We start from the raw sequence: 230,686 nt of genomic DNA on the forward strand, positions 1-230,686 counted from the left end.
CTATCAAACCCGAAGCCCTTAAAGCGCTTGTCACCTGAATTAAATTCCCAAGGAGATTTAACTCTCACCTCTTAGTTAAAAGAGATACTGATTACGCTGCAAGTCCCGTACTACCTAAGTAGTTGGCCTGCTGTGCCGTGTCAGTGGATGCGCATTATAGGGGAATACTGATGGAGCACAAGGGGCTTTCTGAATAAAAAGTAATTAAACGCGCTGCCTGCGCATAAACCACTCACAATGAATATATATCATGCAAGACAGGCCGCTGATTGCCATTTGTTCTAATACTCAGCCTTATTATTCTGATTGTTTTACGTCTTCATAGCGTATTTTAATGGGCAAATAGAGTAAGAGCGTTTTGTTTCACCTATATAGAGGTAAAACTTTCTCAGTTGCTATTAATCTCGTTATCACGCTAGCATGAGTGATGTTAGTTGCATCTTCGAAACTAATCATAGATAAAGCTATGGAAGGTAATAAATGATATTAGAACCAACAAATGACCTTACTAGAAGCGAACATAGTCAAGGTGTATTAGCTCAATCGCTTTGGATAAAGCTTTGTGGCGTTTTGCTGTTCGCGAGTCTATTTAGCACTCATTCATATGCTAGCGAAATTTATACATGGGTTGATGAACAAGGCGTAACTCACTTTAGTCAGGAACCTCCCGCGCAAAAAGAAGCTAAAAAAATCTATAGCGAAGACATTCAGCCAGCTAAAATAGGCAGTGTAGCGCCAACAGTCTCGGCGCCATTAGTAAAAGTCCCTACGGAGTTAGAGAAGTCGGCACTCGCAATAAAGAAATCAGATAAAGCACAAGCTAAAACAATTTGCGAAAGTGCTAAGCACAGCCTGAATGTATTAAGCAGTCATTCAAAACTTAATAGAAAGAGTGCAGATACAGGCAAAACCGTAGCAATGACAGAAGAGCAGCGACAAGCTGCTATTACCGAACAAAAAGAGCGTGTCTCTTTATTTTGCGAGAACTAACGAACATTGAACGAGCAAATATAGAAACAGACTCCGTTTGAGTCTGTTTCAAGCCCACGAGCTACTTGCTAGCCGTAAGGTTATACATTGAACGCGTCACACCATCTTCACATGCTTTAAGACCCGCTTTCCAACCATCATCAAATTTATCAAGCCCATCAAGGGCTGTATCCTTCGCTACTGAGTCATAAAGCTCTGCTTGTTGTTTCTTCATTACATAAGCATTTTTACAACCACGATAATATCCATAATGATACAAGCTTTCATATTCTTGATTACCCTCACCAATATAGGGCGCCGATGTTTGCTCTTTGTCACGGTTTGAGTCTGCACAACCTACGATTGTCATTGACGCTAAAACGATAATTGTTAACTGACGTTTCATACTATTGCCTCCCTGTAATTAAGTTAAATGCCCCCAATAGCCGTGGTACTTGAACACTGCTACTGACCGCTATCTATATTATTTTAATAACATTAAGTATTGTTGAATAATTGGATAATACAAACATATGGTCAATATGATGCAGAAGTCGTTCTATTCGGTAGGCTTGACACTACAAGGGAAGTAAAGCTGTACTAGCAATAGAATATAAATTGCTAGTGATACATCAAAAAGTGACATCAACTTTCGTTGATGCCACTATAAAACGAACCGAGTTACCGACTAAACGACGGTGTTACTGCGTAAAGTTGAGTTGTCCCGCGACAACCGAGACTTGTATCGGCGTTCCAGGTTGAAGTTGTCCGCTTAAGATCTTTTGAGCTAGTGGATTTTCAACCTCTTGCTGTAGAGCTCGTTTTAGCGGTCTCGCCCCATAAATAGGATCGTATCCCGCATCCGCAATAACGGCTAATGCTTCAGCACTGATCTCAAGCTCGTAGTCTTTTTCAGCCAACCTAAGCTGTAGCGCCTCTATTTGAATCGCAGCAATATGGGCAATATTAGCTTTATCCAGCGGATGGAAAACCACGGATTCGTCAATACGGTTTAAAAACTCCGGTCTAAAGTGCTGCGTCACGACCTGCATCACATTGGACTTCATCTCTTCGTAGCTTTGTGCACCAAAGCCTGCTTGAATAACATCAGAACCGAGATTTGACGTCATGATCACTACCGTATTACGAAAATCGACAGTTCGACCTTGGCCATCAGTTAAACGACCATCATCTAATACCTGTAATAAGATATTAAACACATCAGGATGTGCCTTTTCGACCTCATCAAGCAAAATAACAGAATAAGGTTTACGTCTTACCGCTTCAGTTAAATAGCCACCCTCTTCATAACCTACATATCCAGGAGGCGCTCCGACCAAACGCGATACAGAGTGCTTCTCCATAAACTCAGACATATCAATTCGTACTAGTGCAGATTCAGTATCAAATAGAAACTTGGCCAGTGACTTACAAAGCTCTGTTTTCCCCACTCCCGTCGGACCTAAAAATAGAAAAGAACCGATAGGACGACTCGGATCGGAAAGGCCTGCTCTACTGCGACGAATCGCATTAGATACAGAATCAACCGCTTCGTTCTGACCGATGACGCGTTCATGTAACGCATCTTCCATCTGCAATAACTTTTCCCGCTCGCCTTCAAGCATCTTTGACACTGGGATCCCGGTCGCTTTAGATAACACTTCAGCGATCTCAACGTCTGTCACTTTATTACGCAGTAAGGTCATATCTTGCATTTCAGCTTGGGCTGCCAAGTCGAGCTGTTTTTCAAGCGCCGGAATACGGCCATACTGTAACTCTGACATCCGCGTTAAATCACCGGCACGTCTCGCGACCTCTAAATCCATTCTAGCCTGCTCTAAATCAGCCTTGATATGCTGGGTCCCAGCAAGCGCGGCTTTTTCGGTGTGCCAAATCTCATTTAGCTCAGCCGCTTTTGCCTCAACCTCTTTTAGCTCAGTGCGAAGTACCTCTAAACGTCGTAAACTCGCTTCATCTTCCTCTTTCCTTACCGCTTGCTCTTCAAGTTTTAACTGAATAGCACGACGTTCGAGTCGATCGAGAGATTCGGGCTTCGAATCTATCTGGATTCTGATGCTCGATGCAGCTTCATCAATCAGGTCGATCGCTTTGTCAGGTAGCTTTCTGTCTGAAATATAGCGATTAGACATGGTCGCAGCCGCAACAATTGCAGGGTCAGTAATTTCAACATGATGATGCAGCTCATAACGCTCTTTGAGACCACGTAAAATAGCAATGGTATCTTCAACGTTAGGCTCATCCACCAGCACTTTTTGAAAACGACGCTCTAACGCAGCATCCTTTTCAATATATTTTCTGTACTCATCTAATGTTGTCGCACCGACACAATGTAGATCGCCACGTGCCAATGCTGGTTTAAGCATATTTCCCGCATCCATTGCGCCATCGCCTTTACCAGCACCGACCATAGTGTGCAGTTCATCAATAAAGAGGATAACTTGGCCCTCTTCTTGAGAAAGCTCATTAAGAACCGCTTTTAGACGTTCTTCAAATTCACCACGATATTTCGCACCAGCAATCAATGCGCCCATATCCAAAGATAGTACCCGCTTATTTTTAATGCCTTCAGGTACTTCATTGTTAATGATCCGCTGTGCTAACCCTTCAACAATGGCCGTCTTACCGACCCCGGGATCACCGATCAATACAGGATTATTTTTACTACGACGTTGCAATACTTGGATCGTACGACGAATTTCGTCATCACGACCAATTACGGGGTCTAACTTGCCCTGCTCTGCTCGCTCAGTGAGATCAACGGTGAACTTTTTCAGCGCTTGACGTTGATCCTCAGCATTAGGATCATCAACCTTTTGGCCATTACGCATCTGTTCTATGGTCGACTCCATTAACGCTTTTGTTGCACCAGACTTCTTTAACGCCTGTGCTAGGGCATCACTCCCTTCGAGTGCAGCTAATACAAATAGCTCACTTGAGATAAATTTGTCTTTGCGCTTTTGCGCTAATTTATCGCACAAATTCAGCACACGGATCAGCGCTTGAGATAACTGAACATCTCCGCCCGTGCCTTCTACTTGTGGTCGTTGTTCTAACTCTTGGCTCAGTAACGAGCGCAAAGTACTCACCTTAATGCCCGCTTGGGTCAATAATGGGTGAATGGAACCGCCGTCTTGATTCAGCAATGCCATCATCAAGTGGGCTGGCTCTATAAATTGGTGGTCTCGGCCCAATGCCAATGATTGAGCATCCGAGATAGCAATTTGGAATTTATTTGTCATACGGTCGAGTCGCATCATTCCTCCGATAACTCAGTTAGGTTTGTAGCTGGGACATGCATGGCGCACCGAGTTGGAAACTCCTAATTGGAGTACTTAATCCATTCACGCTTTGATACAAACAAGAATAGGTTTGCTCTACAAGACAGTAAAGCATCTGATAACTAAAATATGGGGGCTAACCGAGCAAATTCAAGTTATTTTTTAAGCATCGAGCCAAATAAATGATGCCATTCTGCCAGTGATACCGTCGCGGCGATAAGAAAAAAATGATTCATGATCCGTTACCGTACAACGCGTGTCAGCAAAAAGGGTTTTCACACCCGCTTTGGCTAATCTGAGTTTTGCCAATCCCTGAAGATCAGCGAGGTATTTATGGCTAAGATGTTCACTTGCAGGGACAAAACAGTGCCGAGCCTCTGGATGCTTTACTTCGAATTGTTGTTTTACTTCAGAGCCAACTTCAAAAGCTCTAGGCCCAATTGCAGGTCCTAAGTAAGCAACGATCTCTTGTGGAGAATGCGAAAATTTGTTTATTGCCGCTTCAATAATACCGTCACACAACCCGCGCCAACCAGCATGAACCGCTGCGACCTCGGTTCCGTTTTTATCACACAGTAAAATAGGAAGACAATCAGCAGTCATCACCACACACACTTGGTTGCTGTTATTACAGTAGCTCCCATCTGCCTGATGGACTTTGCTGTTATCGGCATCAACAAGGTTAATACTGTGAGTTTGCTCAAGCCAAGCAGGGGCTACAGGAAGGTTTAGGCGTTGCAAAATGATTTGCCGGTTACCGTTGACGCAAGTGATATTATCACCGACATGGGCACCGAGGTTGAGGCTATCAAAAGGGGGTAAGCTTATGCCACCTTGTCGAGTCGAAAAAGCTAAGTTTACCCCCGGAGGAATAAACCAAGCTTGTTTCTCATCGAAAACATCTGTCATTAAATAACAGGTGGATTATCAATCGTATCTTGACGAAGAGCTTTAGTCAGCTTCACCATATCAGCAGGAACAGGCGCTCGCCAGCTCATCACTTCACAAGTGAAAGGATGTGCTAGTTCAAGTCGAATCGCATGCAATGCTTGTCGTCTGAAAGCCATATAGGTTTCAAAAAAGTCTGGCGCAGCCCCTTTTGGAGGACGCGGTCGACCTGCATAAACAGGATCACCGACCAATACATGGCCGATATAAGCCATATGCACACGAATTTGGTGTGTACGACCAGATTCTAGGCGAAGGCGTAAACGCGTATGCAGTCTGAACTTTTCAGCCACGCGATAATGTGTCATCGCCGGCTTGCCATTGTGCACTACAGCCATATGTGTACGTTTGCTTGGGTGACGATCGATAGGTTCATCGACTGTACCGCCCGCAATAATCCCACCGAGAACAATCGCTTCGTATTCACGAGTGATCTCACGAGCTTGCAGTGCCGTAACCAAATGGGTTTGTGCTTCAACTGTTTTAGCCACAACCATTAAACCGGAAGTGTCTTTATCCAAACGATGCACAATACCTGCTCGCGGTACCAACTCGATACCAGGGCAATGATGCAGTAATGCATTCATTAGCGTACCGTCTTGATTACCAGCACCAGGATGTACTACTAGACCTGCTTGCTTATTGATAACCAAAATATGATCATCTTCATAAATAATATCAAGATCTATCGCTTCGGCTTTTGCGGATGTTTCCTCTTCCAGTGTTGCATCTACGACGACGTCCTGACCTTCCAGAACTTTCACTCTGGGTTTATCAGCAACTGTGCCATCGATGTATACTGCACCGGACAGAATCCACTCTTTAATGCGTGTTCGCGAGTAATCAGGGAACAAATCAGCCAGAGTCTGGTCCAATCTTTGGCCTGATTGTGTTGATGTTATCTCGCTTTTTAGTTTAATCTCTTGAGTCATATGAACCGTACCCACGTTTCGGGGTCCAAAAATGTTTACTATCTGTTACAATCGGATTGTTTCTATTTTATCGTGAAATGGAAAAATTCATAACTATAACTTTAAAAGAATCGAATTCAAGTATGCATAAATTTGCCAAAAGTGTTGCTGTAGTGCTAATTTCGCTTGCTGCTACGGCCTGTAGTAGTAAACAGGGCGAAGATCCTGCAATGATCAAAAGTTCACCTGAAGTGCTTTATTCTCAAGCAAGAACCTCTATGGAGCTGGGAAACTACAGCAAAGCAGTTCGTTCTTTAGAAGCTTTAGATTCCCGTTTCCCGTTTGGACCTCATAAAACACAAGTCCAACTCGATTTAATATTTGCTTACTACAAGCTTGATGACCCAGCTTCAGGCATTGCTAACATCGACCGTTTTATTAGATTAAATCCAACACATAAAGATATTGATTACGTTTATTATATGCGCGGTCTTGTCAATATGCAGTCTGATCGCTACCTTTTCCACGACATGTTAAATATCGATAGATCTGATCGTGATCCTAAAGCAGCACAAGATGCATTTAAGGATTTTGACAGACTGGTTAAGTCTTATCCAAACAGCAAGTATGCAGCAGATGCGCAAAAACGCATGCAACACTTAAAAAATAGACTAGCACTTTACTCGATCAAGGTAGCTGAATACTACATAAAAATGAATGCATGGAGTGCAGCCGCTATTCGTGCCCAGCTAGTAATGGAAGGTTATCCTGGTACACCGTCCACCGAAAGAGCTTTAGAGATCATGTCTAAAGCATATGGTGAGTTAGGACAAGATAAGCTTAAAGAGCATGCACTTATGGTCATGAAAGCTAACTTTCCAAGCAATAAGTTACTCGCGAAACAGTAATTAATAACCGTGTTTTATGACTGGTTATAAAAAATAAAGGCCTCAAATGAGGCCTTTATTTTTTTTAATAGATTTACGAATGTTGGTAAACAAATCCACCATATAAGTATTTAGTTGCCTCTGCGCCTAATATCATCACTTTGTCACCCGTTTCTAATACGCCAGAATTGATCAGTCTAGAGAGGCTGACCCATATTGCCGCTGAGCCTAAATTACCCAGCCATTTAGCATCGTTAATAACACGACTAGGTTCAATGCTCAGCGCTTCAGCTAAGAGAGTATCAATATGACCGTTCGCTTGGTGAGGTAAAATAAAACGAAAGTCATCAAGATGGTGTCCATGAGACTGCAGAGCCGCTAATCCAAGTTCAAATAATTGGCTGCCCTGCTTCCTAACAGCCGCAGTATTATGGTGAAACCTCGCCATTTGCTTATTAGCAACATCATTAGAACCACCATCAAGATAAAAGCCAGCGTCTTTACCAACGCCGATATGACCTAAATAGATATCAGAAATAATCCCAGAGGCACCGTTTGCTTGCTCAATAGGGGCCAACACTACCGCTGCAGCACCATCTCCCATTTGCACATAATTGACTAACTGCTCTGTATCGATAAATCGATTATCCATATCAAAGAAGACCGACCCCGTCTCACAGCCCACTATCGCCACTGGTTGCTGATTAACAGCACAAAAGGCAGACGCGATCTGCAGACCATTGGCAAAACCGGTGCAGGCTTGGCGTAATTCTAAATAAGGACCATGGTATGCCTGTTTGTCTGCTATCCACGCAGCATTAGGAGGCACCTGAGTATGGGGTGTGCATGTATGGGAAAGCAGATAGTCTAGCTGCTCCATTTCAACGTTTGCCGCGGCAAGTGCCCCCTTTAACGCTTGTACACTCAGCTCGATACTCGTCGGTGACGGCGCACTGGTCGCGGTATCAAGATTGCGGGTTAAATGTCGCCCCTGTATGCCAATTCTGCGAGCAATTGCTTTAGCTTTTCTCGCAGTTAGTAAGCCACATTGATACTTGAGCTTTTCAAGCAGCAGTTCGTTACTAATGTTGGTATGAGGCAAAGCGTGAGCGATCCCTTTTAAACACAGCGAATGCTTTGCAAATTTTACCGCCATTTAGCCTCCAGTTTTTGATTAAGTCTATCCAAACAGACCCCCATTGACTCAAATGCATCGCCTTGAGTCTGCAGTAACGTCATCAAATCACCCACGACGTACTCATGCTGATGGGAAAATTGATTCAACGTTGCTCCAAGTGCTATCGCGTGTTTACGGCTAACGTAGACATGCTTTGCTTCATCTTTCTTAATGAGGCCACACAATTGAGAAAAGCGATGTTCCTCGCCTAAATGACAATGTTCAAACGCTTGCATAATATGGGTGACACAGGTATCTAATATGGCAATTCGGACAAAATGTTCACTGTAAGTACTCACCCGCCCCAGATGCGCATAAAAGCGTTTTGCTTTTCTTTGCACTTGAGTGAACTCGGGCAATTCACTCAATGAATGCGCTACCTGTTGCAGTGCAATATCATGACGATGCTCGTCGGCTTCGACATCTTGTAAGCAGACCACTAAAGAATGCTGCTGCTCTGCGGCTAAACGATTGATCTCACTGTTAAAAACTAACTGTGCCGACTGTTCACCGCACAGTAATAAGGGTAATAGGCGACTCATTGCATCTGTTTGAGTATCGCTAAATTGCACTGGCTTGTGTTGAGTATCTCCGAGCCAACACATGATCCGCTGACTATTTGCAGTCAAAGCTGTATTAGCCCCTGTAACAGGCTTAATCGGAAAACAGCGAGTAAGTACCTTAGTCTGCATGCTTTCTCCTTAATATCCAGCGCTGGTAAAGCACAGGTAACATCAAAACATCAAAGCCCCAAGCAAATAGCACCACCAAACAAGAGAGCAAACTCAGTTGTGAGATAGGCGCAAAATCAGACATTAACCCGATAGAAAACCCCAAGGCGATGGCAAGCGTGGTAAAGGTGATCACGGGTAAGACTTTGCTGAATGCATCCCACATCACAGTAGTGTCACTGTCACCGCAATCTTTACTGGGCAATCTAAGCATCAAATGCAAAGTATCGTCGACAATAACGCCCAGCATCATCCCCAATACAACCGCGGTACCGAGGCTGATAAAACCACCATTTAGTTGCCATAGAGCAAACACCCACAGTAAGGGTAAAAAATTAAGTAATAGTCCCATCAAGCCAAAGACTAACGAGCGTTTCAATATACTGAGCAGCGCCGCTAGCGCAAGTAACGCCACACCGAATGAAATCAGCATATTATTAGCATTGTCGATACTGAGATGGGCAAACAATAAATTACTGCCAAGAGACGGGCTGACATCAATATTTTGAGCATTGCTTGCTAACCAAGTATTCACTTTAGTTTCAAATACCACCAACTCCATCGCTGTCATTGGCACTAGATACAAGGTCACTAAGCTGGCATTCTTGCGCTTATTTAGTTCGCTTTGTAAGCGTAATTGCACGACTGATTTTTCAGTTAATAAACGCTTAAACTGGTTCTGCCCCATACCGGTACTTTTGATCCAATCACCCAGATGCTGAACCTTATTAACCTCAGGTTGTGCTTTTAGATAACGAGCAAATTTATAAATAAAAGCCAATTCAACTTTATCAAGCTGAGCACCTGCTTTACTACTAACAACATAGTGTTGTAAGTTGATCCCCGCAAAGTACTGTCGCATTTTTTGACTAGATACTGTGAAGGAGTTATTCGATTCGAAGTAACCTAAGGGGTCATCATTGAGGGTTAGCTTGGATACGCTTATCAGTGAGAGAACACTAAGCAATACAATCCCAAGTATTACAGCATTGGGTCTTTTTACATTATATTTGGCGAGTGATAGTACTGAACCAAAGTTCATTTCAGTCTGTTTAGTGGGCTTAGAAAAACCAGCAAAGTAGATTAATGTGGTTAGGCTTAATAGGTAATTACACAAAACCGCAAATGCTACCAATAAACCAAAGCTCTGTATGGGTGGCGATGGGCTAAACATTAATAAGCAGAAACCCAATATGGTAGTCAAGGTAGAGTAAAATAGTGGCGCTTGATTGACGCTAACGCTGTGCTCAAGTGCTTGAGTATTTGACTTACCTAAGTTGATTGCACGCCGCCAAGCAAAATAGAGATGAGATGCATACGCCAAAGCCAGTGTCACAATAATCACAGGGACAAAGGCGCTTATCGCAGCCAATGTTAGCTTTAACCAAGCCGCTATGCCTAAGGTCAAAATAAGGGTTATAACGCTATTAAGACATAACGCAGTAATCCACACTTTTTGCCTGATAAAAAGCGCTGCCATCAAAAAGATAATACCCAATAACGAGGGTGCAAACCAAAGTAAGTCATGACGTAGCACTTTGGCATATTGCCAATTTAAGGCATGCGTGCCGTTGAGATAACTATTTACATTCATTGGCAGCCAGAAAGCACTTGTTGCAGCATCGATTTCATCAAGTGTGCTCATCAACCACACACTGCGCGTAGCAAAGGATTTAGACTGTGCCTCGTTTAGTTTTAGCTGCAATAGTATGGCTTGGCCATTTTCCGATAAAACTGATGTTAGGCGTGGATGTTTTTTATAATTAAGTATCTTATCCGCGCTAGCATCACCTTGAAGAAACTGATTGTAGCCCTGAACACTTAATACATTTGGATTGCCTTTTAACTGTTCTATAAAGGTGAGAAGAGGTTCAGTAAGCTCCCCTTCTCGCCAATCTTGCTTACTTTCAAGTAGTAGCCATAATTGGTCGTGGCGTTCGAAACTATCGTTCATCTGGTTAAACGCTACAAACCGAGGATCGGTTGGTGAGAAGTAATCACTAAAGTTAACATCGAGGTTGAGTCTATGCAGACCTAACAAAGAGAGCAGGATCAACAAAATGATACTGACAAACAGTCCTAATGGATGGCGCTGAATAGTCCAAACAGTTCGAATGTGAAGCCCCAAACAATTTCTCCTCGTTGATCTTTTTCTCTGTATAAAGACAAGACCGTGGAAAGGCCTAATAAATTCACACAAATTTAACATTACTTCGTCGTAACGCTACCAAAGTGATCCATTGCAATGAATTGCTTAGTTCTGCAGCTAAACGCTGGATAATTCAACGTGCGAACAAAAGAAAGCACCATTTAGCAAAAAATAGTTGACTCAAATCAGTAAAAGCCTTTTAATAGCGCCGTTGCCCGAATAGCTCAGTCGGTAGAGCAGAGGATTGAAAATCCTCGTGTCCCTGGTTCGATTCCGGGTTCGGGCACCAATATTTAGTTTAGGTGTAGCAACATTTAGACCAGAGTCTAAGGCAAGTAAGACCTTAAGTACTCAACATGAAACCTCGCCTAGCGAGGTTTTTTTGCATCTGCCATTTGAAACACAACCAACCCAGCCTCAAAACCGGTATGCCGGACTCAGGTAGCGCTAGACTCACCACGAGCTGCAGATACAAAAAAGCCAGTCACCTTGATGACTGGCTTTATTTTACTTAGCTCTGGCTGAGCTTCTACTGCACGCTCTATTACAGCGCGTTGTAACTCACGCTGAAGAAGACTTCTTTTCCAGGGCTGAAGTAGTTTGCCACTGAGACAATCTCTTCATCAAACACATTATTGGCTTTTAAACGCAGCTGCCAATTATCAGTCACCTTATACCCTAGCCCCAGATCTAACTGATGATATGCGTCCAAGTATTGGTCGTAGCCTGCGTATCGCTTGCCTTGATAATGATAGTTAGCCAACAGATCAAAATCTTGCCATTGATAACTCAACGAATAGTTAAACTCATTCTCGCTACGGCCAGTAAGTGCCTTTTCAGTCGCTTTATCTTCAGTATCTAAATAGGTATACGCTAACTGATGCTCTAGGCCAAACAAGCCAAACTTAGTAAAAAATTCAGCGCCAGTGATTTCGGCATTGTTAACATTAGCAGGTTTCCAGATCTCCCAACCGTTATCGCCAATGATCCCCGTAGGAGCCCAAGCAATTAGGTTATCGATGTCGTTCTTGAAGAAGCTGACATAAGCTTGAACATCATTACGTCGATAGTTCAAGGTCATATCATAACTTTCAGATGTTTCTGACAACAGTTCAGGATTACCTGAACCAGGCCAGTACAGGTCATTAAACGTTGGCACCTTAAACGCTGTGCCGGTTGTCGCCGACAAACGCCATTGTTCAGTAAACTGGTAAGCCAGACTTAGGTTATAAGTCGTTTCGCTATCGACATTTTCTACGTCATCATAACGAACTGCGACTTCAGCAAGTAGCTTCTGCCATTGCTTCTCAACCAACAGATAAGCACCAACGATGTCGCGGTCATTTTGCGCGTAATCACCAAGCACGGCTTCATTTGACCAATCAACGCCACCGCTTAAGTTCAAGCCATTTCCAACGAGGTATTGATAGCTCCAATTCACTTGCTTACGCTTAGTTTCATATTTGGCAATTCCGGCAGCCACGTTATCACCACGGAAGTTCTCGTTATAATCTCGAGACTGGCTAAACGTCAACTTACTGGTATATTTTCCGCCAGTATATTGCGTACCTAAATTCCAAAGGTAATTGGCATAATCAGACTCATCCACACCACCACTGCCATAAATATCATCAAATTGATTGTTGCCTCTGTCGTATTGACCGCTCCAGAGTGCCTGCCACTGCTGGCTAAGTAATTGTGAACCTTTAAGTGATATAGAGGTACGGTCGTAACCATCAGCATCATTTTCAGATTCTGCACCGTCATAAACATCATAGCCATTTGATTGCTCACGACTTACAACTAGTGTGCTACTGCCCTCCCCGTGCTCCATTCCAAAACCAGCTGAGCCACGAAGATAATCATTAGTACCGTACTCAGCACCAACAAAGCCTTCGCCGCTTTTAAGTTGGCGAGTAAATATTTGAATCACGCCGCCAATGGCATCACTGCCCCAAACAGAGGCTCTAGGTCCTTTTAAGACTTCTATACGCTCAATATTTTCTGGCGATATGCTGTTGAAGCTAACCGAGCCAAGTGTCGCTGAGCCCACTTTGACACCATCAACAATAACTAAGACATGACTTGAGTTACTACCACGAATGCTAACTGAAGTGGTTTGACCCGCTCCACCATTACGCGTGACGCTTACGCCCGGCAGAATTTCTAAAACGTCTGCAATAGATTTGGGATTCAGACGCTCTATCTCTTCACGTTCAATGGTATTAATGACGGTAAGTTGCTGATCAGTCGTTCTGTCAAAACGTGCACCGGTGACAGTGATCGTTTCGTCAACGACAAGTTGTTGGCTGGATTCTGCTGCCAGTACAGGCAATGCAGTTAAGCTGAATACGCCGCTGATAAGCAACGCAATTTTAGATGGTTTGATACCCATTTGCCCTTGACTCCTAAAGGAAAACGGGGCAATGCGTCACGGAATGACAAATAGTTAAGCGCTAAAACTCCATCGCTACATTTGCACACTGCCGCACTTCGAGATCTGCCCGCCGAAATCATCGAAATCACTTTACAGGCCGGTCTCCGGACTTAGGTTCTATATCGATTTAAGTATCGATATGCGAATACAAGCTTTAATACGCCTGTCTCTCACCATTCACCGTTGCGGGGGCAGTGTCAGAATTTAACTGACTTCCCGATTATCCTTACTCAACATTTAAGCTGAAAGTTAAGGCACCAATAAAGTTGACTAGTTAGTTATTTTTAATTGTTGTTACACTGCAATAACCTTAGGTTACCGCTTTGTGCGCGCATTATAGACGTCTATACGGTTAAATGTCTAACTTATCAAAAAGCGATTTGTTCTAGCTTAGATTACAAATGTTCAACCGAGAAAATCTGCAGATAACGAAAAGGGGCCGGCTTAACCAAAAATGCTCGCTAATACTTTAGTTTGAGCCATTTATGTTTAACTCTAACAGTGACAAATGGCTCAAACGTAAGACGGGACGTATTATTTATAATTAAGACCTGATAATTGAAAAGCTAACCCCAGTACAAAAGTACGACTAAGCGCCTAATGCGTTAATTTAATTTGAAGGGCGTTATCGCAGACATGAACTCACGATAGTTAGCTCTTTCAACCGGTGCAGATGTTGAAGTGAACTCCTCCCCTCTCATAGACTTATGAATAAGGTACAGGTCATTTTCGCCTTTTACTGCAGTGTAATGGCCAATTTCACCTAAGTGTTCTAGCGCTTTATAAACGTTAGCTTGTAACCCATTAAGGTGCGTGTTGGGCATTCGAGTACAGCCCATAATGGCACTTGCCGTCTGATGGCCATCAATGAATTCGTCATCTACACGTTCATATAACACGTCGCCATAGCAGTTATCTCGATAAGCCTCCGCCATCGTATCGAGAAAATCGCTAGGCTCTATATTGGCAGACAAATCTTTAAAACCTTGAATACACACCATAGAAGACCAGTTTCGTAACTGTTCGTTTTTAGGTAAAAATTCAGCTGTAAACATGCCATCCTCTGACTGAGAAAAAGCTAATTTCCAATCATGTGGTAGGTAAAAACTCAGTTTTTGACTAAAAATAGGCAGGCGTTTGGCTATTTTGTCGATCGCCACATCTACATCGTCGGATGCATAAAGACTTTGCGAAAAACTGAAATAGAAAAGTACTGAATAGGAAACCCAGCACCGAAGCTGACTTGCTTTCATACCTTTACAATCCTTGTTTAGGGTATTAATTGCGCAACATTCTATCGTTTATCAACGTAAAGTGGTACATAAAAGAGGATTTTCAACAAAAATAATCGTTCGGTAGCATCACTGCCAGTAACTCTGCCGTTATGAGCAATGCCGGTTAAGCAGACTACGACCAAACTCCCCCCATTATCAGCCTAAATAGCAACGTCAGCCTCACCGCTAACACCGCCCAATAGCAATAAGTATGATTTAACCATGCCAAAAGCCAGCCATAAAAAAACCTAGTGCGAACACTAGGTTTATATCAGCGATAAAAAATTAACGCACCCGTTATCGGCGGTTGATAACACTCTGATTCAATACGCTGAGCATTTTTTCGGTATCATCCCAACCAATGCAAGCATCTGTGACGCTCTGACCATAACAAAGCGGTTCGCCTTCTACTGGATCTTGACGACCTTCAACCAAGTTACTTTCAACCATCACACCAAATATTGACGTATCACCCGCACTGACTTGGCCAGCAACATCATCAGCAACCGACATCTGCAATGCAAACTGCTTACAGCTATTAGCATGGCTAAAGTCGATCATTATATTGTTAGGTAGGCCGGCTTTATCTAACTGCTTATTTATTTCAACCACATGTGCAGCACTATAATTTGGCTCTTTACCACCGCGCAAAATGATATGGCAATCAGGGTTACCCTTAGTTTCAACAATCGCTGAATGACCGAATTTAGTCACCGATAAAAAATGGTGTGGAGCATTGGCTGCGCCAATCGCATCAATAGCGACTTTAATCGTGCCATCGGTGCCATTTTTAAATCCAACAGGGCTTGAAAGACCAGAAGCTAGCTCTCTATGTACCTGTGATTCCGTGGTACGTGCGCCAATGGCGCCCCAACACATTAAATCAGCAACATACTGTGGCGTGATCATATCAAGAAACTCACCCGCTGCAGGTAAGCCCATATCATTCAAGTCGAGCAATAGCTTGCGTGCTGTGCGCAGGCCATCATTTAACTTAAAGCTGTTATCCATGTTTGGATCGTTGATGAGACCTTTCCAGCCAACGGTAGTACGAGGCTTTTCAAAATAGACTCGCATAACGATCTCTAATTGATCTTTATATTGCTTACGTAACTCCACAAGACGTTTACCGTATTCAACCGCAGCAATAGGATCATGAATAGAGCATGGGCCAATAACCACTAATAAGCGATCATCTTTTTTAGCCAGAATATTGTGGATGCTTTCACGCGCATTAAATACGGTCGCTGATGCGTTCTCTGTTGCTGGAAATCGCTCCAAAATAGCAATTGGAGGTAACAACTCTTTAATCTTATTAATTCGAACATCATCATTTTTGTAATACATGGTAATACTGCGCTCCGTCTAGCGTGTGATATATGAAAACATAACTCTCAATTGCGATACTGAGTTCAATTTATCCCAGTATCTACTCACATTGCAATCAAGTTAGTAAAAATAACAATAAATAAATTTAACTACTTGTTTTAGATTGGTTTACTAAAAATAATCCGCACTAACTTCAGGCGCACAATCAGTATTTAACACTTAGTAAACATTATATAACTTATTCCTATTCGCAATAATGCATTCAAGGGCAGCACCACAACGCTAGACGCAGAGCAACTCCATGGTCTGTAGGATGATGACATCGCTTAAAGCGCTAAGATTGACAAAAGTAAGCAAAAATCCGATATGGTTGCGGCTGATAGCAGTTTGCATAGATAAATTTATAGCAATACCATTATGTGCATGCATACAGCTGGCTCAGTTTAGTCGTGACCTTGAATAGCATGCAGCTTTGATTGGTAGCGGCGCTTATTATTACTGTCATTGGTCAAGGCCAACGCTTTTTTCATGTTAGCTTCTGCTCTACGCTCGTCCCCCGTAGCCCAATAGGTTCTTGACAGTCCGAAGTAGAATTCATGGCGATAATCCGCTTTATCAATCGCACGTTGATACCAGTTCAATGCCGCTTGATACTCTTTATCAAAATACGCTTGTTGCGCCATACCATAGTAATAATACGGGTTACGAATACGAGCAAGTTCCAAGACTTTGTGCACTCCCGCCCATTCATCAAGCCTATCTTGCTCGGCTAAAATAATCGCGTAGTTATACAACGCATTCATATCGTCAGGGTTGATGTTCAACGCCAACTTATACAATGCTTCAGCTTCCGCATTTAATCCTCTATATCGATACAAAACAGCCAAGGTGTTGATAGCAGGTAAAAACTGATTATCCTGCTGTAAGCTTAATTTAAGCAAGCCGTAAGCTTTGTCATACTCCCCTTGCACCAGCGCTTCGGCAGCCACATTATTATAAAACATTGAAGCGACCATAGATTGGCTCACTCTACGTTTATCGTAGCCTTGCATAGCACGTTCGGGTAAAAAATCTATCTGGATAGCACCTGCAGAAACATTCAGTACATTGCCTCTTTCTTGCGGCAACAGTTTCAAATTAATGTGTCCATTCACTAGATAGAATCCCCCTTGCTTATCCCAAACGGGCGGGATATCAATCTCCTGATATTCGACTCTAATATCCAGTTCCTGGGCTATCGCCGCGGTTAATAACACCAAAGATAAACAGTTGCCCTCTCGATCGCCAAATGTATCGCTTGCTGAACGAGTCAGATTATCAGCATAACGAAAGCCGCCATCTTGGGCATTGATATAATTAGCTAACCACTGGTGGCGCATGACATTGCTCGATTTTGACAATCTCGCCCTATTGAGGTCATTGCGTACACTGGTTATATCACTAACAGATAAGGCAAATAGGCTTTCTACAGCAGGAAGATCGTTCACTCGCGTAAAATGCTCATCATGATAATAGCTTTCAAGCGCATATTGATGGCTTGACTCATGGGTCGAACTGCAACCTTGCAGTAAAATGAGCAGGGAGAACAATAGTGCTAAAGAAATGAATTTCATAACGCTCTCAACGCAAAAAATCATACCTTTAAGCATAGTTGGAAAAACGAGTCCGTTCGGCAAAAAACGTTACAAAGCGTAAATCAAAAGTACGACTCATTCAGTAAAGCAATCAACTGCCCTAGCAAGCTTAGGGGGTAACCGCCTGCGGCGGTTCTATTTCAATGTAGAGCTGTTTATTTTGATATTCATAAGGCCTGTAGAACTGGCCACTACAAGTGAAATGGCGATAAGGAATAGCAACAGGCAAGCAGCCCATAGGCAGTGCTTGTAAGATTTTTATTTGCTGTTGAAACCTGAGCGCTTCTTGCCACTCATGGTCAGCCAACACTTGATCGCGCACTGCAAACGCATCAAATGGCTCGCTAGATTTACGCACTACAACCTGTCCAGCAACCGCGGGTAAACTGGTGGTAAATAGTAGCAATAGACTAATGTTGAACACTTTATTCATCCGATAACGACCCAATAATAGTAGAAGCCAGTATTAGCTCATCGTATACCGTTAACCAGCCCAATTCCATTAAGTCTCAGACATTAATCCCAAACCATTATTAGCAGAACATTAGCCGCAGATCATGAAATAGCTTAGAGGTGTTAATGCTTCTCTCAAATAAAAAAGCAGGGCATAAGCCCTGCTTGTTAGCAATATCGTCACTGCATTAGTTAGCACTTTTCACTGAGACAAATTCAGGATACGCATCAATGCCGCAATCTGATGCATCCATGCCGTTATATTCTTCCTCTTCTGTCACGCGGATCCCCATCGTCACTTTGAGTCCAAACCAAACAACTGAAGAGGCCGCAAATACCCAACCAAATATCACTGCAGCACCATAAAGTTGAGTGCCAAAAGACGCATCGGCATTAGACACTGGCACCAATATTAACCCGAGGAGTCCGGCCACACCATGGACAGAGATTGCCCCAACGGGATCATCAATTTTGATTCGGTCAAATGCAACAATCGAGAATATAACCACGCCGCCAGCCACAAGACCAATCACACCTGCCATCGCTAAAGAAGGTGATAAAGGGTCAGCGGTAATCGCCACAAGCCCTGCTAATGCCCCATTTAAGATCATAGTTAAATCGGCTTTACCCCAAACCAATCGACATACAATCAAAGCAGAAAGCGCACCAAACGCCGCAGCAGAGTTGGTATTAACAAATATTTTGGCCACCGCGCTAGCATTTTCAACATCCGAGACTAAAAGCTGTGAACCACCGTTAAAACCAAACCAACCCATCCACAAGATGAACATACCCAATGTCGCCATCGGTAAGTTAGAACCCGGGATCGGGTTTACTTGTCCGTTAGCGCCATATTTTCCCTTTCTTGCACCTAACAATAGCACCCCAGAAACTGCCGCTGCAGCACCGGCCATATGTACAATACCGCTGCCCGCAAAGTCAACAAAGCCAGCTTCAGATAAGAATCCACCACCCCAGGTCCAGTAACCCTCAACAGGGTATATCACCGCCGTCATAAACACTGAAAATGCCAAAAATGCCCATAACTTCATCCGTTCAGCAACGGCACCAGACACAATCGACATTGCCGTTGCAACGAACACCACTTGGAAAAAGAAGTCGGACTCAAGCGCATGATCTGCTCCATCAGCTTGTGATCCAATCAATGACCCCAGCGAGGGTAACCAACCACCTTCAGCATTATCAACGTACATAATGTTGTAACCAACGATTAGATACATGACACAGGCTATTGAATACAAGCAGACGTTTTTAGTTAAAATTTCAGTGGTATTTTTTGAACGAACGAGGCCTGCTTCTAACATCGCAAATCCGGCGGCCATCCACATCACTAGCGCACCAGAGATAAGAAAATAAAACGTATCAAGGGCAAAGCGAAGCTCAGTGACCGTTAATCCTAGTTTGGTTAATTCATCCATTTGTCCAATCCCCCTTTAAAGTGCTTCGTTGTCGAGTTCACCAGTTCGTATTCTGGTTGCTTGTTCTAGGTTGGTAACAAATATCTTGCCATCACCAATTTTACCTGTACGCGCAGCACTCGTTATCGCCTCAACTAGCATCTCCACGTTTTCAGCTTTAGTCGCAATTTCAAGCTTCACCTTAGGTAAGAAATCAACCTGATACTCAGCACCTCGATAAAGTTCGGTATGGCCTTTTTGACGACCAAAGCCTTTTACTTCAGTCACCGTCATCCCCTCAATGCCTACATTGGCGATAGCTTCTCTTACATCATCTAACTTAAATGGCTTAATAATGGCACTGACCAATTTCATGGCGATCTCCTTGAAGACTATTTTTAATTCTAACAAAGACTCTTCAAGCATTAGGCCAACAAATCAAACGCCATAAAAACAAGGAGATAGAACAAACCAGGCATTGAAAAATGAATATAAACGCACCAAAAAAGTGCAGTTATTCAATAACTGCACGCTCATAAGGCAAAGATGTCGCAGCTTAGACTTATCGCCTATTGGTTAAAAGCGACTTTTGAGGTGTACTAGTAACCTTTGCAACAAGTACTAGGAACATTAAAATGTTGAAGCCAGAAGATTGCGTATTAGTCATTGTTGACGTGCAAGGGCAACTCGCACGAGTCATGCATCAAAGTGAAGAGTTACACCATAAATTAGCGCTATTAATTAAAGGCATTCAGTTATTCGACATTCCGATCCTATGGCTCGAGCAACTACCCGATAAATTGGGTGCCACTAGTGATGTATTAGCCACAGAGCTAATCAAAACCACGGAGCCAATTGCAAAACAACATTTTAGCGGCTGGCAATGTCCAAAGTTCAGGGCGAAATTGTCAGCAATGGGGCAAAAAAATATCCTTGTCGCAGGCATAGAAACCCATGTTTGCGTGTACCAAACCTGCATGGACCTATTAGATAATGCTTACCCGACTTACCTCGTTGTAGATGCAATGTCTTCGCGAGATCCTGTTAATAAAAAACTCGGAATAGAGATGATGCAAGCCCATGGTGCATTACAAACCAATGTAGAGTCATTGCTGTTTGAACTGCAACATGAAGCGATAGGGGAAAGGTTTAAGGCCTTACTGGCACTGATTAAGTAGACCGACATTAAGGTCAAACGAGTTAATTTAGAGCAAAAAAAAGCCCTCATCAACGAGGGCTTTTCTATATAGAGCTAGGTAGAAACAATAGACTTACTTGTAAGTTGCTTCGCGCTTTTCAGCTTCAGCTTCCCACTGTGGTACTAAAGTTTTCTTGAATTCAGCTTTATCAGCATTCATCTTCTTCATATCCATACCTAGAGCAGCTTGTGCTTTAGCTTTGGTTGAAGTGTCAGGGTAAACAATTGGTTGCTTAACACCTTTAACAGCAAGTAGTTGAGCTAGCTTGATACGAGCATCAGCCGCTTTGTCTACCGCAGTACCTAGTACACGAAGTGCTTCATCAGCTGCGTGAGCAGCAACACCGTGTGATGCAGTTGCATAGTCCCAGCGCCACTGTGAATGACGGATATCCATAAGGATAGGCTTCATTTCAGTTTCAGTTGCACCCGCATCCCAAGCAGCTTTTGCTTCGAAGTGAGCTTTCACTAGCTGAGCTTCAGCACGTGCTTTAAGATCAGCAACTTTATGCTTACGATCTTCAGTTAAGTTAACCATGAACTCTTTGCTTTGCTCGTGACAACTACCACAAGTTTCTTCAAAGCGATCGAATGGGTTACCTACTTTATGGTCAGTAAACTTACGACCTTTTTCGCTTTTCACTTTAGGCATGTGACAGTCAGTACAACTTACGTTGTTCTTACCGTGAACACCTAGCTGCCAAGTTTCATAACCTGGGTGCTGTGCTTTAAGCATTGGAGTCTTAGAAACAGCGTGAGTCCAGTCAGAGAACTCGATGTTGTCATAGTAGACTTCCATCTGTTCAACTGTTGTACCGTTATCCCAAGGGAATTTAACAAAGCCTTTCTTATCTTTGGTCTTCTCGAAGTAGTACTCAACGTGACACTGACCACAAACCATTGATTGCTTGTCTTTCTTAGACGCTTTATCAAATGGTGTGCCCAATGTTTCCATTGCGCGTTCAGCAAATGGACGAGACATACGTAACTTAGAAGAACCTTTTACGTGACAATCAGCACAGCCAAGAGCGTTAACAATTTCTGGACCGCCTTTAGACCATTTACCCGCAAAATATCCGTCTTCACCTTGCTCTTCGATCATGCGAGGTACATCTGGGCTCTTACAAGACCAACATGCCATTGGCATTGGACCGTCTTCAGCAGACTTAGGGGCACCGGTACGTAAGGTGTTTCTTAAGTCAGTGATTACATACATGTGACCACGTGGAGCGTTATAATCTTTAGCAAAACCATAACCAGCCCAAAGCACAACTAAACTTGGAACCTGCTCAAGCATATCAACAACTTCTTTACTTTCTGAAGTTTCATGCCAAGTTTCATATTGATTCTTGAACTTATCTTTGTACACTTCGTTACGTGGTTCAGTTTTGTCACTTGCGAATGCGCTACCAGCAATTAAACTTGCAGCAACCATTGCACTCAGTGCAAAAGCCTTTTTAGTTAATGTTCTCACCATCTCATCTCCATTTTACTTTATAATATTTATAGTATAGTCCCACCTATTCCAAGGTGAATTTAGCCTCTTGCACCTAACAAAAACATACCCCATTAGGGGTATCCTCCTTAAAACTTGCGTTAGATCAACTTGTAAACGTGTTGTTGCTCACACTTTGTGTTTTTAGTAACATATTGCAGTATGCAATAATTAATAAATGCTATTAATAAAATAGTTCATAACCCCAATAAATGAGAACTCTTGAATGAAAAAAGGCAGACTTACATCAGCGATATGGGGATTCATGTTAACGCTGATATTACTGTCCAGCGGACTGGCTATTTTTGCCATCGTTAACTTGTCCTATAGCTTAGGAGATGCCAGAGCGATTAATGCCTCCGGATCGCTGAGAATGCAAAGTTATCGACTTATGTTTTATGCCAATTCTGGCAGTGAATCGGCGGCAGAAAAAATTGAAGAATTTGAAAACACCCTCAATTCTCAAGCGCTTAAGGCAACGCTCGCTTGGTATACTCCACAAGACATGAAGGATAAGTACCTCACCGTCATCGATAAGTGGCAAATAATGCGTTATTACATTGAATCTGAGAACTCACGCCTGTATGCCGCTGCACTAAAAGACTTTGTCGATACCATTGATCTTTTCGTATTAGAAACTGAGCAACATGCCGCCTTTAAACTTAAGCTGCTGGCGATTAGTCAGATAGTCGGTTTGGGCATAATGCTGTTGATTGCCTTCGTCACGGTAAGGATTGCCAAACGTAAGGTTGTTAAACCATTGCAACAATTGATGCAGGCTGCCGATACAATTTCACAAGGCGACTTTAATGTAGTAATGCCTAAAACAGAGTATATCGAATTGAGTGCATTAAGCAGCGCTCTCGATAGTACAATAAAAAAACTGGCCAGCGTCTATCAAGGGTTAGAATCTCAAGTACAAGAAAAGACGCTTGCATTAACGCGTGCCAATAATGAGCTGAAATTACTCTATGACAATGTCGTCATGCTGCACTCGAGTAAATTAGACATCAATACGCTGACCGATGCCATTAACCAGCTGCAAACCCATGAACCTAACATCAGCCTAAGATTGGTTGTAGTGGAAGATGAGCAAGTCCAATACATCATCGATGCTCATGGTGAGTGGCCGCATGACGTTAAGAATTCACAGAAATTTGCATTACAGTTTGAGCAAAATAACCTAGGTTATTTAGAAGTCATTTCTGAGCGACCTTATACAACAGCGCTGTATAGTAACTTTGCCATCATGCTGGCACGCTCAATGGTGATCCACAATGCAGGTGAGCAACGACAGCAACTCGCACTCATGGAAGAGCGAGGGGTTATCGCGCGCGAATTACATGACTCCTTGGGCCAATTACTGTCATTTTTAAAAATCCAAGTTAATTTGCTCTCCAAAGAGTTAGACAAAACATCGAAAAGTCCGCGAGCAGCAGAGCAGTTACAAGAAATAAATGAAGGCGTCAATACCGCCTATGCGCAGCTCAGAGAGTTGCTATCCACCTTTAGGCTGACAATTAAAGATCCCAACTTAGGACACGCTATAGAAGCAATGGTTGAGCAATTACGCAGTCAAAGTGATGCTAACATCACACTCGATTATAAACTGCCAGTACAGCTGCTCGGTGCCCAGCAACATATTCATATTTTACAGCTCACTCGCGAAGCCACACTCAACGCGATTAAGCATGCTAGCGCCCAGCATATTCATATCAGCTGCCAAAAAATATCTGATACCAAAGTGATTATTAGTATTAGTGATGATGGGCTCGGAATAGAAAAACTCAAAGAAAGAGATCAACATTTTGGTTTAGGGATCATGCATGAGCGCGCAAGTCGCCTATCAGGTGTGGTAGAATTTAGCCAAAATGAGGAAGGTGGTGCCACAGTGACGTTAACCTTCCCACCTCAACAAGAACCAGTGTGATTTTTTGCTATATAAAACAGCTATTAAAGCAAAAATGACATCTTTAACTTTTGAATTGCGAGTTAACCTCAGTAGGAGGCCATTAAATGGGTAAGCCTTATTCAGTGCTAGTTATCGACGATCACCCGCTATTGCGTCGCGGGATCTGTCAGCTTATTACCTCAGACTCCGATTTCACTCTCTTTGGTGAAGCGGGAAGTGGGCTAGACGCACTTTCTGCCGTCGCTGAAAATGAGCCCGATATAGTGTTACTTGATCTCAATATGAAAGGGATGACAGGCCTCGATACACTCAATGCTTTGCGACAAGAGGGCGTCACCTCCCGTATTGTTATTTTGACCGTTTCGGATGCTAAACAAGATGTGATTAGACTGGTTAGAGCGGGCGCAGATGGTTATCTACTTAAAGATACCGAGCCAGATCTGCTGCTTGAGATGCTAAAGAATGCCATGTTAGGACATCGTATTATTAGCGAGAATGTTAAAGACTACTTATCTGAGCTAAATACCTCAGTTAATGAGCAAGACTGGATTGAAAACCTAACACCAAGGGAGCTAGAGATATTAAAGCACCTTGCTGAAGGACAAAGTAACCGCGTGGTCGCAGAGCAGTTACATATAAGCGAAGGCACCGTTAAAGTACATGTAAAAAATCTACTTCGCAAAGCCAATGCTAAGTCACGTACAGAGATGGCTGTTAGATACCTAAACCAATAACTGATATCGCTTATACTGGATAGTTAAACAGCAAAAAGGCAGCCTAGGCTGCCTTTTTTAATATGCTCTATAGCCAACTAGTATTCATCCAAAAACTTACGCCAGTTGACCAATACCGCATAGAAATCCTCTAAACCACAAAATGCTTCAGACTCTCCATTATAGAATGACATTGATTCATCCATCTCAGCATCCTCCTCCTCGCCCTCTTCGATATTATTGGCAAACACTCTGACCTGTTCACAATCAAACTCTATCGACAGTGCCTTACCAATTAAGCGCCAATCACTTAGCTGGCCAGTTTGTAGCTTTTCAAGCTGCTGACAGATCTCGACATGCTTCTCAGGATTGTCACCAAGCTCTTCCGACAACCAAAAACCCATCGCTTCATGATCCATACTGAACCGCGCAAATGCTGTACCGGTCATTGTATTGCGTAAAAAATCGTATTCCATAATCAGGCTCAAAATTCAGTAAGACTTCAACTAACCTCATTTTAACTTAATAAACGTCTACTTGCCCTATTCTGTTCATATACTGCAGCTTGGATGGATAACAGACTAACGATTCAAATATTCACCATTCAACCCGGAGTGGATTAAACATAAAAAAGTCGAGTCATCAGGGCCATAAAACCGCTAGACCCATGTTCAAAACAAACAACAGCCATGACTCATCTAGTTAAAAATATTGAACGATTATTCTGCATATTTGAAACCACTACCAAAGCACGTTATATCGTGACTCAGCGGTTTAACGTATACTTACGCTAGCTTTGTCACTTCATATCGCGACAGGAACCACCATGTCAGCTATCAATCTTAAACAAAAAACCGCTCATGCAGACTTTCTGCCAGAGAACCAATTGATACTAAACGCGGTCAGCGAAGGTATTTATGGATTTGATCTCGACGGCAATGCCGTGTTCATCAATCCAGCCGCTGAGAAAATGACGGGTTGGCAAACCCAGGAGTTGTTAGGCAAGAATATTCATGACTGCCATCACCATAGCCATAACGATGGTAGCCATTATCCTAAAGAGGACTGCCCCATCTACAACACGCTCAGAGATGGCACAGCAAGAGAGATAACCCATGAAGTGTTTTGGCGTAAAGATGGCTCTAGCTTTCCAGTCCATTACACCTCAACCCCGGTGTATAAAGATGGAGTGCTTATGGGAGTTGTCGCGATATTTCGTGATATCAGTATTCAAAAGCAAACGGAACAGTCACTCCGCCAAGCGCTAGAGCAAGTTCAAGCCCTGTCAGAGAAGCTATCATTCGAAAATCAATATTTGCAATTAGAGCTTGCAGACCGTACTGGAGATGTTGGCATATCAGGTGAAAGCCAACAAATTAATCAGTTGATTCAGCAGATTAAGCTTGTTGCCAATACAGAAAGCACGGTGTTAATTAGTGGCGAGAATGGCACAGGTAAAGAACTCGTCGCCCGCAACCTGCACCGCTTAAGTAACCGTGCAGATAAGCCATTAGTGAGTGTCAATTGCGCTGCATTTTCAACATCCTTACTTGAAAGTGAGTTGTTTGGCCATGAAAAAGGCGCATACACAGGTGCGACAAGTCGTCGAAAAGGCCGTTTCGAACTCGCAAATAATGGCACTCTATTTCTCGATGAAGTGGCTGAACTGAGTCTAGAAGCCCAGTCAAAACTGCTCAGGGTCATTCAAGAACAAGAGTTTGAACGCGTTGGCAGTAGCCAAACAATTAAAGTTGATATCAGACTGATTACCGCGACCCATCACGATCTGCTAAAGCGGGTCGAACAAGGTCTGTTTAGAATGGATCTCTATTATCGGCTTAATGTTTTTCCCATTGTAGTACCGCCATTGCGCAGCCGTTTGTCGGATATTCCTGAACTCGTAAGTCACCTTATTCAGGAGCTAAACCGTAAATTAGGTAAAAAAATAAGCAAGGTTAGCCAACGAGGTATGCAAAATTTAACCAAACATAGCTGGCCTGGTAATGTGCGTGAACTGCAGAATGTGCTTGAAAGAGAGATGATCTTATCAACGGGGCCAGTGCTCGAGTTTGGCCAACTAGCATCAGAGCCTCAAGCTAAAACATCTACTGCGGCAACCAACGCTAAACAGACATTAGCTGAAATAGAAAAAGCACATATTTTAAAAATATTAAAGCAGAGTCAATGGCGGATCTCAGGGCCAATCGGTGCTGCAGCAATACTGGGAATGCCCCCCAGCACCTTGCGCTCTCGTATGCTTAAACTCGCTATTGCTCGGCCAATATAGTAAGCGTTCATCAACGGCAAGACACGACATACAATAGATTCGCGATATATCGCGATCAAAGAGTGTAACCAAAAGAATAATGCCAAGCAAAAACAACAACTTAAAACATGGCCTAGAGCTTGCTATATAGGCACTGAGTGAACAATGTCAGTGCCTATAGAGAAGCCAATGTTAAATAAAAACAATAGCAAAGTAATAGAAAACACCCATAGCCAACGACCGAATAATCGCATTCCCATTAAGCAGGTCGACAGCCCGCCTAGCGGTAAGATCCATATTCGAGAGCAAAAAGGATATTTTCAACGCATTCGAACCGGGATGAATAGCTTATTGGTTGCGCTATTTTTTCTACTACCGTTTGTCTCTTATCAAGGTCGACAAGCCATTCTGTTTAATATTAGCGACCAACAATTCATTTTCTTTGGCACCACGCTTTGGCCTCAAGATTTCACTATTCTTGCTTGGGTGCTTATCGCAGCTGCATTTTTACTGTTTTTTGCCACTGTATTTTGGGGCCGAGTTTGGTGTGGATACCTGTGCCCACAAACCGCTTGGACATTCATGTTCGTATGGGTTGAAGAGCAAATTGAAGGCAGCCGCAACAAGCGTATTACCTTAGACAAAGCCCCCATGAGTTTAAACAAGATAGCCAAACGAACCAGCAAACATCTGGCGTGGGGCGCAATTGCCCTTCTCACGGGTTGTGGCTTTATCGCTTATTTTATTCCAGCCAGAGCGTTATATCTGGATATTCTCACTTTTGATGCCAGCTTTTGGATCAGCACCTGGGTCTGGTTCTTTGCCATCTGTACTTACCTTAATGCAGGTTGGATGCGTGAGCAGATGTGTTTACATTGCTGCCCTTATTCCCGCTTTCAGTCAGCGATGTTTGACGCCAATACCAAGACCGTTACCTATGATGCAACTCGTGGCGAAAGTCGTGGTCCTCGTAAACGCAAACAAGAAACCAGTTTAGGTGATTGCGTTGACTGCAACCTCTGTGTGGATGTTTGCCCCACGGGTATCGATATCCGTAACGGTTTGCAATATGAGTGTATTAACTGCGGCGCGTGCGTCGATGCTTGTAACCAGACCATGGCGCAGTTCGGCTACAAACCTGACTTAATTAGTTACAGCAGTGAGAATGCATTAGTCGACAAAGCCGTGCCTTTTTATGAATCTTACAAATTTCTTGGCTACGGTATTGCAGCCTTGATCATGCTCACCGTGATTGGGATTGATATCAGTAATCGTTCTGCCATTGAGCTAAACATCATTCGTGATAGACAAACGCTGTACCGTGAAACATTAACCGATGAAGTTGAAAATAGCTTCACGCTAAAAATCCGTAATAAAACCCAGCAGGCTCGTCACTATCAAATCTATGTGTCAGGTAACAGTAGCTATAAACTCGCAGGAAATACCCGTTTGTTAATTAATGCGGGTGAGCTGCTAGATTACCCGGTAACCGTCTTGGCAGATCTAAATGAACTTGAAAGCAGCCGCAGCGCAATAACCTTTACCGTGTCAGAGCAGCACAGTCACAACCAAGTAACGCAACAATCTAATTTCTTTAGCCCGCTATAACCATCATCAAGCAAGCTTGAGTTAACAGGTAAAGTAACCGCTGCTTTACCTGTTAATCTAGGGGGTTAATCTCGCTGGTAAAAAAGTAGAGTAAAAAATCTAATTGTTACAAGCTGATAGCCATTGCTCTGTTCTGCAGGCATGAAACAATTTATTTCATTGTTGACCATTGACCTTAGGGTGACAATCGCACTAATCTAAACGCCTGTTTGATTCACTAATCAACCCCAAAAACAATCAAAAACTGGCTAACGAAGGTATCTCCATGGCATATGATTCAGACTCAACACTCGATCTCTCCCGATACGCCTCACTCAATGATCTGATTGACCTTGCAAGTGCCCGATACGGTGATAAAGCCGCTTATTCTTGTTTAGGGAAAGAAACCACATTCAACGAGATTAATCATTCTTCACGCCAGTTTGCCGCTTACCTGCAACAAGAAACGAATTTAGTACAGGGCGATAGAGTTGCGATTCAACTGCCCAATATCACTCAGTTTGTGATTGCCGCTTATGGCGCCATTAAAGCAGGTATGGTGTTAGTCAATACCAACCCTTTGTATACCCCACGGGAGCTCATCCACCAATTCAATGACTCAGGCGCAAAAGCCCTAGTGGTGCTATCGGATCTGTTGCCAACATTGACTGAAGTGATTGCTAATACCAGTATTGAAACCGTTATATCCACGCATGCAATGGACTTGATTGCACCGCAACCGCAACCAGAAGTCCCCTTTGCAACCATCGCCTTTTGTGATGTGCTAAAAGCGGGTGAGCTACTGACATATGTGCCTGTGATTAGCGTGCCAGAACAGATTGCAGCACTGCAATATACCGGCGGGACCACCGGATTATCAAAAGGGGCAATGTTAACCCACGGTAATTTACTCGCCAACGCCATGCAGATAAAATCGCGTATTGGCAGTCGCCTAGTTGAAGGTGAAGAGATTTTTGTCGCGCCGCTACCTGTGTACCATATCTACGCCTTCATGGTGAATTTAGTGCTTTATTACGAGCGTGGCGGTTGTTCTATATTGATCCCAAATCCACGCGACATTTCAGGATTGATCTCAGCGCTGGCACAATATTCATTCACTGGATTTGCAGGGCTCAACACATTATTTGTCGGGCTATGTCACCAACCAGAATTTAAGGCATTGGATTTTAGCCACTTAAAAGTGACCATCTCCGGAGGTACTGCATTAACTCAAGCAGCGGCTTCGGTTTGGCAGCAAACCACAGGCTGCACCATCTCTGAAGGTTACGGATTATCGGAAACATCACCGGTGGTGTCGCTCAATGCACCTGGACTCGAACAGCTCGGCACGATTGGCAAACCCGTCCTTGGCACCTTGGTAAAGATTCTCGACATGGATGATAACGAAGTCGCCACAGGAGAAACCGGCGAGCTTGCCGTCTTTGGTCCACAGGTGATGTTAGGTTATTGGAATAACCCAGAGGAAACGGCAAAAGTCATGACCAGCGAAGGTTACTTTAAAACAGGCGACATCGCGATTGCCACTGAAGACGGCTTCCATAAAATTGTTGATCGCAAGAAAGACATGATTATCGTCTCTGGTTTTAACGTCTATCCAAACGAAGTCGAAGATATACTGTCGAATCACGAAGCAATATTCGAATGTGCCGTGATTGGTATTGAAGACGATCGTAGCGGTGAAGCCGTTAAAGCAGTTATCGTATTAAACGATATTCATGCCGATCATGAACAAGCTAAAGCGGCAATCGACAGCTACTGCCGCGAGCAGCTAACCGCCTATAAGATCCCAAAAGTCGTTATCTTTGTCGATGCATTGCCTAAATCTACAGTGGGTAAGATATTACGCAGAGAATTGCGTAAGTGATTCTGAGTTTGGTTTTTAGTTTCACTCGTTAATACTAAAAAGGGAGCCAATGGCTCCCTTTATCAACTTTTAATAACGGGATAAGCATTAAACGATGCCCATCTGCTTTCTAGCATATCGAACGCATTGAGTATGCCCTTATTCCTTAGCGCTGGGCCGATAAATAGGTTTGCATACACTTGATGGCTACTCCTATCTACTTCATTAATATACCAGATTAGTTCAACATTCGATCTTTCGAAGGAGTCATCACTATTTTTTTTAGCTAATACTTTACTAACATAATTATAAACAAAATCATTGTTATAGAATGGAACTCCTTCATTTAAAAGGATGAGGACACCAGTGCTTCTTTTTAGAGCAAGAGAGCTTTTTGTATCCCTAATTTGCTTGTCAGCATTCCTGATTAGATGTTTTAGATTTCTCCCAGAATAATCTAAAGCCCATAATCTGAATTTTTCACCTTCTGCATGTGCACTAATAATGTCTTCGACAGGTACCTTTCCAAAGAATTCAGGAAACTTAGGATCACTCATGGCCAATTCAGAAAATCGTCTATTTAACTCCGCACCTCGGTCTTTACTCAGATGCTTAACTTCAAAAGTGAGCTCTCGGTCAAAAAGTAAATAATCAGCCTTCTTTCCTTCAAAAGTATGCTCTGGTAAGTCATCTATTGCTTCACAGCTATTAATACTCATAATAAATTTATGAAATCTAGATTCCAGGTTATTCATTAATTTTCCTTAAAACAAATAGACTCATTAGAGTCTCGTAACAAGTGTTCAAACAAAGAAGTGATATTCAATAAATTGGTACTGTGCTTCATGGCTTATTCTTTCTTAAAGTATCAAACAGGTAACGAAAATAGTTATGTTTAGATCTACATTCTGACCACAGATAGTGTCTCAATTGGAACCCGCGCTTTTTGGTCTTAGAAGAAGCACCTTTCAAACACAATGAATCATTAAAACTCCCCATCCCACCGTATGCGTTAAGAGAGTGAGCAATACTTTTTTGAGGCCTATCTCTATAGAGTAACCCTAATGATTTACTAAAATAATTAGCCCAATGTTCTTCATTGTTGTTTCGGAGTAATTCAATCAACTCCTCTAATAGGACTTGGTATTCTGGATAGTCGGGGCTAATAAAATCTCTAATGCCAGACAATAGTTTATTCTGTTGCAACGTTATATGCTCTTGGTTGCTCATCTAATCAAACCAACCTATCACTGCTAAGTGCTTATTGTAAATAATCTAATCCCAATACCACAGTGCAAATTAAACTCCAATTACATTAAAGTTAACTTCTATCATCAGTGGTCCAATTGCCTGCGGCAAGCGTATGTGCAGACACTACTGAGGCTCGCTTTTTGCCATCCATGGCCGCTCTGCGGTTTCATCCCTGAAATCGAAGGCCTCAGCCGTATCTACACTGGTTTATAAAAGCGCAATCTCTCAGCATTTGAGTTTTCAATATGCAGATACTAAAGCCAACAACAAATTCAGAGCGGATTGGTTACACCAACTCCCCATCGGAGTTGCCGAAGTACGTAGATAAAAATGCCGTAGAACCATCATGGTCTTTCCCGTGCATCCATGCACTTCAAGACATTCAGGCATCCTGCCTATCAGATGATGGTTCAGGCTCGGGGGGACATGGATGTCCCATCTGAGCCGTTAGGCGATTTTTGTTGGAGTATGAGGTCTGTACTCAATGCATGTAACTTCGTCGGGGCGTCATGGTGGATGCAAGGAGGACAAGCGCTTTCCCCCTTGGCTCGGGTGTGGGCGAAGCGCCACGACTTTGACTTTTTTAAAAGCAGAGTAATTTCATGCTCGCTTGCATAAACCTAAACCTGTTTAACCCAAATAATCTGCTCAATACTAAACCCAAGCCGCTTAGCCTGCTCGGTAAACTGCTGTTTAAGCGCATCACTCACCTCTGGGGTACGTGATAGAAACCAAAGGTAATCACGGTTATAACTGGTAATAAAGGCATATTGGTAACCCTCTTTATCAAGCTCATACACCACGTACGAACCATAAAATGGCCCAAAGAAAGATACTTTTAAATAACCAATATCAGTAGCATCAACAAAGTAAGCTTTGCCCTCGGCATCTTTCCAGCTTTGCTTTGCTTCAGAAAAGCCGCGATTAGTGACTTTAACGCCACCATCATCTTTCATCTCGTATTCTGCAGTCACCCGAGATAATCCGCGCTCAAAGCTATGATCGAGCCTGGCGATTTCATACCAAGTACCTAAGTATTTTGGTAACTCAAAATCATTTACTGCTTCAATACCTTTGGGCAAACTGGTACATGCTGACAATAGCAAAACGCTTAACACCAGTAGTGATTTGCTTACAAAGTGTTTAATTGACCGCAGGCATGAGCACTTACGTAAAGACATTGAAAGTCGCATAAATAATTCCCTTTCGATTTTGGTGATTAAGGTTTGCGATTAAGGCTTAGCGATAAACGCGTTAAAAACCAGTACGTTTACCACCAAAATAAAGTTCACCAGCAATCTTTTTTAAATCGTTGCAGCATCATCTGTAAGTAGCTGTAGACTGGCAAACTCACGATAAAGCTCACTGCTTTGCATTAACTCTTTGTGCGTGCCACTTGCCACTACTAGCCCCTTCTCGAGCACTAAGATACGATCAGCATTGATAACCGTTGCCAATCGATGGGCAATAATCAAAGTGGTTTTATTCACCATTAGCCTGTCTAGCGCTTGTTTTACCTTTTGCTCACTGATGGCGTCGAGTGCACTCGTGGCTTCGTCCAGCAGTAAAATCGGTCGATCGGCAAGAATAGCGCGAGCAATAGCGATGCGTTGCTTTTGCCCACCAGATAAACGAACACCACGTTCACCTAGATAGGTTTGATAGCCGTCGGTAAACTCAGCTATAAACTCATCGGCTCTGGCGGCAATACAGGCTTGTTTCACTTCAGCTTCGGTGGCATCCAAACGTCCATAACGCACGTTTTCCAGTACACTGCTGGCAAAAATAACTGACTCTTGTGGCACCAAGGCATATTGCTGGCGCAAGGATTGAGGGCTTAATTTGGCGATATCAACGCCGTCTAGTTCAATGTTACCGCTTTTTAACTCATAGAAACGTTGCAGTAGTTCGAACAAGGTACTTTTACCGGCGCCGCTCGCCCCGACCAATGCTACACGTTCGGCTGGCTTGATGTGAATATCCAAGCCTTGGATGACATCACTCTCTCCGTCATGCTCAATGCCGCCCTCGCGAATATTGCTGTAAGCAAATCGTACCTGCTTTAACTGCAGTTCGCCGCGCACCACTGCAGGTAAAGACAGCGGTTCGGCTACAGTCGGAATATCAATCGGAGTTTCCACTAACTCAATAAGGCGTTCAGTTGCACCAGCAGCGCGTTGAATTTCGCCGATCACTTCGCTAATGGTTGCCACAGAACCTGCCACCATTACCGCATAAAACATAAAGGCTGATAGCTCACCGCTGGTGATACTGCCATTCATCACATCGTGGGCACCAACCCAGGTGACTAACGCTATCGCCAAGATGCTCAAAAACATCACTAACGAAATTAAAATAGAGCGATACTTTATTCGCCCTTTAGCGGCGTCCATAATCGCTTCAACCCGCTCATTGAATAGCGCTCGATCTCTGTCTTCATGGGAATAGGCCTGCACGGTGTGGATCTCATGTAGTGTTTCATCAACATAAGCGCCTAAGTCACCCACTTTGTCTTGGCTTTTACGCGACAAGTCGCGCACCTTACGGCCGAAAAAGAAGATAGGGCCCAACACCATTGGAACTGCGAGTAACACTAATCCTGTCATTTTAAGACTGGTTATTGCCATCATGACAATGCCACCAATCACAGTCACGCTGGCTCTCAGTGCCATCGACAAACTTTGTCCTACCACCGATTGCAACAGCGTAGAATCGGCCGTAAAACGTGAAATAACCTCACCGGTACGCAGTTTTGCATAAAATCCAGGCGAGAGCTTGAGTAGATGGTCATACACTTTCAAACGAATATCGGCGCTAACGCGTTCACCTAACCAAGTCATTAAGTAGAAACGGCAAAAAATGGCGCTACTGCTGAGGGCGGTGATCCCAACCACCAGCAGAATAATTTCATTAAGGCGTGAGCCATTGTCTTGCAAAAAACCTTCATCGACCATTAAGCGCACGCCTTGACCCAGTGACAGCCAAGCGAGTGAACCAATAAAGAGGAAGATGATCGCGGCTATCACCTTAACGCGATAGGGTTTTAAAAAAGCACCAATCCATGGCAAAACAGCGCGCTGGCTAACATGTGGCTTATTCGTCGCAGTGTTTTCAAGCAGCGCTTGACTTGGCGCTGTGGTCTCGGCGGTCTTTGATGAGACAGAAGATGCTGATTGGCTCAATGAAGTGTCCTAAATTTGAATGTAAACAACATTAGAATAACAAAACCCGCATGAGAGCGGGCAATGTTTATAGAAAAGCTTTGTATGAGAGTATGTTCCTCTAAACTTGCGCTTAAGGCTTATCTCTGCACGGCATTTGCCGCATTCGTCATTAGCTTATCGTGTCAGCAAGTTCCGCTTTAGGCGTGCCATGGTGGCCGTCACGTTTCCAATTGACATCTAAAAGCTCTGAACCAGAAAGACTAAAGGCTTGGCCAAATCCTTTTACATATAATCCATGATGAGGGTTAAGTTTAAACAAGTTAAAGTCGGTCAGGGCCGCTAAATTATCAATCATCTCGCCAAAGCGGGCAGACAATGCCGCTACGCCTTTGGTAAAGGTCTCGCTATCTCGTGCAACAAGCTCTGCTGTGGCATCAAAGGTCAGTCGCTTACGGGCAAATACTGACTTTGCCTCTGCTTCATCTTCAAGCAACATAACAGACAGCTTATTAGATGCTTTAAGGTTAGTGCCATGGCGTGCAAGCTCACTGACCAGAATATAAAAACCATCGTCAGCCAAGGCAAAAGGCGCATAGCTGGCATTGGGCACGCCATTGGCATCTTGGGTCGCTAGCTGCAGGGTTGAACGAGCAGCTTTAAACGCTTCTATTTCAGGTAATAGTTTCTCACGTAATCTTTGCTCTTTTACAGTAGTCATTGCTCGGCTCTCTTATTTTTTAAGGGGCTAGATGCCACATATCAGGTGCTAGGTCATATTGACGACCGGCGAGGTTCTAGGCGGTAGCGATTTGTAACTCTACTTTAAGCGCATTAAAACGGGCCACTTGCTCAGGCAATAACACTCGCTTCTTATCTCTGCCTAAATACACTTTAAACACCACTTCGCCTTTGGCACCAAAGAAGTTAATGGAATGGCTCTCGCTACCTCTAAACGGTTTGCTTATCAGTGCTATTGCACTAATGTCATCCAGCTTTAAATGCCCGTGTAGTCCCTCGCCTTTAGTGATGAGATTGTAATAACCATGGCCATACTTCCCTTTCGGGAAAGCACCTTTAAACTCAAAGATACTGCCAGATACTGACACAATCGTGGTCATGTTGCCCCACTCTGGCAGCGACGTTAATAAGCTGTCTTTTTCAGTGATAGGCAGTAGCGCAAGCTGATCGACCGGCAATGCTGACATCACTTCAAACTCACTAATGTTGAGTTCTACGGCAATTTGGCTGGGCATTGCCGCGGGGTTATCGATTAAATGCTGGCGGATGGTTTCAATGGTAATTGACATGGAATATCTCCAAAATATTAAAATGGCAGTGAGGCTAATCATTGCTGTTAGCCTCAGGGTTAATTGTTTAGCTTTGTTTAGAAGCTATAACGCGCCGACAATTTATAGTTCCTTCCCTGTTCATACAGGGTTTGCCACGCTTGTTGATATTGTTCATCACCGATATTTTCTACTGCAAAGTCGACTCTTAACCCTTCAAAAGTGCCCATGGCAGGTTCCCATGCCACGTACAGATCCCACAGTTTGTAAGAATCGTATGACTCAGTGTAATCACTAGGCAACTGATCTTGCTCTGCTACGTAGGTAAAACGAGTACCAAACTTCATGTCACCTTCCATGATGGCTTGCGACAAGTCGAACCCTAGCTTTTTAGCTGGAACCTTGGTGAGGTAATCTCCTTCCGTCTTATCTTTACCTTCGGTTTGACCATAGTTTAAGGTGACACGTGTCTGCTCATAACGGTAACGAGTAGTAAATTCAAAACCTGTGAGTTTAGCTTCATCAACATTGTCCCATGAGGTTGTTTGCTCAAAGCCAGGAATGCCCATCAATGGGTTAGAAACAGATTGCTCGATAAAATCATCAACATCGTTTCTAAACACGCTTAATGTCATTGCGAGTTCATCATCTCCGGCAAGTTCAGTGAAACGAAGATCAGCTTTAATCTCCTTGTTCTGGGCTTTTTCAGCTTGCAAATCTGGATTGATTTCAAAAGTATTACATAGCCCACCAGGCAAGAATCCCGGGATAGGAGGGATACAGTAATGCGTACCGGTTGAGTACATCTCTTCAATACTTGGGGCACGGAACGCTTGGTCAAATCGCGCGCTTAGGGTTAACCATTCGGTGGTGGTCCAAACCAATCCTATTGACGGCGAAAATGCATTGTCATCAGATTGTGCATTAAGGTTGTTACTTTCATTTGTAAACGCGTCGTAACGCACTGCGGCGTCAACAGACCAGTTTTCACTTAAGCTGATATCGGCGCGGGTAAAGGCGCCCCAGACCGTGGTTTCGCCGTCAATATCATTCGGGCGTTGGCCAGTTTGACCGCTGTCATCACGTACTGTTTTAATTGAATCTTTGTAACCATCAACACCATAAGTCAGCACGGTATTGGCAAATTTAGAGCTATTATTGATACTAAATCCAAGCGTGTCGTATTCGGTGCTATCAACTTGGTTTTTAGTAACCCTGTCTTCATCGTAATCGGTACCATTCCAATAGAAGGTAGCATTAAGATCGAGATAGTGATTATCCGTTGGGTTTAAGCTGTAATCCAAGGTCACATTTTGATCATTGGTTTTGCGCTTAACCAAAGGCACTGAACTGCCGACATCCGTCGTCGGATTACTCGGCACCAGTTCATCAATTTTAGAAAAACGGGTAGAAAGTTGCAGACGTTGATCATTGGTCGGTTGCCAACCAAATTTAGCCAAGCCGCTAGTTCCCTCTGAAGCACTGTTTTCAAGCGTCTGATCATTACCCACTTTAATGTTGTTGCTGTCGTAATAACTGCCGTTTAGCAACCAATCAACGCTTCCAGCATCAGCAGTATCTGCTAAGCCATAGATTGCACCACTGGTTTTAGCACGATCACCGTTGGTTTCGAAACCTTGCTTGATATAGCCACCAAAAGTGTCTTCCTCTTCCAGAAAATCCTGTGCAGATTTAGTATTTTGCGCCACAACACCGCCAATGGCACCGCTGCCCCAAAGGCTACTTGCAGGGCCACGCACCACTTCAACGGAACTGAGTAGTTCAGGGTCCATAAAGTAAGTGCCCCGATGACCAGAACTGGTATTTTGGCGTGCACCATCAATCGTTTGCAATACTCGCTGCCCGCCTAAACCACGAATTTCAACCCCTTGAGATGATGCGCGAGGGCCATTTGAAACATTAACATTGGCTACATTCTTAAGCGCCTGCGCAACCGATGCAGGTTGTTGTTCCTGCAACTGCTCTTCAGAGATCACTGCGACAGAGCGGCTGGTTTCAGACACTTTTTCACTCACGCGAGTGGCCGAGACCAATACTTCATCAAATTCGGTAACTTGCTGTACTTGCTCTGCATATACGCTGGAGCTAAGAGCCATTGCCATAGCGACGACGAGCGGCTTCTTGTTCATGTTTCAATCCTCAAAGTAAGTTTATGGGGTAGCGACAACAACTCAGTTAGTCCATTAATTGCGTAGATTCGAACACCCTTTCTATTATTTTCGGCACTTTACCTGAGAAAAAAACATAGATCAAATGAAAATCATTATCATTTGCGATCTTCTTAAGGTTCGTATATCGTATTGGTAACTTGTTAAAACTATGAAGCGTAACCTTTTGTAAATTATGTATATTGTAAGCTTTGTAAAGTTTACTGCAGCATAAAAAAAACTCAGGGTTATGGCAGTAGTGATGATTGAAAAAGAAAAACGGCCATGACTCCTAAACGATATTTTGCTTTTGGTTGCTTAACCCTATTGATCCAAGGTGGTGTACTCGCCTCGCAAAATAGTGAAGCAACAATCCAGCTAAGCTCAGGCTCTGCTATGGGTTCCAATCAGGCGGTTAATCTGTCTATTGCGATGCAAGCCAGCCAAGCGCCAGCAAGTGAAACGGCTAAACCTAAGGCTAAGGCGGTTAAAAAGCTTGAGCCAAAGCCCGTCGTAAAGACGGCTATAAAACCGATAGCAAAAATCGCGGCTAAGCGTAAACCCGTTGCCAAGCAACCGCCGACGGAGACCCCAAAAAAGCTAGCTAGCAAAGGTGAAAAGGTTGTTGAGAAACAGCCGAAGAAGCAGAGCAGCCAGCAACGGGCTCACGATCAAGTTCAAGCAGAAGCCAAGCAAGGGGTAAGCAAGCAATCCGTTGCGCTAAACCAGCCGACTTTTGCCGCCCCGCCCACTCAGCCCCATTACCCTAAGAAAGCCCGTCAACGCGGTTTTCAAGGCACTGCGACTATCGAAGTGATGTTCAATCAGGTCGGCGAGCAAATGTCACTCACCTTGGTGGATAGTTCAGGTTACCGATTACTCGATAAAGCTGCGCTTAACGCTGTAGAAAAGTGGCAGTTTTCTGCGCCCTCACCGCAAACCGCTTACGCCTATACCGTGCGAGTGCCGGTTAAATTTGAGCTGAACTAAATCTGAATTCAAGCCGAGCGTGTAAACCCATCGCGCTAGGCACAGCTTATTCCAACTGCCCTTCTAGGAGTGAGAGGCCGCTTAACTTCAATCGCAGTGTGATTAAAGTTAACCCGTACGTTTTAGGGACATGCCACCAACACCGTTAATACCAGGCGATAAATGCTTATCGCAGAGGAAAAGTAAATGTCTCAACCGCTAACGCCATCACTGTCTCAAGGGTTGTCTCAGCCTTTATACCAACAACTTTCAGAACAACTTGGCTACCTAACTTGGCCGCTGTTTATCTGCGCTTTTGTAGCCTTAATGATCATTCTCGAACGGCTCGCGCTTGTGCTATATGAGTTGCCTAAACGGGATAGTTGGTTGACTCAACTACGCCAACAAGCACGCAGTGCGACCCCAGAGCAGCGCCAACAATTAATGGCACAGATAAGCCAAGGCCGCAGCATGCTGGCTAAAGGCACCGCGCTACTGCTAAGCCATAGCGATCAAAACCGCCTAATGCGCGAAGAGATCGTCAGTCTCTGGTTGGTAAAGCAAAAAAGTAAACTCTTGTCTGGCCTAAAAATATTACAGGTTATCGGAATTATCACCCCGCTACTTGGGCTGTTAGGGACGGTGCTCGGGCTGATTGAGATGTTCAACCAGCTTGGGTTATCGGACGGTCCAGTCACTCCATCGCAGCTTGCATCAGGTCTTGGCTTAGCGATGAACACCACAGCTGCTGGTCTTATTATTGCGGTTCCGGCGATCACTATGGCGCACCTATTGACCCTTTGGGCCGAGAGACGCTGCAATAAAATCACTCACGTATTGAACCTACTTAATTTGTGGCTTGAGGGCTTTGATCAAGCCTTAAGTATCGGCAGCGATACCGCCGCGCAACTATGCAGCAAAGCGGCCACCTGTAAAGAAGCCAGCTGCCAATCAGCGACAACGCTGGCGGAGCCAAGCTGATGATTGGTTGTGACACGAATGACAGCGTTGCACTTTCTGGCCTAGATCTAACGCCGCTGATTGACATCATTTTTATCGTACTGGTATTTCTTTTACTCACCGCCAATACGCAATTATTGAGCCTGCCAGTGGATGTTCCCACCGAAGCAGATTCCAGTTTAAATGCCCTTTCGCAAGATAAACATGTCGCGATAAATATCATGACAGATCAGCCACACTGGGCGATTGATGGTGTGAGTTATCTGAAGTTTGATGATTTTGAGGTGGCATTTATTAGCGTCTTGAAAGCCAGCCCGAAAGCTAAAGTCATTGTTGCAGCCGACAAAGCCGCGCCAGTGCAACCGCTGATGAATGTGTTAGCGCTAATGCAACGGCAACAGATCAGCAATACCCAGATTTTGATGGAACCCTAACAACCTTAAACGAGCAATATCGACTTGCTTACGGCATTCCTTTTTATTATTTTGGAGCTTTTTAATGTTCAACTGTAAAACTCATTTAAAAACTAAATTATCAACCCGCTTTAAAACGACTTCTAAGATGGGCGCCACAGCCATCTTCAGTATCTTGGCGCTAATCAGTTCTTCGGCCTACGCCCATGATGGCGAGCACGTTAATGGCCATGAACAATCATCAGCACCGCGAGTTATCAGCGCTGGCGCGGGTATGACCGAGCTGGTTTTTGCCCTCGATGCGGGTGACGAACTTGTGGCAGTCGATTCCACCAGCCAACTGCCTAAAGACAAAGAAGACATTGCCAAGCTTGGCTACCATCGCATGCTTTCTGCTGAAGGTATCTTAGCGCTTAGCCCAAGCCTAGTGCTGGGTTCTGACGCTATGGGGCCTAAAGCGACCTTAGATGTTTTAAGTTCAGCCAAGATTAATGTCGTGCAGCTGCCTCATGCCAATACTCAAACTCAACTGTTTAGCAATATCGATGCTATGGGCCAGCTACTAAAGCGTGAAACACAAGCTAAGCAACTTAAAACAGAACTACAGCAATCATTTACCGACCTTGAGCGTAAGCAACAACAGATTGCTAACAAAGGCGATGCCCCTAAAGTGTTGTTTCTACTGTTACAGGCCGACAGACCTGCGCGTGTTGGTGGCGATGACACCGCAGCCGATATCATTATCAAATTGGCTGGTGGCAACAACATCGCTGGTTTCTCTGGCTATAAGAGTGTCTCTCAAGAGGGCATTCTTGCACTACAACCAGACGTCATTTTGATCTCAAACCGCTCTGATAAAGAGACTGAAAACCCAGTACGTTCGCTACTGAAGAAAATGCCACTGCTAGCACATACTCCCGCAGGCAAGAATGAGCAGATCCAAAATCTTAACCCGCAAGCGCTGATAGGCGGCCTTGGAATGAGTGCTATCGAAGCGGCAGATAAACTTGCTAGCGATTTTATTAGCGTAAAGCGTTACTAAACCTTGTTCACTACGCCATTATTTAACGGGATTCGTAAATGGATAATCGTCATTGGCTTTGGCCCTGTTTGTTGACCGCTTTGGTCATCACCAGCCTGATGTCTGTCAGCATAGGTCCACTGCACATTAGCCCTAGCGTGAGCTTCAGTGCCGTCATTAACTGGGCGACTCAAATTGATATAGGCAGTGTAGCCCCACACGAACAGTTAGTGATCGACCAAGTCCGCCTACCGCGCACATTGTTGGCGTTAGCTGTGGGGGCTGTGCTGGCTCAGTGTGGCGCGGTGATGCAGGGGTTGTTTAGAAACCCACTGGCAGATCCCGGTATTATTGGGGTGTCGTCAGGTGCCGCTTTTGGCGCCGCTATCTGCATTGTGCTGTTTCCCCAAGGCGGTGAATACGCCGTGGCAATCAGTGCCTTTCTAGCCGGGTTGGTAACCACCTTAGTGGTTTACCGTTTAGCCAGTAGCCCTAGCGGGACTTCGGTTGTATTACTGCTGTTATCTGGCGTAGCCGTGGCAGCACTTGCTGGCGCGGGCATAGGTCTACTCACCTATATGGCCGACGATATGGCATTGAGGGATCTCACCCTGTGGCAGCTCGGTTCTATCGCCGGCGCGCAATGGCATTACGTCATATTAAGCTTGATCGCCTTAGCCGTTGTTAGTTGGCAGTTTAACTGCTCAGCGAAGGCGCTTAATGCGTTATTACTGGGTGAAGCTGAAGCGCGTCATTTAGGCTTAGATGTTGATAAGTTAAAACTCAAGCTCATCGTACTTTGCGCTATTGGCGTGGGAATATCGGTTGCCGCAACTGGCATTATTGGCTTTATCGGCCTAGTCGTGCCGCATTTAGTAAGGATGATGGTGGGGCCTGATCATAAACAGCTACTGCCACTCAGTGCCATACTCGGCGCTGCATTACTCGTGCTGGCCGATATCGGTGCTCGCGCCATTGTTGCGCCATCAGAACTACCCGTGGGGCTGGTCACAGCGCTTATCGGCGCGCCATTCTTCATCGTGTTATTACTCAAACAACGCAGTAAGTTGGTCTAAATGAATTATTCAACTCAGTCACAGCCAGCGGGTATAGCGGATCATCTATCGAATGCAAGCAGAACTACAGTCATAGAGATCGAGCATCTTTCAGTGCGTATTGGTCAAAAACCAGTATTAACCGACATAAACCTCAGATTAAAAGCCGGCGAAGTCACTGCCCTTTTAGGACCTAATGGGGCCGGTAAATCAACCTTACTAAAAAGCTTATGCCAGGAAATTGAGCTTGAAGCAGGCCGGATTAACATTCACCAGCAACCACTGACGATGTGGGATAGGCAAAAACTGGCAAAATTGTTAGCGGTACTGCCACAACACGCCTCACTGACGTTTCCATTTCAAGTTCATCAAGTAGTCGAAATGGGGCTATATCCGTTAACGCTCAACCAGCGACAAGGTGAGCAGTTGATTGATGCACAATTGGAACAGGTTGCCTTGAGCCACTTAAAATACCGCAGCTACCCTACGCTCTCGGGCGGCGAGAAACAGCGAGTGCAATTAGCCCGAGTATTAACCCAGTTAGCTCAATCAGATAAGCCGCCAATTTTACTGTTGGATGAACCCACCTCTGCACTGGATTTAGCCCAGCAGCACAGAGTATTAAAGCTGGTAAAATCGTTAGCTTATGAACAAAATTATGCCGTCGTAGTGGTACTTCATGACCTTAATCAAGCATCACGCTATGCCGACAGATTGGTGATTTTACAACAAGGAGACGTTGTCAGTGATGGGCCACCGCACGAGGCGTTAACCCCTGCAACCATAAGGCAGGTTTGGCAATACGATCCTATTGTAGTGAATGAGCCCGGGCAGCTGACACCACTATTATTTTAAACTACGCTTCCTAAAAAGTTTAAAGCCGCTTTATAAGCAGTATTTAAAGTAATTGGTATAAACAATATGTCAGAGTTTGTTCTAGAATCAATATCAACAACTTATAGGTATTTATTGATATCGAACTAAATGGGTGGATGATGACGCTCTATAAATTTAACCGGACAACCAATAACATCAACGCTGAAAAGGTCATGCGGATCAATTATCGCAAAGAGTGCGAAGCCGATATCGACGCCATTGATACGTTAACTCAGCTCGCTTTTATTAATGTCGAGCATTCAACACATACCGAGCACTTTATTGTTCGTCGCCTAAGAGACGCAAGCGCATTGAGTGTGTCTTTAGTTGCAGAAACAAATGGCGAGATTATTGGCCATGTCGCGCTGTCGCCAGTGACTATTTCCGACGGCAGCGTAAGCTGGTATGGTCTTGGCCCTATTTCGGTCAGGCCTGACTATCAAGATAAAGCCATCGGTTCAAGCTTGATAAGTGAAGCATTGAGCGAACTAAAAAAGCTCGGTGCTAACGGTTGCGTATTGCTAGGCGAGCCCGATTTTTACAGTCGTTTTGGCTTTACGGCAAATGCTTTAATCGTACTTGAGGGCGTGCCAGCAGCCTATTTTCTGCAACTGACCTTCTCCGATAAAGAGCCTCGCGGCATCGTAAACTACCACAGCGCTTTCTCAGCAACTCGTTAAGCCGAGCTTAAAATGATAACGGTAGCCTTGGATAAGCAAGGCTAGTTTTGAGCTGGCCAAACGCACCGACTCGGTGCGTTTGAGATTTAGCAAAACGAGTAATAGATAAAACAGACTGAAGTATATGAAGTAGCAATAATGCCAGTCCAGCTGCAGCACCTTGTTAACGACTGTTTTTAAAGTGAATGGGTGATTGTCTAGTCTTGTCTACTTCCAGTTTAAATACATCAGGTCTTGAGTAGTGCCCTGCGACATCCAAAGCACGCTTAGAAGTTGAGGCCAAATCAACATCAATATCCAAAATGATATAGCCTTTCTCTTTAGATAATGGCCCTGACACTATTTCACCGCTAGGCGATACCACAAGCGAATCTCCGGGGTTAATCCATTCTTCATCAGCCGGGTAAATTTCATCTATATTTGGAAAGTCCGTAGGTAAATCTTTTCGCTCTAAAGCAACACCACAAGATAAAACCCAACACTTACCCTCCCGAGCAATGTGCTGCATAGTGCCAGTCCAAGCATCACCACTGTCATAGGTTGGTGCAATATATATTTCTATCCCTTGCGAATATAGAGAGTACCTTGCCAGAGGCATATAATTTTCCCAGCATATTAGGCTACCAATTCTACCGACTGGAGTATCAATAACATTTAAACCATGCCCATCTCCAAACCCCCATACCATTCGCTCTGGGTTTGTGGGCATGAGTTTTCGATGATGATTGATAATTTGACCTTGAGTATCAATGGTTATTACTGAGTTATATATTGTGGATTGGCTATTAGCATTATCTCGTTCGTTAATACCACATACGACTGTAACGCTATTGTCTTTGGCTGCTTCTAGCATAGGGTTGAGATCGTCCGAACTTAAATCAATCGCATTTTTGAGTAATCTAACATGTAGCTCTTCACTGATCCCCCTGTCACCACCAGGTCTAAGCCGCCATATCCAAGCAGGGTATCCTGCTATGAATGCCTCTGGAAAAACAATCAGTTCAGCCCCTTTGGCGGAGACGGAATTAATGATCTCTACAGCTTTTTCTATGGTACGTTTTTTATCAAGAACGTAAGGAGACTCTTGAATAAGTGCGATTTTTTTCATCATTAACTCCCTTTCGACAAGTCGTTTAATTAGCGCTCAAAACTTCGAAAAAAGAGTAAGTCCAGAACGTTAGCTGGCTAATGATTGTTAAATAACACCGCTGAGAATTGCCATTACAATCATTAAGTGCACTTAAATAATAGAAGCCTTTAAGTTTCTTTGGTGGCTCATCTTAAAAAACAAATTAAGCTAAAAATCATCATCCATGACGATGAAGTGCCAGCATAGGAAATCTGAAAAATGAATTTTCCACGACATAAACCAGAACAACATCATTAATGGCACTCTCTTACAGCATCAATTTTTACCTTCATCTATAATACTTTTCAGCTCAAAGCGTTAGCTTTCTATACTGGAGACATACCATGACCAATATCGTTTTTATCGCCACCAGTCTCGATGGTTTCATTGCAGACAAAGACAATAAAGTCGATTGGCTCCATGAAATCCCAAACCCTGATAATTCTGATCTCGGTTACAACGCTTTTATCGAGCGAGTACAGGCGTTAGTCATCGGCCGAAATACCCTAGAAACCGTTCTCAGCTTCGGTATTGACTGGCCCTATACTAAACCCGTATTTATGCTCAGCAATACCATGAAGGCGGTACCGGCAGGACTCGAAGATAAAGTGTTTTTAGTGAAAGGCCCACTGACAGAGGTCATGACGAAAATACACGGTCAAGGTTACAACAACCTCTATATTGATGGCGGTTTGACCATACAGAGCTTCTTAAAAGAAGATTTGATTGATGAGCTGATTATCACCACTATTCCAGTACTCTTGGGCGGCGGGATCTCATTATTTGGCGGGTTGGTCGCACCACTTAAGTTTAAGCATGTAAAGTCAGAACCCTTTATTGATTACTTGGTACAAAATAGTTTTATTAGAGTGCGATAACTTCTACTAGCAAACACAACATCCAAAGCTTAGATTTACAATGCAAAGCAACAGATATTGATCCATCGCACCAAAGTGCTACTTGATAATGATTATCATTGCCTTTGAATTGATTTTACGATTTGAGAGTAATGATGATCCTAACGCCGACCATGACTGGCATAGCAAGTCCTGAACCATTGCAAAATGCCTTTAAAGTCAAAAGTGTTCCCCATGCCGGTCGCAGTGGCAGTCGCCCTGTCAACTTAACACCGGCACTTTGGCATCAATGGTGGCAACAACCCAGCAAGAGTAACCAACGGGCACTGTATATCCATATTCCCTTTTGTCGTAAGCGCTGTAGCTTCTGTAATTTCTTTGAAAATGGCACTAATCCTGAGCGAATTAGCCGCTATGTTAGGCGCAGCGATAAGCAAATTCCCATTGATAAAGAATGCCGAAGTGTCGCTCGAAGGCCGTCTCAATGGCTTTGATGATGACAAATGGCACAGTGCGTTAGATAACGGATTTAACCGCTTCTCGTTTGGAGTGCAAAGCTTCGATACTCATGTACGCCAAGCCGCCGGACGCTTTGATGATAAAGACACCTTACTCAGCCGCCTTAATGAGTTGAGCCAACATCCGAGTGCCAGTATCGTCATCGATCTTATTTTTGGGCTACCCGGCCAAACCTTAGATATTTGGCAACAAGATCTGCAAGCCGTTATCGACAGTGGTGTACATGGGGTCGATCTCTATCAATTGATAGGCCTCGGCGGCACTCGCATCGACCGGGCTAGCGAGAAAGGCAAAATACTTGGCACCGACGAAAGTGAATTTCAGGCCGATAGCCAAACGCGGGCGCAGATGTACGCCTATGGCGCCAACTTACTCGAATCAAACCAGTGGCAACGGTTATCCAGCTGCCACTGGCGCCGCGACAACCGTGAACGTAGCATCTATAACTCACTTGCCAAAAGCGGTATCGAAATACTACCGTTTGGCGCCGGTGCAGGTGGCAGTATCCATGGCCATGGGGTAATGAATGCCCGCAGCTTAACCAACTGGCACCTAGCCCACTCACAACCCACTGACGTTATAGATGAGGCAACCCCCACTAAAGTGCCCGGAATGGCATTGAGCCCAAATCCATCAGCCGAACTCGATGCGATTTTTAAACGCGGCCTAGACGGTGGAACACTGCAATTTTCTCAACTAGAGGCCAGCTTACAGCAGCAGTTACAGCCACTCTTTCATGCATGGCAAACCAATGGTCTGGCGCAACTTAATAACGACTCCCTTACTTTGACCTTGGCTGGGCGCTTTTGGAACGTGAATATGCAAACGGGTTTGTTTGAGTTTTTGGCTGAAAATAAGTAAGTAAATGATAAATGAGCTCATGTTATAGTGAGCTTATTCTTAGCTAAGCATTCATAAAATATGGCACAGCCGATCTCAGACGAAACTAAAAACGAAGCCGTAAAAGTGGCAAAATCAATTCAAAAACCAGGGCAAACTAAAGAGCAAACGAAGCTCATTGCGCTAGGAATTGAAAAAGGCATTGCGGAGTATAAAAAACAGCAAAAAGGCAAAGCACGTGTTCGCGACAAACAGAAAAAACAGCAAGTGCGTGCTAAAGCCCGTACCACTGAAAACGAACATGATGTCGAGGATAATATAGAAGATCGCGCGGCCAGCCCCTACTTACCCTGGGGATTATTAACCCTCAGCTGGATTGGCTTTATCAGCTATATCGTCATCAGCAAGTAATCCACAATACTGTCGATTAATCATCACCGTTTAGCCGCGCACTTTTCAGCGCGGCGTTATTATTGAGCCATCATCCTGTTTTAACCTGCACTTCGACATTCACGCCTCCAAAACCGGGTCTACACCAATCGACTAAAAACACAGTAAACACCTGATATTAAACTATAAAAGCTCACCAAAACACTGCACCATAATTCTGTTCATATATTGTCATAACTTGTCTTAACTTGTTCATTGTTACCCACATCGCTGTTCACAACCTCTCCCTATAATGGCCTCATCAAAGAAAGGGTTAGCTGGAGCTAAATAGTCATGACGAATCAAAACCCCACAAAAAAATACACTAGTAATAAGAAGGATGAACTTAAAGCATTGTTTTTTATCATCTTTATTTTATTCCCTGCATTAAGCATCGCTTTTGTTAGTACCTATGGCTTCATCATTTGGATGATCCAAGCATTTGGTGGCGTTGTCGCTCACTAATCCCCTTTTCCACTTTTTAAACTTATTACGAGGATGCGATTATGAGATGGTTGCTTAACATCTGGCGCACATTAAACAAACCGACACAATACCTCACACTGGGCTCAGTCAGTGTTTCAGCCTTTATTATGGGCATTATCTTTTGGGGTGGTTTTAACACTGCACTTCAAGCAACAAATACTGAAGAGTTTTGTATTAGCTGCCACAGCATGGAAAGCATGCCTTATAAAGAGCTGCAAGAGACAGTGCATTGGTCAAATCATTCCGGCGTTCGCGCAACCTGCCCAGATTGCCACGTACCCCATGATTGGAGCCGTAAAATTGGCCGCAAAATTGAAGCCTCTCACGATATGTGGGGCTGGTTACTGCAAACCGTCAATACACCTGAAAAATTCGAAGACAAACGTCTAGAAATGGCCAGCCGTGAGTGGAAACGATTCGACCGTGATAACTCTCTAGCGTGTAAAAACTGCCACAACTATGACTCAATGAAATGGGACAGCATGTCTAAGCTAGCGCAAAAGCAGATGAAACGCGCAGCTAAACTCGACCAAAGCTGTGTTGATTGTCATAAAGGTATCGCCCATAAGCTTCCCGATATGGGCACCGCTCGTGCACCAGAGTTAATTGCAGAAGTCGGTTCCGGCGTTAACGGCTTAGAGGTTAACAAAACCTATTTCTCAGCATTGACTAAACCTGTTTATTTCAACGAAAAAACCGATGTTGAGGCTGGCACATTAAACATCGCCACTAAAGTGAAAGTGTTAGAACTTAAAGGCAACCGCGCCAAGATTGGTATCAACGGTTGGAGAAAGAAAATTGGTGCAGGTCGCGTTATCTACTACGACTTTGGCTTAAATATTCTATCGGCTCAGCTAACCAAAGATGCAGCACTTGAAGAGGGTGTAATCACCACCTTCGAAGAGAAAGAAGACCCAATGACAGGCCTTAAATGGCAACGTGTAGAAACCGTAATCTGGACAGATACCGACTACCTACTCAGCGACCTACAGCCACTTTGGGATTATGCGCGTAGCACATATAGCACCAGCTGTAGCGTATGCCATACCCAACCGGACGAGAGTCACTTTGACGCCAACACATGGCCTGGTATGTTCCAAGGCATGATCGCCTTCGTCAATATGGACCAAGATACTCAAGCTTTAGTGCAAAAGTACTTACAAGAGCATTCATCAACTTTCAATAAGTCGGCTCACTAAATAGGACATCACATTATGAAAAGAAGAGACTTTTTAAAAGGCTTAGTCGGCACATCTTATGTTGTACTTAGCGGGTCGTCAGTCCTTGCGCCATTGAATGCGTTAGCCGCTTCAGCAGCCAAGACTAACGAAGGTTGGCTCACCACAGGATCGCACTTTGGTGCTTTTAAAATGAAGCGCAAAAATGGCGTGATAGATCAAGTCATTCCATTTGAAAGAGACAAGTATCCAACCGACATGATTAACGGTGTCAAAGGCTTGGTCTATAACCCGTCGCGTGTACGCTACCCTATGGTGCGCTTAGACTTCTTACTCAAGGGTCACAAAAGCGATACCACGCAACGAGGCGACTTCCGCTTTGTGCGAGTGACATGGGATAAAGCGCTGTCTTTGTTTAAAGACTCGCTTGATGAAGTACAAACTAAATATGGTCCATCAGGGCTACATGCTGGCCAAACTGGCTGGCGCGCAACAGGCCAGCTGCACTCAAGCACTAGCCATATGCAACGCGCCGTAGGCATGCATGGCAACTTCGTTAAAAAGGTTGGCGACTACTCAACAGGGGCAGGACAAACCATTTTGCCTTACATCTTGGGTTCAACTGAGGTGTACGCTCAAGGTACATCTTGGCCGTTAATCTTAGAGCACTCAAAGACCATCATTTTATGGTCTAACGACCCTTATAAAAACTTGCAAGTCGGCTGGAACGCAGAGACCCATGAGTCTTATGCTTATCTTGCCGAGCTGAAAGAGAAAGTGGCTAAGGGTGAAATACGCGTTATCAGTATCGATCCTGTTGTCACCAAAACGCAGCAGTATTTAGGCTGTGAGCAGCTGTATGTTAATCCACAAACTGACGTGGCATTAATGCTAGGTATCGCCCATGAAATGGTGGCTAAAAATCTGCATGACACTAAATTCATTGAAGGATACAGCTTAGGATTCGATAGATTCCTACCCTATATCCAAGGCGAAACTGATGGTGTAGAGAAGACACCTGAATGGGCTGCTGAGATCACAGGAGTTTCCGCTGAGATCATCCGCGATCTCGCAAAAGTGATGACTAAAGGTCGCACTCAAATGCTCATGGGCTGGTGTATTCAACGCCAGCAGCACGGCGAACAACCTTATTGGATGGCAGCGGTACTTGCCACTATGACAGGCCAAATTGGTCTACCTGGCGGCGGTATTAGCTATGGTCACCACTACTCAAGCATTGGCGTGCCATCATCAGGTGCAGCAGCACCTGGCGCTTTCCCACGTAACTTGGACGAAGACCAAAAGCCACTGTTCGATAGCAATGACTTTAAAGGCACTAGCAGCACCATACCAGTTGCGCGTTGGATTGATGCCATTCTAGAACCAGGCAAAACCATTGACTCTAACGGTTCAAAAGTCACCTTCCCAGATATCAAGATGATGGTTTTTTCCGGTAATAACCCTTGGAACCATCACCAAGATCGTAACCGCATGAAGCAAGCGTTCCAAAAGCTTGAGTGTGTGGTCACTATCGATATGAACTGGACTGCGACCTGTCGCTTCTCAGATATCGTTCTGCCAGCGTGTACCACTTTTGAGCGTAACGACATCGACGTCTACGGCAGTTATGCTAACCGCGGTGTACTGGCGATGCAGAAGATGGTTGAACCGCTGTTTGACAGCTTGTCAGATTTCGAAATTTTCACTCGCTTTGCCCGCCTAATGGGTAAAGAAAAAGAGTACACCCGTGGTATGACGGAACGTGACTGGCTAAACAAGCTTTACACTGACTGTAAAAATGCCAATGCGGGTAAGTTTGACATGCCAGACTTTGATGCGTTCTGGAAAGAGGGTTACGTTCACTTCGGTGAAGGTAAACCTTGGACACGTCACGCAGCCTTTAGAGAAGACCCTGAGATCAATCCTTTAGGAACTCCTTCTGGCTTAATTGAGATCTTCAGCCGTAAAATAGCTCAGTACCAGTACGATGACTGCCCAGGTCACCCGACTTGGATGGAAAAATCAGAACGCAGCCATGGCGGTCCAGGTTCAGACAAATTCCCAATGTGGATGCAGTCTTGCCACCCTGATAAGCGTTTGCATTCACAAATGTGCGAGTCAGAAGAGTACCGTGAAACTTACACTGTTAAGGGGCGTGAGCCCGTCTACTTAAACCCTGATGACGCCAAGCAACGCGGCATAAAAGCAGGCGATGTGGTGCGGGTGTTTAACGACCGCGGTCAGCTGCTTGCTGGTGCAGTGGTTTCAAATAACTTCCCTAAAGGGGTTATTCGTATCCACGAAGGCGCTTGGTATGGTCCCGTCGGCGAAGATGGCAGCAAAGAGGGTGGCGCAGAAATTGGCGCACTGTGTAGCTACGGCGATCCAAACACTCTGACGCAAGATATTGGTACTTCAAAGCTTGCTCAAGCTTGCTCTGCTTACACTTGTTTAGTTGAATTTGAAAAGTATAAAGGTAAAGTACCTGTTGTAAGCTCATTTAGCGGACCCGTTGAGATAACACTATGAGCGCAGTAACAGCTAACCCCGTAAATCAAGTCAGAAGCACGATTTATCAGCTACTTTCATCATTGTTTGCGAAAGAGGTAGATCATAAAACATTGCATGAATTGACCTGTACTCAAGCACAAGAATTTTGGTCTCAACTTGCTAGTGAGCCCGATTTTAAAGCAGATGTTGATGTGCTGGTAACTGAACTCGCAAAGCTTAATAGCGACAAAGCGCTACTCGAGCTTTCGGCTGATTATTGTGGTTTGTTTTTAGTCGGTACCAAGCACAGTGCCTCGCCATACGCTAGCCTCTATTTAAATAAAAGCTCAAGTGATAAACCTGCCACAAAAGGCAATGAGCCATTGCTCTTTGGTGAGCAGCACCAGCAGATGACGCAGTTTTTAAAACAGAGTCAGTTGCAGGTGCAAAGCGAGTTCCCCGAGCCCGCAGATCATCTCGCGGTGATATTGGCCTATATAGCACATATCAGCATGCATAGCCGTCACCAAGAGCAACTGCTGTTTATCCGCAACTACCTAGCTAACTGGTTACCAAAGCTTGTCGCTAAGATCGCCAATGTCGATACCGGTAAGTTCTATATCGCATTAGCGCAGCTCACGTTAGCTTGGGTGGAGTCAGATATTGAATGGCTTGAAAACGAAAGCTAATACAGACTGAGCAACTGGTACTCTGAAAGACAACCGTAAAAAAGCCGATAATGATTATGTCATTATCGGCTTTTTTGTATCGTGAATGTGAGGCTGCACACTTGTTGTAAACACATTAAATTTGTAGACTCATAAGTTAATGTTACATACTCGCCTTATCAATAAGGATAAAAGAGCACTTTACTGCTTTACTCTCTCTAACGAGAGTGCGATACCACAATGGAGATTTTATATCATGGACGAATTACTTATTATAGGCTTATTCATACTGATTGTTAGCTTCAACACACAGAGGTCAACCGACAAACGGTTGAGAGTCATCGAACACAAAATTGACTCCTTGTTAAAAAACAACGGTATTTTTTTTCATAACAACATCAATGTATCTAAAGAAGTATTAACTGCCATTACTCTCGGTAAAAAACTAACTGCTATCAGGCTTTATCGCAAAGATACCGGTGCAAGCTTGAAAGAAGCGCACGGCATAATTAACAGACTCGCCGCAAAAACAGCGTCGCTATTGAGACAAAGCAACTAACGCTGCGTCTGCATTGCCACACTCTTTCAACAGTAGATGATAGCTATTCAGCTACTCGACAAACTTGTAAATAATAACCAGGCGTTACTCAAAATGAATATGAATAAACAAAATGCATCACTTCCCCACAATTCAGGCTTCACCCTCATAGAGTTGGTTGTCGTTATTATTATTTTAGGTGTTTTGGCTGTTACGGCATTGCCCAAATTTATCAATATGAAATCAGATGCAAACGTTGCTGTGATTAAAGGGGCCGTGGGTTCAATTAAAACCGCAGTATCGCTATTTAAAGCCAAAACCATGACTTCAGGTAATACTTTTACTGATGTGGTCGAGTTTTCTGGCGTAAAAGGCAGTAACTATCAACCATGGGCTGCAACAGCTACTGCAAGTGGATTTTTATCTGATTACTCCTCTCCACCCGAAATATTTGAAGGTGCTGGATTAGATGTTAACGAATGGGCTTACCGTATTTACGTACCCACTAGCTATGCCGTTATTGCTGCACCTAAAAGTGTTTTAGATAAAAGTGAACCTAGTGCCGCAGAGGTTAAAGCGACTAACTGCTATTTTCAGTATCACTGGCAAACATCAGGTGAGCCAACAATCACCACAGTGATGACGGACTGCTAGCAAAATTACAACGAGTTAACATCATGCACCAGTTAAGTACTTCATAGAGGATATTGAGTTTGAACAATTATTTTGACAGCCCCTTTGTCGGCAAATCACTGCAAGAGCAAGTGACAAACCCTAATATCATTGTGGGAAAACACAGCTATTATTCTGGCTATTATCACAACCATAGTTTCGACGATTGTGCCCGTTACTTGCTGCCCGATAGAACTGATGTCGATAAACTCATTATTGGTAGCTTCTGCTCAATTGGTTCAGGTGCAGTATTTATGATGGCGGGTAATCAAGGGCACCAGAATAATTGGGTGAGCACTTTTCCATTTTTCTACCAAGAAAACGAACACTTTACTGACGCTAAAGATGGCTTTGAACGTTCAGGAGATACCGTTATAGGCAATGATGTATGGATTGGCACTGAAGCTATGATTATGAGTGGCGTTAAGCTCGGTGATGGCGCCATTATCGCCAGCCGTGCTGTGGTGACTAAAGATGTCGCGCCCTACTCTATTGTTGGTTCAAATCCAGCGAAACATATTCGTTTTCGTTTTCCTGAAACAGAGATCGCTAAACTACTTGAGATGCAATGGTGGTTATGGAGTGATATACAGCTAAAAAGTGCCATGGCATTAATGTGCTCATCTGATATCAATGGCCTATACGATTACTGGCAGACTTTGAAGCAAGAGTAATACTCATTGTTTTAGTCAGCTACGGGGCGAACTCGGTTTACATGCAAACGACCAGCCCTCTGTAGCTTCCCTCTTTGTCTGCTGCGCTTCTCTTGACTAGCTATCCGACTGGCTTATTTTTCTCATAAAATGAACAGGCGAGCCCAAGTTCTCATCTGTCACACTGACCTAATTCGCTGATATAGCCACTTAATCTACGATTATCTGTATCATTTATCGAGCAATGAGCAAAGCTTGTGGAGTGACGCTGTATCATCAATCAATAGCGGTGCTGAGCAACATTTCAATTTTGGCAAAGACTATCTAGTGGAAGAACACATTAGCGTATGCCCTAAAGCAGTTGAAGGTACTGGATACCTCATTGGTACCGCGTTGCATGTGCCCAGTAAGCGGACTTGTCTTAACATATTTGCCGCCAACGATATCAATTCAGGCCCCATGGCACGGGCTTGGCTGCCCTATCATCTACCTCTCGGTTTTCATGGTCACTTTCAAGCAAATTAATCAGTGCTGGGGCACTCTAAATTGAGGGCGACTGCTGCGGTGTTAATCGAAAATAGAGCAGAGTCAAATTAGTATTTTATACCTTGACTCGGCCCTCAGTGCTTAAAACAAGTAGAATCTGCGATTTTTTGTTAACTAGATCGCTAAAATACCTAGATATACCCCTTTGTTAAAATCCATAATGCTGTAGTGTTGGTAGTACAAACAGAATAATTTTCAGTTCACCATTCAGGGGTACCTATGCTAAATGAGAATCATGCACTTATTTTTGACTTCCCAGAATTTAAACAAGACATTGTTTATTTGAATCATAAAGACGAAGCATTCCAAGAACTGTCCAAACAGTATCATTTATTAGATTATGAAATTCGTCAGCTAGAAATTGACGGTAGTCCCACCGATGACGAGCATATGCATCAGCTAAAATTACAGCGCGCTAATTTAAAAGACGTCCTATTCCTGAAATTAAAAGAGCACCACGCCTAACAATCGTATACTACGAGCTGGCCAGTCATGAGTATGCTCAGTCTGGCCAACAGCTTGCAAAAGAGCTCAGCAGGAGAACATCACTCCTCCTCTTTTCGCTAACTCTTTTATAAAAAGCCGAATCTCTCGAACCAAATGGCTATTGCAGCACTTCATTAAAAATCATCTCACCGTTCAAATGGAAAACGATGCTTCCGCTAACTTCACAGTGAAGCGAGATAATCTTACTCAGTATTGAGTATTCACCACCTCCCATGATATGGCTGCCCTGCTAACGTTCGGGTTTATTTTAATTATGTGAACTATGCACCTATGTTTCAGCGCACGCTTGTACGCATAATGGCTCATTAGCAATATTGACTATTGGAGTTTGCGATGCAAGAAATAGATTGCCCACAGTGCAGCCAAAAAATCGACATTAATCTGGTGACCTGCCCCCAGTGCCATGTCGTTCAAGGGTTAGAGGCACTCTCTGGAGTTGATCCTTATATTCGTATTAAAAATCAAAAACTCACGATATGGTTTAGCCTTTTATTCGGTGGGCTGGGCGTACATAAGTTCTATTTAGGTCAACACCTAAAGGGCAGCTTGTACTTAATCTTTAGCTGGACCTTAGTGCCGATGATTGTTGGCTGGATCGATGCGGTGCGCACCATGAAAATGAGTCCCTTCAATTTTCAGCAGCGTTATTGTCGAAAAGTGAGTCACTACTACGTCTAGCCATAGGCAGCTTAGCTTAAAATGAGTTAAACACTTTATGACAATATACCGTCCACGGCAGTAGAAGTTGATGCTTATTTACATTAATGCCGCTCTACAGACACACCTCATCGCTGATGAAGCTTGCATGCGTGACTAACGCCATTAAGTGATAGCTACGACCTCTGTGCAGCATGAGGCACTGCAGACATCACTCTTTCACTGAGCCATGAGTCCAAAATTAGATAAGTAACATTAACTTGGTGGGTCGATGTTATTGGCAATGCTGCAATTGAGCCTAAACCAACCCGCGATAGAGAAACGGTCACGTTTTGCGGCTAACACTTCATGGGGAAACTCTTCACTTAAAAAGACCACCACGGTACCAAAACCGGGTGTAACGCGAACCGTATGGTCATCAATAATCGCAGATGTTGATTGTTGGTTTTGATATATCACCAGCTCTCCGCCATCGTCTTTCGACCAAGATTGGTTAAGATAAACCACCACAGAAAGTATTCGATTCCCCTCACCGATAAAGGCATCTTTGTGCTTTTTATAAAAATCACCTTCAGCGTAATGTGCAAAGTGGCTTTCAAACGAAAATAGCCCTAAAAAGAGTCTTCTATTCAAGAACACTTGCAGCGCCTGAGTCCAATCAAGCCAAGCCGTGCCCGCTTCACTGTCATTATTAATCCAGCTAATCGCGTCGGTACGCACAAAGTCATTAATCTTATGATCAACTGAGCGACCAATGCCAGCGCGCTTAAAATTAGCGTCGGGCATAGTGGTAATATGTGAGGCTAATAAATGGGTTAAATCGTGTGGCAGAGCAGCAGGGTTAATGCTGTAGCCTTTGTTTGCGATGTCATTTGCAATTGATGCAAAAAGGGAGGAATCGTCACCTGTTTGAGAGGTGCGAGGTAAGATCAACTACATCCAGTCTTAGGCGTTAAAATTAACATTGATGAGTTACTTTTATAAACAGAGACCACCAGCATACACCTATAACAATCAATATAGTCATTAATATAGATTCGCGACAAAAGCAGTAATAAGTGACAGAAAAGCTACTTCGATAAGCAGCTTAAATGTTAAACGTATTAGTGGCTATTTATAGTGTGACATTGCTGCCGCTAAATACCGCACTCTCAATCCCAGTCAAGGTATTAACGCCATCTCGATTACTCACCATATCGGTAATAATCGTAGCACCATTGTCTTGCTTTTCGATGCTGTATTGCGATGCCTTACCACTAAACTTCACCTCGTTTTGACCACTGTTACCGGTAATATTATTATCAAGCTGATTAACCACCACATTGCTGTTTAGGCTGCCAGTTAACGTCACATCCTTAAGATATTGCGAGTGATGCGTATAGCCAATATCACGATTGAACTTTAGGCTAAAGTCACCGATAAAGCTCGCATCAATGCGCGCATTATAGGTCAGGTACGAATGAAAGAATTTATTATTCATCAACTCAGCACCGAGAGGATCTTCAGTGCTCATTTCAGCACGTGTTTTCGCAATATATCCGCCCCACATACTGTGGGTTTCACTGCCACTCCATGCGCCCCATAAACCATAATAAGCATCGATAACTGACGCGAGGTATTCTTGAGTTAAGCTATTTTCAGCGGTGAGTTCAGTGATCCAGCTTTGATCTCCGCCCCATAATTTATCATTTAGCGCTGTGGTTTGAGCCGCTCTAATTTCAGCTTGATAGCCAGGCAAGGCGCCGATGAATTCACTATTCTGATCCACGCCGATACCGTAGTCATGCATCATATGCAGGATCTCTTCAAAACTCGCATCGCGATGTTCTTCATAGTTTTGATTGATATACCAAGCACCACCTTCTACTTGAATTTCATTTTGATACAGCGGTTGCCCGCCTAATTCTGTAGCAGGATTAGTACCATCGTCACTGCCATTAAGGAGTAATAAGATCGCGCCATTGTCTGCTATCTTATTGGTCACTGCTGATTTGTCATTACCAAATTCAGAGCCCGGTAAATTGGTCAAGTAATGGCTCAAGATAGCGCGTGCACGCACTATCTGGTTATCGCTAATCAAGTCTTGCGCAATAATATGGATAGATTTTCCATTAGGCGCTTTTATTTGCGTGTAGCGATTAAACTTCAGCGCTGCGCTATAGGTTGTTGACAGCGACGCAGGCACTGTCTCGATACCGAGTGCTTTTGTTTCTGCTGACAATCCAGAGCCAGGATTATTGTTATTATCACCTACTGCCATGGTTGAAGAATCAGAGTTACAGGCCGTTAAGGCCATTAAACTTACTGCGACAACCCCTGCCAATACTACTTTAGCTACCATATACTGCTCCTAAAACCTCTTTGATTTGAGCCATAAAATTAACATGACCATTAAATTCATAGGGTAAGAGAAAGTAAGCAAGCGGCATGCTATGTAAGCAGGTGTAAGCAAACTGTTATTAGTAACAATAATCTGTAAAATCAGATTGATTGAGCAGGTGTTTCTATCAAACATTGGTAGACTAAATATTAAGGTAAATGGCTGTGAGTAAAGCAAATATACTCATTATTGAAGATGATAAAGAGATCTCTCGTTTAACCGCCATGTATCTTGAAGCTGAAGATTACAGTACGTGCGTGATTGCAGATGGCTTACAAGCAGTAGGCACTGTAAGGATGGAGCAGCCCGACTTAGTCATTCTTGATTTAATGCTACCAGGGTTAGATGGGGTATCGGTGTGCAAACAGATACGCAAGTTTTATCAAGGCCCTATCTTGGTATTAACGGCCTGCTGCGACGATATTAGCGAAGTCAGTCTACTCAAACTTGGCGCCGACGATTACCTCACTAAGCCAGTGCGGCCACATGTCATGCTTGCCAGAATTGAAGCTTTACTAAGACGCAGTCGACCCGTAACCCCGAGTTACAACCAATTGCACGTTGGACAACTCACTATTGATACCGGCAGGCAAATCGTTAGCTATAACGATCTTACGCTTGTGCTCACTACCGCTGAGTACGATATGTTACTGCTACTAGCTTCCCATGCTGGCAGCATTGTTTCTAGAGAGAGTTGCTGCCGATCATTAAGAGGCATTGATTATGATTTCAATGATCGTTCAGTAGATATGCGGATCTCAGGGCTAAGAAGAAAACTCAATGATGACATGCCCCCCTACAAAACGATATTAACGATACGTAACAAAGGATACATGTTGATCAATGGCTAACTATCTTCCGCCTCTTTTTACGCGTCTTTACTTGAGTTTGCTTACGGCGCTGTTTGCCAGCATTATCCTAACATTCTACTTGAGTGAGCAGTATTTAGAACAAAGTGATGTGGTCGATTTCCATGATGATAGCTATCAAATCTTTATTGAAGCCACCTCAGGCATGCAGCGTACGCACTTGTCTGCAGAGCAATATATTAATAGCTATCAAGGGCAACATCCTCAATTTAATATTACTTGGCAAGCAAATTGGAATGCTAAGCAAGACTGCTCTGATTGTGAGTTTTTAAGCAATATCGGAGGAATATCAATATATCAATTATCTGACGAGCAACTATTAGCCATTTATCCACTTTACCAAACTAATGGCACTATCTTAATCTCAGATAGGCTGCCAAATAGTTTATTTTTTGATAGAACCAATAAACAACAAAGCAGCAGTTTTATAGAATTATTACGTGACGACCCTTCTGAGTTTATTCCCTATTTACTGCTGCTTGTAGTGATTATTTCCTTAGGTACTACGTTATACTTTTCAGTTCGGCGGCTACAAAAACAGATTAACCAACTGGTTGATATAAATAAAAAGTTTGGTCAGGGCGAGCTCAACATTCGTGCTCGCCAGACCTATTCTGAGCCCGTTAATGAGTTGGCAGACAGCTTTAACAGAATGGCTAATGCCATTACTGAAACGGTAAAAGAGAATCAAATTTTTGCCCAAGCGGTGCCCCATGAAATACGCACACCACTGAGTAGAATTCAGCTGGCAACAGGTTTACTGCGTCAACGTAGTTTGCAAAATGAAGAGCTAGAATTACTAGATAATATCGATAACTATATCGATGATATCGAAAAGTTAACTCGCCAAGTACTCACCTTTTCTAAGCTAAATGCAGTAACAGGCCAAGATGATAGCCAAAACACACAACGAATAAAACTAGATGAATATTTGCAGAGCCGAATAATGCAGTTAACTACCGATAATGTTATCGCCGTTAAATTAAATCTGCAGCCACTTGAGCTTGAATGTGAGCCAGCATACTTACGATTGATGTTTGATAATCTGTTTAACAATGCACTTATGTACGCAAGCTCTCAAGTTGAGATCACAGTCAGCTCTAGCCGCAAATCCTGCGGAAAAGGCCTCGTTGTAGTCAGTGTTGACGACGATGGGACTGGCGTTGATAGCCATCAGTTTGAAACCATCTTTCTGCCTTTTTCCCGCTTAGATAAAAGTCGTAACCAACAAACGGGAGGGTTGGGTCTAGGCTTGGCTATTGCCAAAGCAGCAACAAGACGAATGCAGGGGAAATTGCTTGTCGGTCGCAGTCACTTAGGCGGTGCCAGCTTTAGCTGCCAACTAGCCTATAACCCCAAGCAACAAAACTAAGAATACCAAGCCATTGGGTTACCTTTACCAATGGCTTAAATTTCACGCTATCAAATTCACTCCACACTCACTAAATACTTGACCGCTGTACCGTCTTTAACCACCGACAAGATCAATACGATTGAACTATAATTAAGGCTAAAGTCATATCGCAAAAAGAGGTAATACTATGACTATTTCAAGCCGATTAAATCAGTATTTAGATGATAATGACGTAAAGTACGATCTCCTGCCCCACCCTCGCAGTGCAAGTTCTATTAGCTCAGCTATTGCTGCGCACATATCCCCCACACAACTCGCCAAAGCCGTGATCTTAGAAGATCACGAAAGCCGCAAGGTGATGGCCGTATTACCCGCTAACCATAAAGTTAGTTTGCGTTCGCTCGGTGATAAACTAAATCGAGAGCTTCACTTAATTAAGGAGCAAGAGATCTATCAAATGTTCGACGATTGTCAGCATGGCGCCATCCCCTCCCTAGGTGCAGCTTATAACTTAGAGGCTGTTTATGATGATCTATTGGTTGAAGCTAAAGAGATCTACTTTGAGGCTGGGGATCATAGCAACTTAGTACGCATGAACCGAGATGACTTTATCAAGCTGATTAAAGATGCCAAGCACTTAAGATTCAGTCATCAAAGCGTGCATTAAAGCCCTGCTTGAGCATTGAGTCATGCTCAAGCTTCTCTATGCCGATACTTAGCACTGAACGCTTACCTGTACATGCTAGTGATAAGCTTCTTCGGTAAAGAATATTGTTATGCAGTGCTCTCGTCCAAGCTCGTTATTGATAATAGTAGCGTTACTGCTTGCCCTCATCATTAGCAATGCTAACGCCAATTTATTGAAAAAGAGTCAATTTCTGCACCCAATAGCTTTAGTAAGGCGCCAATAATTACCGTCTATTCAACTTCTGGAAAAAAAATGGGATAGGATTGATAAAACTAAAATCAGCAATTTTTCAATTAACTTAAATGCTGAATGTAAATTTGAAGGTAAAGACAATAAAGCCGACAAAGGGAAGATGAGCCTATCAGGATTTTTGCTGATAAGTGATAGCGCTTAGCCAGCAAATGACTTAATTCCCCATACCAAAACTTAACACCTCCACTAGGACCCCATTACCTATGTTCAAGAGCATCAGCTTTAAGGGATAAAATTAGCCCCCCTCCCCCTTACTTGTATCACTCGACGTGAACGAATTAACACAGCGAAAAGTTAAGCATCTTCTTCATGCATAAAACCTTCAATTAATGCCATCTGCTCCGACACCCCATCACTTTGGGAGGTGAGTCGATAGCAGCCGTGAGCCATCCTTTCTAAGCTAATATTATCTCCCGCACCAAGATGCAGCTGTTCAACAATCTCTTGCGGCAACTCAACCCCTAGCCCTTTTCCCACATTTTTAACCTTAAGTTCTGTCATAATCCTACCTATACATACGTCTCACACTGTGATTTCTGTACAACTAACCAAGATGTAAGAGCGAACCAATTAGTTAAAATTATAGTTGATTTAGCGAGCACTGGATTAGGCGTTGCAATGTCTTAGATAAGCGATTGAGTGAATAGTGATTGGTTATTGATAACGCGACATTCCCGCCTGCATGGTAAACCTTACGGTGCCGGCATAATTTGCTGCAGCAATCAGCTTTTGCTTCACTCCACGTACAATTCAGTTTTAGTGAACTATATTCATCATGAAATTTGCAGCATAGCCATTCCCATGACTAAACACAAAAGGGAGAGTTAGTCGTAAGAGAATAGTGTACCTGCTTAAATGGCTAGCCCTAGCTTAGCGCTAGTCATTTGGATTATTCGCTACCCCATGGTCACCAGACTACAGGCGCAGATATTAGTGCTGGGTAAAAAGTACAGTAGTGCGGTATTTTTAGTTTGATTACGGCTGGCAATTTGTATCGTTAAGTTATGCACTCCCTCCTTAGTAATATTGCGGCTAGCGAAAGCTTCTAAATGTTTGGCATGCAAGGGTAATGACAACTCACTGTTATGTCTAATAAGCTCACTACTGACCAAATTGAGGATATAAATATCCTTGTCTTTATTTGCACTCAGCACATCGCCTTTTAAATGCAGAGTAGCAATTGGAATGCCATCCGTTGTGAAGTATCGATAACTAATACTCGCTGAACGTTTTTGCAGGGAAAAATCAGCGATAAGTGAATGATGTTCAATGACGTGTGTTTTGGGGTTCGTTGCCACCAATTCATTGCGACATGATAATACGATATCCACTTCGGTGGCTTTAATGTGCTGATAGACAACCACGCCGATAATTAACGCTAATAATGCGCCACTCAAACCCACTTTTAGATGTCTAATCACAGAGCGATACCTCTTCAAGCCATTGTTCAGAAATAAACTCTGGGCTCAAGCTAAAATCGATAGTTTTTATATTTCTCATTAATGTGCCCCCGTTTGGCGTTTTACCTAACATCGAAATATTAAGCACTTGCATGTCATTTGAAAATGCAAGGTACACTCGACCCCATGTTAAATGTGGGCAACGATTTAGCGCTGAAATAACTTTGTCTTCTATGGGCACCTCTTGGCGCAGACTTATCGTGGGAGACTCCAACCAAGTCAGTATCACTTTCTGGCCGTTATCCAACACAATGTTGCGGTTAGTTTTAATCGGTGCATCAACCTCTTTAAATAAGATGTATTGATGCATCGCCGTCACCACCGCAATGCAGCTCAAAAACAGCACGGTTACCGTTAATATAAGATAGTTTTTACGTATTTTAGATTGCTGGGACCAACTCGCGCTCGGCGGGGTAATATTTAAGCGGTAACCTTTGCGCGGAAATGTCTCGATTAACTCAGCATGAGCTTCGCCAAAGTACTTTCGCAAGGTAAAAACAGCTTTGGCCACCGCTGACTCACTCATCACTGCCGTTTGCGATCCCGCGCAAGCAAGCTGCCCTTTGCTCATGACTTGGTTTGGGTGAGCTGCCAACTGTTCAAGTACTTGACATTCGGTGCGTGTTAGATGAAATGAGCTTTGAGTTTCACTATTGAATAACTGACTATTAGCAATATCAAATTCAAAGATTTTTAACCGCATATCAATAGCGTCCATATAAAATCGTTGAACTATTTTACTGGAATTAACACAACACAAACATCCAGCCAATCACAATTTGGTAATGCTCGATATTATTTATCACCAAACATGCAATAGATCTAATGTTATAGTCATAATGTAGACCATATCAATGATTTTATTAGCTCTAGCTCTTATTGTGTATGACGCTAAACCGAAATAAAGCCCACTTCGGTATCACTGCTGACTCATCCCGTCAAAAATAGCTCATTTACTCTATGCCCCACGCAATAAAATAAATGGCTAATATTTAATTTAATAAGTGATTCAACCATTCATTAGATCTAGATCAATAAACGCTAGTAGTAATAAGGTGGATAAAAAGCGGTAATCAGCATTATAACTGTTACAAGAACCACGCCTCAGCATTACCCTCCAATATGATATCAAAAAGCAGTGAATAACATCGAAAGATAACCCAAAGGATACCGCTAAGGTTTGCGTGAAAATTACTTTGAAGTAGCTCTCATCAGCATTTTTCAGCCCTGTCATTCTTATCTCAAGCCACTGCAGCATTGAATTGCACTTCAATAAGGGCAACTTTTCAACTGTATGCAGCTAATTCAAAACACTCAGCATAAGTATTGAGTGACATACAAAAAATGGGACGTGATTAAGATGAAAACACTAAATAGAAGACAAGCTATACACCGTATTATTGGCATTTCCTCAGTAGCCGCAGGTAGTGCTTTAGTGGCTAACCCAGTTCTAGCGGCAGTCACCGGCAGTACTGGTGAGTGGAGACTAGCAGTAGATGAAAGACTCGCTTACGCCAAGCTAGACCCTATGACCGTAGCTAAACTTGCCTATGAAACGGGCAACGGCTGTATGTTCCAAGTGTTTGACAGCATCATCAAAAGTTTAGCGTTATCAGGTTCACCAGATGCTGAGAAATTTGCCTTAGTGCCTACTGCATTGGCCAAATACGGTTATGCTGGCATGTTAGGTGAAGGAACAGTTTGCGGTAATATTAACGCGACTGGCATGCTTGCTAACTTGCTATCAATTAACGGAGAGTCTGCTAACTCCCTTTTAAGCCCAACAATGCGCTATTACGAAAGCCAAGCCTTACCGCTGCAAACGGCTGAGTTCATTACGGGCATTGGCGCAGATATGACCGAAACATTAGATCAGGTCGGCACTCCTACCTCTGCAAACAGCATCTTATGCCACTCCTCTATCAGCCTTTGGGCGAGAGAAAATGGCAAGTCGTTTAGCCAAAAAGGCATGCGTTGTAAGCAGCTATCCGCCTCTGTCGTTTATGAATTAGTGGTCATGCTTAATAAAGCATTTGATGGTGAAACAGTAAATGACCATCCGATTTCTGACACTGTTGCCGGATGCCAATCTTGCCACACTTCAGAGTCCACATTTGCACCAAGCGTGCAGACTAATATGTCATGTGATACCTGCCACACTGGCCACTAAATGCAGGGAGAAAGACTATGAAACATTCTAAATTATACTGCGCGTTCGGCCTAGGTTCGTTACTACTATTCGGTTGTGGCAGTGATGATAACAAAACGGTAGAGCCGCCTATTGAGCCACCAGTGCCACCCGTCACTACTATTGGCATAAATGAAACTGATACTTTGAGTGTTAGTCTGAAAGCAGTTGACGGTGCAAGTGGTAACGTTGCGTTAACCCTCACCGGCGATGATGACAAACTAGTGACAGATGCTAGCGGGTTTAACTTAATCATCATGGGCTATCCAAAAGAAGGCGATTCTTCCGTTAAATATAAGCTTGCTTGGCATCAGGCCAACAATTCAAATTGTATTGAAGATGAAGAGTGCACTCTGGCTGTCACTGAAGCTGAACCTGGGGTCTACAACTTAGAGTTAGATGCAATTGAATGGAAAGATGCCATCGACAACTATCGCGTCGCAGTAGAAGTTAAAGGTGAAAAAGCTCACCTTGAGTTAGCGTTCCTAGATTGATACCTCACCCAAATAATAGTTAGGTAATCAATACTCGACCACCACGCAATGACAATTCATTGCGTGTTTTTTTTATTGAAAATGTAAATTACGTTCCACAGTAAGTGGTGAACTTGCCGAAACTTGCGGGCGCAGAAAGGCTGAACTCCTCTTTGCCTGTTTGCATCGTATAAGGATTAGCAAGCACCGAGATTAATGCCTCAAATGGCTGATAATCACCACGCTCTTCAGCGGCCTCAATCGCAGCTTCAACCAGATGGTTTCGCGGGATGTAAACAGGGTTAACCGCATTCATCATAGTGACACGTTCTGCAGTGGCTAACGGCTCTTTTCTCAGCCTTTCATGCCACTGCACTTTCCACAGAATGAATAGACTCGGGTCAGAAAACAGCATTTCAGCATCACTGCTATCGGAGGTTAAATCTACCGCGAGTTGACGAAATAGCTGAGTGTAATCTACTGCTTGAGCTTGCATTGACTCAAGCAACTGCTCGCAAAGTGCATAATCACCCTCAACCTCAGTTGTCATGCCCAGTTTTGCGCGCATTCCTAGCAGCCAATGAGACTTAAATACATCCCAAAATCCTTTTATCACATCGGTTGCTTGCGTTATCGCATCGTCAGAATCTTCATTGATAAAAGGCAGTAGTGTTTCGGCTAATCGCGCTAGATCCCACTGCGCCATTGCGGGTTGATTGCTATAGGCATAACGACCATCTTGATCGATAGAGCTAAACAAGGCATTGGCGTCATAGTTGTCCATAAACGCGCATGGGCCGTAGTCGATAGTCTCGCCACTGATGGTCATGTTGTCAGTATTCATCACGCCATGCACAAAACCGGCTAACATCCATTTGGCGACTAATTCGGCTTGCTTATCTCGTACTGCACAGATGAGATCTAAGTAAGGTTGTTGGCTTTGCTTTAGCTCAGGGTAATGACGTGCAATCGCATAGTCGGCCAGCTGTTTGAGTTTGTCTTCTTCACCCTGAGCGGCAAAATATTGAAAAGTTCCCACCCGTAAATGGCTTGTGGCCACTCGGGTTAATACCGCGCCCGGCAAATATCGCGTTCTGTAGATGGGCTCGCCAGTGGTGACGACAGCCAACGCACGCGTAGTGGCAATGCCAAGGGCATGCATCGCTTCGCACAGTATATATTCACGTAAAATAGCGCCGAGAACCGCTTTACCATCACCACCGCGAGAAAACTGCGTACGACCAGACCCCTTAAGTTGAATATCGAGGCGTTGACCTGACTCATCCAGCACCTCTCCTAATAGTAAGGCACGACCATCACCAAGTTGTGGGCTAAATCCGCCGAACTGATGGCCGGCATAAACTTGGGCTAATGGCGCAGAACCAAGAGGCGCTTCACTTCCAGAAAAGACATCGGCCAGCTGCTCAGTATTACTATTACTGATACCTAGCTGCTCAGCTAATGCCTGGTTGAACTTTACCAGCACCGGCGTTGGCGCTTTATCTCCCTTAGCGGAGACGTAAAACCCTTTGAGTTCATTTGCGTAGCTGTTGTCGAAACTTACGCCTAAGTCAATCTCAGTGCTGCTCATCGAATATCCATCTGGTTGCGAAAAATAACAAATTCCTATTGTGCTTACTTTACCTTAGTCGACTATAGAACGATAATCCTGCTGCGCCTTGATGCGTCAATGCTAATGCAGCTTCATTCTCGGACGCACTACTCGCATCAGTTTTTCAGCTAGCCACAGTGCTATCGTTTTGAAGGTGCCATGAATTGCTTGTTGATGCATTCGGTACAGCGATATATAGACAAAACGGGCAATTTTGCCTTCAACAAACATGCTACTTTTGGTCAAATTACCCATCAAGCTACCCACAGTGCTGTAACGAGATAGATTAACCAGCGAGCCATGGTCCACATAAACATAATCGACCAACGGTTCAGCATTCATCTCTTTAATAATATTCTTCTCGGCGCACTGCGCCATTTGATGAGCAGACTGAGCTCTTGGTGGCACAAAGCTACCATCGGCTTGCTCAAACGCACAGCAATCACCAATGACATAAATATCATTATTAACGGTACTTTTAAGATTAGCTTGAACCTTGATTTGATTGGCTCGATTGAGCTCAAAAAACTGCAGTTCTTTAATAAAGTCTGCCGCTTTTACCCCAGCAGCCCATAACATTAAGTTCGCTGCGATAAGCTGACCTTCTGAGGTCACAAAACCTGCAGCTGTCGCTTCACTAATACGGGTATTTTCCATCACCGACACACCTAGCTGGCTCAGCTCGTGTCGAGCCGATGATGCGATACGCTCAGTTAATGCAGGTAAGATCCGTGGACCGGCCTCTATTAGATGAATATTGAGTTTGTCTGCTGTCATCTTACTTAAGCCATACACTTTTAATAGATCGGTCACATGGTAAAGCTCGGCTGACAACTCCACGCCAGTGGCACCGCCGCCCACTATGGCGATATTGAGTTCATTGATAGAGTCCGATTGATGCACCCGAGTGAAACTATCAAGCAATGCATTATGAAAACGATTTGCCTGCTGGTGTGAATCGAGAAAAAAGCAGTTTTCCTGAACGCCTGGCGTATTAAAGTCATTACTGACACTGCCAATAGCAATCACCAATTTGTCGTACTGTATTTGACGTTCGGGAAGCAACACCTTACCCATATCATCGGTTATTGGCGCGACTGATATCGACTTCTCGTCACTGTTAAGCCCACAAAAAGTCCCTAGCTGAAATTGGTAGCCCTGCTTTGCCGCGTGGGCTGAATAGACAACGCCGTCAAGATCCGAATCCAACGAGCCCGTTGCGACTTCGTGCAGTAGCGGTTTCCAAATATGAGTGCGGTTTCTATCAACAAGTATGATGTGTGCTAAGTTTTTCTTACCCAGTTTACGACCGAGTTGAGTGGCAAGCTCTAGTCCACCCGCTCCTCCGCCAATAACCACAATTTTCGGACATGATGACATCACAACTTCCCCTTAATGCTTGATTGAATTAGCAGCGTTTATAAGTAAGCGCTTAATTCTAGAGTACTTATTTACCATTCAATTATATTGACTGAAATCAAAAACAAAGTCACGGTCACAACGTTTGAAATAACGCAGAAAAGCAGTTGATAACACTTTAGAGCCTGCAGACCACAGCAGAATAGTTGCTTAATAATGAAATCAACATCACTTAAATTCAAGATAGGAAGGTTGTGTGAACCAGTAAGTTGAGTGCCCGCCATGCTGATGTTTTCATCAACTACAGTCGATTGATAAACCCATATAAAGCATATAACTCATCAAGATAACTAAGTTGACTCAAATCCTATCGATTGCTATTTTAGCACTGCAACAAATTAGCAACCTTGTTTAACTATGATGTTTTTCATGGATTGAAGCTCTTATTAATGGATTAAAAAATGAAAAAAGTACTCCTATGCACTGCACTATTAAGCCTTTGTGCCTGTAAAAGCACAGACATTCGCAATATAACAAGCTCGGTTTCAGATATCGCCAGTATAGGCTCGTCAACAACGACGACCACTAACTCACCTAGTACTGATTACACTCATAATAAGCCACAATATTCCAATGAATCTGAGGATATCAGCGCTCATCGCACAGGGAAAACTAATAGAGATTACGGTGTTATCCGTTCAATTTCTTCAGAGAAAAACCCTAAAGGTATGACTATGGTGCGTTTTGTTGCCTTTCATCTCGATAGCGGGGCGGCATTAGAGAGTAACCAATATTTATATTCAATGGATAACAACGGTTGGATGAACAAGAAATCAATCATTACGCTTGATACCAGAACAAAAATGCTAAATAGCGGTCAATATTACCTAAAAGCACACGCTAAAAGTGGCGAGTTCTACACCACTGGAATGTTGACATTGGCGTCCGGTGTAACCAATGTCATCACCATTGATCTTGAGTAATTCATTAGTATAAAAGTCAATAATGAAAGGCCTGTTAACAGTGGTCTTTCATCTGTTACATCAGCGTTAATTTGGGCGGATTCAGCCAATGCCCCCTCAACGTTAACCAATTCAACGAGGGGATCCGTCTTTAGCTTTTCCGCCACACATGCGCTAACGCTGTCAACATCGGTGCCTTTAGCTACCGCTTCAATACCTTGACTACGGATCTGCTCGACAATTTGTTGTAATAGCAATTGCTCATCTTTGGCTAGCCATGCTTACTCCAATTTCTGCTTCTCATCACCACCGAAATAACCGCAACCACTTAGCCCAAATAACATAACCGTAGGGACTACAACATATTGGTCCTCCAGCAAACTACTCGCGAGTGAGCCAAGCCGATAGTATATCCAGGGACCTCCTTCTAAACTTTTAAATATATTTAATCTTCCTGAAAATTAACAACTAATACCTATTTTTAGCTACTTATATCAAGAGGATAATAAACAACCAATCTCAATCCAAAGCTATAACATTTAGATAAATACTCTTTTCACCCTCCCCATTACTCGTAAAAAACCAACAGCACTTTGACATTGCATACATTATATTGTAAAAATAACCTCAAACCTAACATTCTCGCAACAACGCATTGCCGAGTAATTGAGTTTATTTAAGTAGAAATAAAGAGAGAAAGGAGTGATGGTGGTCGCAGCCTAGCTTCAATACCCCCTCCCCCATTGAGGCTACACAATATGATAAAAAAGATTAAACATAGTTTACCCTGTGTCATTTCACGCAAATCAGTTCTAACAATCGCTATTCTAGCTTCGTTAAATGTAGGAGCTGTACAAGCCGCTGAAATGTGTGGTGACAAAACCTTAGACAGGCAAGGAGAAGTTTCCGCTAACCAAGACCATTGCATTACTGATTACGGTCACTTTCTTTATATCAATGTCCCCTATGAAAACAGTGATGTCACAATTACCACTTCCGGTGGAAGTTATACCGGCACCGACGCAGATATCGTTTTATATGACGGTGATGACTGGAGTGGAAATCAACAGCTTGTCAGTAATACAGCAGGTACTAACAACGAGAGTATTTCATTTATTTCTCGAGCAGGTAAACGTTACTTCAAAATCAATGGCAATATCCAAGAAACCAACTTAAGAGCCAATATTACTGGCGGGGACATACCACCGCCTATGGGCGATTACATTGTTTTCGATACCAATATCAATGTCACTGTCCCTGCTCCCGCTATTTCTACAAAGTCTGAGTACGGCGCTACTATTGCGACTATTCTCGCTGCAAGTTACAGCGACTTTGAATCCATTGCGGCTGCAAGCCAAGATCCCATTGCAGACGTTTCCGACGCACTGCATTACCTTGCAAGTACCGATGATTTAGATGACCCAGATTTAAACCAACTATTGTACTTTCTTGCCTCTTATAAATATTACGCGGCAGCGATGACGGATCCTGAAGCACTAAACCTCAGTATTGCACTGCAGGCAGTGACTCAAATGACCGGTTTTATCGGCGATGCTGGCGGAGTGATTCAAGAAGGTTACGCAGGTGCACTTAATAATTTTGAGCGTGGCGCCGGCGCCGCGTACTTTAAAGATTTATTGCCGCACCTATTAGCGACTATTCAATACTATTCAGAGCAAACAGATCCATTTGCAGGTAACAATGCCGGCGACGCGACCATGGCGTTACTTAAAGCCGTGGGTTCAGCCGCATATTATGGAGACTCCGCGACTAAAGCGGCTTATAACGCTAATATGTTGGACGTCTTATCTGTGATGCGCTCGTTTGCCTATCTAGGCGAAACGTCACTTGATATGCGCTGGTCTACTGAAGCTGATAAAAAATGGATTATCCCCCATAGCTTTATCGCGCTAGGTAAAATTTCATCTATTGCTACCGACGAAGCTAAAGCACGCTTTGATAGCACTATTATTGAAGCCCGCGATAAGTTAGTTAATGACATATCAATTGAAACCACTGAAACCATTGTGACAAAGAATTACTTGGAGTCTGCGGGGCGACAGTGCGAGGCAAGTGATCCGCTTTATGGTCGCTGTATTGTACCGCCAAAAGAGGAAGACATTTTAACCATTCGCCACGAATGTACCGATAAGCTCATCATTCGCGCTCAAAGCAGTATTTCTCAGGCAACACTCGATCAGTCCTGTGCTGATTTATCACTGCAAGAAACCGAGTTCCACACTTTTTTCAACACCAATTCTATTCCTGTTCAAGGCGATGTTAACGACGTGCTTGAAGTGGTCTCATTTGCTTCGCCTGAAGATTATGAAAAATACGCACCGGAGTTCTTTGGGATAAGCACTGATAATGGGGGAATGTACCTTGAAGGTTCTCCAGAAGTTGTTGGTAATCAGCCACGATTTATTGCAATGCAGTGCCCTGACGCTTGGGTCGGTAACTCTTGTCAATATGAAGATCAAATTTACAACTTAAGACACGAATTCGTCCACTATTTAGATGGTCGCTATATCAAGAAAGGTTCATACGGTTCATTCGATTACAACGTCTCTTGGTCAGAGGGGATGGCTGAGTACATGGCCAATGGTAACGATCATCCAAGAACCAATAATACGCTGGAAGGTAAAACGATTCCGCCGTTATACAATTTGTTATTTATGGCTTATGGGTATGATGAACTCTATCAATGGAGCTATTATGCGATGCGTTATCTGTCAGAAGAACATAATGATGAAATCGTCAAGATAACTCAAGCACTGCAAGTGGGTGATAAAGATGCCTACACCGAAGTACTAAAAGGTGTTGCGGCACGGACTGAAGCAGGATTTGAAGCTTTTGTATTGGCTAATGTCAATGTGATAGCGCCACCAGCAGCAACCATTCCTGATACCAATGTCATTGGTGAATGCACGCTAACTCAGCAATACGCTCGCCATATTGATGCAGCAAAAATTGATTTCACCATTACCAATACCACCGATGTCCCAGTATCACTATTTTGGATAGACAATAACAAGGGAACCGCCGATTTTGCTAAGAACTACAAAACACTAAATCTGGGTGATAGCTATACATCGACTAACTGGAGTCAGGGCGATCGATTGATGTTAAGCGATAATGCCATGAACTGCCTCGGTGTTAGCGTCATGACCGACGACAGTAATAGCTTTACTATCGATGAAGAGCTTGTCAAAGATGTAGTACCTGAAGTACTGCCAGCACAAGACATGCTGGGTAGCTGTGAACTTGTAAGACCTCACCTAATAAAAGATGAGTCCCATGAGTTTACCATTACCAATACAACTGACTACCCAGTACGTTTATTCCGTATTGATAATCTAACAGGCAAGCCTAAATACGCAAGTGCTGCCACTGGTTTCGATTTTGGCTACGGTATCTTGAATAAAGGCGAAAGCTATAGCGCTGACATCTGGTACGGTGATCGTCGTTTTGTGGTTACCGATGCACGCCTCAACTGCTTAAGCGTTGGTGTACTTAATAACCCAACGGCTGACTTTACGATTGATGAGTCAACTATTGCCAATGCTGCGCAGCCTGAGATTATTCCAGAAGCTAATACCATTGGAAGCTGCGATCTTAAGGGTAAACATCTAACCGGCCCATTTGAAGCTGATTTTTCATTTACCAACAACAGTAACACCGCTATACGAGTTCACCGTGTCGACAATGAAACGGGAGAGCTAAGTGAAAGCTTTGGCTTTACCACTCTAGAGAATGGCGAAACCTACGATAGCGCAACAACCTGGAAGTGGTTTGGTCATCGCCGCGCAGCAATTACCGACGTAAACAACCAGTGTTTAGGTGTCGCGGTGATGTCACAAGAAAATGATATCAACGATTATCTAATCACCGACGAGTTAGTTGATGGTGGTGATAGTTCACCCGTAGATTCAGACGGCGATGGTGTTATCGATAGCGAAGATGCCTTCCCATTTGATAGTACCGAATCAATGGATAGTGACGGTGATGGAGTCGGTAATAAAGGCGATGCATTCCCATTTGATGCAACAGAGACGGTTGATACTGATGGCGACGGCATTGGCGACAATAGCGATGCTTACCCAACAGACCCCGACAATAGCGTGATCATCAGCTGCGGCGCAGCAACCATCAGTTCTGGCAAGTTAACCTTAGAAAAAGAAGAGTGTATTAGCGGTGGAAAAGGCAGCTACTATGTGTGGGTTGACGCAGACAACACCGACCTATACATCTCGACTCAAGGGGGCGATGGAGATGCGAATATCTATTTCAATGCCGATACTTGGGCGTCTTCGACCAATGCACAATCTAAGTCAGAAGCAAGTGGCAATCGCGAGCAATTGCATGTCGTTGCAAATCGGGGCTGGCGCTACATTAGCATCAATTCGAGCACGAGCTACAATGGCGTGTCGATGACCGTGAGTTTAGCCGACGGCTCAACGGTTGAACCAGTTGAACCCGGAGTTCCATCAGCATTGAGCAATATGTGTGATAGCACATTGCCTCAAGATTACGGCAGCATTAGCAATGGTGTGCCCATCTGTGTAAAGAATGGTCGTTCGTCTTTCTATATCAATGTGCCTGCTGGCACCCAAAGCTTAACCGCTGAAACGGGTCATGGCAGCGGTGAATTAGCACTTTATACCGGTGAGAGTTGGCCTAACGCAGACGACAATACTGGTATGTCGACAAACCTTGGTACTCAGGAAAAAGTGACCGTACAGCAGCCAAACTCAGGTTGGTACTACATCACAGTTCAAAGTACACCTAGCAGTGAGGACGTCACCTTAAAAGTGACACTTAAGTAAGTGTGTTAGTCGTAAGCTAAACCAGCACTAACACTGGCATAGAACTAAAAAAGGCAAACCATCAGGTTTGCCTTTTTCCTGTTATATCAAACAGACTAAATCAACCGGCATTTTGGCAACACCAAACGCACATGGCTTGAGCTCAGCCGCAAATGCCATTGGCAAAGTAAAACAGTGAACTCTTTCGCCTCTTTGAACGTAATGGAAAGTAATCAAAGGGAGCATTCTGCTATGGGTACATCTAATAAAGTTGCCACTATTGCGGCAATTGAAAGCACGAACAATCTGGATATAGTGGACAACAATATCACTCAGCAACGACAGCCATACTTACCTAAAATTATTGGCGTAGCTGATTCAACCCACTATTTGGTAGGCGCTAGCGATGCTAACAACAACTTTATCGAGCTCACTGAAGAGAGCTGCGTTGTTTGTGTAAGTTCTTTAGCACAAGCAAAACAGCTACTGCGCAATCATCACTACCGGGTCGCGCAACTCGAATACCAGACGGCATACGATGAGATGTGTGGACTGTCGAGCTGTGGTAATTATCATGAAACGATTAAGCTCTAAACTCTAAATTCTAAATTCTAAGGATTTACCTACAGATCATGTTGCTGAATATACTGCTTGGGTGACTTACCTAAGGTCTTCTTGAAAAAGGTGATAAAAGCGCTCGCCGATTCATAACCGAGTTCTTCTGCAATGCGCTGTACCGAGGTACCACTGGCTAGCTTTTGCAACGCTAAAACAATATGCAACTGACCGCGCCAACGGCCAAAAGTAAGCCCCACTTCTTGCTTAACCAATCGCGTTAGTGTTCGCTCACTCATGGCATAATCCTTGGCCCACGTGGCTATCGACCGTCTATCATCTGGCGTTAACAGCAATTGCGAAGCTATCGCCTTTAAACGCGGCTCCACTGGTGTCGGGAAATCATAATGCTGTGTCGGCATCTGTTTGAGCAGGTCAATTAACACTTCTACTAACCTCGCGGTGGCAGTATTAGGCAGATAATTTTGCTCTAAGCTGGTCAAATGTACTGTTAGCTCTCTTATCAGTGGAGAGATTGATAAGGTACAACTTTTTTCAGGCATACCTTGAACGTCAGGATCAATAAACAGCATACATACATTGGCGTTACTAGAGATCAAATTACCATGTAACTCCTGGCTTGGGATCCATACCGCACAGTTAGGCGGCACCATCCAAATCGCATCCGCAATCTTACACTTAATGTAACCACTTAACGCCATCACCAACTGGCACTTATGGTGCTGGTGCTGCGGGGTTTCTGCGTCGCGTTCCCCGCCCGTCATTTTCAAAGCCACCACTTTCTGTGGGAAAGCATCAGAATCAAATACTGGGAAAGAATGAATGTTCAACAAAATACTTGACCGTTTTAAGCAATAAAAAGTCACTATAGCTCAATTCAGTAAGCACAATGAAGCGTAAGCTGCGCACTTTACTGTAAAGCAGTTATCTTTTTTGCTCGAGGACAACACAATGGCAAAGCTCAAATCTCCTTTTCTGGCCAGCAGCGCCTTTTTAATGCTGGGTGTTTTACTGATCTCAGTGAGTTTACGCAGCCCCATTACAGGAATAGGTCCTTTACTCGACGCCATTCGTGCTGAGCTCAATCTATCCGCCACTCAAGCAGGTATGCTCACGACCTTACCACTGCTTGCATTTGCCTTTTTCTCCCCTATAGCGGCAAGACTTGGGCGCAAACGCGGGCTTGAACAAGCACTGATGTTATCGCTGTTATTAATCACGTTAGGCCTGGTTATCCGCTCATTGGGCAATACATTAGGCCTCTTTAGTGGCACGGTAATCATAGGTGCCGGCATTGCCATTGCCAATGTGCTGTTACCAAGCTTGATGAAACGAGATTTCCCTAATAAAATTGCCACCATGACTTCAATCTACGTATTGATGATGGGGGCAGGTTCGGCCCTCAGTGCTGGTTCGGCAATACCACTGGCTGAGTTCGCAGATTCACTCTCTATTAGCTTTATCCCCCATTGGGCCTTTTCGTTAGTCAGTCTAGTTTTGTTTCCCATCATTGCGATGTTGGTATGGCTGCCGCAATTGCGTAACCATACAGCTCCAACAAAAGATGCAATGGAACTTGATAGCCATAGTTACCTTTGGCGTAATGCTGACGCTTGGCACATCACCCTATTTTTAGCCATGAACTCATTTTTGATGTACATCTTCATCAGCTGGTTACCAACAATCTTGGTCGAACAGGGCTACAGCCACCATGAAGCGGGCGTTATTCATGGCACGTTACAGCTGTTCACCGCAGTGCCCGCCGTACTACTTATCCCGTTAATGGCTAAAATCGACGATAAGCGACTCTTGAGTTTCGGCTTAACCCTCATGGCGTTTATTGGGATCTTAGGGTTGATCCTTGCGCCCGCCCACGCAATGATTTGGGGAATGATGTTTGGTTTTGGCGCTGGCGGTGGTTTCATTGTCGCATTAGCGCTGATCAGTTTGCGTACCTCTAGCGCTCATCAAGCGGCTACATTGTCAGGAATGGCACAGTTTCTGGGTTATCTTTTTGCAGCAACGGGTCCCATTATAATGGGTGCTATTCATGAGGACACTGGCAGTTGGCAGCAACCATTAATCGTCTGTGCAGCCGTGGCGCTTGTTTGGAGTACATTCTCCGTTCTCGCCTCTAAGAGCAAGCTGATCACCTCAGCAACATTGCCTTTAGCACCGCGAGTCATGAGTAAATAATCAGCCTATATAACGCTAAATATATATCGTTTATATAAAGCTTATCTCGATTTGATAACGCCGCTCCTTTAAATCAATACACTGCAGAGACTGAAGCTAAGCACACTCGTGTTTAGCGCTTTCTTTCTTAAAGGTAACGACTGATGAATTTTTCTCCCGCTCATATACTGTGCACAAGTTTAGTATTACTACTGAGCGCATGCGCTAGCAATGCCCCAATTTCGGCAGATTATTCCACTGCAGATTTACCGACTAACCGCCAGTTTCATGAAGTTAATTATGGAAATAGTAATAAAGGGGTGCAGTGGGTCTCTAACAAAATAGAGCCTCATTACTACCACTCACTTATAGTGTCCCGAGTTGAGCTAACACCTGATACCCATTATGACGCGCAGATCCCGCTGTCGGTACTCAATGATTTAGCGATTAACGTCACCAGTAAACTAGGTGATTACATATCGCCATCGATTGATGTGGTCGATAAAGCCGGTGAACATGTAGCAGTGTTATCAATCAGAGTGAGTCGTGCCACAGTGGTCAATGCCGATCTAAAACTCAGACAACTAATGCCAGTTGGCGCTGCACTTACCTTGTTAAAAGGCGTTACAGGAAATGAGAGTAAAACAGCTAAAATCATCATTGAAGCCAAGATTAAAGACAGTGTTTCAAAAGAGCTATTAGCGGAGCGGATCTCAATCATCGAAGCCACTGGGGCGATAAAAGGTGACTATGCTGAGCTTAATTACAATCAAATCCAATACAATGTCGCCAGACTAGAAGGTGAAATCCGTACTTTTATTCAGTCTGCGGCCTATGAAGCACGCCAAGCGCCTGCCCATTAACGATGGTAAATGGTTGTTGCTAAAAATAAATGAACAGTGAGAGTCAGAGTTACCATCATTTGGGCCCATTTGGGTTGATCACTGCCATTCTCTGGGTCATTGAGCGTTATCCAAGCTAAAATCGCGCCTTAGGATTTAACACTGGATCACCTTCACAATCTTATGGCACTATTTCCAAGCTTTAATGACGTGCACTGCTGGCTTGTTGAAGATACATTTTGATTCGTATCACTGACGTTGAGACTTAATTCTCTCAATACCATTTAGTGGGAGTAGCTTCGGAGATATTGGCCATGTAACCTTGGCGCTTGCCTAGTACGCTTTTTGATCGGAAGCGCTTTCAAGACATATAAAACAATGAGAAGCTTGGCTAGAGTGAGTGTAATAATTAATTGATGAACGCTATGAATATCGATTCAAAATCTATCCAAGTTGATAACTGTCTAAAGGTGCTCTCCACCGCGTTAAACACATTGGGCCTCGATCAAAGCGCTATTGATGAAACGTTACTTCAATGTCAGTGTTTCAATGCCAGTAGTGGCCAGATTTTATTACGCCAAGGTCAACCACAGAATAACGCCTACTTTATCGTTTCTGGGATCCTTAAAGCTTGTCATTATAGTGGGAGTGGCGCTGACTTATCTAAGGAGTTCTATTTTACGCATGAGCTTTGCTTCCTTTACGCCTGTTGGTTAACCGGACATGTAGCTGAATATCAAATAGAAGTAGTAGAAACCGCACAACTACTGCAAATACCTTTAAGTTTGCTGTCTCAACCACAATGGCAAACCGGTAAAATAGCATTACTTAGCCAGCAACTAATTTATAAAGAACAAAAAGAAGCTTTCTTGTTACTTAATACCCCTGAGCAGCGTTATCAATTCTTAATCGAACATCGGCCTATTTGGGTTAAAAAACTCAATAATATTCAGTTAGCCAGCTACATTGGTATCAGTCCTGTGAGTTTATCTCGGTTAAAGTCACGACTTTTCGAGCAAAGCTAAGTTTAATCCCCCTAATGAACTTAGGTTAATTACTGTCGCTGCGATTCAATATAGTCTTAAAAAAATGAAAGGCTTACAACCCGTAAGCCTTATAATATTAAGGCTGCAGTATGTCTGCTTTTATGCTGTCACAATGCTTAATTGCTATCGCAATTGTGTTCGATATTCTTTCATTTCAATTTAAACAAAAACAAAAAATAGTGGCCTGTTTATCTGTTTCCGGCGTACTCATAACCAGCCATTTTGCACTACTTGAACAATGGACGGCCACAGCGTTAATGTTACTCGCAACCATCAGATATTTCGTCACTATTTTTAGCCACTCAAAACGCTTAATGTATATTTTTCTATCTTTAAACACACTCGTAATGATGCTAACTTTTTCCGGAATGTTGAGCTTACTGAGCTTTGCCGGCAGCTCAATTCAAACCATGGCAGCTTTTTGTCAAAGCGATCAACGTCTGCGGCAACTTATGCTCATAGGTACCAGTATATGGCTTATCAATAATATGCTCGTTGGTTCACCCGCTGCAGTGTTAATGGAGTTGCTCTTTATTGGGAGTAATCTTATTGCTTACCATCGCTATTATGGTTTGATTGTTAAAAATAAAAAAAAGATTGAGCAAAGTTCGTGATAAAACATAAAAAAGCCAGTAGTGATTAACTACTGGCTTTCAATTAATTAGCAATGTCCATTTAGGACATTGCTATCTTAAGTTACTACTAAATCTTATAGTTAGCACCTAGGAAGAAAGCACGACCGGTAGTGTCATACAAACCAGCACCATCATAAACATATGGGTTACGTGGTGGCGCTAAGTCGAACGCATTCTTCACACCAAAGCGTACAGACAATGAATCAGTGAAAGCATACGAACCAGTAAAGTCCCAAACTGTAGACGATGGAATATCGTTATAGTTGTTGTTCTCTGGCTGCCAATCATTACTAGCAACTGATGAATGACGATAGTTTGCTCTTGCTTCTAGATTAAGTACATCTAAGTTCCAACCAAGGCTAAACATCGCTTTCCAGCGAGGGTCGGTATACTCACCAACATCAACCTGTAAATCTTCAGCAAAACCAGTCGGGTTAGTTTGCCACTCTTCTAGATACGTTGCGATAACGTGAACTTTAAAGTCACCAAAGCTGTCAGTTGGGATATCGTACTGACTTTCAATATCAACACCTTTAACATCAAACGAAGCTGAGTTTACAGGGCTCTGGACGAAATCAACGATATCGCCAGTCGAACCATCACGGGTAAATCGGCTGCAATAAACATTATCTAACGACTCAGAGTCGTAGCAATAACGAACTGCCACATCTACGTCGATATATTCAATTGCATCTGAAATTTCAAAAGCCCAGTAATCAACTGTGATAGAGAAACCTTCAAGATAGCTAGGCGTATAAACAGCACCGACTGTGTAATCGTTTGAAGTTTCGGCTTTTAGATCAGCGTTACCTGCATTACTACCAGGGGTATTACTCTGGTAAAACGAATCACTTGGATTCCAACCTTCTGGTAAGCCACTAGCCTGACAGTTTGCTTTACGATTGTCATTTGGACCTAACTCGACGTTGATTTTGTCACAAACGTCAGTAAAGCTTTCAAATGTCTGTCCAGCAGGACTAAATAGCTCACCAATGTTTGGTGCGCGTACAGATTTTGACTTTGTTGCACGAATACGAAGATCTTCAATTGGTGCCCAGTTTAAACCGACTTTCCAAGCATCGTCATTACCCGCGGTGCTGTAATCCATCCAGCGATAAGCAAGGTCAATTCCTAAGTCATGTGCAAGGAACATATCAGACAATAGTGGAATACTAAATTCAGCTGCAAACTCGGTTACATCATATTCACCCTTCATAGGGTTAGCATTGTTACCAAAAATAGTACCATCGACTAACGCTTGATCTGGGTTTGTTTCTGACTCTTCCTTACGGTAATCAGCACTGAACGCAGCACTAACATAACCCGCTGGTAAATCAAATAACGCACCACTAACCACTAAACCAGCAGTTGTTTGGGTTGTTTTAGCAGTTTGGCCTGCGCTAGTACTAACCCAGTCGACAGCAGCTTGGCTTGCTTGGTTTTCACCAAAAAGATTTAAAGGAACACAGCCTGCTGCTTGTGCGTCGGTATCGCGACAAACGATACTGCCATCAGCTGCAAAGACTGAATCTTTAGCTTGGTTATAACGGGCATCCCAAATCTCACCACCCCATACAGTGGTTTCATCTAGCTGACCACGTTGAGCATGAAAAGAGTAATCCCAATCATCGCTGATAACACCTTCGATACCGATTAGGAATCGCATTGTTTCGCGATCTTGGTTATAAGTACGGTTACCAAACTCTCTATCCATACGATAAAGGTTAAAGCCAGTCATTCCTGTGTCAGTCATTAGCTGACGCGTATCATCAGGAAGGAAAGCATTATCTGCTGCGATAGGGTTGTTAGTATGGAATACTGGTGAACTTTCACCGTTAGATTGATAATCAACATAAGTAATCTCAGTGAAGATCTTATGATCGTCATTGATTTCATAATCAGTATTTAACGTAAACACCATGCGCTCTAGCGGTGTACGTACTAAACCGTAGTTTACAGGATCATAACCTTCACAGCTTGGGCCACAGTAATTACCATTGTTACCCGGACCTTCAATTAGACCTTCGCCGTAATCAAATACCTTCATATTGCCATTTTTATCGAAGGTGTATTGACCACCGTCATCAGCAAAGAAAGTACCCGCTTCATTAATCCAAGATAGCGGCTTACGCCCCTCATAAGCAATACGTGCTGGAGCACCATCAGATGTGTCTGGATTATAAATACTATTAACTGGGTTATCTAAGAAATCTCTATCTGATTTACGTAGCTCTTGTTGCTCTGCATAGGTAAAGTTAAATACCGTAGAAAGCTTATCATCAATGAAGCTGCCGCCCGCTGTAAGGGAGAACTGGCTTTCTTCACCGCCGCTTTGCTCTGGCTGAATATAAGAAGCATCAAGCTCAATGCCTTCTACGTCGGTACGAGTAATAATGTTAATAACACCCGCTATGGCATCAGAACCATATACCGCAGATGCACCACCGGTAATCACTTCGATTCTTGCAACCATTGCTGTTGGAATAGTGTTTAAATCGACAGCTGAGCTACCATTTGAACCTGCAACAAAGCGACGACCGTTAACTAATACTAGAGTACGGTCAGAGCCTAAACCACGTAGGTTTGTTTGGTTCAGCCCGTTTGCAAAAATCGTATTATTTGATGTTTCAGGAGAGATACCAACAGTCGATGACGGAAGTTTATTCAAGATATCGGCAACGTTAGTGATACCCATATCCATCATATCCGCACCAGTAATGATAGTTACTGGAGTTGGAGACAATTGACCAATACGCTTAATTTTTGAACCTGTTACTTCAATTCGTTCTATTTTGTTTTCATCTTGCTCTTCAGCATAAACTGCCGTGCTTGCAAGTAACGCTGCACTCGTAGTTGCAAGTAACGCAACTCGTACTGCATTAGTTAAACTGCTTATTGATGTCATATTCAACATTCCCTTTGTTAGTTATGTACTCAATTTTTTTAATCTTATTGAGTTTTATAATTTTTTAATGTGAAACCTTCAACATTTACAGCCATCAATTTACATGCTCAACACATTTAGTCAACAATAAGTGCGACTTTAATTAAATAAACGTGAGTAAAGTTAAATTTCCAGCAAAGGGGACTCGGAATGAAACAAAAAATCAACATCTAAAGTGAGGCGTATCCAGCAATGGTGTACATTTAGTGAACTCTACTTAACAACCGTAGGGATAGGCTCGCGCTTCATTTAAATGTTATAACGCAAAAATCCAGTACTATTCAGGAGGGTCAAAATATAACTAATAAGATTAAAGAGGGGCTATTTATATATAAGTAATTTAGTGGTTTCTTAAGAAAATAAATGACAATCTCGCCCGCGGCTTTAATACTGCTCTTCTAAGATTAATTAGACTCACTTTGGGTTCTAAATATGATGAATAAGCTAACGCCTATAGCTTTAAGAGCGCTCTAACCTTTCAACAGAGACATAAAGCCAGTTTTCCTCTGATATAAAAAAGGGCCGCACTTTAAATGCGGCCCTTGTCTATTACGGTTGATTTTTACGCTAACAGTAAAAAACCGACAAACGTAAAGGCGGCCACGATTAACGCATAAGGAAGTTGCGTGACTGCATGGCTCACTAGATTACACCCCGACCCCTGAGCGGCCAATACAGTTGAGTCAGAGTAAAAACAAGCCTGACTGCCAAAAGAAGATGCTGATAACAAAGCGCCAATAACCAGTGAAATATTGGCATCGACCGACTGTGCTAACGGCATAACAATTGGAATCGAGACTGCAAATATCCCCCAGCTAGATCCTGTTGCAAACGCTAGCACTGACATTGTTATAAACACCACTGCGGGCAGTAACTCTGGGGTCATATACGGACTCAAGCTGCCAATAACAAACTGAGGCAACATCAACTTGTCGCAAACATCTTTAAAGATAAACGCCGCTATAACAGTACCGATAGCGGGAAGCATGTTCTTAAAGCCATCAATCATCTGTTCCATCATATCTGACAGTGGCATCAATTTTTGTATGCCGTAATAAGGCAAGGTGATCGCTAACGTCGCAATCAGCCCTTTAAGTACATCGATATCAAAATAAACGGTAAAGCCAACCAACAACAAAATTGGCACAAAGAAGTTATGCAGTTTTCCGCCGTCATCGGCATGTTTAAATTCATCTTCAATCGCTTTAAGCGCATATTCATCAGAGGTTTGCACCGCATCTAAATCCATTTGCTTAATGGCGGGTTTACCTTGCATCGCGGCAAGCTGCGCTTTTTTCATCGGCCCAAATACCGGCACGATCCCTAAAATAACCAGCAGGACCATTAGAACGGCTAACCATGCATAAAGCATGTACGGAATAGCCTGCATATAAACCGCAATTCCCTGGCCTTCGCTAGCAATGCCGTTATCGACCAACAAGCCGCCAAAAAATACCGCCCAAGTGGACAGTGGCACCAACACACAAATAGGTGCAGCGGTTGAATCAACCACATAAGCCAGCATTTCACGCGATACTTTAAATTTATCAGTCACCCGCTTCATGGTTGAACCCACCGTGAGCGCATTAAGGTAATCATCAATAAAGATGACCACGCCTAAAATAAAGGTCATTAAAAGTGATGACTTCTGCCCTGTTGCCAATTTTAAAGCGTGACGACCAAATGCCATTGAACCGCCAGTTTTCACCAGTAGCGCAATTAAAGCACCGAAGCCACCGCACACTAAAATAAGCCAACCAATGGTTTCATCGGCCATAACAGATAACGAAGTATCAGCGAAATTGGTTAGCATATTAGCGCTGTCATACATCGCTAAACCCACTAATGCGCCAATAATCAAAGAAAGGATTGGGCGGCGTAGCACAATGGCTAACACCAATACCACCACAGGTGGGACAAGACTTAAGGCTGTCGGCTCAGACATGCGCTAAGGTCCTTATATAAAGTGCCAAAATGGCAAGGTTATTCACCAAACTCATACCGTTAATTGTTGAGTTCAATTGCTGCTTTATCCTTGAGAAGCCCGCCTTTTACCGGTCTTTAATGGAACCCTTAGAAAAACATCGCGCCGAAAATAATCCTCAATGGCTTTTGAGTCAATAAAAATTATTATTCGGTGGCCGTTTTTATTGCAAATTCATATGTAAATCAGCTAAAAATCTCAAAAGAGAGAATTAAATACTCGTTTTACGACTCATCCCTAGTCACTTTCATCAGCCTTAGAGATAAACAGACGACTAACGTCGTTGCTCCATAGCTGAATAATTTTACGGCTTTTGGCTTTATTCCAAAAACATTTACCAAACAAAATGATCCCTGCACCTTCAAAGTCGCGGCGCTCCTCTAAACCAAAGCGAGAGATCAGTGAATTGGCAAACATATCAATGGGGATCCCCACATCTTTAGTCTCAGCGGGATTCAACCACAAACGCTCTTTATCGGTATGAGAGATGGTGCCCCAATACAAACGCGGTGCACCGTTTTCAGTCGGCTCGGCATCGGCGAAATTTACAAATAGGTTTTTAGCACGCCAGCGATATTTATCATCGGTATATACCCAAAGATCCGATGTTGCCAGATCACTGCCGCGCAATAAGCTATGCAATACCTTTTCCAGTCCTTGAGTAGCAACCCGCTTTTTAGCGCTGGTTTCATCTTCTGTTTTAACGGCTGTAGGCCCAGTGAGCTCAGGTTTTAATAGCTCAGCTGTTGATAAGTCTGCCGCCACTGGCATTGGGGTTATGGCTGTAGGGTTGTTAGATTGGGTTTCATTTTCGATAAGCACTTTGGTGACCGTTGACGGTGTTTTGGCTTTAGTCATTTTTGGCGCACGGCTAAAATCGATAATCAGCGCATCGCTATCAACCACCAACTGATTAACTTCAATCGCGTGTTGCTCTTCACGCTCTTTGGCGGCAGAAGGTTTAAACTCAGCGCAATCAGCTTGATGATAACGCGAGCCAAAGCATGCGGCTTTACCATCTTTTGACGCTTTACGGTAATAGGCTTTACCTGCACACGCTGGGCACAAAAGTGCTTGGCGATATTTTTCAATATCAGCATCAGATAACTTTTGAAACTTAAATACCGAATAGGTTATCGGCTTGGTTTCGTCATATAGGCAAACAGCATCAAGCATGATTTTTCCTTTAAGCCTTTGAAAAAACTGTTACCATCATAAGCATTTGCTCTATTTTAACAATCAAATTATCACTAATGATTCACAGCCATTGAGCTTTCATGTTTATTTTGGTCATAGCTTCGTGACCATGCAGCAAGACAAAGACGATGCAGCGACAACACCGTGAAAATGGCAAGTACACCCCCTTATATTATCAGAGCATTATCAGTCAAATCAGCATGGTCTTCTGGTGCTTATTAGCCCCTTTCCTTGAAGTCCAAAGTGGCTACAACCAACATTGCAGCCGTTATTTTAACAAACATAAAGCCTTTTACTTTGGTATTTACCCTGACACTCATTTCGGTAAAACTCGAAATATAAATTGACTAAATTTAAAATACGTTTATTATCAGCCCATCTTAATTATTTCGGTAATTCCGGAAATAACAAACAAACATTTGTAAGGTCAATATTATGAGTCCTGAAATCATCACTATGGCAAAAGAAACAGCGAATATGTTCCTGTTTTTAGCCGCTGAATTAACGGTGCTATTTCTTGCTATTAGCTACATTGTCGGTATTTTGCAGGAGTATATCCCGCCCGAAAAAATACAATCGATTTTAAGCTCTAAAAAAGGTAAAGGCTACATCATCGCCGCTCTACTTGGCGCCATTACACCATTCTGTTCATGCTCAACTATCCCCTTTTTAAAAGGGTTGCTCAGAGCAAAAGCGGGTTTTGGCCCAATGATGGTTTTCTTATTCTCTAGTCCATTATTGAACCCGATCATTATTGGCCTATTTGTGATGACCTTTGGCATTAAAGTCGCGGTATTCTATTTCTTAGTCGCTATGGTTGTGTCTGTTACCGCTGGCTATGTTTTAGAAAAACTTGGATTCGAGCGTTATGTGAAACCTGAAGCTTATGAAGCGGCAACGCCTTCTAGTTGCGGGACTAGTTGCGGGACTACGGACAAAAAACCAGTAACAGAGGCCGTAAAAACAATCTCTAGCGGCTGCGTACCTAAGCAAGAAGTGCAAGCGGTAATGCAGAGCAGTTGCAACGCAGAACCTGCACTGGCAACGGCTGGTACTTGTAGCCCTGCACCGCAAAGTGGTTGTGGAACACGTTCTAATGCAGCAAGTTCATCTGCTGTCAGTGACACCGTGAAACAAGACAACCGCTGGATACGTGTATGGCGCTCAACGTGGAAAGACTTTAAACAAGTTTTACCTTACCTAATGATAGGTATTTCACTTGGCTCATTAATCTATGGTTTTATGCCTACAGAACTGATTGCTAAATACGCAGGAGAAGGTATGTGGTATGCCATTCCTATTGCGGCGATAATCGGTATCCCTTTGTATATACGTGCAGAAGCGGTGATCCCTTTAAGCTCAGCATTAGTTGCCAAAGGTATGGCGCTGGGTTCGGTTATGGCATTGATTATCGGTAGTGCCGGTGCCAGCTTAACTGAAGTAATCTTGCTCAAGTCTATTTTTAAGAACCAGATGATAGCGGCATTTTTAGCAGTGATCCTCGGTATGGCGATAGGTGCAGGCTATCTTTACAGTTTCATTTTTGCCTAAGCTGACCCCTCTGTAATGGCTAAAGCAAAAAAGCATTAGCGCGTACAATTAATAAGCGTATAATTACACTGTGGTTAAGACTCTATTAAACGAGGAAGACTTAACTGCAGTGCTTTCTACCGTTAGCAAGCACTCACAAGTCGTAAGTCCAAAAATGAATATATTAGCTAGAGGAGTCACATGATGGCAAAACATCGTCAGCAACAACCGCAGATTGAGCATGAAAGTGGTCGCGGCGTCATTAAAGATAACGCGCTAAAGGCAATCGTCACCAGTACCTTGTTTAGAACACGGACTGAGAAGCCTAGAAAGGGCAAAGGGTCTTACAACCGCAAACAACAAAAGGGGCAAAAGCTGAAGGGCTTAGCCCCTTTTGACTATCTGGCACTGAGCCTTTTTTATAGAATAGCTCGCTAGCTTCCCCTTCCCCAAAACCTAACTAACATCTGTCCCTAAACTCTCGCATAATGACCGTTCACTTTGCCCTGTAAAAACCTGCCATTAATTAAATTAGCGATTGTTGAATTTATCGGTTGACGACAGCCTGCAACAACTAGATTATTGAGCTTTCGAGACACTATATTCAGCTTGGTTAAATGACGCTTCTATTCACCTCTATTTATACGCAAATTAATTGTCTGACACTGCGACTCCTCGCCAGTGTGATGTGGCATTCTAGCTGCGCGGTAAATTGGGAATATAATAAATAGTTAGCCATTAATTCTCGATTCCACACCGCAAAGAGTCTGCAGCGCGGTGATGGATATTCCCCTCTTTACTCGCCCTTCTCTCCTGCGGTTCTATATTCATCTGTATCATTAGCGCGAGTCATGATTGATGACCCTGCTATAAGCGCAAGGAGTGTTGAAATGTCAACAACAGCATTACCCAAGATGGTTCCAGCGGCATTTTTGTCGGTGGTATTAATTTGGTCGACAACGCCGCTAGGCATCGTCTGGAGCAGTGAATCAGTACATCCAACGATGGCGGTTTTACTGAGAATGCTAATTGCGCTGACTTTAGGTGCGCTGATCATACTAATTGCACGTATTCGACTACCATGGAGTGCAACCGCGAGAAGGCTATATGCCGTTTCTTCGATCGGGATTGTTGGCGGGATGCTACTCAGCTATTTTGCCGCCCGATATATCCCCTCTGGCATCATGTCGCTGATCTTTGGTTTATCACCATTGATCTCAGGCTTATTAGCCCAGAAAATACTCAATGAGCCCAAATTTGGCCCAATGCGATTAGTAGCGTTAGTCATGGCATTCATCGGACTTGGCATTGTATGTTCATCTAAGCTTTCACTTGAGAGTGATAGTTGGATTGGACTGCTATTGATCCTATCTGCGGTGAGTTTGTTTAGCTTGAGCGGAGTATTAATCAAAACGGTTAAGATAAATATCCACCCCATTGCCAGTACCGTGGGCGCACTTATTTATTCAACACCAATGTTTGCGTTAGCCTGGTTATTATTTGATGGTACATTGCCGATTGAGACTTGGCAGCCTCGTTCACTGTTAGCGATTACTTATTTGGGCGTTTTCGGTTCACTTATTGGTTTTATCAGCTATTTCTATATTTTGCAGCATCTCAATGCCAGCACGGTTGCGTTAGTCACGCTGATTACTCCGGTATTTGCTATGATGTTAGGCGCGCAACTCAATGGTGAAGCCATTACCCAAGCCTTAGCGATAGGTGCTTGTTTTGTATTAACCGGTTTAGCCTTGTATCAGTTTGGCGATCCCTTGCTGAATAAGCTGTCTAAAAAGAGAGCCAGTCGCAAACGTTAACTGCAATTTAAGATAAACGGCGGATCATACACGCCGTTTATCGATAGCGACCACTATTGATACGTTTGCCCTTGATGCTTTAACCAGCCAGCAACATGCCGACCTTTAGGATCATGATGGGTCCAGTGCACCACGCCCCCACGATCATTATATTCATATTCGCCCTTAAACAAGACGCGATCTCCGATCTTCAAGCTATCGATCTTCGCTGCCAAATCTATATTATGCGCAATCAGTAGAGTTTGGCCGCTTGAAAGCGTAATAATAAACCTTTGGTGACGGCTGCCTTTATTGTCGTCCGGTAACAGTCGACTCACAACCCCAGCGCTCTGCACCTGTATGCCACTTCGCTGTTGAGAAAAGGCTTGGCTTATCTGCTGCTCATCCGCAGCAACGGCACTCGATATATACGCGGAAGAGCTATAAGCACCAGAATTATTAGGCGTAGACACTCGGTTATAGACAAAACTAGCAATCGCCAATACCACTAGCATTATCGCAATACGATATAACATGCCTTTTATCGATTTAGCAGGTTCAACTTGATTGTCGAGGGCTTTTTTATCGTTAGTTTTGATCGGTTCAGTACCATCTTCAAAGGTTTCTGGATTGCTTTCGACGCCTTCAATCCTTGCCGAAAATGCGCGTTGTTTAGCATCGGCTTGGGTCTCTATTTGAAAATACAAAATATCACCAACCAATGGTCGCCTAGCCATATGTTGTAGTGCTGACATATGAATAAACACATCACAGCCCTCTTCTGCATTCTCTACCCGGATAAAACCATAGCCTTTGCTGTCATTCCAGCGAACTAATTGTCCCTTATTTATCACTGCAATCCCTCGTTTAAAAACGTTGTTGTATTGATTTTGGCCACAAGGCTTTATAAGCACTGAGTTGCTCAAACAGTGCATGAAAAATATCTAATGCCGCTAAGGCATCGCCTGCGGCGTAATTAATCTGCTCTGCTGATAGTGATTTATCAAGTGGAATAGCCCAGTTAGATAACGTCACCCGCTTACTCTTAGGTAATTTAAGCGCCAGTACCGTCGCAGCTATTTGCACGGTGCCCATCTGTTTTGCTGCGCCAAGTTGATTCATCAACCAATTGAGATCGAGTATAGGATTGAGCGCAATACCAAAGTCACGCTTCACCGCATTAACGTCACTGCGAAGGCCGATACCAATCTTAACGATATTCGAATCCTCGCCTAACACCTCAGTAAGTGCCGTTTTAAAAGGCAAAATATTGCTGCCAACCATTCTAAACAGATAACAATGGCTGCTCGTCGCAATTTGAATCAAGGAAATAGGATTGGTATTACGACGACCTTTTTCAAAAGTAGCCGCCGTTTCAGTATCAAAACCAACCCATTGCTGCGCCTTAATATCGTCAATAACAGCCGCTAAAGCCTCAACGGTCACGATGACGATTTGACGCGATTTGCCGTTTAAATTATCTGTTACCTTTTGAGTTTTATCGATACGGTAATCGCTCAAACGGTCGATATCCCTATCACTCATACGGCAGATTAAATTCGTACGCAGCAGCAGCCAATCAAGTTTTTGCTGATTTTTTTCGTTAGTGATAGAACTCAAGAATGCTTGTTCAGCACTTTCCATTGCCGCGAAGTAAGCATCTGCTTCCGCACCAAGTGCTTGCCTAAGCAACACCGACTTGTCTGCTGCCAATCCAAATTTATATAAGCTCATACTGTGTTTCTCAACGGTTTTAATCGCTATTAAGCAATGACTTCTCGCATCGAATCATAACTCGAAATCACACCCTATTGCGTAATAAAATCCAACTGATGAGTACCTAATCTGTCTAATACAACAAGAATAAGGTGCCGACAGACATGAAAGCTGACTTTATCTTAATCGAGCGCGATAGGTTCAACGACGATGCTAGCAGATATGGCCAACACAGTTCACCAAACTTGGGGGCGATGGCAAAGCAGTCTTTAATATAGAAGATATTCAAGGGTAACTCGCCATTAACTAACCAATAAGGCGAGCATTATCGCTCGCCTTATTTAACCCCGTTATTTTAGGGGCTGTTCATCAATCTGCTTACGTTGGCGGAATATCACCAAAACGACCATTTTGATAATCATCAATAGCCTGACGGATCTCAGCTTGGGTATTCATGACAAAAGGTCCCATGTGCACGATATCCTCTTTGATGGGTGTCCCCACTAATAACAACACTCCAGCCCCTAAAGCCGTAGCCCTGAGCGTTAAAGCGACTTTAGCATCGAGCAGTAATAATTGTTGCGCTTCATAGAGCTCTCCAGTGTCACTCGTTAGCTGCCCCGCATAGATATAAATCCCGACAAATGGGTGTTTATCCAGTCTCAGCTCTGCACTGCCATTGGGGTCGAGTATCAAGTCTGCTATTTCTGCTTTTCCAGCAAGCTCTTGAATGGGCGCTGTCACTGTTTTCCCTGCAAAGTCCCAATGACCAGCCAATGCTCTTAACTTAACGTCATGTGAATTGCTCACCTCTGGGATGGGCGTATTGCTGGTGTCTTGATAACGTGCTGGGCGCATCTTTTCGCTGGCAGGCATATTGAGCCAAATTTGAAAACCATGTAAGCCAGTATCAGCATCGGCTAAGGGCATCTCAGAATGGATCACGCCACTTCCTGTGCTCATCCATTGTACATCACCCGCCTGTATCGCTTTGACGTTACCGAGCTGATCTTTATGCTCCATACCGCCTTTGAGAATATAGGAAAAGGTTTCGATACCACGATGTGGGTGTGGAGGAAAGCCGCCAATATAATCCGCTTTATCATCTGACTTTAGCTCATCAATCATCAGAAAAGGGTCAAAGTGACCGTGAGTAAAATCGGCGATGCGAGAGATATTAACACCGTCACCATCCATGGTACGCTGCGCTTGATGCTGACTAATAATGTTCATATGTTTCACCTAAATAGTTATCGACTATATAAGAGTAACAATCAGTGATTAGAATGAATAACGCGAAATATGGCGGTTTTCATTCTAATAATACGAAAGAAGCGACCATTTTATGGGTGAGTCAATGCGTTGATACTAAAACGGATGGTCAACCATAACCCAACCGTTAGTCGCTTCATCGGAATGAGCGATATCAAAGCGGATCACAATACCGGCGGTTAATGCTCTTAACGACAAACCGTAATCAACTTTAAGATCAGACAGTAAAGTGCTGGCGGTATATTCTGGTGCCACTCTACCCGCTTCAACAAAACCAACCACTTGAAACCAATCTAATCTCAAAAACTTCAACCAATTAATGTCTTCTATCGGGTTATATTTCAAAGTATAGCGATATTCAGCACTGCTATAGATGGCCGCTTTGTCATGGAAGCGATTTTGATCGAAACCTCGCATACGATAAAATCCACCTAAAGTTGCACCTTCATTGTAGGGCGCGTTGTTGGTGACTTGTCGCCCGCCGAGTGCGTCATATTCAAGATCCCATGATGGCGAGTAGCCTGTCCAAAAGTTGAGTGCGAGTATTCGCTGACTGGCATAATCTGACTCTCCAAATGAAAAATACTTACTCATATCGAGGTTCATAAATGTCCACTCATTATCAGAGTCTAACCATGCTGCATCGTGAGAAACTGAAAAGTACTGACTGCTACCACTTGATGGGTTAACCGAAAAATCAGTGTTGTCGTATAAGATCCCCAATTCTATGGCATGGATGGTGCCATCAAGCTCGCCATCGACAAATTCAAAACTTTGATAACGGTTAAACTGGCGTAACACCACCACGGTTGCGCCGCTCTCAAGCGGATCCCAGCTTTTGCCACCACTTGGCTCTGACACTAATAAGCCATTTTTAAGCTTGTATTCAACCATACCCTTATCTTTCGTCGCACCAATTGGTAATGCATACTCAAGCTTTATATCAAACCAGTTTGATGAACCATTGGCTTCTAAGAATTGTAGATTGGTTGAATCATTACTTCCTGGAAGTGGAGTACCCGCAGGAATTAACTCTTGCCTCCCTCCAGCATAAGCACGTTGATCAGGGTAATAACCAAGAAAACCGTAGGCACTTAAGAAAAAGCGTTCTGTTTTTGGCAGTTTAAAATTCCAAACGCCGAGCCCAATACCTTGGCTCACATCACCACCAAATACGGTGCCACCAATGGTCATCTGATCTTGGAAGTAGCCACTGAGCATGCCACCTAAACCAATGTTAAGGCCCATAGATTCAGAGTTGAAAAAATAAGGTAAAAGCAACTTTTCTTTAACATTGTCGGGCGTCTCAGCCCTGTCAATTGAGGTTTTAACATTAGCCGCTGGCGCTGCAAGTGTGCACATAGGTAACAACGCGAGTGCGAAGATACCGCTATTGAACGCGCTAATATTGGTTTTTAAACCCATTTAATTCCCCAATTCAATAATGCGTGAATACGCCAAAACTCAGCAAAGCTAATTAACGTCAATATAAGTTTTATCTTACCCACAATACACATACCAACCAAGTAAACAAAACGGTATTAATAAAATAGTACCAACAAAATAACAACATCTGATATCTTACAAGTAAATAAACGACATACGCATTTAATTGACGGGAGATTCAATTAAGAGTTCATGTGAAGTAAGTCGTAAACCAGGTTTCAAGAAAACGTATAGGAAATATTTTGAAAAGTGCATTCTCAACCAGCCTAGACTGGGATGCGATAAAAAACGAATATCAAAAAGATTTAAGAGTCAGAGTCGACAATATTTGGACAGCTGAACATGCCAATATGATTGGTCAAAGCTTGGCTAAAAAGACTCAATTTGGACATGCCTACACACAAGATGGCCGCGCGATTGAATCGTCAGAACAAACTTTAGCAAGTATGTCACTGGCCGAACGAAAACAGCTTTTTGGCAATATCTACAAAGATGCTTCTAAGGGAGTAGGATTCTGGTACGGTCGCCATATGGTCAACCCTTCAAGTCCAAAAATCCTAGTTGATGCTAAGGATTACTTAAACTCTGAAGCTGCTCTTGAGAAAATCCGCTATATTTCAGGTCGTTCGGATATAAAACTGGCCAGTGCTCAAGGCACCCGATATACAGCAGGTAATTTTCTCACTCGACACAACGACATATTAGAGCGAGAAGGGCGTATCCTCGCTTTTGTATTGAGCTTCACCCCTAAATGGCACCCTGATTGGGGCGGGCTACTACAGTTTTATCAGAATGACGGTACCCCGCGGGATGCATGGACACCAAAATTTAACTCGATGACTCTATTTGATGTTCGACACGTCCACGCTGTCACCTACCTACCACCATTTTCGCCAATACAACGCCTTTCAATTACAGGTTGGTTTCGAAGCTGTTAAGGCTAGCTATACTATAAAAGGCACTTTACTCAATAGGACTATTTAATGGCTAAATCAATGCTAATGCGATGGATATCTCTTACTTGTGGGCTATCGCTTGTTCTTATTCTTACGAGCGTTGATGCTACGGCTGCAACCCCTCCAGCAGGAGAGCATCATGGGCAAGTTGATATGATAGATGGTCAAGCTATGGCGTGGGAACAAACAAGCCAGCAATGGCTTACTATTGAAGTTTTTTGGCAAAACTGGGTCAACACTCGTGGTGGCCTCACTTGGAAAAGTAGCGAACAGTACCCAACCTATGAGCAAGTTAAAGAGCAAGATACCTTCCTAGTCGAATTAAATGGCGGCACTTGCATGATGGAGTTTTGGCACGGTCGCTGGCGCCGAGCAAACGATGTTCGCCGCTGGGACGATGCTTTTAATGACTACTCAGCCTGCCCTCGAGTGTTAGACTAGTTTTTGCCATCGGGAGTGAGCCCTGCAATTCGACCTCTACCGCCCACTGTTCACTGTAGAGGAGTCACTTTTGGTGAAAGCAAATAATGGTTATTCCCCCGGCAAAATAAATTACACAAAACAAGGCGCTGTAAAAGGTTCAGCTAGTATTTGATTTAACTTAGTTGTTTCTAACAAGCTCACACCTTAAGCCGAAACTTCTGACGCCGTTTCGATTGTCACGTAATATTTCTTACTACTAATACTTCGTTATTAATATCCGAGTTAACTTTCATCATGTCAGAAACTTCATTTGAACGGGCTAAGCGCTCATTTATTGCTGCAATATGGGCGACGCTAGCGAGCATATCCCTAGGGTTAGCCTTTAAAATTTGGCTAGCACAATGGGTCGCCAAAAGTGATCTTGCGCTCTACCACACCGTTGTCGACATTATCTCCTTATCCTTGATCCTTTTAAGTGGTTTTAGAAGCTCCATGGTCGTGAGTTTTTCCCAAACAAAAAACGCGCAGGATATTACCAATATTTTTCGCTACTCACTCATCTTAATGGTGCTGCTGACTTGGGGGGTAGTGCTGCCTTATATCAAACATCAGCTCAAGATTGATGTCGAATACGTACAGCTGGTGGGTATTATTCTCGGCATGGGTTTTAAAGTGTATTTCACCAATCAAATTGGTATGTATCGACTTTATCATATTGCCAATAAAGCGATTTGGATTGAACCATTAGTGCAGATACTGCTGTTCTTAGTGTGTTACTACGCCCTGCACCAAAGTGCGATATCCTCGCTGTTTTTCAGCCTAATGCTCTCTAGTATAGCCGTTGCCTGCTACATGTTTATTCAACGTCGCAAAGAGATTGCCACCACCCCTTTTGCCCCCGTCCAACTCGACCCAGAGATGCGTAATTTTGTAAAAAAAAGCATGCTGTCTTCTTTAGAGGTCGGTGCTAGCATTTTGATGATCTACATTACCGTTCTACTGACCGTGGGTTACTTTACAGTGGATGAACTCGGAGATTTTCAAGTCGTTGTTAGACCCTTGTTTGCTTATATGACACTGCTATTTATCTTTCCTGTTTATCGCTATATTCTACCTGAAATAGCGCAGTGTCTCCGTGAGGGGGAGTATGAACAGATAGCCAAAATGCGACGTTGGTTTTATAGCTTAGGCGTCACAATAAGCTGTTTGTTTTTACTGAGCATGATATTTTTCAGTGAAGAACTCGTCACGCTTATCTTCCCAGCCACTTACGCTTCTGCAGCGCCAGTATTGATGCATTTCTCACTGTTCTTTGGTTTTATGATGTTAAATGCCTTTCAGATAGCCTATATCAAAGCCCACGGCCACTTTATGCAGAGTTTGTCGATTCGTATCGCTGGAATCGTCACTTTGGTTGCTATGTTTTATATTTTACGGGTTTTCACTGATAACGTGGTCGCAGTTATCCTCGCGATGGGGTGTGGTTATGTGCTGATGTTTATCATTTCGAGTGTGATGGAATATCGCCTAGTCAAACAACATAAACTAGCCTCTAACTAGAGCGATAATCTATTCTATGTCACTAAGGCTTAAGCTGCTGACAGATCGTATCAATAAACCATTGATAACGACTGGGCAGCTGCCGCTGCTTCTTGGTCACCATATAAAGCTCTTCAGCAACGTCTGACAAGGTGTTCGCAACAAAAAGTGGCTCAGGGTATTCATCCACCACTATCTGCGGTAGAACGGTAAAACCTAAGCCTTTAGAGACGGGTAACAAAATTTGATTCAACTGATTGATATAACCCCGTTGCTTGAGTTTATTCATCCCTGAAAATTCATTGCCAAAATGGGCGCTCAATAGTTGCTCTGCATAATAATGGCCATCGGGATGATTGATAAAGCCTATCTTTTCCAATAAAGACAAGGTTACGTTAGCTCCGCTATAGCTTGGCGGTAACACTAAGCATAGTGCCTGTTTGCCTAAATATTGTTGTTTAAGCTCCAATGAAGATTGCTGTTGCGTCACAATACCAACGTCCACACTATTATCTAAAATACTATTAATAATGGCGCTGTTCGGCGCAGCCTCTAGGGAAACTTGAAGCTGTTCATGCTGTAATTGATATTGCACAAAACGAGGGTAAAAGTGCATGGCTAATGCGCCAGAGCAAGCAAAGCGGCAGATCCCACTATGAGGCTCATCGACTTGGAGTTGCTGCAGTAGACGCTCCTCCTCTGCAATTTTTCCTTTGGCATAAGCCAGTAATTGCAGGCCCGCATCCGTCAGTTCAAAACTTTTGCCCTTTCGGGTTAATAACAAAGTGCCAACTTGATTTTCAAGCTTATTAATATGCTGACTCACGCCAGGCTGAGTCATAAACAATTGTTCTGCAGTGCGAGTAAAATGGCCTACCTCGGCGAGTGTCACAAACGTTATTAACCATTGTTGATTCAGCATTAATACTCCCTTCTAATTTTAAGCTACCAATATGATAACAAGTAATTATTAAAATGCTAATTATTGATAACTCAGTCTAATTCTTATTGCTGACTATACTGAATGCACCGAAACAACAACTCGCTGACAAAGGTACTCAAATGACAAAAGCATATCCACGCACGTTTTCACATATTGGTATTTCCGATCCCGATATCGAGGCGCGGTAAATTTCTATACTGAAGTGCTTGGTTGGTATTTAATCATGGAGCCTACTGATGTCATTAAAGATGATAGCGCTATTGGTGAAATGTGTACTGACGTATTTGGGGCGGGCTGGGGTTCTTTTAAGATAGCGCATATGTCAACGGGTGACAGAATTGGGGTTGAGTTATTTCAATTCAAAAACCAAGAAAATCCTGAAAACAACTTCGAGTATTGGAAAACAGGTGTGTTCTATTTTTGCGTCCAAGATCCTGACGTTGAAGGCCTAGCAGAGAAGATTGTGGCTGCTGGAGGTAAAAAGCGTATGAAGGCACCTAGATACTATTACCCTAGTGAAAAACCATACCGTATGCTCTACATGGAAGATCCGTTCGGCAATATTCTCGAGATCTACAGCCACAGTTACGAACTAGGCTCAGCAAATAGTATTTGGTTGGTTTCCTAGCCCACCAATTCCGGTTTAGGCTTAATATTTTCTGCTTCAATAAAGACTTGATTACGGCCATTATCTTTCGCTTTATAGAGTGCCATATCTGCAACTGCCGCAAACTTAATCATATCGTCATGTTCTGTAGGAATGATACTTGCTACCCCTACACTTACCGTCACATAAGGCCCTGTAAAAGAGCTGGCATGCGGAATATTGAGAACTTCGACATTGCTACAGCAACGTTGTGCTGGAGAGAAGCAATCACGAGTATCGGGTAATAGCACCACAAACTCCTCTCCGCCGTAACGAGCAACGACATCACTTGGACGATGCAATGCTTCAGCAATAGCTTGGGCAACTTCGATTAAACACTGATCGCCAGCAAGATGGCCATAGGAATCGTTGTAGCTCTTAAAGTTATCAATATCGATCATCAATAACGCCAATCGCGTTTTATTTTTTATGGCTAATTGCCACTCTCTTTGAAATGCCTCATCAAAAAAACGCCGATTACCAATTCGAGTCAAACTGTCAGTCATTGATAATGCTTCGAGCTTCTTCTTAGCAAGATTAAGATCTCGTGTACGCTCCTTTACTTGTATATCAATCATATGTGTATGACGCATGATAAAAAACACATAAATGGCTAAAGCTAGCGTCGCCGATATCCCAAAAGCACCGACTAAGTAAGGGAAAGCGGTGCGTCGTTCTGCAATATAACCTTCACTTGGCATTGCATGAATTTGCCATTGACGTCCACTAAAACGCATTAGTGGCCGTTGATAAACAATTTCACTGTTATTTTGGTGCAAATCAATCGACTCATTGTCGCGTAAATTACTGTATAACGCCTGATGCTTATCATTAGTGATATCTTCGAGCGTGTAGTCAATCCCTTGTACCCAGGTTCGCTTAATGGCGCTATCGAACATATCTGCAATACGAAAAACACCGCCAATAAAGCCTAACAATCGTTGTTGGCGTTTGATCAGTGTATTGGGCTCACCTTGGTAGATAGGGAGAAATATAAAGACACCAGTTTGATCATTTTCCTGCACCAGTTTGACCCCAGCAGAGGCCATTGATGTGCCTATATCCCGAGACTTATTGAGTAGTGTCATAAACTCACTTTCCGATCCAAAATCAAAGCCTAATGCAGTTTCATTACCCGCGAATGGCTCTAAATACAAAACAGGAAAATGCTGGGAGCGAGACGTGGCCGTCACCAAGTTTTGATCCATGGTTCTTTCGGTGAATTCAAAGTCTGGATAAAACGTATGTTGGCGAGTTTCCATTGCCAATCGGTCTAGCGCATCAACCCTTGGGATCCACTCTAACGCTTGAATATTGCGATGACGCATAAGGAAACTGGTAGCAACCTGCTTAAACTCTTCACGGCTTACGTTATCGGAGCTAATAAAAACCCCTTTTAGCGCATGCAGCACCTCAATATTAAGCATTATTTCTTGTTCTAAAACTCGCGCTTTATCGTCAATATCTTGAGTAAACTCCACTTCAATAGCGCGAGTTTCTTCAACATAAAGCCGTATGCCAATAGCGACGGAAATAACAATACTCACTAATGTAGTAAACAATAAAACGGACAAAGATAAGGTTTTCATAGCGCCCAATTTTCACTTTAAAAGGCCATGTTATTCATGGCTCTCTATATTATTTAACCTTTAAAAAATTAACCTATCCCCATGGCATATCGACGTATAGCCTCACTAAAGTGTCTTTATCCCAAGGTAAAATAGCCAGATAGTCGGGATCATTTTTATCTCGGTTATCAAAAGGATCAAGATTATATTCGGTATGTTCGACACTCAGTTTGATTAAGCTATCTTCAATCCAGCTATCAGAATGATAACTAAATACAGCCGAGTATTTATTCTCTAACCAGTCGCTGCCATCATTCCATGTTTGCGCGCCGGCATAAATATCAAATGACTCACCCAGCATAATTCGAGTGTCTGCCGCGACGGAGTAAGCGCCAGTTTTGTTCTGGAAGTCCTCTCGGTCATAGCCACGTTCTCTTGGCACATCATCATCTATTTCGAGCATATAATGACCACCAGCAAGCGTTAATCCTGCATAGATTTTGTCACTGTTATAGCGAGCAACAATACCAGGGAATAGCTTTGACTGTTTCTCAACTGAACTCACAGTATTACGCTTACCGTCGAGTGTGACCTGCCATTGCAGGTTCATGGTGGGAGAAAAACGATACAAGTTGCCCTCTACAGACCAAGCCGTTTCAAACCAAATGGGAATATGGTCTGGATCAAGCTTATCTTTATCGTCATCAATAAAGATATCTATATTGCCTTTCCAACTGATATTAGACTGAGTGATATGTTCTACAAAAAAGCCCGCATGCGCGCCTAATGTATGCGAATCAACTTGCTCGACAATAGTATTGTGACCGCCAAATGCGATACGCCAATCAGTACTCTCTGTAGACTCAGCAGTCGCAGGAATGCTCATTGCAGCGCTCATGACTGAACCTATAATTAAATATGATGGTATATTCAAATCCATTTCCCCCAACATGACGTTTAAGTTTTAAAGTTGAACCAATTGAAATTCAATCATAAAAACTAAATAATGACTAAAATTTAGCACAAATCATGCGCTTAATCTGTTTAATCTTAGCTCTGATGTCGCTGAAAAGCTTAAATTAATGGGAAAAAATGACGCGCTGACTCAAACCAATGTTAAACAGACCAAATTCAAGTAGTACACAAACGTCTATTAGTTCCATCAAAAGTAAAAAATAAACACTAATTAAATTCAGTTTGTGAAGCACTACAAACTTTAAAATGAAAAGTCACTTTTCTCATCGAAAGCACTATATAAGTCACACTCTAGTGCATGTCAGAAAGTAAAATTTAAGTCATAATTAAGCATATTGTTTTATTCTTAATAACTATAAATTAAAGTCGCGAAATCTTAATAGCTGTATTTTTCGTTACGATTACACCTTGTCTAAAAAGACAAAGGTCACTTTGAGGACATTAGCTTGATTAAACATATCGCTTTAGCATTAACACTTGTCGTTGCTCCAATGAGCAGCTTTGCGGCGCAATTCATTGAAGGTACGCACTTTACCCAAGTATCAGACAAAGCGCCTAGCAGTGAGCCTAAACTAACTGAGTTTTACTCTCTGTACTGCCACAACTGCTATAACATGGAAAAACAGTATTTAGGTGATATTAAAGCCAGCTTAGATAAATCTGTTAGCTTCGACAGCAAGCACGTCGATTTCATGAACAGTGATATTGGTACAGAAGTTATGCGTTCTTTAGCTGTGATTCAAGCCGTGGGTCAAAAAGATCAACTGACCAATGCAATGTTCGCAGCAATCCAAGGAAACGAAGGTGGTCACGACCATAGTGCTGAAGGCCACGAGCATGAGCAAAAGATCAATAACCGCGATGATATCAAGCAAGTCTTCGCACAGTTTGGTGTTGATGCCGCGCAGTACGACAAAGCCGCAGACAGCAAAGAAACCAATGCTAAACTCGCTTTATGGCGTGCACAGCAACAAGAATTTCAAATTCAAAGCGTTCCAGCATTCGTGGTTAACGACAAGTATGCCGTTAACATGAACTCGGTACGTACTTTAGGTGAACTTATCAACCTTATTAATTACCTAGCGGTAGAACATAAGTAAAATTGCATAAGTTTATTTAGATGATAAAAGGTGCTTAATGGCACCTTTTTTATTGCAACTGTTCACGACATTCCCGCTGAACTGGCTTTTATAAAGCGTTATAGGTATTGCGCTAACAGTTGCTGCCAACGCACTAACATCTTTTCCCATGCCTGCTGCGTTGCTTGACGTTGCTCGCCATTGACACCGATTTGGTTGCCATTTTTGACGCGCGTAATCGCCTGCGTGATCCCCTCAACCGACAGCGATTCAATCACTTCATAGCCTTGTTGATGCTTACTCAGCTCTGCAATTTGATCGGCAAGCCCATCAATTTCAGGCAGAATAACATGCCGTCCTGCTGCAATTGATTCCATACACGTGAGCCCAAAAGGCTCCCAGCGCGAGGGGATAACAACCGCATCAGCTGTGTTTAAGAAAGCGGCCACGTCATCAACTTCCCCAACCAGGGTGACTTGAGGCATCGATTTAGCCAGTTGCAGTAACGACTCTCTATCCTCGCCATCTCCCGCTATCGCTAACGTCACCTCTTGCTCGCTAAAGTTCGCCATTGCTTGAATAAGCAGGTCAAAGCCTTTCTGTTTTGCTAATCGACCATAGGCTACAAGCCTCAATGGCGTATACGGCTTTACCCCCGTAAGTGCTATACAGTTAGCGAGCTCTTTTGCTTGTCCAACTCGCGCGACTTTGTTTTCGTTTAGCGCGCCAAACTCAACTAACCAATCAGCTTGCTGATCAGAAACGGTCAGCACCTTATCCATCAATCTGTAACCCAGCTTGAGCATCAGCTTAAAACGATAAGGATGGCGCACGCAGTGGCGCATAAACTCACGACAATAATGATGTTCTTGATACAGCAAAGGAGTCGACCTATTCGCCAGTTTTAGTATCACGAGGGCGGGGATTTTTCGCCAACTTATGGCTCCGTGAATAACAATGATATTAGCGTCATAGCGGGTCAGTTGCAGTTGTGACAGTTCGATATGCCGCAGCTGAAAATCAAAGTGCTGATTTAGCCTTGAGGCAGCAAGACTCTCTAGCGCCAAATTGACGCCACCGAGTTTTACATCATCGATAAGGTGGATAACCTTTGGTCGCAATAGCTTACCTTTATTTGTTCACCAATAAAGGTAAGTTAATTTAAAGCCCTCAAAGATAAAAGCTTTGTTTCACAATAAAACGTAGAAATGCTAATTACGAATAAAATCGAGCAGATGTAAACAGGCAAAAACAATATGTACGCCGATAAAACCAATAAAGCCTTTAGCACAAATAATGTGGTAACTGCGCCACAAAAGCGCATCACTTGAGCCTTGTGTGACAAACCATAAAACCCCCGTCACACCCACGGCCAAAAATATCAGTAAGCCTAAACCTTCAACAATACTAAACAGGCCGCGCCCACCCGCTATAGGTAACTTACCTTTTGTTAGTCCTTTAAAATCACTGATTAACTGAGAAAAATCTGCAACTAACCAGGGGAAATATTGACGCCACTTACCCTTTAAGCAGGTAGTGATTAAGAATGAAAGTGCAATAAAGGCGGCAAATAATCCAAGGTAGACATGGCTAAAATCCCATAAGCTCGCATTCGCCCTTAAGCTGCGGCCGATTAACACCCAGCCACTGGTTAATAGCAGATAAGCAACCGTAAAAATGATAACAATATGCTGCAGAGCGATGCACTTATCTAACAACCGTTGTAATTTTGATTTCGCCATGACGACCTCTGTTGATCCATTAAGTGGCTAACTCACCTTTGTCTCAACCGATAATTGATGGATCTTGTCAGCATAAGCATCGACTTTTAACCAATCGGTGTACTCAATGTTGGTATCTGCTGCCGTTGGCCCCTTGGTCATCCACATAATAAAACGGATAATGCTTCTGTCCACAATACCATAGCTTGGGTAGTTCAGATTACCACCAAACACTTCGGTAAGAGTGGGTGACCACGGCGACTTTTCCATAAATGCCTGCATATATGGATTGGTTGCTGCTGTATTTTTAAGTGGTTTTCTTGCGACTAAATTTACCGAGAAAAAGCTACTAGGTATTTGTTCAAGTGCACTTTGATTGGCTTCAATAAAATCATAAACTGTTGGATTATGTTTGCCATGACGAATACTGGCACCAATAACGACTTTATCGAATTCAGCTAAATCAATATTGTCGCTAATGCTAACGGCGTTAACTTGATGACCTAAAGCGATTAGCTTTTGTTCAAGATAAGCACAAATTTTGCGAGTCTGGCCATGTACGCTTGAATAAACCATAAGAATGTTACTCATCAGGCGGCCCCCTTTAGATAGAAATTCAATTGATTAATCATAGGGGATAATTGAATATTTTTACTTGAATCAGATCACGAGCTACAAAGCGATAATCTGCTTTAACTTTATCTAGCTCACAAAATTAAAAGGGAAATACATTGAGCCTGTATTTCCCTTTGGTTAGTCTGAGGATGCTATTAGAGAGACATCAAAAAATCAACAACTTGAGCACGTTCAGCCGCATTAAGTGCCATAAAGTCATCTGTACTTTGCTGTGCTTCTCCTCCATGCCACAAAATAGCTTCTTCAAGCGTCGCTGCACGGCCATCATGCAAGAAACCGGCTTGTGGGTTTACCGTTTTAGTCAACCCTATTCCCCACAATGGACGAGTACGCCACTCACTGCCATCAGCAAGAAAATCAGGACGGCCATCAGCAAGACCTTCGCCCATATCATGCAAAAGCATATCGGTGAAAGGGTAAATAGTCTGACTCTTGTGACCTGCAATCATTTCTGCACCACCGATATCACCCGATGCTTTAGTGACAAAGCTTGGCGTATGACAACCGCTGCAATTTAATCGCTCAAACAGACGCGCGCCTTCGCGTACATCCGCATCGGCAACTCTGCGCCTAGCGGGGACAGCCAGCGTCTCTGCATAAAACACCACTGAATCACTAAACTCTGCGTCTGCCTCTGGTTCACCGTCTATTCCAGCACCAGTATCGACAAATCCGCTACGGGTTAAGTAATGGTCATGCAATGAAGTCCCCTTGATACTTTCATCGGGAAACAGTGGATTAGTGATACCAATGTCACCCCGTAATGCACCCAAAGACTGCACTCTGACACTTGGCGTATTTGCCTTCCAACCAAAGCGACCTAAAGAGACAGGATTACTGTCACCTGCTTGTGCTTTAACAGCATCAAATACATAGTTAGCACGCCCCGAGATACCATCATTATTGGCATCATCGCTATCGACTTTTGCCACAATATCGGCCTCTGGAATCGCTTCTAGCAAACCCAAACCAAATACAGGCATACCGTTACGCCATCCCATGAGTACGTCATCTTGCAGTAAGTTAGAGGTAACATTAGCACTTGATTTGGTTTCACCCGGCGCATCATATGGGTTTTCAACATCAAACAGTGGCTTTTTCAAGGTCACGCTACTGCCATCGCTGTAGGTAATGGCTTTTGTTTCATAAGACAGATACACATCAGCCTGGCCAATAAACTTATTTTGCTCCCAATCAGGGCGCGCTTTAAGTACGCCACGATGGAATAGCTGATCACCAAAGTCAGGAACCGCGATAGGAGCACAATAGTTATTAGCGGCAGTACCTTCTAGGCAAGGTTCATCTGGTGCTTTACTTATACGTAAAAAAATCCCAGCTTCAGAGCCGAGTTTAATCCGAGTTTTACCTGCTGCTATTTGGGGTGTTGAGTTGCGACCATCTCGTTGATGACAAGAGTTACAGTCGGCATTATTAAACACAGGTCCAAGGCCATCTAGCTCTGGATGTGCATCATTGGGAGCCGTCGTAAATGCGGTTTCAAAGCCAAGGTCGCCCTCTAAGTGTAACTCAAGTTCAGCTGCCGTAAGATTAGGGGAAGGAGTAGAAAAACCATGACCTGATTCGGAGGCATCAAAGGTGGTGGTATCACCACCACTGGCAGTAATATCAGTATAAGAAGGATAAACTTTCTCTTCAGGCGTGGGCGTAGTCTCATCACCGCTACCGCCACATGCCGATAAACTGAGTACACTTGCAATCACGAGTGCGTTTAGCTTTATGTTCGTATTATTGATTTTATTATTTTTAATTATCATTTGCGTTACCACACACGTTTTATCTTAAATTAGTATTTTGATTCTGTTATTTAAGACACAACAAAAAACTAAGATAAATCACATGAAAAAGAAGGCACTGAGGAGTTACTCAATGCCTTTTCAACAGACTATATATTTACACTTTCCACGTTTTAAGCAGTGGCAGCACATCAGATTCTAGACTGGTTTGCAGCTTTGAAAGAGCATCAACAGCAGTTTGAATACGCTTGCGCCCTTCGACATCGGAGATCGCTTGACGGAAAGGCATTTTATTAGCACCTTCAATGGCTTGAATCGTCAAAATAGCGTTTGATATTTCAGTACCCACTCGTGCCGCCATGTCTTTATCAGCCGCAGCAACAAAATCCACAATACCTTGCTTATCTGCAGCACCAGCTAACTCACCTTGATAAACATTACGCACACCAATGATGTTATTACTAAAGTCTGTCAGTGAATTCCATGAGTATTGAGATTCAACTTTAGAGGTGTCAGCACTGCTTGTGTCAGCACCGAATGGGTCGGCAATTTTACCGTTTCCCACTTCATCAACAATGCCGATCATGCCTTTGATTAGCTCTTCAACAACACCCACATTTGAGCTGTAGAAAGTATTATCTTGAGTACCAGGAGTCTTAAGCAGTTCACCATAGGCTTTACCTGTACTAGCATCGTGACTTATTAGCCATGCATCATCCAATTTTTCAGTGTAATCACGGAATACAGCAGCAAGACCCATTAGGTAATCACGCTCATTAGCCGTTAAATCAGCGATCATTTTAGTGTTTGTGGTCACACCGTCACCGAATAATAGGTATTCCATCGTATGGAAACCTTGCACATCATCATTCCAACCTTTAATGGTTTCCGCATCAAAACCTGTTGTAGTAGACAATACCGATGTTAAATCAGTGGTATTTAGTGGCCAGCTGTCTAAATGTGGATCGATACCAAGTGAGTCAACAGGACCAAAAATATGAGATTCTCCCTGCTCCCAAGGTTGGCGAGCTGCTTTCCAAGCTTCTTGTACGGCAACTAGATTAGCTTGTGAAGGCGTTGCCACCAATGTTTGAGTTGATGCAAACAATGCAGCACCGCGAGCCGCCAGATCGGTATAACCAGCAACAATGACATCGTCAGTCAGGTTGGTTACCATCTCTGTTGCTGTAAATGAGAAAGTTTTATCAGCTTCTGGTGTTGGCGTGCTATCAGAGCCCGAACCGCCACATGCAGCAAGTGCAGAAATAAGTGCTATAGCAACCACTGAATGAGTAAAGTGTTTCATTAAAAACTCCATTTTTTTAACTTAATAAATTTAATTAATTGGGCTAATTGAATTAGCGAATAAATAGTTGATTATTTACAACGAAAATTGATAACCCACGCCAAGCGCAAAGAAATTGGTATCTGGAATAGAAGCAATAGCCACTTGCTGTACACCCGCTTCAGCCTTGATAACGATTTCAGGAATAGGGAAATAGTTAATACCCGCACTGATCCACGTGTTTTCATAACGCTTGGTGGCAATGCCTGTTTCAACTTCTTTCAATGGGTTTGAATAATCGATGTTGGCAAAGATCGTAATTGGGATCGGAGTGAAATGACCTAAATCGACACCCGCCTCAACGAAGAAAGCTTCAGACTCGCTACCGAGTTGCGCGAAGTTACCCGGTTTTAGACCTGGCGTGGTTTTGTTTGCTTGAGTAATAGCATCAGAATCGCTCAAGGTGCCGTTAAGGTATTGGCCACGTACAGTCCATGGGCCTTCGACAAATGCACCAGCGATTGAAAATATGCTGACAGTACCATCTGAACTCAACTTATTGGTTTTATGGCGATTACCACTGGTGTTGCCGTAGTAATATGAAACACCCACCGCAGAACCTGTTTTGAAGTTGCCGTAATCAAGACGAGCAACATAAGCCAGATCATCAGCATTTACATGTTCAAAACGCTTTTGGTGGCCCGATGCAGCCCAATCATAGGTCCGAAAATACTCAGAGTTTAATCCACTAACCACTTGTGCTTGATAGTGGAAATTAGCAACTTCACCAAAAATACCGATACCATTTTCATTCCATACCGCTGGCAACATTGCCGCTTCACTTTTATGGCGTTGCACTGTCAGGTATTGGCTAGGTTTATGGAGGGTGCTGCTAAGGCCAACGGGTAGATGGATATTACCGAACTTAACCCCAAACGCAGCGCTTGGGCGATATCGGATCTCGGCTTTTTCAATCATCACTTCGCCGCCAGCTTCAACTTCAGCTTCAAACTCACCGAATTCATCAAAACCATCGTATTCGAGTGAAGAACCGGTTCCACCATGCTCATACTCAATCTCAACTTCCATATCCCAGTCATCATTAAACTGATAGCCAAACTCAGTCACAATGCGTTCTAGGTCAAAACGTCCACGACGTTCAGGCGTTGTATCTTGGACGTTATCGTAATATTCATCACTGGTGTAAATCAGGCTGCCGTATGACTTAAATGAAAACTTGCTGAACTTACTATTAACCGACTCCGCTTTAACGGTCGCTATCGCTTCTTGTTGTTCTAACCGTTGTTGCTGGTGCTGTTCAGTTTGGGCTTGCTGTTGTTGTGCGAGCTCCTTTAACTGGACTTTAAGTTCAGTCAGTTCTGCTTCTTGCTTAGCAATCGCTGCGGCGAGTACTTCAGGATCTGTTGCTGACATTGCATTAGCGCTAAAGACAGTTGCTATCGTTGCAGCCAATATATTCAGCTTTACATGCTTAGACATGTTTTTCATAAAACAGCTCTCAGTTGATTCTTTGCTGGAAAGCCAGCATCCCTTAAATTCGCCGTCAAAATACTATGAATGAGAACGATTTGCATTATTCTTTACAATACAATTTACAATGAGCTTACATTGGACACTAAAAATCAACAGTTGCAACGCTTAAAAACGAGGCGATACATTATTTAAAATCAATGGGGGAAAAACCTATAGCGGAGTGTATAAACCAGATACTGCAGTAACCCATAAATCAGCATCAAGCGCTTTACAGCCAACTGGCCTGGGTGTTAGTGCTTTAATTGCTTATGCCAAATAAGGAAGTGGTTATCAAAAGGTAAAAAGCTGGAAGTAGCGCCAACAGAGTACGCGGTTAACGTGTTAATTTACGAAATATATTCCATTCTAATCAACAGCTAACATAACGATGATAATGTTGATATCACGCGAGTTCAACCCGCTTTATGCTACTTTTTTTCTAGGAGAGTTTTTGAATAGCCCACTGCACCTTAGTATTAATTGAGTATATACTGCTCGTCCTTTCGCCGGATCACATGGACCGTTTAAATGAAAAACAACCCGCAGAAGCTACTGCTTTGGATGACGTTTATCATGTCATTAGTCTTTGCTGTATGGCAGGTATTACTCAACAACTTTGTTATTGAACGCGCTCAATTCACTGGTGCTGAAATTGGTATATTGCAAAGCTTGAGAGAGGTTCCTGGGTTTCTTGCGTTTACCGCGATCTTTGTCTTACTACTGATAAAAGAGCAAGCGTTTGCATTATTGTCACTGGCACTACTGTGTATCGGTGTGGCTGTCACGGGTTTCTTTCCGCAAGTGCTCGGGCTTTATATCACCACCGTATTAATGTCGATTGGTTTTCACTATTTTGAAACCATCAATCAATCACTGACGCTGCAATGGGTTGAAAAGAAAAATACCGCCGAATTTTTAGGCAAAGCACTGGCATGGCGCAGTGCCGCTGCATTGATAGGTTACGGCAGTATTTGGCTAGTCATGAGCTGGCTAAAACTCGACTACCAATGGATGTACGCCATCATTGGTACTTTAGGGCTCATAATGGTGATAACCATTCGTCTATACTTTCCTACCTTTAAACAAGGAGAGGTACAGCACAAGAAAATAATCTTGCGAAAACGCTACTGGTTATACTATATGCTGACTTTTTTCTCAGGCGCGAGAAGACAGATATTCATGGTATTTGCGGGCTTTATGATGGTTGAAAAATTTGGCTATAGCATTAGTCAAATTACCTCACTCTTTTTAATTAACTATGTGGTTAATCTCTTTTTTGCCCCCGCGATTGGCCGATTTATTGCTCGAATTGGTGAACGAAATGCACTGACTATTGAGTATTTAGGGCTTATTGCAGTCTTTACCAGTTATGCAGTCGTTGAGCATGCAGAAGCCGCTGCCGCACTGTACGTGATTGACCACCTTTTGTTTGCGATGGCGATTGCCGTAAAAACCTATTTCCAGAAAATTGCCGATCCCAAAGATATCGCCGCTACCATGTCGGTAAGTTTCACCATTAACCACATTGCAGCCGTTATCATCCCTGTACTGCTAGGGCTATTGTGGTTAACCTCACCTTCATTGGTATTCTATATCGGCGCGGGCTTTGCGGTGTGTTCACTCATACTGGCCATGAATGTGCCTCGCCACCCTAAACAAGGTGAAGAGGTCGCGCTATTTGGCAAAATGCCACCACTTGTCAAAGCCGACAAATAGCTAGACAATTAACGCCCTGATTGGCATAAATTTTATAACAAAGAGGAATTAGGTTGATGGTTGAAACAGTTAAAGATACTAGAAATCACCCGCTGAAATCATCAGTCAGTGATAACGTAAAGTCAGCTGATGTTTCGGCCAGAAAAAAAGCCTTATTGCTTGGGCGCATGCTTGGGCTTGCCAGCGAAGATGATTACCGCCCCAGCAGCGCCTCCATTGCAGAGCGTTCTGCCTATAGAGCACAAAAACTCTCTAGCCAATATCAGTCAAATTTAGAAACAATTTATAAGATTGCGATAAGCCAAACCCCGTCAGATGTCACAGGTGTGGATCTCGACCCCGATTGGGCACATCAGTTTTTTCAGCTGGCTGAACAAATTCATAATCGTAAAATGCAGGAGTTATGGGGCAGAATTCTAGCCAGTGAAATCACCATTCCAGGTAACTTTAGTTTACGTACATTAGCCACTTTGAAGCAGCTTACCCATAAAGAGGCGCAGGTATTAGAAAAAGCCCTTGGGATGTCAGTGTTGGTCAACAATGAGAGTAAGTTAAAACTGGTTATTGGCTTTAAACACGCCAGTGGTTTAGGCCACTTTTTTAAGAAATCGACTCAGACAAATATTGGTCTATCGCAGTTTGGCTTACCCTATTCCAATATCTTAACCTTGATTGAGGCTGGCATTTTACATCGCAGTGAATTGGAAACGGGATTATTGAGTAGTAAGAAGCCAATTAATTTCGCCCTAAGTAACATCAAGCTCAAACTGACCCCCAAAACCGGTCAACTCTTTTTCAATTATTACCGTTTTACCCCTGTGGGCGACGAGCTAGCACAGTTAATTCACTTTAATACTGACACCAATTATATTAAGGCATTAAAAGCGGTATTTGCGCAAGATTTCAGAATTGAGTAAACTTCAGCTAAGAAGAACAGCTTACCTTAAAGGAGACACTGCCTCCATTAAGGTAAGAAAGTAAAATCAATGCTGCACTGTTTTTACTTTACGCTTGATCATACTCGGCAACCCTGCAGATATAATCGCGAGTAATTTAAGACCTAGATGATAAATTTTGTATATGGTTCGACTACGTTGTCGCTATAACCATTTGATTAAAATCATCTTCACTAAAGCTGGCATTGGATTTTAAAACCTCAACTAACAACTCTTTGACCTTGCTACTATTTAACGCCTCAGTCAGTGCATCGTGGGTAAATTCAATTAGAGACAGCACTTCATCACCTTCTTTACCAATCACATCACCAATACTCAAAAGCAAATCACTGAGTTGTGATACGTTGGCATTACCCTCGTGGAAATCACAAAGGGCAATAAACTCTGATGAGTTAAAATCTTCATATTCTACAAACTCAATCTCATCTTTATCCCATAAGTTCCAATACATATCACCATTCCAATATTCCACTGATAGTGTCATAAAAGCGAAAGCATCTTGACTTAGGTAATGTTTCAATTGAATGCTGCGTTGATTAATGAGCGTTATGAGTACGCTCTCGAAACGACCGATTAGCTCTTGTTTTTCAACCACAAAATAATACTCACTAACTATTTGAGCTTATACTCTACAAGTTATGAGTAAGAGTAACAAGTCATTAGACTATCACCAATTTTCACTATCTAGCCCCCACGTCTTCTTCAAATACCGAGCTCTATTATAGAGTACAGCTAGATCTCAACAATAAGCGACACACGCTTAGTCGTAAACGAATAGACATTAGTGAATTCACGCTTTAGATATTGCAACAAGCCCCTAGCGGCTTGATGATTAAGTTCTTTACAGTAGGATGGCGGCAGAGCCGCCACTCGATTTCCTTAGCTGACTTTAAATAGTATTTTTTGGCTTTACTTTCCAATCTTTGGATTATCGTTGAGCAAAGCAAGGAGAGGCACTAACTTCAATCGAAGTCATCATTTGCGTTTCTCCATTAACAAAGTTCTTCTAATTGTATTGCAACGGGAGACCAGCTGGAAGTGGGCTCACTTTCGTGCCAGACACAAGGTCTGTATCTGCATCATTACAATGCAGCATTGGCTTTCTCCAGCCTCCTTTACCTGCACCACTATCGGCTATCTTCACAGATAACTTTCCCAATGGGAGCGATTCAGGCTTACCGTGTTCCGTATGAAGCGTAATGTCAGTTTAGATGCCCACTCTAGTGCGGAGAGCTATATGACCACGAAAGAGCATTGCCCAATCTCTTTCCAGCTCTCATTGCCTTTTGGCTACAGCGTATTAACCACTTCCGCTGCTTCTCATATAACGCACTACGTGGATTCACATATGTTCATCATACTGAGTCCCTAGCACTTACCTGACTTGTGGTTATCAGGAAGAACGTCCTCTCACGATTCTGTTCCCGTCCAATGGACTACGTTACATTGTCTGGCTCGCTACTTTATTCAGAGCCATAGGGTCATCCGGTGATACAGATGGTTCACTCTTATCGTGGTGAACAACGCTTCATACGACTTCACGTCGCACGGGTAAAAGTGAGTTAGCTTCAGCCCAAAGTGGTTCCAATAACCTGCGGGAGACGCTGCCGCATCTACACTGGGTTAGAAAAACACAAACTCTAGGCATTTTAGTTAACATCGGCGTGATGTATATGGCAGGAGGCTGTGTTATTAATAGCTTCTGCCAGTAAACGTTTATTTCTTTTGCTGCTGGCCTTGATTGTACTTTGTCAGTAATACACCCGCCAGAATACATAAAACACCAGCCAGTTGAGAGAATTCTGCACCATGACTAATGGCATCCCAAAGCACTCCTGTCAGCAATTGTCCGCCGATAACCAGCAGTGCAGTCAGCGTCGCCCCTACCCTTGACAATACATAGCTGTTGAGAGCAACAAATAAAGCACCGATAACACCGCCAAGCCAGGCTGTCACGGGGGCTTCCATCACTATATTCACGGGTAGTGAAGATGTGCAATACACAATAATACTGAGAAAAACAAAACCGACGACATGATTCCAAAGAGAGGCATTAAAAGCACTGGTATCTTGCCCAAGTCTGCCATTAAGGATCCGACAGAAACTAATACAACAACCATTAAATAGCGCAAGAAAAACAACTATCAACATTGTCATTATTACCCCCTCCAGAACAGTGTCATCAGGCAGCCTACGCCCATCAACATCAATGACACACCGTCAATTAAATTTATTGACCGTTTAGCTAAACCGAACAAACCAAAGCTATCACTGACCACACCAAACAGCACTTGACCGACCATCATTAATGCAAGCGAGCTAGACAGCCCCAGTGGACTATTGACAGTGATAGCGGCCAAAATCACAGTCAAAGCCCCCGGTATCCCGCCTAAATAGGCCCAGAAGGGCGTTCCAGCTGTCGGCCGAATAGCCATTTTCCCTGCAACAAAGATGTTTACGAACATTAGAATGATAAAGGAAGTGATAGCACCAATGCCGTGAGCGACCCAAGCTGCTAGCAAGGGCGAACTATAAGATGCAAGCGTGCTATTAATGGCTATCATGCTGGCAAGTGTAATGCCTCCCGCAAGAGCCAGTGACAAATTAAATGGATGAGTTTTCATACTTTTCCTCATGGTTTTTATTGGAGCACAATATAATGAATTTCCTTTACGTTGATAATCCTCTATATTTTGAACTCTTTGTTTCTCTCAGGTAAACAATAAAATCATGGATACTTTTTCAACCATTCCCGTTTTCACGGCTGTCGTCGAACTGGGGAGTTTTTCAGAAGCAAGCCGCAAGCTAGGGATCAACAAGTCAGCGGTGAGTAAACGCATTAGTGCATTGGAGACACATCTTGGCGTAAAACTGATTCAGCGGACAACCCGAAAGCTAAGCCTGACGGAAGCAGGAGAACAATATTATAGCTATATCTACAAAGCTAAATATCTAGTGAATGAAGCCGAAGATGCAATTGCCAGTCTTCAGCACAGCCCTAAAGGTCACCTTAAAGTGAGTATACCTATGGTATTTGGACGGCTTCATATCGCCCCTTTACTCGGTGAGTTTATGCTTGATTTTCCGGATATAAAACTGACTTTATCAATGGATGACAGGCTGGTTGATCTCCTTGATGAGGGACTCGATATGGTCGTGAGGATTGGTGCCTTAGCAGACTCGAATCTGGTGGCTCGCAAGTTATCGCCCTGCCGCAGTGTGATCTGTGCTTCTCCTGGATATCTTGATAAATTTGGTAGGCCTGACACGTTAGCCGATCTTAAACAGCATAACTGTTTGTACTACTCTTATTTCAGGGCGGGTATAGAATGGACATTTGACGGTCCTGAAGGCCCTGTTCGAATCAAGCCAGAAGGCAACATTCAGGTCAATAGCAGCGAAGTGCTAAAACAACTGATGCTCGATGATGTCGGGATCTGCCAGATGCCGCTTTTCATTGTTGAAAAGGAACTCATCAGCGGTAAGTTGATGCCCATTTTAGAACAATATCATCTGCCGGAACACGGTGTTTACGCAGTGTACCCCCAACGAGCATTTATGCCTGCAAAGCTCAGGGTATTTATCGATTTTCTGGAGCGAAAATTGGCCCATAAAGATCAATCCTGGTGATTTTATACCGCCATGAAACGATAAGTAATGTTATTGGTATTGAGGTATATCGCCCGCAAAAAAGACGCTTTATGCCTATAAAGCGCCTGAATAAATCAATTCACAGACAAGCAGTAAACTTGGGACCATACTGAGTGATCTTAGCCCTAATGACTTTATACCGCCGCGCGTAACTTAGCGCCATCAATCACTTGAATCGCGGTAAGATAATCTAATAGCGCGTTGACTTGCGCCGTTAGATCACCTTTGCTGGTATCAATGGTGAGCTCTGCTGCAGTAGGGGTTTCGTACGGCGCAGAGATGCCAGTGAACTCTTTTATCTCACCCGCCCGCGCTTTTTTATACAAGCCTTTAGGATCACGTGCTTCACAGACTTCAATCGGGGTCGAGACATGAACTTCAATAAAACGTCCCTCTTCAAACAAAGCACGTACACGCTCCCTCTCCTCTTTCGTTGGAGAGATAAAGGCAGATAACACCACTAAGCCCGCATCGACCATCAGCTTGGCAACTTCGCCCACACGGCGCAGGTTTTCGTCACGATCACTGGCGCTAAACCCTAAGTCGTTACAAAGTCCGTGTCGCACATTATCGCCGTCAAGCAAATAGGTGTGAAAGCCGGCATCAAACAGCGCACGCTCTAATGCGCCCGCTAAGGTTGATTTACCGGAACCTGATAGGCCCGTAAACCAAAGTAATACCGGACTTTGTCCTTTCTGCTTTGCACGAGACTCTTGGTCAATACTATGTTGGTGCCAAACGATGTCAGACATAACCACTCCAAAAACAATAATCTAATAAATAAAAATGCGCCAAACTCACTCAATTCCAACGGTCGAGATAGTATTGCCACCTTAAAACGGGAAGAGCAACGGCACTAATATAATGACAATCGACGAGTACAACACCGACAAAGGCAATCCCACTCTTAAAAAATCAGTAAAACGGTAATTTCCCGCACTATGAACCATCAAATTTGTCTGGTAACCATAGGGTGAAATGAAACTGGCACTAGCACCAAATACCACCGCAAGAATAAACGGTCGGGTATCGACGCCATAGCTCATTGCAATAGCGTACGCGACAGGAAAAGCCAGCGCCGCAGCGGCATTATTGGTGATTAACTCCGTCAGTAATAACGTTAACAAATACACGCAAACAAAAGCTGCGAATACCCCAAAACCATTTAACGATCCCAAGATAAAATTAGCGATATCATTTGCAAGACCCGTCGACAGCATCAAATTAGCTAAACTCAACGCGCTACCCACAATCACCACCAGCTCAATCGGAAAGCGTCGCCTAAGCTCTGTTAAACTCACAGCACCGATGGCAACGAAACTAATCAAGAGTAAAATTAAGCCTTTGACCAAAGGCAATGCGCCAACAACGCTGGCAAAAATGGTCAATGCAAAGCCGCCCAATACCCACTGGCTGCGTCTTTTATCTAAACGTACACTGAGATCTAGCCCACTCACTGCGGCGAAATCTGATGCCAATTTTGCGTTATGGCTAAAGCTATCCCCTGGAGTAATCAGTAATACATCACCCGCTTGTAACTCAATATCACCGAGGCCACCTTTTAACGGATGGTGCCCGCGTCGAATAGCCAGTACTGCACCGTCAAATCGCTCTCTAAACTTAGACGCTTTTAATGAGGTACCCACCAGTTGCGATGTGGGTGCCAGTACCGCCTCTATCAAGTTTTGCCCTTTGGCTTGTTGCTTACCAAACCATTCAAGCCCATCAAATTGATGTAACAGCTCCACCGATTCGACCGCACCGCCAAAGCGCAACACATCTTCACTTTGCAAGACAAGGTGCGGTGGTACGGGACAAATTCGAATGCCACTGCGCTCAAGCTCGACTAGATAGAGTTTTTTCAGTGCTCTTAAGCGATTATCTAACACGCTTTTACCAATCAACTGCGACTGTTTCGCCACTCTGGCTTCGAGCATGTAAGGCAAGCTTTCTTCCGTTCCGTCTTCACGTCTGTCGGGTAAAAAATCAGCGAGTAACACCAACAGACCCACACCTAGGGTCACAATAACCACACCAATGATAGAGAACTCAAAAAAGCCTAACGGCTCTAGGCCTGCGTTCTCAACAAAGGAGTTCACGATAAGGTTGGTTGATGTACCTATTAAGGTGAGAGTTCCACCCAGAATAGCCGCATAAGACAGTGGCAGTAAAAGCTTAGCCGGCGCATGAGACTGATTTCGTCTCACCACACCAATCAAGGACGACACCACCGCAGTATTATTGGTAAACGATGACAACAGTGCGGTCGAGAAGCCCAGCTTAGCGATCGTCGATGCCAAAGAACCTTCACCTACAACTTGACTCAGCTTACCAAGCAAAGAAGTTTTCTCTAGCGCGGCAGTCGCTAAAATAATCAGTACTAGAGTCACTAAGCTGGCATTGGTAAAACTCGCCAATGCCGTCTCTAACTCCACCATGCCTAAAAGATAGGTCGTTAATGCTGCCGTAAAAAACAGCGCTGCGGGTGTCCAAAGTCCTGCCATCAAAGCAACAACTAAGGCAAATAATATGCTCGACAACACCCACAATTCAGACACCACTACCCCTCTAGCTTACTAATATCAAGCGCTTGCCAATGAGGATACTGCTTGCGGATCAATGCATTTAACTCAAGTTCGAAATCAGTAAACGGGCTCGCTGATTTACTCGTCTTAGCGGTTGAAACAGCCATCACTGCGGCCACTGTCGCATTGGATAATCGATCGATTAAGATCATGCCGCCTGTGTCACGGATCAGCGTATACGGGTCGATAGCAATCGCTTCATTTAGCTCTAGCGTGACGCGAGCCATATCGTTTAAACCGATAATGTCGCTGTCTTTACGCTCTAGCGTATTGATATCGACTAGGTATTCGATATTTGTGATAGTCGCTTGTAGCTTCTTGCCCGCCACCTTTAGATCATAAAGCTGGCCAATTTGTAGCTGTTTTTCATCCATCCAAGCAATATCAGCACTGATCTGGTTTGCCAATGTTGGGGCGTTATCGACTTGCGATAATAGGTCACCACGAGAAATATCAATTTCATCTTCTAGCGTTAGCGTCACCGCTTGACCCGCGATCGCTTCACTCAAATCACCATCGAATGTAACGATACGTTCAACTTTACTGCGCTTACCTGATGGTAGGGCCACCAGCTCGTCGCCCACTTTAATAACACCTGATGATACCGTGCCAGAGAAGCCTCTAAAATCGAGATCGGGGCGCAATACATATTGCACTGGAAAACGTACCGGTAAGCTGTTTAATTCACGGCGGGTGTCTATGGTTTCCAATAGCTCCAGTAGCGTGCCATCTTTATACCAAGGCGTTTGTGTACTGCGATCGACCACGTTATCGCCTTTTAAAGCCGATAGTGGTACATAACGAATATCGATGTCACCTAGCTGCGCAGCAAACTCGGCAAAGTCAGCTTTGATGTCATTAAAGACTTTTTCGTCAAAGCCGAGCAAGTCCATTTTATTGATGGCTACCACAAAGTGACGTAGACCCAGCTGCGAGGCAATAAAAGCGTGACGGCGAGTCTGTGTTTGCACCCCATAACGCGCATCAACCAAAATGACGGCTAAGTCACAAGTAGAGGCACCCGTGGCCATATTACGGGTGTACTGCTCATGGCCCGGTGTATCGGCAATAATAAACTTACGTTTGTCGGTTGAAAAATAGCGGTAAGCAACATCAATGGTAATGCCTTGCTCACGCTCAGCTTGCAAGCCATCAACGAGTAATGCCAGGTCAATCTCATCACCGGTGGTGCCCATTTTGGCACTATCACTCTTTAAAGTTGCGAGTTGATCTTCATATATTTGGGCGCTGTCATGCAGTAAACGTCCTATCAGGGTACTTTTACCATCATCGACACTGCCGCACGTTAGAAAGCGCAACATGCCTTTATGTTGCTGCTGCGCTAAATATTCCTTCACCCCTAAATCTTCTAGCTCAGCGGCTAAGCGGGTGTTGTTATTGACTGCTTGGTTCATGATTAATTCCTTTGAAATCTGACAATGCTTAGCACTTACCGCGCCTAGAAGTAGCCTTGGCGCTTTTTAAGTTCCATCGATGCACTTTGATCTGAATCGATAAGTCGGCCCTCACGCTCACTAGAACGTGTTAGCAGCATCTCTTCGATGATCTTCTCAAGCGTGTCAGCTTCTGAATGCATCGCTCCCGTTAATGGGTAGCAACCTAGGGTTCTAAATCGCACTAATTCATTTTTAACCGTTTCACCCTCTTCTAAAGGCAGTCTGTCATCATCAACCATAATCATCATGCCATCACGCTCAACGACAGGACGCTTTTGGGCAAAATAAAGTGGTACCAATTTTATGTTTTCTTGGTAGATATATTGCCAAATATCTAGTTCCGTCCAGTTTGAAAGCGGGAATACTCGGATGCTTTCACCTTTATTGACGGCACCGTTATAGGTGCGCCACAGCTCTGGACGCTGGTTTTTAGGATCCCATGTGTGGTGCTTATCGCGGAATGAGTAGACTCGCTCTTTAGCACGAGACTTCTCTTCATCGCGGCGTGCACCACCAAAGGCGGCATCAAAACCATACTTGTTCAACGCTTGCTTAAGCCCTTGGGTTTTCATGATGTCGGTATGCTTAGCACTGCCATGCGTAAACGGACCCACCCCCATCGCGATACCGTCAGGATTTTTATGCACCAGCAATTCAAAGCCAAACTCCTTGGCCTGAGCATCACGAAATGCGATCATCTCTTTGAACTTCCAATCGGTATCCACATGCAGTAAAGGAAAAGGGATCTTCCCCGGATAGAAAGCCTTGCGTGCTAAATGCAGCATCACAGAGGAGTCTTTACCGATGGAATACATCATTACTGGGTTATCAAACTCTGCCGCAACTTCGCGAATAATCTGAATGCTCTCAGCTTCTAATTGTTGTAAATGGCTTAACTCTTTGGCGGCCATGCTAATTCTCCGTCTTCTTGAATCGATTGTGCTAAGCACATCTATTTAATTTGTGTTGTTAAGCTTGGCTTCGCGACTCTGCACACCTTGAGGCTTAAACCAATTCAGGCTATCAGCGAGTTCAACCACCTCACCTATCACCATCAATGCGGGCATCACTAATTCTGGATCTGCCGCTAATTGCTCAATATTGTCTAATGTGCCAATGAATGTTCGCTGTTCCTGAGTGGTCGCTTTGGAAACAATAGCAACAGGGGTATTAGGTGAACGTCCGGCATCAAGTAAACCCGCTTTAATAATGTTGGCGTTAAGGATCCCCATATACACGACTAAGGTATTATTCGGGTTGGCGTATCCTTGCCAGTCCATCGGCCGACTCGCTAATTGGCAATGACCGGTAATAAAGCTCACACCCTGGGCGTAATCTCGATGAGTCAACGGGATGCCTGCATATGCTGCGGTGCCGCTTGCTGCGGTGATCCCTGGTACGACTTCAAACTCGAGGCCAGACTCAACAATCGTTTGTAACTCTTCACCGCCCCGCCCAAAAATAAAAGGATCGCCGCCTTTAAGACGGACCACATTTTTACGAGTAAACGCCTTGGTGACCAGTAATTGATTAATTTCGCTTTGCGCCGCGCTATGCTTACCCGCACGCTTACCCACCGCGATTTTTTCAGCTTTACTTGGAATGAGGGCCATGATGTCCTGACTCACTAAAGCGTCGTACAGCACCACATCCGCTGATTGCAATACACGGTATGCTTTAACCGTTAGCAGATCCACATCACCAGGGCCGGCACCCACTAGCCACACCTTTCCTCCTGCGGCTTGACCCGGTAAAGATACAATCTCCATCACGCTACCTCACTCTAATTTGATGACCTGAATATAGCCGCCCTCTTATTCCATAATAAATAGAAAATTCAGATCACTTATAACTTTTAGTTATTAAGAAAATAATTGTATTCACCAATACATTAAAATAAAGTATTAAACGCATATTAATCAAAACCTTAAACTTAAACCTTTGATAAAGCCTATACAAAGCAGAAAATACACACTTTACAATTTGGCACTAAGTTATCGCATTTAGATCTAGAGGCGGGTTTCAAAACCCGCGTTGATATCACAGTGGTAGTCACTTCACCTATTTACCGAGTGTTAAGTTGCCAGCTTGCTATAGCACTGTTAAACACAGAGATAGCTAGGTAGAATTGCGACAAACAAAAAGAAGCGCAGTTTTAACAACTTTTGGGAATATTATGAATAAGCTAGGCACGCTATTATTGTCTATGGGTTTGGGCTGCTCTTTTGCGTCGTTTGCAGCAACGACGAAAGCAGAGCCAACAGAGGTCGCTAGCAAAACAGAAGATATTGAAGTCAAAAAACAAACATCATTGGTGGCAGCGCGAGTCTCTAAAGAAATTGCAACTGCCGACCTGCCTTATGTCATTACACCACACAAGGTTAACTACATTCTTCCGGTGACTTACAACTCCTCTCCTAATATGGAACCTTTTGCTGAAGAAGTTAAAGACACCCCGTTTACGATGGATAATGTAGAAGCCAAGTTTCAAATAAGTTTTAAATTTCCGCTCTGGCACAATGTATTTGGCGATAATGGCCACCTGTTTGCAGCATACACCAACCAGTCGTACTGGCAGGTGTATAACAAAGAAATATCTTCGCCGTTTAGAGAAACCAATCATGAGCCTGAAATATTCATGATCTTCACTAATGATTGGCAAGTGGGGCCTTTACAGAACTCTTTTTGGGGGGTCGGCGCCGTACACCAATCAAATGGGCAAGCAGGATCATTATCCAGGAGCTGGAATCGCTTATACGGCATGATGATATTCGATTCAGGGCCATTTGCGCTTGAAGCTAAAGCGTGGTGGCGTATACCTGAAGATGAAAAAGAAACCCCAACCTCTCCGAGTGGCGATGATAACCCAGATATAATGGACTATATGGGTAACCTTGAGTTTACAGGGGTGTACGGACTCGATGAGCATAGATTTAGCTTAATGGTGCGTAACTACATTCAAAAGCCTAATTATGGCGCAGTAGAATTTACCTGGAGTTACCCCATCATGGGCAATCTGAGACTCTATACTCAATACTTTAATGGCTACGGTGAAAGTCTTATCGACTATAATTCACATAACCAACGCATAGGTATCGGGATCTCTATCAACGATATTTTATAACTATGCTTTTAGTCAATTAGTTAGAGGCTATGCCAGCCTAGCCTAGAAAAGGCTAAGCTGGCCATATCCGAGAATCGATATGACAGTCAGTTTTAAAAGCATAGTCGTATTATTTGTACTTATGATGGGCATAAGTGCAGCTCAACTCATTCGACTGTCTTTTTTCCCACATACTGCCTCGTATACACTGAGCCCAGCACAGCAGCGACAAGATATTAACCAACTTTTAGCCGTAATTAATCAAAAGTCATCTTTCGCAGCATTCGATCCCGCCCAAAAATACATTTTTAATCAACAAGCACAACGACTGTTAAGCGCTAACTTACAGCCGAGTAATGCGGTTAATTTTCAAGTTAAATTGCAGCGTTGGATCTCTTCTCTCAATGATCCAGCGACCTCTATAAGTCTGCCCAATCGAGCGAAGCAACTTACCGATATAAAACAGCTTCCAGGCCAGCTCTATTACGATGGTCAACATTGGTTAGTGTATACCGCAGAAAATAGTCTGTTCAATGAAGAGTTTCCCTTCTTAACCCACATGGACGGCCTCCCCATGCAACGCTGGCAGAAAGCTGCGCAGCGGTACATTCCCGACTCTATCAAGTTATCAATCAAGGAGCAGAGTCATTGGTTACACGGCATTAATCAGCTTCGGTTAGATATAGGCTTAACAACCTCTAACAGCATCGTTTTGACATTCACCAATACAGAGGGTGATAACACTCAGCGAGAGGTTGCTTTAGTCAGCAGAAATCAACAGCAAGAGAATATTCAGCAGCCGACAGCAGCGGCCATGGCCGCTTCATCTAGCTCACAGCATGTGATTCGTTACCCTGAAAATATTAAATTATCACCCCATATTTTAGAGCAACTTGCATTAAGCAAACCTGAACAAGATCTTATACTCGATATCAGACACCTAAACGTACCGGATACCGCTTTAACTCAATGGCTACAGCGCCAATTTGCGCCTCAGAGTGTGGCATATAGTAGCGCTATCGGATTAATGAAATACAAACGTTATCCTCATTCATCAACAAAGTTATTTTCGACTAAAAACATAGTTCCAATTAAAGAACTACATTTTTTTGAGCAAGTTAACTTAGAAGCATTGGGGTTCGATAACCATATTCAGGACTCTATAAGCTTTAGCCAATGGCTAGTCCGTCGCTTAGTAAACAACAGAGAGGAAAATCAATCTAAGCAACGAAAATTAGTTTTAATAGTCGATTCAAGCTGCCAACAGGAGTGTGAATGGCTGGCATTGATGGCATCAGCATGGCCAAACGTACAACTTATAGGGGAAAGAACCAGAGGCAGTCTAAGCCCTCGCCACTATGCCTCACTCACACAAAGTGGCATAAAGGTGAGCTTTAGTGCAGCCTTAGTCTATAGCCCTCAAGGAAAGCTAGTATCAGGTATCGGCATACGCCCTACAATTGACTTAAACGACCTCGCGCTTAATCATGAAAACATCAGGCATTTAATCACTGCTAAATCTAATAGCCCAACACACGCATCAAGCGCCAATGCACTCACAACAGCTAAAAGATCGCCATAAAAGCATCTTTTATGATGAAGATCCGCACTTTGGTTCCATAGCTTGCTTAAGTAGGGTATAAGGGCACTATGAAAACCCCTAAACGACTCCAACCATTGGTTGATGAAGGATTAATAGACGAAGTTGTTCGTCCATTAATGAGTGGCAAAGAAGCCGACGTCTACATCGTAAGATGTGGTGATGATGTCCGCTGCGCTAAAATCTACAAAGAAGCTGACAAACGTAGTTTTAAAAAAGCAGTCGAATATCGTGAGGGCCGTAAAGGCCGCAATAGCCGACGTACTCGTGCGATGGAAAAAGGTTCCAATTACGGCCGTCAAGAACAAGAGAATGCCTGGCAGAATGCCGAAGTAGATGCTTTGTATCGCCTAGCTGATGCTGGAGTGCGAGTGCCTCAACCCTATGGCTGTTTTGACGGCGTATTATTGATGGAGCTGGTTACCGATGACGCCGGCTTCGTAGCGCCGAGATTAAACGATATTAGCCTTACTGAAGAGATGGCCATTGCCCATCATTATCAAGTAATGAAAGATGTGCAGCGTATGCTTTGTGCTGGACTTATTCATGGCGACCTGTCTGAATTTAATGTGCTGCTAGATGATAAAGGCCCAGTGATTATCGATCTGCCTCAAGCTGTCGATGCTGCAGCAAATAACAATGCCAAGCGCATGTTATTGCGTGATGTGAACAACATGACCCAATATTATGGCCAGTTTGCTCCCTCAGTGCTAAAAACCAAATATGCACAAGAGATGTGGCTAAAATTTGAATCTGGCGATCTGTCAGCAGATAGTGAATTAACTGGCGAATTTATTGAGAGCGAACATACCGCCGATATCAATGCCGTATTGGAAGAGATCCAAGCAGCATTCGAAGAGGAACAGGAACGCAAAGAGCGAATTAGTGATGCCGCTGAGCAAGATGAGTATTAGGCAGACCTGCAACTCCACAAGTTAATCATAAAAAAGCCCAACCGACAGTGTTGGGCTTTTTTATGTCGTTGTAGCCTGTAATCTCTCACTATTAACTCACTCGTGAATTGAAGCATCAGCTAAATCCAATTGCGATACCGATTAACAGCCGATAGACTCCATAAGAACTTAAATGGATTAGCGACAACGATGCCCCAGACGCCGACGCCCAAGATATCTCCTCAAAAAATAGCTAGGTCCCATGCCGAGACTCCAGCGGTCACCTCGCCAAAAGCCATTCGCCAAGCGATACGCGTTGCTCGCCGCAACTTAAGCAGTGTGCAACAGTCTATTTTCGCTAATACGGCAGCAATAAAAGCACTGCAAAAACTCAAACAACTGAAGGCAGATAAGGTCGCGTTATATCTGACCAATGACGGCGAACTGGATACTCAAGTGTTAATCAAAACACTTTGGCAACAAGGCATTCATGTGTACTTGCCAAGGCTGCACCCCTTTACCGCAGGCAATCTTATCTTTCTTCGCTATGACGAAGACACTACTGTTGAGAAAAATAGCTTAGGTATTTGGGAGCCACACTTAGATATAACCCAAATGATCTTACCGCATCAGTTGGATGTAGTGATAACCCCGCTGGTCGCCTTTGATGACCAAGGCAACAGAATGGGTATGGGCGGCGGCTATTACGACAGAACCTTAGCCAACTGGCAAACATGCGGAAAACCGTTCCCCATTGGCTATGCTCATGATTGTCAGCAGGTGACTAAGCTGGCTTGCGAACATTGGGATGTGCCTTTACCATTTATCATTACCCCCTCAAAAAACTACTCATTTGACTAGGGGCTAGCCATTGCAACCGGTAATGAAAACTAAACCTGCCAATTAATCGCTGTGGAGCCCTGCTGCTCAAGCAGCTGATTTACATGAGAGAAATGCTTACAGCCAAAAAAACCTCGGTAGGCAGATAATGGCGAAGGATGTGGGCCAGAAACGATTTGATGATGCCCTGCGGTAATGACTTTGCCTTTCTTTTTAGCATGAGCCCCCCAAAGCACAAATATTATAGGTTGAGGCTGCTCATTGAGATGCAATAACACGTTTTGAGTGAATATTTCCCAACCGGACTTGGCATGAGAATGCGCTTTACCCTGCTCGACCGTAAGCACTGTATTTAGCATTAACACCCCTTGCTGTGCCCACGGTAACAGGTTGCCATGCTCTGGGATCGTAAAGCCGTCTATATCGCTAGCCAGTTCCTTATACATATTAACTAAAGAGGGTGGCACTTTTACCCCTTTTTGTACCGAGAAACACAGCCCATGCGCCTGATTGGGTCCATGATATGGATCTTGCCCTATCAGAACGACTCGAACCTCATTTAACGGCGTATATTCAAATGCTGATAATATCTGTTCTTTAGGTGGGAAGATCACTTTACCGGCAGTTCGCTCAGCCTCAACAAAGGTTTCTAGTGCCATATAGTAATCTTGTTGCTGTTGCGCCTGGATGAAGGTTTTCCAGGTTGAATTAATTGTCATCGGAGAGCTCACTAAAATGTTTTATTGATAGTAAGAGTTCACATTATCGCTGGCAATCAGTTAAGGCATTTATAATCATATTTGTGACTAAAGAGCCATCAAACGAGTACGGCAGTTAATCACAATTATCCCCTGGTATTACGTGAATTTATCGTTAAGCGATTGGTATTCGGTATTTTTGATGTTAAAATGCGCGTTCAAATTTGCCCAGGATGGCCAGCCACATGTTGTACTCTTCTACTGTTAAACCCCAATCTGGATTCACCTTAATAGAGCTCGTTGTTGTCATTATTATTTTAGGTATATTGGCTGTAGTGGCCGTACCGAAATTTGTCAATATCTCAGAAGATGCACAAGTATCAATGGTTAAGGGCACGGGCGGTGCATTTAAGTCTGGGGTTGATCTCGCGCGAGCAGTATGGGCAGTAAAAGTTGGCAGCGGCCCTGCTGAAGACTTACCCGTATTCGGCACCGCTCAAGATGGCGAGGTTGACTTTAATGCTAACGGTTGGCCTGCACAGCACTATTCTCAGGGTAACGAAGCGTCACCTGCACTTGATAATGTCGAAGACTGTATCTCAGTGTGGGAAGTTCTCTTTCAAGGTGATGAGCCCAGCGTGTCTGATAACGCCAACACTAATGAAACCCATTACAAAGCGACTTATACTAACGCGACTTGTACATTCAGCTATAGAGACAATACCAATCTATCCATTCGGTACGATTCTAATTTAGGTTCAGTTACAGTAGACTCAGATCCAAGCAGTTAAAATGAGCTAATCTTAACTCAGAGAAAGTACTGAAAAATGGACCTATTCGTGACAAAAAGTAAACGTCATCACGGCTTCACACTTATTGAACTCATTGTTGCTATCATCATTTTAGGAATCATCGCTATTATCGCGATGCCAAAATTTATTAACCTAAGACAAGATGCCGAGACAGCAACACATGAAGCGACTGGCGGTGCTTTTAAAGGCGGTATTACATTAGCTAACGTAAAATGGGCTGCCGCAGGGAACTCGGGGCCCGCTGATAACTTGCAAGTGTTCGGTGGTGGCGCATCTGGTCAGTTAGATATTAACCTTTGGGGGTTTCCGGCTCAGAATTACCCACCATTGGAATCCAGTCCTCGATTGAATAACACCAACGACTGCATGTCGGTTTGGCGAACCATATTAGAAGATGCCCCACTTGTCTCAAACTCCGCAGATACTGTAGATGCCGTTTATCGTGCCGTATATCAAGGACCGGATCAATGCTACTTTTACTACCTTCCAGAACAGACTATGTCCATCTACTATGATTCTCGCGATGGTAGCGTTATTACCGATTCAGATCCCAATAGTTAATAACTAATGATTTCTTAAGTGCTAATTTACGATAGAATCAGGGTTTAGAATATCAATCACTAAGAGCATAAGCAGAATGTCAGAAGCTAAAAAAGAAACTACCATTTTTGAAATAGCCGATCAATTCATTGCATTGGCCAACGAAATTTCAGCAACAGAACAGGATGTCGGTAAAGTCGGCACTGGATTACGTTTTGCCGCAGCGCGTTTCAATGCATTTGAAGCATCACTCAAGTCAGCTGATCTAGCCGCTGAGAAAGATAATGCTGTAGAGTGGTTTGGTAACGAATATAAAGAGATGTTGAAAGACAACATCGAAGATCATATTAAAAATCCATCACAGCCAAAAGCTGAAGAGCCAGCTAAAGATGATTCAGTGCAACAATTTAACTCTTAGTGAACACGCTGTAAAACAAACAAAAACGCCATCAGTTATGATGGCGTTTTTGTTACTCGTGTAGACTTATAAGCTCGCCAGCACTCTTATGGCTAACAAAATCAAGACCACACCAGACAGTTTATCGATAAGTGCGGCTTTTTCACGTAGCTTTGGCAATACCGCTGAATGCGACAATACTAACGCAATTAAGGTATACCAAAGACCATCGACAATCAGCGGTGTTAATACAATCAGTCCTTTTGCAGTCATATTGTCTGCCACCATGACAAATTGACTGAAGAGAGCTAAAAAGAACAACATAATCTTGGGGTTAAATAACGAAATAGCTAAACCATCTCGTGCAGCCGTTAACGCATCAGTCGACTTACCTGCAGCTAACTTATCAGACATGCCACCTTTTGAACGCAGTGCTTGGACGCCCATGTAAGCTAAATACAATGCACCGATGATCGCTATAGCATTGAACACCATTGGCGCCTTCTTCAACACCACGGCAAGCCCTAATAACGTTACCAGTGCATACACCCCAATACCAATAGAGTGAGCCCATGCACAGATAATCCCTTTGGTTCTACCGCCACCAAGGGTATGCCTTACCACCATCGCCAAGCTAGGCCCTGGAGACATCGCTCCCAAACAACAGATAGCTAGCAAACCTAGCCATGCACTAAAACTCATTTAATTCTTTACCTATATTGCTAATATTTATATTAAGTAAACCGGCAAGAAGTATATAGTAAAAACAATATCTATTCGCGCATGTGTGACAAGCTATATGTTACAGAGTTTTTATGAGTCATTTGAAAAAATACATATTGTTTATAATGGCATGTACGTTTTTTGATACTTAATAGTGAGTAATTAACGATTGAAACTATTTGCCCTATTAAGGCTTAAGTCGGTTGTAATGAAACGGCAGCAACTACGTATTTTTCCGAGCCTCACACAAATTTCGCAAAATACATACTAATGAAAATACCAATAGCGTTATTAGGTAATTTGTTCCTAAAACTCTCTATGGCTAACACCCGACTAGGGTTAACTACGAGTTTTACGCTTATTGTTTGAGTCCAGCTTCACTTATTAAATTTTGTTCATTTCGATTGAATGTCATACAGTTAAATAATAAGCTCCGTCAGTTAATTGTTCTTTATCCAACTGAATCACAAGAATAAATTAATTAAATGTAGCTAGTGTTACGGCAGTTAGTGCTTAACTTTCCTACACTGTTAATAGCTGCTTGTTATTTTGTTGCTCTACTTGAGTTGCAGCGATTACATTTATAGAAGGGACGGAATGGTATGTTGGTAAGTGGAATGAGTAATGATGGAGAGCTATTTCAGGAGCTCTTTTTATGGATCGGCCAAGATCTGCCAAAAACCACTGACGCTAAGTTTGAATATTTACAAACGCCCAACGAAATCATTGTTAAGCAATTATTACCTGATTTCATCGTGCTATCTATGCCAACGGAAGTACAAGATGAGGTATTGATGACGTTACGTCATCATGAGTTAACATCTCATTGTCTTATTTTAGTCTTGCAGGATAGTCCGCTGTCTCCGTATTTGGCTAATGGTACGTGGGATGAAGATTACACTCAGCATTATCAAACGTATAAGTCACGAAAGCAGCAGATTAAATTACGCTATTATGATGATAATGCTTACAAGCTATTGGCATACCTCTGGTTGCATCCCGAGTTTATCTTAACTCCTCAGAGTGTGCCTTCTAGTAGCACGTTATTCAATTATCCCTTACTCAACTCCTGGGGAATTGCCCCCGAAGAGAGTTTTTCTTGGCTGACCTCGCTCAAACGTAAAGGTTGGATTGAGTCTAATAGCTTAATTAATCGGGTGCGCTTTTGTGGCACTTGTCAATCTGGGCACCTTAACTACATAGATACTTGCCCTCAATGTCAAAGTATCGAGATTGAAATGCAGGCAAGTCTGCATTGCTTTAATTGTGGCCATATTGGAAAACAGGATAGTTTCAAGAAAAAGTTGGGGCTTAGTTGTCCAAATTGCACCCAAAATCTACGTCATATTGGTGTCGATTATGATCGACCGATTGAAAATCAACATTGTAGCGGTTGTGACTCTATTTTTATTGAAGCCAATGTGGATGCTGAATGTCTACATTGTAAGGTTCACAATAAGCTAGCTGATCTGCAGGTGCGTAATATTTATGACTATCGTCTGGAGACAACTGGCAGACGTATTGTTCGTCAGGGAAAAGATCAAGGCTTATTTGCTTTGCTCCCGGGTGATGCAATGACCAACACTCAGTTTGATTGGTTAATCACCTGGCAGAACCAGTTAGCCATTCGTCATGAGCATGAGCATACGATAGTCTCGATTCAAATGTTAAACCTAAATGCGTTTCTTGCACAAGAAGGGGAAACTAAGGGCTTTGCCCATCTAGATGCATTATTGGAAAGGATCAGAAGTACGATTCGTAACACTGATGCGTGCAGCTATTCACCAATACATGGCTTATTGTTATTTTTGCCATTCACAAAAATAGATCAAATTAAGGTTATCTATAGCAAAATATTTGAGCTTAAAAGTAGACAAACGGTCTCTAATATTGAAGTTAGCATCAGGGCAATTGCACTACCGGATAAAAACTGGGGTGATGATGTTCAGATATGGTTAACAGACAAATTAGCGAGCGTGGAATCACTCTAATGCTAAGTGAGTTTAATACCATCAGCTATATCGTTCTCGATATTTGGTATCAGCTGGGTGAACATCTAATTTTCTTTGTTTGGCTCATTCCCCTTGTGCTTATGTATGAGATGCCTTTGATGATCATTGTCGTCGGAGGTATTTTACGTTGGTATTACACAACGTTTATGGTGCCGCAGAAAACATCACTGTTTAAGCCCAAAGTGTCTTGCGTTATCACTTGCTATGCCGAAGGAGCAGCTGTTAAGTCAACCATAGACTCTTTTGTCGAGCAAACTTACGATGGTGAGATTGAGATCATCGCAGTGGTAGATGGGGCTGTACAAAATGGCGATACTTATCGAGTCGCGATGGCGTGTGCTAAAGCCTGTAAGTCGAAAAATCGTCGAGTTATTGTTTTACCTAAATGGCAACGGGGTGGAAGAGTATCTACGTTGAACGCTGGTCTAAGTATGGCGTCGGGGGAAATTGTCATCAATGCCGATGCTGACACCTCTTTTGATAACGATATGGTCAATCAAGTGGTGCCCTATTTCGAAGACCCAAATGTACCAGCTTTAGGCGGGGCGCTCAGAGTAAGAAACATCACTGAATCCATCTGGACCCGAATGCAATCTATCGAGTATTTGATCTCCATGCAGGGAGGTAAAACGGGATTAGCTCAGTGGAATTTACTGAATAATATCTCTGGCGCATTTGGTGTGTTCAGGCGAGATTTTTTGATGCAAATTGGCGGTTGGGATACTCATACCGCTGAAGATTTAGACTTAACGGTAAGAATTAAACAGTATTTTAAGCGGCATCCGAACTGGAAGATCCCATTTGCAACGTTGGCGATTGGTCACACGGATGCCCCAGCAGATCTCAAAACATTAGTGATGCAAAGATTACGCTGGGATGGCGATCTGTTATTTCTCTATTTTAGAAAACATTGGCCTGCATTTACGCCAAAATTGTTAGGCTGGGGTACTTTTTTATTTACCTTATTCTATGGATTTTTACAGAATGTGTTGATGCCTTTCATTATCGTTCTTTATGGGGCTGGTATCATTTTACTCTACCCATGGCAATTTATCGCATCCATATCCACTGTAATTTATAGCCTATATTCTATGGTTTTAGTGTTTTTCTATCTCTTGGTGTTGTTGGCTATTTCAGAACGCCCGAAACAGGATTTAAGGCTAGCCATCTGGTTACCCCTATATCCATTTTATGCACTTTTTATGCGCCTAGTGTGTTTCTTTGCATTGATTAACGAGGTGGTTAGACGTTCACATGAAGAAAGCTCTATGGCTCCATGGTGGGTACTAAAGCGAGGGCGTAAATTTTGAATGATGAGTTACTAAGTTGGGCTACCAAACAAAGAATGAAGCAGGGATATTAAGATGAAAGTAAATTACCAAGCGACGCCTAAGGCTCATAAGCCAGATGTAGATAATGGCGTCGAGGTTAAATATTCTGCAGCTAAACGGGCTGGTTTTAAATTTAGATGGTACATGCTGTTATTTTTGGTGGCCTCTCCTGTCCTTTTAGTGAGTTGGATATTGGCAAAGCCTTATATCTTTGTGCTTGCTCCGGGGATCATTACAGCTGAACCATTGGAGATGAGAGCACCCAGTAAAGGTATGGTGAAAAGTGTGGAGAACCATGCCAGAGGTGAAGTAGAGAAAGGTGGAGATTTATTGGTGATTGCAGATCCAGAATTAGATGCCCAAGTTACAGAGCTCACTCGACAACTAAAGGGGCTCGAAGGGGGAGCATCCTTTGATGGAGAACAGGTATTACAAAGGTTACGTGGTCGTATAGAAGTGGCTCATCATGGTGTAAAGCGCCAAGATGATCTGCTCGTTACCTACTTAGACTTTCAGAAAAGAGGGGTGGTACCCACCTCTGATATGGCCATGGTTATGCAGGCCAATACCGCTTCTAAAATGGCATTAGAGCAGGCTAAGGTTGACCTGCTACATGAGCTTGAACGGCAACATATTCAGAGCATTGCGGGTGTAGTCACTCAAACGCGTAATCAACTTAAATCTCAACTTGCCAAGCTAAAGTCAAAACAAACAGAGATGAAGATAATGGCACCGTTTACCGGCAGGGTTGAGGACACTTTGGTACAAGTTGGTGAACAAGTAAATGTGAATCAACCCTTACTATGGCTAACCGGCAGAGATAAGCCCGTGGTATTAGCCTATTTAGATCCTAAATATCTCGAGTACGTTGAGATCGGCCAGCAAGCCACCATTAAGTTACCCAACGGGCAGGATATAAGGGGCAAGATAGAAGAACCTACTGAACTGGTGACTAAGATCCCTAAGCAGCTCTCTGGCCCTTTCGATGGTGAGAAGGCTGCACTAAAAGTAACGCTAACATTGGATGATGTTTTACCTTTCACTGTAGAGGGCGTTCCAGTTGAAATCAGTTTTGATTACCAATGGTAACTATAATCTGTATATGAAACATCAAATTGTCGTTTTTGATACACTCCTGAAGGGTTCAACTTCTCCGCCTTTTTCTGGAAAGTTGCAACGATTCGACAAGCTCATGTGATGTATAAGAGGGAAATTGTGATGCGTAATAGGACTTGATGAATACTGCTGTATTCATCATAGTTTGTAGCCTATTTTATTTAAGAAATAGGCTACAAACTCTATGGAACTAGCGCAAAATATCCATTGCAAACAGCTTTGTCTGACTATAACAATCTAATGAATCCACCGACTGATTAACGGTGCGCGTTTACCGTGCGATCTGCCGCCCAATGTCTTAATCCTGCCAGCTTTTCACGCATGACAACCGATAACGGTCGTGTATTCATTAACTCTGCAATCAGAAGGGGTTGATCAACATCTTGGTTAGTGGCTCTTGCGGTATAAATGGCCGAGATAACAGCTTGCTCAATTTCAGCCCCCGAAAAACCTTCACTTGCCATAGAAAGCTGAGCTAAGTTCAAAATACTCGGATCAAGACTACGCTTTTTAACATGGATAAGAAAAATCGCTCTGCGGATCTCGTCATCCGGCAAGTCGACAAAGAAAATCTCATCCATTCGCCCTTTACGCATCAGCTCTGGTGGCAATGCGCTAATATCATTGGCTGTGGCAACCAGAAACACATCGGACTCTCGTTCGGCCATCCAAGTCAAAATAGTCCCAAGGATCCGCTTCGATGTGCCATCGTCACTGTCGCCACTGCTTAGGCCTTTTTCTATTTCATCAATCCACAAAACACACGGTGACATCACGTCAGCAAGTTCGAGCGCTTGACGAAGATTCTTCTCTGTTTCACCGATATATTTATTGTACAGCGCTGCCAAGTCCATCTTTAGCAGAGGCCTTTGCCACAATCCAGCTACCGCTTTGGCTGCTAAGCTTTTACCACTCCCCTGCACGCCTAACAGTAAAATACCTTTGGGACTGTCGATCGCACTTGCGTGACCTAATGATGGCGAACGGTGCTGCAACCATGTTTTAAGGTTATGCAAACCCGCCACTTGAGAAAAGTCGCTAGTGTCGTATTCAAACTGCAGTACCCCATCCATATTGAGCAGTTCAAACTTACCACGGTTAACAATATCGATATCGGAGTAAGTGATCGCACCGTCATCCACAATGGCTTTATGTGCCAAACGACGAGCATCATCAAAGGTCACCCCTCTTAGATTATCAGCAAGTTTTAACGCCGCTGACTCATCGACGTCAATATTAAAGCCTTGTTGATTAGCCTGCTTAACCTGCTCATTGATAATATTAAGTAGCTGAGTACTATTAGGTAATGACAGTCGAAAATGAGCGCAATAGCGCTTAATCTCTGCCGGGATCTCAAAGGCATGACTAATCAACACTATGGTGTGCTGCAGCGCTTCATACTCCAATGCTATCTCTTTAAGTAAGCGTATATTCTTGGGTTCATCAATAACAAAAGGATGAAAATCGCAAAGTGCATAGATCCCACGTTGGGTCGTCGACTTTATCTGCCCCAAAATATCGCTAGGCTCACTATTAAACTTCTGCACTCCCATGTCTTTATCGACTCGCGATAGCCCTTGCGTAATACTCCAACTGAACAGGGGTTGATACAGTACCAGCGACACCTTTTTGAGCAACTCAATGACTCGGTACTCTTCATAGGTTTCGATAATCACAATGGGGGTATTGGAACGCAAAACTGCTGTCAAATCCCTGATATCTTGCATTCTTTACTGCCTATTCAATGTAAAACCAATAATAAAGGGACCTTAACGGTCCCTTTCAACAATTGCATGACGCTGCGCTTATACACTATGCCATTAATGGAATAAATAGTTCAGCCAACCTTGCATTCTTAACAAGACTTTTCGCATTATCGCCACGTGCGCAAAATGTTCAGTATAAATTGCGATATGGCCAGAAACACCAGCAGGGAAGCGTTTAATAATTTCATCCTGATCTTCTAGCTCAATCACAACGATAGCTCTGCCACGTACCGTCATAATACTAGAAGTGATAAGCCGACCACCAGACTGGATCTCCCCCTCAGCCATCGCAGGTAATATCTGCGCGACTTTGCCCTTAAAGACGACACCTGGTGCACCGTCCAAAATAACCTCGGCTTCGTCACCTTCCTGCAGTCTTAATAAAGAGTTTTGCCAAAATGAGCCTGCAAAAATACGGTCGTCATCAGGTATGAAACTGAGCAAAGATCTCAGCGGCATAGGCACAGCTACGATCCCTGGACGTAATGCCAACTGTGTCACCATGCCATCAGCAGGCGCTCTAACCACGGTCTGATCTAGGTCAAATTGCGCTTTTTCAAGCTCGCCCTGGATCCCTGCAACTTTAGTATTAACCCCATCTACATTTGACTCAAAAGCTAATCGCACTCTTAATTCGTCAGCATTGGCAGCGGTCAATTGTGCCTCTGATGCTAAATAAAGTTGGCGTTTATTATCAAGCTCTAACTCAGTAAAAGGTGAGTTTGCACCGCCTCTTTTACGACCTTTTTCGTAACGAGCATAAGCTGACTTGGTTCTATCTCTATCAGCAGTCACTCTTACCACTGAAGCTTTAGCCATCTCCCAAGAGGCTTTCAGTTGTGGCACTTCAAGCTCTGCCGCCACTAACGCTGCGCGCTTTTGTTTTACAATGGCTGCATATCCCGTAGGATCGAGCTTAAATAATACATCACCTTTTTTGATCGATGTGTTTGGCTCAACGTCCACTGAAACGACCACTCCTCGTACTAGCGGGTTGATCGGCGTTGTAACGAACATCTCTTTAGCGAAAGGTGTGTAAGGATGGTTGTAGTTCATTAATACAATCAATGCGCCAACAATAAAGATGCCGCCTAAAATTGCTGTCGGGACCGTCCATTTTGTCAGTGGGATCTTGAATATTTTAAAAATAGCGATACAAATTGCGGTATAAGTAAGAACAAGTAATAAGTCCATGCTACGCCTTCCCCTCTAGTGATCCACTGGTCTCTTCGACAACGGGCTCGACCTGCTCTACAGCAGTATGACGACCTTCAACAGCGGCTAACCTTTGTTCTAATTTTCTCACGGTTTCAGTCAAGCCCTTGACCTCGCTGTCTAAAATCTGTTCTTTCTCGATAACTTGGTTGAAACCCCAACCACGATCTTCGCGATACAAGGTGGCCCAGATCCACAAAAAAGGCCAGATAGCGTGTAGCGTAAAAAGGCTAACCCAACCAGCAACATGAATAGCATCTTGCTGAGGATGATTTCGATCTTTTGCTATTTCATAAGGGATGTCGTGAATTGCTATCACACCATAAAAAATAAAAATGGCGACAAAAAAGATAATTCCTAATGCAAAGTAATCTAAAAACACAGCGCACTCCTTTAAATGTGTTAATTACGGGAATTAATTATCCCCACCGCAATAAAAACATCTTGGCAACAAATGTCGTACAAAGCCATATTTATTTGATTTAAAACTTTATATTAGCGTGCGCTTTTTTTCTAAAACTACGTGATCTGCCACACATTTATTACCTATCTTACTTTAGAAGGTTTAACCTCAGGGTAGACTAATAATCATAATAAACCTTGCCTCAAACCAGTGATTTAACTTGGTGTGAGAGTAAGCCCCCTACACGACTAATAAAGGTACAAACCATGATAGGTACAGCGTTAAGTGCGGGCGCAAAACGCGCGATGCTTCTTGGATCGGGTGAATTAGGCAAAGAAGTGGCGATTGAACTGCAGCGCTTTGGGATTGAAGTGATTGCTGTTGACCGCTATGCCAATGCACCAGCAATGCAGATAGCTCACCGCAGTCACGTCATCAACATGCTTGATGCAGCAGCACTAGAGCAAGTCATTTCGTTAGAAAAACCAGACCTTGTGATCCCAGAGCTTGAAGCGATTGCCACTCAAGCATTGGTTGAGTTAGAGGCGAAAGGGGTCAACATCATCCCAACCGCCAAAGCCACTCAATTAACGATGGATAGAGAGGGTATTCGCCGTCTAGCAGCTGAAACATTAGCAATCCCCACTTCACCATACTTTTTTTGCGATACACAAACACAATTCAAACAAGCCATTACCGCTATTGGTTTACCTTGTGTGGTAAAGCCCGTAATGAGCTCATCAGGTAAGGGTCAAAGCGTTATCCGCACTGAATCTCAAATAGATGCTGCTTGGCATTATGCTCAAGAAGGCGGAAGAGCTGGCGGTGGACGGGTTATTGTCGAAGGGTTTATCGCCTTTGATTATGAGGTCACCCTACTGACGATTAGCGCGATTAATGGTATTCATTTTTGCGATGCGATTGGCCATCGTCAAGAAGAGGGGGATTACCGAGAATCATGGCAGCCACAGATTATGTCTGATGTCGTAAGGGCAAAGGCACATGACATCGGCGAGAAAGTAGTGCAAGCGCTGGGGGGTTATGGCTTGTTCGGTGTCGAACTCTTTATTAAGGGTGATGAAGTTTATTTCTCAGAAGTATCACCAAGACCACACGATACCGGCATGGTCACCATGATAAGCCAAGATTTATCTGAATTTGCGCTACACGTGCGGGCTATATTGGGCTTACCTATCAGCAATATTGTTCAACACGGCCCCAGTGCATCGGCAGTGATCTTGGCAAAGGGACACTCAAACAACATTCAGTTTTCAGGTATAGCAGAAGCATTAGTTGAGCCAGATACTCAAGTTAGATTATTTGGTAAACCAGAGATAGATGGCTCAAGACGCTTAGGCGTCGCTTTAGCCAGAGACACCACGATTGAACGAGCAGTAGATAAAGCCCTCGCCTCGGCTAATAAAGTTAAGGTCATTCTCTAGTAAAAAGTTCTGTAGTCAAAAGCCCGTTAGCAAAAAGCCCTTTATGTAACGCTACATAAAGGGCTTTAATATTTTGACTGGCACCAACCGTTAGTTAACCGTGTTTACAGCGTCACCCTTTAGAAAGCCGCTAACATTATTAACCGCAATATTCAGTAGATTTTGCCTAGCCTCAATTGTTGCCCATGCATTATGCGGTGAAATACTAATATTGGGCGCCTTAAGCAGAGGATTGCTTGCTTGTGGAGGTTCGCTCGACAACACATCTACGCCGCTAAAAGCAATCTGCCCTTGCGCTAACGCATCAGCCAGCGCGAGCTCATCAACCAAGCCACCACGAGCAGTATTGATTAACATTGCAGTGGGCTTCATCTGCTTTAATACACTGCGATTAATTAACTTATCAGTACTCGCCGTTAAGGGGCAATGTAGCGAAACAATATCCGCATCCACAAACAAGCTATCTTGCGTAACCCAAGTGCAGCCAGTGGGGAGTACAACCTTAGCGTTACGAGTATTCACGATAACCCGCATACCGAATGCCTTTGCAATTTGAGCCGTCGCTTGGCCAATATCACCAAAACCTATCAAGCCTAATGTCTTACCTTTTAACGATTGCAGTGGCGATAAAGTAAAACAGAAATCTTCACTCTCAGACCACTGACCTTGCTTCACAGCCTCTGAGTGACGCGCTACCTGTTGAGTCGCGTGGAGGATATGGGCAAATACCATTTGTGCAACGGCATCAGGCCCGTAACCTGGCACATTGGTCACTAGGATCCCAAGTGCAGTGGCAGCGTCGATATCAACAACATTAGTCCCAGTTGCAAGTACACCAATATATTTAAGATTGGGCAATTGCTTGAGGGTCTTTGCATCGAGTACAGTTTTATTGGTCAGCAAAATCTCGGCATCTTTACAGCGAGCAAGTACGTCTTGTGGTGCAGTCCGTTCATAACAGGACAGCTCACCCATTGAGGCAAGAGGCTGCCAACTTAGGTCGCCTGGATTTAGTGTGTACCCATCTAAAATGACTATCTGCATCTATTATTCTCACGCTGGAATGTTGGCTGGAAAACTTAAGCGCTAAAGCTTAAGCCCTAAAACTTAAGACTTGCCCCTATATTAGCTTGGCCTTGCCACATGATGTCCGTCTGAATATTCCAAAGACAACCCTGTCCGCTGCAAAACAGTTCATTATTTGAATTTACAAAGGTCGCGTAACCCTTAACCTCAGCGAACAACGAAAATGCACTGGTTACTTGATACTCTACGCCCCCTCCTAATGCGACTGAAAAGCGGGTCTCATTAGAGTAGGCGCCGCTGGGTCTCATTTGAGTTAAACCCAAACTGGTGGTGACATAAGGCTTAACGTCTTTCATTGGAAAATACAAAGTGCCGCCGACATGAAAATAGTCAACATCCATTTTGGTGATAACATCGGGACTGAAAGTGCCGCTGGCACGTAGATCAGTCGATTGATGACTATAAAGCAGGTAAACATTGCCAGGATCTTTAGTCGTAAAACCTAACATCACGCCATAGTTTTCAGCTTCAGACACTTTGACGGTGCCATTATCTTCACTTTGGGTGCTGTAAATATCGAAATCACTCGCGCCAAAGCTATAACCACCAAAGGGGGCCACATAGACTTCAGCCACTGCGGGCAAAGAACAAAACGCGGTCAATACAAATGCTAGGCTTTTTCTCATAACAGATCCTTCTCGTTAATCATTATTATGCAGGGTTAGCGCATACCTCTATCACTCTTAACCCTATCATAAGCTGCTTGAATATCTTGAGCTTTTGTTTTTGCCAGTTCCATCATTTCTGCAGGTAGCCCTTTAGCGACTAATTTGTCAGGATGATGCTCGTTCATTAATTTACGATAAGCTCTTTTAATATCTTGGTCAGACATCGACTCTTCCATACCTAAAACATCATAAGCGTCTTCAATTGAAGTATGGTTACCATTGCCGCCATTTCGATGGAAATTGAACTCCGCCTGCCAGCGCGTAAGTAAATCGTCTAATTGCTTTTGGCTGAAGCCTAACTCTTTAGCAATGGTCGATAGAATTGAATGCTCTTTAGGATCCAAGGTGGCATCTGATAACGCCGTTTGAATTTGGATCTCTAAAAACATCTGCAATACTTCTTTGCGCCCCATTGAGATCAATCTGAAGGTTTTCAAGCAGGCATGGATATCAAAGTTACTTTCCTTTCCTTCTCTAAAGGCGGCTTGCGCATCCGCTCTAGCCTCTCCACTCAGTCGCATTTGATCCATCAACGCATTCGCGATCCGAATATCAACTTCGGTTACTTGTCCAGATGCTTTCGCCACATGGCCCATTACTGCAAAGGTGGTATTAAAAAATAGCGCTTGTCGCTTACTACTATTGCCAATCCCTGCCCGCTGGCTCTGACGGCGATCGTACATATGTCCAAGCCACAAACCGAAAATACCGCCACCGATACGACCAAACATAAACCCGATAATAAAACCGAAAACTTTACCCCAAATTCGCATTACTTACCCTTTTGTATTTCACGTGTTTCAATTTGTGCCAAACGCTCTACCGTACCAACATCGCACCAATAATGATCAAAATAATCACCCACGACTTGCCCATTCGCCATAGCTTCACGCAGCAGCGGCGCAAGCGAAAATGCTTGCGCTGAGACTTGAGTAAACATCTCCGGGTGATAAACGCCCATCCCCGAAAACGTGAGCTTATTTTCCCCGAACATTGAAACCTTGCCATTTAATAGCGCAAAGTCACCCTGTGGATGTTGAATGGGATTATCGACTAACCAAAGATGCGCCAGTTCCCCTGCAGCTAAGCTTTCGATTTTAGGCAGCGCATCAATAAAGACGTCACCGTTAATCACAAAAAATGGCTCATCACCGAGTAAGGTTAATGCTTTTTTAATGCCACCACCGGTTTCTAAAGCCTGCGTTTCCTCACTATAAAAGATTTTCAGTCCCCATTTAGCACCATCACCTAGTGCCGACACCAGCTTATGGCCAAGCCACGCATGATTAATGACCACTTCTTTAAAGCCAGCCATCGCTAGCTTTTCTAAGTGATATACAATCAGCGGTTTGCGCGCCACTTCAACCAAAGGTTTTGGTAGACTATCGGTTAACGGACGTAGTCTTTCCCCACGTCCAGCCGCTAAAATCATTGCTTTCATTTTTTGGCCTTAACTGCGGGGATAATGACACTTCCAATCCATTGGCTAAATTTACTCAGCTCAGGATAGCGACTCGCTATATCACGAATATATTCCAATGTTAACGGAATATCGGCCATATAGGCAGGCTTGCCATCACGGTAATTTAGCCTCGCGAATATCCCAGCAGCTTTGATATGTCGTTGCAGTCCCATCAAGTCAAACCAGCGCTGATACTGTGAAAAACTAACCTCAACAGGCAATAACTGCGCTTCAATCACTTGTTTGTAATGAATAAGCATGAGTTCATTGACGTTATCTTCAGGCCAGCGAATGTAACAGTCGCGTAATAATGAAACCGCATCATAGGTCACAGGACCAATAACAGCATCTTGGAAATCGATAACCTTTAATTCATCGTCTTGCAGCATAATATTGCGACTATGGTAATCCCGATGCATGCCGACTTGAGGCTGCTGTCTGACATTTTCGGTTAACACCTGAAAGGCTATATCTGTCTGAGCTCGTACATCATCACTCGATAATCCAAGGTGATGCTCTGCTAGCCACTCGGTAAATATATTCAATTCCCGAAGCACAAACTCATCGTCATAAATGGGCAATGCTGCTTGATCAGTCGCGATGACTTTAGCGATATCGTTTAACAATAATAACGCTTGTTGGTAATACTGCCTTAGGTTGCTGGGGTTCAATACCGATAATAACTGCACATCGCCGAGATCGCTAAGCAACATAAAACCTTGCTCAGCATCACTAGCGATCACTTTAGGCACAGGTATTCCGGATCTTGAATAAGTTTCAGCTATCTGTATAAACGGAGTGATTGGCACCAGTTTAGGGGGGGAATCAACTACAATATAAGAAACTGAACCAACAATAACTCGAAAGTAACGTCTAAAACTGGCGTCTCCCGAAATAAGTTCCGGTGACACATTGGTGCTAAAATACTGGTTTACCCATGCATTTAACTGAAGAAATCTAGGATCTGACAAGGGCACCTCATGGCTCTCAAGAAGAAATTGCTTTATTATAACGACAAAATGGAAACAGCTAAGCGATTGAAACAAATTATTTGGCTGAGTTGCCCAAGAAAGGGTTCAACTTTTCTCTTCTTCAATAGTCCAAACTAAGAAATCATAATTAATTGACCTAAGATGCAGATCCGTTATTTTCTGGCCTTGAGCCTGCTTCCCCAATTAGCCTTGGCAAATGACGCCAATACTGCAACTGTTGAAAGTTCACAGTGCATTATTGAGCCTCCTGTTAAGCCTTATGTGCCTCTGTATGATTTAGATAATCCTGCAGATCTTGAACGTATCTCCATTATTTCTGACCGCTCTGAAGCTCAAATGGGCAAACAAGCTAAATTCAATGGCGATGTTAGCTTCAGTCAAGGTGGCAGAAACATCTCCGCTGACGAAGCGATTCTTGATCAAGAAGCTGAAGAACTAGCCGCTAACGGTAATTTAGTATTTCAAGATGAATTTTTCACCGTCACGGCCGACTCTTTAGTTGCAAAAATGCGCAGTAATAGCGCGACGTTACAAGGCGCTAAATATTGGCTTAATGGCCAACAGATCCATGGCGATGCCAATAAGTTAGAGATCACCAAAGAAAACAACTTGTTGATGTCGAAAACCAATTTTACAACCTGTCCCGCTGATTCACCTGCATGGTTGTTAGAAGCAGATAGAATCAAAATTGATAGTAAAGAAGAGTGGGGAGAGATTTGGGACGCCAAGCTAAAAATTGGTGGTGTACCAATTATGTATATTCCATACATGACAATTCCCGTCTCAGATAAACGAAAATCTGGTTTTTTATTCCCGTCCTTTAGTACCAGTACTACTAACGGTTTTGAAATAGCGACACCTTATTATTGGAATATCGCGCCAGAGTTCGATCTAACATTTACCCCTAACTATATGTCTGCTCGTGGCTTATACACTAAAACCGAATTTCGGTATCTCGCTGGCGAAAAGCAACAAGGTCAACTGAACTTTGAATTTTTACCCGATGATAACAAGTTAACCAATAGCCCTAACCGTTACCTTTACCATTGGGAACATAGCGGTGCAATAGACAAAAACTGGCGCGTACTGGCAAATTATACCGACGTATCAGACAATAACTACTTCAACGATCTGAATTCAGATGTACAGCGCGCTACCGATAACCAATTGACGCGTATTGGTGAAATTAGTTATTTTGAAGAAAACTGGGATATTAGTGGTCGCGTACAAGATATCAAGGTACTTGGAGAGGAAGAGAAACCTTACCAAGTCATGCCGCAGTTCACCTTTAACTACCGAGCACCTGAATATTGGAATGGCTTTGATGTTAACTTGATGAGCGAAGTCACCAACTTCTCACATCAGGACAGTGAATACTCAACCGCTACGCGCTTACATATTGAGCCAAGCATCTCCTACCCAATTCATGGCCCAGCGGGCTCATTGACGAGCGAAGTCAAACTGCTGCAAACCAATTATTGGCAAGAAGACAATTCAAATCGATCAACTTCAACACTTGATGACACTGTTAGTCGAACTTTACCGCAAGTACGAATTCACGGTCAGATCAATTTTGAGCGCTTTACTGACTATTTTGATACTAATTACCGCCAAACCTTGGAACCGCAATTCCAATACCTTTATGTTGGCTATGAAGATCAATCTAACATCGGTATTTACGATACAGCGCAGTTACAAGAAGACTATAACGGACTCTTTCGTGAGCGCCGTTTTTCAGGCTTAGATCGCATTGCAGACGCGAATCAGTTTACGTTAGGTTTAACCACCAAACTGTTTGATGAGCAAAACAAAGAAATATTTAAATTTAGCTTGGGACAAATTATTTACTTAGAAGATAGCCGTGTCGGTCTTAATGACGTTAATGGCAGTACTGATAACTTTGTCCAAGAAAACACTTCGAACTCAGCTCTTGCTGCAGAACTAAGCACCCAGCTTTATGCTGATTGGTTCTTAAGTGGCTCAATTCAATATGATGCCAAAGAGAGTGAGAATAAGAAAAGTGAGCTCACGGTTGATTATCGCCCAGGCAAGAATAAACTGCTGCAAGCAAGCTATCGCTATGTCCCCGACCTGCTAAACACCAATACCAACGAGTCGGTTGATATTAAACAAGTCGGCTTTAGAGGTGCATGGCCAATTAATGACAGCTTATATTTGGTTGGAAACTGGTATTATGACCTCAATGAAAGCCGCAGCGTTGAAACCTATACCGGATTTCAATATGAAGCATGTTGCTGGGCACTCCGTTTGAGTTATCATTACCGCATTAAGACCAATTACATTGACGAAGACAATCCAGTCAATGATACTCGAGAACTATTTGAAAGCGGTGTTTACCTGAATTTTGTGATAAAAGGTTTAGGTGGCTCAGGTCCGTTAGGGGTCTCCGATATGCTTAATGATGGCCTCTTTAACTATCGCAAACCACTTTATTTAAAGAACTAAATTAACAAAATTAGCTAAAATGCTGAACCTAGCCGATGACAAGCAGTCAAAGCAGGATAAAAGAATCATTAACCCAGTATGAAAATACTGTAAATGACATCATAAATGCCAAGGATTTTTGTGGATGAAACGCTGTAACCGATTGATTTTTGCTTTACTAACATTGGCGATGAGCCAACTTGTTCACGCTGCGGTTGAACCATTAGATCGCGTCACAGTGCAAATTAATGAAGGCATCATTTTAGAAAGTGAAGTGGCTGGAATGGTTAAGACGATTAAAGCCAATGCCGCTACCGCAGGGCAAAAGCTACCATCAGATACTGCACTGCGAACACAGGTTATAGAACGCCTTATTTTGACTCGCTTGCAGATGCAGATGGCTGACCGTATCGGTCTTCATATTGGTGATCTCCAGTTAGACCAAACGATTGAAAACATCGCTAAAGAGCAAAAAATAACCGTTGAGCAGATGAAAGCGCAGATCGAACTTGATGGCACCTCTTTTGCCCAATATCGTGAACAGCTGCGTGAAGAAGTGACTCTCGGTGAAATCCAACGTATTCAGGTGCAACGACGGATCCAAGTTTCGCCGCAAGAAATTAACAACCTAGTCAAGCTGATTAACGAGCAAGGCTTGAAAGATGTAGAATTCCAGATTGGTCACATCTTAATCGATGTTCCAAACAATGCTACCAGCGCCGAGCTTGAAGCATCAAGTAAAAGAGCGGCTACGGTATTGAAACGCTTAAATGATGGTGATGACTTTAGAAGTATTGCCATTGCAGCATCTGCAGGTCCAAAAGCACTTGAAGGTGGTCTTTGGGATTATATGAACATCAACGAAATGCCAACGCTTTTCGCTGAAGTTGTTAGCGATGCAAAAGTCGGTGATATAATAGGTCCAATCAAGAGTGGTGCAGGTCTTCACATCCTAAAAGTCATGGATGCACGCGGCTTACAGACTCAGGAAGTTAAAGAAGTCAAATCTCGCCACATACTATTGACGCCATCTCCGATCCTTTCGGAAGAGCGAGCCAAGAGCATGCTGGACCGATTCTTAGCCCAAATCCGTTCTGGTGACGCCAAGTTCGAAGACTTAGCACGCCAGTATTCAGAAGACCCTGGTTCTGCAGCTAAAGGCGGCGAACTGGGTTGGGCAGATCCAAACATCTGGGTTCCAGCATTTAAACAAACATTGAACTCTCTCAAAGAGGGTGAAATAAGCGAGCCATTCCGCTCAACTCATGGCTGGCACATTGTTCAGCTTGAAGGGAAGCGCACGACCGATGCAACCGATAAATTTAATACAAACCGAGCTCATCAGTTAATATATCGTCGTAAATTTAACGAAGAATTACAGAACTGGTTAGATGAAATGCGTAGTGAGGCATTTATCGATATTTTCGAGCCGGAACCGAATCGAGGTTAACCATATTGTCGACTAAACGAATCGCTATCACGCCGGGTGAACCGGCGGGTATAGGCCCAGATTTAGTGATACAACTAGCTCAGCAGGCTTGGCCTGCTGAGCTAGTTGTTTGTGCTGATCCGGAACTATTACAAACTCGAGCCAAAAAGCTTGGGTTATCAATTCAACTGCGACCTTACCAGCCAAATCAGCCTCCTAAAGCTCAAGAAGCCGGTACGCTTACCATTGTTCCATTTACATTGGAGAGCGAAGCGGTGTGCGGCAAACTTAATGAGCAGAACAGCCATTATGTTGTCGATACACTGCGTTTTGCAGGTGAGAAAAACATGGTTGGCGAATTTGATGCCGTGGTTACTGGTCCCGTGCATAAAGGGATTATTAACCAAGCAGGCATCCCATTTAGCGGCCATACGGAGTTTTTTGCTAACCAAGCAAATTGCCAAGATGTTGTCATGATGCTTGCTGCTCCTGGTTTACAGGTTGCACTTGTCACCACACATATTCCACTGGCTTATGTTGCAAAGGCAATTACTCGAGACCGACTACACCAGATAGTCAAAATTCTACACAAGGATCTTGTTGAGAAATTTGCTATCCCTTCACCTAAGATTTATGTCTGTGGCCTAAATCCGCATGCGGGTGAAGACGGTCATTTAGGCAGAGAAGAGATTGATATCATCATACCTGCGCTCGAAGAGTTGCGAGCGTTAGATATGAATATTATTGGTCCACTGCCTGCTGACACAATATTTCAACCCAAATACTTAGAAGATGCTGATGTGGTACTCGCGATGTACCACGATCAAGGCCTTCCAGTACTAAAAGCTAGAGGCTTTGGCAGTTCAGTCAATATTACTCTAGGATTACCCTACATAAGAACATCGGTCGACCACGGTACGGCCTTAGAGCTTGCAGGCACTGGTTCTGCTGATATTGGTAGTTTTGTCTGTGCATTAAATAGAGCCATTGATTTGGCTGCAAAGAATTAGTGAAAAAGTTATCTCATGAGTAATAAAGTACATTTAGGCCATACGGCTAGAAAACGCTTCGGTCAGAACTTCTTGACCGATCAGAACGTGATCAATCGAATCGTCGGTGCTATTTCGCCAGATAACGATCACGTTATGGTTGAAATTGGTCCAGGCTTGGCAGCGCTTACTGAGCCCGTTGCTAGCGGTATCGACAAGTTAACCGTCGTCGAGTTAGATAAAGATTTAGTTGAGCGTCTAAAAAAACACCCGACGCTAAAAGATAAGCTTGAGATCCACCAAGGTGATGCTCTTGACTTTGATTTTAAACAGCTAGTACGTGAAGATATGCAGATGAAGGTGTTTGGTAATCTGCCATATAACATCTCTACGCCACTCATGTTTCATCTATTTGAGTTTGCACAATACATCGAAAATATGCACTTCATGCTACAGAAAGAGGTGGTATTGAGATTGTCGGCAAGCCCTGGCACTAAAGCCTACGGCCGCCTTACCGTGATGGCACAATATCATTGCCAAATCATGCCGGTGTTGGAAGTTCCACCAGAGTCTTTTACTCCGGCACCAAAAGTAGACTCAGCGGTAGTACGTCTAGTGCCTTTTAAAGTCAAACCCTTCCCTTGTAAAGATGTGGAAATGTTAAGGCATTTGACAACAACCGCCTTTAATATGCGTCGTAAGACACTGAGGAATAACCTCAAACACATGTTAACTGATGATGAGTTCGCACAGCTTAATATCGACCCTACATTGCGACCAGAGCAAATAAGTGTTGAACAGTACGTTGCTATGGCAAATTTGTTCATCGACAAGCAAGTGTAAGTTTTACCCGCAACAATGGCTAAAAACAATTTGAAAGGGCATTAATTTGCCCTTTCTATTTTCTGCGATTCAAACCACATTCTCTATCAATTACAAACAACTCCCATTACTATACTGTTAACTCATTCCAGATTTTTCATACTTGAGGCTAAACATGACCCAGAGTACGACATCCGTAAAAGTTGAAGTCAAAACGGAATATATTGAAGCCCAGTCGACCCCAGAGGAAGAGAAGTATTTATTCAGCTATACCATCACCATTATTAATCTGGGTGACCAAGACGTAACCCTAAAAAGCCGCCATTGGTGTATAACTGATGCGAACGGACGTAAAAGTGAAGTCCAAGGAGCCGGAGTCGTTGGTGAAACCCCAACCATAAAGCCAAACACTGCGTATCAATATACCAGCGGCACAGTACTGGAAACACCATTCGGGGTCATGGAAGGTAGCTATACCATGCAAAACAGTAATGGTGATGAGTTTAAAGCACCGATTTCAGCATTCAGTCTTGCCATTCCTGGCTTGCTTCATTAAGGGTTTTATTGTTACATGGCAAATTATTTTGTAGGAGATGTTCAAGGCTGTTTTGATGAGCTGGAATTAGTACTCAATAAAGTGGGGTTTAACCCTTCAATAGATTGCCTATGGGCGGTAGGTGACTTGATTGCACGTGGTCAGGGATCGCTGCAAACCCTACAATATTTTAAGTCATTGCAAGGCTCAGCTAAGGTGGTGCTCGGTAACCACGATCTCCATTTACTCGGGGTGCATGGAAAAATAAAACGCGCTAACCCCAAAGATAATTTAGGCGAGTTGTTAGCCTCTCCAGATATAGGCGCATTGGTTGATTGGTTGCGTCTTCAGCCACTTTATCAAGAATATCCCGAGCAGAACATACTAATGACCCATGCCGGTATCCCACCACAATGGGATCTCAGTACACTAAGAAACAAAGCAGATATCGTCGCAGAAGCACTGCAACAGCCGGATTACTTAACCGCTCTGATTGCAAAAATGTACACTAACTCAGTTGCTCACTACAGTGATGATCTATCTGAGCTAGATAAGAAAATCTATACCATTAACGCACTGACACGCATGCGCTATCTTTACCCCGACGGTCGTCTAGATTTTGACTGCAAATTACCCATAGAACAATGTGATAATCCTCAACTGTCACCTTGGTTCACCCATCACGCCATACTTCGCCCTGAACATACACTCGTCTTTGGTCACTGGGCAGCAATTATGGGCGAAGTGAACTCTCCAGCACTACAAGCGCTCGACACTGGCTGTTGTTGGGGAGAACATTTAACCCTGTGGCACTTAGAATCAGACCAGAAAATAACTCAAAATAAGTTAAAAGAAAGTTAAACTTAACGCGCCTACGGTCGATATAACATAATAGCGCGCCTTCCAATGTGATTGTTGTCACCTAGCAGAATAAAATAATAATAAACGGAGCTTCTATGAAATTAAATGTTGCCACTAGAGTGATTGGAGGGTTTACAGTTGTGACCTTCCTGCTTATCGTATTAGGTACCGCATCATGGTTTACCAATAATAAGCTAAAAACCAGTACGACATTATTGCAAGAGCTCAGCCTGCCAGCTTTAGAATCGAGTAACCTTCTTTCTCAAACCTTATCTCAGCAAGAGAAGCAAATTTTAGTGGCGTATCACAGCCCAGATAGCAAAGCGGTACCGGCAATTAAATCTCAGTTTGCATCAGCAAGTAGAACTTTCTCACAAGAGCTAAGCAAACTGACCACTTTAGTGAGTGACAAAAGTGATTTTAGCCAGGTCATTAGAAAACTAAAAAGTAGCTATGGTCAGTTTAAAAATGAAAGCGAAAACATGATTGCTACTCATGAAAATGCACTAATAACTCAATCCCAAATTAAAAACAAATACGATGCTGTTGAAGTGGCAGTCGATGATAGCGCGTCACTTTTACTCGATCTTATCGATATGGAGTTGAGCGAAGACATCATCCAACAAGAGATAGCCGCCACAGCAAGTGCACTAGATTCAAGCTTAAGCGGTATCGTCAGTACTAGCTTTGATTTGATTGGCACCACTGACAAATCAAAATTTAATACCATTTCTAAAGAGCTCGATTACATCGTCAGTGACACCAAGAGTAGACTGCAATATGTGACATCCCACTGGGAAGGTGTTGTCGAAGCGGATCTCATTGATGAGATTAATGTTGAAGCGGCAAAAGTATTTGTACTCGTCAAAGGTAACAACTCTTTAATTGACTTAAAAGCCAAAGAGATTGAGTTAATTAGCAAAGCGTCTCTTTTACTCAGTACCGTTGATAAGGAGGCTAGTAACGTCAACAAGCAGATGACAAGCCTTACTTCTCTCATTGAGTCATTCTCCAAAGACGTCAGCGAGAGCGCAATTAAAGATATCGATAGTGCCAGCATACAAACACTGATCTTAGTGCTCATTGCCATTCTGGTGGCCATTGTGGTCAGCATTGCTGTCGTTCGTCCCCTTAGCCGTTCATTAGACAAAATTAATCACGCGCTCAATGTACTCGCATCAGGCGATCTAACTCATAAGCTCGATGATTCAGGGCATGATGAGTTTGCCAAATTATCAAGTAACTGCAACAAACTTGTCGACAGTTTACGTGCCCTCATCCAAGGTATACTTGACCGCTCTGACCAACTTGCAGCCGCAGCAGAAGAAACCTCAGCCATTACAGCCCAAACAACAGTAGGCATTCAAGAGCAGAAGAGCCAAGTGGATCAAGTCGCTACTGCAACCACTCAGCTAAGCTCTAGTGCGCTGCAAGTGACAGCGAGTGCCGATGAAGCCTTAAGCCAGATAAAAGCGGCAGACGATGAAAGCCAACATATGCGTCTCATCGCTGATGAAAATAAGCGTACAATTCTTGCCTTGGCTGATGAAGTATCAAAAGCTGGAGTGGTGATTAATAAGGTTCATGCAGACAGTGCCTCAATAGGCTCGATATTAGATGTGATTAGAGCCATTGCAGAACAAACTAACCTGCTTGCACTCAATGCTGCAATTGAAGCTGCACGAGCTGGTGAGCAAGGACGAGGCTTCGCCGTGGTAGCAGATGAAGTGCGTAGTCTTGCCTCTAGAACTCAAGATTCAACCCAAGAGATCCAGCAGATGATTGAAGTACTACAACAAGGTACTCAAGAGGCTGTCGCGGTTATGGAGCTTGGTCGTTCGCAAGCAAAATCCTGTGTTGATAAAACAGAACAAGCAAATAACGCCCTTGAAAGTATCAGTAATGCTGTTCACAAAGCTCACGATTCTGGCACCCATATTGCCCATGCGGCGCAAGAACAAAATCTGGTCAGTCAACAAGTCTCAGAAAAGCTAGAACACATCGCGGCGATTTCAGAAGAAACTTCAACGGGTGCAGATCAAACGGCGCAGTCTAGCCATCAAGTTGCACAACTCGCAGAAGAGCTACAAGCCTCAGTGAAAGAATTTAAAGTTTAATAACTTTTATAATTTAAAAAGGAGGACTGTTTTACAGTCCTCCTTTTTTATAGCCAAATTATTTGGCTTCAATATTGGTAGCGATTAAATATCCGCCACAATGATTGTTACACCAAATAAATACCTGCAAGACGGATAGCACTCCAACCAACATAAGCCTGACTGCATTAATATACTAATTCACTGTTTACATTAAACCGTTATTGCTTAGTACTAAGTGACACATATAAAAAAACCGGGAAGTCCCGGTTTTTTATATTTATATACGTCGAAAAGTAGAATTAACCGCCAGCTAAACGTTCTTTAATCGCTGTCGTAATTTCACTTGCTGAATGGCCATTACTTTCAGCCCATGCAGCGATAGTAAGACCATCACTTTCAGCTCGACCTAGGTTAGATACCGGCAATCTCTTTGTGACAAAGGTACCTACTGCATTAGAGCCATTCTTCATAGCCACTCTCAGCAAGCTATCACCATTACATGAAACACCGTCATATATATTACGCAATTTAACACGGCTTTCTTTTAGCTTCTTACGCAAACGGTTTTTATCATCACTGACAACATAGTTACAAATATTGGCAGCTAATTGATCTTGGTTTGCTAAGGCTGGAGTTGAAATCGATATTGAAGATGCCACAATCAGTGTAGCGATGCTCATAGATAACAAGCGCATCAGACACTCCTTATTATTTTAGTTTTTATTTATTATATTAAGAAAGCACTTATCGATATGCCTTCTTTATTATCATTACAACAGGGTACTAAACAACCCGTCTAATTTAACACTTTTTAACCATTTTTATAAAGCTATATTCCAATTGTTTACTACTTATAGCTACATCTCTCGACATTTCCAACCAAGAACCATCATCCCAATGCGGGAAATAGGTATCGCCTTCAACATCCAGTGAAATTTCGGTTAAATATAAAACATCCGATATACACAAAAGGCTTGCGTAAAGTTGACCGCCTCCGATAACAACCAGCTCTTCACAGTCGCCTGCAGCGAGCTTAGCATCCTCAAAACAGGTCACCGTAGTGACACCGTCTATAGCCAAATCCGTTTGACGACTAATCACTATATTATGCCTGCCTGGCAACGGTCGACCAATTGACTCATAGGTCTTTCGCCCCATCACGATAGGTTTACCTAGGGTTACAGCCTTAAAATGGCGTAGATCTTCAGGGAGGTGCCATGGCATCTTATTGTCTTTACCAATAACGCGGTTATTCGCCATAGCGGCAATCATAGCAATTTTCAAAATACTTCCTTTTACATTTTGTTAGATGACTGGACGCGAGCGAAAATAAAGTAAGCTTGGCATAGCAAGGCCGACAGATAGTGCGCCGAGAATGAATACAGTTTTAAGCCCATTACTGATGACTTCTGATATCAGTTCCGGGCTGACATGGGATTGTGCCGTCAATTGGACTAATGCTATCACGGTATTAAATGCGTAGGAGCCAGGGATCATCGGAATGATCGCTGCAACAGCGTACATCAAAGGTGGCGCGAGATGACGCTTAGCAAAACCAATTGTAACTATCCCTACGAGCGCAGCAGCAAAAAATGTTGCCCATTCAATAGGGAGTCCTAGGCTTAACCACATCGTGCGGCTGCCATGCCCTAGTGCTCCCGCTATTGCACAAAAAGGCAGGAAACGACGCGGTACATTAAACAGCATCGCAAATCCTACTGCAGGAATCGCTGAAAACACCGCATCATTTAACATGCTTAGAATAAGCGACATCATAAAAACAGCCCACCTATTTGCATTGCCATAGTGATCCCTATTACTGACGATACCGTCAGTAACGTCGCGTGGCCCCAGCGAGAAATGCCGACGTTTAGGTGTCCCTTTACCATATCCGATATAGCATTAATCATCGGAAAGCCTGGCACAAGCATCAATACACTCGCGGCCATGGGTAACTTGGGCGTGTCGGTTAAATCAAATTGGTAACCCGTTTGCGCAATAATAGTCGTAACGAATGCTGTAACACTGAAATTGAGGAGTAAATTGAAATGACGTTTGGCGATAGAAAGTCGAACAAACATACCGATAGCTGAAGCTAAAAATGTAATCAGGCAAGCCGTAATGTCTCCCCCGAATAGGTGACAAAAACTAGCACAAGATAAGCCAATCATAGGGACTACATATTTTGCTGGATAAGTCTTAGGTTCGATGCGGCTGACACGTTTACGCACTTCATGCAGGCCGTATATGCCTTTTTCGGTCAACAGACAGATACGTTGAAGCTCGCATACAATGGTCATATTAATACCATGCTCACGCGTTCGTCTGGTTGTGGTTATACAGCGCCCATGAACAAGGCTAGTTAAAACGAGGCAGTTGGAGGAGATAGAGATTTCGACACTGGCTAAACCTAAAGCATAGCCTAAGCGCTGACTAATCTCTTCAACAAGTTCAGAGTCAGCGCCATAAGCTAGAAGAAGTTGAGCAACCCTAACAACTTGACGTGTAATATCATTTTGTGTGTCGGCGTACAATTCTCAACATCCTCAATTGAAACTATCTATCTTTGATAGATAACCTCAACATCGTAATCATCATCATCAAAATCGTCGTCATCATCGTCAGCGACATAATCTTCGTTGACAGATTCGTTAGCATTTTGATGGTAATTATCCCACTTAAACTCAACTTCGGCTTCGACGTCAACTTTCTCTTCAGGAGGTAGCAACGCAATAAAGTCGAGCAACTTAAGTGCTAATTCAGCTGTACCTTCGCGATTATAAGCGGAAATAGTAAATACTTCGCCTTCCCACTCCAGTTCATTAACAATCTTATCGATTTTTACTTGCAGCTCTTCTTTGAGCATCAAATCGGCTTTGTTAATGACTAACCAGCGTGGCTTACCTGCAAGCTTAGGCGAATGCTTTTCTAGCTCAGCGACAATAGAACGCGCTGATTCTACAGGATTGCTACCATCGATAGGCTCGACATCCAAAATGTGCAACAGCACTCGGCAGCGTTCTAAGTGCTTCAAGAACTGAACACCAAGACCAGCACCATCTGCAGCACCTTCGATTAGACCGGGAATATCCGCAATCACGAAGCTTTGGCCAGGTCTTGGGTTAACAACACCAAGATTGGGCACCAACGTTGTAAAGGGATAATCTGCTACTTTTGGTCTTGCTTTTGATACTGCACGAATAAAAGTCGATTTACCCGCATTTGGCATACCCAGTAGGCCAACATCAGCAAGCAACAACAGCTCAAGTCTCAAGCTACGTACTTCGCCATCAGTACCTAATGTTTTTTGCCTAGGTGCACGGTTAGTACTGCTTTTAAAGCGCGTATTACCCATACCATGGAAACCACCTTTGGCCACAAGCATTTTCTGGCCGTGTATGGTTAAATCACCAAGAGTCTCTTCTGTCTCAGCATCTATTGCTCGTGTACCGACAGGTACTTTAAGCACTAGCTCATCACCGCCATGACCAGTACAGTCTCGACCACGACCGTTCTTACCGCGTTCGGCATTATGGAAGCGTTCAAACTGAAAGGTAATTAATGTGTTAAGGTTTTCGTCAGCCTGCAGATAAACACTGCCGCCATCGCCACCATCACCACCATCAGGTCCACCATCAGGAACATATTTTTCACGTCTAAAACTGACGCAACCACTACCACCATTACCCGCTTCAACACGGATAGTCGCTTCATCGACAAACTTCATACCAACTCCTGGCACCACAGAATGAAAGAATTATACTCTTAACGATTCTAGTCGCCAAAAAACAATTTACTTAATATTAAAAAAAACAAAGCCCCACCAATGGCGGGGCTTTGTATTAATCTTAGCAGAAGCTAAAGATTAATCTTCAATGCTGATAAACTTGCGGCTCTGTGGACCTTTAACTTCAAACTTCACTTTACCAGAGGTAAGTGCGAATAAAGTGTGGTCACGACCGATACCAACATTAACACCAGCGTGGAATTTAGTACCACGTTGACGAACGATGATGTTACCAGCTAGAACTGATTCGCCGCCAAAGCGCTTTACACCAAGACGTTTACTTTCTGAATCGCGGCCGTTACGAGTAGAACCGCCAGCTTTTTTATGTGCCATGAGTTAGACTCCTAATTAAGCGCTAATAGCTGTAATTTTAACTTCGGTGAACCATTGACGATGGCCCATCTTCTTATCGTGGTGCTTACGACGACGGAACTTAACAATAGTTACCTTCTCCGCACGGCCGTGGCTAACAACTTCAGCAACAACCTTACCACCTTCAACTAAAGGTGCACCTACGTGTACAGTCTCACCATCTGCAACCAAAAGAACTTGGTCGAACTCGATAGTTTCGCCTGTAGCGACTTCTAATTTTTCTAAACGAACTGTATGACCGGCTTCAACACGATGTTGTTTGCCGCCACTTTGAAAAACAGCGTACATAGCTATTTTACTCCGATATTCTAAACACGCCGCTCAAACTATATTAGATTGATGCAGGGGTGCTATAAAAGCTTTAATGACAATGGTCGCGGAGTTTACGCTAAGAACTAGCATCTGACAAGAGCTAATTCAGTAAGAATAAAAAAAGACCCAAATATCTCCCAGAATTAGCGACAACTACTGTCTTGCTGCACAAATTTAGGTAGAATCCCCCTATTATAACATTTATGTCTTAAATGAGCTGCTGATTGTCATAGCAGCCAACAAATCAGAGTCTATTTATGGATTTAAACGCCATTCGTCAATTGGCTGATAGCGATATGCAAGCAGTCAATCAACTGATCTATAAACAATTAGAGTCAGATGTAGCCCTAATTAATCAATTAGGTTTTTATATTATTAACGGTGGCGGCAAACGCTTAAGACCTTTATTGTCAATTTTAGCGGCTCGGGCAATCGACTATAAAGGTGATTCTCACTTAAAGTTGGCAGCAATAATCGAGTTTATTCATACAGCTTCACTACTGCATGATGACGTCGTTGATGAATCTATGCTCCGTCGCGGCAGAGAAACAGCGAATGCATTGTTTGGTAATAGTGCCAGTGTATTAGTGGGTGACTTCCTTTATACGCGTTCATTCCAAATGATGACTGAGCTTAAAAGCTTAGACGTACTTGAAATACTCGCTGACGCCACTAACGTACTCGCCGAAGGTGAAGTCCTGCAATTGATGAATTGTAACGACCCAGACACCACTGAAGAAAGCTACATGCGTGTCATCTATTGTAAGACAGCAAAATTGTTTGAAGCTGCAACACGCTTAGCGGGTTTATTAGCCGAAAGCTCTGAAGAGATACAAACAGCACTTGCTGAGTATGGTAAGTTTTTGGGTACCGCCTTTCAATTAACTGATGACCTACTTGATTACACAGCAGAAACAGAAGAGCTAGGTAAGAACATAGGTGATGATTTAGCTGAAGGAAAACCAACTTTACCGTTGATCTTTGCCATTGCCAAAGGTAACGACACAGAGAAAGCGCTCATTAGAGAAGCGATTGAAAAAGGTGACGGTACAGAGCACATTGAAGTGATTATAAGCGCCTTAAAGCGTTGTGGTGCGCTTGAATATACTGAACAGCGAGCCATAGAAGAGTCTAACAAGGCTATCGCCGCATTAGCTATATTGCCAGAGTCAGAATACAAAACAGCACTAATTTCACTGGCTAAGATAGCCGTACAGCGTAGTCACTAGTTTTATTGACTCAATAAAAACGGAGCCAATTGGCTCCGTTTTTTCGTTAAGGGCTTACATTGTCAAAAGGTAAGCTTACTTAACAAATTCGATACCAAGCTTAATATCTGCTTTTAGCGTATCTAGCATTGCATCACGAGCACTTGCTTCAAATGCGCTAACGTCACCATATGCTAATACTTCTTCAACACCATTTTTACCAAGAACAATAGGTTGAGCGAAAAACTCAGCATGTTCGCTGCCGCCGTCTACGTAGGCACATTCAACAACGTTTGCTTCGCCTTGCAAGCCACGAACGAGAGAAAGACCGAAACGACAAGCTGCTTGTCCCATAGAAAGTGTCGCACTACCGCCACCCGCTTTAGCTTCAACAACTTCAGTACCTGCATTTTGGATACGCGTTGTTAACGCTGTAACTTCTTCATCAGTAAAGCTAACGCCTTTAACCTGTGAAAGAAGTGGCAAAATAGTCACACCACTATGGCCACCGATAACGTTCACTTTAACGTCTGCTACGTTTAAGCCTTTTGCTGCAGCAACAAAGGTTTCAGAACGAATAACATCAAGCGTCGTCACACCGAATAAACGGTTCTTATCATACACACCCGCTTTCTTAAGCACTTCAGCAGCAATAGCAACTGTCGTATTCACAGGGTTAGTGATAATAGCGATAAGCGCGGTAGGGCAAGTCGCAGCACACTTTTCAACAAGGTTTCTTACGATCCCAGCGTTGATGTTGAATAGATCTGAGCGATCCATACCAGGCTTACGTGCAACACCCGCAGAAATAAGGACCACATCGGCACCGTCTAATGCAGCAGAAGGATCTTCACCCGCAAATCCTTTTACTTCAACCGCTGTTGGGATGTGGCTTAAATCAACGGCAACACCTGGTGTTACAGGTGCAATATCATAAAGCGACAATTTTGAACCCGCAGGTAGTTGAGTTTTTAATAGTAGGGCAAGCGCCTGGCCAATACCGCCAGCAGCTCCAAGTACAGCAACTTTCATAGTTATCTCCGTCAATTCTCGGATTTTTGTGATTTAGATCCGCTTTTCTAATGGCGCAACAGTACTGGATTCACAACTAAAATTCAATTATCCCTTAGTCGTGTTCATTCTATTCTAGATTCACAATGCCACTTACCATCGCTTTAAACGCCCAGCCCGTCTAGCTTTGCTATCAAATCGCTTGCAAAAGATCAGTATAAAAATAAATAGAATTTATACTCTAATGAATTTAGTACCGCTCAACAAAACAACTCGCTGTGAATTATTATTCAAAAAAACGAATAAAATTTGACATGAAAGGCGAATATAATCATCATAGAGCGGATTTTTTTGAATAAAGAATAATAATATATGCAAACAAGCAAAAATCAGGACGATCTCGTTAGAACCTTTAAGTTGATCTTAAAAGAGGAGCGTTTTGGCTCCCAAAGTGAAATAGTGATAGCGCTTCAAGCTGAAGGCTTTAGCAATATCAACCAATCAAAAGTCTCGCGTATGCTGAGTAAGTTTGGCGCAGTTCGAACCCGAAATGCTAAACAGCAAATGGTTTACTGTTTACCCGCTGAGCTTGGTGTACCAACTGCTGGTAGTCCACTTAAAAACCTTGTACTTGATGTGGATCATAACCAGTCAATGATCGTTGTTCGAACCAGCCCAGGTGCGGCACAGTTAATCGCCCGATTACTTGATTCGATAGGTAAGCCAGAAGGTATTCTAGGCACGATAGCGGGTGATGATACTATCTTTATCAGTCCGTCAAATATCGACATGATTGTGGATACAGTAGAAACGGTTAAATCATTGTTCAATTACATGGATTAACTTTTTCTGCCAGCAAAATAAGGGCGGAAACGCCGCCCTACCTCCCTTTAAGCCAAATGCCAACGCTACCTTTATACAATATATTGAATATGTTATTTTTTATTATATCAATATGGTTATACTGCCAGTAGGGCAGCATTCCTAAGTTGAGGATAATAAAGATGAAAAACAAACTGATTAATGTTTCTGATGTTGGCTGGGAGTCTTGGTCACATGAAAATAATTACGGCAGTGATCAAAAGCACATTGGTGATACTGCTGGGGCTGAAAAAGTTGGCGTAACCATGGAAAAGGTAGCACCAGGCATGGCGTCAGCACTTGCTCATTATCACACTAAAGAAGAGGAACACATTTACGCGATGCAAGGGGAAGCCACTCTCTATATTGATGATGAACCTCATGTTTTTAGCGAAGGAAAATATATCTGCTTCACAGCCAACTCTGGTATCGCCCATAAAATAGTTAATAATAGCGATGCCGATTTCATTTTTTTAGTGGTCGGTAGCCGTGATACCCATGATGTCGTTGTTTATCCCGAAACCAATAAAGTACTCGTCCGGAGTATGAATGAGGTTTATGACCGCAGCCCTACTAGCTACTTTAATAACGATAAAGAAGAACAACAAGAAAAATAGCAGGCATAAAAAAACGCACTTATTGTGCGTTTTTTTTACAGATTAACCAGGCTTATGCGGATCGTTCTAAAAAATCTATCGATGGCACAAAAAAGGATGACCCTGTTAGTGCTTGAGTAAAATGCATCAGATGATCATGATTACCTTCTGTATCACCATAGATCATACTTTCGAGCATTTTTTCAAAATTCACCGAGTTTCCACACATAGAGATAAACATTAAACCTTGTTCTTTAACCGAACCATAAGGCATGCTTTGACGTAATATTTCCATTGAATTACCGTCATCATCTTTAAGATTAACTCGCTTAATATGACTTGTTAATGGCTTATCTGCAGAGGCGTATTCAATATTTTCAGCTTTGGTACGACCAATGATATCTTCTTGTTTCTTATCTGGCAGTCGATTCCACTTACTCAAATTATGAGCAAATTTTTGTACATGAATATAACTGCCATTTTTAAACTCGTTATCTTCATCTCCAACCAGTGCAACACTTTGACGGCTACGGCCCTTGGGGTTTTCAGTGCCGTCAACAAAGCCTGTTAGGTCGCGACTATCCATAAAACGGAAGCCGCGCTCTTCATCTATCAACTCTACGAGTCCATCAAACATTTGACACACTTCATTGGCCACTAAGTGGAGAATATCGAAGCGATCACCACGCAGCTGCACAAAGAGATCATATTCGATCGCCGGCGCATCTCTATTCTCTTGATTCATCGCAGGAAATGGCTTTAATTGGCGTGGTCTGCCTACCGGGTAAAGCGCATCCCAATAGTTTGCCCCAACGGCAACAAACCCGTTGAATGCACTATCCGCAAATTGATCTGCAAGATCGTGAATATATTGGGCCACATTTGCAACACATGGGCGCATTTGCGATTCGATACCATCATTAGCATTAAACATTAAATAGACACTGTGCAAATTTCCTTCTGCACAAACTCCTAGTTGTTCACGAGGCATAACCTGACTATCCATTTTTATATGTAACCCTTATTTTGCATTAATCATCGGCAATATTATCTACAACTTTAGCATCTAATAATTCTACCTGACGCACATTAACCAGAATAAAGACTTATATTTAGCCTACTTGCAAAGCGCTATACTTGTGTCACATTGCTTTTGTCTTATAGCATGCGCACGAGTAAGCCGTTAATTAATTTTATATTAAACGCTCTAAACCCAAGCTTACTAAAATTGTCACTAAACGGCGATAAAAACAACACATTAAACGATGAATTAAACTCTCAATGTTTTCTTACCTCACTTCAAACGCGCAGATATTTAGTTAGTGCTACCTCCGTTAGAGTAAAATTAAATGGTGTCGTGTTGCTGTAATTGCCACTTTTTCACCAATATTGATATCTAAGCATTCACTATGGACATCGAGCGTGATGTCATCAATTTGGACCAAATACTGGCAGACATGCCCAAGAAAACGACGCTCAATGACTTCACCTAAGCCCTTGTCGTTTTTAGATATGACTAAGTGCTGTGGCCTTAACAAAAGCTCAGCTTCATCATTTAGCGCCACCATCAGCGGACGGTCACTTTCAATATCACCAATAAGTGTAGACACGGTTTTATCCGCAATCACTTTCGCAGGTAAGTAATTACTAGCCCCTAAAAAGTCAGCGACATACTTATCTTGTGGGCATAGATACAGTTTCTCAGCGTCACCACATTGAACAATTTTACCATGGTTAAACAAAGCGAGCTTATCAGCAAAAACAAACGCCTCATCTTTACTATGAGTTACAAAAACGGCACTTATATTATGTCGCTTTAGGATATGACGGATCTCAAGCATCATCTCTCGACGAACCTTGGCATCTATATTTGAAAATGGCTCATCAAGTAAAAGAACCTCAGGTTCATAGGCTAACGCTCGAGCGATTGATACCCTTTGCTGCTGACCACCCGATAGCTCGTGTGGATATCGCTCCCCTAGCCCGTCCAACTTTACCAGTGACAACATTTTATCTAGTCGCGTCACTCGTTGTGCTTTATTCGCTATTTTCACGCCAAAAAGTATATTTTCTGCCACTGTAAGATGAGGAAACAAAGCGTAATCCTGAAAGATCATGCCGATCCCACGCTTCTCACTGGCGACAAATTTTTTGTCGGATACCACGGTATTACCATTGATTGCGATCTCGCCTTCGGTAATATTTTGCAGACCCGCGATAGCCCGTAACAGTGTCGTTTTACCGCAGCCACTCGGCCCCAACAAGGCAATAATTTCACCTTTTTCAACGGTTAAATCGAGACCTTTCAACACCACTTGTTTTTGGTATTGGCTATGGACATTGCTGACTTGTAAGGTTGCCATACTACTTTTCTTGCTCCAAAGAACGGTTGAGGTATATCAATGGGACTAACCCCACCAACACGATAACAATCGCGGCTAAAGCGCCATGTTCTAGCTGTTCATCAGAGACAAACTGAAAAACATACGTCGCCAAATTTTCAAAACCGATCGGTCTGAGTAACAAAGCCGCCGGGAGCTCTTTCATACACTCAATAAAGACCAATAATAATCCCGCAAATATTCCTTTTCGCAGCAAGGGGACATGCACCCTAGCCAGCAATGCTTTTGGGGTTAAGCCTAACGTTACACTCGCCATATCTAAAGATGGCGAAATGCGTTTATAGCTATTTTCTATACTACCAATTGCAATTGCGGCAAAACGGATACAAAAAGCACAAACAAGAATAAAAACACTACCGGTTAATATAAGTCCCGGCCCTTCAAAACCAAAATATTCAGCGACATCATTAATCGCAAAATCAAGCTGTGTAAATGGCACTAAAATACCAATGGCCAACACGGTACCGGGTAGAGCGTAGCCAGTAGAGGCTAACCTTGACGGCAACATATCGGCTCTTCGAGGACTCACCCTTCTGACAAACATTAAGACAATACCGATGCAGACACAGATCACGCTTACCAATAGCGAAATCCATAAACTATTAAAGCTGTACTCAAAAAATTTGGCATTCCAACTCTCGGCAAAATAACCCCAAGCATATTGCAGCAAAATAGCGAATGGCAGCAAAAAAGCGAGCGTTAATAAGCCAAAGCAGTAGCCAGTAGCCGCAAATGCCTTTACACCACTCAGCGAGTAGCGATCTAACTCTCCTGGTGATGACTGTTTTTGGAAAAGTTGTTGTTTTCGGCGTGCAAAACGCTCGAAACCAATCATAGCGAAGATGACAAACAGCATAATAGTAGAGAGTTTTGCGGCAGCGGTTAAACTGCCATATTCAAACCAAGTATCATAAACAGCCGTGGTTAATGTGGGCACCGCAAAATAACTCACAGTGGCAAAATCTGCCGCCGTTTCCATAGCAACAAGTGTGGCTCCCACGGCTAAAGCGGGTCTAGCCATAGGTAAGCTAAGCCGCCAGAAGCTTTTCCAAGGGCTACACCCCATAACGCGTGCGGCATGTCCTAAACTTGCTGATTGCTCCATAAATGCGGTGCGCGCTAGCAGATAAATGTACGGAAAAAGCACCAACGCCAGCATAATTGCTGCACCGCCTAAAGAGCGTACTTCAGGAAAGTAGTAATCATGGGGCGTTTGCCAGCCCAATAGGCCTCGCAGACTTCGCTGCACGGGACCTGCATAATCCAAAAGGTCCGTGTACACGTAAGCGACCACATAGGCTGGCATTGCCAGTGGTAACAATAATGCCCATTGGAAGATGTTTCGGCCAGGGAAACGACATTTGGCCACCAGCCAAGCGGCGGGTATAGCCAGTAGAAGAGCGCCTATCACCACCCAGAACATTAGCAGCAAGCTATTGCTGATATAGGTCGGTAAAACGGTATCAATGAGATGACCAAAAACAGCTTCATCAGGCATCAGTGATTGCAGAATAAGCGCGATAAGCGGCATCACGATCAACAGTGCCAATGTGTAGCTTGCAACAGACCAGCGTCTAGCTAAGCCTAATATCATGGTGTCAAATACCTATACCCATCCAGCTTGGAGATGCTCGTTTCAGAGGCGTTGTGCCAGTTCAATTCTAGGCGCATTAACGTAGAAATGGTTATTCCCTTTTAAGTGAGTGCAACAACGAAGTGGGCTTGCACAACGCCTTCTGCGATGGGTATGCTTTTTATATTATTAGAGTGGGCTTTACTCTGTGTTATTGATTTTACTAAGGCAATGACCATTAGCGGCAATCAATGCCTCGCCTACATGGATGTAGGTGCTTAGGTTCAGCCTGGAGCAATGAACCTGTGATTAAAGCCCATTAAACTCCCATTGAATCCTACATCTTCAGGTAGGATGGGTATAGGAGCCATGAAAAATAAAAATATGTAGAAAAAACAAAACCTATCATAAAGATAGGTTCTGAGAATATTATCACGAAGCATTCGCGTTAATGCATTATATAACGATAGCGTTAGCCCAACCTTAAAAGCCTAGCTTGCACTAAAGATCAAACTTCACTTCATCCAATAGTTTTATCGCAGCGCTATGGTATTCAGCTAGCTTATAGATAGGCAAGTCATCAGCTTTAAATTGTCCCCAAGAGGCGACTAACTTCGATGGTTTAACATCAGCTTTAACCGGATATTCCATGTTCACATCAGCATAGGTTTGCTGCGCAGAATCACTTGATAGAAACTCCATCAACTGAATAGCTGCGTCACGGTTTTTAGTGTATTTGGCTAACGCCATACCTGATACATTGATGTGCGAACCACGGTTATCTTGGTTAGGGAAGTTAATCTCAACCGCTTCAGCCCATGGCTTCTGTTTAGGATCTTGTAGCATTTTGCCTAAATAATAGCTGTTGCCAATGGCGATATCACATAAACCTTCGCTTAGCGCTTTAACCTGGGCCCTGTCATTACCTTGTGGCTTACGCGCAAGATTGGCTTTTAAGCCTTGTAGCCATGTCTTAGTGTCTTGTTCACCATGGTGCGCAATCATCGATGCGACGAGAGAAACATTATAAGGATGCTTACCACTTCGGCTGCAAATTTTACCGAGATACTTAGGGTCGGCGAGATCTTCATAGTTAATATCTAACTTACCCAGTCTTTCTTTCGAGCTATAAATATTACGGACACGCATGGTTAATGCATACCACATGTCATCTGGTGAACGGTATTTTTGGGGAATATTTTGCTTTAGCGTATCGCTGCTTGCTGGGATGACAAGATCTTTCTTAACCAACTCCATTAACCGATAGAAATCTGAAGTCAGTACTATATCAGCTTTAGACAAGCGTCCTTCTCGCGACATACGCTCCGCGATGCCTTTCTTTGAAAACACGACATCAACTTCAATGCCCGTTTGCTTAGTAAAGTCAGTCAAAATAGGGTCAATAAGAAAAGCTTGTCGATAAGAGTAGACCGTTAACCTTTCAGCGGCACTAACCATAGTTGCACTACATAAAAGCCCAACCATCATTAGACTGTTGATCATTCTCATTGCCCTACTCCTTTATCAATGTACCTTTAACTACCACGTCAGTGATAATAATTCTCAATTGCAAGTAGGGTAATCAATCAAGGCTGGAACAGCAAGCATTAGTGGTAATTTCTGCCAACAAAATACACCACTTACCTTAGTAAAAACTTAATTAACCTCTATTTATTCATAATACTAACAAGCGAAGTCGTGTTGTCACGCGGGCCTTGTGGCAACAAAAGCATCAGCTTTCTGCGCTTCCTTCAGCCAAAGACCGAGTGCAGGAGCCACATTTCGCCAAAGTATATCGGGATGCCTAAAGTCAATGTACTCCAATAGACAAACTAACATGACTTGCAATGCCGTTAACTCAGCAGAGTGAGTGATGCCAATGGTTTCAATCTCTTTTAAGCCTCTTAATAATGCTTGCTCAAATCGCGATGTCCAAAATGCAGAACGCAAACCCTCTTCATCTCGAAGTTGCTCCTGTCTAAGTGAGACCGCACTATCAAAAATACCTTTCAGTAATGAAAAGTGACACTGTTGCGACCAATTATTTACCCTCATTCCAAATAAACGAGACTGGCCAAATTCAGTGTCTAAGAAACGCATAATCACTTCGCTATCAAACAATGCCGAGCCATCATTTAGCTGCAAACAGGGGATCTTTGCTAAAGGGTTAACTCTAAGCAGTTCTGGAGAGTTATCGAAGGGGTTAGCAATAATCTCTTCAATCCCTTTAATCTTGTGGTAGCTAATAAAAACACGGACACAACGGGCATAAGGTGAAGCGTCGGAATAATACAGTTTCATGATCTGACCTTACCAGTATTTTTCGACGGTAACTTGTCCTGGCGCTCGGCGTAAGTTCTTGGCGAGTCCTCTGTTTTTTAGCACCAGCTGTGCATCGGTGATCATTCCAGGATTACCGCAAATCATCACTTGAGACTCATTGGCGGAAATAGTGACGCCCGCTAATGCTTCTATTTCACCACTTAAGAGTCCATCAGGGATCCGGCAACGTAGTGCCCCATCAACAGGCTCTCTTGTGACCAAGAGTACTAATTTAAACTGTGAAGGATATTTACTTTCCAACGCCCTAAGTAGCGGCAGATAAGCCAAATCCTGCGCTTCTCGAACACCATAGACTAAGATTACTTTCTGATAGTTTTGCCACGGTTCTTCGGTTTCCATCATAGAGATGAAAGGACCAACTGCTGTACCTGTCGCAAGGAACCAAAGGTGTTCACCTTTCTTATCATCTTTAGGTAGCTCATCAAGCGTCATAAAGCCTGATGCTTTGGTTGCAACATCAATGACGTCACCGGCAGACAATGCTTGCAGATCTGGAGATAATTGGCCGTCATCCACCGCTACCGCCAGTACCTCAATGTAATCAGTCCCAGGTGGGTTAACCAGAGAGTAAGCTCGGCCGATGCGTTTCTCATCAACGACTCGACTTAATTTAATAAATTGACCCGCGATAAAATTTCCAATATCGACTTTGATTTTTAATGAGAATAACTTGTTACTCCAATCATTCCGCTCAATGACTTTACCTTCAATCCACATAGCTTGCTCCAAAAGTGCGTCGTCGTTTCAGCATAAACTTTTATTTCATATTCAGAAAGATTAATCTAACGCCAACATTTTGTTAGGGACAGTGAACTCAAAGACGCATAAGCTTTAACAACTCAGGCTTTATAGGCGTAACTTTTAGTTATGATAGCCCTCAAGAAAAATATCAAGGACGCCACTATGCCAACCCTATTTAAGGCGATGATCGCCTTTATAGTTTTAACTCTTACCTTCAATTATAGTGCCTTGGCACTAGCACAAAACATAACCGATACCATCGATAGCAAAACTATCATTGTGGTTCGACATGCCGAGAAGCTCAGCGATGGCTCACGTGATCCACTTCTTAGTGACGTAGGCTACCAACAAGCGCAAGCTCTTGCTGAAGTGCTAACAGACTTAACCGTTTCTCAAGCCATCGCCAGTAACTACCACAGAACCCAACTGACACTTAAGCCACTCGTCAATGCTCATAACATTAGTCTTACAACTGTCAGTACCAAAGAGGGAATTGAAGCCCATATTGCTGAGATAGTTGCGCTGGTGCAGAGTTCGAACGGCAACAGTGTCATTGCCGGTCACTCCAATACCGTGCCACTGATTATAAAAGCATTAGGAGGCCCACAAATTGCGACCTTAGATGAATCAAGTTATGGCGAGCTTTATCAGTTAACCATTCACCCATCTGGTGAGGTTAGCTTTGAGATATCTCAATTTGGTCAATGACGCTTAATCGCATCCCCGTTTGATGGAATAACCCAAAAGCATGGCCTGATTTCAAGTGAATGAGACTTAGTTTGCGGAATATTTAGTAAATAAGTATTAGCTCAGGTAGGATATACCTCTTTGTGGAGTTAAACTAAATAGTAATCTTTTACATATGAGGCACAGCAATGGATGACAAAGATGCGCCCTCACAAAACATGGGATTGTCTGTAAGTTGTAACAGTTGCGAACGCATGACAGTGATTGAAGGCGAATATATCTGCTACAGAGAGGGGAAAATCATCAGTTTACAACCGATGAAAACACCAGCGCCTAAAATCTTACTCTGTGATGGCTGGAAAATTGGCAAAATCAGCTATTAAGCTGTTAGCATTCCAGCATAATCGCGAGCTGAGAATTTTGGCTCATGCAGCAGTCCTTTTAAAGGGTCTACCGGACTCGCTTTAGCTAAACTCAAACCGCGAGTCGTTACTCTCATGCCGGCACACAATTCAAAATAAACCACTTCAAGTTCATCTGTTTCTAGACCACGCTTTTTAAGCGTCGCCATAATAGCAAGCCAGTCAGTGCTAGCCTTGCTGCCCTGTCCTTCGATATTTACAAGTAGAGGTATGTTTTTCATAGTGACCTTCTCTGTATAATCATGACGTTATACCTATTGTATTAAATATGTCGCCAATTCAGAAACACCCAAACTTTTCAACTCAAAGCGTATTGAAGGGATTATGGAAACTCCCTTGTGAACCAATGCAAAGCAGAAGTGGGATGTCTAAACATTCCCGTTGACTGAATTTCAAAGATCCACATGCTAGGTTGCAAACGTTCGATATAGAATAATGATGAGCTTCGAACTCCCCACGGGGCTCTAACGCTGAATTACCACTGAATGAACCGATATTTTAGGCAATAAGTATTGATGTAAAGCTATTATATGTACACAAGTCTGAACCTAGGCTGAATTGTATACAGAGATATCTTAAAACCACTCACTATAGCCACACCTAATCAGTCACACCTAATCAGTCACACTATGTAGAAAGGACTTAAATCCTCCATCGTTACTCTTGTTGAATACGCCACAATTTTGAATACAAACCACCGGCCTCTAATAGACTGCTATGAGTTCCCGTTTCAACCACTCGACCTTTGCTCAACACCAAAATTTGATCCGCATCGACGACGGTCGATAAGCGGTGCGCTATGACGAGGCTGGTATGGCCTTTAGCCGCCGCTTTCAATGCCGTTAAAATAGCGTGTTCAGAATGGCTGTCCAATGACGAGGTCGCTTCATCAAACACTAAGATAGGGGAACGTTTCAAAATCGCTCTCGCAATCGCAACCCGTTGTTTCTCACCCCCGGACAGTTTCAAACCGCGCTCGCCGACACGGGTGTCGCCACCTTCTGGTAGGCTTGCAATAAAATCACTGAGGTGCGCCATTTTGATTGCAGCATCAATTTCATCATCTGTCGCTGATGGGCGACCGTAACGAACATTCTCAATTAGCGTATCATTAAAAAGTACAGTGTCTTGCGGCACGATAGCAATCGCTTGTCGCAAGGTATCTTGGCTTAATTGACGAATATCTTGCCCGTCAATTCGAATACAACCAGAAACGACATCATAAAACCTAAACAGCAACTTAACGATCGTCGATTTACCCGCCCCGCTATCACCGACTATCGCGACTTTTTGCCCAGATTTTATTGAAAAACTAACATCATCGAGAATATTGCGACTATCGTAACTGAAGCTTACATTCTCAAATGAAACGACTCCCTGAGTTAGCCTTTCAGTGTTGGCATTCTCGATATCTTCAATCAAAGGTTCTTTGTCTAATAAACTGAACATGCGCTCAATATTCGCAAATGCACCACGGATCTCTCGGTAAACAAAGCCTAAAAAGTTCAGTGGTATAAAGAGCTGCATCATAAATGCATTAATCAGCACAAAGTCACCAATGCTCATCACGCCCTGTGCTACATCCGTCGCGGCCATTGCCAGCATCAATGTCATCGCGACAGAAATGATACAAGCCTGCCCAGCGTTCAGGGCAAATAACGACAAGCGGTTCTTTCGTTTCGCCTCTTCCCAGTCAGCGAGGGCACTGTCATAACGATTAGCTTCATACTGTTCATTATTAAAATACTTCACCGTCTCGTAATTCAATAGGCTATCGACGGCGCGCGTACTAGAAAGCGAATCCGCTTTAGCGGCATCTCTGACATAACCTGTACGCCACTCTGTTGCCACCACAGAGTATGCACCATAGGCAACCACCGACAATAGTGTAACGGCCGCATAGCTAACACCGTAGTTGTAAAACAGAATGCCCACCACCAACACAATCTCCAATAGCGTGGGGACGATATTGAATACCATAAAGCGCATTAAAAAACTCACCCCACTGGTGCCACGTTCAATATCTCGCGACAATCCACCGGTACGCCTTTCTAAATGAAATGCCATATCGAGTCGATGCAGATGCTCAAACACAGCCATGCCTAAGCGTCGAATGGCACGTTCAGTGACTCGCCCAAACAGCGTATCTCTAACTTCAGAGATAATGGTGTTGAGTAAACGCATACAACCATAAGCAATCACTAACCCTATCGGCACCGCCAGTAGTTCCCCTGGTCCCTTTAACGTCAAGCCATCGACTAATGCTTTAAGCACAAAGGGCAGCCCGACACTTGCTGTCTTTGCCACCACTAAACACAACAGCGCTAAGCCTACTCGTTGCTTAAATTCAAGCAAATACGGCCAGAGCAGTTTGATGACATGCCAATTAAGCTTACCGATAGGACCGTCGAAATATAAAGAGGGACGCATGAACACTTCCAAAAGTTAAACATAAAAACTAAAAATAGATGATATTTAACGCGACTTTATTCAGCTAAAAAGGCGATAAACTTATTCACACCTGTAAAAAAAATGTAAATTTACACTTGAAATATACCGACAAAAAGTACTACTTTAGCACTATCTCTGTGATGTCTTTGGTCACCTAAGGTATTTACTCATATATTTTCTCATAACCTTGTTTAAAGCGGTGCAAATTTTGTTACTCCACGGTAAAGAATTTGATATTCTCTTTGATGCAATTTTAAAAGTGAACAGGATAAAGGGCATCAAAAATGCTCGAGTCAAGCCAACTATCAAAGGATGCAAACATGTTGGATTCATCCAATCAAAAATATCCACCTTTACCACTCATCCAAACATGGATATGGATGATGACCCAATCTGGAAACCCTGAAATCCAAGAGAAAGGTCAAAGCAATCTTATTGCTTCCTTTGGCAGTTTAGCCAAAGCAAATGAGTATCTTATAGAGCAAAATCAACAATAACGAAAATTATTACTGATTTTGCTTTGTATAGTACATACATTAAGGCTGCTCACCTAAAGTGAACAGCCTTTTTTTATCGCTATATGTTTAACACAAGACGCTAGCCTGACATGGTGATAGTGCAGATCGGTCTACACTAGACTCCGGTCATCTGCCCGGTATAAAGAATGAAGTTTCGCAGCAACAGAACCCCGATTAAACTGAAGCTCGCAGTCACAGCGACATAAGCGAACTTTCTGTCTGATGACACTTTCATCCATAAATTAAATGCCAATGGCAACGTTAGACCAACGCCAACCACGCCCCCCCAGAAAATCCAGCCCCAAAAGCCCTCTCCAATTGCATTCAATGCCGCGACCTCACTTTGACCTCCGGATAAAATAAGCCCTACAAAAAAGGTAAATAACAGCATGATCTCAACTAAGATCATCGGGATCTCTATGCGATGAATAAATCGCACCTCAACTCCATTGGGATTACCACGCATTAATACGCCACCAAGAAGGGTCGCCGCGGCACCAGAAGACAAACCAGAAATGAGGAATAACAGTGGTAACACAGGGTTGTTCAACAAAGGAAAACCAATCAGTGCCGATAACAAAAAGCCAGTATAGGCACCAAGTGATAAAGATAAGATCACCAATACACCCGTAATAACATCTTCATGTCGAGCCAACAGTGCCAAGAGTTTGCTTAGCAATGGCAAACGCTGTTTTAGCCACTGCTGGATTGGCGAGCTAAACACGCTACCAATCCACGCGAAGAGCACCACTTGATATGCCAACAGCACCAGAACACCCATCGACATCACCGATGATGGGTTATAAAAAACCAAGATTTTCCAAAATGCCAATGGCTTGGTCAGGTCCATGACCAAAATCCCTAAGCCTGCACACACAGCAACTGGCGCAATCACTGCTGCAGCCTGAACAAAAGGTGACAGATAGGCTTTATCAGCTAACTTAAAGTGCTTAAGCATAATCGCAAAAAACACAGCCCCGGCCGATAATCCAGCCAAAAATAGGTAAATAGCAATCGGCCAATGCCAGACTAATCCATCAAAATGAAATGCACTCATAGCACTATCTCCCCATCAATCGTCCGCACATGGAATAGTTTTGGTCGAGTCCCTAAGTCTACTTTCTCCCGATAAGTGGGTTTAGACTTAAGCGTTTTAACTAATGCGGAATCAGGATCTTTCAAATTACCAAATACTAATGCATTCGTTGGGCACGCCAACACACAAGCGGGTTGTAAGCCTTCACTTAACTGAGTTTGCTGACAGAAATCACATTTATCAGCCACTTTAGTTTCAGGATTGATAAAGCGTATTTGATATGGACAAGCGGCAATACAGTATTGGCAACCCACACAACGGTCCTCATTAACTGCAACAATGCCTGTTTCTTTATCAATATAAGCCGCCCCTGTTGGGCATACTTTGACACAAGGTGCAGCTTCGCAGTGCTGGCAAGAATGTCGGATAAAACGATAGCTCTGATCGGGGTATTCCCCAAAGGGTCCGCTACGCTCAATCTTGACCCGAGTGACCCCATAAGGAACATGGTTCACTTCGCGGCAAGCATCTTCACAGGCATTACAGCCAATACAGAGGTTTTCATCATGCACCATGGCATACTTGAGGCCACTGTCCTGTTCGGAAGTATTCGCTTGTGGGGCCTTGGTCACTGTATAAACTGACATGCCCGCAATAACACCACCACAGCCTTTTAGAAAACGTCTCTTTGAATTATCCACAGTGCACCTCCTTATATTTCAGCTCGATGACATTTAGCACATGACTGACTAAGCGCCGGACCTGACAGCAATAATGCAGGATCAGTTTCAGGATGTAATTGATGGCACTGACCACAAGAAACTCGTTTCGCATGTACATTGTGAGTCCAATGAACTGTCGCGAGCTGTTGATGCTCATGACACGCTAAACACTGCTGCGCCTGTGTTTTTATAGCGGTGTCACTCTTAGCGCCAAATGCAATAATCGAAGCGCCTTTTCGAGGATGTTTACCTTTTTCACCATGGCAATCTTCACAGGTTAGTGCCAGCCCTTGATTGGCATGTAACCCCAACATTTGACCATTACGTTTATGGCACTTTAAACAAGCACTATTCGCTACTGTTCCAGCATCTTTAGCTAAAGCTGAACTTGGAAAGCTCACCCACAGTAAAACAAACCAAACAATATAGAGTAAGACAACGCCGTAACGGTTAGTAATCGACATCACAAAACCTTACACCGACAGGTGAATACAAAAAGTTTAAGAGAATGAGCGCCAAACAGTATGTTTAGCGCTAGGTTGGACTTGCTTGGTTATGCGGCGAGAGCCGTCTTTATCAACGCTTCATCGCAGTGCTTATACTTATCTAACTTGATGAATTGCACACCAACATAGTCTAAGCACTTCTCAACAAATTTAGCTTGTTCAGGGGAGCTATCATCGGGATTACTAATCACCAACTTTACTGAAGAAGATTCATTGTCGATAACAACATAATCAAGATGGCAATGCTCCATAAAATCTTGAACCTCTTCGTGATTATTAACCGATTCGTCAATATCAACCACATTCACCAATGACGCACCATAAAGAATGTCGTAACGTGTGTTTGCAATCGCTTTTAAGCTTTTTAAAAAGTGCATAGACTCTTTATCAAGTAGATGCGGTTTAATGCTAATTTCAGCCCCAACCCTTTCGACTTCACTTGACTTAAAAAATTTAATACACGTCATAACAAATGTCACAATGACGAAAGGAACAATCAGGAATAAAACAAAGTATATAAAAGCATAACTTAGTATTACGGTGGCGTTCATGATAAACCTCCAATGAATTTATTTACTAACTTAACCCTCGAGTTAATTATTACCCCTCAAAACATGACTTAGCAACAGAGATGAAAAACCTTTTATCAAAAATTAAAACGAGGTCGCAATATCGGTTTCCGACGTTAATAATTACAGATAATCAAAAAGTAGATATAGGACTATCACAATATGGAAAACTATAAATCACATATCACAAAAATAACAACTTACTAATTAAAAACAGCAAGATACAAGAATGCGCGAATGGGATAGATAATTATTAAAAACATATTAAACACATGATAAATCTTTATTGAATTTAATTGAATTATTATTTTACCGTAAGTTATAATTAATATACTGTAATTGTAAAAGTGGTAATTTCTAGGGGTATTTAATATGCGCAACATAACTATTGATAATCTAGATATGCTAAGCATTAACATTCTCGTCAATTTATATGAAGAGCACTCAGCTACCTTTGTTGCAAAAAAAATGAACATTCCCGCACCTAAAGTAAGTCGTTGCTTACAAAATGCGAGAGTCATATTTAACAACCCGCTTTTTATTCGGAAGAAACATGGATTAATTCCTAACGAATTTACTCAACAACTCTACCCCATCGCCAAAGAACTTCTACAGTGTTCTGACCACCTGCAACAGCTATCCGTGTGCGCCAAAGATTTAAGCAACAGCGAAATCAACATCTATGCGAGTGATATGCTAGTGCAACACCTCCCGCAACAACTCAGCAGTGCTATCAACCAGTCAGATCTGCCCATAAGCTACAAGTTGCACACTCAATCGATTAATGTGTTTAATGATATCAATAACGGAGTCACTGATATTGCAATACTCACAGAATCAAATCCGCAGCTATTACAATTTTATGCCAACAATTTGGATATCGTACCTTTGCAAAAGCTCAACCATATTTATCTAGTGTGCGACTTGCATCACCCCATTTTAAAACAAGAGTTGGATATCGATACCATAGCCAGTTATCCCTATGTTAAGGCGTATAACCTAGCAACTCCTACCTCAGTTGATCCCTTTATATTCTATTGTCAGCAACACCATATCCGCTGCCGACTTGCTAATATAGATAACGTTGATGACAGTCCTAGTTTCCATGACTTGTACCCATTGCTCGCAGATAGCGAAAACCTTGCACTTCTGCCTTACAGTAAAATATATGAGCAAAGTAACTTACTACCTGGGTTACACGTTTGCTGTTTATCAGAAATGGAAACCAACCGACTCTATTTATCTCAGTCTCACCCAACACTTTATCTCGTTAGAGCTAAAGGTAATCATTCCGGAAACTTTGATCGACTAACCGAAGCTCTTAGTCAAATAGTGACTAAGAGTGGGCATCTATATCATCATAACCAGTAAAACGATCAATTTTTGCGAGCGTATTTAATTATTGTATTGATTGGCTACCATACAAGAGCGCTGCTGACAGTCGGCATCGCACTGTAACGCGGAACAAGATTTATTGGTGCAACATGTCGTCAGAGGTTTAGCGGGGCTGGTTGATGTGGTGATGTTATCGTAATGACTTTGCATCTCCACTAATTTGTCACCTAATAAGTTTCTAAGGCAGTTAACCATCGGAGAGAGCACGCTTTGATGGCAATGCAGATAATAACTGTCACTCGTTAATTCTGGAGCATTGCGCCAATCATCAGAGATATCGACAAAATCAACATCTTTTCTGTTTTCAAAATAATAGTAAGACATTGCAGACACTAAAATACCCACATCCCCGGTCATGCTCACGTGATCAACCACCATACGAACACTTGGACTCTTAAGTACGACCTTAATATCGATATCCTTTGCTTGCGCATACTCCTCAATACGGTGCATCTGATGGCCTTGCAAATTAGAATTTACCAGTGCAATTTTATAATCAAAGATATCTTTCAGTGGTTGAGAAGATTCAAGAATTGGGTGGCCCGTTTTGGCGACAATAAAGAAATGTGTGATATCGCCAATTTTGGTGTCATTTACCATTGGATGATTAACCGGCTCAATAGAAATTGAGCAATCGATTTTACCTTGGCACAATCGCTGACTGACCGTTTCAGACCAAGGCTGTACATTGACATAAACACCACCATCAACACAGCGACATGATTGCTGAATACAATTAAGCACCATTAGTGACCAATGCTCATTTGCCGCAAACGTTAACTCATAGGGGGCTTCTCTTTTGTCTAACGTCGTTTCAATAATTTTATCAAACTGCTGCAATATGGTTTGCACCATAGGAGTTATTTTTAAGGCGACTTGATTCGGTTCAAAGCCGTACTTTTTCCTTATAAACAACTCATCGCCCAGAACGTCTCGCAAAGTTGTAAGCGCTCGGCTCACCTTTGATTGGGTCGTACTTAGCTTCTCTGCTACTGCACTACCATTTTTAAGTTCAACTAAACCAATAAATACCTGCAAAGTAAAATAATCAAGCCGACTGACTTGTTTCAACATTAGTCCTATCCTTTTGCTAACGATTGATATAGAAAAACTCCCCTTTTCTAATGGGGGCTTGCAACACAACGCATCAGTGGCTAAAGCTCCAATATATGATCTGTAACCATCCTTTTTAGCATCTAGACAAAACGAATACAGAGCGGCTTGTCACAATCTAATACTCAACTATACACCTTAATTTTAAATTTATATTTACCCTTTTAAATCAGCTTGTTACCTATAAAAGTAAATACTTAAATAGAAAGATTAAATGCCAATGCTAATCATTTAAATAGTGTTCGCATTCGCTTTTATAATGGAGGGTATTTCAGAAAATATTTGCTTCAGAGTGCTGGTATTAACAACAAAAATGACTCATTAAGGGGCAAAAAGTAGGATAAATAGAAGGATAGCGGGCATTATTTTGGCAATAAAAAGCCTGATGTTTAAATCAGGCGTTATCTTAGTTCATCAGCCTTAATGAACATGTCTAAAAAATCGGTTTGTTATTTCAACCCTGCTAACGCGGCCACTAATGCTATTTTTAGCTCTGGGTTTCTAAGTTCCTGCTTTTCCATATCAAAGTTATCGAAAAAGCTTGGGATAGAAAGCGAACCTTTTACATCGGCTGCAAAGTACGGTGCTGAACCAGAAGCCGCAGCCAGTACTGAGGATGCGCCACCAGGTCCAGGTGAAGTTGCAAGTAATACCATAGGGGTATTCTGGAACACTTTCATGTCAATACGTGAGGTCCAGTCAAACAAGTTTTTATACGCGGCAGTGTATGAACCGTTATGTTCAGCAAAAGAGATAATAATGGCATCGGCTTCACCTAACTTAGCAAAAAATGTTTGCGCAAGCTCCGGCTGACCTAATAGCTCCTCTCTATCTTGGCTAAAGATTGGCATCTCAAAATCATTGATGTCTAAGATTTCAACTTCAGCACCTTCGACTAAAGAAGCCGCGTAAGTGGCAAGTTGCTTGTTGATTGACTTAGTGCTGTTACTCGCTGCAAAGGCTAATAGTTTCATGTTCTGACTCTCTATTCTGTTAACGCTACAGTTAAATCTGCAGCATGTATTAGGGTAAATTGTCGAAGTAACGATTAGCGACAATCCGATAGAGATAAGTGTATATTACAACTCATACGTGATTAATAACCTTAAAAGATAATAACTATTTCCATATGACTCTTAATAAACTGTTTGATGGCGTAGTAATATTTGCTCAAGTCGTAAAGAGTGGCGGTTTCTCTGCGGCGGCCGAAGCCATGGGCCATTCAACCTCTTATATCAGTAAAGAGGTTAATAAACTCGAAGCACGCCTCGGCGTTAGGCTACTCAACCGAACGACTCGCTCTATCGGGTTAACGCCTGAGGGTGATGCCTATTATCAACAGTGTCAGCAATTGATTACCGACGCCGAGCTGGCGATAGGCTTAATCACCCAGCATGATGTCAGTCCCCGAGGAATATTAAAACTAAGCTGCCCGATAGGTTTTGCGCAAAATCACCTTGAGCCCATCATTTCTGAATATCTGCAGCGCTACCCTAACGTCAGCTTAGAGTTGGACTTAAGTGATAAACGCACTGATGTGGTTGCCGATGGTTACGATCTTGCTATTCGAGCATCATCACAGCTTGATGAATCCAGCCTTATTTGTCGCAAGCTTTATTCCTGTAAAGCCTTTACTGTGGCTTCAAAAAACTATATTTCACGCCATGGTAAGCCTTACCATCCACGCGAGTTAGCCAATCATAATGGGATCTGTTATTCCAATCTAAAATCGCCGAGCCGCTGGGATTATATCGATAATGATGGTAAATCCTTCTCTGTAGATGTGCGTCCTAAAGTCCTCTGTAACAACGGCCATATGCAACTGGCTATGGTGCTTGAAGGTCATGGCGTAGCCAGGCTACCAAGCTTTTATATGCAAGAGGCGTTACAGAGTAATCAACTTGAAGTGCTGTTTGATAACTTTCCAACAATCGACGTTGACGTTTTTGTGATCTACCCGAGTCGAAAACATTTATCGCCAAAAGTTAGGGCCTTTATCGATCTCGCAGCTGAGAGATTGGGCTAACGTGGTTACACAAATAAAGCCGCGAACGCGGCTTTATGATCTTGCTATCTGTATATTTGAGTCATCACTTATCTTTCATCGATAGCTCATCCACTAACCTATATACGGTGTAAGTGGTGGAGTGAAAATTATCAGACCACGCTTTTAACGCCGCCCCGGCTTTAGCTTCATCACCCATATGGGTCGCTAATACTTCCGCAAATGACTTGTCTGGCGGCGTCATGCCAGCGTAATTGTTGTAGGGAATAACTAAACTAAGTCCCCCTTCACCACCAATAGAATCAGCCCATGACCAAGAATATGGCCACTTCATCGCCTTAGCATTGTCACTTAACAGCTTTTTACCCGCGGCAATACCTTTACTACTGCCCATCTTCTCTTGGTAATTGGTGACTGCAAAATACTTAAACTCTTCACTGTCTTGTGGCCAGTTACTATTTTCGATGTCTAAACGGCTGTAAAAGTGCTCATAATGATGAATATACTGCGCCACATTTGCGTACCAGTCATCGAGGATCTTGTTATCGGCCTGCCACTTTTGATAGCCATCAACATCATTCCACTGAGTACAACAGTAGCGAATAATATAGCGGTCCATGCCGGTGCCGATTGTAGGCCGATAGACTTTCCATGCTCTTGGGTCACCTTGACTTGCACGGAACTGAACATGTTTTATAAACGCGGTTTCAAATGCAGACTCTTGGCCATGGTTAGGTACCATAACCCATACATCAGCAAGCGAATCAGGCTTTGCATCAGCGGCAACGGCGGTATTCATCAACGCCATCATCGCCAATAAGCTACAGGTGAATATCTTAAATAGAATCTTTTTCATTTCTATAATCCTTTCAGTGAGTGAGTTGCAATCACGTCAACATTAAAAGTTAAGAAAACACATTAGAGAGAGTATGAGATTTGAAACATGCCAACATAATTACGCATAAAGCCTAGCAACTATTACTCAACTTGCGAGATCCTAGCGCATTTATTCGTCGCTAGTGGTAGATTTTATTGTTTTCAATTGAGCATCAATAACTGAATAAAAAGCGAGAACATGAGCGTAATACACTGTCTGTTAGAAGGTCATTTTCAGCTTAGTAAGTAACGCTAACAATACTCAGCAGTAATGATTTTTTGTGTGACTAAAAAACCTTGAAGTCGCTGGTAAATCAAATTGTTAATACTAATGAGCAAACTTTAAAATATTTACTTTAAAGTTAAAGCTATCTATATCTATAATGAACATGGCTATGTCATACCAGCGCTAGCGTGGCTGAGCTTTAGCTAATATAGGACAGCGTAAACCAAGGTTAAAAACATTTTTAACTTTCAGGGTATTTCAATCGCTAAAACGAACATTTTCAGCTCTACTTTTAATCATTTGAGCTTACCACTAAAACTAAAATAATAATTGGATGGGATCGGTGCTAAAAAAAATACTAGCAATGACCAGCTCGACACAGATGTTAGTGGCCATGTTTTTGGGTTTCGGCGTTGGCCTATTCTTTGGTGAATCCGTAAGCTGGATGGGCACAATTGGCACCAGCGTGATATTACTCATGCAAATGACCGTTCTCCCTTATATCGTGGTCTCGCTGGTGGGCGGTATCGGTAAATTACAAAAGAATACTGCCAAGCTTATTTTCAGCCGCGCGGGACTTATCATGATACTGCTCTGGGGACTGGGGTTGCTCACAGTCGCCTTAATGCCACTTTCATTTCCAGTCGTTGAATCAGCTGCTTTCTTCAGCACCAGTAGCATTGAACCTGTAACCCCCATCAACTATTTCAAACTCTATATTCCATCAAACCCGTTCGAATCTATGGCGGGGGGCTATGTGCCCGCAATGGTGGTGTTCAGTATCGCCATGGGGCTTGCACTTATTGGCATGCAGGGCGAAAATAAACAGCAAATTTTAACCTTTATGCACACCAGTTCAGAGATATTTTCTCGCATCACTCAAGGCTTGGTCAAAGTACTTCCTATCGGAATTTTTGCCATGTCAGCCTCCGCAGCAGGCACTATGGGGGTTGATGAGTTTGCCAGTATGCAGGTGTATTTAATCAGCTACTTTGTGCTCTGTCTGCTACTCACCTTTTGGATTTTGCCGTGGATTGTCGCCTCTTTAACCCCTATCACTTTTGCACAAGCGCTACGGGTCTCAAAGGCTAGCTTAGTGACCGCATTCGCCACAGGGAACATCTTTATTGTTATTCCAGTGATTGTGGAAGAGTGCAAGCAGCTCATGCGTGAACACGATAAATTGAGTGAAGATGGCGCCACCTTGATAGAAATTTTGGTTCCGATTGCGTTCACGTTTCCTAATATTGGCAAGTTAACCGTGATCCTCTTTGTCCTCTTTGCGGGTTGGTTTAATGGCACGCCTGTTGATATCAGTAGTATTCCATCACTTTCTATTAGTGGCTTATTATCGCTATTTGGCAGTGTGTATGTGGCGATCCCCTTTATGCTGGATCTGGTCCATTTACCGTCAGATCTATTTCAGCTATTTGTGATGTCTGGCTTTATCACAGGAAAATTCAACTCCATCGCCGCCGTGATGAACCTGTTTGCACTGACGCTACTCACTGCTGCATTGTTTGAAAAGCACCTTACACTGCGTCCAACTCAATTGCTCAAAATGGGCTTGGGGATCGGCATAAGCCTTATTTTGACCTTGGTTGTATGCCGCGTGGGCATGGGGCTATTTATTCATAGCCCAGAGACCACCAGCGGCGTTATTGCGAATATGCAGGTGGCCGATAAAGTCCCAACAAAGGTCAGTAAACAGTTTCCAGTGATAGGAACAACTCCGCGATCCCCCATTGCTGGGATTAAAGAGATCCGCAGCAGAGGAATACTTAGAGTCGGCTATATACCCAGTAATGTGCCCTTTAGTTACTACAATAACACTGGCAATCTTGTTGGTTTTGATACAGCTATGGCGACTAAGCTCGCGGAAGATCTCAACGTTAAAGTCGAGTTTATTCCATTCAAGAAAAGCAAACTCGCTCAAGCGTTAGACGCGGGTTTTTTTGATATTGCCATGTCTGGTTTAGCCATGGATATTGAGCAGATGGATGCACTCAGCTATAGCAACCCGGTACTGGAGCTGAACTTAGCTCTGGCGACAAAAGATCACTTGGTAAATACCTTTAAAAGCACTGAAAAAATATTGGAACTGGACGCAGTCACTATCGCTTATGTAGAGCACAGCGACGTCGTTGAAGATGCTCGTTTAAAAGCGCCAAATATTAAATTTGTAAAAATAGACGGCTATAAAGATTTCTTTAGACAGAAAAAAGATAAATACGATGCAGTGGTGATCAGTGCTCAAGCAGGCTCAGCCTGGACACTATTCTTCCCAGGTTACGGTATTGCTTTGCTCGAAAGTAAATCACGTTACCCAGTAGCATACGCCGTTGCCCAATCAAACCAATCACTACTCAACTATGTCAATAACTGGCAGCGCTTGCGCAAAGTCGATGGTCACCAAGATGAGATCTATAACTATTGGATGCTGGGACAAGGTGCTGTTGAGAAGCTGCCTCGCTGGTCGATCATTCGCGACGTACTGCATTGGGTAGAGTAAGCCAGCAACGGCAGCGTCAAGCTGCCACCTTGGCTCTTTAATCAACACGAAAACTAATACACTAAAAAATTAACTCGCTCAAAATTACAGAAACTTGGCCACTTCATCGGGGGTAAGGTAGCGCCATTGAGCAAGTTCAACATCAAGTTGCAAGCTGCCAATTTGTTCACGGTGAAGACCATTAACTCGATTACCTACGGCGGCAAACATTCGCTTTACTTGGTGATACTTGCCTTCAGTGATCGTCAGCAGTACTTCATTTTCAGTCACAACCTTAAGATGCGCAGCCGCAGTAAGTTGTGACTCATTTTGCAGTTGAACACCCACTAAAAATTTAGCCGCAACATCGTCGCCAATAGCATCGCGCAGTGTGACTCGATAAGTTTTTGGGCACTGTTTTTCCGGCCTGATGATTTCAAATGACCAACGACCATCATCGGTCAGCAATACTAATCCAGAGGTGTCAGCATCTAAGCGTCCCACAATATGCAGATCCTCAGCTCTATCCACATCAATGCAACGAAATAGGCTCGGGTAATCACCATCGACATTCGAGCTCAAAGTATCAACGGGTTTATGCAGCATGATATAGCGTGAAGGCCGGGCGACTAATCGCCTGCCTTGCCAAACAACAGAGTTGTTCTCATGCACTTGAAATCTAGCTTCGGTAATAACCTTGTCATTCACGCTCACCTCGCCCAGCTCAATACATTGAGTCGCTGCAATACGGGTTAGCTCAGTACTTTTACACAAAAACTTATCAAGACGCATACAGATAAACATTCTTCTTTATAAATGACAGTAGAGGTTAACAGCCATCGGTGAAATAAGTAACTCTATAACGGTTTTCACAGACCCCTCTTTTTATAATCTGTTTGCGCGCCACTACAAAATTAGATTCATATCTACGGATAGGCTGGATCAACTCATAGAATATTGGCGAAACAAATATTTTCAAACAAGCCACGATAACAAGCTTAACGTTACTGTTATCTTCGCAGGTACTGCTATTAAGCAGAGGCGATTTCAGGCACAATATAGCTCGCAAAAATAGCATATAAGAAAGCACCTAATACTTTGTCGTAAACGCTTAGGAACCCTACATGACGCAGCTTACCCTACTGACACCAGACGATTGGCACCTTCATTTTCGTGATGGAGATATGTTGCAAGAAACCGTACCAGCAACCGCAAGATTGTTTAATCGCGCTATCGTGATGCCCAATCTGTTACCTCCTATCACAGATGCAAAGCTTGCCATTGCATACCGTGAGCGGATTTTAGCTGCTCGTCCAGCAGGTTCTAATTTTGAACCTCTAATGACCATTTTCCTAACCAACAATACGACAGAGCAAGACATCATTGATGCTAAAGCCGCGGGTATTGTTGCAGCAAAGCTTTACCCAGCGGGTGCCACCACCAATTCTGATGCGGCAGTAAAAGCGTTAGATTCGCTATTTCCTATATTTGAGGCAATGGCCAGACACGGTTTACTGCTGCTTGTTCATGGTGAAGTGACTGAATCACATATCGATATTTTTGATCGTGAAGCTCTCTTCATTGAGCGCTACCTAGCGCGTATCGTTGATGCCTTCCCAAACCTTAAAGTGGTGTTTGAACACATCACCACTAAAGAAGCTGCAGACTTTGTCATGTCAGCCGCAGATAATGTAGCAGCCACGATTACGCCACAGCATTTACTGCTTAACCGTAATGATCTACTGGTTGGTGGCGTGCGCCCACATAATTTCTGCTTACCGGTTTTAAAACGCAGTACTCATCAAGAAGCGCTGCGCGCTGCTGTGGCGACGGGTTCAAGTAAGTTCTTTTTAGGCACCGACTCTGCCCCACACGAAAAGCACCGTAAAGAATCTGCATGCGGCTGTGCAGGTTGTTATAGCGCTTGGAGCGCATTAGAGCTTTATGCTCAGGTGTTTGATGACTTAGGTGCGTTGGATAAGCTTGAAGGCTTTGCCAGTACTCATGGTCCAGACTTTTATGGTCTGCCACGCAACACGAGTACCGTCACGCTGATAAAAGAGACTTGGACAGTACCGTCAGAGATCATTCTGCCAAACGGCAACCCTATCGTCCCTTTCTTCGCTGGTGAAAAAGTTAATTGGAAAGTGAAGACCGCTTAACGGATCATTTTCACTGTCAGCCAGTTCGAGACCAAGCCCGCTAATGCGGGCTTTTTTGTCTCTAATATCAATATAATCTGTACTTTACTCTCGGCCTAACGCCTCACCCAAGGGTTCAAAATAATCAATCAACACACTGAATATTTGCTGTCGATGTTCGATCGTAGGATAACCGCCAGCATCAAAAAGGTCTGAATGTAAGGTTTCATCCACTAAATAAGGATTACTAATATCAGCATAGGATTCGATACAAGATTCAAACGCGCGCGCCATTAATTCGGTTGGTTTTGAAAAGTACTGCGTGCCATATTGCTTATCTAACGCAATCGCGCGGCTGACATAGTCATGCCCTTCCTCACCATCGTCGCTAAGCATACTCACTTCAAATACCCGTTCTAAGCGTTGGTTTAACGGATGTTTAATCGGCTTTACATCAGCAATCCAACTATGACTCGCAAAAGAGATTCTATTAGATGAGATATGAAATGATTTTGGAGCGATATAATGATCAAAGGCATGCCAAAACTCATGCGCAAGTGCCCCAGCACCCGCATTTTTAGCCAGTGCCAGTTCACGTCTATCCGGCGCATAATGCGCCTGCACTCCTTTTTGGCCACCGGTACCAAAAGCAAGGTTAAGTGTTTGCCGTAAACCGAGCGCTTTAGGCGGTAGCTTTAAAATAAAAGCAAGATCCGCTAAGGAGTCAAAGATCAGATTTGCCGCTTTATCACGCTCCGCATTTTCTACCCACTTGCCTAAGCGGATATGACCTAAGCCAAACACCTCTTTGACATCAACAAAACTGACTTGCTCATCAAAACGGTAATCAGGACCAATGCGATGATATGCCTTAGACTTTAACACTCACTCTTCCAACTAACTTATATTCACCCATTATAATCAAGCAGCAAAGCGAGTCACTGACTATTGTGTGTTTTGCTTGCGCCACTGCAAAGGAGACAGCTGCATCCTATGTTTAAACGATTTAGAAAAAGCACTCACATCGCTAAAGCCCAACACCTCAGATAACAAGGTAATGTCAATTTGACTTGAGGTTAAATGCCAACAGGCAGAACTCACTCTAACGTCCATCAATAACCGCTTAAATGTTAAACCTTTACATCTTAAGCGCCGTTGAAGGGTGCGCCTATTCATATTCAACATTGACGCAATTTCATCAATATTAGCATCCCCCATCCCCATCGTTTGTAAAATTAAAGTTTTAACCTTGCGCTCAATATCGTCACCAAACTGTCCAATGAGAGCCTCTAAATAACCTTCAACTTGAGCTTTATCTTGCGCTGATATCGATTGCGATTTCTGTGCTAAATAACTGTTATCGAGGACCAGTCGGTCATTTTCCTGATTAAACACCACAGAGCACTCAAAGTATTTTCGATATACCGCACTATCAGATATTGCGGTATGGGCGAACTCAAGTCGGTCCAATTTTACTTGAGGGCCAATAAGTGTTTTAACTAAGCCTAAACACACACCAAAAGATAACTCCTTGTACTGCTTTGCATGGCTTATATCTTGGAACACTTGATAACGTTCGATAAACGCCGATGAAGCAAACTCACGCAACATCCAATATTCACCCTGGCTATGTATCGCCATATAACGCTGCGCATGAATCAAGGCTGCTCTCACTGTTTGGCTTGTCTGCATTATCATGCCTACCGCACCCAACATCTCAAGCCCTTGTGTCGCCGCTAAACGTAAACCAAAGTCTTTGCAATTTAACTGTTCCGCGCTCAGTTCAAGCAAGTTAATCATGTCCGCAACGGCAATCATATTATCGGGGTTAACAATGTCTTCAGCGGTTAAAGCGCATTGTAAAAGCAAGTGTTCAGCATCACCTCCCAGTTCGGTCACTAAGCCATCAAACCCCACTAACGAGCCACTACGAATGAGATAATCTTGCTGCATCAATACGTCACCTATCAACTAACTGTGATTAGATAATCGCCAATTTGTCACCAAATGACAAGAATGTTAATTAGCTAAGCCTTAATCTGAATGTGTCGAATCGATAAACATAATAAAAACGATTAACAACATTCGGAGTTTTCAATGTCTGCATACGATACCATTATCAAGGGAGCTCGCTATTTTGATGGCACTGGCGCAGCCTCATCTATTCAAAATATTGCGATAAAAAACGGCAGGATAGCCAAAGTATCTAGCTCAAACATTAGTGAAACCGGCTGCGATCATATTATTGATGCCGAAGATAAATGGCTGATGCCCGGTTTTATCGACACCCACACACACTATGATGCTGAGCTGATTGTCAGTCCGAGCTTATCGGAGTCAGTTCGCCATGGCATCACCACCGTTTTGGTCGGTAGTTGTTCATTGAGCATGGTGTGCAGTGAATATGAAGATGCCTCTGATATCTTTACTCGAGTTGAAACCGTTCCTCGTGAAAAAGTGTTGCCTATTCTAAAAAAATACAAAACCTGGCACACACCAAAGCAGTGGGTGACATTTGCTAAAAACCATCCGCTAGGCCCCAATGTCGTTAGCATGCTAGGCCACAGCGATATGCGAGTCGCCGTTATGGGTTTACACCGTGCCACTGATCGCAATGTAGTGCCCACTGAAGCTGAAATGGTACAGATGGAACGCCTGCTAAAAGAGTCTCTAGAGATTGGCTTTTTAGGATTATCAACCATGTGCCTTAAATGGGACAAACTTGACGGTAATCGTGAATGGTCCAAAAGCTTACCGAGCACCTACGCTAAGTGGAAAGAAGTTTCCCGCCTTAATAATTTAGTGCGCCAATATGACCGGGTGCATCAAGGGGCACCCAACGCAGCCGCCATTCTGCAAATAAATCAATACATGCGCGAATGCATCGGCATTTTCAAAAAGCCTTTAAAGACCACCTTAATTAGTCGAATGGATCTAAAAGGCAGCGTCTATTTGAGTAAAATCACCAACCTAGCCGCTCAAGTCACCAACTTCTTCAATGGTGATTTTCGCTGGCAAGTGCTACCAACCCCCTTCACTGTTTACGCTGACGGTATCGATGTGGTGTTTTTTGAAGAGTTCGGTGCCGGCGAACTGGCATTAGATCTAAAAGACAAAATAGCCCGTAACGCATTACTAAAAGATGAAAAATATCGCCGTGACTTTAGAAAATTCTACGGTGAAAAACTCAGCCCTAGAGTCTGGCAACGCGACTTTGGTGACGCCATTATTCTCGACTGCCCAGATGAATCCATCGTGGGTAAAAACTTTGCCGAAGTAGCCGATAAAAAACAGATCCATGTGGTCGACCTATTTCTCGACCTCGTTGTGGAATACGGTACTGATCTTCGCTGGTACACCACCGTCGCGAACCACCGTAAGCACATACTTAAAAACATGGTCAAAGATAAAAAGTCTTTAATCACCTTTAGCGATGCGGGTGCTCATATTCGGAATATGGCCTTTTATAACTTGCCATTAAGAATGCTAAAGCTCGTCAATGAAAGTATCGATGAAAACCAAGCCATTATGACAATGGAGCAAGCGGTATTTCGTATGACAGGCGATCAAGCGCAGTGGTTCAACATTGATGCCGGGCGCATTCACATGGGTGATAGAGCAGACATAGTGATTATCAATCCCGCCAAATTTACCCAAAACCTAGAGCAAGTCAGTTGGGCAGACATGGAAAACTTTGACCTACAACGCTTAGTTAACCGAAATCCGGGGCTAGTCGAACAGGTATTTATCAACGGGAATCTGGCCTGTGAACATGATGAGATCCACCCTGAACTTGGAAAAAGTATGGAGTACGGCACCTACTTGCCAGCCCATTAAATGCGCCTCATTGACTCAATAAAATACGGATATTAATTATGATAAGCATGATAAAAAGCCTGATTGTCAGCTCTATACTCATCAGTACCGCTAGCGCCGCAGAGCAACCCAATATTCTGGTGATATTTGGTGACGATATTGGCTACAGCAATATTTCCGCCTATAACAACGGCATGCTTGGCTATCAAACGCCAAACATCGATAGCATTGCCAATGAAGGCGCAATGCTTACCTCCTATTATGCAGAGCAGTCGTGCACTGCTGGTCGTTCGGTATTTATTACCGGACAAATGCCTGTTCGCACCGGACTCAGCAAAGTCGGCTTACCTGGTTCTAGCCAAGGAATACAGCCTCAAGATATAACCTTGGCGCAAACCCTTAAAGACTTAGGCTACGCAACCGGACAGTTTGGAAAGAATCACTTGGGCGATCGAGATGAGATGTTACCGACTAACCATGGTTTCGATGAGTTTATGGGTAACCTCTATCACTTGAATGCTGAAGAGGAACCTGAAAATGCCGATTACCCGAAAGACCCGGCCTTTAAAAAACGCTTTGGTCCGCGTGGCGTTATTCATTCCTACGCAGATGGAAAAATTGAAGATACCGGCCCGCTGACAAGTAAACGTATGGAAACCGTAGACGATGAAACCCTAGCAGCAGCCAATGACTTTATCAGCCGCCAAGTGAAGCAGAAAAAGCCCTTCTTCGTTTGGTATAACAGCACGCGAATGCATAACTACACTCACGTCAGCGATAAACATTCAGGTGTAACGGGCTTAGGAGACTACGCTGATGGTATGGTCGAACACGATAACCTGATAGGAGAGTTGCTGGCCCATTTATCCTCACTCGATATTGATGATAATACGCTGGTGATCTATACCACCGATAATGGCCCAATGAATGCCACCTGGCCAGACGCTGCCACAGGTCCCTTTAGAGGTGAAAAGAATACTGGCTGGGAGGGCGGATTTAGGGTGCCGGCGTTAGTAAAGTGGCCCAAGCACATTAAACCAAACTCCAAGTTTAACGGTATAATGTCGTCATCGGACTGGTTTCCAACCCTCACCAGCATCGCTGGTAACTCAGAGATAAAAAAGCAATTACTCGCGGGTTATACCGCCAAAAATGGTAAGCAATACCACAATCATTTAGATGGTTATAATCAAGTCGATTACCTCAGCCATCAAACTGATGAAAGCGCTCGAAAGCAGTTTTTCTATTGGTCTGATGATGGTGAATTACTTGCTATGCGGGATGGCCGTTGGAAATTTAATTTTAAGATCCAAGAAAGCAAAGGCATGGCTGTTTGGACTCAGTCTCAAACAACCTTAAGAATCCCTAAACTGTTTGATCTTGCTACTGACCCTTACGAAAAAGGTGATCAGGGCTTTGGTTACGATGACTGGTGGTATAAGCGTGCATTTGTTGCTGTTCCGGCACAGGTAAAAGTAAAACAAATGTTAGAAAGCTTTAAAGCATTTCCACCACGACAAGTACCCGGCAGTTTTACGGTCGATATCGACATGCAGGATCTTATCAATATCTCCAAGCAAGCTCAGTAAGCTCATCAGCAGCCTTACCGTAAGTAGACCTTCAGCTGCTTACGGTAAGCATTGCTAATATCAACCCTAGCCTCCCCCTTAGATTAAACGGTATAATCGGCCTATTAGTTTCATCATGACATAGGCCTAAACATGGCAAAAACGGCAGCTGCACTGCACATTTTGGTTAAGCATAAAGAGCTTGGCGAAGACATTATTAAACAATTGAACAAAGGCGTTAAGTTTGACGTGCTTGCTAAGAAACACTCTAGCTGTCCGTCGGGTAAAAAAGGCGGTAGTTTAGGCGAGTTCAAAAGAGGCCAAATGGTGCCGCAATTCGATAAGGTCTGCTTCAGCGGTGAGTTGATTACACCGCATTTAGTTAAAACCAAATTCGGTTGGCATGTGATTAAAGTGCTTTACAGGACGTAGAGGCGTATAGATATTGTAAGCTGACTTTCGAGTGTCTTAAACACTTTCTCATTGTGAAGCGCTGTAATAGTACATTGCAATGAGTACGTTATTAAAGTGCTTTACCGGACTTAATAGACTCGGTACTTTTTACTCGCTTGACTAAAGCAACGGCCTTACGGCCGAACAAGTCGTGGCACTTCGCCCCTTCTGTAGTAAAAAGCAGTGCAAGAAAGACAGCTAGTCTGATGTGAATCGATTCAAACATACCGAATATTCATGCTTTTATAACCCTTTTTTATAAAGAGTTACATCCAACCTGAGTTGTGTCTGCACATGCGCTGACCGCTGGTCATTGGAACCGAGTCTCTATCTAAAACACTTAAACTCTACTTCTTGTTCGCTGAGAAAGGCTTCGGCTTGAGCGCCTTCAAGCATCGCCATGGTTGCTAGCATACCTGCCATGACGCAGTTAGGGGCGAGGACGGTGACCGAACGGGGCGCTTTGACTATGGGATAACCGGTTCTTGGATCGATGATATGGCCAAAACGCTGACCATTTTTTTCGATAAATCGGCGGGTATCACCGCTGGTGGCAAGTGCGCCTTGGCGAATTTCCAGTAACGCCGCAGCGCTATCGAGTCGTTGGGGATTTTCAATGCCCACTTGCCAAGGAGGGGCATCTGCCGCTTTAGAGACTGGGCAAGCGATATCACCGCCAAAGTTAACCAGCACCGAAATAGCGGGCCACTGCTCAGCAAGCAGATAAGCCACTCTATCGACGGCATACTCTTTAGCGATACCGCCAAAGTCGAGAGACATGCCTGCAGGAAACTGCTGTTGATGTTCGTTAAAGCTCACCTTTGAAAAATCGACTAACGCCCTCGCTCGCTCGATATCACTCGCCTTGGGGAACTGACTCCCATCGAAGCGCCACAGTGCCATTAAGGGACCGGCGCTGATGTCGAAACGCCCCTCACTGAGTTGATAACATTGGCGGGCAAACTGCAGCAAACTCGCTGTTTCGGCATCGATGGGAGAGGCTTTCCCCGCGGCATGATTGATTTTCCACAGAGGGTTATCTTTAATGAAGCGGCTAAATTTTTGTTCGATGCGTGCGGCTTCACAAGTGGCTAATTCCATCATGGCACGCGTAATATTTTCATCTTCGTTAGCGATGAGTAACTCACAGGGACTCGCCATCGCACGGAACGAACCTACATGCCCCCAGCTGCGACGACTCAATTGAAAATTAGATGATGCCCTTTGATGTTGAATACTCATTCTCCCGCTTTCAATTTCACTAGACCCAGAACGACTAAAACATCCGCTACAATCACCTTACATGATAGGAGAACGGCATGCTTATCGCTTAATTTACGCGAATTAAGTGAGCTAACATTTAAAACGAGTAACTCACCTGTGCCATGATGGCTTTCACCGCTGGAAACAGATCCTGATCTTGCAACTGGCCGACTAACTCGGTGCCGTTATTCTCTGGGTTCTGTTGATAGTACTCCAGTCGATAACTCATCTCATGACCGCCGGAGAGGCGCTGGCCAAACTTAAGCCCCAAAGTATAACTGCTCATATCACCGATACGGTAATCTGCACTGGCATATTCGGGAAGAGGTTCGTCAGCCATCAGGAAGGGACGATAAAAATTGGCGGCTTGTTGCTGATAATATCTCAGGTGCACCTGCCCATAGAAGCGCCCACTGAAATAGTAGCGATAATGGGTCTCCAGAGTATGGGAGTTTAAGTCCCAATCATCGGTACTATAACGGTAAGAAAAATCGACAACACCCGCATCTAGCGCCCCTTTCGTCATCATATAGAAGCTGTGTTTGAGACGAGAATCCGGACGATTCTCATATAAATAACCCTGCGACGTCCCAGTATCATCTACCTGGCTCAAGATTTTATAAGGATCCGTCATATAGCCCGATATGCTGGACAAGCCGTAGTTTGCCTGAAATACCCATCGACGACTCAGCACCTGGGTGATACTTAACATCATATCCATGGTTTTTTTGTCTTCAGTTCCCTCAACACGAGTCAGATCGAAAGCCGTTCTATATTCCTCTTCGGTATTATAATCTCCTCTGACTGCCATGGCCGAAAACGCTACGGGCTTGCCACCAACCGGATCTATGGTATCGAAGGTGTAAGCACCCGATAACACCAGTGTGGTGTTGTCTTTATTGAAGCTGCGCTCAATTCCAGCATTGAGACCCATAGAGAAATAATCAAACTCCTTAGATCCATTCACACCCACATTGGTTTTCCATACCGGAGACAAGGTTTCAGCCCAGTTTGCGCTTGCCTGCACTCGGGTATCATGAAAGGTATCATCGAGAGGCGTTTCACCTGGAGCAGTTTGATATTGACCATTACCGGAGGGGCGGGTAAAGGTTTGAGTTTCTGCCTGGGCGACAGCGCCAGACGCTGATGCACCGGTCAAGCTATCCACAACCAGTTTCATATCCAATAGAGACTCATCGCCAAATGCTTTCTGCACATTGCCGATAGCTTCAACGGCCTGGACTCTATCTTCCTCACCGTAGTACATGATGGCAGCATCAACTTTCCAATCATCCAACTTTTCTTCACTGGCTTGTACTTGGGCGCTTTGCCCAACCAGAGCGCAACTAGCAAGCGCTAATGCTTTAGCGATATTACTAGGATTCTTTAATTGCATCCGCATCCACCTCCCGCGAGTGAGCGACCACCACTACTCCCCTCTTTACTAAAATAGATATGGTCATCAAGGGCTAAGTCTAATTTCTCGCTGTCGAGCGCCATATCGGCCCGAGCCAACTGATTTTTCTCCCAAGGCTCGACACCCAAGCTTGAACAAGCGGATAAACTGATCGCAATAGCAATAGCAATGATGGTTCGATTCATGAGTTACTCCTTCAGCAATTCAATGATTTCATTTTCATAATCTGCCGATTTTTCTTCAAAAAAACCCAGATGCATTTGTACTAACTCTCCCTGACGATTGAAGATATAGCTGCTTGGCATACCTTGCAGATCAAACTTGCTGGCGACATCTGCTTGCGGATCGAAACGGATATGAAAGTCGGCGGGTAATTTTGATAGGAATTTTTTAGCTAGCGCCTTATTTTCATCTAGGTTAATAGCAACAATGGCCAGTCCTTGTTGTTGGTATTTCTGATGCATTGCATTCATCCACGGAAAAGACTTACGGCAAGGCCCACACCAAGAGGCCCAAAAATCCAAATAGACCACTTTCCCCTTAAACTCATTAAGGCTAACCAATTTGTCTTGAAAATTTTGTACCTGGTAGTCCAACGAAGGCGCGGCACTTAAGCTAAACGCCATAAAGCTCAGTAACAGCAATAATTTTTTCATTATATATCCTGATTTATTATCATTAATCCGTTAACCAAATCGACACATAACCCTAACCCAGAAAATGTGAAAGAAATGTCAATGTTAACTTAGTATCAGCCAATGAAAGGAATATCAATAAAAGCAGGGCTGTCTCTATGTTGAATGAGCCAGAAAGATTAGTTTTAATCTAATGAACTACAGTGAAATTATCGAAACTAATCCTCTGTTGCCGCCGGCTAACAATGACAGCCACATAGAGATGATAAATGTGTCCACTATATCTGTGGCCTCCTTAATAAGGGCCGGTTGATGTAGATATACAGGTAAGTCTTATGAGCATAAAAACATAAAGAGGTTGCAGCTAATTAGGATTGATTACTGATTTTGATATTTCTATTAGCATCACTCTCCCATTAGCGCTTAAGTTCTAACAAGCTGTGGTTCAAAAACGAGTTAGTCATCCCAAAACCAGCTGAAAAAAAGCCCTGCTCCATTTCTGGAACAAGGCATGTTTATCGGTATAACACGACAATTAACGAATAGCTGAGACCAGATAATCGATAACTGCAGTATCGGCCGTAGCGGTATGCTGCAGTGCAAATAGCGGCACTGGTTTTTCCAGCATGTTTCGTTCGACCATTTCGTTAATAATAGGCAAATCGAGTAAACCAGCTTTACCTACCAGTAAGTTATCTAGCGGCATAGTTTTACTCAAGTTCACAATATCTCTAAAGCCTTTTAAATAAAGGAAGTCTTTGGTAAAACCACCACCGCGATAAACTCGCGTGGTTAAGGTAAATGCCTGCTCTGTTGTTTGACTATATTCGCGCATTAGAGTGTGGAACGTCATCGAAAAATCTCGCTGCTCCAGCATTAAGTTAACCGCTATCACTCGCATCGCCAGTATTTTCAATCGGCTCAAGGTTAAATTGCCAGAGCAATACTCGCTGTAAATCGCCAACCCCTCTTGAGTATGAGTATTGCCCACTAAGCCAAGAGACAATACCTTTAACTGCTGACGCCTAGCGTTAACCGTGGTCAACATATGCACTCCAAGCTCATGGTAAGCAAATGCAATCAGCTCTTTGCTACTGAACATGGCGTCTTTATTGATTAACAAGCTGCCCTTTTCATTATTAACCATTGCCTTGGCAACCAAGCGAGAAGATTTTTCGACCTTACACTTCAGCCCCCACTCATCCGCCTGCTTTTGGAATGACTCAACCGCATGGTCGGCATCAAAAATAGACGCGTCTTCATCAGCTTCAATGGCTGGCGCACGCAATAAGAACTGAGCATTTGCTATGTCATCTTTATCTGGCTGACCATAATATTTAAGCGAGTTATAAACAAAGTCATCAGTGCCAATAGAGCACAGCAGATCAATCTTTGTCGCTAAGTTATCAATCACATGCCGATAAAGCTGTTGAATGTCAGCATCCATCACGTTTTCGACGGGCAACTTATACAGCAGTTCTCGGAACTGGTACGGGTTCAAATTTAACTGTTTGTAGTTAAACTCAGGCGCAACAGCCCCTTTACGGGCTAAAAACTTTTTACGCTCGCTAGCGATATTAATCGGGTTAATATATTTCAGCGTGGCGACGTTATTGGCCAACTTAAACAAGCTCTTGTCGAGCGATAACAGCTCTGGCGGTAATGTCGATGATAATAGATCAATGCTCCTGACAGACTTACGCTTGCCAAAGCGGCGCATAAAATACGCTGCAGTTTCTGATATCGCTTGTTTAACGCCCGCTTTTAACTCCTCTAACACCAAGGGGTACAACTCGCCCGTGGTTTCGTCCATAAACACTTTCTTCACTTCCACTGGCAACACCAAGGTGTTGTCAAAGTGCGCGTTAATATGCGCAATTAAATAACCACGCCCTTGAAACACTTCATCGGTTGCTGCACGTACATCAAGGTTTGGTAGCGCTATTTTATTCAGCTGTTTTTCAAAATGTTGACAGGTCTCACCCCAGCGCTCAGTATCAATTTGACTAGTGCCAATATTAAATGTTGGCGTATTCGCCTCAATGCGTTGATGGTTGTATGAGTGCACATCAAACACAATGCTGTTTTTAAACTGCTTTTCTAAGCGAGCAACCAGTGCCCCGAGCACATTATAAAAAGACTGATGCTTAGCATGGCTCTCACCGCGCTGCTTTGGCGTTAATGGCTTTTGCCAAACCTGCTTATCCCACGCCGTTTTAAAATAGGTCGATAACGTTTTAGGGCGATTTAAGTCGTATTCAAAACGTGAATCGTTGCCTATCAATACAATGGGAAAAGATGACAATAACTCATCAGTGTATGGGTCTTCCTCATAGAAGCGCTCAGGCTTAGTGAGTAAGAAGCTCTTTTTCAGATCAGCTCTCAGGCGGTGTCCATTATGAATAGCCGTACACACGACTGGCGAGTATTCATCAATCTTAACGATGAATGAACCGCCATCGACCTCAGCGTGGAAGCACTCGCCTTTATTGATTAAAGCAATACACTCTTTTTCAGTTAATATGAGCATCGTCGATCGCCTTTCTAAACGCTGTTTTTCTGATGTTTAACGCTTCTTTGGCATTGACCACGCTTTCAACAAAATCAATGACCTTCTTTTGCAGCTTAACGTTGTTCAACTTGTTGATCCGCATGATGCCACCAGGGCTTTGCACGTTAACTTCAATCAACTTTTCGTTAATCACATCAATGCCGACAAAGAACAAACCATCACGCACCAACTTAGGACCGATGTGCTTGCAAAGGGCTTTTTCATTTTTGGTCAGTGTATGCTTAACCACACTGCCACCCGCATGAATATTTGAACGCACTTCACCTGAAGCCGGAATGCGCTTCATAGCACCAATGGGTTCGCCATTGAGCATTAAAATTCGCACATCACCTTGCTCGGCACCTTCGACATACTCTTGCAAAATAACGTAGTTACCGCCCTTACCGCTGTTAATGTAGAACTCGAGTAATGAGTGGAAACTCGTTTGCGCCGCCTTCTCGACCAGAATCACACCTTGGCCGCCATAACCATCAAGTGGCTTCATAATCATCTTGTCGGTTTTTGACTCCCGCAGTACTTCCTCCAAATACTCAGGTGTTTTTGACACATGAGTCACCGGAATGAACTGATTGGTTGGATCGTCAAATGATGCGGTATACAGCTTATTGTTCGCGATTCGCAGACCATCGATATCGTTCATGATAAAGACATCATCACGCACTGAATCAAGGAAATTGAGCGCGATGGTGTCTAGCGGCGGATTGGCACGCATAATGATGCAGTCAAAGCCCGCTAGCGGTAAGCGCAGGGTTTTAAACTGCGCTTTTTTATAAAAAGAAACGATATTACTGGGCGTCACCTGTTCTTTACTAAACACTCGGCAAAACGCACTCGCTTCACTGTCGCGCATGGTTAAATTGCTAGTGGTAGCAAGCGCAACGGTATGACCTCGCGCAACGCACTCGTGGATCAACCGAATGCTAGTATCGGTTTCAGGTTCGATGTTTTCCCATGGGTACATCAAAAATAAAATTTTCAATTGGATCTCTTAATAAAACGGAATGCTCTAAAGATCTTGGGCCAGGACTGGCTTGGGGAGGTGTAGAGTACTCAAAATAAACAACACAATAATTCGGGTGTAATCACCAGAATCCGACTATGACATCTATCTATCAATACAAGTTTGAACTAGATAAGGCGGCGTAATTTACACCGATTTTAAAAAAATGCAAATAAAAAATGCACTGATATTGAGTTTATTTATGGGGTGATAAATCATCTTAAAAATCCAACAACCATTTCATTTAGTCCCCCAAGAGCGCTAACAACTAAAACTCATTATAATCAGCAGATTGACTAGTAATTACACTCGGTTGACAACATACGTTATCAAGTTCACTTACCAGTCAAAATTATCGAATAAAGTGCTCAATTTGAGCTATCTAGCAGACGTCAGAAAAGTGATCGCCATAACTTAGTAATAAAGGCGCTTCAATGGTTAATATACTGACGTTACATTCATCGGATCCTCTTTCGACATTTCTTTCACAAGTGATTTAATAAACTCATGCCTCCGATATCAGTAGCCTTCCTAACAAGGCACGGTGAAAATAGGTATGGTTCCGATGCATAAAACAGTAGATGTTCAGCAACCTTTTTCTCTTGAGCGCCATATCAGCTACCCGCTAATGCTGTTTCTATTAGTGGCCGCCATTTTTGAATATTTCCAATTCGATCTTAATATTGCTCAGTATTTTTTTAGCCTAGAGGGCGGCGTTGATAGCTGGCCTTTAAGAGGCCAGTGGTTGAGTGAAAATGTATTGCACACCGGTGGTCGCAACTTAGTTATCGTATTAGGCACAGCATTACTGATTTCATTGGGATTAAGCTGTAAAAGCAAACGTTGGAATCAATACAGACGTAACTTACTCTGCTTAACGCTAAGCGTGCTGACCTCAATACTATTAGTGAAGTTTGCCAAAGAGTTCACTCACGTTAGTTGTCCGTGGGATGTGATTCAATTTGGTGGCCAATTTGCTTATGTACCCATTTTTAGCCCCTTACCTAATGGTGCTGAATTTGGACAATGTTTTCCTGGTGGACACTCAAGTGGTGGCTACGCTTGGGTTGCGCTGTATTACTTTGCATTGCAGCTCAAACCTAAACTACGCTGGTATGGATTAGCCTTTGGCATACTCTTGGGCGCGACATTTAGCTTAACTCAACAGCTAAGAGGCGCACACTTCTTCTCCCATGGTTTATGGAGCCTGGCCATATCCTGGTTTACCGCCAGCAGCTATTATTATTTCCTATTTGTGAGAGCCAAAAAACAAAACCGCCTAGTGATTCCTGAAATGACTAGCCATTAAAACGGTCTCATAAAACTCATCTTTAAGCCACTAACATAATAGATTCTAAGCTGATAAAAAAGACGTAAACTATCAGATTTAAGCCCATAGATATCAATGCGAGGATGATCCGTCTACACAAAAAGCCATGCCAGTAGCAAGACTAAACCACCACCCACCGATAAGCCTCTTGCAAAATGAATGCTGTGAACCGATACAGTCTACTGCAAGCTAGCGTTTATCAGGTCACTACATATTACCTACAATAATCATCAGATAAATGGCGACAGACAAACATTAACTTTGTTAATCAATGGAATAAACGTTCTAAGGGTATATTATTAACCCAGACGACTTTAAAAATGAATAGCAACGATATTTTTATTTATTGTTACACCTATGTAACAATAAATACGGTACAACAAAGCAAAACTTTGTGTAACAAAAACTAATGTTTGGGGCTTATATAAGTTAATACGATAGTAGGACATATTGTATTTTATGCTGGTTTGGTTTGTTAATTTACATGCCAATTATTTAGATGTAGGCACTGCTTTTTGGCAACCTGATAGCGTAAAATTGTTCGCTTAGAGAACTGCGGCCAAACTGAAGGTACAAACACATTTGGCCGACTTTTCAGAAGATCTCACGGCGGAAACACTGCACACCCTGCGACGTTCTACAGCCCGCTAGAGCCAAAAAACGCCTAGTGATGCCTAACAATAATCCATCAAAAAGCGGGGTTTATATCGCTGACATTTAGCTAGGAATCAACCTCGATAAGATAAACTTCTGCGCGACCAAGCATATAACATCAACAGCATCAAACTAACCCAGTTAACAGAGCCGCCTGATGAACCTGAGTCAGGTTCCTTGGGTTTAGCCGCTATAGTTAATTTAACAGTTGATTCAGCGGTACTCCCTGACGCATCAGTAACGCGATAAGTAAAACTATCAACTCCACTATATTCACTAGTTGGTATATAAGTGAAGGTACCGTCATAGGCCAAAACAAGCGAGCCATTAGCTACACTATTAACAACTTCATAAATGAGTTTGTCACCATCTATATCCGTCCCTAACAGTGTTCCCGAAATAGCAACCCCGTAAGCTGTATTGAGAGACATAGTATTAGCAACTGGCGCATCATTAACTGCTGTGACAATTAGCTGAACAACGACTATGGTTGAAAGTTCACCGTCGCTAACTGACACTTTAATCGAGTCCAGTCCACTAAAATCTGCATTTGGTGAATAAGTAATTCCCCCCGTCTCCGAGACCTCTGCAACTCCACTAACTGCCGCTTGAGCTAATGAATATGATAACTCTACAGAATCAATGTCAGTTGCTATAAGTTGGCTAGTAACACTTGAGTCTTCTTCAAGCGTAAGTGACTCCGCACTTACTTTCGGAGCATCATTCACTGCCGAAATAGTTATCAACACACTAGCTTGGACAGGAGTACTTAGACCGTCGGTAACGCTAAAAGTAAAACTATCTTGCCCACTATACTCCCTAGAAGCTTGGTACAAATATGCTCCTGAATCAGTTAACGTTAACGTACCATTTGAAACTTGCTCGACAACCGCATATGTTAGTGTTTCATTGTCTATATCGTTAGCAGTTAACTCGCCTGAAGTTTGTTGATCTTCATTCACCGTTATAATTTGATCTGATGCCGTCGGGCTATCATTTACTGAAAGAATAGTAATCACTATCTCTTTTTCTGAGTCACCACCAAGGTGGTCTTCGACCCTAACAACAAAAGAATCATCACCAAATTCATCTTTATTAGGTGAATAACTCAATAGTCCTGCGTCATCAACACTAATACTGCCGAAGGTTGATTGAGTTAATATTTCAAAGCTTATGGCGTCATCAATTTCATTTGAAACAGCTATTGTGGCTAAAAGTAACTCATCTTCATTAACACTCAACACGCCAGTATCAATAACTGGAGCTTTATTTATCTGGTAGGCTTTCAACTGGCCATGACGCGCGGCTATTAAACGACTTTCTGAAACTAAAACGTCCTCTGCATAACCCATCTCTGGAGCATCTTTCGTTTCAATGAGTTTAGGCTCAAGTGGTTCACTAACGTCTAGCACCCAAAACTTGTTGTCATACTGAACAAAAAGTTGTTCGTTAATCAAGTCGACATGCCCAATATTGGCAAAGCCAAAACTCTTCCCCTCGAACTCTGTGACAGTTGAAACCAATTGCGGAGAGTTGATATCTGACAAGTCCCAAATGTTTAAACCACCATAATAGGTTTGGTATAAGTATTTCCCAATAACCTGAGTCGATGAAATGTATTCTCTATCTCCTAGGCGCCCAATATTCGTAAGCGACACTCCGTCATTATAAAAATGGTATAAACCGCCATCAGAACCAATAAACAAATGTCCGTTAAGAACTGCTAATGTTCTAAAGCTATACACTTCGCTTTCATCAATATCAGCTAGAGAAATCCCATCGATAGCAATAGGAAACAGAGGTTCGCTACTATCATAAGCATATATTTCATTAGCTGATAGGTAATAAAGAGTGTTGGCAGATTGAATAATTTCCTCTGTTCCTGAGGCATGAGATCCAAAGCTACCAACGGCCACTAGTTTGTTAGCTTCTGCGGCAGTATCATAGACAAAACCATCACTCGTATATAACAGCGCATTGGAAAATAATGCACTAGTTGAATAACCAAGATCTGTCTCTTCAATGAGATTAAACTGCCCTGAACTGATATCAAGTAGCTTTAAGGTTTCATCCGTATAACCAACAATATTATTATTAATATCTACCGACTGACTTAAACTCGATGCACTATAATCACTGACTGTAACCTCTCTACTTGCAATAGTAACTCCAGCTCTACTACTATAAAGTTGCACGCTACCTGTAGCGGCCATATTCCAAGCGCTACCAGCATTATATACTCCATAATAGTGGTCAACCTCAGTCATGGCATGGTTCAGCTCTCGCACCGTAACTTCATCAGAACTTTGCAGCACCCTAAGCTGGTTATTGGTTATCAGCATATCGCGGACATAAACTGGATCGGGATTATCTGGCAGAGTGACTGTAGAGGTAATGACATTATCTAAATCGTTAAAGTCATATCGAATAATTGTATTATCATCATTGAAGTACACTTCATTACCTGAAGTTTGTATCGCCGAATATTGATAATTTATTTTCTGAGGAGTGGTGTATAGGATCTCAAACTTAGAAGCATTATCGGTCGATAATACATAAAGCGTATCATCAGCAATGGCAACAATAGCCCCATCAATCAGTGCAATTGAAAGCGCATTGGTTAAAATATTACCAAAACTCTTTTTATTTAGCTGAATTGGGTTGGAAATTGTCGAGATGTCATATTCTTGGATATGTTCAGGATCTTGCCCTATCGTATATAGGTAATCATCCTTTATTACGAAGTCGATAAAATCATGCTCGCCTGAGTACTGCAGTGTAGAAACTCTTTTGGGGGCATTGATATTTAAAACATCTACAATAAATATCTCTTTTAAAGACATGACAAAAAGGTGATTACCTTCTTTTTTTATTCTGATAATCTCATCAAATGTCGGCAACTGGATTTTAGTCACTTTAACTGGAGAGTTTGGTGTTGATATATCGAGAATTAACACCCCATCACTCGCAATAAAAGCATAATCATCTTCAGCAATCATGACACCATAATAACGATCACCCCAGATATCTTCTTCCACCAAATTAATGTTATTGGCGTAAAGCGGCCCGACCAACAAGCTCAAGCTTATTAGTATGATTCTGATCATCTTAATACTTCCCTATTCTATTTAACTATCCTTTCCACAGGGATTGTAATCAAAACAAGTTAAAAATGTAAACTATAAGTTGCACGATAGTGCTTATTAAGTATTCACTTAATAAGCAAGACGAATTTATTTAGAAGCCAAGAAGCAAACTTTAAGTTTACTTCGATAAGTCCGCTTATGACGAAATGAAGCTATGCGCTAGTTACAAACACATTTTGCCGATTGTTCACAAGGCGCTGCAGCGGCAATAGTGCACATGCCACTGCTGTTGCCAGTGCCAACGCACCAAGCATTACAATCAAATTTATCTGGGTGGCCAGTATCATTAGTGTGTGCGTGCAGCACATCTTTACCTGGATTAGATTCGACAAGTAGGCCATCTTCCATGCAAGCTTCACCAAACATTCTGCCATTGGCAGTGCCTTTTTCATCGGTGCCAATATGACAACCGGCAACGCCAGGTGCGACGCCGTCGCTATCTTTCCACCAAGTCTTTTTTCCTTCCATCCAATCTCTGGGCTGAAAGGCAAATACCCCTTTAGCGCCGGGCATATCTTTAGCACCACTCGATGGGCTCGCATCATGGTCGTCACCTGCAATTGACATTGCAGAAAAAACAACACAAAAAAGCAGTACTATCGTTTTTAAATAAGTCATATCAATTCCTTTAATCTGTTTAATATCCACTATTATCGACAAGATTAATTAGGTTTATTGACCCAAACGACAAATCTTTATGCTGCATAAAATACTGTATTAAAAACTAGCAGTGGCGAGTTGTATTATCAAGTTAGATTATTTAAAGCCGCTTTATAGCGTACATTACAGCCTAGATAAGTCGTAGCTTAATACACCATAGCCGCTTAGATTCGATAGTCGTGGTATCGCACTGCACGCTACAAGAGACAATAAAGACAATCCGCTTCGCTACCACTTTAGCGTCACGTAGAAAACCCAGCTCGTTGTCTTTATACATAAAAAAGCCTGCATTAGCAGGCTTTTTTAATCAGTAAAACTATTAATCAATATTGATATCCGTGTCTTTATGATCGTACATATCAGGCGTTGTATGCAGATTGCCAGCAAAGCCCGCTTTTTCTAGCTTTTGCCGCACTGCTTTAACTTGTGCCGCGGTAACCGGTTCTTCTCGGCCACCCAGATAGAGACGAACAAAACTAATTAATCCCGCTAACTCACTATCCGTTAATACATTCTGAAAGCTGGTCATTGGCATAAAGTTACGCTCTTCATCCAAATAGGTCGGCGCTAAGCCGCGAATCGTCACCGCGATGGTATTGAATGGGTCGCTATGCATGATAATGCCGTTATGGAGCAACGTTGGCGCTATTGGATCGCGTCCTTTTCCATCTTCACCATGACAAGCACCACACGTATCCGCATACAAGGCGTAAGCACTAAACTGCTCTTGTGAGTAGGACTCTGCAACAAAGCCTGTGGGGGATAACTGCTGTTGCCCTTCAGGAATGGTGTTATGCACATCGCCCACCAGCAAGTAGCGTGAAATGGTTTCAATGTCATCACGAGTCATTAAGCTAGTACTGTTTTTCACCACATCAGCCATGCCAGCAAAAGCCGACCCTTTTGATGAATGTCCGGTGTGCAGAAAGTCTGTCAACGACTCTAAATCCCATCGATCTTCATACAGCTCCTGCGCCGTGATGTTGGGCGCATTCCAGCCATCAATGAGGTTACCTTGGAAGATCTTTTCAGGGATCAAGGCTTGCGCCAAATTCCTCGGTGTATGGCACTCAGAGCAATGACCTAGGCCCATCACCCAGTACTTACCTTGCTGCCACTGCTCGAGTTCATCTTCATTAAGCTGAACATGTTCGGGCGCAGAGTACGACAGCGGGTCAGTGTCCATAAATGCAATATTCCAGCCCAACAAACCCATACGGATATTAGAGGGGAAGATCATCGCATTTTTATCATTTTGCCTTGGTACGGCTGTAATCGATTGTAAATAGCTCCACAGATCTTGGGTATCTTGCTCGGTTAGATACTGATAAGAGGTGTACGGCATAGCCGGGTACAAATAACCATGTTTGCCTTTGCCGTCAAATAACGCTGCTTTAAAGTTTGCATAATCATTGTCACCAATACCTTCGCTAAGGTGGGGCGTAATATTGGTTGAGTAAACCGTGCCAAAGGGCGTTTTAAAAGGCAGGCCACCCGCAAAACGTTCACCACTTTCTGAACTATGACACGCTACACAATCCCCTGCATTGGCGAGATACTCACCTCTCGAAATTGATTCAGGGTCAAGTGCCGCAAGCTTTTCATCATACTGGTTTCTTTGCTCAGTGATGTAAGCTCCTATGGCTAAGATTTCATTACGGCTTAGCTGCTCAGAAAAAGCTGGCATCAAATTATTCAATCCAAATTCAATAGTGTGCTTTATCTCCTCAATACTACCGCCATGCAACCAAATATCATCGGACAATATTGGCGCCCCGATGTCAGTATTTGCTACCGTACCATCTCCATGACAACTCGAGCAGTACTGCATAAAAATGACTTTACCCAAATCAACTTTCACTTGGGGTGCATTAAGATTTCGACGCTGCAGCGATGCAATGTAATAAGACATTTTTAGAATTTCATCTTCCGACAGTATGTCTTTCCAGCCCGGCATTGCACCATGACGTCCATCTTCGATAGAGTGTAAAATGTCGACTTCCGTACCACCATATAACCAATCATGGTCAATCAAATTAGGAAAGTGCTTTTGTCCCTGTGCATTCGCGCGGTGACAGGCGCCACAGTGATTTTGAAACAATAATGCCCCGCTATTCGTGACGTCAGAGTTTCTCGCCAATGCAGTTAGACTGAGATCGGTTAACGGCGTCATTTGAATATCTAAATCAGTGACTGGCGAGCTAAGTGCATCGTCACTTTGCTCCCACCCCATTAAACCTGCCCAATTGCCAAGGCCCGGATACAGGACTAAAAAACCTGCGGAAATAATAAATGCGATGAGGTACGACAGATAAAATACCCGCGGTGGAGGTGCATCGTTTTCATCAATACCATCAAAAGTCTCAATGGTTCTATCTTTATCTGCTGTATGTTCAATGCGCCAATATTTAACGACAACCAACGCCATAAATGCGAGAAAAATCAAGATAAATACAATCACCCAGGTGTTCCAGAAAACAGTCATATCAACGCTCCTGATCGCTGGCAGTATCATTGCCTAAGCTTTGCAAATAGTGAATCAAAGCTTCACCTTTAGTCACTCCTTTCACGGCTAGACGCGATCGCTCTATTTCATTCTCGGTGTAAGGCACTCCCAATCCTTGTAAGACGCGCATCTTGGCTTCAATATCGTCCCCAGAAAGTGCTTGCTTGAATAACCATGGGTAAGCAGGCATCAAAGACGTCGGCACCACTTGCCTTGGGTCAATCAGATGCAAACGCTGCCACTGAGCAGAGTATTTTCGACCTAAATTAGTCAAATCCGGACCGGTTCTTTTCGAGCCCCAAAGGTTGGGGAATTCATAGATATCATCGCCCTCTTCGTTGGGTCGACCATCGCGTTTTACTTCGGGCTCAATGTTGCGCACCATTTGCGTATGGCAAACATGGCAACCTTCGCTGATGTAAACATCCCTACCCGAAACCTCTAAAGCCGTTAGGGGTTTAGCCAACGAGGTAGCCCTTATTTCATCAGTGCGAACTAAGCTAGGTACAATAAGCACCAATATAGAAAAACTGGCAACCACGGTGGTGGAAACGATGAGGATTAAGAGCGATTGCGTAAAGTCTTTACTTAGCATCGGCTGATCCCTCCTGCTCTAGCGAAACGGTTTTATAGAGATTAAATACCATCAGCAGCAGACCCAATACGAAACATGCGCCGCCAAAGAATCGAACAAATAACCAAGGGGCTTTAAAGTCCATCGCTTCAACAAAACTATAAGCGAGCGAACCATTCTCTTGTTGCGCCAGCCACATGTAACCTTCACCGATGCCAGCAACCCACAGTGCGATGGCATAAAGTGCAACCCCAAAATGGGCTATCCAGAAATGCCACTTAAGCAATCGATTCGACCAAAGCTTAGTCTTGCCCCACAGCCGTGGGATAAAGTAATAGAACATCGCGATGCCCGACATCGCGACCCAACCCAACGCGGCGGAATGCACATGGCCAATAATCCACTCAGTGTTGTGAGCCAGCATGTTAAACCAACGTATCGCCAGCAAAGGCCCTTCAAACGTCGCCAAACAGTAATAGAGTATCGCCGACATAAAGAACCACATAATGTAATCGGTTTTAAGCTTCTCTTTGTTTTGCAGCAAGGTCATAGCGCTGTTAAATGCACCCGCCCAGGAGGGTAACCATAGGATAAGAGACATCACAATGCCGATGTTCTGCAGCCATACAGGCACTGATGAATAGAGTAAATGATGCGTTCCCGCCCATGTATAGAACCCGACTAACCCCCAAAAATGGATTACAGATAAGCGATATGAATAAATGGGGCGTTCAGAAATTTTGGGAATGAAGTAATAGTTCATGCCGATGATGCCAGCGGTTAGCAAAAAGCCCACCGCGTTATGTCCCCACCACCATTGAACGATTGCATCCTGCGCCCCTGCAAATACCGAGTATGACTTCATTGCAGACACTGGCATCGCTAAATTATTAAGAATAAAAATAAGGGCGACAACAATAATAAAGGCACCGTAAAACCAATTGGAAACAAAGATGTGATTCACTTTACGTTTCGCTATGGTGCCAAAAAATAGCCCCCCATAAAGCACCCAAACGAGTACAATTAACAAATCGATTGGCCACTCAAGTTCTGCATATTCTTTACTTGAGGTATATCCCATTGGTAAGGTCACTAGTGCTAAAAACAACACCAATTGCCATCCCCAAAAAACCATCCAAGACAGGCTTTGATTAAACAGCTTTGTTTGACCGGTTCTTTGTACTATGTACAAGGATGTTCCCATCAACATATTCACCACAAAACCGTAGATAACCCCAGAGGTATGCAAGGGTCTCAAACGGCCAAACTGGATATATTCAGAATTGAAATTCAGCACCGGCCAATAAAGCTGAGCTGCTAGCACCACTCCGATAAACATTCCCGCTATGGACCATGCCACCGCAGCCACAATAAAATACCGAACCACTTTGACATCATAAAGCTCCGTGCCTGGTGTCATATACTATTCCCCTTCCTTTTTTGTACCCAGAACCGAGAAGTAGTAAGCAATATCCTGAATATCTTGTTCTGATAAGGCATCAGCCTGCTGCTGCATTAAAATCGCTAAGCCACTGGTACGCTGTCGAGACTGATAGTCTTTTAAGGAGGAGATCAAATAACCCATCTTCTGACCACGTAGATTGGGATAGGGGTCGATAGTAGAAATTCCATCTTCACCATGGCATGTCATACAGACCTTGGCTTTTTGCTTACCAATTTCAAATGACGGCTCATAGTTGGCTTTGGCATCCATGGTGATGAGCGCAAGTACTACTAGCAGGATTATTCGGTTCATTAGCGATTCTCTTATGTTCTTATGCACCCTATTGAAACTAGTATGAATTGCTTAATTTGCCACAAATACCAGTAATAACACTCAAATAAGCATACGTCGCTGATAACGAATCGGTTCACTATAGATGGTCGTAGCCATTGCTAGGTAAGTGAGTACGGGTCAATTTATATGGCCAAATATTGGTGTGAACATTTGCGCTAGTCACATCACGTGAATCTCATAAATAGCAGCTAAACATTCTCATGTTCCTCCCAATAAAATTGCTGTTCGCTATCTTCAAAACACTATTGTTTGTGACCGACATCAAGTAATTATCGCTAAGACTGTGGGATATTGAGAACAAGTAACAGGATATATCTAGCAATTAGAAGAGAATTGAGATGGATTTTATTAAGCATGTTCCGGCATTATTTTATGTTTTATTGGGTATAGGTGCGGTTGAGGTGTTCGTCATTGGTCTTGGAGTGAGCATTAAGAAGCTCAAGAAGCGTTTCTCGAATAACTAACTAGAACAAAGCTTAACTAAACCAAACGGAAAAAGCCTACTCACGTAGGCTTTTTTGTTTTGAGGTGCATTATCAAACTAATATTGTTGTTAAACACCTAACTTATCGCGCATGGTGTAGTACCACGCGCCAATCGCACTAAAAGGCACTTGGAACCTATGGCCACCAGGGAAGGGGTAATGAGGTAGCCCTGCAAAGGCATCGAATCGAGTCGCCTGACCATTAATGGCTTCAGCCAAGATCTTACCCGCTAAATGGGTGTAAGTTACCCCGTGACCACTGCAGCCTTGAGAGTAATAAACGTTGCTGCCAATACGCCCTACCTGAGGTAAACGTGACAGCGTCAGCAGGAAGTTACCGGTCCAGCTATAGTCAATTTTGACATCTTTAAGTTGCGGAAATATTTTCAACATTTTAGGGGTGATAATAGACTTAATATCAGCGGGATCGCGAGCACCATACACCACGCCACCGCCATAAATTAGGCGGTTATCACCCGACAAGCGGAAGTAATCCAGTAGATAATTACAATCTTCAACACAGTAATTTTGCGGCAGTAAGCTTTTTGCAAGCTCATCGCTTAGCGGTGCTGTGGTGATCACTTGTGTGCCACAGGGCATCGCCTTGGCTTGCAGCTTTGGAATTAAGCCGCCCAAATATGCATTGCCTGCAACCACCACAAATTTAGATTTCACGCTGCCATGAGCAGTATGCACCACTGGACTCTCGCCCTCTTCTACCTTAATCACAGCAGAATCTTCGTAAATTTTGCCCCCCAAGGACTCCACGGCATTGGCTTCACCCAATGCGAGATTCAATGGATGAATATGGCCACCACTCTTGTCGAGCAAACCACCAACATACGCCTCGGTATTAACCACCTTACGGATATCATTTTTATCCAAAAGCTCTAGATGGTTCATATGGCCATGTTTTTCCCACAGCGACTTTTGCGACTGTAGATGCCCCATCTGCTTGTCGTTTAGTGCCGCAAACACACCACCATCTTGCAGATCGCACTGAATGTTATACTTGCTAATGCGCTCTTTAATTATCCGCGCACCTTCAAATGCCATTTCACCAAATAGCTTGCCAGCATCTTTACCAACCGTCTTTTCAATCGAATCGATATCGCGGCTAAAGCTATTGACTATCTGGCCACCATTGCGGCCTGATGCGCCCCAGCCAATACGAGCAGCTTCTAGCACAGTGACACTGTAACCCATCTCGAGTAGGTGCAATGCGGTCGATAGACCTGTGTATCCGGCACCGATAATACAAATGTCCGTGTCGATGTTGTCTTGTAGCTGTGCACGCTCTGTTTTGTCGTTGGCTGATGCCGCGTAATATGAATTTGCGTGTGGTGTACTGGTCATGGTTTCCGCCTGTCTTTCGTGACTAATTATTGACATAACTTCTGTCCTTTACGCTATAAAAGTAAATTTTTCGATCTCGATAGATGTGCTGATTAGCAACCCATCCCCCTCTACACCGCTCATCATTTTTTACCGCTGACAATGCAGAGCATGCTCTACATTGTCATGGGTTGTTGGCTATCCAGAGCCTGCCCGTTGTTTGGCTTCGGCTCTGCGGGCAAAGTACCAAGAGACAAATGCAATTAGCGAGACAATAAGGATAATCAAGGTCGCTAATGCGTTGATCTTCGGCGACACCCCCATTCTTACTGAAGAGAACACCACCATAGGTAGCGTCGTCGCACCAGGGCCAGAGGCAAAGCTGGCGATCACTAAATCATCGAGTGATAAGCTGAACGATAGTAACCAACCGGCGACTATCGCTGGCGAGATCATCGGTACCGTGATCTGAAAAAACGTCATTAACGGCGTTGCACCCAAATCCTGAGCAGCCTCTTCGATTGAACGGTCTATCTCACGCAGCCTCGCAGAGACAACGACTGCAACGTATGCCGCACAAAACGTCGAGTGAGCAATCCAGATGGTTAACATGCCACGTTCCGCTGGCCAACCTAGAAATTCAGCCATATGTACAAACAGCAGCAGCAATGACAAACCAGTGATCACTTCTGGCATCACCAGTGGCGCTGTGATCATATTAGACAAGGTCAGCTTGCCCCAACCCCGCGCAAAACGCGTCATCACAAATGCCGCCATGGTGCCAAGTATTACCGCCATCGTAGAGGCATAGAATGCCACCTGTAAGCTGGTACCTACCGCATCAAGGATCTGCTGATCGCGAAATAGTTCGCCATACCATTTGACCGAAAAACCACCCCAAACCGTCACCAATTTAGATTCGTTAAACGAGTAAAAGACCAGAACAAACATAGGGGCATAGAGAAAGAACATTCCAGCCCACAACATTACGGTAGAGAAACTTAACTTCTTCATGACCCTTTCTCCATTTCACGTGCCTGATAATGATGAAACAGCGTGATAGGGATAATCAATAATCCTAACATTACCATCGCTAGCGCAGAGGCAACGGGCCAATCTCGGTTATTAAAGAACTCTTGCCATAGCACTTTACCTATCATCAAGGTGTCTGGTCCCCCCAACAGTTCAGGGATCACAAACTCACCCACCACAGGAATAAACACCAACATCGAACCTGCAATTACGCCGCCCTTAGATAAAGGCAAGGTGATTTTCCAGAAGGTATTGAGACTACGCGATCCGAGATCTGATGCGGCTTCCAATAAGCTCATATCAAGCTGAGATAAGGTCGCATACAGAGGTAAAATCATAAACGGTAAGTAGGTATAGATAATGCCGATATACACCGCAATATTGGTGTTTAATATCTGCAGCGGCTCAGAGATAAGCCCCGTCCACATCAATATGTTATTGATAACGCCATTGTTGCTCAAGATCCCCATCCACGCATAAACCCGGATAAGAAACGAGGTCCATGATGGCAGCATAACCAATAAAATCAGCAAGGTTTGACTACTCTTTGGCGCTCTAGCAATGGCATAAGCCATCGGATAACCAATCAGCAAACAACCAATGGTGGAAATGGCTGCCATCTTCAGGGAGCTCAAATAAGCGTTGTAATACAGTGAATCATCAAGGATCAGCAAATAATTGCCAAAATTGAGCATGATATTAAGCGATTCTTCAGCGTACTCTAATAGCGGTTCGTAGGGCGGTATCGCCATAAGTGGCGTCGAGAAACTAATCTTAAGTACAATCGCGAAGGGCAGTGCGAAAAACATTAGTAGCCAAAAATAGGGGACACCGATGGTCCAGCATTGGCCTTTGGGTAATCGAAATTTTAACGGCTTTTTCATGAACGATTCCTTATGTTCTAAGGACCACTCCGCTGGTGGCCTCCCAGCTAATGAAAACTGCTTCTTCCCACGTTGGAGGGTCTGAACGACGTTCACGGTTGGTCATGATGGTTTGGATTAACTGCTTATTGGGTAGGCGGATGTAATACACCGAAATTCCCCCTAAATAGGCAATATCTTCAACCACACCGCTCGACCAGTTATACTCACCTTCAGGTTGCTCGCGAGTAATACGGGTCTTTTCTGGACGCACTGCAACCCAAACGGTTTTATCTTCTACGCTGGTTGATACCCCATGCTCAATAAATATTTTTTGTGCCAAGCCTTGGCTTTCAATAATAATATGGTCAAATTTATCGACAGCTATTTCGCCTTCAAATAGATTTACGCTACCAATAAATTCAGCCACCATGCGGCTATTAGGACTTTCATAAATATCAGTTGGTGATCCAGTCTGTGCGATCCAACCATCATTCATAATCGAAATTCGCGCTGCCATAGTCATCGCTTCTTCTTGGTCGTGGGTCACCATCACACACGTCACCCCTACAGCTTCGAGAATATCGACCACCTCTAGTTGCATCTGCGTACGCAACTTTTTATCGAGTGCGCCCATTGGCTCATCGAGTAACAATAATTTAGGACGCTTAGCTAACGAGCGTGCTAACGCCACACGCTGACGTTGTCCACCCGATAATTGATTAGGTCTGCGTTTAGCATAAGCTTCCATATGGACTAGCTTTAGCATCTCTTGCACACGCGCTTCAATGTCTGCTTTTGATAACTTGTCTTGCTTCAGTCCAAACGCAATATTCTGCGCCACGGACATATGTGGAAATAACGCATAAGACTGGAACATCATGTTGATAGGTCGTTCATGTGGCGGCATATCGGTAATGTCTTCACCATCAAGAAAAATACGCCCTTCAGACGGTTTTTCAAAGCCAGCAAGGATGCGAAGTAAAGTTGATTTACCCGAGCCTGAACCGCCTAATAGTGCAAAAATTTCGCCTTTTCTAATACTCAGTGACACATCATCTACTGCGCGCACTTCGTCAAATAATTTACTGACTCGGTCGATCTGAAGTAGCACTTCTCCCTGCGTCTTTATAATCGGTTTATTGGTGACGTCCAAGGTACTAGCCATATTACTTCTCCAACAGATACGCCTTAAGGTCAAAGGCTCATCTCTTTAATATTGTGTCTATTTTTGCCGTTGATCAAAAAGGGCAAGGTAAACACCTTGCCCAAATTCTGATTAATAACCCGATTTCACTTTAGTCCATACACGTGTCAGTGCACGTTGTGATTTCATTGGACGTACATCACCGACGTAAAGGCGATCTAACACCTCTTTTGTGGGGTAGATTGAAGTGTTGGTACGCACCTCTTCATCAACCAACGGCAATGCCGGTACGTTCGCGTTAGCGTAAGCAACATAGTTACTAATAGGCGCTATCACTTCTGGACGAAGGAGATAATTAATAAAGGTGTGAGCATTTTTCACGTTAGCGGCATCTGCTGGGATCGCTAACATATCAAACCATAGGTTTGAACCCTCTTTCGGAATTGAGTACTCAATGACATTTCCATTTCCCGCTTCTTCAGCACGCGCTGCCGCTTGGAAAATATCACCTGAATAACCGAAGGCAACACAGACGTCACCATTGGCTAAATCGGTGATATAACGCGAAGAGTGAAAATAGGTAATATAAGGGCGAACTTTAGCTAAGACCTCACCGGCCTTCTTAAAGTCATCAGATTTAATGCTGTTAGGGTCAAGCCCTAAATAGATGAGTGCCATAGGGATCATCTCATCGGCACTATCCAGTACCGATAAACCACATTTAGACAACTTCTCAGCGTACTTAGGGTTAAAGATCAGCTCTAACGAATCAACGGGGGCATCGTCACCTAATACAGCTTTCACTTTATCGACGTTATAACCAATACCATTTGTGCCCCAAAGATAGGGTACAGAATACTGATTACCTGGATCGGCAGTCTCAAGCTGTTTCATTAACTCAGGGCTCAAGTTTTTATGATTTGATAGCTGGTTTGAATCGAGTTTTTGGAAGGCGCCGGCTTTAATTTGCTTTGCTAAAAAACTATTTGATGGCACAACGATGTCGTAACCTGAACGGCCTGAAAGCAGTTTTGCTTCAACCACTTCATTACTGTCAAACACATCATAAATGACGCGGATCCCTGTTTCTTTATAGAAATTATCTAGCGTGTCTTCGGCAATATAGTCAGACCAATTATAAACTCGAACGACTTCCTCAGCGTAAGTGACGCTGCTGGCCAAGACACTTACTGTGACGAGGGCTAAAGTGGTCACCTTTTTAAAAAGTTTCATGCTATCTCCTGTTTAGCGTAGCAGCAGATAAACCGCTTCTGCTGTTGCTGCATTGTGTTGCCGATTTATCGGCTTTAGTTCTTATTGTTGACCAATGCTACACCTGAAAAACGGCATCGGCAGTGCGTACTGCTTTAGCTTTCATATAGATAACGCTCAATACTCAAACAGCACTATCTATATGAATGACTCCTTTGTATCTGTTGATATTTCTTGTTCAAAAGCACCACTGCTATTCATCCCCAAAATCAATACCAGCGGTGACTATGTTTAAACGGTTAGCAGGAGGAATTTACGTTCCCAAGAGCTAATCACTTGACGATAGTTTTCTAAATCGGCTTGCTTCACCGCAATATAACCATTGGTAAAGGTCTCACCTAAATACTCACGACAAGCTGAGCTTTCAGCCATCACAGCCAGTGCTTCTTCAAGCGTTAACGGCAGAGTAATTCCGCTGCGTGTTTCATTGGCGCGCCCTTGTACTGGAGTCGAAGGCTTAACGTCTTCAACCATGCCCATATAACCACACAGTAAGCTCGCCGCTATTGACAGGTAGCTGTTGGTATCGGCGCCTGCAATACGGTTTTCAACACGCAGGTTTTGCGGAGAAGATTCTGGAATGCGTAGACCACAAGTGCGGTTTTCTTCACCCCATTCCAAGTTAACCGGTGCTGAAGTCCCCGGTAGAAAACGACGGAATGAGTTAACATTGGGTGCAAATAACGGCAGTAACTCAGGAATGAATTTCTGTAGGCCACCAATGTAACTGTAGAAAAGTGGGCCTTTAGTGCCATCTCCATTACTGAAAATGTTTTTACCCGACTTAATATCAATGATACTTTGATGCAAATGCATCGCACTGCCAGGCTCATTAGTGATAGGTTTTGCCATAAATGTAGCGCAGACTTTGTGCTTAAGAGCCGCTTCACGCAAGGTACGCTTAAATACAAACACCTGATCGGCTAGCGACAGAGCATCACCATGAGAGAAGTTAATCTCCATTTGAGCGGTGCCCTCTTCATGGATCAAGGTATCAATATCTAATCCTTGGATCTCGCACCAATCATACATATCTTCAAATAACGGATCGTATTCATTCGCAGCATCAATTGAAAAAGACTGACGTCCTGATTCTTGACGGCCAGAGCGGCCAATAGGCGGAATAAGCGCTTGATCTGGGTCTTCATTAATACGAGTAAGATAGAACTCCATCTCCGGAGCAACAACAGGCTTCCAGCCTTTATCTTCGTATAACTTAAGTACTTTTTTAAGTAGGTTACGTGGCGATAACTCAATAGGGTTACCCATTTTGTCATACGTATCATGAATGACCTGCGCAGTAGCTTCGATAGTCCAAGGCAGTTTAAAAACCGCATTTTCATCAGGAACACAAACAAAGTCGATATCGGCGGCATCTAATAAAGCATCATACGAGGCATCATCAACATAATCACCTGTCACCGTCTGTAGCAACACGCTTTCTGGTAAGCGCATACCTTTTTCATCAATAAACTTAGCAACCGGAGCAATCTTACCTCTGGCAATACCTGTCATATCACAGACAACACATTCTACTTCAGTGATCTTTTCGTCTTTTAAATAACTAATTAACTTTTTCATTATTATTTTACTCTACTGGCTGCACGGCGCTGGCAAGCCTGGCTAAAGGCTTTAAACATTGCGGTATAAAAAGGGTTATCTAACACTTTCCACTCGGGATGCCACTGAACGCCTAATGCGAAATTTTTCGCGTCTTTAACAGAAAATGCTTCTATTAAACCATCATTTGAATACGCTTCTGGCCGCAACCCAACACCCAAGCGATCAACGCCTTGTGTGTGCACAGAGTTCACCTCTGCGGAGTTGCGGCCCCATGCATCGTGAAGCAACCCCCCAGGTTCTATTTGAACCTCATGCGAAATACCGTATTGCTCTTCAACAGGCGCTGTTTTATCTTCACGATGTTCAATAAAGCCACCGACGTCGTGCAGTTTTTGATGCAAGCTGCCACCAAATGCCACATTCATCTCTTGAAAACCACGGCAAATACCCAGTACTGGAACCCCAGCTTTAATTGCCGCATGAATTAACGGTAAGGTGGTAGCGTCTCGTTTTGGATCATGATGGCTTCCCGCTTCACTTGCAGGGCCATCGAAATGATGGGGTTCAATATTAGAGGGGGAACCTGTAAATAAAATGCCGTCTAACCGTGATAACACGGTTTCTGCTGGGCAATGGCCCAGTGCAGGAATAATTAATGGCCATGATTGCGTTGCATCAGCAATCGCTAATAAATATTTTTCGCCAACAATGTTAAATGGATGCAACCCCAATTGCTGATTGCATGCCGTCACACCGACTACCGCGAGCCCTTCTTCCAACATATAACACCTTCAATCCTTCGTATTCAGAGTTTTTCAATGGTTTTTATAATAGTTTTCATCTTGATTTACGAAATCATTTAATAATGAACAGCTACAACCCGAATGTTCATTTTTTCACACACTACACTTAATTTACAAACTAGGCAAGATCTTAACAGGAAGGAATGAAAATAATCATCAAGCATAAATCGTGATCCATTTAAAACAATAGCTTAGACTAACTTATGGTTATTTAGCAGACACATTAACAAGTTATCACAGCAATACTCGAGTACTTTAGTCGTGTTTAATGTTATTGACACAGCTCACACTAAAATTGAAGCTTTGCTTTATATTATTTACACAAATGACAGCCGTTATCATCGAAATGGAGCAGCGCTAGTACGAAGATCGGAAATTTAGGCATAAAAAAGCCTCAGCAACCAGATAATTAATCTAGCGACTAAGGCGGGTATTACATAGGTAGCAGTCTAGAAATTTGCAGGGGTGGTGGCACTCACAATGCGACACGGTGCATCAAAAGGATTACGAAAACGATGGGGTAACTCACTATTAAAATAGTAACTGTCGCCTTCGCAAAGCTCAAATACCTCTTCGCCCACAGTCAACTCGAGTTTACCTTCAATCACCATCGCCGCTTCTTGACCTTCGTGCTTAAGCATCTCTATCCCGGTGTCTGCACCTGGTGGATAGGTCTCGCTCATGACAGACATTGCTCGATTAGGAAAGTCTCGACCAATCAATTTAAAGTCTAAAACGCCATCACCAATATCCAGTAATTCATCGCTACGATAAACCACCTTTTGCTCGCTTGCAGTCTCATCTTCTATTGAAAAAAATTCCACCAATGACAATGGCAATCCTGATAGGACCTTTTTCAATGAACTGACTGACGGGCTGACACTGTTTTTCTCAATCATAGAGATGGTGCTGTTAGTCACGCCAGCACGCTTAGCAAGTTCACGCTGCGATAAGCCTTTTGATTTTCTGACCGTTTTAAGGTTTGCTCCAATATCCAAATTCTTTCCCCTAATTGAAGTTGTCGTTCTATGCCTCCAACAACATGCAGAACAATAAAACGCACCGATTCGCCCCAAAACAATATTGGCTAACTCAAGTCAACATTGCCTATTCTGTTGCGCTAGGTTTGTATTCTACAGGAAAGCGTGTTAAAAATAATGAACATCTGTAAATAATTTATTCATATTCTCTTGAGTATACTGTCACAAGTCCAATTTACAATAAAAACAAATATTTGGAGTAACGATGTCAACTAAAAGCCCGGTGCATAGCGAGCAATATCCCGCCTCATACTACTTTTCAACAGCAAAAGAGTTACACCAATCGCCTCGATTAGAAGAGGTGTTAGATGTTGACGTATGCGTTGTGGGTGGTGGCTTTAGTGGCTTAAATACCGCAATTGAATTGGCTCAAAAAGGCTTTTCGGTGGCTCTGTTAGAAGCCAAAAGGATCGGCTGGGGCGCATCGGGACGTAACGGCGGTGAACTCATTAGAGGCATTGGTCATAATATTGAACAGTTTGAAAACATTATTGGCCGCGAAGGTGTTAATGCCATTGAGCAGATGGGCTTTGAAGCCGTCGATATCGTTAGGAAACGGGTAAAAGAGCACAACATCGACTGTAACTTACAGATGGGTTATTGCGACTTGGCGATCAAGCCAAAACATATGCGAGAGCTTGAAGAGGACTTAGAGCATCTCAATAAGATTGGCTACGGCCACAACATGACTCTGCTCGACAAGTCTCGGGTTGGCGAAGTGGTCGGCTCTGACTTTTATCATGGTGCATTGGTCGACATGGCAAGTGGCCACTTACACCCGCTTAACTTAGCCTTAGGCGAAGCCAAGGTCGCTCGCAGCCTTGGCGTAAAAATGTATGAATATAGCGCCGCTGAGAAAATTATTAAAGGTGATAAGCCTAAGGTGATCACCGCACATGGCGAAGTAAACTGCCAATACTTAGTACTGGCTGGCAACGCCTATCTGGGTCATAAGCTTGAAAGTGATATTGGCGGAAAAGTGCTGCCTGCAGGCACCTATATTCTTGCTACTGAGCCACTAACCCAAGAGCAGTGCGACAGCATCATTCCAAAAAATATGGCGTTTGCCGATCTCAGAGTCGACCTCGACTACTACCACCTATCGGAAGATAACCGGTTACTCTTCGGTGGTTTATGTACCTACTCGGGCAAAGATCCTAAAGATATTGAAGCCGCGTTGCGTCCTAACCTTGAAAAAGTATTCCCGCAATTAAAAGGCATTCGTATCGATTATGAATGGGGCGGCATGATAGGAATTGGTGCCAACCGATTACCACAAATAGGCCGCTTGCCCGATGCTAAAAATGTATTTTATGCGCAGGCTTATGCTGGACATGGCGTGAATGCTACTCATATGGCGGCAAAACTGATTGCCGAAGCGATTACCGCGCAAGCAGAACGCTTCGATATCTTCGCCCAAATTCCTCATATGACATTCCCAGGTGGGCCGCATCTGCGTTCACCTCTGCTCGCCATGGGCATGCTTTATCATCGATTCAAAGATATCTTTTAAATAATGGCTCATCTGCAGGTGTTATTAAGAGTAAAAATACCTGCAGGGCCGTGCTGAAATTTGCAACTAGAACAAGGGTAATTGCCCCCCAACACTCCCCTATACAGACTATCGTGCGGGAGATATTTCCACAGTGACTTATTCAAATAAGCGATGGCTGGCAGCTGTTCACTCTTTGTCGAAGCTATCAACAACAATAGCGCCCATAGAAGCAGGCATAGTGATAACAATAATTCGCCTGAGTGACACTAACGGATCTTCAAATAACGGCAGTTTATTCAAACAAAATAGCACCAATGCAACGACCATTGCCGTTATCAAATAAGCGATAAAAATACGTGAAACAAAAACAATTTTACGAGACTTTATATTCTTTTGGAATACACTCTGATAAGTAAATAACCCGAGAAAAACAACCGATAATATCGATAGCATCAGCAAATTAGGAAAAGGCAAGGTTTCACCTAAGCGCCACGCTTCTTCTGAAAAAGAGATCGGCACAGCAAGTGCAAATGCCCCGACAAAGATTTGACTAGCATCTTCAAAATTAAAGCTCAATTTCATCTGAATCTCCCATATTTTGAATATGCCGTATAAGCATGATCGCCGCCTATATTGTTAGCGACTTTTATTGCTGCTCAAGCGAAACCAAATTTCGAGGTGATGATTGCTGACCCAAGTCGAGGTAGAAAAACAAGTTTAGCAATATAATTGATAAACTTAGAGGTTAAACCTTCTCAAAAAACACCATTAATAGCGACAACTTAGAGTAAGACTTTACCGGCTACAGCCTCAAGTGTGAGCGCTAATAATCGCTGTCGAACTCCTTAAGATTAATGCTGGTTTGTATTTTTAATCACGAGTACAAAGAACCAATACAGGTGAGTCACTGCCCACTAACAAAGCGAGCAAGTGTTTATCCACAACAGCCTTCGCCTTGCTGTATTGGCGGGCACGCAACGCTACCAAAAGAGCAATACACGCAACAATCACCCTTCTTGGGGCGCAATACTTTTCTGCATCCCTTACATTCATAAAAAAACTGGCAATAATCAGTAGGCATGATCTCTAGCTCTTGATGCCCACACTCCGGACAGGTGATCATAGACTCTAGCGTTAGCTCACTCATTTGCATATCCTAATGTAATGTGATGAAAGTAGATGCCCGCGATAGAAAATAAAGCATAGATGTCAGCATCATGCCCTCTCCTCTATGGGTATCTACCGCCCGAACAAGTGCGCTAACAAACTCAGTGGAATCCTACTAGCACATGGTATCTAACCTGCAGTATAGCGCTTACTCTTGAGATGATTTAATGAGTGCAATAAAGCCGCCATAAACATCAGCACCACAAAGCCAAGTAATATATACCCAGCAATATAATTCTTTTTCAGCTGCTTAGATCTTAAAGCACTTTCCTCTCTTGTATGACTTGGAACTTGCTATTAAATGCCACTACTTTTTGCGCTATGGTATCTTTAGAACTAGATTTTTATCGCTTGTAATTACAAATGAAGACGCTCCAACACGAGTGCAAAGTCACCTTTGAAAGCATCGATGGTGTATTTGTAATTAGCTGATGAAAATGTCTCACTTTCAAAGCCTAAGTTCAATACCGCATTACAACCAGCCTCATTTTCAAGCAGCTTTATATGGCAGTGCCCTTCATTTGGATCTTTAAAAAATTAAGGCTAACACTGCCGGCTTTGATTGCAGTGGCAACACCTACTCGGAGACATTTGCAGTAGATACACTTAAATGATGACAAGCATAATGCTGCTGTTAATTCTGCGACTATCGATGCAGCTAGAGAGTCAATTCCAGCCATCAAATAACTGATTAACGATGTTTGATGGTATCAAGCCCCTATAGCGCCGTTAGCTCTGTTAACGTTTCAATAGTCGTCGTTGGCGTTTGCCCCCAGGGGTCAAAAATGGCAGTGGCTGTACGCTTAACCCAAACCGCTTTTAAGCCTGATGACATCGCCCCGAGTACATCGAACGGATTACTTGAAACGAGATACACTTCTTGGTGGCCAGCTTGACTGCTCATATGAGCATGCGCTGCAGTAACATCCAATAAATGGCGATAAACCGCAGGATCAGGTTTAAACGACTTCACATCCTCACTGCTAACAATAGCGCTGAAGTATTCGCGCAATCCAGCATGAGTGAGCAGTGATTCAACTGCAGCACGCTCACCATTTGAGAAAGCAAACATCGGCACACCCATCGCTTTAAGTTGTGCTAGAGCAGGTTTAACATCATCGAAAGCTGGCAAGGTTAAATAGCTCGCGAGCAGTTGCACTTGCTGCGTATCAGATAGCTCGATTTGATAGTACTGGCAGCTGTATTGCAGCGCATCCGCTGTGCACTGAGAAAACCCTTGGTATGTTTGCATTAAGCCGCGACGAAATGAGTACTCTAACTGCTTATCACGCCATGTGTGACTGAAGGCTGTGGCTTGTGAGCCTATCCATTTATCGAGCATGACCACGACACCATGGGTATTAATCAAGGTGCCGTAAACATCAAATGCTAATACCTTTTTCATCCCACTCTCCTTTATACCAATAAACTACGCCCTATAAACGAGGCGCTGTAACCTAATTATTTTTACCAAAAGCGGCTAAAACAAAAATGCCCACCGATAAGGTGAGCATTTAGTGTCGGCCTATAAACGGCTGGCGTCTAGCGCTTTACTGAAGATGTTTGCGTTGAGTGTAGCGATTATCAGCATGACACAATCCCAGCATTCTTTAAAAAGCTCAACAAAATTATTCGTTGCTATTTATTTCCAAGCGAACTGTTCAAACATCTTATCGACTGGGGTTTGCGCAACATGATTTACGTAGTTGCTGATCACTTTCTGTGATAGACCTAAAATGATTTCAAGTACTTGTTGCTGACCATAACCTGCTGCATAAAATGCTTCTAGCTCAGCTTGGGACACGTTGCCACGGTTACGCACCATGCTCAATGTTAAGTCCTGCAGTGCTTGTAGTTTTGGCGTAGGCATTGGCTCGCGATTACGTAGCGCATCAGTTAATGCGCCATCAACTTTCATTGAATGTGCAATGCCAGTATGCGCTGGCACGCAGTAATGACATTGATGTTCAACATTAATGGTTTGCCATACAACAGTGAGCTCTTCTGCATTAAAAGATGAACTGGCGAATTGCTGGTGCAACTGCGTATAGGCTTCTAAGGTGTTAGGAGATTCAGCCATTACCGCAAACAAGCCTGGAACTGCTCCCATTTGCTTTGCAGCATTCTCTAGAATTGGCTTACTTTTTGCTTGTGCTGTTTCAACTGTATGTAATTTAAAGTGGCTCATAAGGGGTTTCCTATTGTTAGTTTTGCTTCACTTACAAATTCGTTAGCAACAGATCTAGTGGGTCTGTTCCTTGGTATGCAAATAATATAACTAGATTTGAACGATCGTTCAAGTTAAAATTGAACAATCGTTCAAAGCTATTTTAAGTGAGCCCATTTTATGAGAAAGAATGCTAAGTTCGATCGGGAACAAGTTATTGATAAAGCCACAAATTTATATTGGGAGAAAGGCTTTCATGCCACCTCAATGCGTAATTTGCAGGATGTTATTGATATGCGTCCCGGCAGTATTTACGCCACCTTTGGTAGTAAGGAGGGTTTATTTAAAGAAGCATTAGCTCGCTATACTCAAGCTGGCATCGATCAACTGGCACTTTCTAGCGCCGAGGCAAGCTCGCCTATTGAGGCATTAAAAGCCTTTATGAAACTGATTATCGTTGAAAAGCAAGGCAGCGCGCCAAGCGCTATGTGCATGCTCGCTAAAACGGTCGCCGAGCTAACCGATGAACATCTAGAGCTTTTAGAGGCTGCAAAACAGTCATTAAAGGTAATGGAACATGAGTTCGAAAAACTAGTAGTAGAAGCACAAGCTATGGGCGAGGTCAGTACAGACAAAGACGCTAAACAACTAGCACGCCATATTCAGGTGCAGATCTCAGGCCTACGCACCTACAGCAGAGCATCCGATGGCGATGCACCACTGGCGCAGATGATTGACGATATATTTGCTCACTACCCTTTTTAGCGGTTCTACCACATTCGCTTTCTAGCAAGAGCGAGCAACACATTACCGTTGTCGAAGGACTAAGACTAAAACCAGGCTAATGTCGTAAACAATAGTGATTTTACGATTCTACGCTTATGATGAAAATAGTGAGTATGAGTATGAGTAAGTATCTTGTAATGAGTCGTTTTAAGTGAGTATCTTTGACTAACCCAAAATACAGCACGATTGCAGCTTGGTCCTTAGCGATCGCTCGCGCGCTAAGTGCCAGTAATATTAACGCCAGTGCTGTATTTAGTGATGTAGGATTAAGCCTTGCCAAGTTAGAATCCGAGCCTGATTCTCGAGTCGCCATCGATAAAATGACCTTGCTTTGGCAAGCAGCTGAACATGCATCAGGCTCATTGTCCTTTGGTTTAACTGTGGGCCAATATGCTTACCCAATACACTTTCGCTCACTGGGTGCATTGATGATGAGCAGCGATACCTTAGCGCAAGCCTTCGAAACCCTTCCTGATTATTCTGCCTTAGTCAGTAACTCTGCCGTGATTAGTTTACAACGCACACCGCACTTGCTCGGTTTCACTATTATTCCGCTTAATGGCGTTGAGATTAGTGCCTTGGCCATAGATGCATTTTTTTCCAGCTTAATGCTGCACGGCAAACAGATGATTGGCCATAACGACTTTGTGCGGAAAGTAGAGTTAATTAGACCCGCGCCTAAATCACAACAAGCTTGGTTAGATCTCTTTGATTGCCCAGTGGTTATGGCCGCTGCTGATAACTGTATGTGGATGGACCGCGCTATGCTTGAGCAAACTGTTATCAGCAAAGACCCGCTATTAGCCCGGCACAATGAAAAGGCGGTACGCCAATATTTAGATAAGATGCAGGCGTTAAATTGGCAGGAAAAGACCAGCCAAGGGATCCATGCATTATTGGTGAATGAAGAGCCCACCGCATTGAAAATTGCACAGATGTATAATATCAGCGAGCGCAGCTTAAGCCGTTATCTGCACCTTGAAGGCACGGGGTTTAGAGACTTACTGAAGTTAAAGCGTCAAGAGCTCGCGCACCATTATCTCGCCAATACTCAAATGCCAATCAGCAGCTTATCTGACACTCTAGGCTACAGCAACGTGAGTAATTTCAGCCGTTTTTTCCATGCTTGGAAAGGCATTAGCCCGTCAGATTATCGTAAGCGCAGCAGCCGCTAATTTTCGGTCGCCAGCATAATTGGCGGAAAATGATAACGGACTAGTGAACAACTTGTAATAACTTATCAGTAATTGTTAATTTACTTACCTGTGAGTGCGCCCATGCCGACTAACACCTTACCGCAACGCCCCTTTAAGCTCAGACCGAATAGGCAGTTATTCATTGGCAGCTTAGCGGCAATGTTCCTGCTTGGTTGTCAGCCCACTCAGACAGAGACTCATGATCAAAATGCTGATGATTTTGGTTTTACCCCAGCAAGCACTCACACTATCGACGCCAATAATGCGGTGTTAGCAGAGCTACCCTTTGCCAACAAACAAGACTTTGAAGATGCTAAGCGTGGCTTTATAGCCAGATTACCGCAATTGATTGTTGTTGATGAGCAAGGCAACAAAATCTGGGATAGAACAAGTTACGACTTCATTGAGGGTGATGCGCCCAACAGTGTTAACCCCAGCCTTTGGCGACAAGCAACACTGAATAATATTGATGGTCTATTTGAAGTCACCACCGGGGTATACCAGCTGCGTGGATTTGATTTAGCCAATATGACCGTGATTGCCGGTAAAACAGGCTGGATAATTGTCGACCCTCTTACCACGGCCGAAACCGCCAAGGTGGCATTGGAATTCATAAACCAACAGTTAGGAAAGCGGCCTATAGCGGCGATTATCTTTACCCATAGCCATATGGATCATTTTGGCGGCGCACTAGGCTTACTTGAAAACATTACGCTTGGAAGCAATGCACTTAAAAACAGTGCGATCGAAGAGATTGATATTATCGCCCCAGCAGGCTTTATGCATGAAGCCACCAGCGAGAATGTCATGGCCGGTACGGCAATGAGTCGACGCGCCATGTATATGTATGGCAAGCAGTTACCACGCTCACCCCGAGGGCACATTGACTCTGGCTTAGGCAAAGAACCCGCTTTTGGTCAGTTCGGGATCTTAAGCCCAACCACGGTTATCGCTCAAGATTCAGCACAGCTTATTGATGGTGTTCCGTTTGAGTTTCAGATTGTTTCTGGCTCAGAAGCCCCTGCAGAGTTTACCTTTTACTTACCAGAACAGCAGGCGTATTGCGGCGCAGAATTAGTGTCGAAAAACATGCACAACCTTTATACGCTGCGCGGCGCCAAGGTTCGCGATGCGCTCACCTGGAGCAGCGCGATTGACTCAGCACTTACCGCACAGCGCGATACTCAGGTTTACTTTGGCAGTCATCACTGGCCAATCTGGGGCCAAGAGGCAATCAACAGCTTTTTGGAAAAGCAGCGTGATACCTATAAATATATCCATGACCAGTCAGTGCGGATGCTCAATGCAGGTTTGACTCCAGCAGAGATCGCCGAGGCGATTGAAATGCCACCCGCCTTATCTAACACCTTTGCCAGTCGCGGCTATTACGGCACCGCTAAGCATAATGCCAAAGCGGTTTATCAGGCTTATTTAGGTTGGTATGACGCCAACCCCGTAAACCTAGATCCTCTGCCAGCAGTGGCTTCAGCAGCAAAATATGTCAAGTTGATGGGCGGCGCTGACAAGGTGATTGAGCAAGCCAATATCGCGCTTGATGCCGGTGAATACCGTTGGGCAGCAGAGCTGATTAATCATCTTGTCGTTGCTGATGACGGCAACAACCCCGCAAAAGCCTTGCTGGCGAGCGCTTATGATCAGCTCGGTTATCAAGCCGAGTCCGCACCTTGGCGCGACGTATACCTAAGCGCCGCCTATGAACTACGCCACGGTAGCCCAGAAAAGGGCATCGATTTAGCGTCAATGAAACAGATTTTACTGCGTTCGCCCGTGGAAAACTTCCTGCAATCAATGGCATCAAGGGTGATTGGCCCAGAGGCGTTTGGCGAAGAGTTTGAGCTTAATATCAACTTCACCGATCTGGATAAGAACTACGTACTGACGCTGAAAAATGCAGTGTTACACCACAAACTAGCCCCCAAGTCAGCCACCGCTAATGCCACACTCAACATCAGTCACGAACTGTTTATCGACCTGATTATTGGCAGCGCAGGAGTGTCAGATGTGTTGTTCTCGGATGAGCTGCAGATCGAAGGCAGTAAAATAGATCTAGCCAGTTTTTTCTCTAAACTCGACAAGCCAAAAGGGGTGTTTAATATCGTGACGCCATAAGGTTAGTGGGTTATAGCTTTGAGTGGCTAACTCGTTGTTTGGATGCTATAAGATAGTCACTTCGTAATCAGCAAAACTCTCTTAGCTCACCAATTGCAGTGTGTTTCTTTTAATTAGTAAAAGAAGCGATAGGGGTATTAACTAGCCGAAAATCTCATATCCACCAGAACTCCTTGCATCACTTATTTTCTATAAACGTGTAAAATAAGCCAATAATAGGTGCAAGGGTAGATAAACTCTACATATCTAACTTCTTACTAAACAAAGGAGCTTGCTGTATTTTTATGTCATCACAGAGACACTTTGACATAAAAAGCCCAATCAAAAGATTGGGCTTAATTTAAAACTGACATTAATAAATTAAAGGCTAAAAACTAAGTTATCTATCCATACTGCATCTTCTAAGTTTGAAGCACTGCCATCTTTTGTATAATCAAAGCGTACCGTATTCTCACCTGCATCAAGGTTCAACGAATGAGTACTCCACTCTTGACTAACCGTTCGAATGAGTAATTCATCATTCACATAGACCTTGAGCACATCACAGCACGACTCCGACAAAACTAAACTATCAAAGCTCAATACCCCAGTGGTGACCAGCACTTTAAACTCAGCACTACTTACTTGAGAGTTAACAATACTTCCTGAGCGGAAACTTGTGTCACCTTGACTTGCATAAGCTTGCGAAGAAGCCCATGGCGCATCTGAGTTGCTTCCACTTTGCCAATTAAGCATTTGTTCCGCTTCAAACCCCTCATTAAACTCAGTTAAAGCGGTAGGCATTGAGTTCGCATCATTAGGGTCAGTAGCATATAAATTGACTTCATCACCGTCAGAGAATAAATCTCCGTCAGTATCAGCAAGTAAAGGATCCGTTAGCGTTGTATTGAGTTCTTCGTAGTCATCTAAACCATCAGCGTCAGTGTCCATAAGCAGCGGATTAGTCTGATGAGTATTAATCTCATCGCCGTCATTGATTTGATCGCCATCAGTATCTGCGATTGTTGGATTGGTCAAGGATTCATATTCTGCAACATTGATCAAACCGTCCACATCAAAATCCGCAATACCATCACTCGAGTCAAGGTCGCTAAAGCCGTACTTACTCTCCCACCAGAGTGGCATACCATCTAAATCTTCATCAATGCCAACAACATCATCAATAAATTGGCTATTTCCTTGTTCGAGAACCACCTGATAAGTATTTAGCAAGGTTGTGGTTTTGAGTAATCGCTGATCTCTGTCAGTAAACAGCAACTCATTACGCTGATTAATATTGATATCATAAAAAGAAGCACTTGTTGATAAGGTACCTTGTAAAGAGCCAGCGCTATCGTATTTCAGGACATCACCACTCCAGGTCACAAGATAAACATTGCCATGACTATCAGCAGTAACTGCGCGAGACTGTTGAACAGAGATAGAATCCAGCAATACCATTGTTATTGGATCATAAATATCAACATCATAACCCGCTAAAGCATACAGCTTATTATCTAGGCCGATTGATAAATCAATATATTCCTTGCCCGGATAATGCTCTGAGGTATTGCTCGCCAAATCAAACTTCACTATGCCTTGGCTAGTTCCATTGCCCACGTTCATATCAGTTACATAGACGAAGCTGTCTGCACTATCGATACCGCCATATGTTCCATTATTCACAATACCCCAGCCATCATGACGTAAGCTTTGCCACGTATGTCGTTCAGGGTCATACACCGACAATACAGGAGTAAAGACTCCGTTAAATATGGCGATACGACCATCAGCTAACACAGTAAGATCTCGTGCATCATCAACTTCACGAGGAATATCTACACTTTTGATTAGGTGATTTTCGTAATCAAAAAACCTTAGTTGGTTATCTATTTGGCTTACGTATTGAATACCCAAACTCTGAATATTTTCAAGTGCAGAAAATTGAACATCATCAATTCTTACCCTGCAGCCATCATTAGGGTTTTGAATTGAGATAGTTTGAACTCCACGTGGTACTAGCAATGATTGCAGCGTCCAGTCATTGCTAATCGTGAATTCGTTTATTTCACCATCTATAGTCACTTTAAGGTTGCGGCTCCAACTGCAGCTGCTCGTTGCCTTAAAGTTAAGTTCATTACCGGCAAAAAAGCCTGTTAAACTAATCTCTGCAGCATCCTCGGTATAGAGACTGTAGATGCCATCACTGGCTGCTGTATTATCAACATACCAATTTGCTAGACTTGAATTGATAACCCATGAATCTGGTACTACTTGATCTTCAAATGAGTAAGCAACATCTGTAATAATATCTGGTGCTGAACCGCTATCATTAGGATCAGTTTGCATCAAATATTCTTCAAGATTTGAGATGGTATCTCCATCGCTATCTAACAATGCATCACTGGGGTCGAGCAAATTAAAGCTTTGATCAACTTCCCAAGCATCAGGTAAACCATCAGCATCGGTATCAGAGCTTAAAGGATTAGAAAAATAGCTATTTATCTCTTCAAAATCGGTTAACCCATCTTCATCAGTATCGCTACTTATTGGGTTGGTCCCTAAGTCATGCTCCTCAACATTGGTCAAGCCATCGTCATCAGCATCTAAAATAGCATCATCAGCTACCAGCTTATCAAAGCCATAATAGTCCTCATACCAATCAAGCATACCGTCATTATCTGTATCACCACTGACATTCACGGAAGCCAATTTGCGGTCTTGTTGATTAAGAATATACAAAGCACCTTCATTACCGAGTGACAATTTGCCGCTTTCGGAAATTGACCACACCTGCTGATGACTCTCTAAATTAACGGCAAAAGTGGTTGAGCCTCCTGAGACAAACAACAAATTATTCGTCACTAAAATATTGCTTTGTAAAGACTCATTATTATCAGGTTCCCAAGCCCACAATAAGCTTCCATCTTTAGAGTCTAAGGCATTAACAACGCCATTATTGATAACATAAATCTCACCAAACCCAACAGAAACAGGTGCTGAATAGCCTGCTTGGGTTTGCCACTTAACGCTACGAGAATTCAGATCAAAGGCTACTAGCTCATTGTTATAATTAACAAATAAGTCATCCTCGTAACCTAAGGTCGGGATTTGTGCATTAAAAGAGAAAGCATCTAAAGTTATGGATGCAGACAGCTCACCAGTTTCTCTATCTATGATCTCTAAAGCATCATTAAAAAGATACACTGATTGTTGATCGACTGCAGGTGTCCAACCGCCTTGACTACCTCCCTCTCTAAACCAAATCTCTTCACCTGAGGTGGCATCAAATCTATAGATGCCACCATAATAACCTCCTCCAACATAAATACTATCGCCAAAGGGAGTCGGAGCAGCAAAGTCAGACCATTGATTACTATAAGCGGATTTGAACACTAAATTTCCGCTTGCGATATCCAGCGCTCGAATATAGGAATCATCCTGCCCCCCCGTTTGAAAATACACTTTGCCATCACTATAGGCTGGAGGGGTAATAGAGTTCACTTCATAGGTTTTTTGCCATACGATACTGCCATCTAGCGCATCCAGGCTCAGTACATCTTTGAGTGAAACGTTGCTCACTTGAGCACCCGTTACGATTACTTTATTGTCTGCGATGACGATATCGTCATCCGAGTAATTAAAGTTAACAGGGATATCGACACTCCAACGTAAGCTCAAGTCATTACTATCAATATCAACTATATTCAGACCATTATGCGCCGCATTACCTTGGTAACTAGACCAGGGTTTTGCCACTGGCTTATCAGTTAAATCCGTTGGGTCTGTCTTTAAGAAGTATTCTTTAACATTGGAAAAGCCATCGACATCAAAATCGAGCTGCGCATCAGAATCTAAATTAGGATTAAATCCATAAACAAGCTCCCACCCATCAAGCATACGGTCATCATCAGTATCTGCATTGGTAGGATCGGTAAGATGGGTATGAACTTCATCCCCATCACTGAGACCATCAAAGTCACTATCAGCAAGGTTAGGATCGCTGCCATATGCAAACTCATCCGCATTGACTAAGCCATCACTGTCATTATCCAGCGATGTATCATTGACTAGCGGATTTGTCTCATTGGCGACTTCCCACGCATCAGGCATACCATCATTATCGCTATCAAGGCTTAATGGGTCTGTACCTAGTGTGACCACTTCCAGATAGTCGCTTAAACCATCTCCATCAGAATCACTATTTAATGGATCTGTACCGTGTTCATTGACCTCATCACCATCGGATATGCCATCGGCATCAGAGTCTGGATTTAATGGGTTAGAAAGTACGTCATTAACCTCATCTCCATCACTCAAACCATCGCTATCGGTATCTGCAATATTTGGGTTGGTACGGGCAGCAAATTCTTCAATGTTGCTCAGACCATCAGCATCTAAATCGACGCTTGCATCGCTACTATTGCTATCATCTAGGTCATACAGCACTTCCCACCAACCAGGTAAACCATCGCTATCAGAATCTGCAACTGACTGATTACTATATTGTGGGGCGCCACCAACCATAGTGACAACCACTAAGTC

General features: G+C 43.3%; 206 protein-coding genes, 1 tRNA gene, 2 pseudogenes and 1 riboswitch (1 of these 210 cut by a window edge). Of the genes and pseudogenes, 90 read left to right on the forward strand and 119 right to left on the reverse strand.

What is annotated here, in order from left to right:
* Positions 1 to 480: 480 nt before the first annotated feature.
* On the forward strand, positions 481 to 990 hold the full coding sequence (locus CXF86_RS03260) for a DUF4124 domain-containing protein (protein ID WP_102038328.1): 510 nt from the start codon (positions 481 to 483) through the stop codon (positions 988 to 990).
* Positions 991 to 1,051: 61 nt separating this feature from the next.
* On the opposite strand, the gene CXF86_RS03265 is transcribed toward CXF86_RS03260, so the two are convergent.
* The 4 genes from CXF86_RS03265 to rluD form a co-directional block, all read right to left on the reverse strand.
* Positions 1,052 to 1,375, reverse strand: a complete 324-nt coding sequence (locus CXF86_RS03265; RefSeq protein WP_101091460.1) for a hypothetical protein — start codon at positions 1,373 to 1,375, stop codon at positions 1,052 to 1,054.
* A 295-nt stretch (positions 1,376 to 1,670) separates the two neighbouring features.
* A complete protein-coding gene (clpB, locus tag CXF86_RS03270; RefSeq protein ID WP_102038329.1) occupies positions 1,671 to 4,244 on the reverse strand; it encodes an ATP-dependent chaperone ClpB in 2,574 nt (857 codons plus the stop codon).
* Positions 4,245 to 4,430: 186 nt separating this feature from the next.
* Positions 4,431 to 5,177 carry a peptidoglycan editing factor PgeF gene (pgeF, locus tag CXF86_RS03275; RefSeq protein ID WP_101091458.1) on the reverse strand — a complete coding sequence of 249 codons (747 nt, stop codon included), beginning with the start codon at positions 5,175 to 5,177 and terminating at the stop codon, positions 4,431 to 4,433.
* The gene (rluD, locus tag CXF86_RS03280; protein WP_101091479.1) at positions 5,177 to 6,148 is read right to left on the reverse strand and encodes a 23S rRNA pseudouridine(1911/1915/1917) synthase RluD; all 972 of its coding nucleotides are present in this window, start codon (positions 6,146 to 6,148) and stop codon (positions 5,177 to 5,179) included. The genes pgeF and rluD overlap by 1 nt, the downstream gene beginning before the upstream one ends.
* 122 nt (positions 6,149 to 6,270) lie before the next feature.
* Here rluD and CXF86_RS03285 point away from each other — a divergent pair, with 122 nt between their 5' ends.
* On the forward strand, positions 6,271 to 7,035 hold the full coding sequence (locus CXF86_RS03285; RefSeq protein ID WP_101091457.1) for an outer membrane protein assembly factor BamD: 765 nt from the start codon (positions 6,271 to 6,273) through the stop codon (positions 7,033 to 7,035).
* A 73-nt stretch (positions 7,036 to 7,108) separates the two neighbouring features.
* Here the strand turns inward: CXF86_RS03285 and CXF86_RS03290 are convergent, their stop codons facing one another.
* The 3 genes from CXF86_RS03290 to CXF86_RS03300 are packed head-to-tail and all read right to left on the reverse strand — an operon-like array spanning position 7,109 to position 11,050.
* Positions 7,109 to 8,170, reverse strand: a complete 1,062-nt coding sequence (locus tag CXF86_RS03290; RefSeq protein WP_102038330.1) for a 3-oxoacyl-ACP synthase III family protein — start codon at positions 8,168 to 8,170, stop codon at positions 7,109 to 7,111.
* The gene (locus CXF86_RS03295; RefSeq protein ID WP_102038331.1) at positions 8,161 to 8,883 is read right to left on the reverse strand and encodes a hypothetical protein; all 723 of its coding nucleotides are present in this window, start codon (positions 8,881 to 8,883) and stop codon (positions 8,161 to 8,163) included. The genes CXF86_RS03290 and CXF86_RS03295 overlap by 10 nt, the downstream gene beginning before the upstream one ends.
* A complete protein-coding gene (locus CXF86_RS03300) occupies positions 8,873 to 11,050 on the reverse strand; it encodes an efflux RND transporter permease subunit (RefSeq protein WP_257985272.1) in 2,178 nt (725 codons plus the stop codon). Before CXF86_RS03300 ends, CXF86_RS03295 begins: the two co-directional genes overlap by 11 nt.
* 234 nt (positions 11,051 to 11,284) lie before the next feature.
* On the opposite strand from CXF86_RS03300, the gene CXF86_RS03305 reads away from it, so the two are divergent.
* Positions 11,285 to 11,360: transfer RNA gene (locus CXF86_RS03305), tRNA-Phe, on the forward strand.
* 255 nt (positions 11,361 to 11,615) lie between these two features.
* Here CXF86_RS03305 and CXF86_RS03310 read toward each other — a convergent pair.
* The 7 genes from CXF86_RS03310 to CXF86_RS03340 form a co-directional block, all read right to left on the reverse strand.
* Positions 11,616 to 13,466 carry a TonB-dependent receptor domain-containing protein gene (locus tag CXF86_RS03310; RefSeq protein WP_102038332.1) on the reverse strand — a complete coding sequence of 617 codons (1,851 nt, stop codon included), beginning with the start codon at positions 13,464 to 13,466 and terminating at the stop codon, positions 11,616 to 11,618.
* Positions 13,467 to 13,585: 119 nt separating this feature from the next.
* Positions 13,586 to 13,785, reverse strand: a riboswitch (cobalamin riboswitch).
* A gap of 328 nt (positions 13,786 to 14,113) precedes the next feature.
* Positions 14,114 to 14,761, reverse strand: coding sequence for a hypothetical protein (locus CXF86_RS03315; protein WP_101091453.1), 648 nt, complete (start codon positions 14,759 to 14,761; stop codon positions 14,114 to 14,116).
* 318 nt (positions 14,762 to 15,079) lie between these two features.
* Positions 15,080 to 16,129, reverse strand: a complete 1,050-nt coding sequence (gene aroG, locus CXF86_RS03320) for a 3-deoxy-7-phosphoheptulonate synthase AroG (protein ID WP_102038333.1) — start codon at positions 16,127 to 16,129, stop codon at positions 15,080 to 15,082.
* A gap of 425 nt (positions 16,130 to 16,554) precedes the next feature.
* Positions 16,555 to 17,724, reverse strand: coding sequence for a tetratricopeptide repeat protein (locus tag CXF86_RS03325; RefSeq protein WP_257985273.1), 1,170 nt, complete (start codon positions 17,722 to 17,724; stop codon positions 16,555 to 16,557).
* Positions 17,725 to 17,854: 130 nt separating this feature from the next.
* The gene (locus CXF86_RS03330; RefSeq protein ID WP_102038335.1) at positions 17,855 to 18,178 is read right to left on the reverse strand and encodes a hypothetical protein; all 324 of its coding nucleotides are present in this window, start codon (positions 18,176 to 18,178) and stop codon (positions 17,855 to 17,857) included.
* 208 nt (positions 18,179 to 18,386) lie between these two features.
* A complete protein-coding gene (locus tag CXF86_RS03335; protein WP_101091449.1) occupies positions 18,387 to 19,637 on the reverse strand; it encodes an ammonium transporter in 1,251 nt (416 codons plus the stop codon).
* Positions 19,638 to 19,652: 15 nt separating this feature from the next.
* A complete protein-coding gene (locus CXF86_RS03340; RefSeq protein ID WP_101091448.1) occupies positions 19,653 to 19,991 on the reverse strand; it encodes a P-II family nitrogen regulator in 339 nt (112 codons plus the stop codon).
* A gap of 260 nt (positions 19,992 to 20,251) precedes the next feature.
* Here CXF86_RS03340 and CXF86_RS03345 point away from each other — a divergent pair, with 260 nt between their 5' ends.
* Positions 20,252 to 20,794 carry an isochorismatase family protein gene (locus CXF86_RS03345; protein WP_101091447.1) on the forward strand — a complete coding sequence of 181 codons (543 nt, stop codon included), beginning with the start codon at positions 20,252 to 20,254 and terminating at the stop codon, positions 20,792 to 20,794.
* 93 nt (positions 20,795 to 20,887) lie between these two features.
* On the opposite strand, the gene nrfA is transcribed toward CXF86_RS03345, so the two are convergent.
* Positions 20,888 to 22,291 carry an ammonia-forming nitrite reductase cytochrome c552 subunit gene (gene nrfA / locus CXF86_RS03350; protein ID WP_102038336.1) on the reverse strand — a complete coding sequence of 468 codons (1,404 nt, stop codon included), beginning with the start codon at positions 22,289 to 22,291 and terminating at the stop codon, positions 20,888 to 20,890.
* A 244-nt stretch (positions 22,292 to 22,535) separates the two neighbouring features.
* Here nrfA and narQ point away from each other — a divergent pair, with 244 nt between their 5' ends.
* Positions 22,536 to 24,239, forward strand: coding sequence for a nitrate/nitrite two-component system sensor histidine kinase NarQ (gene narQ / locus CXF86_RS03355; protein WP_102038337.1), 1,704 nt, complete (start codon positions 22,536 to 22,538; stop codon positions 24,237 to 24,239).
* 86 nt (positions 24,240 to 24,325) lie between these two features.
* Complete coding sequence (locus tag CXF86_RS03360; protein ID WP_101091444.1) at positions 24,326 to 24,955, forward strand: response regulator; 630 nt, start codon at positions 24,326 to 24,328, stop codon at positions 24,953 to 24,955.
* Positions 24,956 to 25,032: 77 nt separating this feature from the next.
* On the opposite strand, the gene CXF86_RS03365 is transcribed toward CXF86_RS03360, so the two are convergent.
* Positions 25,033 to 25,410 carry a YacL family protein gene (locus tag CXF86_RS03365; protein ID WP_101091443.1) on the reverse strand — a complete coding sequence of 126 codons (378 nt, stop codon included), beginning with the start codon at positions 25,408 to 25,410 and terminating at the stop codon, positions 25,033 to 25,035.
* 350 nt (positions 25,411 to 25,760) lie between these two features.
* Between CXF86_RS03365 and CXF86_RS03370 the strand changes: the two genes are divergently transcribed.
* The 3 genes from CXF86_RS03370 to CXF86_RS03380 all read left to right on the forward strand — a co-directional run bounded on the left by CXF86_RS03370 (position 25,761) and on the right by CXF86_RS03380 (position 30,672).
* Positions 25,761 to 27,221: a sigma-54 interaction domain-containing protein gene (locus CXF86_RS03370; protein WP_102038338.1), complete on the forward strand. Its 1,461-nt coding sequence runs from the start codon at positions 25,761 to 25,763 to the stop codon at positions 27,219 to 27,221.
* Between the two features lie 168 nt (positions 27,222 to 27,389).
* On the forward strand, positions 27,390 to 28,808 hold the full coding sequence (gene ccoG / locus CXF86_RS03375) for a cytochrome c oxidase accessory protein CcoG (protein WP_102038339.1): 1,419 nt from the start codon (positions 27,390 to 27,392) through the stop codon (positions 28,806 to 28,808).
* Between the two features lie 265 nt (positions 28,809 to 29,073).
* Entirely contained in the window at positions 29,074 to 30,672 is a 1,599-nt protein-coding gene (locus CXF86_RS03380) for an AMP-binding protein (protein WP_101091440.1), read from the forward strand.
* A gap of 62 nt (positions 30,673 to 30,734) precedes the next feature.
* Here CXF86_RS03380 and CXF86_RS03385 read toward each other — a convergent pair whose 3' ends face one another.
* The 7 genes from CXF86_RS03385 to CXF86_RS03415 all read right to left on the reverse strand — a co-directional run bounded on the left by CXF86_RS03385 (position 30,735) and on the right by CXF86_RS03415 (position 38,475).
* Positions 30,735 to 31,406 carry a hypothetical protein gene (locus tag CXF86_RS03385; protein WP_102038340.1) on the reverse strand — a complete coding sequence of 224 codons (672 nt, stop codon included), beginning with the start codon at positions 31,404 to 31,406 and terminating at the stop codon, positions 30,735 to 30,737.
* Between the two features lie 88 nt (positions 31,407 to 31,494).
* A complete protein-coding gene (locus CXF86_RS23180) occupies positions 31,495 to 31,881 on the reverse strand; it encodes a DUF6966 domain-containing protein (RefSeq protein ID WP_102038341.1) in 387 nt (128 codons plus the stop codon).
* Between the two features lie 641 nt (positions 31,882 to 32,522).
* On the reverse strand, positions 32,523 to 33,083 hold the full coding sequence (locus CXF86_RS03395) for a lipocalin family protein (RefSeq protein ID WP_102038461.1): 561 nt from the start codon (positions 33,081 to 33,083) through the stop codon (positions 32,523 to 32,525).
* Positions 33,084 to 33,206: 123 nt separating this feature from the next.
* Positions 33,207 to 35,021 carry an ABC transporter transmembrane domain-containing protein gene (locus CXF86_RS03400; RefSeq protein ID WP_257985292.1) on the reverse strand — a complete coding sequence of 605 codons (1,815 nt, stop codon included), beginning with the start codon at positions 35,019 to 35,021 and terminating at the stop codon, positions 33,207 to 33,209.
* Between the two features lie 214 nt (positions 35,022 to 35,235).
* Positions 35,236 to 35,784, reverse strand: a complete 549-nt coding sequence (gene hutZ, locus CXF86_RS03405; RefSeq protein WP_101091434.1) for a heme utilization protein HutZ — start codon at positions 35,782 to 35,784, stop codon at positions 35,236 to 35,238.
* A 76-nt stretch (positions 35,785 to 35,860) separates the two neighbouring features.
* Entirely contained in the window at positions 35,861 to 36,373 is a 513-nt protein-coding gene (hutX, locus tag CXF86_RS03410; protein WP_102038343.1) for a heme utilization cystosolic carrier protein HutX, read from the reverse strand.
* A 77-nt stretch (positions 36,374 to 36,450) separates the two neighbouring features.
* Positions 36,451 to 38,475, reverse strand: coding sequence for a TonB-dependent hemoglobin/transferrin/lactoferrin family receptor (locus CXF86_RS03415; protein WP_374702320.1), 2,025 nt, complete (start codon positions 38,473 to 38,475; stop codon positions 36,451 to 36,453).
* Between the two features lie 330 nt (positions 38,476 to 38,805).
* On the opposite strand from CXF86_RS03415, the gene CXF86_RS03420 reads away from it, so the two are divergent.
* The 7 genes from CXF86_RS03420 to CXF86_RS03450 all read left to right on the forward strand — a co-directional run bounded on the left by CXF86_RS03420 (position 38,806) and on the right by CXF86_RS03450 (position 44,494).
* Positions 38,806 to 39,510 carry an energy transducer TonB gene (locus CXF86_RS03420; protein WP_102038345.1) on the forward strand — a complete coding sequence of 235 codons (705 nt, stop codon included), beginning with the start codon at positions 38,806 to 38,808 and terminating at the stop codon, positions 39,508 to 39,510.
* 186 nt (positions 39,511 to 39,696) lie between these two features.
* Complete coding sequence (locus CXF86_RS03425; RefSeq protein WP_374702318.1) at positions 39,697 to 40,470, forward strand: MotA/TolQ/ExbB proton channel family protein; 774 nt, start codon at positions 39,697 to 39,699, stop codon at positions 40,468 to 40,470.
* Positions 40,470 to 40,883 carry an ExbD/TolR family protein gene (locus CXF86_RS03430; protein WP_102038346.1) on the forward strand — a complete coding sequence of 138 codons (414 nt, stop codon included), beginning with the start codon at positions 40,470 to 40,472 and terminating at the stop codon, positions 40,881 to 40,883. Before CXF86_RS03425 ends, CXF86_RS03430 begins: the two co-directional genes overlap by 1 nt.
* A 64-nt stretch (positions 40,884 to 40,947) precedes the next feature.
* Positions 40,948 to 41,904 (forward strand): heme/hemin ABC transporter substrate-binding protein, encoded by a 957-nt coding sequence (locus tag CXF86_RS03435; protein ID WP_101091429.1) that lies wholly within the window; start codon positions 40,948 to 40,950, stop codon positions 41,902 to 41,904.
* Between the two features lie 38 nt (positions 41,905 to 41,942).
* Positions 41,943 to 42,959, forward strand: coding sequence for a FecCD family ABC transporter permease (locus CXF86_RS03440; protein WP_101091428.1), 1,017 nt, complete (start codon positions 41,943 to 41,945; stop codon positions 42,957 to 42,959).
* Positions 42,960 to 43,793, forward strand: a complete 834-nt coding sequence (locus CXF86_RS03445; protein ID WP_102038347.1) for a heme ABC transporter ATP-binding protein — start codon at positions 42,960 to 42,962, stop codon at positions 43,791 to 43,793.
* Between the two features lie 194 nt (positions 43,794 to 43,987).
* On the forward strand, positions 43,988 to 44,494 hold the full coding sequence (locus CXF86_RS03450; protein ID WP_101091475.1) for a GNAT family N-acetyltransferase: 507 nt from the start codon (positions 43,988 to 43,990) through the stop codon (positions 44,492 to 44,494).
* A gap of 163 nt (positions 44,495 to 44,657) precedes the next feature.
* Here CXF86_RS03450 and CXF86_RS03455 read toward each other — a convergent pair whose 3' ends face one another.
* Positions 44,658 to 45,602, reverse strand: coding sequence for a carbon-nitrogen hydrolase family protein (locus tag CXF86_RS03455; RefSeq protein WP_102038348.1), 945 nt, complete (start codon positions 45,600 to 45,602; stop codon positions 44,658 to 44,660).
* A gap of 365 nt (positions 45,603 to 45,967) precedes the next feature.
* Here CXF86_RS03455 and CXF86_RS03460 point away from each other — a divergent pair, with 365 nt between their 5' ends.
* From CXF86_RS03460 to CXF86_RS03520, 14 genes are all read left to right on the forward strand, one after another.
* Positions 45,968 to 46,501: a dihydrofolate reductase family protein gene (locus CXF86_RS03460; protein ID WP_102038349.1), complete on the forward strand. Its 534-nt coding sequence runs from the start codon at positions 45,968 to 45,970 to the stop codon at positions 46,499 to 46,501.
* Between the two features lie 131 nt (positions 46,502 to 46,632).
* On the forward strand, positions 46,633 to 46,974 hold the full coding sequence (locus CXF86_RS22990) for a hypothetical protein (RefSeq protein WP_257985275.1): 342 nt from the start codon (positions 46,633 to 46,635) through the stop codon (positions 46,972 to 46,974).
* The gene (locus CXF86_RS03465) at positions 46,943 to 47,860 is read left to right on the forward strand and encodes a hypothetical protein (protein WP_257985276.1); all 918 of its coding nucleotides are present in this window, start codon (positions 46,943 to 46,945) and stop codon (positions 47,858 to 47,860) included. The genes CXF86_RS22990 and CXF86_RS03465 overlap by 32 nt, the downstream gene beginning before the upstream one ends.
* Before the next feature lie 60 nt (positions 47,861 to 47,920).
* Entirely contained in the window at positions 47,921 to 48,250 is a 330-nt protein-coding gene (locus CXF86_RS03470) for a DUF2956 domain-containing protein (RefSeq protein ID WP_102038350.1), read from the forward strand.
* Positions 48,251 to 48,562: 312 nt separating this feature from the next.
* The gene (gene torE / locus CXF86_RS03475) at positions 48,563 to 48,733 is read left to right on the forward strand and encodes a trimethylamine N-oxide reductase system protein TorE (protein ID WP_101091422.1); all 171 of its coding nucleotides are present in this window, start codon (positions 48,563 to 48,565) and stop codon (positions 48,731 to 48,733) included.
* 41 nt (positions 48,734 to 48,774) lie between these two features.
* On the forward strand, positions 48,775 to 49,953 hold the full coding sequence (torC, locus tag CXF86_RS03480; RefSeq protein ID WP_101091421.1) for a pentaheme c-type cytochrome TorC: 1,179 nt from the start codon (positions 48,775 to 48,777) through the stop codon (positions 49,951 to 49,953).
* A gap of 15 nt (positions 49,954 to 49,968) precedes the next feature.
* Positions 49,969 to 52,461 carry a trimethylamine-N-oxide reductase TorA gene (gene torA, locus CXF86_RS03485; protein WP_102038351.1) on the forward strand — a complete coding sequence of 831 codons (2,493 nt, stop codon included), beginning with the start codon at positions 49,969 to 49,971 and terminating at the stop codon, positions 52,459 to 52,461.
* The gene (gene torD / locus CXF86_RS03490) at positions 52,458 to 53,111 is read left to right on the forward strand and encodes a molecular chaperone TorD (protein ID WP_102038352.1); all 654 of its coding nucleotides are present in this window, start codon (positions 52,458 to 52,460) and stop codon (positions 53,109 to 53,111) included. The genes torA and torD overlap by 4 nt, the downstream gene beginning before the upstream one ends.
* Positions 53,112 to 53,346: 235 nt before the next feature.
* Positions 53,347 to 53,649, forward strand: coding sequence for a hypothetical protein (locus CXF86_RS03495; RefSeq protein ID WP_102038353.1), 303 nt, complete (start codon positions 53,347 to 53,349; stop codon positions 53,647 to 53,649).
* A 93-nt stretch (positions 53,650 to 53,742) separates the two neighbouring features.
* A complete protein-coding gene (locus tag CXF86_RS03500; RefSeq protein ID WP_269801702.1) occupies positions 53,743 to 54,282 on the forward strand; it encodes a type II secretion system protein in 540 nt (179 codons plus the stop codon).
* 59 nt (positions 54,283 to 54,341) lie between these two features.
* Complete coding sequence (gene catB / locus CXF86_RS03505) at positions 54,342 to 54,974, forward strand: type B chloramphenicol O-acetyltransferase (RefSeq protein ID WP_101091417.1); 633 nt, start codon at positions 54,342 to 54,344, stop codon at positions 54,972 to 54,974.
* 204 nt (positions 54,975 to 55,178) lie between these two features.
* Positions 55,179 to 55,478: a carotenoid oxygenase family protein gene (locus CXF86_RS03510; RefSeq protein WP_257982725.1), complete on the forward strand. Its 300-nt coding sequence runs from the start codon at positions 55,179 to 55,181 to the stop codon at positions 55,476 to 55,478.
* Between the two features lie 240 nt (positions 55,479 to 55,718).
* Positions 55,719 to 55,964 carry an HP1242/YdcH family protein gene (locus CXF86_RS03515; protein ID WP_101091413.1) on the forward strand — a complete coding sequence of 82 codons (246 nt, stop codon included), beginning with the start codon at positions 55,719 to 55,721 and terminating at the stop codon, positions 55,962 to 55,964.
* 375 nt (positions 55,965 to 56,339) lie between these two features.
* Entirely contained in the window at positions 56,340 to 56,684 is a 345-nt protein-coding gene (locus tag CXF86_RS03520; protein ID WP_101091412.1) for a TM2 domain-containing protein, read from the forward strand.
* Between the two features lie 234 nt (positions 56,685 to 56,918).
* Here CXF86_RS03520 and CXF86_RS03525 read toward each other — a convergent pair whose 3' ends face one another.
* Positions 56,919 to 57,596, reverse strand: coding sequence for a 2OG-Fe(II) oxygenase (locus CXF86_RS03525; RefSeq protein ID WP_101091411.1), 678 nt, complete (start codon positions 57,594 to 57,596; stop codon positions 56,919 to 56,921).
* Positions 57,597 to 57,777: 181 nt separating this feature from the next.
* On the reverse strand, positions 57,778 to 59,004 hold the full coding sequence (locus CXF86_RS03530; protein WP_257985277.1) for a hypothetical protein: 1,227 nt from the start codon (positions 59,002 to 59,004) through the stop codon (positions 57,778 to 57,780).
* A gap of 197 nt (positions 59,005 to 59,201) precedes the next feature.
* On the opposite strand from CXF86_RS03530, the gene CXF86_RS03535 reads away from it, so the two are divergent.
* From CXF86_RS03535 to CXF86_RS03545, 3 genes are all read left to right on the forward strand, one after another.
* On the forward strand, positions 59,202 to 59,894 hold the full coding sequence (locus CXF86_RS03535; RefSeq protein ID WP_257985278.1) for a response regulator: 693 nt from the start codon (positions 59,202 to 59,204) through the stop codon (positions 59,892 to 59,894).
* Complete coding sequence (locus CXF86_RS03540; protein ID WP_102038355.1) at positions 59,887 to 61,284, forward strand: ATP-binding protein; 1,398 nt, start codon at positions 59,887 to 59,889, stop codon at positions 61,282 to 61,284. The genes CXF86_RS03535 and CXF86_RS03540 overlap by 8 nt, the downstream gene beginning before the upstream one ends.
* A gap of 169 nt (positions 61,285 to 61,453) precedes the next feature.
* Entirely contained in the window at positions 61,454 to 61,933 is a 480-nt protein-coding gene (locus tag CXF86_RS03545) for a YbaK/EbsC family protein (RefSeq protein ID WP_101091409.1), read from the forward strand.
* Positions 61,934 to 62,500: 567 nt separating this feature from the next.
* Here CXF86_RS03545 and CXF86_RS03550 read toward each other — a convergent pair.
* The 3 genes from CXF86_RS03550 to CXF86_RS03560 all read right to left on the reverse strand — a co-directional run bounded on the left by CXF86_RS03550 (position 62,501) and on the right by CXF86_RS03560 (position 64,369).
* Entirely contained in the window at positions 62,501 to 62,707 is a 207-nt protein-coding gene (locus tag CXF86_RS03550) for an AbrB/MazE/SpoVT family DNA-binding domain-containing protein (RefSeq protein ID WP_101091408.1), read from the reverse strand.
* A 395-nt stretch (positions 62,708 to 63,102) separates the two neighbouring features.
* On the reverse strand, positions 63,103 to 63,627 hold the full coding sequence (locus tag CXF86_RS03555) for a hypothetical protein (RefSeq protein WP_102038356.1): 525 nt from the start codon (positions 63,625 to 63,627) through the stop codon (positions 63,103 to 63,105).
* A complete protein-coding gene (locus CXF86_RS03560; RefSeq protein WP_180961001.1) occupies positions 63,620 to 64,369 on the reverse strand; it encodes a winged helix-turn-helix domain-containing protein in 750 nt (249 codons plus the stop codon). Before CXF86_RS03560 ends, CXF86_RS03555 begins: the two co-directional genes overlap by 8 nt.
* 657 nt (positions 64,370 to 65,026) lie before the next feature.
* Between CXF86_RS03560 and CXF86_RS03570 the strand changes: the two genes are divergently transcribed.
* Both CXF86_RS03570 and CXF86_RS03575 read left to right on the forward strand, forming a co-directional pair.
* Positions 65,027 to 65,836 (forward strand): cytochrome c3 family protein, encoded by an 810-nt coding sequence (locus tag CXF86_RS03570; protein WP_101091404.1) that lies wholly within the window; start codon positions 65,027 to 65,029, stop codon positions 65,834 to 65,836.
* A gap of 17 nt (positions 65,837 to 65,853) precedes the next feature.
* On the forward strand, positions 65,854 to 66,348 hold the full coding sequence (locus tag CXF86_RS03575) for a hypothetical protein (RefSeq protein WP_101091403.1): 495 nt from the start codon (positions 65,854 to 65,856) through the stop codon (positions 66,346 to 66,348).
* 88 nt (positions 66,349 to 66,436) lie between these two features.
* On the opposite strand, the gene CXF86_RS03580 is transcribed toward CXF86_RS03575, so the two are convergent.
* A complete protein-coding gene (locus CXF86_RS03580) occupies positions 66,437 to 67,918 on the reverse strand; it encodes a protein adenylyltransferase SelO (protein WP_102038359.1) in 1,482 nt (493 codons plus the stop codon).
* Positions 67,919 to 68,020: 102 nt separating this feature from the next.
* A complete protein-coding gene (locus tag CXF86_RS03585) occupies positions 68,021 to 69,322 on the reverse strand; it encodes an NAD(P)/FAD-dependent oxidoreductase (protein ID WP_102038360.1) in 1,302 nt (433 codons plus the stop codon).
* 437 nt (positions 69,323 to 69,759) lie between these two features.
* Between CXF86_RS03585 and CXF86_RS03590 the strand changes: the two genes are divergently transcribed.
* Entirely contained in the window at positions 69,760 to 70,281 is a 522-nt protein-coding gene (locus CXF86_RS03590) for a hypothetical protein (protein WP_102038361.1), read from the forward strand.
* A gap of 68 nt (positions 70,282 to 70,349) precedes the next feature.
* Here the strand turns inward: CXF86_RS03590 and CXF86_RS22995 are convergent.
* Positions 70,350 to 70,604, reverse strand: a pseudogene (locus CXF86_RS22995) (hypothetical protein); the annotation flags it as partial.
* Between the two features lie 414 nt (positions 70,605 to 71,018).
* On the opposite strand from CXF86_RS22995, the gene CXF86_RS03600 reads away from it, so the two are divergent.
* Positions 71,019 to 75,086, forward strand: coding sequence for a collagenase (locus CXF86_RS03600; protein WP_102038362.1), 4,068 nt, complete (start codon positions 71,019 to 71,021; stop codon positions 75,084 to 75,086).
* A gap of 231 nt (positions 75,087 to 75,317) precedes the next feature.
* Complete coding sequence (locus tag CXF86_RS03605) at positions 75,318 to 75,659, forward strand: DUF6482 family protein (protein WP_219622720.1); 342 nt, start codon at positions 75,318 to 75,320, stop codon at positions 75,657 to 75,659.
* 29 nt (positions 75,660 to 75,688) lie between these two features.
* Here CXF86_RS03605 and CXF86_RS03610 read toward each other — a convergent pair whose 3' ends face one another.
* On the reverse strand, positions 75,689 to 76,405 hold the full coding sequence (locus CXF86_RS03610; protein ID WP_180961012.1) for an AraC family transcriptional regulator: 717 nt from the start codon (positions 76,403 to 76,405) through the stop codon (positions 75,689 to 75,691).
* A 187-nt stretch (positions 76,406 to 76,592) separates the two neighbouring features.
* Between CXF86_RS03610 and CXF86_RS03615 the strand changes: the two genes are divergently transcribed.
* From CXF86_RS03615 to CXF86_RS03630, 4 genes are all read left to right on the forward strand, one after another.
* On the forward strand, positions 76,593 to 77,837 hold the full coding sequence (locus CXF86_RS03615) for an MFS transporter (protein WP_102038363.1): 1,245 nt from the start codon (positions 76,593 to 76,595) through the stop codon (positions 77,835 to 77,837).
* Positions 77,838 to 77,980: 143 nt separating this feature from the next.
* Positions 77,981 to 78,679 (forward strand): DUF3313 family protein, encoded by a 699-nt coding sequence (locus tag CXF86_RS03620; protein ID WP_101091397.1) that lies wholly within the window; start codon positions 77,981 to 77,983, stop codon positions 78,677 to 78,679.
* A gap of 404 nt (positions 78,680 to 79,083) precedes the next feature.
* Complete coding sequence (locus tag CXF86_RS03625) at positions 79,084 to 79,683, forward strand: Crp/Fnr family transcriptional regulator (protein ID WP_145991653.1); 600 nt, start codon at positions 79,084 to 79,086, stop codon at positions 79,681 to 79,683.
* Positions 79,684 to 79,793: 110 nt separating this feature from the next.
* Positions 79,794 to 80,318 carry a YgjV family protein gene (locus CXF86_RS03630; protein ID WP_102038364.1) on the forward strand — a complete coding sequence of 175 codons (525 nt, stop codon included), beginning with the start codon at positions 79,794 to 79,796 and terminating at the stop codon, positions 80,316 to 80,318.
* Between the two features lie 88 nt (positions 80,319 to 80,406).
* Here the strand turns inward: CXF86_RS03630 and CXF86_RS03635 are convergent, their stop codons facing one another.
* The 3 genes from CXF86_RS03635 to CXF86_RS03645 form a co-directional block, all read right to left on the reverse strand.
* Positions 80,407 to 83,244 (reverse strand): TonB-dependent receptor domain-containing protein, encoded by a 2,838-nt coding sequence (locus CXF86_RS03635; RefSeq protein ID WP_102038365.1) that lies wholly within the window; start codon positions 83,242 to 83,244, stop codon positions 80,407 to 80,409.
* A gap of 601 nt (positions 83,245 to 83,845) precedes the next feature.
* The gene (locus CXF86_RS03640) at positions 83,846 to 85,228 is read right to left on the reverse strand and encodes a Na+/H+ antiporter NhaC family protein (protein ID WP_101091394.1); all 1,383 of its coding nucleotides are present in this window, start codon (positions 85,226 to 85,228) and stop codon (positions 83,846 to 83,848) included.
* 276 nt (positions 85,229 to 85,504) lie between these two features.
* Positions 85,505 to 86,443 carry a hypothetical protein gene (locus CXF86_RS03645; protein WP_102038366.1) on the reverse strand — a complete coding sequence of 313 codons (939 nt, stop codon included), beginning with the start codon at positions 86,441 to 86,443 and terminating at the stop codon, positions 85,505 to 85,507.
* A gap of 456 nt (positions 86,444 to 86,899) precedes the next feature.
* Between CXF86_RS03645 and CXF86_RS03655 the strand changes: the two genes are divergently transcribed.
* From CXF86_RS03655 to CXF86_RS03665, 3 genes are all read left to right on the forward strand, one after another.
* Entirely contained in the window at positions 86,900 to 88,015 is a 1,116-nt protein-coding gene (locus CXF86_RS03655) for a permease (protein ID WP_102038368.1), read from the forward strand.
* 183 nt (positions 88,016 to 88,198) lie between these two features.
* Positions 88,199 to 88,432, forward strand: a complete 234-nt coding sequence (locus CXF86_RS03660; RefSeq protein WP_101091391.1) for a ribosome alternative rescue factor ArfA — start codon at positions 88,199 to 88,201, stop codon at positions 88,430 to 88,432.
* A 452-nt stretch (positions 88,433 to 88,884) separates the two neighbouring features.
* Positions 88,885 to 89,811 carry a DMT family transporter gene (locus CXF86_RS03665; protein WP_102038369.1) on the forward strand — a complete coding sequence of 309 codons (927 nt, stop codon included), beginning with the start codon at positions 88,885 to 88,887 and terminating at the stop codon, positions 89,809 to 89,811.
* A gap of 53 nt (positions 89,812 to 89,864) precedes the next feature.
* Here the strand turns inward: CXF86_RS03665 and CXF86_RS03670 are convergent, their stop codons facing one another.
* The 4 genes from CXF86_RS03670 to CXF86_RS03685 all read right to left on the reverse strand — a co-directional run bounded on the left by CXF86_RS03670 (position 89,865) and on the right by CXF86_RS03685 (position 94,203).
* On the reverse strand, positions 89,865 to 90,644 hold the full coding sequence (locus tag CXF86_RS03670; protein ID WP_257985280.1) for a DUF3465 domain-containing protein: 780 nt from the start codon (positions 90,642 to 90,644) through the stop codon (positions 89,865 to 89,867).
* 13 nt (positions 90,645 to 90,657) lie between these two features.
* Positions 90,658 to 91,524: a 3'-5' exonuclease gene (locus CXF86_RS03675; RefSeq protein ID WP_102038370.1), complete on the reverse strand. Its 867-nt coding sequence runs from the start codon at positions 91,522 to 91,524 to the stop codon at positions 90,658 to 90,660.
* A 360-nt stretch (positions 91,525 to 91,884) separates the two neighbouring features.
* Entirely contained in the window at positions 91,885 to 92,739 is an 855-nt protein-coding gene (locus tag CXF86_RS03680) for a pirin family protein (RefSeq protein WP_102038371.1), read from the reverse strand.
* A 135-nt stretch (positions 92,740 to 92,874) separates the two neighbouring features.
* A complete protein-coding gene (locus tag CXF86_RS03685; protein WP_232775044.1) occupies positions 92,875 to 94,203 on the reverse strand; it encodes a BamA/TamA family outer membrane protein in 1,329 nt (442 codons plus the stop codon).
* A 263-nt stretch (positions 94,204 to 94,466) separates the two neighbouring features.
* Here CXF86_RS03685 and CXF86_RS03690 point away from each other — a divergent pair, with 263 nt between their 5' ends.
* The 3 genes from CXF86_RS03690 (at position 94,467) to CXF86_RS03700 (ending at position 97,163) form a co-directional block, all read left to right on the forward strand.
* Positions 94,467 to 95,162 carry a 2OG-Fe(II) oxygenase family protein gene (locus CXF86_RS03690; RefSeq protein ID WP_102038372.1) on the forward strand — a complete coding sequence of 232 codons (696 nt, stop codon included), beginning with the start codon at positions 94,467 to 94,469 and terminating at the stop codon, positions 95,160 to 95,162.
* 45 nt (positions 95,163 to 95,207) lie between these two features.
* On the forward strand, positions 95,208 to 95,621 hold the full coding sequence (locus CXF86_RS03695; protein ID WP_102038373.1) for a hypothetical protein: 414 nt from the start codon (positions 95,208 to 95,210) through the stop codon (positions 95,619 to 95,621).
* A 276-nt stretch (positions 95,622 to 95,897) separates the two neighbouring features.
* Positions 95,898 to 97,163 (forward strand): MATE family efflux transporter, encoded by a 1,266-nt coding sequence (locus CXF86_RS03700; RefSeq protein ID WP_180961004.1) that lies wholly within the window; start codon positions 95,898 to 95,900, stop codon positions 97,161 to 97,163.
* 22 nt (positions 97,164 to 97,185) lie between these two features.
* On the opposite strand, the gene CXF86_RS03705 is transcribed toward CXF86_RS03700, so the two are convergent.
* Complete coding sequence (locus CXF86_RS03705; RefSeq protein ID WP_102038375.1) at positions 97,186 to 98,064, reverse strand: LysR family transcriptional regulator; 879 nt, start codon at positions 98,062 to 98,064, stop codon at positions 97,186 to 97,188.
* 140 nt (positions 98,065 to 98,204) lie between these two features.
* On the opposite strand from CXF86_RS03705, the pseudogene CXF86_RS03710 reads away from it, so the two are divergent.
* Positions 98,205 to 98,713, forward strand: a pseudogene (locus CXF86_RS03710) (lactoylglutathione lyase family protein).
* Here CXF86_RS03710 and CXF86_RS03715 read toward each other — a convergent pair.
* Positions 98,710 to 100,320, reverse strand: a complete 1,611-nt coding sequence (locus tag CXF86_RS03715) for a diguanylate cyclase domain-containing protein (RefSeq protein ID WP_102038376.1) — start codon at positions 100,318 to 100,320, stop codon at positions 98,710 to 98,712. The pseudogene CXF86_RS03710 and the gene CXF86_RS03715 sit on opposite strands and share 4 nt — an antisense overlap.
* A gap of 73 nt (positions 100,321 to 100,393) precedes the next feature.
* Positions 100,394 to 101,197, reverse strand: coding sequence for a hypothetical protein (locus CXF86_RS03720; protein ID WP_101091382.1), 804 nt, complete (start codon positions 101,195 to 101,197; stop codon positions 100,394 to 100,396).
* 523 nt (positions 101,198 to 101,720) lie between these two features.
* Between CXF86_RS03720 and CXF86_RS03725 the strand changes: the two genes are divergently transcribed.
* Positions 101,721 to 102,374 carry a thiol:disulfide interchange protein DsbA/DsbL gene (locus CXF86_RS03725; protein ID WP_101091381.1) on the forward strand — a complete coding sequence of 218 codons (654 nt, stop codon included), beginning with the start codon at positions 101,721 to 101,723 and terminating at the stop codon, positions 102,372 to 102,374.
* Positions 102,375 to 102,472: 98 nt separating this feature from the next.
* On the opposite strand, the gene CXF86_RS03730 is transcribed toward CXF86_RS03725, so the two are convergent.
* From CXF86_RS03730 to CXF86_RS03755, 6 genes are all read right to left on the reverse strand, one after another.
* Positions 102,473 to 103,474 (reverse strand): glycosyltransferase, encoded by a 1,002-nt coding sequence (locus CXF86_RS03730; protein ID WP_102038377.1) that lies wholly within the window; start codon positions 103,472 to 103,474, stop codon positions 102,473 to 102,475.
* Between the two features lie 90 nt (positions 103,475 to 103,564).
* Positions 103,565 to 104,095 carry a cytochrome b/b6 domain-containing protein gene (locus CXF86_RS03735; protein ID WP_102038378.1) on the reverse strand — a complete coding sequence of 177 codons (531 nt, stop codon included), beginning with the start codon at positions 104,093 to 104,095 and terminating at the stop codon, positions 103,565 to 103,567.
* Positions 104,096 to 104,122: 27 nt separating this feature from the next.
* Positions 104,123 to 104,665, reverse strand: coding sequence for a menaquinone-dependent protoporphyrinogen IX dehydrogenase (gene hemG, locus CXF86_RS03740; protein WP_101091378.1), 543 nt, complete (start codon positions 104,663 to 104,665; stop codon positions 104,123 to 104,125).
* A 179-nt stretch (positions 104,666 to 104,844) separates the two neighbouring features.
* On the reverse strand, positions 104,845 to 106,485 hold the full coding sequence (locus CXF86_RS03745) for a di-heme oxidoredictase family protein (protein ID WP_180961005.1): 1,641 nt from the start codon (positions 106,483 to 106,485) through the stop codon (positions 104,845 to 104,847).
* Positions 106,486 to 106,621: 136 nt separating this feature from the next.
* On the reverse strand, positions 106,622 to 107,770 hold the full coding sequence (locus CXF86_RS03750; protein ID WP_101091376.1) for an imelysin family protein: 1,149 nt from the start codon (positions 107,768 to 107,770) through the stop codon (positions 106,622 to 106,624).
* Positions 107,771 to 107,845: 75 nt separating this feature from the next.
* Positions 107,846 to 109,258 (reverse strand): hypothetical protein, encoded by a 1,413-nt coding sequence (locus tag CXF86_RS03755; RefSeq protein WP_374702319.1) that lies wholly within the window; start codon positions 109,256 to 109,258, stop codon positions 107,846 to 107,848.
* Positions 109,259 to 109,810: 552 nt separating this feature from the next.
* Between CXF86_RS03755 and CXF86_RS03760 the strand changes: the two genes are divergently transcribed.
* Positions 109,811 to 110,998: an MFS transporter gene (locus CXF86_RS03760; protein ID WP_101091375.1), complete on the forward strand. Its 1,188-nt coding sequence runs from the start codon at positions 109,811 to 109,813 to the stop codon at positions 110,996 to 110,998.
* Between the two features lie 56 nt (positions 110,999 to 111,054).
* Positions 111,055 to 111,915 (forward strand): TIGR03899 family protein, encoded by an 861-nt coding sequence (locus tag CXF86_RS03765; RefSeq protein ID WP_101091374.1) that lies wholly within the window; start codon positions 111,055 to 111,057, stop codon positions 111,913 to 111,915.
* Positions 111,916 to 112,087: 172 nt separating this feature from the next.
* Here CXF86_RS03765 and CXF86_RS03770 read toward each other — a convergent pair whose 3' ends face one another.
* The 3 genes from CXF86_RS03770 to CXF86_RS03785 all read right to left on the reverse strand — a co-directional run bounded on the left by CXF86_RS03770 (position 112,088) and on the right by CXF86_RS03785 (position 114,578).
* Entirely contained in the window at positions 112,088 to 112,549 is a 462-nt protein-coding gene (locus tag CXF86_RS03770; RefSeq protein ID WP_101091373.1) for a hypothetical protein, read from the reverse strand.
* A gap of 1,121 nt (positions 112,550 to 113,670) precedes the next feature.
* Positions 113,671 to 114,111, reverse strand: a complete 441-nt coding sequence (locus CXF86_RS03780; RefSeq protein ID WP_219621775.1) for a DMT family transporter — start codon at positions 114,109 to 114,111, stop codon at positions 113,671 to 113,673.
* Between the two features lie 2 nt (positions 114,112 to 114,113).
* On the reverse strand, positions 114,114 to 114,578 hold the full coding sequence (locus CXF86_RS03785) for a DMT family transporter (protein ID WP_101091372.1): 465 nt from the start codon (positions 114,576 to 114,578) through the stop codon (positions 114,114 to 114,116).
* A gap of 106 nt (positions 114,579 to 114,684) precedes the next feature.
* Between CXF86_RS03785 and CXF86_RS03790 the strand changes: the two genes are divergently transcribed.
* Complete coding sequence (locus tag CXF86_RS03790) at positions 114,685 to 115,584, forward strand: LysR family transcriptional regulator (protein ID WP_101091371.1); 900 nt, start codon at positions 114,685 to 114,687, stop codon at positions 115,582 to 115,584.
* A 155-nt stretch (positions 115,585 to 115,739) separates the two neighbouring features.
* On the opposite strand, the gene cysC is transcribed toward CXF86_RS03790, so the two are convergent.
* The 5 genes from cysC to cobA all read right to left on the reverse strand — a co-directional run bounded on the left by cysC (position 115,740) and on the right by cobA (position 121,416).
* Entirely contained in the window at positions 115,740 to 116,357 is a 618-nt protein-coding gene (gene cysC, locus CXF86_RS03795) for an adenylyl-sulfate kinase (RefSeq protein ID WP_101091370.1), read from the reverse strand.
* An 81-nt stretch (positions 116,358 to 116,438) separates the two neighbouring features.
* Entirely contained in the window at positions 116,439 to 118,163 is a 1,725-nt protein-coding gene (locus tag CXF86_RS03800) for an SLC13 family permease (RefSeq protein WP_102038379.1), read from the reverse strand.
* Between the two features lie 2 nt (positions 118,164 to 118,165).
* Entirely contained in the window at positions 118,166 to 119,605 is a 1,440-nt protein-coding gene (gene cysN, locus CXF86_RS03805; RefSeq protein WP_101091368.1) for a sulfate adenylyltransferase subunit CysN, read from the reverse strand.
* 44 nt (positions 119,606 to 119,649) lie between these two features.
* Complete coding sequence (cysD, locus tag CXF86_RS03810; protein WP_101091367.1) at positions 119,650 to 120,558, reverse strand: sulfate adenylyltransferase subunit CysD; 909 nt, start codon at positions 120,556 to 120,558, stop codon at positions 119,650 to 119,652.
* A gap of 45 nt (positions 120,559 to 120,603) precedes the next feature.
* Positions 120,604 to 121,416 (reverse strand): uroporphyrinogen-III C-methyltransferase, encoded by an 813-nt coding sequence (gene cobA, locus CXF86_RS03815; RefSeq protein WP_102038380.1) that lies wholly within the window; start codon positions 121,414 to 121,416, stop codon positions 120,604 to 120,606.
* A gap of 407 nt (positions 121,417 to 121,823) precedes the next feature.
* On the opposite strand from cobA, the gene CXF86_RS03820 reads away from it, so the two are divergent.
* The 4 genes from CXF86_RS03820 to CXF86_RS03835 all read left to right on the forward strand — a co-directional run bounded on the left by CXF86_RS03820 (position 121,824) and on the right by CXF86_RS03835 (position 126,104).
* Entirely contained in the window at positions 121,824 to 122,771 is a 948-nt protein-coding gene (locus CXF86_RS03820; RefSeq protein ID WP_101091365.1) for a phospholipase A, read from the forward strand.
* Positions 122,772 to 122,850: 79 nt separating this feature from the next.
* Positions 122,851 to 124,332, forward strand: a complete 1,482-nt coding sequence (locus tag CXF86_RS03825) for a S41 family peptidase (RefSeq protein ID WP_102038381.1) — start codon at positions 122,851 to 122,853, stop codon at positions 124,330 to 124,332.
* Positions 124,333 to 124,400: 68 nt separating this feature from the next.
* Complete coding sequence (locus tag CXF86_RS03830; protein WP_101091363.1) at positions 124,401 to 125,264, forward strand: PA4780 family RIO1-like protein kinase; 864 nt, start codon at positions 124,401 to 124,403, stop codon at positions 125,262 to 125,264.
* A 189-nt stretch (positions 125,265 to 125,453) separates the two neighbouring features.
* The gene (locus CXF86_RS03835; protein WP_102038382.1) at positions 125,454 to 126,104 is read left to right on the forward strand and encodes a 5-formyltetrahydrofolate cyclo-ligase; all 651 of its coding nucleotides are present in this window, start codon (positions 125,454 to 125,456) and stop codon (positions 126,102 to 126,104) included.
* A gap of 29 nt (positions 126,105 to 126,133) precedes the next feature.
* Here the strand turns inward: CXF86_RS03835 and ung are convergent, their stop codons facing one another.
* Positions 126,134 to 126,802: a uracil-DNA glycosylase gene (ung, locus tag CXF86_RS03840; RefSeq protein WP_102038383.1), complete on the reverse strand. Its 669-nt coding sequence runs from the start codon at positions 126,800 to 126,802 to the stop codon at positions 126,134 to 126,136.
* Positions 126,803 to 127,026: 224 nt separating this feature from the next.
* On the opposite strand from ung, the gene CXF86_RS03845 reads away from it, so the two are divergent.
* From CXF86_RS03845 to CXF86_RS03855, 3 genes are all read left to right on the forward strand, one after another.
* The gene (locus CXF86_RS03845; protein WP_101091360.1) at positions 127,027 to 127,572 is read left to right on the forward strand and encodes a type II secretion system protein; all 546 of its coding nucleotides are present in this window, start codon (positions 127,027 to 127,029) and stop codon (positions 127,570 to 127,572) included.
* Between the two features lie 36 nt (positions 127,573 to 127,608).
* Positions 127,609 to 128,154, forward strand: a complete 546-nt coding sequence (locus CXF86_RS03850) for a prepilin-type N-terminal cleavage/methylation domain-containing protein (protein WP_102038384.1) — start codon at positions 127,609 to 127,611, stop codon at positions 128,152 to 128,154.
* A gap of 76 nt (positions 128,155 to 128,230) precedes the next feature.
* Positions 128,231 to 128,551, forward strand: a complete 321-nt coding sequence (locus tag CXF86_RS03855; RefSeq protein ID WP_101091358.1) for a DUF3144 domain-containing protein — start codon at positions 128,231 to 128,233, stop codon at positions 128,549 to 128,551.
* Positions 128,552 to 128,617: 66 nt separating this feature from the next.
* Here CXF86_RS03855 and CXF86_RS03860 read toward each other — a convergent pair whose 3' ends face one another.
* Positions 128,618 to 129,232 (reverse strand): LysE family translocator, encoded by a 615-nt coding sequence (locus CXF86_RS03860; protein ID WP_101091357.1) that lies wholly within the window; start codon positions 129,230 to 129,232, stop codon positions 128,618 to 128,620.
* 623 nt (positions 129,233 to 129,855) lie between these two features.
* Here CXF86_RS03860 and CXF86_RS03865 point away from each other — a divergent pair.
* The 3 genes from CXF86_RS03865 to CXF86_RS03875 are packed head-to-tail and all read left to right on the forward strand — an operon-like array spanning position 129,856 to position 133,685.
* Positions 129,856 to 131,244, forward strand: coding sequence for a TackOD1 domain-containing metal-binding protein (locus tag CXF86_RS03865; protein ID WP_102038385.1), 1,389 nt, complete (start codon positions 129,856 to 129,858; stop codon positions 131,242 to 131,244).
* Positions 131,244 to 132,575, forward strand: a complete 1,332-nt coding sequence (locus CXF86_RS03870; protein ID WP_101091355.1) for a glycosyltransferase family 2 protein — start codon at positions 131,244 to 131,246, stop codon at positions 132,573 to 132,575. Before CXF86_RS03865 ends, CXF86_RS03870 begins: the two co-directional genes overlap by 1 nt.
* A gap of 54 nt (positions 132,576 to 132,629) precedes the next feature.
* Positions 132,630 to 133,685: an HlyD family secretion protein gene (locus CXF86_RS03875; protein ID WP_101091354.1), complete on the forward strand. Its 1,056-nt coding sequence runs from the start codon at positions 132,630 to 132,632 to the stop codon at positions 133,683 to 133,685.
* Positions 133,686 to 133,969: 284 nt separating this feature from the next.
* Here CXF86_RS03875 and CXF86_RS03880 read toward each other — a convergent pair whose 3' ends face one another.
* The 3 genes from CXF86_RS03880 to CXF86_RS03890 all read right to left on the reverse strand — a co-directional run bounded on the left by CXF86_RS03880 (position 133,970) and on the right by CXF86_RS03890 (position 137,075).
* Complete coding sequence (locus CXF86_RS03880) at positions 133,970 to 135,439, reverse strand: AAA family ATPase (protein WP_101091353.1); 1,470 nt, start codon at positions 135,437 to 135,439, stop codon at positions 133,970 to 133,972.
* A 93-nt stretch (positions 135,440 to 135,532) separates the two neighbouring features.
* Entirely contained in the window at positions 135,533 to 136,672 is a 1,140-nt protein-coding gene (locus CXF86_RS03885) for an HlyD family secretion protein (protein WP_102038386.1), read from the reverse strand.
* Between the two features lies 1 nt (position 136,673).
* Positions 136,674 to 137,075: a DUF3302 domain-containing protein gene (locus tag CXF86_RS03890; RefSeq protein ID WP_101091351.1), complete on the reverse strand. Its 402-nt coding sequence runs from the start codon at positions 137,073 to 137,075 to the stop codon at positions 136,674 to 136,676.
* A 287-nt stretch (positions 137,076 to 137,362) separates the two neighbouring features.
* On the opposite strand from CXF86_RS03890, the gene purT reads away from it, so the two are divergent.
* Positions 137,363 to 138,538 carry a formate-dependent phosphoribosylglycinamide formyltransferase gene (gene purT / locus CXF86_RS03895; protein ID WP_102038387.1) on the forward strand — a complete coding sequence of 392 codons (1,176 nt, stop codon included), beginning with the start codon at positions 137,363 to 137,365 and terminating at the stop codon, positions 138,536 to 138,538.
* Between the two features lie 90 nt (positions 138,539 to 138,628).
* On the opposite strand, the gene CXF86_RS03900 is transcribed toward purT, so the two are convergent.
* Genes CXF86_RS03900 through CXF86_RS03920 form a run of 5 tightly spaced genes read right to left on the reverse strand, consistent with a single transcriptional unit; the run spans position 138,629 to position 142,731 of the window.
* The gene (locus CXF86_RS03900) at positions 138,629 to 139,582 is read right to left on the reverse strand and encodes a D-2-hydroxyacid dehydrogenase (RefSeq protein WP_101091349.1); all 954 of its coding nucleotides are present in this window, start codon (positions 139,580 to 139,582) and stop codon (positions 138,629 to 138,631) included.
* A 56-nt stretch (positions 139,583 to 139,638) separates the two neighbouring features.
* Positions 139,639 to 140,250, reverse strand: coding sequence for an outer membrane beta-barrel protein (locus tag CXF86_RS03905; protein ID WP_101091348.1), 612 nt, complete (start codon positions 140,248 to 140,250; stop codon positions 139,639 to 139,641).
* Positions 140,251 to 140,285: 35 nt separating this feature from the next.
* Complete coding sequence (djlA, locus tag CXF86_RS03910) at positions 140,286 to 141,065, reverse strand: co-chaperone DjlA (protein WP_102038388.1); 780 nt, start codon at positions 141,063 to 141,065, stop codon at positions 140,286 to 140,288.
* A complete protein-coding gene (murU, locus tag CXF86_RS03915) occupies positions 141,065 to 141,733 on the reverse strand; it encodes an N-acetylmuramate alpha-1-phosphate uridylyltransferase MurU (protein ID WP_101091346.1) in 669 nt (222 codons plus the stop codon). Before murU ends, djlA begins: the two co-directional genes overlap by 1 nt.
* Positions 141,730 to 142,731: an aminoglycoside phosphotransferase family protein gene (locus tag CXF86_RS03920; RefSeq protein WP_101091345.1), complete on the reverse strand. Its 1,002-nt coding sequence runs from the start codon at positions 142,729 to 142,731 to the stop codon at positions 141,730 to 141,732. The genes murU and CXF86_RS03920 overlap by 4 nt, the downstream gene beginning before the upstream one ends.
* Positions 142,732 to 142,887: 156 nt before the next feature.
* Here CXF86_RS03920 and lptD point away from each other — a divergent pair, with 156 nt between their 5' ends.
* The 7 genes from lptD (at position 142,888) to CXF86_RS03955 (ending at position 151,944) form a co-directional block, all read left to right on the forward strand.
* Complete coding sequence (gene lptD, locus CXF86_RS03925) at positions 142,888 to 145,212, forward strand: LPS assembly protein LptD (RefSeq protein WP_101091344.1); 2,325 nt, start codon at positions 142,888 to 142,890, stop codon at positions 145,210 to 145,212.
* Positions 145,213 to 145,336: 124 nt separating this feature from the next.
* Positions 145,337 to 146,641 carry a peptidylprolyl isomerase SurA gene (surA, locus tag CXF86_RS03930; protein WP_102038389.1) on the forward strand — a complete coding sequence of 435 codons (1,305 nt, stop codon included), beginning with the start codon at positions 145,337 to 145,339 and terminating at the stop codon, positions 146,639 to 146,641.
* A gap of 5 nt (positions 146,642 to 146,646) precedes the next feature.
* Entirely contained in the window at positions 146,647 to 147,630 is a 984-nt protein-coding gene (gene pdxA, locus CXF86_RS03935; protein WP_101091342.1) for a 4-hydroxythreonine-4-phosphate dehydrogenase PdxA, read from the forward strand.
* 15 nt (positions 147,631 to 147,645) lie between these two features.
* Positions 147,646 to 148,452: a 16S rRNA (adenine(1518)-N(6)/adenine(1519)-N(6))-dimethyltransferase RsmA gene (rsmA, locus tag CXF86_RS03940; RefSeq protein ID WP_101091341.1), complete on the forward strand. Its 807-nt coding sequence runs from the start codon at positions 147,646 to 147,648 to the stop codon at positions 148,450 to 148,452.
* Between the two features lie 154 nt (positions 148,453 to 148,606).
* Positions 148,607 to 148,987, forward strand: coding sequence for a Co2+/Mg2+ efflux protein ApaG (apaG, locus tag CXF86_RS03945; protein ID WP_101091340.1), 381 nt, complete (start codon positions 148,607 to 148,609; stop codon positions 148,985 to 148,987).
* A 15-nt stretch (positions 148,988 to 149,002) separates the two neighbouring features.
* Positions 149,003 to 149,827 carry a symmetrical bis(5'-nucleosyl)-tetraphosphatase gene (locus tag CXF86_RS03950; protein WP_101091339.1) on the forward strand — a complete coding sequence of 275 codons (825 nt, stop codon included), beginning with the start codon at positions 149,003 to 149,005 and terminating at the stop codon, positions 149,825 to 149,827.
* A gap of 95 nt (positions 149,828 to 149,922) precedes the next feature.
* On the forward strand, positions 149,923 to 151,944 hold the full coding sequence (locus CXF86_RS03955) for a methyl-accepting chemotaxis protein (RefSeq protein ID WP_102038390.1): 2,022 nt from the start codon (positions 149,923 to 149,925) through the stop codon (positions 151,942 to 151,944).
* Positions 151,945 to 152,225: 281 nt separating this feature from the next.
* On the opposite strand, the gene CXF86_RS03960 is transcribed toward CXF86_RS03955, so the two are convergent.
* The 7 genes from CXF86_RS03960 to rplU all read right to left on the reverse strand — a co-directional run bounded on the left by CXF86_RS03960 (position 152,226) and on the right by rplU (position 156,373).
* Positions 152,226 to 152,621 carry a DUF3718 domain-containing protein gene (locus CXF86_RS03960; protein WP_101091337.1) on the reverse strand — a complete coding sequence of 132 codons (396 nt, stop codon included), beginning with the start codon at positions 152,619 to 152,621 and terminating at the stop codon, positions 152,226 to 152,228.
* 106 nt (positions 152,622 to 152,727) lie between these two features.
* Positions 152,728 to 153,210 carry a dihydrofolate reductase gene (locus tag CXF86_RS03965; RefSeq protein ID WP_101091336.1) on the reverse strand — a complete coding sequence of 161 codons (483 nt, stop codon included), beginning with the start codon at positions 153,208 to 153,210 and terminating at the stop codon, positions 152,728 to 152,730.
* Between the two features lie 21 nt (positions 153,211 to 153,231).
* Positions 153,232 to 153,702: a threonine/serine exporter family protein gene (locus CXF86_RS03970; RefSeq protein WP_101091335.1), complete on the reverse strand. Its 471-nt coding sequence runs from the start codon at positions 153,700 to 153,702 to the stop codon at positions 153,232 to 153,234.
* Positions 153,699 to 154,460, reverse strand: coding sequence for a threonine/serine exporter family protein (locus CXF86_RS03975; protein ID WP_101091334.1), 762 nt, complete (start codon positions 154,458 to 154,460; stop codon positions 153,699 to 153,701). Before CXF86_RS03975 ends, CXF86_RS03970 begins: the two co-directional genes overlap by 4 nt.
* A 26-nt stretch (positions 154,461 to 154,486) precedes the next feature.
* Positions 154,487 to 155,653, reverse strand: coding sequence for an Obg family GTPase CgtA (gene cgtA, locus CXF86_RS03980; protein WP_101091333.1), 1,167 nt, complete (start codon positions 155,651 to 155,653; stop codon positions 154,487 to 154,489).
* Positions 155,654 to 155,791: 138 nt separating this feature from the next.
* On the reverse strand, positions 155,792 to 156,046 hold the full coding sequence (rpmA, locus tag CXF86_RS03985; RefSeq protein WP_101091332.1) for a 50S ribosomal protein L27: 255 nt from the start codon (positions 156,044 to 156,046) through the stop codon (positions 155,792 to 155,794).
* A 15-nt stretch (positions 156,047 to 156,061) separates the two neighbouring features.
* Complete coding sequence (gene rplU, locus CXF86_RS03990) at positions 156,062 to 156,373, reverse strand: 50S ribosomal protein L21 (RefSeq protein WP_020914101.1); 312 nt, start codon at positions 156,371 to 156,373, stop codon at positions 156,062 to 156,064.
* Positions 156,374 to 156,654: 281 nt separating this feature from the next.
* Here rplU and ispB point away from each other — a divergent pair, with 281 nt between their 5' ends.
* The gene (gene ispB, locus CXF86_RS03995) at positions 156,655 to 157,626 is read left to right on the forward strand and encodes an octaprenyl diphosphate synthase (RefSeq protein ID WP_101091331.1); all 972 of its coding nucleotides are present in this window, start codon (positions 156,655 to 156,657) and stop codon (positions 157,624 to 157,626) included.
* A gap of 75 nt (positions 157,627 to 157,701) precedes the next feature.
* Here ispB and mdh read toward each other — a convergent pair whose 3' ends face one another.
* Positions 157,702 to 158,637, reverse strand: a complete 936-nt coding sequence (mdh, locus tag CXF86_RS04000) for a malate dehydrogenase (protein WP_102038391.1) — start codon at positions 158,635 to 158,637, stop codon at positions 157,702 to 157,704.
* 351 nt (positions 158,638 to 158,988) lie between these two features.
* Between mdh and argR the strand changes: the two genes are divergently transcribed.
* Together argR and CXF86_RS04010 are read left to right on the forward strand one after the other, a co-directional pair.
* Positions 158,989 to 159,459: a transcriptional regulator ArgR gene (argR, locus tag CXF86_RS04005; RefSeq protein WP_101091329.1), complete on the forward strand. Its 471-nt coding sequence runs from the start codon at positions 158,989 to 158,991 to the stop codon at positions 159,457 to 159,459.
* Between the two features lie 161 nt (positions 159,460 to 159,620).
* Positions 159,621 to 160,094, forward strand: coding sequence for a cupin domain-containing protein (locus CXF86_RS04010; protein WP_102038392.1), 474 nt, complete (start codon positions 159,621 to 159,623; stop codon positions 160,092 to 160,094).
* Positions 160,095 to 160,146: 52 nt separating this feature from the next.
* On the opposite strand, the gene CXF86_RS04015 is transcribed toward CXF86_RS04010, so the two are convergent.
* The 6 genes from CXF86_RS04015 to CXF86_RS04040 form a co-directional block, all read right to left on the reverse strand.
* Positions 160,147 to 161,079, reverse strand: coding sequence for a Dyp-type peroxidase (locus CXF86_RS04015; RefSeq protein ID WP_101091327.1), 933 nt, complete (start codon positions 161,077 to 161,079; stop codon positions 160,147 to 160,149).
* A 328-nt stretch (positions 161,080 to 161,407) separates the two neighbouring features.
* Positions 161,408 to 162,436 carry an ABC transporter ATP-binding protein gene (locus tag CXF86_RS04020; protein ID WP_101091326.1) on the reverse strand — a complete coding sequence of 343 codons (1,029 nt, stop codon included), beginning with the start codon at positions 162,434 to 162,436 and terminating at the stop codon, positions 161,408 to 161,410.
* Position 162,437: 1 nt separating this feature from the next.
* On the reverse strand, positions 162,438 to 164,069 hold the full coding sequence (locus CXF86_RS04025) for an ABC transporter permease (RefSeq protein ID WP_101091325.1): 1,632 nt from the start codon (positions 164,067 to 164,069) through the stop codon (positions 162,438 to 162,440).
* Positions 164,070 to 164,549: 480 nt separating this feature from the next.
* Positions 164,550 to 165,557: a Fe(3+) ABC transporter substrate-binding protein gene (locus CXF86_RS04030; RefSeq protein ID WP_101091324.1), complete on the reverse strand. Its 1,008-nt coding sequence runs from the start codon at positions 165,555 to 165,557 to the stop codon at positions 164,550 to 164,552.
* A 195-nt stretch (positions 165,558 to 165,752) separates the two neighbouring features.
* A complete protein-coding gene (locus tag CXF86_RS04035) occupies positions 165,753 to 166,349 on the reverse strand; it encodes a glutathione S-transferase (protein WP_101091323.1) in 597 nt (198 codons plus the stop codon).
* Between the two features lie 9 nt (positions 166,350 to 166,358).
* The gene (locus CXF86_RS04040; protein ID WP_102038393.1) at positions 166,359 to 167,108 is read right to left on the reverse strand and encodes a ferredoxin--NADP reductase; all 750 of its coding nucleotides are present in this window, start codon (positions 167,106 to 167,108) and stop codon (positions 166,359 to 166,361) included.
* A 186-nt stretch (positions 167,109 to 167,294) separates the two neighbouring features.
* Between CXF86_RS04040 and CXF86_RS04045 the strand changes: the two genes are divergently transcribed.
* Both CXF86_RS04045 and CXF86_RS04050 read left to right on the forward strand, forming a co-directional pair.
* The gene (locus CXF86_RS04045) at positions 167,295 to 167,840 is read left to right on the forward strand and encodes a histidine phosphatase family protein (protein WP_180961006.1); all 546 of its coding nucleotides are present in this window, start codon (positions 167,295 to 167,297) and stop codon (positions 167,838 to 167,840) included.
* 167 nt (positions 167,841 to 168,007) lie between these two features.
* The gene (locus CXF86_RS04050) at positions 168,008 to 168,202 is read left to right on the forward strand and encodes a hypothetical protein (RefSeq protein WP_101091320.1); all 195 of its coding nucleotides are present in this window, start codon (positions 168,008 to 168,010) and stop codon (positions 168,200 to 168,202) included.
* Here CXF86_RS04050 and CXF86_RS04055 read toward each other — a convergent pair.
* Both CXF86_RS04055 and CXF86_RS04060 read right to left on the reverse strand, forming a co-directional pair.
* Positions 168,199 to 168,462 (reverse strand): hypothetical protein, encoded by a 264-nt coding sequence (locus CXF86_RS04055; RefSeq protein WP_101091319.1) that lies wholly within the window; start codon positions 168,460 to 168,462, stop codon positions 168,199 to 168,201. The two genes, CXF86_RS04050 and CXF86_RS04055, sit on opposite strands and share 4 nt — an antisense overlap.
* A 436-nt stretch (positions 168,463 to 168,898) precedes the next feature.
* A complete protein-coding gene (locus CXF86_RS04060; protein WP_101091318.1) occupies positions 168,899 to 170,671 on the reverse strand; it encodes an ABCB family ABC transporter ATP-binding protein/permease in 1,773 nt (590 codons plus the stop codon).
* Positions 170,672 to 171,012: 341 nt separating this feature from the next.
* Here CXF86_RS04060 and CXF86_RS22655 point away from each other — a divergent pair, with 341 nt between their 5' ends.
* Entirely contained in the window at positions 171,013 to 171,189 is a 177-nt protein-coding gene (locus CXF86_RS22655) for a hypothetical protein (protein WP_180961007.1), read from the forward strand.
* A 136-nt stretch (positions 171,190 to 171,325) separates the two neighbouring features.
* Here CXF86_RS22655 and nrfD read toward each other — a convergent pair whose 3' ends face one another.
* From nrfD to CXF86_RS04085, 4 genes are all read right to left on the reverse strand, one after another.
* Positions 171,326 to 172,267 carry a cytochrome c nitrite reductase subunit NrfD gene (nrfD, locus tag CXF86_RS04070; RefSeq protein ID WP_101091316.1) on the reverse strand — a complete coding sequence of 314 codons (942 nt, stop codon included), beginning with the start codon at positions 172,265 to 172,267 and terminating at the stop codon, positions 171,326 to 171,328.
* The gene (locus tag CXF86_RS04075) at positions 172,264 to 172,947 is read right to left on the reverse strand and encodes a 4Fe-4S dicluster domain-containing protein (RefSeq protein WP_102038395.1); all 684 of its coding nucleotides are present in this window, start codon (positions 172,945 to 172,947) and stop codon (positions 172,264 to 172,266) included. The genes nrfD and CXF86_RS04075 overlap by 4 nt, the downstream gene beginning before the upstream one ends.
* Before the next feature lie 11 nt (positions 172,948 to 172,958).
* Positions 172,959 to 173,432 (reverse strand): nitrite reductase, encoded by a 474-nt coding sequence (locus CXF86_RS04080; RefSeq protein ID WP_102038396.1) that lies wholly within the window; start codon positions 173,430 to 173,432, stop codon positions 172,959 to 172,961.
* Between the two features lie 89 nt (positions 173,433 to 173,521).
* The gene (locus CXF86_RS04085; RefSeq protein ID WP_232775043.1) at positions 173,522 to 173,941 is read right to left on the reverse strand and encodes a DUF2726 domain-containing protein; all 420 of its coding nucleotides are present in this window, start codon (positions 173,939 to 173,941) and stop codon (positions 173,522 to 173,524) included.
* A 474-nt stretch (positions 173,942 to 174,415) separates the two neighbouring features.
* Between CXF86_RS04085 and CXF86_RS04090 the strand changes: the two genes are divergently transcribed.
* Positions 174,416 to 175,414 (forward strand): LysR family transcriptional regulator, encoded by a 999-nt coding sequence (locus tag CXF86_RS04090; protein WP_102038397.1) that lies wholly within the window; start codon positions 174,416 to 174,418, stop codon positions 175,412 to 175,414.
* A 24-nt stretch (positions 175,415 to 175,438) separates the two neighbouring features.
* Here CXF86_RS04090 and CXF86_RS04095 read toward each other — a convergent pair whose 3' ends face one another.
* Together CXF86_RS04095 and CXF86_RS04100 are read right to left on the reverse strand one after the other, a co-directional pair.
* The gene (locus CXF86_RS04095) at positions 175,439 to 176,512 is read right to left on the reverse strand and encodes a LysR family transcriptional regulator (RefSeq protein ID WP_101091311.1); all 1,074 of its coding nucleotides are present in this window, start codon (positions 176,510 to 176,512) and stop codon (positions 175,439 to 175,441) included.
* A gap of 488 nt (positions 176,513 to 177,000) precedes the next feature.
* Positions 177,001 to 177,525 (reverse strand): NADPH-dependent FMN reductase, encoded by a 525-nt coding sequence (locus CXF86_RS04100; RefSeq protein WP_102038398.1) that lies wholly within the window; start codon positions 177,523 to 177,525, stop codon positions 177,001 to 177,003.
* A 155-nt stretch (positions 177,526 to 177,680) separates the two neighbouring features.
* Here CXF86_RS04100 and CXF86_RS04105 point away from each other — a divergent pair, with 155 nt between their 5' ends.
* Positions 177,681 to 178,577 (forward strand): LysR family transcriptional regulator, encoded by an 897-nt coding sequence (locus tag CXF86_RS04105; protein WP_101091309.1) that lies wholly within the window; start codon positions 177,681 to 177,683, stop codon positions 178,575 to 178,577.
* 64 nt (positions 178,578 to 178,641) lie between these two features.
* Here CXF86_RS04105 and CXF86_RS04110 read toward each other — a convergent pair whose 3' ends face one another.
* On the reverse strand, positions 178,642 to 179,412 hold the full coding sequence (locus CXF86_RS04110; protein ID WP_101091308.1) for a hypothetical protein: 771 nt from the start codon (positions 179,410 to 179,412) through the stop codon (positions 178,642 to 178,644).
* Between the two features lie 580 nt (positions 179,413 to 179,992).
* On the opposite strand from CXF86_RS04110, the gene CXF86_RS04115 reads away from it, so the two are divergent.
* Positions 179,993 to 182,170 (forward strand): cation:dicarboxylate symporter family transporter, encoded by a 2,178-nt coding sequence (locus tag CXF86_RS04115; RefSeq protein ID WP_257985287.1) that lies wholly within the window; start codon positions 179,993 to 179,995, stop codon positions 182,168 to 182,170.
* Positions 182,171 to 182,254: 84 nt separating this feature from the next.
* Here the strand turns inward: CXF86_RS04115 and CXF86_RS04120 are convergent, their stop codons facing one another.
* Positions 182,255 to 182,941: a pseudouridine synthase gene (locus CXF86_RS04120; RefSeq protein ID WP_101091306.1), complete on the reverse strand. Its 687-nt coding sequence runs from the start codon at positions 182,939 to 182,941 to the stop codon at positions 182,255 to 182,257.
* Between the two features lie 332 nt (positions 182,942 to 183,273).
* Between CXF86_RS04120 and pyrC the strand changes: the two genes are divergently transcribed.
* A complete protein-coding gene (gene pyrC, locus CXF86_RS04125; protein ID WP_101091305.1) occupies positions 183,274 to 184,311 on the forward strand; it encodes a dihydroorotase in 1,038 nt (345 codons plus the stop codon).
* A gap of 84 nt (positions 184,312 to 184,395) precedes the next feature.
* Here pyrC and CXF86_RS04130 read toward each other — a convergent pair whose 3' ends face one another.
* Both CXF86_RS04130 and CXF86_RS04135 read right to left on the reverse strand, forming a co-directional pair.
* On the reverse strand, positions 184,396 to 185,175 hold the full coding sequence (locus tag CXF86_RS04130) for a CLCA_X family protein (RefSeq protein ID WP_102038400.1): 780 nt from the start codon (positions 185,173 to 185,175) through the stop codon (positions 184,396 to 184,398).
* A 60-nt stretch (positions 185,176 to 185,235) separates the two neighbouring features.
* Positions 185,236 to 186,243, reverse strand: coding sequence for an AraC family transcriptional regulator (locus CXF86_RS04135; protein ID WP_102038401.1), 1,008 nt, complete (start codon positions 186,241 to 186,243; stop codon positions 185,236 to 185,238).
* Positions 186,244 to 186,387: 144 nt separating this feature from the next.
* Here CXF86_RS04135 and CXF86_RS04140 point away from each other — a divergent pair, with 144 nt between their 5' ends.
* From CXF86_RS04140 to ppiC, 3 genes are all read left to right on the forward strand, one after another.
* Positions 186,388 to 188,127: an N-acyl-D-amino-acid deacylase family protein gene (locus CXF86_RS04140; RefSeq protein ID WP_102038402.1), complete on the forward strand. Its 1,740-nt coding sequence runs from the start codon at positions 186,388 to 186,390 to the stop codon at positions 188,125 to 188,127.
* Positions 188,128 to 188,165: 38 nt separating this feature from the next.
* Positions 188,166 to 189,695 carry an arylsulfatase gene (locus tag CXF86_RS04145; protein ID WP_102038403.1) on the forward strand — a complete coding sequence of 510 codons (1,530 nt, stop codon included), beginning with the start codon at positions 188,166 to 188,168 and terminating at the stop codon, positions 189,693 to 189,695.
* A gap of 132 nt (positions 189,696 to 189,827) precedes the next feature.
* A complete protein-coding gene (ppiC, locus tag CXF86_RS04150) occupies positions 189,828 to 190,106 on the forward strand; it encodes a peptidylprolyl isomerase PpiC (protein WP_101091300.1) in 279 nt (92 codons plus the stop codon).
* A 348-nt stretch (positions 190,107 to 190,454) separates the two neighbouring features.
* Here the strand turns inward: ppiC and CXF86_RS04155 are convergent, their stop codons facing one another.
* The 6 genes from CXF86_RS04155 to gshB form a co-directional block, all read right to left on the reverse strand.
* Positions 190,455 to 191,369 carry an FAD:protein FMN transferase gene (locus CXF86_RS04155; RefSeq protein ID WP_102038404.1) on the reverse strand — a complete coding sequence of 305 codons (915 nt, stop codon included), beginning with the start codon at positions 191,367 to 191,369 and terminating at the stop codon, positions 190,455 to 190,457.
* 118 nt (positions 191,370 to 191,487) lie between these two features.
* A complete protein-coding gene (locus CXF86_RS04160; protein ID WP_102038405.1) occupies positions 191,488 to 192,786 on the reverse strand; it encodes a DUF3570 domain-containing protein in 1,299 nt (432 codons plus the stop codon).
* Positions 192,777 to 192,992: a DUF4266 domain-containing protein gene (locus CXF86_RS04165; RefSeq protein ID WP_101091297.1), complete on the reverse strand. Its 216-nt coding sequence runs from the start codon at positions 192,990 to 192,992 to the stop codon at positions 192,777 to 192,779. Before CXF86_RS04165 ends, CXF86_RS04160 begins: the two co-directional genes overlap by 10 nt.
* Before the next feature lie 3 nt (positions 192,993 to 192,995).
* The gene (locus CXF86_RS04170) at positions 192,996 to 193,463 is read right to left on the reverse strand and encodes a TlpA family protein disulfide reductase (RefSeq protein WP_101091296.1); all 468 of its coding nucleotides are present in this window, start codon (positions 193,461 to 193,463) and stop codon (positions 192,996 to 192,998) included.
* 514 nt (positions 193,464 to 193,977) lie between these two features.
* A complete protein-coding gene (locus CXF86_RS04175) occupies positions 193,978 to 195,972 on the reverse strand; it encodes a flavohemoglobin expression-modulating QEGLA motif protein (RefSeq protein WP_101091295.1) in 1,995 nt (664 codons plus the stop codon).
* Positions 195,956 to 196,993, reverse strand: coding sequence for a glutathione synthase (gshB, locus tag CXF86_RS04180; RefSeq protein ID WP_102038406.1), 1,038 nt, complete (start codon positions 196,991 to 196,993; stop codon positions 195,956 to 195,958). Before gshB ends, CXF86_RS04175 begins: the two co-directional genes overlap by 17 nt.
* A gap of 586 nt (positions 196,994 to 197,579) precedes the next feature.
* Between gshB and CXF86_RS04185 the strand changes: the two genes are divergently transcribed.
* Entirely contained in the window at positions 197,580 to 198,323 is a 744-nt protein-coding gene (locus tag CXF86_RS04185; protein ID WP_257985288.1) for a phosphatase PAP2 family protein, read from the forward strand.
* Positions 198,324 to 199,072: 749 nt separating this feature from the next.
* On the opposite strand, the gene CXF86_RS04190 is transcribed toward CXF86_RS04185, so the two are convergent.
* From CXF86_RS04190 to CXF86_RS04215, 7 genes are all read right to left on the reverse strand, one after another.
* On the reverse strand, positions 199,073 to 202,105 hold the full coding sequence (locus CXF86_RS04190; RefSeq protein WP_102038407.1) for an Ig-like domain-containing protein: 3,033 nt from the start codon (positions 202,103 to 202,105) through the stop codon (positions 199,073 to 199,075).
* A gap of 198 nt (positions 202,106 to 202,303) precedes the next feature.
* Positions 202,304 to 202,762 carry a hypothetical protein gene (locus tag CXF86_RS04195; RefSeq protein WP_232775040.1) on the reverse strand — a complete coding sequence of 153 codons (459 nt, stop codon included), beginning with the start codon at positions 202,760 to 202,762 and terminating at the stop codon, positions 202,304 to 202,306.
* Between the two features lie 172 nt (positions 202,763 to 202,934).
* Positions 202,935 to 203,081 (reverse strand): hypothetical protein, encoded by a 147-nt coding sequence (locus CXF86_RS22660; protein ID WP_180961008.1) that lies wholly within the window; start codon positions 203,079 to 203,081, stop codon positions 202,935 to 202,937.
* 42 nt (positions 203,082 to 203,123) lie between these two features.
* The gene (locus CXF86_RS04200; RefSeq protein ID WP_101091291.1) at positions 203,124 to 205,289 is read right to left on the reverse strand and encodes a c-type cytochrome; all 2,166 of its coding nucleotides are present in this window, start codon (positions 205,287 to 205,289) and stop codon (positions 203,124 to 203,126) included.
* A gap of 1 nt (position 205,290) precedes the next feature.
* A complete protein-coding gene (locus CXF86_RS04205) occupies positions 205,291 to 205,905 on the reverse strand; it encodes a cbb3-type cytochrome c oxidase subunit II (protein ID WP_101091290.1) in 615 nt (204 codons plus the stop codon).
* Positions 205,895 to 207,304, reverse strand: a complete 1,410-nt coding sequence (ccoN, locus tag CXF86_RS04210; protein WP_102038408.1) for a cytochrome-c oxidase, cbb3-type subunit I — start codon at positions 207,302 to 207,304, stop codon at positions 205,895 to 205,897. The genes CXF86_RS04205 and ccoN overlap by 11 nt, the downstream gene beginning before the upstream one ends.
* Positions 207,305 to 207,307: 3 nt before the next feature.
* Positions 207,308 to 207,640: a c-type cytochrome gene (locus CXF86_RS04215; RefSeq protein ID WP_101091288.1), complete on the reverse strand. Its 333-nt coding sequence runs from the start codon at positions 207,638 to 207,640 to the stop codon at positions 207,308 to 207,310.
* 380 nt (positions 207,641 to 208,020) lie between these two features.
* Here CXF86_RS04215 and CXF86_RS23000 point away from each other — a divergent pair, with 380 nt between their 5' ends.
* Complete coding sequence (locus tag CXF86_RS23000; RefSeq protein WP_257982831.1) at positions 208,021 to 208,146, forward strand: hypothetical protein; 126 nt, start codon at positions 208,021 to 208,023, stop codon at positions 208,144 to 208,146.
* Positions 208,147 to 208,235: 89 nt separating this feature from the next.
* Here the strand turns inward: CXF86_RS23000 and CXF86_RS04220 are convergent, their stop codons facing one another.
* The 8 genes from CXF86_RS04220 to CXF86_RS04255 form a co-directional block, all read right to left on the reverse strand.
* Positions 208,236 to 209,522 (reverse strand): NAD(P)/FAD-dependent oxidoreductase, encoded by a 1,287-nt coding sequence (locus CXF86_RS04220; protein ID WP_102038470.1) that lies wholly within the window; start codon positions 209,520 to 209,522, stop codon positions 208,236 to 208,238.
* Positions 209,523 to 209,699: 177 nt separating this feature from the next.
* Positions 209,700 to 210,515, reverse strand: a complete 816-nt coding sequence (locus CXF86_RS04225) for an ABC transporter permease subunit (protein WP_101091286.1) — start codon at positions 210,513 to 210,515, stop codon at positions 209,700 to 209,702.
* Complete coding sequence (locus CXF86_RS04230) at positions 210,512 to 211,417, reverse strand: ABC transporter permease subunit (RefSeq protein WP_101091285.1); 906 nt, start codon at positions 211,415 to 211,417, stop codon at positions 210,512 to 210,514. The genes CXF86_RS04225 and CXF86_RS04230 overlap by 4 nt, the downstream gene beginning before the upstream one ends.
* A 10-nt stretch (positions 211,418 to 211,427) precedes the next feature.
* Positions 211,428 to 212,564, reverse strand: a complete 1,137-nt coding sequence (gene potA, locus CXF86_RS04235; RefSeq protein ID WP_101091284.1) for a polyamine ABC transporter ATP-binding protein — start codon at positions 212,562 to 212,564, stop codon at positions 211,428 to 211,430.
* 111 nt (positions 212,565 to 212,675) lie between these two features.
* Positions 212,676 to 213,776 carry a polyamine ABC transporter substrate-binding protein gene (locus CXF86_RS04240; protein ID WP_102038409.1) on the reverse strand — a complete coding sequence of 367 codons (1,101 nt, stop codon included), beginning with the start codon at positions 213,774 to 213,776 and terminating at the stop codon, positions 212,676 to 212,678.
* Positions 213,777 to 214,046: 270 nt separating this feature from the next.
* Positions 214,047 to 215,396 carry a glutamine synthetase family protein gene (locus CXF86_RS04245; protein WP_102038410.1) on the reverse strand — a complete coding sequence of 450 codons (1,350 nt, stop codon included), beginning with the start codon at positions 215,394 to 215,396 and terminating at the stop codon, positions 214,047 to 214,049.
* 2 nt (positions 215,397 to 215,398) lie between these two features.
* On the reverse strand, positions 215,399 to 216,160 hold the full coding sequence (locus CXF86_RS04250) for a gamma-glutamyl-gamma-aminobutyrate hydrolase family protein (RefSeq protein WP_101091281.1): 762 nt from the start codon (positions 216,158 to 216,160) through the stop codon (positions 215,399 to 215,401).
* Positions 216,161 to 216,630: 470 nt separating this feature from the next.
* Positions 216,631 to 217,179 carry a cupin domain-containing protein gene (locus CXF86_RS04255; RefSeq protein WP_101091280.1) on the reverse strand — a complete coding sequence of 183 codons (549 nt, stop codon included), beginning with the start codon at positions 217,177 to 217,179 and terminating at the stop codon, positions 216,631 to 216,633.
* A 247-nt stretch (positions 217,180 to 217,426) separates the two neighbouring features.
* Between CXF86_RS04255 and CXF86_RS04260 the strand changes: the two genes are divergently transcribed.
* A complete protein-coding gene (locus CXF86_RS04260) occupies positions 217,427 to 218,734 on the forward strand; it encodes an NAD(P)/FAD-dependent oxidoreductase (RefSeq protein ID WP_101091279.1) in 1,308 nt (435 codons plus the stop codon).
* A 168-nt stretch (positions 218,735 to 218,902) separates the two neighbouring features.
* Here CXF86_RS04260 and CXF86_RS04265 read toward each other — a convergent pair whose 3' ends face one another.
* The 4 genes from CXF86_RS04265 to CXF86_RS04280 all read right to left on the reverse strand — a co-directional run bounded on the left by CXF86_RS04265 (position 218,903) and on the right by CXF86_RS04280 (position 222,071).
* Positions 218,903 to 219,298, reverse strand: coding sequence for a DUF2391 family protein (locus tag CXF86_RS04265; protein ID WP_101091278.1), 396 nt, complete (start codon positions 219,296 to 219,298; stop codon positions 218,903 to 218,905).
* A gap of 352 nt (positions 219,299 to 219,650) precedes the next feature.
* Positions 219,651 to 219,863 (reverse strand): GDCCVxC domain-containing (seleno)protein, encoded by a 213-nt coding sequence (locus tag CXF86_RS23005; RefSeq protein ID WP_101091277.1) that lies wholly within the window; start codon positions 219,861 to 219,863, stop codon positions 219,651 to 219,653.
* Positions 219,864 to 220,601: 738 nt separating this feature from the next.
* Positions 220,602 to 221,288 (reverse strand): haloacid dehalogenase type II, encoded by a 687-nt coding sequence (locus CXF86_RS04275; RefSeq protein WP_102038411.1) that lies wholly within the window; start codon positions 221,286 to 221,288, stop codon positions 220,602 to 220,604.
* Between the two features lie 237 nt (positions 221,289 to 221,525).
* On the reverse strand, positions 221,526 to 222,071 hold the full coding sequence (locus tag CXF86_RS04280; protein WP_102038412.1) for a carboxymuconolactone decarboxylase family protein: 546 nt from the start codon (positions 222,069 to 222,071) through the stop codon (positions 221,526 to 221,528).
* A 159-nt stretch (positions 222,072 to 222,230) separates the two neighbouring features.
* Between CXF86_RS04280 and CXF86_RS04285 the strand changes: the two genes are divergently transcribed.
* The 3 genes from CXF86_RS04285 to CXF86_RS04295 all read left to right on the forward strand — a co-directional run bounded on the left by CXF86_RS04285 (position 222,231) and on the right by CXF86_RS04295 (position 226,162).
* Positions 222,231 to 222,815, forward strand: a complete 585-nt coding sequence (locus CXF86_RS04285) for a TetR/AcrR family transcriptional regulator (RefSeq protein WP_102038413.1) — start codon at positions 222,231 to 222,233, stop codon at positions 222,813 to 222,815.
* A gap of 182 nt (positions 222,816 to 222,997) precedes the next feature.
* Complete coding sequence (locus CXF86_RS04290; protein ID WP_102038414.1) at positions 222,998 to 224,011, forward strand: AraC family transcriptional regulator; 1,014 nt, start codon at positions 222,998 to 223,000, stop codon at positions 224,009 to 224,011.
* 180 nt (positions 224,012 to 224,191) lie between these two features.
* Positions 224,192 to 226,162, forward strand: coding sequence for an alkyl/aryl-sulfatase (locus tag CXF86_RS04295; RefSeq protein ID WP_374702321.1), 1,971 nt, complete (start codon positions 224,192 to 224,194; stop codon positions 226,160 to 226,162).
* 360 nt (positions 226,163 to 226,522) lie between these two features.
* Here the strand turns inward: CXF86_RS04295 and CXF86_RS04300 are convergent, their stop codons facing one another.
* On the reverse strand, positions 226,523 to 230,686 hold the 3' portion of the coding sequence (locus CXF86_RS04300; protein WP_102038416.1) for an outer membrane protein assembly factor BamB family protein. It continues 2,637 nt past the right edge of the window; the window shows 4,164 of its 6,801 coding nt (coding positions 2,638–6,801); the start codon falls outside the window, past its right edge; its stop codon occupies positions 226,523 to 226,525.

This window comes from Shewanella sp. GutCb, from assembly GCF_002836135.1.
Lineage (GTDB): Bacteria > Pseudomonadota > Gammaproteobacteria > Enterobacterales > Shewanellaceae > Shewanella.

What these genes read in the sequence shown, in the direction of transcription:
- nrfA (WP_102038336.1), bottom strand. Translation starts at nt 22,291, where the DNA reads ATGGTGAGAACATTAACTAAAAAGGCTTTTGCACTGAGTGCAATGGTT.
- CXF86_RS03370 (WP_102038338.1), top strand. Translation starts at nt 25,761, where the DNA reads ATGTCAGCTATCAATCTTAAACAAAAAACCGCTCATGCAGACTTTCTG.
- CXF86_RS03835 (WP_102038382.1), top strand. Translation starts at nt 125,454, where the DNA reads ATGCCCCAGACGCCGACGCCCAAGATATCTCCTCAAAAAATAGCTAGG.
- CXF86_RS03640 (WP_101091394.1), bottom strand. Translation starts at nt 85,228, where the DNA reads ATGTCTGAGCCGACAGCCTTAAGTCTTGTCCCACCTGTGGTGGTATTG.
- CXF86_RS04040 (WP_102038393.1), bottom strand. Translation starts at nt 167,108, where the DNA reads ATGTGGATTGAAGGTAAAGTCATTGAGCGGAATGATTGGAGTAACAAG.
- CXF86_RS03820 (WP_101091365.1), top strand. Translation starts at nt 121,824, where the DNA reads ATGAATAAGCTAGGCACGCTATTATTGTCTATGGGTTTGGGCTGCTCT.
- CXF86_RS04030 (WP_101091324.1), bottom strand. Translation starts at nt 165,557, where the DNA reads ATGAGAATGATCAACAGTCTAATGATGGTTGGGCTTTTATGTAGTGCA.
- CXF86_RS03450 (WP_101091475.1), top strand. Translation starts at nt 43,988, where the DNA reads ATGCGGATCAATTATCGCAAAGAGTGCGAAGCCGATATCGACGCCATT.
- narQ (WP_102038337.1), top strand. Translation starts at nt 22,536, where the DNA reads ATGAAAAAAGGCAGACTTACATCAGCGATATGGGGATTCATGTTAACG.
- CXF86_RS04105 (WP_101091309.1), top strand. Translation starts at nt 177,681, where the DNA reads ATGACTCTTAATAAACTGTTTGATGGCGTAGTAATATTTGCTCAAGTC.
- CXF86_RS04035 (WP_101091323.1), bottom strand. Translation starts at nt 166,349, where the DNA reads ATGAAACTGTATTATTCCGACGCTTCACCTTATGCCCGTTGTGTCCGT.
- CXF86_RS03290 (WP_102038330.1), bottom strand. Translation starts at nt 8,170, where the DNA reads ATGGCGGTAAAATTTGCAAAGCATTCGCTGTGTTTAAAAGGGATCGCT.
- CXF86_RS03310 (WP_102038332.1), bottom strand. Translation starts at nt 13,466, where the DNA reads ATGGGTATCAAACCATCTAAAATTGCGTTGCTTATCAGCGGCGTATTC.
- CXF86_RS03605 (WP_219622720.1), top strand. Translation starts at nt 75,318, where the DNA reads ATGGGTACATCTAATAAAGTTGCCACTATTGCGGCAATTGAAAGCACG.
- CXF86_RS03745 (WP_180961005.1), bottom strand. Translation starts at nt 106,485, where the DNA reads ATGATAATTAAAAATAATAAAATCAATAATACGAACATAAAGCTAAAC.
- CXF86_RS03550 (WP_101091408.1), bottom strand. Translation starts at nt 62,707, where the DNA reads ATGACAGAACTTAAGGTTAAAAATGTGGGAAAAGGGCTAGGGGTTGAG.
- CXF86_RS03660 (WP_101091391.1), top strand. Translation starts at nt 88,199, where the DNA reads ATGGCAAAACATCGTCAGCAACAACCGCAGATTGAGCATGAAAGTGGT.
- CXF86_RS04015 (WP_101091327.1), bottom strand. Translation starts at nt 161,079, where the DNA reads ATGGATAGTCAGGTTATGCCTCGTGAACAACTAGGAGTTTGTGCAGAA.
- CXF86_RS03395 (WP_102038461.1), bottom strand. Translation starts at nt 33,083, where the DNA reads ATGTCTTTACGTAAGTGCTCATGCCTGCGGTCAATTAAACACTTTGTA.
- murU (WP_101091346.1), bottom strand. Translation starts at nt 141,733, where the DNA reads ATGAAAGCAATGATTTTAGCGGCTGGACGTGGGGAAAGACTACGTCCG.
- CXF86_RS03630 (WP_102038364.1), top strand. Translation starts at nt 79,794, where the DNA reads ATGTCTGCTTTTATGCTGTCACAATGCTTAATTGCTATCGCAATTGTG.
- ppiC (WP_101091300.1), top strand. Translation starts at nt 189,828, where the DNA reads ATGGCAAAAACGGCAGCTGCACTGCACATTTTGGTTAAGCATAAAGAG.
- apaG (WP_101091340.1), top strand. Translation starts at nt 148,607, where the DNA reads ATGACCCAGAGTACGACATCCGTAAAAGTTGAAGTCAAAACGGAATAT.
- CXF86_RS03365 (WP_101091443.1), bottom strand. Translation starts at nt 25,410, where the DNA reads ATGGAATACGATTTTTTACGCAATACAATGACCGGTACAGCATTTGCG.
- CXF86_RS03435 (WP_101091429.1), top strand. Translation starts at nt 40,948, where the DNA reads ATGTTCAACTGTAAAACTCATTTAAAAACTAAATTATCAACCCGCTTT.
- CXF86_RS03425 (WP_374702318.1), top strand. Translation starts at nt 39,697, where the DNA reads ATGTCTCAACCGCTAACGCCATCACTGTCTCAAGGGTTGTCTCAGCCT.
- CXF86_RS03865 (WP_102038385.1), top strand. Translation starts at nt 129,856, where the DNA reads ATGTTGGTAAGTGGAATGAGTAATGATGGAGAGCTATTTCAGGAGCTC.
- CXF86_RS03750 (WP_101091376.1), bottom strand. Translation starts at nt 107,770, where the DNA reads ATGAAACACTTTACTCATTCAGTGGTTGCTATAGCACTTATTTCTGCA.
- purT (WP_102038387.1), top strand. Translation starts at nt 137,363, where the DNA reads ATGATAGGTACAGCGTTAAGTGCGGGCGCAAAACGCGCGATGCTTCTT.
- CXF86_RS03715 (WP_102038376.1), bottom strand. Translation starts at nt 100,320, where the DNA reads ATGAAAACCTTATCTTTGTCCGTTTTATTGTTTACTACATTAGTGAGT.
- CXF86_RS22660 (WP_180961008.1), bottom strand. Translation starts at nt 203,081, where the DNA reads ATGTATAAAGACAACGAGCTGGGTTTTCTACGTGACGCTAAAGTGGTA.
- CXF86_RS04115 (WP_257985287.1), top strand. Translation starts at nt 179,993, where the DNA reads ATGGGATCGGTGCTAAAAAAAATACTAGCAATGACCAGCTCGACACAG.
- rsmA (WP_101091341.1), top strand. Translation starts at nt 147,646, where the DNA reads ATGAGTAATAAAGTACATTTAGGCCATACGGCTAGAAAACGCTTCGGT.
- potA (WP_101091284.1), bottom strand. Translation starts at nt 212,564, where the DNA reads ATGGCTAGTACCTTGGACGTCACCAATAAACCGATTATAAAGACGCAG.
- CXF86_RS03560 (WP_180961001.1), bottom strand. Translation starts at nt 64,369, where the DNA reads ATGCGGTTAAAAATCTTTGAATTTGATATTGCTAATAGTCAGTTATTC.
- CXF86_RS03790 (WP_101091371.1), top strand. Translation starts at nt 114,685, where the DNA reads ATGGATACTTTTTCAACCATTCCCGTTTTCACGGCTGTCGTCGAACTG.
- CXF86_RS03880 (WP_101091353.1), bottom strand. Translation starts at nt 135,439, where the DNA reads ATGCAAGATATCAGGGATTTGACAGCAGTTTTGCGTTCCAATACCCCC.
- CXF86_RS04285 (WP_102038413.1), top strand. Translation starts at nt 222,231, where the DNA reads ATGAGAAAGAATGCTAAGTTCGATCGGGAACAAGTTATTGATAAAGCC.
- CXF86_RS03780 (WP_219621775.1), bottom strand. Translation starts at nt 114,111, where the DNA reads ATGACAATGTTGATAGTTGTTTTTCTTGCGCTATTTAATGGTTGTTGT.
- CXF86_RS04085 (WP_232775043.1), bottom strand. Translation starts at nt 173,941, where the DNA reads ATGACGTGTATTAAATTTTTTAAGTCAAGTGAAGTCGAAAGGGTTGGG.
- CXF86_RS03285 (WP_101091457.1), top strand. Translation starts at nt 6,271, where the DNA reads ATGCATAAATTTGCCAAAAGTGTTGCTGTAGTGCTAATTTCGCTTGCT.
- CXF86_RS03905 (WP_101091348.1), bottom strand. Translation starts at nt 140,250, where the DNA reads ATGAGAAAAAGCCTAGCATTTGTATTGACCGCGTTTTGTTCTTTGCCC.
- CXF86_RS03445 (WP_102038347.1), top strand. Translation starts at nt 42,960, where the DNA reads ATGAATTATTCAACTCAGTCACAGCCAGCGGGTATAGCGGATCATCTA.
- CXF86_RS03675 (WP_102038370.1), bottom strand. Translation starts at nt 91,524, where the DNA reads ATGAGCTTATATAAATTTGGATTGGCAGCAGACAAGTCGGTGTTGCTT.
- CXF86_RS03385 (WP_102038340.1), bottom strand. Translation starts at nt 31,406, where the DNA reads ATGAATAACCTGGAATCTAGATTTCATAAATTTATTATGAGTATTAAT.
- cysD (WP_101091367.1), bottom strand. Translation starts at nt 120,558, where the DNA reads ATGGCCGCCAAAGAGTTAAGCCATTTACAACAATTAGAAGCTGAGAGC.
- CXF86_RS03265 (WP_101091460.1), bottom strand. Translation starts at nt 1,375, where the DNA reads ATGAAACGTCAGTTAACAATTATCGTTTTAGCGTCAATGACAATCGTA.
- CXF86_RS03685 (WP_232775044.1), bottom strand. Translation starts at nt 94,203, where the DNA reads ATGGGTTTAAAAACCAATATTAGCGCGTTCAATAGCGGTATCTTCGCA.
- CXF86_RS03950 (WP_101091339.1), top strand. Translation starts at nt 149,003, where the DNA reads ATGGCAAATTATTTTGTAGGAGATGTTCAAGGCTGTTTTGATGAGCTG.
- CXF86_RS03420 (WP_102038345.1), top strand. Translation starts at nt 38,806, where the DNA reads ATGACTCCTAAACGATATTTTGCTTTTGGTTGCTTAACCCTATTGATC.
- CXF86_RS04135 (WP_102038401.1), bottom strand. Translation starts at nt 186,243, where the DNA reads ATGCAGCAAGATTATCTCATTCGTAGTGGCTCGTTAGTGGGGTTTGAT.
- CXF86_RS03620 (WP_101091397.1), top strand. Translation starts at nt 77,981, where the DNA reads ATGAATTTTTCTCCCGCTCATATACTGTGCACAAGTTTAGTATTACTA.
- CXF86_RS03430 (WP_102038346.1), top strand. Translation starts at nt 40,470, where the DNA reads ATGATTGGTTGTGACACGAATGACAGCGTTGCACTTTCTGGCCTAGAT.
- ispB (WP_101091331.1), top strand. Translation starts at nt 156,655, where the DNA reads ATGGATTTAAACGCCATTCGTCAATTGGCTGATAGCGATATGCAAGCA.
- CXF86_RS03870 (WP_101091355.1), top strand. Translation starts at nt 131,244, where the DNA reads ATGCTAAGTGAGTTTAATACCATCAGCTATATCGTTCTCGATATTTGG.
- torC (WP_101091421.1), top strand. Translation starts at nt 48,775, where the DNA reads ATGAGATGGTTGCTTAACATCTGGCGCACATTAAACAAACCGACACAA.
- CXF86_RS03735 (WP_102038378.1), bottom strand. Translation starts at nt 104,095, where the DNA reads ATGGCGAAATCAAAATTACAACGGTTGTTAGATAAGTGCATCGCTCTG.
- CXF86_RS03700 (WP_180961004.1), top strand. Translation starts at nt 95,898, where the DNA reads ATGTCAGAAACTTCATTTGAACGGGCTAAGCGCTCATTTATTGCTGCA.
- CXF86_RS04280 (WP_102038412.1), bottom strand. Translation starts at nt 222,071, where the DNA reads ATGAGCCACTTTAAATTACATACAGTTGAAACAGCACAAGCAAAAAGT.
- CXF86_RS04140 (WP_102038402.1), top strand. Translation starts at nt 186,388, where the DNA reads ATGTCTGCATACGATACCATTATCAAGGGAGCTCGCTATTTTGATGGC.
- CXF86_RS04265 (WP_101091278.1), bottom strand. Translation starts at nt 219,298, where the DNA reads ATGAAATTGAGCTTTAATTTTGAAGATGCTAGTCAAATCTTTGTCGGG.
- CXF86_RS23005 (WP_101091277.1), bottom strand. Translation starts at nt 219,863, where the DNA reads ATGAGTGAGCTAACGCTAGAGTCTATGATCACCTGTCCGGAGTGTGGG.
- CXF86_RS04225 (WP_101091286.1), bottom strand. Translation starts at nt 210,515, where the DNA reads ATGAAGAAGTTAAGTTTCTCTACCGTAATGTTGTGGGCTGGAATGTTC.
- CXF86_RS03615 (WP_102038363.1), top strand. Translation starts at nt 76,593, where the DNA reads ATGGCAAAGCTCAAATCTCCTTTTCTGGCCAGCAGCGCCTTTTTAATG.
- CXF86_RS03520 (WP_101091412.1), top strand. Translation starts at nt 56,340, where the DNA reads ATGCAAGAAATAGATTGCCCACAGTGCAGCCAAAAAATCGACATTAAT.
- torD (WP_102038352.1), top strand. Translation starts at nt 52,458, where the DNA reads ATGAGCGCAGTAACAGCTAACCCCGTAAATCAAGTCAGAAGCACGATT.
- CXF86_RS03695 (WP_102038373.1), top strand. Translation starts at nt 95,208, where the DNA reads ATGGCTAAATCAATGCTAATGCGATGGATATCTCTTACTTGTGGGCTA.
- hutZ (WP_101091434.1), bottom strand. Translation starts at nt 35,784, where the DNA reads ATGACTACTGTAAAAGAGCAAAGATTACGTGAGAAACTATTACCTGAA.
- torA (WP_102038351.1), top strand. Translation starts at nt 49,969, where the DNA reads ATGAAAAGAAGAGACTTTTTAAAAGGCTTAGTCGGCACATCTTATGTT.
- pyrC (WP_101091305.1), top strand. Translation starts at nt 183,274, where the DNA reads ATGACGCAGCTTACCCTACTGACACCAGACGATTGGCACCTTCATTTT.
- cysC (WP_101091370.1), bottom strand. Translation starts at nt 116,357, where the DNA reads ATGTCTGACATCGTTTGGCACCAACATAGTATTGACCAAGAGTCTCGT.
- CXF86_RS04195 (WP_232775040.1), bottom strand. Translation starts at nt 202,762, where the DNA reads ATGACTTATTTAAAAACGATAGTACTGCTTTTTTGTGTTGTTTTTTCT.
- CXF86_RS04240 (WP_102038409.1), bottom strand. Translation starts at nt 213,776, where the DNA reads ATGAAACTTTTTAAAAAGGTGACCACTTTAGCCCTCGTCACAGTAAGT.
- CXF86_RS04145 (WP_102038403.1), top strand. Translation starts at nt 188,166, where the DNA reads ATGATAAGCATGATAAAAAGCCTGATTGTCAGCTCTATACTCATCAGT.
- CXF86_RS04055 (WP_101091319.1), bottom strand. Translation starts at nt 168,462, where the DNA reads ATGAAAAACATACCTCTACTTGTAAATATCGAAGGACAGGGCAGCAAG.
- CXF86_RS03885 (WP_102038386.1), bottom strand. Translation starts at nt 136,672, where the DNA reads ATGGACTTATTACTTGTTCTTACTTATACCGCAATTTGTATCGCTATT.
- surA (WP_102038389.1), top strand. Translation starts at nt 145,337, where the DNA reads ATGAAACGCTGTAACCGATTGATTTTTGCTTTACTAACATTGGCGATG.
- CXF86_RS04090 (WP_102038397.1), top strand. Translation starts at nt 174,416, where the DNA reads ATGCGCAACATAACTATTGATAATCTAGATATGCTAAGCATTAACATT.
- ccoG (WP_102038339.1), top strand. Translation starts at nt 27,390, where the DNA reads ATGTTAAATAAAAACAATAGCAAAGTAATAGAAAACACCCATAGCCAA.
- ccoN (WP_102038408.1), bottom strand. Translation starts at nt 207,304, where the DNA reads ATGACACCAGGCACGGAGCTTTATGATGTCAAAGTGGTTCGGTATTTT.
- CXF86_RS03720 (WP_101091382.1), bottom strand. Translation starts at nt 101,197, where the DNA reads ATGAGCGCTGCAATGAGCATTCCTGCGACTGCTGAGTCTACAGAGAGT.
- clpB (WP_102038329.1), bottom strand. Translation starts at nt 4,244, where the DNA reads ATGCGACTCGACCGTATGACAAATAAATTCCAAATTGCTATCTCGGAT.
- CXF86_RS03345 (WP_101091447.1), top strand. Translation starts at nt 20,252, where the DNA reads ATGTTGAAGCCAGAAGATTGCGTATTAGTCATTGTTGACGTGCAAGGG.
- CXF86_RS03955 (WP_102038390.1), top strand. Translation starts at nt 149,923, where the DNA reads ATGAAATTAAATGTTGCCACTAGAGTGATTGGAGGGTTTACAGTTGTG.
- nrfD (WP_101091316.1), bottom strand. Translation starts at nt 172,267, where the DNA reads ATGAGTGCATTTCATTTTGATGGATTAGTCTGGCATTGGCCGATTGCT.
- CXF86_RS04120 (WP_101091306.1), bottom strand. Translation starts at nt 182,941, where the DNA reads ATGCGTCTTGATAAGTTTTTGTGTAAAAGTACTGAGCTAACCCGTATT.
- cysN (WP_101091368.1), bottom strand. Translation starts at nt 119,605, where the DNA reads ATGAACCAAGCAGTCAATAACAACACCCGCTTAGCCGCTGAGCTAGAA.
- CXF86_RS03260 (WP_102038328.1), top strand. Translation starts at nt 481, where the DNA reads ATGATATTAGAACCAACAAATGACCTTACTAGAAGCGAACATAGTCAA.
- CXF86_RS03315 (WP_101091453.1), bottom strand. Translation starts at nt 14,761, where the DNA reads ATGAAAGCAAGTCAGCTTCGGTGCTGGGTTTCCTATTCAGTACTTTTC.
- CXF86_RS04295 (WP_374702321.1), top strand. Translation starts at nt 224,192, where the DNA reads ATGTTCCTGCTTGGTTGTCAGCCCACTCAGACAGAGACTCATGATCAA.
- CXF86_RS03340 (WP_101091448.1), bottom strand. Translation starts at nt 19,991, where the DNA reads ATGAAATTGGTCAGTGCCATTATTAAGCCATTTAAGTTAGATGATGTA.
- CXF86_RS03875 (WP_101091354.1), top strand. Translation starts at nt 132,630, where the DNA reads ATGAAAGTAAATTACCAAGCGACGCCTAAGGCTCATAAGCCAGATGTA.
- argR (WP_101091329.1), top strand. Translation starts at nt 158,989, where the DNA reads ATGCAAACAAGCAAAAATCAGGACGATCTCGTTAGAACCTTTAAGTTG.
- mdh (WP_102038391.1), bottom strand. Translation starts at nt 158,637, where the DNA reads ATGAAAGTTGCTGTACTTGGAGCTGCTGGCGGTATTGGCCAGGCGCTT.
- CXF86_RS04220 (WP_102038470.1), bottom strand. Translation starts at nt 209,522, where the DNA reads ATGACCAGTACACCACACGCAAATTCATATTACGCGGCATCAGCCAAC.
- CXF86_RS04250 (WP_101091281.1), bottom strand. Translation starts at nt 216,160, where the DNA reads ATGTTGGAAGAAGGGCTCGCGGTAGTCGGTGTGACGGCATGCAATCAG.
- hemG (WP_101091378.1), bottom strand. Translation starts at nt 104,665, where the DNA reads ATGAGTAACATTCTTATGGTTTATTCAAGCGTACATGGCCAGACTCGC.
- CXF86_RS04200 (WP_101091291.1), bottom strand. Translation starts at nt 205,289, where the DNA reads ATGACTGTTTTCTGGAACACCTGGGTGATTGTATTTATCTTGATTTTT.
- CXF86_RS04025 (WP_101091325.1), bottom strand. Translation starts at nt 164,069, where the DNA reads ATGATATTAGGCTTAGCTAGACGCTGGTCTGTTGCAAGCTACACATTG.
- CXF86_RS03330 (WP_102038335.1), bottom strand. Translation starts at nt 18,178, where the DNA reads ATGAATAAAGTGTTCAACATTAGTCTATTGCTACTATTTACCACCAGT.
- CXF86_RS03855 (WP_101091358.1), top strand. Translation starts at nt 128,231, where the DNA reads ATGTCAGAAGCTAAAAAAGAAACTACCATTTTTGAAATAGCCGATCAA.
- CXF86_RS23000 (WP_257982831.1), top strand. Translation starts at nt 208,021, where the DNA reads ATGGATTTTATTAAGCATGTTCCGGCATTATTTTATGTTTTATTGGGT.
- CXF86_RS03610 (WP_180961012.1), bottom strand. Translation starts at nt 76,405, where the DNA reads ATGACGGGCGGGGAACGCGACGCAGAAACCCCGCAGCACCAGCACCAT.
- CXF86_RS03360 (WP_101091444.1), top strand. Translation starts at nt 24,326, where the DNA reads ATGGGTAAGCCTTATTCAGTGCTAGTTATCGACGATCACCCGCTATTG.
- CXF86_RS03415 (WP_374702320.1), bottom strand. Translation starts at nt 38,475, where the DNA reads ATGGCAATGGCTCTTAGCTCCAGCGTATATGCAGAGCAAGTACAGCAA.
- CXF86_RS03335 (WP_101091449.1), bottom strand. Translation starts at nt 19,637, where the DNA reads ATGGATGAATTAACCAAACTAGGATTAACGGTCACTGAGCTTCGCTTT.
- CXF86_RS04230 (WP_101091285.1), bottom strand. Translation starts at nt 211,417, where the DNA reads ATGAAAAAGCCGTTAAAATTTCGATTACCCAAAGGCCAATGCTGGACC.
- CXF86_RS03765 (WP_101091374.1), top strand. Translation starts at nt 111,055, where the DNA reads ATGGTTGAAACAGTTAAAGATACTAGAAATCACCCGCTGAAATCATCA.
- CXF86_RS03515 (WP_101091413.1), top strand. Translation starts at nt 55,719, where the DNA reads ATGCTAAATGAGAATCATGCACTTATTTTTGACTTCCCAGAATTTAAA.
- CXF86_RS04050 (WP_101091320.1), top strand. Translation starts at nt 168,008, where the DNA reads ATGGATGACAAAGATGCGCCCTCACAAAACATGGGATTGTCTGTAAGT.
- CXF86_RS03960 (WP_101091337.1), bottom strand. Translation starts at nt 152,621, where the DNA reads ATGCGCTTGTTATCTATGAGCATCGCTACACTGATTGTGGCATCTTCA.
- CXF86_RS04045 (WP_180961006.1), top strand. Translation starts at nt 167,295, where the DNA reads ATGCCAACCCTATTTAAGGCGATGATCGCCTTTATAGTTTTAACTCTT.
- CXF86_RS04110 (WP_101091308.1), bottom strand. Translation starts at nt 179,412, where the DNA reads ATGAAAAAGATTCTATTTAAGATATTCACCTGTAGCTTATTGGCGATG.
- CXF86_RS03295 (WP_102038331.1), bottom strand. Translation starts at nt 8,883, where the DNA reads ATGCAGACTAAGGTACTTACTCGCTGTTTTCCGATTAAGCCTGTTACA.
- CXF86_RS03635 (WP_102038365.1), bottom strand. Translation starts at nt 83,244, where the DNA reads ATGACATCAATAAGCAGTTTAACTAATGCAGTACGAGTTGCGTTACTT.
- CXF86_RS03825 (WP_102038381.1), top strand. Translation starts at nt 122,851, where the DNA reads ATGACAGTCAGTTTTAAAAGCATAGTCGTATTATTTGTACTTATGATG.
- CXF86_RS04165 (WP_101091297.1), bottom strand. Translation starts at nt 192,992, where the DNA reads ATGAATCGAACCATCATTGCTATTGCTATTGCGATCAGTTTATCCGCT.
- CXF86_RS22655 (WP_180961007.1), top strand. Translation starts at nt 171,013, where the DNA reads ATGTTGGATTCATCCAATCAAAAATATCCACCTTTACCACTCATCCAA.
- CXF86_RS04275 (WP_102038411.1), bottom strand. Translation starts at nt 221,288, where the DNA reads ATGAAAAAGGTATTAGCATTTGATGTTTACGGCACCTTGATTAATACC.
- CXF86_RS03850 (WP_102038384.1), top strand. Translation starts at nt 127,609, where the DNA reads ATGGACCTATTCGTGACAAAAAGTAAACGTCATCACGGCTTCACACTT.
- CXF86_RS04095 (WP_101091311.1), bottom strand. Translation starts at nt 176,512, where the DNA reads ATGTTGAAACAAGTCAGTCGGCTTGATTATTTTACTTTGCAGGTATTT.
- CXF86_RS04170 (WP_101091296.1), bottom strand. Translation starts at nt 193,463, where the DNA reads ATGAAAAAATTATTGCTGTTACTGAGCTTTATGGCGTTTAGCTTAAGT.
- CXF86_RS04155 (WP_102038404.1), bottom strand. Translation starts at nt 191,369, where the DNA reads ATGAGTATTCAACATCAAAGGGCATCATCTAATTTTCAATTGAGTCGT.
- CXF86_RS03970 (WP_101091335.1), bottom strand. Translation starts at nt 153,702, where the DNA reads ATGATGTCGCTTATTCTAAGCATGTTAAATGATGCGGTGTTTTCAGCG.
- torE (WP_101091422.1), top strand. Translation starts at nt 48,563, where the DNA reads ATGACGAATCAAAACCCCACAAAAAAATACACTAGTAATAAGAAGGAT.
- CXF86_RS03500 (WP_269801702.1), top strand. Translation starts at nt 53,743, where the DNA reads ATGAATATGAATAAACAAAATGCATCACTTCCCCACAATTCAGGCTTC.
- CXF86_RS04160 (WP_102038405.1), bottom strand. Translation starts at nt 192,786, where the DNA reads ATGCAATTAAAGAATCCTAGTAATATCGCTAAAGCATTAGCGCTTGCT.
- CXF86_RS03830 (WP_101091363.1), top strand. Translation starts at nt 124,401, where the DNA reads ATGAAAACCCCTAAACGACTCCAACCATTGGTTGATGAAGGATTAATA.
- rpmA (WP_101091332.1), bottom strand. Translation starts at nt 156,046, where the DNA reads ATGGCACATAAAAAAGCTGGCGGTTCTACTCGTAACGGCCGCGATTCA.
- CXF86_RS04060 (WP_101091318.1), bottom strand. Translation starts at nt 170,671, where the DNA reads ATGCGTCCCTCTTTATATTTCGACGGTCCTATCGGTAAGCTTAATTGG.
- CXF86_RS04205 (WP_101091290.1), bottom strand. Translation starts at nt 205,905, where the DNA reads ATGCTAAGTAAAGACTTTACGCAATCGCTCTTAATCCTCATCGTTTCC.
- CXF86_RS03530 (WP_257985277.1), bottom strand. Translation starts at nt 59,004, where the DNA reads ATGGTAGCTAAAGTAGTATTGGCAGGGGTTGTCGCAGTAAGTTTAATG.
- CXF86_RS03540 (WP_102038355.1), top strand. Translation starts at nt 59,887, where the DNA reads ATGGCTAACTATCTTCCGCCTCTTTTTACGCGTCTTTACTTGAGTTTG.
- CXF86_RS03655 (WP_102038368.1), top strand. Translation starts at nt 86,900, where the DNA reads ATGAGTCCTGAAATCATCACTATGGCAAAAGAAACAGCGAATATGTTC.
- rluD (WP_101091479.1), bottom strand. Translation starts at nt 6,148, where the DNA reads ATGACTCAAGAGATTAAACTAAAAAGCGAGATAACATCAACACAATCA.
- CXF86_RS22990 (WP_257985275.1), top strand. Translation starts at nt 46,633, where the DNA reads ATGATGATCCTAACGCCGACCATGACTGGCATAGCAAGTCCTGAACCA.
- cobA (WP_102038380.1), bottom strand. Translation starts at nt 121,416, where the DNA reads ATGGAGATTGTATCTTTACCGGGTCAAGCCGCAGGAGGAAAGGTGTGG.
- CXF86_RS04260 (WP_101091279.1), top strand. Translation starts at nt 217,427, where the DNA reads ATGTCAACTAAAAGCCCGGTGCATAGCGAGCAATATCCCGCCTCATAC.
- CXF86_RS03600 (WP_102038362.1), top strand. Translation starts at nt 71,019, where the DNA reads ATGATAAAAAAGATTAAACATAGTTTACCCTGTGTCATTTCACGCAAA.
- CXF86_RS03680 (WP_102038371.1), bottom strand. Translation starts at nt 92,739, where the DNA reads ATGAACATTATTAGTCAGCATCAAGCGCAGCGTACCATGGATGGTGAC.
- CXF86_RS03545 (WP_101091409.1), top strand. Translation starts at nt 61,454, where the DNA reads ATGACTATTTCAAGCCGATTAAATCAGTATTTAGATGATAATGACGTA.
- CXF86_RS03785 (WP_101091372.1), bottom strand. Translation starts at nt 114,578, where the DNA reads ATGAAAACTCATCCATTTAATTTGTCACTGGCTCTTGCGGGAGGCATT.
- CXF86_RS03900 (WP_101091349.1), bottom strand. Translation starts at nt 139,582, where the DNA reads ATGCAGATAGTCATTTTAGATGGGTACACACTAAATCCAGGCGACCTA.
- rplU (WP_020914101.1), bottom strand. Translation starts at nt 156,373, where the DNA reads ATGTACGCTGTTTTTCAAAGTGGCGGCAAACAACATCGTGTTGAAGCC.
- CXF86_RS03705 (WP_102038375.1), bottom strand. Translation starts at nt 98,064, where the DNA reads ATGCTGAATCAACAATGGTTAATAACGTTTGTGACACTCGCCGAGGTA.
- CXF86_RS04215 (WP_101091288.1), bottom strand. Translation starts at nt 207,640, where the DNA reads ATGAACCGAATAATCCTGCTAGTAGTACTTGCGCTCATCACCATGGAT.
- CXF86_RS04185 (WP_257985288.1), top strand. Translation starts at nt 197,580, where the DNA reads ATGCATAAAACAGTAGATGTTCAGCAACCTTTTTCTCTTGAGCGCCAT.
- CXF86_RS03845 (WP_101091360.1), top strand. Translation starts at nt 127,027, where the DNA reads ATGTTGTACTCTTCTACTGTTAAACCCCAATCTGGATTCACCTTAATA.
- aroG (WP_102038333.1), bottom strand. Translation starts at nt 16,129, where the DNA reads ATGTATTACAAAAATGATGATGTTCGAATTAATAAGATTAAAGAGTTG.
- CXF86_RS03325 (WP_257985273.1), bottom strand. Translation starts at nt 17,724, where the DNA reads ATGAAATTCATTTCTTTAGCACTATTGTTCTCCCTGCTCATTTTACTG.
- CXF86_RS03665 (WP_102038369.1), top strand. Translation starts at nt 88,885, where the DNA reads ATGTCAACAACAGCATTACCCAAGATGGTTCCAGCGGCATTTTTGTCG.
- CXF86_RS03570 (WP_101091404.1), top strand. Translation starts at nt 65,027, where the DNA reads ATGAAAACACTAAATAGAAGACAAGCTATACACCGTATTATTGGCATT.
- ung (WP_102038383.1), bottom strand. Translation starts at nt 126,802, where the DNA reads ATGACAATTAATTCAACCTGGAAAACCTTCATCCAGGCGCAACAGCAA.
- lptD (WP_101091344.1), top strand. Translation starts at nt 142,888, where the DNA reads ATGCAGATCCGTTATTTTCTGGCCTTGAGCCTGCTTCCCCAATTAGCC.
- CXF86_RS03535 (WP_257985278.1), top strand. Translation starts at nt 59,202, where the DNA reads ATGGCTGTGAGTAAAGCAAATATACTCATTATTGAAGATGATAAAGAG.
- CXF86_RS03645 (WP_102038366.1), bottom strand. Translation starts at nt 86,443, where the DNA reads ATGCTTGATGCTGTTTGCCTATATGACGAAACCAAGCCGATAACCTAT.
- CXF86_RS04020 (WP_101091326.1), bottom strand. Translation starts at nt 162,436, where the DNA reads ATGGCAACCTTACAAGTCAGCAATGTCCATAGCCAATACCAAAAACAA.
- CXF86_RS03755 (WP_374702319.1), bottom strand. Translation starts at nt 109,258, where the DNA reads ATGAAAAACATGTCTAAGCATGTAAAGCTGAATATATTGGCTGCAACG.
- CXF86_RS03380 (WP_101091440.1), top strand. Translation starts at nt 29,074, where the DNA reads ATGGCATATGATTCAGACTCAACACTCGATCTCTCCCGATACGCCTCA.
- CXF86_RS03860 (WP_101091357.1), bottom strand. Translation starts at nt 129,232, where the DNA reads ATGAGTTTTAGTGCATGGCTAGGTTTGCTAGCTATCTGTTGTTTGGGA.
- CXF86_RS03455 (WP_102038348.1), bottom strand. Translation starts at nt 45,602, where the DNA reads ATGAAAAAAATCGCACTTATTCAAGAGTCTCCTTACGTTCTTGATAAA.
- CXF86_RS03760 (WP_101091375.1), top strand. Translation starts at nt 109,811, where the DNA reads ATGAAAAACAACCCGCAGAAGCTACTGCTTTGGATGACGTTTATCATG.
- CXF86_RS04080 (WP_102038396.1), bottom strand. Translation starts at nt 173,432, where the DNA reads ATGTCGATTACTAACCGTTACGGCGTTGTCTTACTCTATATTGTTTGG.
- CXF86_RS03470 (WP_102038350.1), top strand. Translation starts at nt 47,921, where the DNA reads ATGGCACAGCCGATCTCAGACGAAACTAAAAACGAAGCCGTAAAAGTG.
- CXF86_RS04245 (WP_102038410.1), bottom strand. Translation starts at nt 215,396, where the DNA reads ATGAAAAAGTTAATTAGTTATTTAAAAGACGAAAAGATCACTGAAGTA.
- CXF86_RS23180 (WP_102038341.1), bottom strand. Translation starts at nt 31,881, where the DNA reads ATGAGCAACCAAGAGCATATAACGTTGCAACAGAATAAACTATTGTCT.
- djlA (WP_102038388.1), bottom strand. Translation starts at nt 141,065, where the DNA reads ATGCGAATTTGGGGTAAAGTTTTCGGTTTTATTATCGGGTTTATGTTT.
- CXF86_RS03625 (WP_145991653.1), top strand. Translation starts at nt 79,084, where the DNA reads ATGAATATCGATTCAAAATCTATCCAAGTTGATAACTGTCTAAAGGTG.
- CXF86_RS03440 (WP_101091428.1), top strand. Translation starts at nt 41,943, where the DNA reads ATGGATAATCGTCATTGGCTTTGGCCCTGTTTGTTGACCGCTTTGGTC.
- CXF86_RS04190 (WP_102038407.1), bottom strand. Translation starts at nt 202,105, where the DNA reads ATGATCAGAATCATACTAATAAGCTTGAGCTTGTTGGTCGGGCCGCTT.
- CXF86_RS03580 (WP_102038359.1), bottom strand. Translation starts at nt 67,918, where the DNA reads ATGAGCAGCACTGAGATTGACTTAGGCGTAAGTTTCGACAACAGCTAC.
- CXF86_RS03575 (WP_101091403.1), top strand. Translation starts at nt 65,854, where the DNA reads ATGAAACATTCTAAATTATACTGCGCGTTCGGCCTAGGTTCGTTACTA.
- CXF86_RS04100 (WP_102038398.1), bottom strand. Translation starts at nt 177,525, where the DNA reads ATGAAACTATTAGCCTTTGCAGCGAGTAACAGCACTAAGTCAATCAAC.
- pgeF (WP_101091458.1), bottom strand. Translation starts at nt 5,177, where the DNA reads ATGACAGATGTTTTCGATGAGAAACAAGCTTGGTTTATTCCTCCGGGG.
- CXF86_RS03590 (WP_102038361.1), top strand. Translation starts at nt 69,760, where the DNA reads ATGAAAAAAGTACTCCTATGCACTGCACTATTAAGCCTTTGTGCCTGT.
- CXF86_RS04175 (WP_101091295.1), bottom strand. Translation starts at nt 195,972, where the DNA reads ATGCTCATATTAACTGAAAAAGAGTGTATTGCTTTAATCAATAAAGGC.
- CXF86_RS03460 (WP_102038349.1), top strand. Translation starts at nt 45,968, where the DNA reads ATGACCAATATCGTTTTTATCGCCACCAGTCTCGATGGTTTCATTGCA.
- CXF86_RS04010 (WP_102038392.1), top strand. Translation starts at nt 159,621, where the DNA reads ATGAAAAACAAACTGATTAATGTTTCTGATGTTGGCTGGGAGTCTTGG.
- hutX (WP_102038343.1), bottom strand. Translation starts at nt 36,373, where the DNA reads ATGTCAATTACCATTGAAACCATCCGCCAGCATTTAATCGATAACCCC.
- cgtA (WP_101091333.1), bottom strand. Translation starts at nt 155,653, where the DNA reads ATGAAGTTTGTCGATGAAGCGACTATCCGTGTTGAAGCGGGTAATGGT.
- CXF86_RS03495 (WP_102038353.1), top strand. Translation starts at nt 53,347, where the DNA reads ATGGACGAATTACTTATTATAGGCTTATTCATACTGATTGTTAGCTTC.